Below are 230,686 nucleotides of genomic sequence, written 5' to 3' on the forward strand. Positions count from 1 at the left end.
AGGATGTTATGAAAAATGACTATAATCTAGGGCAAAGAAAGCAGCAATTCTCTTTGCTTGAATTGAGAAATCTCTTACACGAGATCGAGCAAAAAAAACGTGCTGCATTTTCAATAAAGCGTATTATTTTTAACTAAAAAACTAAAACTAATAACAGTCTTTACATACAAGTGCTTGATTATGTCAAAAGATGTGGTAGTTTATTCAGCATCTAGATTACGCTTTAGAGCAAAATGATGGACAAACAACCGTTAACTACAGTAAAAAAAGATAAACTAAATGTCATAGATTGGCTTATTGAACATTTTCCAAATGCCTTTTTTAAAAAAGGGAATCAGATCAAACCTCTAAAAATTGGAATATTTGACGATATCATCGACTTCTACGAACGACTAGATACCCCGCCTTTTAGCAAAAAAGCGATACGTGAGGCTTTAAGCTACTACAGTGCTTCACCAGCTTATCTAAACTGCCAAAAAGAGAACGCTGCGCGTATTGATATTTATGGGAATGAAGTAGATGTAGTCACACAAGAACAAGCCAGATACGCTCATCAGCGTTATTTGGAGCGTTATAACAAGAAACAAATTTCCGAAAAAAATCAGAATACCCATAGTGACACATAACGAAATCTCAAGAATCTAAGACTGGCTTTTTTAATTCCAGTCTTAGATAAGTACTAGCTCGTTTATTATTATTGAAAAGCCATCAAATAATTAACTCTTACATCCGACCCTAACGTAGCTTTTCTCAGAAAAGGGTTGTAATCCATACCTTTCAAATCTATTAAATTAAAGTCCCAAGGACGAGCCATAGCACACAACTCACTGGGTTTTATAAATTTTTTATAATCATGGGTCTGTTTTGGCAATAAATTCAATACATACTCAGCAGCAATAATTGCAGTAGCATAGGCTTTAACTGTTCTACTGATTGTTGATACAAATAAAAACCCATGAGGCTTTAGTAACCGTCTACAATGTTCAAAAACAAGCTCAGGATTTTCTACATGCTCCAACATTTCCATGCAGGTAATAACATCAAAACTTTGATCTTTATATGTTTCAACTGAAGTACATTGGTAGTTAATGTTCAAATGATTTTTTTTTGCATGTTCTTTTGCTACAGAAATTGCTGTAGGTTCTGCATCGATACCAGTAACATTTGCTCCAGTACCTGCCATAGCTTCACATAAAATCCCACCGCCACAACCAACATCCAAAACATTTAAACCATTTAAGTGAACATGTTGCTTAATAAAATCCAGTCGGATTTCATTGATATCATGAAGTGTTTTCAATGGCCCTTCTTTATCCCACCATAAGTTAGCATGCTGAGCAAACTTACTAATTTCTTGAGAGTTAATTGTTGATTCAGAATTACTCATATTTTAATAAATCCAGAGGTTTAAAAAAATTGATCACGTGTTGATTCGTGATAAAGCTCACATTATAGGGATGTTCTGCAATAAGTCCTATAGGCAATTTATTCTGAGCTGCGGTTTCTGCTATTTTACCTAATAAAATTAGCTGAACATTAGGTTTAACTTGAACTAACTGCTCCAACAGACTTTGGATAAAAGGCTTCCATTGGCGAGCATGATAAGGAACTTTACCCTCACTATAGACCAATGAGGCATTGAGCAATAAAATACCTTTATTCATCATCCCTTCAAACAATTGTTGGGCCGTTTGCACCAGACCATTTTTATCCAGTAAGGCTATATCAGCTTGTGACGTATTAAAACCTAAATCGCCACGGGCACAAAGCATCATTTTTATCCAATTACGCAAAGAAGTTGCCCTATTAACTGTTTTACTTAAACCGGTCGAACTCCATAGGTCCGCAACGGAGTTATCCCAAAAAGCATATCCATTTGCTGAATCTTTACGAGGATATGGGGATTCTCCTAATAAAATGTATTGAGTTCTTGTCAACGGTAAATTGAACGCCGCAAGTAATCGTTCTGCGCCCGGCAACCAATTTTTATCATGAATTAACTGAAACAAATAATTCTGATCCATCGTTTTCAATGCTGTGATTAGAATTTCCTTCCACTCAGGATGGCAAATATTTAAAAAAATTTGATATTCCACTTTTGTACTCGGTATCAATACTTCTAACGACTCTTCCAATATAACTCCCTTTTCTATATAATGACCGCAATTTGCACAATCATATAAAAATTATGAGCACCAACGCAAAAAATGCAGCAAATCTAACTAGCGATGCACTTCATAATCGTAACTGCTATACTTATTTTCTTCAATTAAAAGCTGCAATTGGCCAATGCCCTATTGCGCAACTCCCGCCTGAATTTTCCAAATTACACACTGTGATGAAGCAACCGTATAATAATGCTTATCCCTATGGTAATTTATATTCGTCTTGTATCGCTGCTTTAGAAACGTATATTGAGAACAATCCAGCAGAACAAGTTAAAAAGCTGGATGAATTAGTTTTAGCGATTTACCACAATGACAACAAGATCCTCGAAGAATCTTCTGATTGGATAAATGATATTGGTGCCAAAATACATCCTCGGAAATCCAATGTAGAAAAAAAAATTCAAAAAACAATAAAAGACATTGATAAAAAAGTTAATCGACACTCTCCCCATAGCGAAGGTGGAATTTACCGTCGTCTTTATTCTTTATTTTCGGATGACTTTAAACCCCAACAAGAAACCAATCTGCCAACCATCAAAAACTTTTCCTATCAGGACCCTTCAGATCCAACAGAGTATCGTTTCAGCACCCAAGCCCAGCGCCATAGTGGGAAAACTCGCATCAGCCCTCTTTTTAAACGTTGGTTAGAAATAAATGCCGAAAGATCGAATAAACAAATATGTCATATCTATTTTAATAATTTGGGGTTAGATCGAAGTAAGTATGATATAGCTGGAGCTAAAGAAAGAGATTTAACTCTAGCACTACATATACTTGAAGACGATCCGAGCCTCAAGGTCTTAGTCATTACCCTTCCAGCAAATGAAGGTTTAATGGAGTCCTCCGACTTCGAAAAAATAGATGATACTTTATCCACCAGAGCTGTATTTAATGAATTTCTAGATATAGCAGGAGAGAGAACAAATAAAAAAGTCGTTTCTGATTTCCACATTAGCACCGCCGCAAGAGCATTATTGTTTGGGACTGATGAACAGCAAATTTTAACAAATCTACTTTTGGAGAGTTTTAAGGCACAAGGCCTTATCCATAGAAGTTCTATATCTTCCGCAGAAAAACAAGCAGTTTGGGTGCACTTCATCAAATATGAGCTCCCCAACTACATCATAAAAAAAGTCCATCCTAAAAGTTTCAATTTTTCTTGCAAAGATGCAATAGATCGTGGCGCCCTATCATCTACATACTATAATTTGATGAAGTCCTTTAGGTTAGAAAAACCTATAACTAAAAAAGAATTCGAGCGTTCTTTAGATGCAGCAGCTGCAAATGTAAAAGGAAGAGGTATGAATTTTCATCGAAAAATCATATGGAACGCTTTAAATACGTATGTCAATGCAAATTACTCAGATTTAATTATGAACAAGAAGAAATCTTGGTTAATTCACTGGCGGGATATGAACTGCCCTGAGATACAAACAAAGAAACTTCTTAAAAAAAGACTTAAACAAACTCAAGAACAATTTGAAAAGCTACCCGAAGGAAACATTAAGCGAGTGGGTCTTGATTTATTAAATAATGTAGCGAAGTTAAATCGGCAAAAGTCGGGTAGCGACGAGCTCATACTCGAAATCATTTCCCGTACTTCTGAACTCGTAAATACTCCGTCTAAAGAGTCCATTGAAATCTACCAAACACTAACCGATGCCCTAAAAATAAATCATCCCATTTTATATGAACTCGCAGGCATAATGGTGTCCTTACTGGGCTATATACTTCTTATTCCTACTTTGGGATTCTCTGAGGGAATGATTGATAAAGGAACTTCCCTACAAAACAAAGGATTATTCTACGAAAGCAGAAATAAACTGGGCGAAGAAATAGCAGAATTTACTTCAACGCTACAGAGCTAAAAATTGCGCTACTTTTCCCTAGCACCATTGTCTTAAAATAACTCCATGAAAACAAATTTTTTACTTGCTTATTCATGTCTTGTGGTTAAAAATAGAATTTACAGGGAGATTCTTAAACACAGGGAGCTAGTGTTATGTCTATTAAAGAACAAGAACTTGATGTACTTATAAAGAGTGATACAAACCTCTCTAATACTAATAGAGTCGTTATTGAAAAAGCTTTATCACAGATGAACTTCTCCGATGCGGCAAAAGAATTATTACTCAACCCAGATTCACCTGAACATGACCTAGATAGTCTTCAAAGTATTGCTTTAACTCAACAACACTTAGCCCAAGTCAAAAAAAGCTTGGGGGAAATAGTGGAAAGTTTACAAGATAATCCAAGCCTTATTTCCCGTGCGGCTGCGTTTTGGGGAGAGTTGCCTTTATGGCAGAGAATTATAGGTGGGGTTGCCATATCAGGACCAACCTTAATCATAGGTGCAGCAGCTCACATTGGATTTCTAGTTACAATTAGTGGTGTAAGCGCCTTAGCATACACTACCAGCGGTATCGTTCTTGATGACCATCATTATCATACGAGAAACATTGCTCAAAAATTAAAAGAAGGGATTTTTGGGGTCGCAGAGATCCTTGAGTTAACTATTGGTGCATTAGATGCTATTCGTAAAAAACTAGCCGTTGAAATCGAACGATTTAAAGAAGAAAATGAAAAATTAGCTAGAAATATTTCAAGGTTGAATGAAGAAGTTGAAACATTGAGCGCTCAAGTTGAAGTGTACGTAGAAACCGAAAAATTACTTCGTAAAACAAAAGACGAGCTTGAAAAAACAGCAGCCTCTTTAAAACTGGATGTTGAAAAACAAAATAAGCAATTTGAAACAACCCAAAAAGAACTTATGAAAGCTCGAGATGAGCATTCAAGAAGTCTGGTGTTATTGTCCCAAAAAACATCTGAGTTATCTGAGGTACGAATATCTATGGGGGCTGAGGTAGAAAAAGCTAAAAAGATTGCTTCCACTTTAGAGGGTACCGTAAGAATTCTATCTAGCACAGCTATAACTGATTCAAATCAAAGGCTTTCTTTTCAAGAAAAACTTAATTCTTTCTTGGATAAAAAAGCAGCAAGTTTCGATCAGGTAGCAGAGCGTATTTGCAAAGTAGAATCTGAACTTTTAGAAGTTAAATCCGAATTGAAAGCAAGTACAGAACGTTTTAATAAGTTACTCGAACTTCAAGAAAGGCAACTTCAGCGTCTACAAAGTCTGGATAAACGTGTTGACTCCAGTGTTCATCCAGAACTGAACCCTGTCAAAACTGAGGAACAAACCAAACCAGAGGGGTTGCTTAGTAAACTCGGTTTCATGGCATTACCTCAAATATGGCCTATAAATAATCCGTCTCCAGCTCCAAAACAACAATCTTCAGTACCCTAATAAAAATTTTTTTGAATGGAATGCATCCTCCAGGCATCATTGGATGGAGGATGAAATGATCGGATAGGAGCGAATTGCGTGCATTTTTTCTTTCTGGCGCAATAGGACAATAGATTGTTAAGCCACCTAATTTCAGCTATTCTGTATTTTTAGCATTAAGCCAAAACCCGTGATTAAATCATATAATAAGCTGATAAATATAATAAAAAACAAACAAAGCATGATGGTGAAACAACTCCATCAATTTTGTGAGATTAATTCTGGGACTACGAATTTAGTTGGATTAGCCTCCATGGCTAATCTACTGAAGGAAGTCTATCTGCCCCTTGCAGATACAATTGATAAAAAAAAATTGCAACCCTTCTCAGTTATTGATATGTGCGGAACTACTTCACTCCAAAGTTGTGGGAATGTTCTATTCATCAGAAAACGGCCCCACTTAAAACGTCGTGTTTTACTTTGTGGACACATGGATACTGTATATGCTGTCAATAATCCATTCCAGAAATTAACTTATATTAATGATAACTGTATCAACGGGCCCGGTGTTACTGATATGAAAGGTGGGCTTATTGTGATGTTGCATGCCTTATCTGCTTTTGAACTGAACGACTGCGCGACAGAACTGGGTTGGGATGTTTTAATTAATGCAGACGAAGAAATTGGATCACCAGCATCCAGCATACTTTTTGATAAACTGGCATCTAATTACCAAGCAGCTCTGGTATACGAGCCAGCCATGACCGCAAATGGAACTTTAGCTAAAAATCGTAAAGGAAGCGGAAAAATAACACTCATCGCTACTGGCAAAGCAGCTCATGCAGGACGTGATTTTGCAGAAGGACGAAATGCAATTTGTTACTTAGCTGAAGCGATAAGTGCCATACACGCTCTTAATGGAAAGCGTAATGGAGTAACCATCAACGTAGGAAAAATCGCAGGTGGCGAAGCACTTAACGTAGTTCCTGACAAAGCGGTAGCGCAACTTGACATTAGAATCAGTCTTCCTGAAGATGAATTTTGGGTACGAAGCGAACTTGATAATATTGTTGTTCAATTAAAACGTCCAGACTATTCTTTAAGTATACATGGTATATTTGGTAGGCCCGTTAAACGTGTGTGCTCAGGTACAGAACGTCTGTTTCATCGTATTCAACATTTAGGACAAGAGCTCGGTTTATCTATAGATTGGAAAGATAGTGGGGGCTGCTGTGATGGAAATAACTTAGCACAACACGGTTTACCCGTCCTAGATACACTGGGAGTCAGGGGAGGAAATATCCACAGTGCAGATGAATATATACTACTCGATAGTCTGTCTGAACGTGCTGCACTCAGCGCCCTACTCTTACTCGACCTTGCTCAAGGTGGCTTAGAGGATTTAAAAAATGATGCTATTTCGTAGTGCGTGCAATACAGATTTAGATGCCATTCATCATTTGGCCGAAGAAAGTGGTGTAGGAATCACGACACTTTCTAAAGATAAGGAAATATTGGCAAAACGACTTCACTGGTCCACTGATTCATTTAAAAAAAATGTTGAAAAACCAAATAATGAATATTATCTATTTGTTTTAGAAAACCCTAAAAGTAAAAAAATAATCGGTGTTTCAGGAATTGAATCCTATACCGGTCATGAGGCTCCTTTCTATTCTTATAAAATTTCCAAACGTACCCGAATTAGTCGCTCATTAAATATTCGTAGTGATTATGAGGTTTTAAGCTTAGTGAATGATAATCAAGGCCGAAGTGAAATCTGCACGCTTTTTTTAGAACCGAAGTATAGAAAAAATAAAAATGGTTTATTGCTATCCAAAGCACGTTTCCTATTTATCGCCCAGCATCCTGAACGTTTTGCCTCAACAGTAATTGCTGAAATGCGGGGAATCTCAGATGCTAAGGGTATATCACCTTTTTGGGAAAATGTGGGAAGCCATTTTTTTCATATGTCTTTTGCAGATGCCGATCGACTTACTCTAGCAACTGACAAACAATTTATAGCTGATTTAATGCCACGAAATCCTTTATACATTAAATTGCTGTCGCTGGAAGCCCAAGCGGTAATTGGACAAGCCCATCCTTCCACCCAAGCAGCTATGAACATCTTATTAAAAGAAGGTTTTCGATATAATAAGTATATTGATATTTTTGATGCTGGCCCTACCCTTGAGGTTCCCTTATCACAAATTAAAACCATCGAACTTAGCCAAGTAGTAACCATTAAAAATATTAGTGATGAGGTGAGTAGCACTAGTTATTTATTATCAAATACCCAATTGAATTTTCGAGCAACTATTAATAGTGCGCTAGTCAATAAAGAAAATAATACCTGCATTATTAGTAAAGAAACAGCTAATCTCCTCCAAGTCAAATGCGGAAATCAATTACGAATAGCTCCTTTACAATGTGAGAGTGGAGAGGTAAATGACTAAAGGTGAAATCATCTATGGAAAAGGACAATATATTAATGGTCAATGGATAAGAGGTCATGGAACTACACTTGAATCCATAAACCCTAGCTATGGTAGCTTACTTTGGCAAGGCACAAATGCTACAGCTCAAGAAGTTTCAGCTGCCTCTGACGCAGCACGACAAGCACTTTCTCCTTGGTCCTCTTTGGATTTCGAAAAACGAGCCCATTATACCCACAAATTTGCACAAGAAATTGATAAAAATCGTGATCATCTAGCACACCTAATCGCTTTAGAAACGGGAAAACCTTTATGGGAAGCTCATACTGAGGTCAATGCTGTTATAGGAAAAATTAATTTATCCATACAAGCATACCATGAGCGAACTTGGACAAAAATAACCAAAACCACAGAAGCTAATGCATGTCTTCGTTTTAAACCCCAAGGGGTCGTAGTGGTGCTTGGCGCATTTAATTTCCCCGCCCATTTAAGTAATGGACACATAGTTCCAGCCCTTCTTGCAGGCAATACAATTCTTTATAAACCAAGTGAGCAGACACCAGCGGTCGCTGAATTTATTATGCAGTGTTGGCATGAAAGCAAAATACCCCCCGGAGTGATTAATTGTTTACAAGGCGATGCCTCTTGTGGGAAAGCTTTACTTTCACAAGATATTCAAGGCGTATATTTTACAGGGAGTTATACAACGGGGTTACGCATCCATCAACAATTTAGCGATAAACCTGAAGTAATTTTAGCTCTTGAAATGGGTGGAAATAATCCTTTAGTCATTGATGAAATTCCTGATCTTCATGCGGCCATCTATCATACTTTGCTCTCCACTTTGCTTACGGCGGGTCAACGCTGCACCTGCGCACGACGCGTCATTATTCCGGACACACACCAGGGTGATGAATTTTTAAATAATTTTATCAAAACATGCTCATCTCTTAAGATTGGCCCTTTTGATAAAACACCAGAACCCTTCATGGGCCCCGTTATTAGTCATGCACAAGCCACTAAACATCTTCAGAGTCAAAAAAAACTGGTTGACTCGGGTGGCTCTTCCCTCTTACCAATGACTTTACTTGCTGAACAGACTGGCCTACTGTCACCAGGCATAATTGATATGACACACTTTGAAAATCCCCCAGATGAGGAAATTTTTGCTCCTTTAGTGCAGATATATCGTTACAATCATTTTGATGAAGCCATCAAGTTGGCTAATCAAACCCGTTACGGTTTAGTTGCGGGCTTGATTAGTAATAATGAACAGCACTATGATCAATTTTATCAACAAATACGCGCTGGATTAATTAATTGGAACCGACCTACAACAGGAGCAGCCAGTAGCCTTCCATTTGGAGGGGTTGGGCTAAGTGGAAATCATAGGCCCAGTGCTTATTTTGCCACAGATTATTGCGCTTATCCGGTTTCCAGTATGGAGCAGCCAGTTCTAACAATGCCTGAACAAATTTTGCCTGGTATTGTATTGGGTAAATAAAATTATGTGGAAAATTCTAAACTGTCTAAGTAAGGTAAATCATTGGGGCATCTATGCCTAACTTACCCATTGAGTTTCCGCTTAGTAATTACTTTAAAAATGGATAATTAGAAATGAATGTTTATGAATTAAACATGGATGGCCTTGTCGGACCCTCCCATAATTATGCCGGGCTTGCGCAAGGCAATATTGCCTCCTTCTCGAACGCACTAGCAAGTTCCAATCCTCAAGCAGCTGCTTTGCAAGGCTTAGAGAAAATGCACCTACTTCATAAAATGGGCCTCCAACAGGGTTTACTTCCCCCCCACCAACGCCCTAATCTTGAACTACTTTACCAATTGGGTTTTTGTGGTACACCGAAAGAACAAATTAATAAAGCCTACAGAACAGCCCCGGATCTTCTCAGTGCTTGTTATTCAGCTTCCAGTATGTGGTCAGCAAATGCTGCCACAATTTCCCCAAGTACTGATACCCAAGACCACAAAGTTCATTTTACAGCAGCAAATCTTGTAAGTAATTTACACCGACATCATGAAGCTGATTTCTCCAAAAAAATTCTGGAATTTATTTTCTCAAACTCAGATTACTTCCATCATCACCCTATTCTACCTCGATCAACCATTATGGGAGATGAGGGTGCTGCGAATCACAGCCGCATCTGCCAGAGCTACAATCAACCTGGAATTCATCTTTTTGTATATGGGAAAAAAGGTTTAACAAACAATCCATTGCAACCTGGGCCAATAAAATATCCAGCTCGACAAACCCAAGAAGCATCACAAGCCATCGTCCGTCAACATCAATTATCGACAGACCATGTTGTATTCGCTTATCAAAATCCGCTCGCTATCGACCAAGGCGTTTTTCATAATGACGTGATATGTGTAGCGAATGAATCGGTCTTACTCATCCACGAACAAGCATTTCATCAGCAAGGTTCTGTCCTTAACGAATTAAACGACAAAGCTTCATTTCCCATCAATATCATTCAAATTTCAGCAAAAGAACTGAGTATAGTAGATGCTGTTGAAACCTACCTTTTCAATTCACAAGTCGTTAGCTTGCCCCAACAAAACTCTATGATGCTTATAGCTCCTTTTGAGTGTCAAACTAATTCACGTGCTAATAGCTGTATTGAGAGAATACTCTCTGATTCCTCGAATCCCATTAACTCCGTTCGCTTCCTTGATTTGAAACAAAGCATGCGAAATGGTGGTGGCCCCGCTTGTCTGAGATTACGTATTGCGTTAAATGACGAGGAACTTCAAGCAATGCATCAAGGCGTTTTAATAAATGAAGAATTATTAAAGCTTTTGAAACAGTGGGTATTAAAACACTATCGTACTGAGTTAATTGCAACCGACTTAGCAGATCCTCTGTTACTTGAAGAGTGTTTTTGTGCTCTGGATGAATTAACTGGAATACTAAAACTAGGGTCAATTTATCCCTTTCAATTAGAGAAGACTTCCTAAAATGTGGAAAACAAAACTAGGTACCTGCATTTATACGTCTCCTTCAGGTTACAAAGTATATCAAAATGCATTTTATCGATGGTTAAAACTAGGAAGTAATGCGTTACAAACCGTTATAAACCGTCATAATCCACATCAGCCAGGCCTTCATTATCTACCCGCACTCACATTAATGGCTCGAAAATATCCCGGTAGTACTTGCATGTTAGGCCTAGGTGGGGCTGGAGTCGCACTAATGCTGAAGGATATTCATTTGACTGCAGTAGATAATAGCGAAGAGGTTATCGAGATAGCAAAACGTTTTTTTATAATGGATCGTTTAAAAAATTTAACAATCATTCATGAAAATGCAATGGATTATGTACAAACAAGTGAATTTCATTTTTCACATCTCATTGTGGATCTCTACAATGCAAACCATTTTCCACCTGAATGTTCAAACAAGCAGTTTTTTGCTTCATGCAAAAAAATAATAACTGATGATGGAATTTTTGCTGTAAATCTAGCAAATATTAAAGAACAATACCCGATTTTTCAATTAATTAAACATCAATTTAGCAATACGTTGGTGATTCCTATAAGACAAAGTGCAAACATGGTAATTCTTGCTGCCAAAAATGACAGTAAAGAATTATTTATGAATAAAATAAAACACACTGATGCGTTTAAACGAATTATTTGGGTCGACTCGTGGGGTTATGTTGGAGATTATAAAAAAACTCCCTGGCAACAATTAACAACTTTTTTTAGACGATGAGTTCGGTTGAGAACCGATTATAATCTACCCCAGCGATTTCCTCCTCTCGATTTATGGAGAACTCTCATAAAACTTGTTATGAGAGATATGGGTTATTATAAAAAACTGCGAAATACTCATTTAAATTTTTTAACTACAACACAATCGCGGGGTCGAAGGAAGAGACTGTTTCAGCAAATTCATTGATGGCGCGCAGTTCTGGAGATGATTTAAATAATCCATACGCTGTGAGTCCACCAGTTAGGGCCCCTAGCATAGTGCTGGATGAGGCTACGGTAACCGCAGCAGTATAACCACTTAGAAGACCTGCAAAAAATGCCCCTGGACCTGTCCACCAACTGCAAGCCACCCCTATTGTAAATCCAATCAATGCAGTTACAGTAAGTACAATAGCGGCTGCAGCAACTGAAAGAACTGCTTTAAGAACATCTGGATATTCATCTTTTAAAATAGCTTTACAATTATGTTTAAAGTCTTCAATCGCTTTAACCTTAATTTTGGGGCTTACATTAGAATTGTCAGGCCTCGCCAATATAACTTGTGACAACTCTATTAATTCTTTATTAATTAATAAACTTTTTTCTGATGGGAGCGATTGTAAACTAATTTGGAGTGCCTCAACGTTCTCGTTCCATAAGGATAGAAGCTTTGCGCTACAATATTTACAGATTAAACCAAAAAGATTTTCTACATTTTTATCATCTTTTGCTGAGGTGATGATGAAATCAGCAAATAATTCTTTCGATTTAATTCTATCTAGTGCTTTCACATCCGCTTTGGGGGAATCGGATTTTGTTCCAACACAAATAATAGGGGCAGTAGGTACATAGTGACGAAATTCTTGAATACTTTTAAGGATTTCTTCTTCCTTAATTTCTTGGGTTAGATCAATACAAAATACCCCAACATCTGCACCTCTATAAAACATTTTTGACATTCCTTTGTATTTCTCTCGTCCAGCTGTGTCCCATATGCTCACACTGTTATTAGAGTCTATTCGCCTTGTCAAAAAATCAGCACCTATGGTAAGTGGGGCCCCATCTTCGAAATTTAGATTTGCTATTCGATTATTAAGTTGAGTTTTACCACTATCACTTTTACCAAAAAAAACGACCTTATATATCATGGTTTAACCTCAAAGTGACTTACATAACATTTTAGGGCGAGATGCATTCGAGATTAAAAAAAGTGATGCAAACTTTAGTACAAATTTCCCTTATTACATAAGTTAGCGAACGAACTAATTACTTTAGTTATAATGAAAGTACAACAAAATGAATATTGCTGCCTGAGGCTGTTTGCCTCAAGCAGTAACTAGAATTAAATTTCCATTAAATCTTTTTCTTTTTCGGCTAATAATCCGTCTATTTCAAGAATATATTTATCAGTAAGCTTTTGAATAACCTCTGTTGCGCGACGTTCATCGTCTTCTGAAATAGTTTTATCTTTGACCAAATCCTTTAATTGAGTATTCGCATCCCTTCTAATGTTACGAATGGAAACTTTCCCTTGTTCGCCTTCATTACGAACAACCTTGATCAACTCTTTTCTACGTTCTTCAGTCAATGGGGGCATTGGAACACGAATCGCACTGCCTGCTGTCGCAGGATTCAACCCCAAATCTGAAGTCAAAATAGCTTTTTCTACGGCTGCTACCATAGATTTTTCCCATGGAGTCACTAAAATTGTTCGTGAATCACTAGCAGAAACATTTGCTATTTGATTTAAGGGGGTCATAGTTCCGTAATAATCAACTTGAATGTGATCGAGCAAACCAACATTCGCTCTTCCTGTGCGAATTTTAGTCAAATCAGTTTGTAACACTTCAATAGTTTTTTTCATCCGCTTTTCTGAATCTTGCTTAATCTCATTTATCATGATTAGCTCCGACTATAGTTCCTACGCGCTCTCCAGATACAATTCTTCTTAATGCATTAGGTGCAGTCATATCAAAAACCTGTAAAGGCATACCTTGATCCTGACAAAGACAAATTGCAGTAGAGTCCATTACTTCCAAGCCTTGTGTTAAAACTTCAATATAAGTTAAATAATCATACCGTTTGGCGTTAGGGTTTTTAAAAGGATCTTCTGAATAAACACCATCGACTTTAGTGGCTTTTAAAACTACATCAGCTCCTATTTCAATAGCTCTTAAACAAGCGGCGGTATCTGTAGTGAAAAACGGATTTCCAGTTCCGGCCGCAAAAATTACAACATATCCAGTTCGCAAATGTTCAATTGCTTTGCGTCGATGATACGGGTCAACTACACCTAGCATAGGAATAGCTGACATAATACGCGCAGGCATATCAATACGTTCTAAAGCATCTCTCACCGCTAAAGCATTCATTACGGTAGCAAGCATTCCCATATGATCGCCTGTTACACGACCAACACCTGCCTGAGAAAGTGCTTTACCACGAAATAAATTACCACCACCTAATACGAGACCAACCTCAACGCCCATCTTAATTAAATCGGCTATATCCTTAGCTAATGTATCTAAGACTGAGGGATCAATACCAAATTGTGACTTGCCCATAAGGGCTTCGCCACTATATTTAAGTAAAATACGCTTATATTTTAATGGGTGACTTTCATTCATCATGTACGAACCTGAGCCATCACTTCTTCAACAAAGTTGTCTTCTTTTTTCTCGATACCTTCTCCAACTTCATAACGAACAAAAGAAAGAACTTCAGTATTCTTTTCTTTCAAAAGTTGACCTACTTTAATATCTGGATTTTTAACAAAGGGTTGACCTAATAAGCTTACTTCATCAATAAACTTGTTGATTCGACCTTCAATCATTTTATCGATAATTTCTTGTGGCTTGCCACTTTCTTTGGCTTGAGCAGTAAAAATCTCACGTTCATTTTCGATGGCTTCAGTAGATACTTGATCTTTACTTACTACAATGGGTTTGCTCGCAGCAATATGCATTGCAATATCTTTAGCAAGCTCTTCATCACCATTTTTAAGCGCAGCCATAACACCAATTCTTGATCCATGTAAATAGCAACCAATAACTCCAGTGTCGCAATGCATACGTTCTATGCGTCTTAATTTAATATTTTCGCCAATCTTTGCTACTAACTGTTGACGGGCTTGTTCTACGGTACCGCCTGATGGAAGAGGCATAGCGGACAATTCTACAATTGTTGTGGCTGAACTATTCAATGCAGCATTAGCAACTGAGTTAGCAAAGTTGGTAAAGTTCTCATCACGCGCCACAAAATCTGTTTCACTGTTTATCTCTAGCATCACTGCGCTGCGTCCATCAACAGAACGTGCGATTATTATTACACCTTCCGCAGCAACACGATCAGCTTTCTTATCTGCTTTTGCCTGGCCTGCTTTACGCATTTCAATGATTGCAGCTTCTATGTCACCATTGGTTGCTATTAGAAATTTTTTACACTCCATCATACCAGCACCTGTACGCTCACGTAACTGCATGACTAAACTTGCACTAATTGACATTTTCATTTCTCCGTATAGCAAAAAGGGGGCAAATTTAGGTGTTTAAACACCCAGCCCCCTATATGTTAAATTCTAATTATTCCCCAGCTTTTTCTGCATCTTTAGTTTGTTCAACTACTTCTACAAATTCAGCGTCAGATGAACCTACTCCTACTGTATTAGTGCCTTTAGCATCTAAAATCGCATCAGCAATACAACGTACGTAAATATCAACTGCTCTCATGGAGTCATCATTACCCGGAATAATATAATCAATATTTCTTGGGCTATTGTTGGTATCAACAACACCAATCACAGGGATTTTTAATCGATGTGCTTCTTCAACAGCAATATGCTCGAAGCCAACATCAACAACAAACAGAGCATCAGGCAAACCACCCATGTGCTCAATCCCACCTAAACCTCTTTCTAATTTTTCAAGTTCACGTGTCAGCATCAATGCTTCTTTTTTAATCATGCCGGTAAATAATCCTTTTTCTTTCATTTCTTTTAATTCTTTTAAGCGAAAAATGGATTGACGAACAGTTTTATAGTTGGTCAACATACCACCTAACCAACGATGATCAACATAAGGCATACCACAACGCTTCGCATGTTCACGAATACTGTCCTGTGCTGCCCTTTTAGTTCCTACAAATAAAATTTTTGCTTTATTAGATGCCAATCTACCCACATAATTGACAACATCATTGAGCATTACCATTGTTTTTTCAAGATTGATAATGTGAATTTTGTTGCGGGAACCAAAAATATAATCGCCCATTTCAGGATTCCAAAAACGCGTTCTGTGTCCAAAATGAGCACCTGATTCAAGCAATTCACGCATGCTTATATTCATAATTTATTCTCCAGGGTTATTCCTCCACGCTTCCCATACGAAACCCTCAAGGGACCCTATCGTATGTGCCGAACCGTGTGTGTATTTAAAGCGCGGTATTTATAACATATTCAACGAAATTCATCAATCGAATTTAGTCGCAATTCATTTTTTTTATCTTGTGCTAAGCTTTTTATATGAGCGTTCTTATTGCGTTCCGGAATATACAGTGACTAGTTTTTATATACGGTAATTTATTGAACCTAAAAATTAAGAATAAAATGTATCAATATAATCCAAACTTACATGTAAAAATCTGGTTAAGTAATAATCCAAACGTGTTTATGAATTTGGAAAATCAAATTCGTCTTATTGAAATGCGCGAAAACAATCCTAACGATACAATTCATCTAGTATATGACTCTGCATTATTGACTCATGCTTCTGTAAATTCATTAGATGAATTCTGTAAGGAACATAATATTATTACTTTGGATGCCAACACCCTACTTGCCACCCTTCAATCGGATAATGAATTGAAATTGTATAGTTTTTATAAAGAAGAATTATCTAATTTAAAATCTGGTGGGAATTTGGCCGTTGCAAGTGATATTTTAAGATGGCTGTCACCAATATTTAAAAAAGGAACTTATACAGATTTTGATTTCCCCATTGATACATCCAAACTTCCTAAGCTCATTGCAACTGAAATGCCCATACTTCTTAACATCGGTAGTTTAAAAATGGGTAGAAAAGAATTTATTCTATCAAATAATGATTTTGTTGCTATTGTAGATGAACTTGCTGCAAAAAAAGACATTGAACGCGTACAATCCGGACTTATCTCAAGACTAGCACATTATGATACCGATTTTATTGAACGAACTGAAAATGAATTAAATGCCAACAGCTTTATAAATCGCCATCTTTTAAAGTTCATGAAAAATCGTTCTGAGTCCCTTTATATAGCAAAATCCAAAGAAATCCTACCACCAGATACTTCCGATTCTTCATTAAAAATCAGAGCCTATATTAATGAAGTAATGACCGATAGAAATAAATTTTTAGATTTTAATAAAATCGAGGCGCAAGAAACCCAAGAAGAGGTGATCAAGAGATTACGGAAAGATCTCGAGACACAATTGAACCTAATTAAGTATCTTTTTTTCAGCAAAGAATATTCTTCAATTAGACGGATTTTAGAAAAAAATGATGAGAAGTTCCTAGCTTATTTAATGAATAAGGAACGAGACCTTTATATTAAGTCCATTGTGGTCTGCACTACAGGTCCAATACAAATATCAAATGCATTATTCAGTGGGTACGTTGTGGACTCCGATAAGTTCATTAAAGAGATTCAACCTCTCTCTTTCAATCATTATGGATTGCAAAATGCTTTTCGCTCACAAAATTCTATTCCCTTGCACGAAAATGTTTTGGGAATGCTCAAGTTTCTAGGTGTTGACGAAGGCGAATTAAACGATTCCTCTTGGCTGGATTCTGGAAAAAAATTACAAGCATCCCGGACAAAGTTCCTGGCTACACGTCAGAAAGAACTTGCTCAAAGTTTACCTGTTTCTTTTTTTACAATAAAAAATGATATAGAACAATACATTCAGAAAATACCGCATACATCGATCCATTTTACCTCTAAAGGAAAAAATCGTGCCAAAATAGATCTTGAGCTGGTATTAAGTTGTTTTACTCAAGAGAATGAATTTAATATCCTCCAATTCAAAAATATCCTTCATAGTATCCGTCAGCATAATGGATATACACAAAAATTAATCAAAGAACTCGATAGTCTTTGTCATAATGCAACTATTTTTAGTCTTACAAAAGATAAAAAAATAAAATTAGGAGATCCTTGGTATCACTGATTTTAAATTAATAATATTTTAAGTTCATCGTCATGATGTAAAACAGGAAAGTTAGTTTAATTATTATAAGGATTAAATAATGAAAAAATTTATTTGGCTATCAACAATCGCATTAACCTTAATCTTAGGACAGCCAAGCTTTGCTTGCATTGATGATTCAAAACATTGTAATTCTCATCGTCAATTTGATAAGTTAGCGCAAGAACTTAACCTTACTGCAGATCAAAAAGCGAAATTAAAAGCATATAAAGAAAATGCAACAGCAAACTTCAAAGAACATTATGCTCAGCTCAGAATTTTACGAAGCCAGATAAACTCTTTGGTTAAGACTGATAAAATTAATGAAACAAAACTTGATGCTTTGATAGAGAAGGTCAATAAAATTAGAGCTTCTATGTTAAGAAGTAAGATAATGATGCAACATGAAATGTTTGCTCTTTTAAACGACAATCAAAAAGCCAAATTTCTCGAATTAAAGAAGAAGTGGCTTATGGAGCAATAATTAATTAACAATGCATCATTTAAGTGTGCTGGTAAAGGATGAATAGTTCTATAGGTTCGGGATAACGTATAGCCTCCATTCCAGTATCCAGAGGAGTTTACGACCAAGGATCTCAATTTCAGGCATTGTATTCCATATACCTCCTGCCATTTACTGAAGATCCCTTAGTACGCTGGGAGGAGGTATTGTTAACCCCTGAATGAAATTTATTGTTTACGCGTAGCAACCGCTTTAAAATTTACTGTGACTTCATCTTTTATTTCACTAGTACTCGACCAGTCCCCTTGTCCAATTCCAAAATCTAACCGTTTTAAGTTAGTATGTCCTTCAACAATCAGATGATCTTTAGGAGATTCTACCGCGGTAAACGTAAGCGTTACTGGTAACGATTTATTTTTTATCGTTAATGTCCCAGTGGCTTCATAATTTTTATCATCTTTTTTTGTGAATTTAGAGGACTTAAATTCAGCCTTTGGAAACTCTTTAGCATTAAACCAATCGGAACCCTGTAATATGGAAGTAATTTCTGCGTAGGAGGTTGTGAGTGAGTTCATGTTCACTTCCACCACCACACTGCTATTTTGATAATTTTTCGGATCTGCAACTATTTTTGCCGTAAATTCTTTAAAGGTACCTGTAACAGGTGCATTATTTTGTGTGGCAGTAAAACTTATACTGCTTTCACTCGGAACTAGGGTCCATTCAGATAAGGCATCCGCACTCGCATTGACACTGTTCAAAAATAATAAAAAAAGAAAATACTTAATCATTTTCATGGGAACATTCTCCGTAATATATCATCCTTATTAATAAAATGATGTTTTAAAGCAGCTGCGGTATGCATACAAATTGCTGCAATAAGCGCATAACCTAACCATTCATGAATCGATTCAAATAAAATCCTTTTGCTTTCATCAGGTGCTATAAGATTAGGCAAAGTAAATAAACCAAAAAATGAAGCAGGCAATCCCGCGGCTGATGTGATTAGCCAACCAGTAATGGGCATCGCAAACATAAATACATAAAATGCCCAGTGCATACTGCGTGCGGCAATTTTTTCCAGCCAGGGTAAAGCCAATTCAGGATTTTCATTGGCTAGACGCCATATGATCCTTAGAATAGCTAAAAATAGGACTAAAAAACCATACTCTTTATGCCATCCATAATATTTTAGCCTTTGAGCATTCCATGGCATAGACACCATATATAAACCAAGTACCAATAGCCCTATAATTAATAAAGCAATTACCCAATGGAATACTATGGTAACAATACCAAAATGTGTTGGGCTGTTTTTGAATTGCATAAAATATCCTATTTTTTACCTTGCGCCTGGTCTTTATTTTGATCTGGTTTTTTATTTTGATCCTGATATCCTTCAGCTCCAATAAAAAGGTTTACTTTATCGCTCACTGCAGGCAAGAATGCATTGATTCCGAAATCCGAACGATTTATAGAGGCTGTGGCAGTAAAACCGACTGACTGTTTATTACTAATCGGATTCATTCCCACCTTATTTAAGGTAACCTGCAATATCACAGGCTTACTTACACCGCGTAACGTTAGAATACCCTCCACTGTAGCTTTTTTATCGCCTTGTGGGGTTACTTTATTACTAACAAAGGTAGCTGCGGGATAATGCTCAGCATCAAAAAACAAATTACTTTTTAAATGTTTATCCAGCTCTGGAAGTCCCGTAATCATATCCATAACATCAACTGTCACATTAACTTTACTCTGACTTGGATTGTCTTTATCAAGAATTAACTGTCCTGTTGCATACCATTTTCCATATTGAGTAGTAAAACCCAAGTGATCCGCACTCCATAACACGTAAGTGTGGTTTTTATCTAAAGTGTATGTTTCAGGTGCAGCATATATTGGAGTAGAAAAAGTAATTGCAATAAGCAATGATGAAAACCAACATCCTAGAGTTTGCTTCATAATCAATTTCCTTATTTACTATGTAATTTTACATCATTTTTATATTCAAATTATCACTCAGATTTGAGACTTCCGCCAACAATTCGTTCACAAAGTCCTTTAGGTAATAAAATAAAGGCATCTTTTTGTTTGTCTTTTGTTGCAGATGAAGCGCAAGAAGCAGTTGCAGTAGCGCAATCATTCATTCCTTTTTTAGCAATTCCGTAGCATTTTTCCGTGGCAGCAGTATTATTGTCATTGCTGTCTGCCGCTGAACTTCCTGTTGCTACTAAAACAAAAAATGCAGTCATTACTGATTGTATTAACTTATCTCGTGTAGACATAGTTTTCCTTTTCATTAAATGAATTCTTCATTAACATACAATAGTGTTATTAAAACAACAAGTGGGCAACAAAAAAGGATTCAACCCACCAAGTTAATAATGATCAAGAAATGAATTAATCAGAGTCAATTCACCAGAAAATGGCACTGTGGCTAAAAGACGAGAAGTAAGTTTTTGGCTTAATGTATCTATATTGGCGGATAAAGCCTGCATATTGGGATCAATGCAATTGGCAATCCATCCCATACATTGAATGTTGTTTGTACGTAAAACCGATTCTGTTAACAATGCATGGTTGATACAGCCTAATTTCATACCAATAACCAAAATAACCGGGATTCTAGTAATCTTCAAAAAATCAATCCAAGTTTCATGATCGTTGAGTGGAACCATTAATCCACCCGCACCTTCAATGAACAAGTTTTCAATACCATCAAGCTGCACATTAAGACAATAATCTGCAATTTCATTAATGCATAACTGAACTCCCTCTTCATGTGCAGCAATATGGGGTGAAACAGCCCATCTAAACCGCCAGGGATTTATTACATCCAAACCAATACCATTTTTTTGTAAATATTGTGCATCACTACTTATCAGTTGATCTTCTATTTCCATGCACCCACTTGCTACAGGTTTAATTGCGGCTGAGGATGAGAAATAATTGGCCAAACGTGCTGTAACATAAGTTTTACCACAATCCGTGTCAGTACCTGTGATAAAAAAACGTTTCATTTAATAAATCCTCGTAGTTCGTCAATAAATAAATCTGTATGGGATAAAAAGGGCATGTGTGCAGCTCGCTTAAATAATACAAGATGAACATTGGGGTAGACCAATTGCATGAAATTCATTGTTTTAATCGGTACAATAGGATCTAGTCGACCAAATATAAAGCATGTTGGCTTACTGAACTGCTTTAATTCTTCTCGCAAATCCCAAGATTCTAAACTTTTAAGACCTAATTTCAGCCCCTCTTGAGAGGGCAATTGGTTAGGCAAAGGGGGAAACTCCTTATTAGCTGTTAATCCATTGAGCTCTAGAAATTCTTTTAATGTAGCATGTGGTTCTTCTGATAATCTTTTATAAAAATTTCTAAAAACTTCTGGAGATACCCCGGGCCATAGCTCGCTATTTAAAAATCGTGGTGATGAAGTAATATTAATAAGATAATCGACCCTATCCGGTTCCTCTGTTGCCAAACGCGTTGCATATAATCCGCCCATAGACCAACCAATTAATGCAAATTTTTCGGGCAATTGATTGACTAAGCGCGTTTTAAATAAATCCCAGTCCATTATTGTGGTATAACCAAATCCTGGCAAATCAACGAGGATAAGTTGGTAATGCATGAGAAGCTTGGGTATTAATGGTGACCAGATCTGACTGTCAAATCCCCATCCATGAAAAAAAACAAGCGGGTATCCTTCTCCATAACTATGGATGTTTATGTTCATAAATTTCACTTAACTGATTAAATAACTCATGAATTTGCTCCGGAGTATGATCGTAATTCAAAATAATACGTAATCCCGATGCTTTGACACTCACGGTAGGCTTTCTTATCGCACAGCAACTTATCCCCCGTTTCTTTAATTCGCGAGCATAATGCAAAGCTAAGTGAGGACATCCTAATTTGAGTTGCTGAATTGGACTAATAGAATCAGTCCAATTTAAAGGGGATTGTTTCACGTACTTTCTAAATAAGGCTATTAGTTGTCCTAATTTTGAACGTCTGTCTTCTGCCTTGACTACCAATTCCAAAGTATTCAATAAACCATAACTTAAAGCAGGACTTACCGCAGTCGAATAGATAACGGAACGGCCCGCTTGTAGTAAAGCATAAATCCAGTCTGCTTTTCCAGCAACAAGGGCACCTTGCGCCGCATAAGCTTTGCCTAATGGAATTATTCGTAATGGGACTTCATTTTGAGTCAACTCATGATAGTCTGTCGCCCCTTTTCCCTCGCTGCCTATAATTCCAAAAGAATGCGCCTCATCTACTAAGAGTGCGCCTTTATTCGCATGGCACATTGAAGAGAGCTTTACCAAAGGGGCCAATTGGCCGCTCATACTAAAAACTCCTTCAGTGATTAACGCCGAACTTTTAAAATCACTAGTTAATTTACCACTTAAATCATCTAAATTATTATGCAAATAACGGGTATAGTTTACATGCGATAATGCTAAGCCATCATAAATTGAAGCATGAATTTCCTTATCAATAAAACAATGAACGTTTAACTTTCCTAATAAGGCTGTAACTGCGAGATTTGCCGCATATCCCGAAGAAAATAAAATGCAATCGTCTACGGCTAGTAAATTGGCAAATGCTTCTTCAACAGCGCGGTGGTTGGGATGATAGCCGCTCAGTAACATCGAAGCCCCACTCCCACTAGGGTATAGAGCATAACCTCGTTGGTATCCTGCAGAGATACGTTTATCTCTTGCCAAGGATAAATAATCATTGCTGTCAAAATGAATTAATGAGGAATCCTCAGCCGTCACTAGTCTATTTCTTAATAAACCTTCTTGTGCCAGCTGATTAATATAATCTTTAATTTTATAACTTAGAGGCATTTAAACCATCTCAGTTAAACCAAGTTTACTAAAAAGCTCCTTATCTTTTGTACGTCGAGGATTCTCTTCAGTTAACAACTTATCTCCAAGAAATACTGAATTCGCACCTGCAAAGAAACAAAGGGCCTGTAATTCATCACTCATTTCAGTCCTTCCAGCCGTCAGTCTAATGACACTTTGAGGCATTATTATCCTGGCAGTAGCTATGGTGCGTACTAACTCAATACCTTCTACTGGTTGAGCTTTTGCAAGAGGCGTTCCTTCTACAGGTATTAGACGATTAATTGGAACACTTTCAGGCGGTGTTTCCATATTTGCTAAAGTGAATAAAAACTCAATTCGGTCTGCACGTGTTTCACCCAAGCCCAAAATACCACCACAACACACATTCATTCCTGCAGCTCGAACATTATTTAAGGTATCCAATCGCTCACTAAATTTGCGTGTTGTAACTACTTTTTCATAATAAGAAGGTGATGTATCAATGTTGTGATTATAATAATCCAAACCCGCTTCTTTTAAACTGGCAGCCTGCTCTTGATTTAACATACCTAAAGTCATGCAGGTTTCAAGCCCTAAAGACTTTACTCCCTTAATCATTTCCTGTAACTCACCCATCGCCTTATCCGGAGGACAACGCCAGGCAGCTCCCATACAAAATCGTTTAGCCCCACCTTCTTTTGCCTCTTGAGCGGCTTTTAATACATCAGTAACTGACATTAACTTTTCTTTCTCAACATGAGTTTTATGATGACCGCTTTGAGAACAATAACCGCAATCCTCGGGACATGCTCCAGTTTTAATACTTAACAATGTAGCAAATTGTAATGAATTTGGTTGATGGTATTCTCTATGTACCGTATGTGCTTGATGTAGCAAATCATTAAAGGGTTGTTCATAAAGTGCTGTAATTTCAGAAACAGCCCAGTGCTTCTTAACTTGAGTCACAACATTACCTCCTAATCAAGGATATTAAGTGAAGCGAAAGCACCTAACTTCGCTGCAATTTTGTGTCGTATTTATTTAATTTAGGTAACGGACATGATAAAGTCCCAACCCATCTTGTCAACCAAAATTTTAAAAATGGTAAACATCAACCAATTAATTAGTAGAGATTTGAAACATTTTTGGCATCCTTGCACACAAATGAAAGATTTTGAGACATGCCCTCCTTTGTTTATTGAAAAAGCTAAGGGTAGTTATCTCTATACCAATAAAGGGCCACTAATTGATGCTATCTCCAGTTGGTGGTGTAAATCTCTAGGTCACGGCCATCCGGCGATTATTGCAGCAATAAAAGACCAAATGAATCGCTTTGAACATGTCATTACCGCAAATACCACACACCCACAACTGGTGGAGCTAGCCGAAGCGTTAACCCAAATTACACAAAAACAACATGTTTTCTTCGCAAGTGATGGCTCTAGCGCCGTTGAAATCGCGATGAAACTTGCAATCCATGCGAATCAAATCAAAGGCCATACAGATAGGAACCAGTTCATTGCTCTTAAGAATGGATACCATGGAGAAACCCTAGGTACAATGAGTATTAGTGATTTAGGTCTTTATAAAGCTCCCTACTCATCGTTTGGTCTTACCTGTCATTATATTGAAAATATACCGTATATCTCGGGGAAAGGAGATCCCTTATGGCACAATTGTGACAACTATTGGCCCATTGTAGAAAAAAAATTGGAAGCAATCAGTGATAAAGCCTGTGCCATCATTGTAGAACCCTTACTTCAAGGTGCGGGAGGAATGTTGTGTTATAGCCCCGATTTTCTTAAACGCTTATCATCCTGGGCTAAAAGCAAGGATATTTATCTTATCGCCGATGAAATAATGACGGGAATGGGTCGCACAGGTAAATGGTTAGCATCAGATCATGCAGATGTTGAACCCGATCTTATTTGTTTATCCAAAGGATTGACCTCCGGATCAATCCCTTTAAGTTGTGTGATGATCGATAACTCAATCTTTGATCTTTTTTATGCAGATTATGGAAGCGGAAAATCTTTTTTACATTCACATACTTATAGTGGAAATCCACTCGCGGTCAGCGCCGCATTAGCAACCATTCGCGTCATGCAGGAAGAACAAATCATCGAGCAAGCTCAAAAGTTAGGTGAATACATGTTTGCAGCCTTAACTGAAGTAGCCCAACTCTCTGGTAAATTAAGTAATGTTCGAGGAATTGGAGCCGTAGTAGCAGCCGATCTAGAAGGCACTGAACATGATCGCATAGGCAATAGTGTTTATCAGCAAGCATTAAACCATGGAGCTTTAATAAGACCTATTGGTAAAACGCTTTACTGGCTACCTCCATTAAATACGAAACATGAAGTAATTGGGAAATTAGCGGAAATAACACTACACTCTATAAAGGGAGCCTATCTAACGCCGTAAAACATGCGAAAAATATACAGAAACATGGCATTTATTGTTTACAAGCGATTGAGGCTAGTCTGGATATTTTTTACCATTTTTTTACTTTTAGCATTTTCTTATATTAATTGGTATAACAGTGCTTCGAATTTTTTTAATTATATTACAGACATAACCCATAAACGAGCTCAAAATATTGATCGTTTTATCAATGATGTTTTTCTTGAAATAAATAAAATACCTACGTATCAAAAGAACAATATAAATTGTAAGAATGATTTTGATCCTTACTTACAACAGATTATTATGAATTATCCCCAAGTCTCTGGACTTATGATTTATGACCCCAGGCACCAGATTTCGTGCTCTACATTACCCCAAAACCAAACGTTTAATCTAAGTCACGACAACAGTCGCTCACTTATAGGTCCATTAAAAGTTCCTATGTTTATTCATCCTATCTACCTGATTCAAAAAAAAATAGGTATTTATCAAATAAAAATGATTCTCTTATCTCCCGTCCTCAATGAAGAACTGAATATTTCAGAAAATGGAATACAAACGATTACGTTATACGATGTGAATCAGAAAAAAGAACTTATCCGGATTCAAAAACCAACTAATAGCTCTTGGATGGATAAATTACCCATTTTTACAGAAAAAATATTTGCCAATGCTCCATTAAATACTCTTAATGGCATTGAACTTACGGTCGAAGGACCTGATCAAACTTTAATTAACAACCTTTTGCATAATCAAATCCTGCTGATCCTTGATATTTTAACATTCACAGTTTTATTATACCTTTTGATTAAAAATAAATTTAACAAATATTATTCATTGCACGGCGCAATAAAACAGGCTATTAAAAGTGGACAATTTTATCCTGTTTATCAACCATTATTTGACACTCAACGTAATACCTATTCTGGGGCCGAAGTATTATTAAGATGGCAAGATTATGGTAATGAGATCATTATGCCTGATCTGTTTATAGAGGAAGCTGAAGATACTGGCTTAATTGTCCCTATAACCCTGCAAATTATTGAAATAGCGTTTAAAGAAGCTAAAAATATTTTGGATAGCCAGCCCAATTTTCATCTGTCATTTAATATTTGTGCACTCCATTTCACTGATAGTCAATTTTTTCCTCAATTTTATAAACTCGTGCGTCACTATTTGATTGAACCCAAACAAATATTATTAGAAATAACAGAGCGCTCTTTACTTGATATGAATAACGAAATTTATATCAACAGACTCCAAGAGCTTAGAAACATTGGGTATTCCTTAGCTATAGACGATTATGGAACAGGGCATTCAAGTATCAGCTATTTGCAATACTATCCTTTTAATTATCTTAAGATCGACAAATTATTTATTCATGCAATCGGTACAAAAGCTATAGCTGAAACATTAAATGATGCAATTATTCATTTAGCAAAAAAAATTAATCTAACTATTATTGCAGAAGGAGTAGAAACAGAAGAACAACTGAATTATTTATTACAAAACGAGGTTAGACTTATACAGGGCTGGTATTTTTCTAAAGCTTTACCTGTCGAAGATTTAGCCGACCTGCTTCAAGGAGAAACAAATGAATAGACACATAAGATGTTGTTTTTTTCTTGTTCTAGTTGTTCCACTTTCAAGTTTTGCTGAATCAATAACCCTCGAAGATAATTACTGGCAATGTTCCTCTCAGGATGCAACCCAGACTAAATGGACAACCCAAAGTGCTTACCAAAAGGTAGCTTTAAATCTTTCTTACTCTGAATGCAAAAAAAAGAGCACTGCCCCTGCTTCGTGTAAAACTTCTAAAGCCAGTTGTGTTCGATTTATTCATGGTGCCAATGTAACGCCTATGTGGCGATGTACCGCTTTAGATAGAGAAGCTTTTAGATGGAATAGTAATCTTTACCCTACACGAGATGATGCAGCATTAGCTTCCCTGGCGTATTGTAAACACAAAAGTCCCGTCCCTTATACATGTTATATTAATGTAGTAACATGTATTAATAAAAATGAGATTTAAAGAATATGGTTTATTGTGTTGGATTAACAGGCGACATAGCGAGTGGAAAAACTACCGTTGCTGAACTTTTTTCGAAATTAGGCATTAAGGTAATTTATGCTGACATAATATCAAGAGAACTTACCAAAAAGAATGAACTAGCCTATAAAAAAATCGTAGAACATTACGGGCACAGAGTTTTAAAACAAGATGAAGAGTTGGATCGAAGTAAACTAAGAGAAATAATATTTGCGAATCATCAAGAACGGTACTGGCTTGAGCATCTCCTACATCCTCTTATCCGCCAAGAAATAGAAAAACAAGTTGATACCTGTACGACACCTTATTGTATTGTTGAGATTCCTTTGCTTATTACAAAACAATCCTACCCTTATATCAATCGAATTTTGCTTGTCCGCGCGCCAAAGAAAATACAAATAGCACGATTGATGCAACGGGATAAATGCAGTACAGAACAAGCACTGGCAATTTTATCCGTGCAACCAGATATTAATATTCGTCTCGAAAGCGCAGATGATCTTATTGAAAATAATATGGAGATTGACGAACTGACTAAAGCGGTAAATGATTTACATGATAAATACCTATGGGAGGCAAAAAATAAGATGTAACAAATATTTCTCTCTGTTTCAACTGATAGAAAGCACGTGTTTTTCTGTCAAATTATACGATCAATGAAAAAGGAATTTAGTAATCAATGAAATTAATTACTTTAAATTTGTGGGGCGGACACCTACGAAACCCTTTATTAGAATTTATTAGCCAACATCATGAAATCGATATATTTTGCTTTCAAGAAGTATATAACAACGCTAATCGTACTGTAACCGAAGAAGATAGAGAACTTAGTCTAAATATTTTTTCTGACCTACAGCAGCTCCTTCCTAATCATTTTGCTATTTTTAAACCCGCTGTAGAAAATATCTATGGAATTGCGATGTTGTTGAAAAACGATATCGATATTTTAGGAGAAGGAGATATCAATATTCATCAAAAACAACATTATCCAGGAATAGGGTTAAACCACCCTAGAAATTTGCAATGGGTCGAATGTGAAGTAGGGAAAAGAATTTACTCCATATTAAATGTTCATGGACTCTGGAATGGGCAAGGAAAGAAGGATACCCCAGAACGAATCAATCAATCACAACGGATTCGCCATTTTATGGATACCATCAATACACCTAAAATATTATGCGGTGATTTTAATTTAAAACCAGATACAAAAAGCATGCATATTCTTGAGCAGGGAATGAATAATCTCATAAAAATTCATAACGTAAGGTCAACAAGAACTCGTCATTACAAAAAAGAAGAAAAATTTGCAGATTATATTCTGACTTCCCCAGATATTACTGTGAATGAATTTTGTGTATTAAGTGATGAAGTATCAGACCATGCTCCGCTGTATATTGATTTTAATTAAGGTGTACTCTTGACCTGCTTTAAGAAATTGTAGCTGAGGGAACCTATAGAGGATTCCATCATATAGCTTCTCTGCAGCATAAATAGTTCTGTACGATTGTAATTACTCTATGGTTTGCTTCAGGAAACTGTTCGGGATTGAGTTCATGCTGATGAACCCATTTCATAGCCAACTGTCCTTCCTTACATGAAGGGAGACCAACAAATTGATCAACAAGAAAAATATTTAATTTTACTTCTTTATCGGAATATTGGTGATTAATTTCTCCCAATAATTTGTATTGCAAAATATCTAAGCCAACCTCTTCCTTGATTTCTCGAACTAATGCAACTCCTGGAGACTCACCAGTCTCTAACTTACCGCCAGGAAACTCCCAGCATCCTCCATGCGGAACATGGAAAGGACGCTGGGTTATCAAGATACGCTGCTGTTCATCAACAATAACTGCTACAGCAACTTCTATATTCACGCTAAACTTCCATGGCATGTTTTATATTTTTTACCCGAACCGCAGGGACAAGGATCATTTCGACCAATTTTCTTTTCATGCCTTTTGTAGGTTTGTGTCTGAATTCCCTCTTCCTCATTTTCATCAACATAATTACCGTGTTGCAAGTTCATCTTACTCACTTGCTCAGCTCGGCGCTGCTCTTCAACGGCATTTACATCTTCTTCAGTTTGAATTTCAACTGAGGAAATTAAACGAGTTACATCATATTTTAAAGTATCAAGCATCGTGGTAAACAAGGCAAAAGCTTCTTTTTTATACTCTTGTTTTGGATCTTTTTGGGCATACCCACGCAAATGAATTCCTTGACGCAGTTGATCCATTACCGCTAAGTGTTCACGCCATTGATTATCCAAAGTTTGCAAAATCACTGATTTTTCAAACTGAGACATTGTAGCTCTACCTGCTTGTTTTACTTTTTCATCATATTTTTTTTCCGCAATGTCAAGAATCTTATCCTTGATTTGCTCTGGTTGGATATGATGATCTTCTTCAATCCATTCAAGCACTGGAGCCTTAAGTTTGAACTCATCAGCCAGAACATCACTTAAAGATTTTGCATCCCACTGATCTTCCAAACTTTGTGGAGGAATATAGGTATCAACAAGATTTGATATGACCTCCTCTCTCATCATATTGACCATTTCTTCAGTATCTGTCATATCCATGATTGAGGCACGTTGCGTATAAATAACCTGTCTTTGATCATTAGCCACATTGTCATAATCCAACAACTGTTTTCTAACATCAAAATGATGTCCCTCAAGTTTCCGTTGAGCATTCTCAATCGCTTTGGTAACTAAACTATGCTCAATAGGCTCCCCAGGCTTCATTCCTAAACGACGCATCATCGATGCAACACGATCAGAAGCAAATATACGCATTAAATTATCTTCAAGTGATAAGTAGAAACGACTGCTTCCCACATCACCCTGACGACCTGAACGACCCCGTAACTGATTATCGATTCGGCGTGATTCATGACGCTCGGAGCCTATAATTCTTAATCCACCAGCAGCAATTACTTCATCATGACGTTTCTGCCATAACTTTTTAACCGCATCTATTTCTTCGGCACTCGCTGTTTCCGGCAATTGAGCTAAATCAGCAGACAAACTTCCTCCCAAAACAATATCTGTTCCTCGACCAGCCATATTTGTAGCAATGGTTACGGCACCTGGACGACCTGCTTCAGCAATAATCTGGGCCTCTTTTTCGTGAAATTTGGCATTGAGAACTTGATGCTTGATATGTTCTTTTTTAAGAAATTGACTTAAAAATTCAGAAGCTTCAATCGAAACAGTACCCACAAGAACAGGTTGCTTTCGGGTAATACATTCACGGATGTCTGCTATGACCGCTTGGAATTTATCTTGCTGCGTTAAATAAACCAAATCCGATTCATCTTTTCTTACCATCGGTTTATTGGTTGGAATGACCACTACATCAAGATTATAAATTTGCTGTAATTCATACGCTTCAGTATCCGCGGTTCCAGTCATACCGGACAATTTATTATACATACGGAAAAAATTCTGGAATGTAATGGAAGCAAGAGTTTGGTTTTCATTTTGAATCCCAACACCTTCTTTCGCTTCAACAGCTTGATGTAATCCTTCAGACCATCGTCGACCAGGCATTGTACGACCAGTATGCTCGTCAACTATAATAACCTGTCCATCCTTAACGATATAATCCACGTCTCGATGGAACATCGCATGCGCTTTTAATGCAGCATTCACATGATGCATTAACATAATATTACTAGCATGATACAAACTTTCACCCTGGTCCAGAAGTTTTGCTTTAACCAGCAATTCCTCTATATGTTGATGACCTGTATCAGTAAGATGCGCCTGCTTTTGCTTCTCATCAACAGTATAATCCCCTTCACCGCCCTCTTCTTCTTGTTTCTTCAAATGAGGAATCAATGTATTAATTTTGATATATAGTTCGGAACTATCTTCAGCCGCACCCGAAATAATCAAAGGTGTACGTGCCTCGTCAATTAAAATAGAGTCTACTTCATCCACTATGGCAAAGTTCAACTCGCGTTGTACCTTGTCTTCAAGACTAAATGCCATATTATCGCGTAAGTAATCAAAACCATATTCATTATTCGTTCCATAAACAATATCGCAACGATAAGCTTCTTGTTTTGCTGAATGGGACATATCCGGATAAATCACACCTACAGTTAAGCCTAAAAACTCAAATATAGGTTTCATCCATTGACTGTCGCGTTTCGCGAGATAATCATTCACAGTTACAACATGTACACCGCGGTCAGTAATTGCATTCAAATATGCAGGCAAAGTTGCTACCAGTGTTTTACCTTCCCCAGTACGCATTTCAGCAATGTTACCTTCATGCAGTACCATCCCACCAATTAATTGCACGTCAAAATGGCGCAGACCTAAAGTCCGTATAGATGCCTCTCTTACTGTAGCAAAAGCTTCCGCCAACATTTCATCAAGGCTTTCACCTTCTGCAAAACGTGCTTTAAAATGCTGGGTTTTTGCAGCCAACTCAGCATCTGTCAATGCTTTCATTTGTGGTTCAAATGCATTGATTGCCATTACTGCCTTTTCCATACGCCGCAATGTACGCTCATTTCGGCTTCCAAACATTTTCTTAATCAACGTATTCAGCATGGCCTAAATAATCCTCTGGAGATTTCAAATAACAAATTCGTTAATGTACTAAAATTTGGGGAAAAATACCACGAATACCTTATAATTTAAGAGAATCTTCATGATATAACTTGGATGATGAGAAAAGTTTCTGGCGAAACAGACAACCACGATATGATTTTCCACAATTCATTTCATAGTATACAATATTTTAAATCAAATAATGCATATATCTCGATATATCAAGATAATGCAATTTAGTTTCACTTATAATGCCTCTGCATGCAGCTCAATTTCCTTTAAATATTCTCTTAACTCACTAAACAAAGTAAGATTTTTGGTCTGCATAATCAGCATTAGTTTTCTTTTCCATTGACTTGCACCCGGTAATCCAAAAGCTAAATTGAATACGGGCTTAATCAATAAACTTAAAGAAGCTCCTTTATGATATTCTTCCTGTAAATAATCCAGATAACGATTAAATACTTGACTGCGTGTACTTGTTTGGATTTCTGGATAAAGTTCTTGATGTATTTTTGCTATTTGAAAAGGGTTATCACATGCTAAACGACCAAGCATTACTCCTTCAACAATTTGCAGATGTTCACTAATCTCTTTTATATTTGATATATTACCATTGACTATGACAGGAACGTCCGGTATTTCTTTTTTAAGTCGATATACATATTCATAGTTAATTGGCGGAATTGTTCGATTTTGTTTGGGGTTTAACCCATTGAGCCAAGCCTTTCGGGCATGCACAATTACTTTCTGCACTCCAGCCTCAATCAACTGATGTACAAAGTCACTAAAAAACTCATAACTGTCTTGATGATCGATCCCTATTCTGGTTTTTGCAGTAATGGGTATAGTAGCACCTTCCTGCATCGCCTTAAGACAAGCTACAACGTGTTTTGGTTCCCGCATTAAGCATGCGCCAAAACGTCCCGCCTGAACTTTATCACTCGGACAACCGAGATTAATATTAATCTCGTTATATCCTTCTTGCTCTGCGTATTGAACACATTGAGCTAAGGCTTTGGGGTCTGACCCTCCCACTTGTAGCGCTATGGGATGTTCTATTTCACTAAATTGTAAAGACCGCACCGGATTATTCTGGATCGCACCAGTAGTTTGCATTTCTGTATACAAAAGTGCATTAGGAGCCAGAATTCGCATAAAAATCCGAAAATGGCTGTAAGTCCAATCAATCATTGGAGCAATAGATAAAGGGGATAGCAAAATGTCAGACACTATTATTATTCAAATAAAAAAAGAGCAATTATAACCTGATCTAAAACTTTGCACAAAAATATAACTGAAAATCCCTGAGTGCAGTAAAGCGGAACCCGGGATTAAATATGGGTTCCCTTAGCTGCATGAGACTACTTTTTATACCTATTCTTGATTTACAGCATTCATTGCTTGGATTAGTAATTGTAACCGTGTTCGACCTTGATAAAAATTGATATCCAACTTATAAGCTGCATGTACGTATTTAACTCTATGGTTTGGCCAAGATTTTAAGTCCACATTAAACGCGATCGCATCCACTTGTTGATCGCCTTGTGTTGTCACTAAAGTCATTTTTAAATGATTTTTCCCCACCAGTCGTTGATCCAAAATCTCAAAAACATTATCAAAAACAGGTTCAGCAAATTGCTGGCCCCAAGGACCAGCTTGCTGAATTAATTGAGCAATTTCAAGACTGAACTCTTCAGGCTGTAAGGAACCATCAGTCAGTAACTCACCTTCACATTGCGACAAATCGATGTGTTTGCTCACTTCACAAACCAGAGCCTCTCGAAATACTTTGAGAGAACGCGGATGAATACTCAGGCCGGCAGCCATAGCATGGCCACCAAATTTATTAATAAGTCCAGGATGATCCTTATCTATTGCTGCCAAAACATCCCTAATATTTAAATCAGCAACCGAACGTGCTGATCCTTTCAACTCATCGTCACTTACTTCTGCAAAAGCAATAACTGGGCGATGATAACGTTCTTTCATTCGTCCTGCTAAAATTCCAATTACCCCTTGATGCCAGGTTTTATCAAAAAGACACAAAGCAATGGGTAAGTGCGTACTGTTGTATTCAGCATTTAGAGCAAGTTTTTCCAAGGCGAGCATGGCCTGTTCCTTCATTTCGGTTTCAATTTGCTTCCTTTCATCATTCAATTCATCTAACTGCTGACAATAATTTCTAGCTTGTTGTTCATCAGAAGTAATTAAACATTCAATACCCAAAGCCATATCATCCAATCGCCCAGCAGCATTGAGTCTGGGTGCAATAGCAAACCCCAAATCAGACTCTCTAAGTCGTGCGCACTCACGTCCAGAGACCTCAATTAAGGCTTTAATCCCTGCACGGCAAAGACCTTGACGTATTCTTGCCAGACCTTGATTTACCATGATGCGGTTGTTTTGGTCCAGTCCAACAACATCCGCTACTGTCCCTAAAGCAACTAAATCCAAAAAACTCGCCATATTGGGTTCGGTAATATTCATCTCACGAAACCAATTCGTATTCACCAAATGTCTTCGCAAAGCCAACATCACATAAAAAATAACTCCAACACCAGCAATCGATTTACTAGGAAATTTACAATCTCGCTGGTTGGGATTTACGATGGCACAAGCATTGGGAAGAATTTCAGCAGGCAGATGGTGATCCGTGATTAAAACATCGATCCCTAATTCATTTGCCCTTTGTACACCTTCAATACTAGCAATTCCATTATCCACAGTGATTATTAACGCGGGATTCCATTTGCTTGCCACTTCGACTATTTGTGGAGTTAAACCATAACCAAACTCAAAACGATTAGGGACTAAATACTCTACAAACGAAGCACCCATAGAGCGTAATGCGGTAATCGCAAGGGCTGTTGAGGTCGCTCCATCGGCATCAAAATCTCCTATGACTAAGATTCTATGCTGTTCACGCAATGCTTTTTCCAAACGTAGACACGCTTTATCGATCCCCATTAAGCTATCAAAAGGCAATAAAGCTTGGAGTTGTTTATCCAATTGAGAAAGCTCAGTAATCCCTCTGTTTGCGAATATTCTTCTTAGAACGTCGGGTATATTAGGTAAATCCAAAAGTTGTGATGCTCTGGGGCGTTGTTTAATAAGCATGAATTAGTTTTCTCCATAAACGAACATACCAACTATCTGCACTTATAGAATAAGCCTCATTGTTCCAATACCAATCAGTACACATCTCCTTCAATTCTTTTTGATGTGGTTCACTGAGCACAGAATAGTCAGTAAGCAATAGAATCTGATAATTATTCAGTGTTATTGATGGGCTATATAAAGAAACTTGAGAACTACATAGTTGTGCTAATGAATAAAAATGCTCGTCAACACAAATGCGTATCGGCATTTTATCCTTAAGTTTTGCACTACTCCACGTCCATAATCCATTAGCCAAGGATTGATTAGGCTTAGATGAAAAAAGCATTTGGCTTTCAGTAATAAACTTTTGCCAATACATCGTATTATCCAATTGTGCTAATTGGGGCATTAATGATTGATGCAATAAATGATGGGGTGGTTTTGCATTCAGCGCGTTTTTTTTGTTATTAATTAACCAAGTTTCTGAATTATGGTAATAAAGAGAGACACCTTCTTTTGCCAGATAGTCTGAGAATAAAAGAAACCATGATTTCGCTTCAGACTCTTCAAGATGCAGTTCACTCCCCAAAGCAACAATCATGGCATCATTATGCGTTGCTTCCCAATAAACTGGTGTCAATACAAACCACTCACCTTCTAAATTATGATGTTGTCTTAATAAGTCAGCATAAGGTGGATTCGTAGAATCATAGCCAAGACACAGCAAAAAATTGAGTAATACATTCCTTTCTGAATTTAGAGGCTTGGCATACTCAGGAATCGAACTGCATTCCGAGTTAATCACAACATGCATATTTGTTCTGCCTTAATCAATCCATCTCTACGAAACAATGCTTTTAAATTTCTTAGTGCTTGACGCATTCGATCTTTATTTTCTATTAAACCGAAACGAACATGACCATCACCCTGTTGTCCAAAACCGATTCCAGGAGACACAGCAACATGAGCTTCTTTTAATAAGTATTTACTAAACTCAAGGGAACCCATATGTTGATAATGAGCAGGAATGGGTGCCCAAACAAACATAGTTGCCTTGGGACGAGCGACTTCCCAACCCATCTCATTTAAGCCATCGCAAAGAATATTACGTCGCTTTTCATATAGAGCTCTAATTTCGTGGACACACTCATCAGGACCGTCTAATGCAGCAATCGCTGCAACTTGGATAGGCGTAAATGTGCCGTAATCTAAATAAGATTTAATTCGAGTAAGTGCTCCGACTAACTCTTCATTTCCGCAAGCAAATCCAACTCGCCACCCTGGCATATTGTATGACTTAGACATGGAATAAGTTTCAATTGCTATATCTATTGCTCCTGGAACTTGAAGTATTGAAGGAGCTTTATATCCATCAAATACGATATCAGCATAAGCTAAGTCATGAACCACCCAAATTTCATGTTTTTTTGCTAATGCAACAATTTTTTCGAAAAATTCATAATCTACACAATGTGTACTTGGATTTGCAGGAAAATTAATTACTAATGCTTTAGGTTTAGGTAAACTGCGATTAATCGTATCTTCTATTGAAGCTAAAAATTGAGTTTCATTTATAAGCGGGACTTGTTTTACGTTCGCTCCCGCAATGATAAATCCATAGGTATGAATAGGGTATGCGGGATCGGGAACTAAAATCGTATCCCCCGGGCCACTTATCGCTAGTGCCAGATGAGCTAGACCTTCTTTCGAGCCAATGGTAGCTAATATTTGTGTTTCACTATTTAAATGAACATCATAATTCCGTTGATACCAGGAGGCCATAGCACGTCTGAGCCTTGGAATGCCTTTTGACATAGAATATCGATGAGTATCTGGTCTTTGCACCGCTTCAATGAGTTTATTCACAATATGTGGAGGAGTTGGCTGATCAGGATTTCCCATACCAAAATCAATAATATCCTCTCCACGAGCCCGCGCTTCAGTTTTTAATTGAGTTAATGTATTAAATACATAAGGTGGCAATCGATTGATACGCGGAAATTGACTCATAATAGTGACCTCTGTGATATACTTACAGCCATTTATAATTCATTGAATCATCCTAAACTATGAAGATCAATTTAGAATCCGCAGAACTACATGCGGTGCAAGCTTATAGTGATAACAAAATTCAGATTAATTCCATTGTTTATGAACGCAGTTTAATTGTTTCTAAAACAGAAATCATTAGTGATCTGCCAATTAAAAACATTGAAGAAATTGATGAACACTATATGAATTTACTAACGCAATTTAAACCGGAAATCATCATCATTGGCCATGAACATACCGGAAAACTCCTGCCCCTGTCAATTATGAAACATTTTGCAGATCAACGAATAGGTATAGAATGCATGTCTATAGGTGCTGCGTGTCGTACCTATAATGTTTTATTAAGCGAGTATCGTGCTGTTATTGCAGGGTTTATTTTTAAATAAGAATAGATGTAGCCTGGGGATGCACAGTGGAGTTCGATTTTTGAATAGGAACGATCTCCTAACTTCAGGTCGCACCCGCTTCACCCAAGCTACAAATCATGGCCAAATTAAACTTGTCTTCTCGCCTCGAGAACATTAGGAATTTGCTCTAACTTTGCTAGGAGCCGAGATAAGCTACTTAACCCATCAACATCTACAGTTAAAGTGATATAAGCCATATTTTCTTGTTTATTACTTTGGGTTTGCAATGCATAAACGTGTGCTTTTTCATTAGCAAGAAGTGAGGTCACATCTTTTAAAAGTTCGGAACGATCAAACGCTTTGATTAAAATATCAACCACATAGTTTTCTCGAGTAGCACTGCCCCAAGTAACTTGCAAAAAACGCTGTTTTTGTCGCTCACTAGCATGAATAATATTAGGACAATCTTGTCGATGTACTGATACACCTCGACCTATCGTGATATAACCAATTACGGAATCTCCAGGAACAGGTTGACAACATCGTGCCATAAAAGTTAATAAATTACCTACACCTTCAATACGCAGATCACTTCCAGTAATTTCTGGTTTTGCATGAGGTTTAACAAATCGTTCAAGATTGAGCTCTGAAGTAACCGGTGGAGCAAGTTTACTAACGATTTGCCCTATTTTAATATCACCCCGTCCCAGATTTGCATAAAGATCATCAAGTTTTTTGAAATGAAGTGCTGTTGCGACTTCATTAAGTTTATCGGATTTTATTCCTAAAGATTTTAATTCTTTATCAAGCAATTCACGTCCATCTTGGATGTTTCGGTCATAATCTTGCATTTTAAACCAATGCAAAACTTTGGCTTTAGCTCGCGATGTTTTGAGATAATTTAAGTGAGGATTGATCCAATCACGAGAGGGCTTACTTTCTTTTCCAGTTAAAATCTCAACCTTATCGCCTGTTTTCAGCTGATACGTTAAGGGTACAATATGTCCATTTATGCGTGCCCCGCGACATCGATGGCCTAAATCACTATGTACGTGATAAGCAAAATCCAAAGAGGTTACGCCTTGAGGTAAATCAAGAACATCTCCGTCGGGAGTAAAAACATACACCCTATCTTCAAGAAATTCTGTGGTAGTACTTTCAGGAACACCCTTATTATTCGCCATTTCCCGATGCCAGGCTAAGACATCGCGTAGCCATTCAATTTTGCGCTCATGGCTTTGTTTTTGTTTGAAACCACCTTCTTTATACTTCCAATGAGCTGCTACCCCCATTTCCGCCAAATCATGCATAAGGAAAGTTCTTATTTGCACCTCAAAAACTCTGCCTTCGGGGCTTTGAACTGCCGTATGTAACGATTGATAACCATTAGGCTTGGGATTGATAATATAATCATCAAACTCAGCGGGAATTTGTTTCCAAAGGGTATGCACCATCCCTAAGACTTCATAACAATGAGGCTGGGTATCCACAAGAACACGTACTGCAGTAGCATCATAAATTTCATCGAGTGAAACATTCTTGCGGGTCATTTTTTTATAGATACTATGGATATGTTTTGAACGTCCATAGACGGCAAAATGTTCTATTCCATGGGCTTTAATTTGTTCATTTAATTGAGCAACAATTGCATCAACGAAATTATCGCGCTCCAACCGTTTTGCTTTGAGACCTTTGGCAATCGCTTTATACTCCTCAGGATGTAAATAACGAAAAGCCATATCCTCCATTTCCCATTTAATTGCCCCAATTCCCAACCTATTGGCTAAAGGAGCATAAATTTCCATCGCTTCGGTAGCTAATTGTTTACGTAATTCTTCTGATAAATGCCCGGCTGTTCTTAAAACGCATAAGCGTTCAGCTAACTTAATTAATACCACTCGAACATCATCTACCATCGCTAATAACATTTTACGAATGTTATCGATTTGTTGTTTATTCTGGGGGTATTTATTTAATCCTTGAAAACTCTGCATTGCGCTCATGCGCTCTATGCCTTTAACCAATTTGGCGATATTTGGGCCTAATTGCTCCACCACATCATCAATGGATAAATCGGCATAGTGAACGTTTTCAAAAATAATGGCTGCTGCGAGTGTTTCTTGGTCGACCTCAAGATCTGCAAGCAAATCGGCCATAGACAAGCCTTGTTGCAAACAAGATTGTCCTGTTTCTGTTGCATGTTCTTGTCCTGCAAGTTGACTTAAGGTACATGCACTACGAATGAGTTCAAGATTATCCAAATAACCCTTTGCACTTAACTGATGAAGCCACAAATCTACATCGATGCTTCCATCTTCGCACAATGGGACAGTATCTTTTACTCTAACCATCAGTTTTATCCTTTTTAAACAATGCGATTGATTCAACATGAGCAGTATGGGGGAACATATCCATTACCCCTGCTTTCATCAACTTATAGCCTTTTTGATTAACCAATACATCTGTATCACGAGCTAATGTTACGGGATTACATGATACATATACAATACGCTCTGGATTCAGTGCATCAATTTGTTTCACAATTTCGAGTGCACCCGATCGAGGAGGGTCAATTAATACTTTGTTGCAAGGTTGCTGCACCAGTTTCTTTACTTCATTTACATCATCTAAATTTGCAGCATAAAAGTCTACATTTTGAATATGATTCAGCTTTGCATTCATATATGCTCTTTCAACCATATTTTTACTGCCTTCAACACCGAGTACTTTGGAACAAAATTTAGCCATTGGAAGCGAAAAATTACCAAGCCCACAAAATAAGTCTAGCACGATATCAGTAATTTTTAAGTCCATAAGTTCAATCGCTTGTGGCACCATAGTACGATTTAATGCTGAATTAACTTGAGTAAAATCTGTAGGGTGAAATGAGAAGTTAATCTGATAATCTGGTAAGGTATATGTAAGATATTCACTTGCCTTAGCTGGATAAAAACAATATACGCTGTCTGGACCACCAGGTTGGAGGAAAATTTTATAATCATACTCTTCAGCAAATTTTTGAATGTTCAACTCGTCGTCAAGACTAAGCGGAGTTAAATTTCTGAAAATAAGAGCAACTTCCTTGTCCCCTGCAGCAACTTCAATTTGTGCAATACAATTCTTGTCTTGCATCGAGTCAATCAATTGCCGTAATGGAATAATATCTGCATCAAGCTTTGCATTTAAAACGGGACATTGAGTAATCTCAGTAATATACCGAGGGTTACTACGTTCTCTAAATCCCACCATCGAGGTTTGCTTTTTCTCGACATAGCGAACACTTAGTCGGGCTTTATTCCGGTAATTCCAATATCCAGCAACTAAAGGGGGCAATACAATCTGTGGTTGGGTATGACCATATCGACCTAATAAATCTAATAATTGCTCTTGTTTAAAATGGATTTGTTCTTCTTCATTCATATGCTGTAATGAACAACCGCCACACATGGAATAATGCGGACATTTAGGCTCAACTCGCAAAGTAGATGGTTCAACAACCTTTAGCAAGAATCCTTCATCAAAATCCTTTTTTATCCTGGTGTATTGAAATTCGACAAGTTCACCGGGTAAAGCACCCTGAATAAAAGTTGCTTTGCCATTAATACGTGCAATACCTTTTCCATCATGGCTTAAATTATCAATTTGAGCAGTTTGCGTGGTAAGATTAAGTTTGGATTTTGCTCTTCTCATGACATGTTCTCAACAAATAAATTCTTAAATCAATTTGAATTACCAGTTGCAATCGTTGTGAAAAAGATTGCATTTTTCAAGGTGTTAGAGAGTACCATAGGAAATTTATATTTGTCATGGTAAATTGTTATGACAAAACCCACGCTGTACAAATTAACCGCACCATTATAGCGCTGCATACAATAAAATAACATCTTTACATACCGCTTTGCTTTATTTTACCCGCAGCAAACACACTATTTATTATTGGTTAAATTTGAGGCACCCAAAAATGCGCTTATATATCAAGTAATTTATAATCCTATTCACAATGTTATCCACAGTTTTTGTGGATAAACTCTATTTTTACCATCTCACTGAAAAAAATATAATTTGGCTCTGTATAAGGAGAATATTAATATTTAATGGAAAAAATACAAAAAAAAAAGGAGTATTTCTCTAAAAGTTATCCACAGGATGGGGAATAAGAGGATTTACCGAAATGGTCGTATATAATAGCAAAGAAAAAACAAAAAAACAGTCTTGACAGAATACTTTTATAAAAATTTTAAATTAGATTCAGTTTTAGATGGGTAATATTTTTTTTAGCACAATTGCATCTTCAACATGGTCCCCTTCCACATAGTAAGCTGGTTTAATTTCAATTTGCTCAAATCCCATACTTTGATAAAGATGTAAAGCTGATTTGTTACTAGGTCTCACTTCAAGGACAACATGATCAATATACTGGGACTCTGTTAATGAGTGCAGTACTTTTTTTAAAAATTGACGTCCGTAACCTTGTGATTGAAAAGATTTAGCGATACAGAAATTTAAAATATGGCAGCACTTATTACTATGCCTAGAAATAATATAACCCCCAATTATTAGACGGTTTCCAACATCTATATCTAATACACGACAATCATATCCTACACGAACACAATCCCTTAAAATATCTCTCTCCCAGGGTGCAATATGAACCTCTTTTTCAATTGCATAAACATGATCAATATCTGATTCAGTCATGGGTCGAATGTTAAGTGTCATCCTTTTCGCTCCTATACAAAAATCATCTCCCTGGCAAAGCGAAGCCGGGGGATTACTTCATTAGTTTCCCATGTTACGTAACCCGTAATGCTAATAAGTTCAAAATTTTTTCGATTTCCGAAGGAGTGAATTTATTGCTGAGTCACTATAAAATAAATCTCCGCCTGAGCGGAGATGACAAAGATTTTAGTTCAATCAATTTAACTCAATACAGCAGGAAATCACTTCATCAGACTGCACATTACATATTATCCATTAGTTTTTTTCTTTTTTGGCAAGTAAAGATCTGTAATTGTTCCTTCAAATGCCTCTGCAGCTTGAGCGATTGTTTCAGAAAGAGTTGGATGAGGATGTATGGTTAAAGCAATATCTTCAACATCGCAACACATTTCAATAGCTAATGCGGTTTCAGCAATTAAGTCTCCAGCATTAACCCCCACAATCCCTGCACCTAATATTCGATTCGTGTCTGGGCAGAACAATAATTTAGTCATCCCTTCTTCTCGACCCATACTAAGAGCACGACCACTGGCGGCCCAAGGGAATGTAGCTTTTTCATATCGAATATTTTTTTCTTTAGCTTCTTTTTCAGTTAGACCAGCCCAAGCAATCTCTGGATCGGTATAGGCAACACTGGCAATACATTTAGGATCAAAGTAATGTTTTTTACCCGCAATAACTTCTGCAGCAACTTTCCCTTCAGGAATTGCTTTATGTGCGAGCATTGGCTGTCCTACAACGTCACCAATGGCAAAAATATGTGATACATTTGTCCTTTGTTGATTATCGACTTTGATGAAACCCCGTTCATCAACTTTTATTCCTGCTTTTTCTGCATCAATGGCACCACCATTGGGTTTTCTACCCACTGAAACAAGAACCTGCTGGAAACAAAGAGGTTGGTCTGTTGCATGTTCGCCTTCCATAGAAACATAAATTCCATCTTTTTTGGCTTCGACGGCAGTTACTTTAGTTTTCAAAAGGAACTTAACGCCTTTCTTCTGCATGCGTTTTTGCAAAACATTAACCAAATCGAAATCAGCACCTGGAATGAGCTGATCCATAAATTCTACAACCGTTACCTCTACACCTAAAGAGGCATAAACGGTAGCCATTTCTAGTCCAATAATCCCCCCACCTAATACCAATAAACTCCCTTTGAGATCAGCAAGCTCTAAGGCCCCTGTGGAACTAAAAATACGTTTATCTTCTGGAATAAAAGGTAAATTAATGGATTCAGAACCCACTGCTATGATTGCATTTTCAAATTCAACTTCCACTGCACCATCTTTTGTGGCAACCGTTACTTGATTGGGGCCTGAAAATTTACCTATGCCAATAACGACTTCAACTTTACGTTGTTTGGATAATGCCTTTAAACCACCAGTCAATTTAGAAACTACTGAATTTTTCCACGCGACGATTTTTTTACTATCCAGCTTTGGTTTACCAAAACTAACACCTTGCTCGGACATTTCATGCGCTTCATCAACCACTTTTGCAATATGTAATAATGCCTTAGAGGGGATACAACCGACGTTTAAGCAAACACCACCTAGTGAATCATAACGCTCAACCAATACTACTTTTTTTCCCAAATCAGCTGCTCTAAATGCCGCGGTGTATCCACCAGGGCCACTTCCTAATACCACGACATCTGTTTTTATTTTATTAGCCATTACAAGCCTCTTCAATTAGATATTTATAAAAATTAGAGTAAAATTCGTCTTATATCACTTAAGCACTCGCAAACAAAACGAGTAAAACGCGCCGCTTCAGCTCCATCTATAACTCGATGATCATAGGATAGAGACAAAGGCAACATTAATCTTGGTTGAAAGGTACCGTTTTCATAGACCGGTTTTATTTCCGAGCGAGATAATCCCAGAATAGCTACTTCGGGACTATTCACTATGGGTGTGAATGATGTCCCACCAATTCCACCTAAGCTGGAAATTGTAAAGCATCCTCCTGACATATCATTGAGCATCAAGCCTTTATCTCGAGCTTTAGTGCTTAAACGGGTCATTTCAGCCGCAATTTCAGCTACAGTTAACTTATCCACATTTCTAATTACAGGAACAACCAGACCGTTAGGAGTCTCTACTGCAATACCTATATTGAAATACTTTTTATAGATAAGATTTTCGCCAGAAGCATCTAATGATGCATTAAATTGAGGAAATGCCTTTAGTGCTTTACTCACTACAGCGCATACGAAAGCCAGCAAAGTGAGTTTATATCCTTTTTCTTTAGCCTGTCCTGATTCAGACTTCCTAAATGCTTCAACATCAGTAATGTCAGCTGAATCAAATTGAGTAACATGAGGGATGGTAATCCAAGAACGATGTACGTTAACTCCAGTAAGCTTTTTAATTTTATTCAGTGGTTTAGTTTCAATATCACCAAATTGAGTAAAGTCAATTACTGGATTAGGTTGAATGTTAAGAGAGCCTTGATTCGGTTGCTCACTAAGACGACCTTTAACATAGGCTTGTACATCCTCTTTAGTAATCCGTTCCTTACGACCAGTACCTTTTACTGCATCAAGATTTACACCGAATTCACGAGCTATGCGCCTTACAGCAGGACCTGCAGCAATTAATTTTGAAGAATTTCCTGGCTCAACAAAAGCAGCTTGAGGAGAAGCTGGCTCCTCTTTTTTAGATTCTGTCTGGTTTGTTGTTGCAGCAACACTTGCTGGCTTCTGCTCGGTAGCGGTTTTACTTTTTTCAATTTCAGATCCACTTTCTAAGGCAGCTAAAAGAATCAAATCACCTTCAGAAACCTTATCCCCTACTTTAACATTGAGCTTCGTTATAGTTCCTGAAATCGGTGAAGGAATCTCCATGCTGGCTTTATCTGATTCCAAAGTAATCAGTGGCGTATCTACTTCAATTCGTTGCCCAACTTGAACCATGATTTCAATCACGTCTACTTGGCTTGCGCCACCAATGTCGGGAATTTTAACTTCTTTTAATTGTTCTGATTTCTTTTCTTGTGTCACTTGAGATTCTTTTGGCTCTGAATTGACCGGTTCCTTTTTAGCAGGTGGAGTTTCATTTTCTTGTTCGTTATTCGATTCTTTTTCCACCGTGGCAAAAAGAATTAGATCGCCTTCAGACACTTTATCACCCACTTTAATATTCAGTTTGGTGACTTTTCCTGCAACTGGAGAAGGAATCTCCATGCTGGCTTTATCTGATTCCAAAGTAATGAGTGGCGTATCAACTTCAATTTGATCTCCTACTTGAACCATTATTTCGATCACATCAACCTGAGTCGCTCCACCAATATCAGGAATCTTAACTTCTATTTCGTTTGCCATGTTTTTCCTCAAAAGATTGCTCAGTGTACTCAAGCCTTGATGGAATAGAAAACATATCTAAGTGATTAATTTATGGTTCCATTACCACCAAAACTTGAATTACCAAGCCTACTATATACTTTTAATTCTAATGATTAACCGGATTTAATTTATCAGGATTAATGTTATAGCGCTTTATAGCATCCACAACTTTAGACTTATCAATACTTCCTTCGGCAACTAAAGCATTTAATGCTGCAAGAACAATAAATTTAGCATCTACTTCAAAGAAATGACGTAGTCGCTCTCGTGTGTCACTTCTTCCATAACCATCCGTACCCAAAGTTACATAGTGATTAGGTACAAACGGTCTAATTTGATCTGCATAAATTCGTAAATAATCTGTTGCAGCTATTACTGGCCCTGGTCTGCCCTCTAATTGAGTTGTAACATAACTTTTTTGTGCTTTTTCCTTGGGATGCATTGCATTATAACGTTCTACAGCCAACCCATCTCTTCTTAATTCATTAAAGCTTGTGACGCTCCAAATATCTGCAGTCACAGCATAATCATCTTTTAACATTTGTGCCGCTTTAATGACTTCACGCAGTATGGTTCCACTTCCCATTAATTGAACATGTTGTTTGGACTTCTTCTTGGTTTCTTGCAATACATACATCCCCTTAATGATGCCCTCTTCAACCCCTTTTGGCATATCTGGATGCATGTAGTTTTCATTCATTACGGTAATGTAATAAAAAATATTTTCCTGCTTCTCGAACATACGATATAAACCGTTTTGGATAATCACAGCAAGTTCATAAGCATAAGTGGGATCATAAGAAACACAATTTGGAATTGTTGAAGCATATAAATGGCTATGTCCATCTTGATGTTGCAATCCTTCCCCTGCCAGTGTGGTTCGTCCAGCAGTTCCGCCTAATAGAAATCCTCTAGCTTGCATATCCCCAGCAGCCCAAGCCAAATCGCCAATACGTTGAAATCCAAACATAGAATAGTAAATATAAAATGGGATCATCGCTAATTTGTTTGAACTGTAAGAAGTCGCTGCTGCAATCCACGAACAAAAAGCTCCTGCCTCGTTAATTCCTTCCTCAAGAATTTGTCCATCTTTCGCTTCACGATAAAACATTACTTGCTCATGGTCTACCGGTGTATACAGTTGACCCACTGGAGAATAAATACCAATTTGTCTAAATAAACCTTCCATTCCAAACGTTCTGCATTCATCAGGAACAATTGGAACGATCCGTGGGCCGATTTCTTTACTTTTCAACAATGTTGAAAGAATACGTACGAATGCCATCGTTGTAGAAATTTCACGGTCACCTAAGCCTTTAGTAACGGATGAAAATTCAGCAAGCTCAGGAGCCTTTAAAGGTTCTACTTGTGTTGATCGCGATGGTAGATAACCGCCTAATATTTCTCTTTGTTTCTTAATGTATTTAATTTCAGGGCTATCATCTGCAGGTTTATAAAATGGAATATCAGCAATTTGATCGTCACTGATAGGAATACTAAATCGGTCTCTAAATGCCTTCAGTTGCTCCACAGTCATTTTCTTTTGTTGGTGAGTAATATTTTGTCCTTCACCAGCGGCTCCCATTCCATAACCTTTAATTGTTTTTGCTAAAATAACAGTGGGTGTACCTTTATGTTCAACCGCTTTAGCATAGGCAGCATAAACTTTTTGAGGATCATGGCCACCACGATTCAATCTCCAGATTTCTTCGTCGGTATAATTTTCAACCATTTTCTTTAATTCGGGATATTCATTAAAGAAATGCTGTCGCACATAAGCGCCATTATTTGCTTTATAGGCTTGATAGTCACCGTCCACGCACTCTTCCATACGTTTTTGCAACCAACCCTCTTTATCACGCGCTAGCAATGGATCCCAGCGTCCACCCCAAATCACTTTAATTACATTCCAGCCAGCACCACGGAATAAACCTTCTAATTCTTGAATTATTTTGCCATTGCCACGTACAGGGCCATCAAGGCGCTGTAAATTACAATTAACCACAAAAATAAGATTATCAAGCTTTTCACGCGCTGCAATACTTAAAGCCCCTACTGATTCAGGCTCATCCATTTCACCATCACCAAGAAAAGCCCATACTTTCCTATCCTCAGTTTTTATTAATCCTCGATTTTCTAAATATTTTAAAAATCGTGCTTGATAAATAGCTTGTAAAGGACCTAATCCCATAGATACAGTAGGAAATTGCCAAAACTCACTCATTAACCACGGGTGCGGGTATGAGGATAGACCATCAACTTCTACTTCTTGTCTGAATTTACCCAATTGTGCTTCTGTAAGTCGCCCTTCAAGAAAAGCACGAGCGTAGATACCGGGGGAAGAATGACCTTGGATATATATTAAATCACCCCCATGCTCCCCATTGGGTCCTTTAAAAAAGTAATTAAAACCTGTTTCATACAAAGTAGATGAGGAAGCGTACGAAGCGATATGCCCCCCTAGTTCAGGAGCATATTTACCTGCACGTAACACCATTGCCACCGCATTCCAACGAATCAAAGCACTAATACGCTTACCAATGCCCTCATCAGGAGGTATTTGCTTTTCTTCATGCAGATTAATGGTATTTCTGTAGGGTGTATTAATTGAACTGGTTAAGTTTACCCCTTCTGCATTTGCTTTACTAAGAAGCTGTTTCAAAAGAAAAGCTCCGCGTTGCGGACCGTCATTGATTAATACAGCTTGCAGGGCATCCAGCCATTCACGTGTTTCTATAGGATCCAAATCTAAATTGTTTTCATTTGCCATGAAAGTGTTCCCCGAAATCTATTAAACTCAATAAGGTACAGCTTGTAATTATTTTGGAATTACACCAGCGCAACCTTTCTTACAAATTGTGAAATCTGATGAGCAATCACATGTTACTTTGCGGCATTGTAGTGGATCGCGGTAAGAATTCAACTCGCGCATCACCTTTTTACCTTGAACTCTTCGCTCATGTACATATTTCGCAAAACTTTTTTCCGCTTGTCGTTGAGACACATAGGAACATGTCTGACAATTATTAATACAGTTATCTCTACAAAACCCAAAGTGCTGCACACATGTCGTATTACATTGTTCTAATGCTTGGCCTGTTAATGCATTTTGATGAAACCCCTGACAACCAGCAAGCATTAATATTATAGTGCAACAAATTAGACGCTCAAAAGAATTCATATAAAATCCACAAAAATGATTATGCAGTTAAATGCTCCCAGCTCAAAACTCAAAACATAATTACAACCAGGTAATTAATGTAAATAAAGCAATAAAAACCAACATAACAATAATTGCATGCTCAACCAATCCTTCTGCTACTGGCATAGGAATCTCGTCTGTTTCATTTGTTCTAACCGCGAGTAGCCCACACTCCCGTAACATCTCATTATTCATATCCGGTTTGGCGAGAAAGTAATTCGTAAATAAAGAAAAGCCTCGTTGGAAATTTCCTACAAGTAAAAAAAGCAATACAGTTAAACGAGCTGGAATCCATTCAAACAGATCAGTAACTTCATCTGCCTGCTCCTCTATGAAAGGAATCTCGCGGCATAAAGTAATTAAACGATATGCCAAAGCGCCAATAGGTCCGGCGATGATAAACCAAAATACAAGAGAAAATAATTGTCTATTAACTAAGATAAAATAGTCCCCGACAAGCTCTTGGTTACTTTTTGTATCGGATTGTACTATTGGGTAAAAAACATTTTGAGGACCAAGGCAATAAAAGAAAACGAGTACACTCAAAAGAAATCCCATTAAACCGAACACCACAGGGTTCAGCAAAAGATAAAGCAGAGACACCAGCAGTAAAATAGGCACTATGATTAAAACTAAAAGTGCCCATGGATTATTAAGAAAACTATGTTTATTCCCCATATTTTTGATCTTTTGACAATAATCTGGGAACCAATAAAATCGCTGATAGGAAACAGAGTGAATCAAAAAACGTTCACTTAATAAACACAATAATATTACCAATAATTTCATTATTTTAGTCCTTACGCATTTTATCAGAGAATGCTATGGGTGTGGGGTATTTCAATACAACAAAATACGATGAAACAATAAAAGTTAATATAGTAGTTGCCTGAATTAAATTAGAAGCTTTATTCGAAATCAGTTCGGTACTCAAGGCAATACTGGCAACCAGCAATGAGAACTCACTTGCTTGTCCCAATCGTATCCCTACCTCTTTGGCAACATGTTTCTTTTCACCCGATTTTTCAAGAAGTAAATAAAATAAAACTGGTTTAAGAAGAAGCACTAAAGCAGACAAAATCAGCGCAGGAATTATAACTTGTTGTGCCAAACCAAAGTTAAAAGTTGCTCCGATTGAAAAGAAAAACATGACCAGGAAAAAATCCCTTAACGGTTTTAAACTCTCTGCAATGAAAAGGGAGATTGGGCTTGCTGCAAGTGCAACTCCAGCAATAAAAGCACCAATATCTTCTGAGAGCCCCATCTTCTGTGCAAGAACTGATAACCCCAAGCACCAACCAATTGATAATAAAAATACATATTCCTGAGTTCTATCAAAACGAGCCAGCAACCGAATTAAAACATATTTCTCAATAGCAAATGCAAAAAGGCACAAAGCAGGTAAATTAATGCCTACTAAAATAATATCATCTATGGAGAAACCACCTGTTTGCTGGGCTCCATTAATTAAGATCAATACAATGATTGCAATAACGTCCTGCATAAGCAATACGCTTATCATGACCTCACCAGTATGTTGATGGTGTAGGATAGTCGTCGGTAATAATTTCAATCCAATAATGGTACTTGAAAACATCATTGAAGCGCCTAAAATCCATGATTCAGCCACTGTCAACCCGAAGAACCTGCCAATAAAATATGCAGTAACTGCAAAAAGAGCAGAACTAATTAAAGCAATCCATGTAACTTTCTTAAGCATATGCACGAGATTTTGTGGCTGCAAATGCAATCCAAGTAGGAATAATAAGAAAACTATTCCCACGTCACCAATTTGTTTGACAATACTCACATCAGATACAAGCTTTAAACCCCATGGTCCAAATACTGCACCCAAAAGAATATATGCAACTAGCAAAGACTGTTTGGTGTAAAGAACCAAGGTGGATAGAAATGCTGCTCCTGCGAAAATTAAAAATATGGTATAAAACACAGAGCCATCATGCATTGATTCAGCACCTTAATATTAAAATAAAACCAACCTTAATAAAGAACATTGTAAGCCAGATTAAGCACACTAGAACAAGAAGTTAAACACAAAATTGATATATACTGCGCTAGTACATAAGGCCTATACAATTTTATTACTATAATAATTCAAATGTTCTGAAAGTTTGACGTGATAATTTTATCCATTAATCCATTAATAAGCCATCAAAATTCATATGAATTAAACTAAAACGGAAAAAGAACCCTTCACTCCATTAAGTGTTAATTTGCGTTTTAGACTATCGGCCATATTTTTAGAGCCAAATGGACCAACTCTCACAATATAATGCTGCTTGTAATGCTCAATATATACTGGGGATGGAGTGATATGAGTTAATTTTTCTTTTAACCGCTTCGCCATGGCTTCGGTTGTAAAAGCTCCAGCCTGAAGATAATAGTGAGCCTGTCCTTTAGGTCCCATTAATGTTTCAATTTCAACCGGTGCAGTCCCTTTTGGAAAGACACCGAGTTTTAAAGCCGCAGCGTAGGACAAATCAATAATCCTGTCTGAATGAAATGGTCCCCTATCGTTTACTTTAACAATTGCAACCTTTCCATTATTTAGATTTTTAACTTTTACATATGTGGGCAGTGGTAAAGTTTTATGTGCAGCGGACATGACATACATATCATAAGGCTCCCCACTTGAAGTTCTTTGTTTGTGAAATTTTGTGCCATACCAGGAAGCGATTCCTCTTGCTTTATATCCTGATGAGCTTCTCATTACTTGATATGAACGTCCATCAACGGAATATTCTGATATGTTGCCATATCGACTCAAAGGCTCTTTGGAAGGTACCGGCTCTTTAAAACTTATTTTTTTAGCTTTTGCTGGGGCTCCATCTTGGCGCTGGGTATATCGATGGTTTTTATTCTTATAACGGTTATATATGGAATTATTTGTATTGTTCTTATTCTGAGTTACTTGTCGTGTAGGCTGCTTGCTTCCTGCTGATGCTGAATCAAGAGACTGATTTGTAGTTTGACAACCGGCTAATATAATCGTCACGGCAATAAGTATCTTTCGCATATTTTCCATTTTTAATTATTATTTTCTGGTTAATATACAGAAATATCACATAATTTCGAAGATTTATTTTATTTTGAAAAAAATTTCATTATTTTTCATCTGCTATTTTGTTGCCGGCAAAAGGCTGTGGTACTATATTCGCATTTTGCAATGGGACTAGATAACAACATGACAAGAGCAACGTCTATTTTATTAACTACTTTGTTTATTATTACATTATTTGTACAATCAACAAATTCAATAGCTGAGGTAGATTCCTTACCTCCAAAACCTACTGCGGATTTGGAAAGACCTTCGCCAACCGTGAATGATAAACCTTTAGTTACTCCTGCAGCCCCAATTCTTAATGCGAAAGCGTACATACTTATCGACGTAAACAGCGGCAAAATTATTGCTGAAAAAAATAGTGAAGAACGTTTACCTCCAGCAAGTTTAACTAAGATGATGACTTTATACGTGATATCAAGTGCCCTGCATCATGAACAAATTCACCTCACTGATAATGTACGAGTAAGTCGTGAGGCTTGGAAAATAGGTGGCTCACGTATGTTTATTAAAGAAGGTCAACAAGTTCCTGTTGAAGACCTGCTCAAAGGAATTATCGTTGACTCCGGCAATGACGCCTGTGTGGCAATGGCAGAGCATCTTGGTGGAACTGAAAATTCTTTCACTGATCTTATGAATCAGCAAGCTCAAAATCTGGGAATGAAAAATAGCCATTTTACTGACAGTACGGGTTTGCCTGATCCTAACCTATATACTACGGCAAAAGATTTAGCGATTCTTGGAAGATCCTTAATTAATGATTTTCCACAATATTATGATTGGTATAAGCAAAAGTGGTTTACCTACAATGGCATTCGTCAACCCAATAGAAACCGATTGTTATGGCGCGATAATCAAGTGGATGGTATAAAGACTGGTCACACGAATGAAGCAGGTTTTTGTCTCGTATCTTCTGCAAAACGTGACAATATGCGTTTACTTGCTGTTGTTCTTGGTGAACCCAGTGATTCTTCTCGTGCCGATGATAGCGAAAAATTGCTCAATTATGGTTTCAGGTTCTTTGAAACGCATCAGCTTTACAAATCAGGACAATCAATTTCCGAGCTTCCTCTTTATAAAGGAAGTGTTGATAAAATAGCTGTAGGACTAAATGAAGATCAATATATCACTATTCCGACTGGTCAGTATCAACGTCTTAATATTTCTACAAAAGCTCCTTCTTACCTTGAAGCTCCCATTAAGAAAGGTGATAAAATAGGTGACCTGGTGGTTCAATTTGACAATAACGTAGTATCAACTCGACCACTGTATGCTTTGCAAGATGTTGAATCAGGCGGTTTTTATACTCGAACAAAGGACTCAATACGTTTGGCCTTTAAACGATGGTTTGGCTCCTAAGCCATAGGGTTTAAGAATGGAAAAAACAACTTTAATTGAATTTCCCTGTGATTTTCCTATAAAAATCATAGGGATCAATTCAACTGTTTTTCTAGAGGAAATCAGAGAAATTACTTTCACTCACTTTCCAGATATTACAGAAGATGCGCTGACTCATAAAATGAGTAAAGACTCCAATTATCTAGCAATAACTGTGACGGTTTATGCTAGAAATCAAGAAATGCTTGATACATTTTATAGAGCCATTACCCAACATCCCGACGTGAAAATGGTTCTATAATGAAAATACAACAGCTGGGTATTCAAAATTACAATGATGTTTGGCTGCGAATGAAAGAGTTTACCCAAAACCGAGACATACATACACAAGATGAACTCTGGCTTTTGGAGCATTCCCCTGTCTATACTCAAGGACAAGCAGGTAAGCCCGAACATATTCTAAATCCTGCATCTATCCCTGTAGTACAGTCGGATCGTGGAGGACAAGTGACGTACCACGGACCAGGCCAGCTTGTTGCATATGTCTTAATGGATATTAATAGGAAAAATTTAGGGATAAGATCATTGGTGAGTCAATTGGAGCAGATTCTGATTTCCGTGCTTGCACAATATCAAATCGAAGGTTCTATACATTGTGGCGCCCCGGGTGTATATGTTAATGAGAAAAAAATTGCGTCAATTGGATTAAGAGTTAAAAATGGGCGTACTTATCACGGAATTGCCCTTAATGTTGATATGGACTTAAAACCTTTTTCAGGAATAAATCCATGTGGATTTGCAAAAATGGAAATGACTCAAATAAGTCAGTTTGTTCCTACCGTGCAAATAGACGAAGTCAATCAGCATTTCGTGCAATATTTTCTGCAACAATTTTATCGCTGAAAAAAATATGAACTTGTTCGTAGATTACGTACAGCCACTCACTGTTTGGTTGCAACAAAACCCTCACTGGTCATTATTTATCACATTTCTAATTTCTCTAACTGAATCACTTGCAATTATAGGTAGTATTGTACCAGGTAGTGTTACTATGACCGCCATAGGTATCCTTGCTGGCTCCGGAATTATGCGTATTGATCTTACCTTATTGGCAGCGATTTTAGGGGCCGTTGTTGGAGATAGCCTTAGTTATATCCTGGGTTATTATTATAGCGATCGATTGACTGAAATTTGGCCATTTAGTAAATATCCCAAATGGATACAATGGGGCAAAGATTTTTTTGAAACACACGGAGGCAAAAGTGTATTAATTGGTCGGTTTGTGGGACCCCTACGCTCAATTATTCCCGTAATTGCAGGGATACTACATATGCAGCATTGGCGTTTTTTTGTAGCAAATGTTTTATCAGCGATTGGCTGGTCTATTTTATATGTTATGCCGGGTGTTGCAATAGGAGCGGCAAGTCATGAACTCTCTACTGAAAGCGCAACACGATTATTTATATTAATCCTTATTCTACTTGCTGTACTTTGGTTTATTAGTTTATTCATAAAGCGAATTGTTGGGTTATTAAGCTCTATTTTAAAGCTTTACTTACATACTTTCTGGCTAAAGCTTAAAGACAACTCTGTTTTTGTTTACGTGTACCGCATGCTTACACCTGAGGGTGAATCAAATCACTACCATACTGCTGCACTGGTATTGATAACCATGTTTTGCCTGCTTTTTTTTCTCATACTTTTAGGACTAACAGTTGGGACACAATATCTTGCTTCAGTTAATTACCCCACTTATTTATTTCTACAAAGTTTTAATACCCCCACATTAAAAGTATTTTTTATCTTTTGTACTCAATTAACATCTTCAACAACGATATTAAGTCTCTTTATTATTTGTTGTGGCTGGTTTATTTATCAGAAAAATAGAATAGCCATAGTTTATTTATGCAGTCTTATTATTTTTAGTAGTTTTTTAGCACTATCCCTTATTTATTTTTTCCATATTCCTAGACCGTCTGGATTATTGATTGTTATGCCAGGCTCTTCTTTTCCTGCAGTTAATCTTTTAATTGCTACTGCATTGTATGGATTTATTTTATTCTATCTTAATAATACCTATGATTTATTCACCAACATGTCAAAGTCAATTGTATTTACAATTCTTGGTTTTAGTGGTTTAGGTGCGTTATATTTAGGAGATTATTGGCTCACAGACATTTTGGCATCGTACTTTGCGGGTACAACAATTTGCTTGATTCACTGTTTGATTTATAGAAAATCTAATATCCCACACCAAAAAACGATACCGTCATTACTATTAATTTCTTTGCTTTTTATCGGTATTTTTTTACCTTCATTTGGCTCAACCTATGTAAATTTCAAAACTTTATCTTACAACCATACTCCCTATCATAAAAAATTTACTTTAAGCGAAAAAACTTGGTGGGGGCAAGAAAAGCCAACTTTACCAATTTACCAATTTAGTCGGATAGGTAAACGAATTAGTTTATTGAACATTCAATTCTCAGGCAATTTAGATACACTTCAAAATTCGCTAGAAAAGAATGGATGGAAACCGCATCAAGATTCATTTTTTACCAATTTACTTTTGCGAATGAGTCAAAAACCAAACAGCGTTAAATTGCCATTGTTTACTCAGTTGTATGAAAATAAGCCGCCCATGTTGATAATGACCTATTCCGATCAACAAACTAAGTTAACTTTGGAATTAAGAATTTGGGAGTCAAGTTATAATATATTAGAATCAAATCAGCCATTATGGATAGGTAGCGTTCATCCATCCACTCGTGCAAATAAGAAAATGAGTAATCAGGGTTATTTCCCAAATTTAATAAATCCATTAAGTTATTTGTTTAAAACTGAAAATCCTTTTGTAGTCAAACAAATCAAATTGCCAGAGAGTATGATTAAAACAACAATATATCCAACAGAACCATACTTAACCCTTATTAAAGAAAACAATGACACTACCTTTTAACCATGTCACAACACAGCTTTTTCAAGTAACTTTATTAGGACATCGTCCATACAGTTCTCCTACATACTCTCAAGATTATCGATTAAAAAGGAAAACATCCTCAGGGCAACGATAATTTATTACACTTAAACTCAAGCTTAATACAATCTATACAGATGCCAAAAATACTGATATAACTATATAGTTTTAAAGTAAATATCACTTAATTTTTAGAGTATGACTCAAATGTATACACTGGGAAAATTAATCCAAAGTCTTTTTCCATTAATTGCACTAGTACTCTTTATTATTGGAATAAAACGACACGCTATTTATTACATTATTTCATCTCTTTGGCTGAGCCTTATTGCACTTCTCATTCATTTTCAATTCTCTGGAAATGAAATTTTTGGAACCTATTTTAACTATCTTAATGCAGGAATTTATTCATTTAATTTACTTATCTTGCTCCTTGCCCTAATACAAGTCATATCGCATTTAAGTATAAATGCCCCTGCTTTTAAATACGCATATACTTTTGTTAATGCACTTTTAGTTGTGGGAGCATTTATTCTGATTAGCAATCTGTGGATTAATGCATTCTTTATAGAGAATAAGATGGAAGGAACACCCGTTATGCAGGTGGCCCTCTTTGACAAGCCTGGATATTGTGATAGTAAGTATGTATTTTATAAAATTGATCGAGACAGTTCTGTCGCCTACCTTTGTCCGAACTATTATGGTCTATTACCCTCTGTAGGCCATCTAGCAACGAGCCCCGATTTCATTACTACACAAATGTCATTACCCATAAAAAAACAAATGCTACTCAAACAAAAAAATAAAAGTTAAATCTATTGATCCATTCTGAGAAGAAAATCAATAAAAAGCATTACATGATTATATTTGCACGTGAAGTCTGGGAGGTTAAATTGTTCTTTGTATTAATATTTGATAACATGCCAACAATCCATCACTCTAGTATTTCTATGAAACGGTTATTTGCATTTGTCATAATGATATTTAGCCTGAATTGCTTTGCTATGGCACCTAAACTTAATTGGGATCAAGCCGTCGACCGAGCAATTAAACGATATGGCTTACGTGTCGAACCGCAATTGAAATCTTATTTCTCAAAAGCTAAGGTAAGTTATCCTCCGAGTGATATTGCGTTACTTGCTTTTAAATCCGAAAGAAAAGTGGAGCTCTGGGCTAAAGACTCTAATCAATCATGGAAACATATTCATGATTACCCTTTAACAGGATTCAGTGGTCGGCTAGGTCCTAAGTTACGTGAAAATGATAAACAAATCCCTGAAGGTGTTTATAAATTAGTTAATTTTAATCCATTCAGCAGTATGCATTTGTCAATGATGATTAATTACCCCAATAATTTTGATAAACAAAAAGGTTATCAAGATGGGAGAAGAAATTTAGGCAATAATATTTTTATCCATGGTAAAAACTTATCTGTGGGTTGCCTGGCTGTGGGAGATCTCGCTATAGATCAACTTTTTATTTTGGCACGTCGCGTAGGTTTAAGTAATATTCAGGTAATTATCGCACCCAATGATTTACGTAAGAGCAAACCATCCACCACTACCTTTGCACAACCGAGATGGCTTCCTGAATTATATAAACAAATTGCAGAATCATTAAAGCCTTTTAGTAAAGAGAAAAAGACATATACTGCTTAAAATTAAATGTAGGGTCGACCCATTTGGGCAGTCCTCTTGAATACCGCGTCCCGTCATCCCGCGTCTTGCAAGGGATGACGACAAAATTCCCTATATTAAAGGTACTGATATAAATTATTCTTTAGGCAAAGAAGCTAAAAACTCAGTAACCTCTTTGGGCGTTAATTCATAACATTGGCCACGCGATAAAAATCTTGGCATAGTTAATACACCATAACGAATGCGTATCAATCGGCTTACTTCAACACCTTGGGACTCCCATAAACGTCGTACTTCCCTATTACGTCCTTCATTTAAAGTCACATGATACCAGGAGTTCGATCCTTCTCCACCCCGGAATTCTAAACGTGTAAATTTAGCTATTCCATCGTCAAGTTCCACACCTTTTTGTAAAATATTTAAAGCCTCCGGACTCACTTGACCATGAATTCTAACTGCATATTCTCTTTCTAAGCCATATTTAGGATGCATTAATTGATTCGCTAAATCACCATTATTGGTGAAGATAAGTAAACCAGAAGTATTTAAATCCAAACGACCCACCTGAACCCAACGGCCTTGTCGTAAATGAGGTAGATGATCAAAAACGGTCTTCTCAAATTTAGGATCATGACGGCTTGATATTTCACCTACAGGTTTATGGTAAAGCAGAATGCGGGTGTTTTGCCTCACTTTAAGGGGATTAGCAATTAACTTTCCTTTTACAGTGATTTTATCTTCGGCACTTGCTGAGTCACCTAATTTTACTGGTTTGCCATTAACTTGGACCCAGCCATTTTCTATCCAACGCTCCATTTCTCGTCGAGATCCAAGGCCAGCTTGACTTAGTATTTTTTGTAACCTTTCGCTGCTCATTCAGTAATATACTCTTCATTAGGATTATGTAAAGTTAATGCTTCCATAACCTCAGGTAAGGTTGGAAGTTCATTTAAATATTTTAAATTAAAATAATTCAAAAATTCTCTTGTAGTCGTGTATACAGCGGGCTTACCCGCTACATTTTTATAACCAGAAACCCGAATCCATTCTCGCTCCAATAAGGTTTTTATTATTTGACTACTTACCGCCACACCACGAAGCTCCTCAATATCAGCTCGGGTAACAGGTTGCTTATAAGCAATAATAGCTAAAGTTTCAAGCAAAGCACGAGAATATTTACTCGGTTTTTCAATTTGCATTCGTGCAACCCAGCTACTATATTCTTTTCTCGTTTGGATAATAAAGCCAGCAGCAACTTGGATAAGCTCAATGGATCGAGAGGTATAGTCTTCTTTTAAGTCATTAATAATAACCACTAAATGTTCTTTAGTTGGCCTTTGCCATTCATCAAATACCTCTAGCAGTCTATCTATTGAGAGTGGTTCATTCGAACTTAAAAGTAGCGCTTCAACTACGTTTTTTAATTCCTTTTCATCCATCTTATGCTGCCTGTAAATGTATTGAAGAAAATGCTTCGTTTTGCGTGATCACAATGAGTGATTGTCTCGCTAATTCTAAAATGGCTAACAGAGAAACTACCAAACCAATTCGTCCCTCTTCGATTGAAAATAATTGACTAAATTCTAAAACATTATGTTCTTGGAGAAGCGCTAATACATGACTCATTCGCTCACGAACCGATAATACTTCGCGTGAAACCTGATGGTGGCTTGTCTGCTCTTCTCTTTGTAATAGGGATTTCATTGCCGCAATTAAATCTTCTAACTGTACGTCTGGATGAACTATGATACGTTCAAGCTCAGAAGGAACAATTTGAATTTGAAAATGATCTCGCTCTTGTCGTGGAAGTGCATCGAGCAATTCCGCAGCAACTTTTATTTGTTCATAGGCTTGAAGTTTTCGTACTAAACTCATACGAGGATCCTCTTCCTCCTCCTCTCCACTAGTAGGAGGAGCCGGAAGCAACAATCGAGACTTAATTTCTGCAAGCATTGCAGCCATCAATAAATAATCAGCAGCTAATTCTAAACGTCTGCATTCCATTAATTGAATATAATGCAAATATTGCTTCGTGATACTAACAATTGGAATATCCAATATATCAATATTCTGTTTGCGAATAAGGTATAAAAGCAAGTCTAGAGGTCCGCTAAAAGAGTCTAAAAGCACCTCTAGTGCATCAGGAGGAATAAACAAATCATCTGGGAGCTCCGTAAGCTCCTTACCGTCAATAATTGCTTTTACTTCTGGTTTACTTGCTAATTCAATATCCATGCTAAAAACTCATTCTTTATTAGGCTCCTTGCAGACACCTTCAAAGATCAACATAAATCGGTACTGTAAAGTTGGTGAAGTAGTGAAACCTGGACACTATTATATTCGTCAAGGATTTTTCAAAAGTACCCATACAACGTCCAGACATCAATAATCGAGGCCCATAACTTCTCGTACGGTACTCAAATTTTTACAAGCGACTTCTCGTGCGGCCTCGCTTCCTTCAGAAACAATTCGTTTTACTGAACTCAAATCAGACTCATATTCCGTAATTGCTTCCTGGATAGGTTTTAATTCTTTATTAACCGCGTCAACGATGGGTCGTTTGCATTCAATGCAACCAATACCAGCTGAACGACAGCCTTTTTGAACCCAATCTTTAATTTCATTATTCGAGTAAATTTTATGAAATTGCCAAACTGGGCATTTTTCTGGCTCACCAGGATCTGTTCGTTTGATTCGCGCTGGATCAGTGGGCATAGTTAATATCTTTTTCTCAACCTGTTCAGGAGGCTCTCTTAACATAATTGTATTATGATAAGATTTAGACATTTTTTGTCCATCAATGCCAGGCATTTTTGCAGTTTCGGTAAGTAATGGATGAGGTTCAGGTAGAATTATTTTGCCACTTCCTTCCAAGTAACCTAGGAGACGCTCTTTATCACCAATAGATAAATTAGGTTGATCTTCTAACAAAGCTTGTGCTGTTTTAATTGCCTCATGATTTCCATGCTCCTGAAATTGACGACGCAACTCGCTGTAATACTTACCGTTCTTTTTACCCATTTTCTTAATTGCTTCGGCTGCCAACTCTTCAAAATTAGGTTCTTTACCATAGATATGATTAAATCGACGCGCAATTTCTCGAGTAAGCTCAATATGTGATACTTGATCTTCACCAACAGGAACATAATCAGCATGATAGATAAGAACATCAGCACTTTGTAATAAGGGATAACCTAAAAATCCATAGGTTGATAAGTCTTTTTCTTTTAATTTTTCTTGTTGATCTTTAAAACTCGGTACCCGTTCCAACCACCCTAACGGTGTAATCATGGATAAAAGTAAGTGCAATTCTGCATGTTCTGGAACCCAAGATTGGATAAATATTCGTGATAATCCAGGATTTACTCCACAAGCCAGCCAATCCACAATCATATCCCACAAATGTTTCTCTATAAAACCTGTCTCATCATATTGTGTAGTTAAGCCATGCCAATCGGCTGCAAAAAAGAAGCAATCATATTGATGTTGTAATTTAATCCAATTTTTTATTACACCATGGTAGTGCCCAAGATGTAATCTTCCACTGACACGCATTCCAGAAACAACTCGTTTATTGGAACTAAATAATGCTGACATCAATATCCTCTTTATAAATATTAATTATTACTTAAAAGGTTCGGGATCACCCTTACCCTCCCTAATTATCACTGGATAATCACCAGTCAAATCAATTACCGTTGTGGGTTCTTGTCCACAATTACCACCATCAATAACTAAATCGATCTGATGCCCTAAAAGATCGTGAATCGCTTCAGGTTCACTCAATGGGGCTTTTGCACCCGGGAGAATCAATGTCGTACTCATTAACGGAGCTTCGAGACACTCTAATAGTGCAAGTGTAATCATATTATCGGGGACGCGTAATCCTAGGGTTTTTCTTTTAGGATGCAGCATTAATCGTGGCACCTCGTGGGTTGCATTAAGAATAAATGTGTAGGAACCGGGCGTAAATGCTTTCAATAATCTAAATATTGGATTGGATACACGGGCATAAGTCCCAAGCTGAGATAAATCCCGACATACCAGAGTCATGTTATGATTTTTATCCAATTGGCGTAATTTTCTAATACGTTCAAGTGCCGCTTTATTACCTAAACTACAACCCAACGCGTAACCTGAGTCAGTAGGGTAAACAATTAATCCCCCTTCCTCAATAATATTCACCGCTTTTCTCAATAAACGAGCCTGTGGATTATCAGGATGTAATGCAAAAAACTGACTCATAAAGTCCCCTGTTAAATGTTCCATTCATGCCAAATAGGTGTACAGTTTACTGGGAGTGGCCTCTGACCGCCAAGCTTTACTCGCGAAGCAATATCACTATGATAATCCGATCCAGAAGAAGCTAATAAATTGAACCGAAGACATATCGCAGCCATTTCATTGACTTCAGTTACAGTCATCTCACCTGAAACCACTTCTATTCCCACGCCACCAACTTCTTTAAATTCTTTAATTAACTCATGCAATTTAGAACGCGTCAATCCGTATTTAAGTGGATGAGCAATTACTGCCTGACCACCAGCATCAATAATGCCCTCGACAGCTTCCTGGATGCTAATCCAAGGAGTAGGAATATAAGCGCCCTTACCTCTCCCCAAAAAACGCTTAAATGCAGTAGCAAGGTCTTTAACTTTACCTTCATTTACAAGAACTTGTGCAAAATGAGGTCTACCAACGCGCTCATGTCCCGCTAAGTTACATGCCTTTGAATAAGCATCCGCAATACCAAGCAAGTCCAATGCAGTCCCAATTTGCTGCGCACGCGCTACTCTATTTTGATTTTGTCTTTGAATAAGCTCGAAGAAATCGGGCGTATAATCCATGTGATACCCTAGGATATGTAATTCATGCTTTTTCCATCGGACACTAAACTCTATACCATTAATTATTTTAATCGAAGTGGTAGAAGCCGCTTGCAATAATTCTGGATAACCTGAGACTGTATCATGATCTGTTAGCGATAAACACTGAATCTGTTTGCTTTGTGCTCTTTGGATTATTTCCTTCGGACTTAAGAATCCATCAGAAAAACTGCTATGACAATGAAGATCGATCATGAATGAATGTTATACCAAAAAAGAATGATTGTAGCATAAATCTTGCAGAAGGTGCGCGTTCTGAACTATTCTTGTGAGCTTAAACCTTACACAACTAAAAAGTATAATAAATACTATACTCATAATATATTACTTTTAAGGAAAACCAAAAAATAATGATCCATAATGTTCATCATGTTAAATTATGCAGAAAATCAATTGTCGCCCGAAATAATAAACAAGCTGATTTTCTCGATTCAATTGATCGTTTTGATGTAACCTTTGCTGTTGGTCCAGCAGGAACTGGGAAAACTTATTTAGCAGTGTCTAAAGCGATACAATGTTTTGAAAAAGGGGAAGTGCAAAGGTTGATTTTTGTAAGACCGGCAGTAGAAGCAGGCGAAAAATTAGGATTTCTCCCAGGAGATTTAGTAGAAAAAGTACTACCTTATCTAAGACCTATTTATGACGCATTATATGAAATGATAGGCTTCAAGGAAACTCAAAAACTCATTCAAACTGATATTATCGAGGTTTTACCTTTAGCATTCATGCGTGGTCGAACTCTAAACGAGGCATTTATAATTCTTGATGAAGCACAAAATACAACAGTTATGCAAATGAAAATGTTCTTAACACGTATTGGTTTTGGCTCAAAGGCTGTAGTAACTGGAGATGTGACCCAAGTTGATTTACCTAAAGGTATTGATTCTGGACTTGCGCATGCAGTAGGATTATTCAAAAAAATACCGGAAATCAGTATTCATACGTTTACAAGTCGTGAAGTGGTACGACATCCGTTAGTATCTAAAATTGTTGACTGCTATGATCAGGCATCAACAGGAAAAAATAAATGACTTATTATATCGATATCCAAAACGCAACTGATGAATCACTACCTATCAGCGAAGATGAAATAATAAACTGGGCCTCACTGGCTTTAAGAGATTATCAAAAAGAAGCTGAACTCACCGTTCGTCTGGTTACACCAGAAGAAATGATTCATCTAAATCATACCTACAGAAAACAAAATAAAACCACAAATGTTTTGGCATTTCCCAGTTCATTACCTCCGGAGATACAATTGGAGTGTCCATTATTAGGTGATGTCGTAATTTGCCCCACAGTTTTATTAGAAGAAAGTAAGCATCTTAAAAAAACTTTAGAATCCCATTGGGCATTGATTTTGATTCATGGAATATTGCATTTATTAGGCTATGATCATATTAAAGATGATGAAGCGGCCGTAATGCAAGCTATTGAAATTAAACTATTAGCTGAGCTTGGGTTACCAAATCCTTACGACGCAGAGGGTATTTAACTTGAATAAAGAGGAAGATAACAGTACGTGGTTTGCTCGATTTAAGCAGTTTTTACAAGGAGAACCACAAAATCAAGAGGAACTTGTTAGTTTACTAAGAGACGCACAGATTCGCTCTCTTATTAGTGCTGAAACTTTGGCAATGATAGAAGGTGCTATTTCATTCTCCAAAATGCGTGTGCGAGATATTATGTTGCCAAAAAATCAGATGATTTGTATTAAAGAAGATGAGCAATTTTGCGACATCATCAAAACAGTCACCCAAACTGGCCATTCGAGATTTCCAGTAATCACTGCAGACTCAGATGAAATCATTGGAGTATTACACGCAAAAGATTTATTACGCTATCAATCTGCTAACTTGGATTCCTTTGACTTACTTGATATTTGTAGGCAGGCCACTTTTGTTCCTGAAAGTCGACGCTTAGATAGCCTACTGAGTGAATTTCGTAGTAACAAAAATCACATGGCAATTGTGGTGGATGAATATGGTGAAGTTTCTGGCTTTGTGACCATTGAAGACATTATCGAACAGATTATTGGGGATATTGAAGATGAGTTCGATATCGATGAAGATGCGTATCTTAAGGCGCATGAAGATGGACACTATATTGTTAAAGCCCATATGCCGATTGATGAATTTAATGAACAACTTAAAGCAGATTTTAGTGAGGAAATTTATGATACAATAGGTGGGATTGTAATGAATAGTTTTGGTCATTTACCTTCACGAGGGGAAACGATTACGATTGATTCTTTTGAGTTTAAAATTATTAACGCGGATGCTCGAAGAATCAAATTAATGGAATGTATTGATAAACGCAAGGCATAATGAAGTATGAATGGTAATATTCTCATAATTGATGACGATATAGAGCTGACAGATTTATTAGCCCAATATTTGGAACCTGAAGGATTTCATGCTGTTTGTGTCCATGACGGAGAAAATGGAGTAAAGAAAGCATTAAATCAAACTTTTGATGCAATTATTCTAGATGTCATGTTACCCAAATTGAATGGTTTTGAAGTATTAAAAGCAATTCGTGAACATTTGGAAACACCAGTTCTTATGCTCACGGCTCGTGGTGATGATATCGATCGAATTGTAGGTCTTGAAATTGGAGCAGATGATTATCTCCCAAAACCATGCAATCCCCGCGAATTAGTAGCTCGTTTACGTGCTATTTTAAGGCGTACTCAAAAGATTCCCACATCAAGACCTATTATTGAGCAACATAATATAGTTGTTGACTGTTCCAAACGTCATGTAACCATGGCGGGAAACTATCTTGAACTGACGAATGCTGAATTCAATATTTTAGAAATGCTTATAAAGTCACCAGGACAAGCATTCTCTAAGGAGGAGCTTACTGAATATGCGCTAGGCAGAAAATATACTGCATATGATCGTAGTATCGATGTTCATATCAGTAACTTAAGAAATAAGTTAGGAGATAATCCTCAAGGTGAACCAATAGTTAAAACAGTTCGTGGATTTGGATATATGTTTAATGCGTAGTTTGTATTGGAAAATTTTTATTTCGTTTTGGCTCGCCACAATACTTATTATTTTCACTACAGCCTGGGTAATAAGTCACATCGTACAAAAATCATCATTGCCTGCCCAAGAACAGCTATTTATGGATAGTTATGCAAATGCGGCGGTTGCAACCTACGAATCAGGCCGACAAACTGCATTATTAAAATGGCTTAATAAAATTGGTATTTCACGCCATATGTCCATTTATTTGCTATCCAGCTCGGGTGAAATTATTGGCACACACGCAGTACCAGAAAATGTGAAAAAAGTTGCAGAAAACTTACTTCAGGATCAGCTAAGCGAAGGTATTTTAAAATCAGGCAAACTCATAGTGAGTCATGAAATTTTATCCACTTCAGGAAAATTTTATCGACTTGCAGCTGTTAGTGAAAAACCAATCTATCATTTTGTCGGTGTTCCGTGGGCTGGTCTAGCGATTCGTCTCATTTTGGCCACATTTATTAGTGGTCTAATCTGTTATTTATTATCCCGCTATTTAACTCAACCTCTGCGATCGTTAGGAATGGCAGCTAAGTCGATTGCGACTGGAAAGTTAAATACACGTGTTGGGCCTTTAAGAGGACATTACAATGACGAAATAGCTCAATTGAGCAATGAGTTTGATCGAATGGCAGAACAACTTGAGACCCTAATCACCTCTAAAGAGCGATTGTTACAAGATATTTCACATGAATTACGTTCCCCTCTTGCTCGATTACAAATTGCCATAGAATTAGGACGTAATAAAACGAAGGGTTTAGCAGATACAGAGTTTAATCGTATGGAGCTCGAATGTGCCAGGTTAAATGCTTTGATCACTGAAGTGTTAGATTTTGCTCGTTTAGAGAAATCAACAACTGATCTTAATTTAAGTAAGGTTGATCTTTCTGCTCTTTTACACAATATCATTAGAGATGCCAATTATGAAGTTGGGGAGGAAACCCCCCGCGTCAACGCGGGTGTAATTGAACCGTGTAGCTTGCTCCTTGATGAGCGGTTAATTCATAGAGCAATAGAAAATGTGGTTCGCAATGCCCTACATTATTCGCCAGCCACAGAACAAGTCGTCGTTTCATTAAAACATGATGAAACTAAAGAACATATCTATATCGATATCAGTGATAAAGGCCCTGGTGTACCTAAAGATCAGCTCGATAAAATATTTAGTCCCTTTTATCGTGTTGATACGTCAAGAACAAAAAAAACAGGTGGATACGGATTAGGATTAGCCATTGCCGCTCGCTCAATTTACTTACATCATGGTGAAATTATGGCTCTAAATAACCCTGATGGAGGATTGCTCGTACGGATTATTCTTGATTCAAAATCGGATATTAAAACCGAAATATCTGAACTCAATTCGGTAATGGCTAATACATCAACCTATAATGTAAAAGTAAAAAATTGATTAAGTCTGCATATTTTTTCACTTTTATATTCTTAAATATATTAAATAAACTATTTTTTTCTGTTTAATTAAGGTACAATTTGCAGGGTTACAAAATCTTCAGGATTACTTTTAATGACCGTAGCCCAGAAATTAGATAAAGCAAGTGGCATCTTTTTCTTTGCTGGCTTTTTGCTCTCAAAACTCCAGTATATCCCTTTTCCACTCGCCGCATCGATTTTTAGATTTCTTTCACTGGGCGTTTATGGATTAGCGTATCTGAGTTGGTTTACAGCATGCCATCTTCATCCAGATCACCCAGAGCACTATCGCAAATGGTATGGATTTGCTCAAATTAAAGAGCAATTTATTTTTTCCTCAGCTATAGGGTTTACAGCAACAGTAATCAGTGTGGCTGCCATTTTTGTACCCGCTTTATTTCCGCCTGCAGCATGGCTTTTTCTTCTTGGTAATATAATTTGGGCGATTGGAGAGTATCATAAGTTAAAAAATCCCCCTCCTGCCGATGAAAATTTTTCTTCGACACGGCAAAAAGCTTATGTATCTTACGCCGTAACATCCACTGCAATAAGCTTAGTTGCTGCGCTTGCAGCTACTTTTATACTTTTATTTCCACCACTAGCAATACCCATTACTATTTTTTCACTGCTCATTTGTGTGGGGCTTGGCGCATTAGCATTTGAATTTTGGTTAAATGCCAATTTGGGACAACATGAACCCGACTTACGTCCTGATAGTTATTTTGAAATGACTGAAACATTAAAACCTTCACCTTCCCTGGACCATTCGAACTCACCTGAACCAGAACCCAGTTGCTTCAATGGTTTATTCTCTGATCCCCCAAAGCAATCTCAACCCTCTAAATCATCTGTTAAGGATGAAGAACATAAAGAAGAAGATGGTCTTAAAGTCAATCCTCTTTTATACTTACAGACTGCTAGTTTTAATTGAGATTTATTATGGATCAAATAATTGCGAAAATGATTTCAACCGCCCATAAGGCCCTTGCTCATTCTTATTCGCCCTATTCCAAGTTTAGCGTGGCTTGTTGTATATGCACCGATAAAGATAATTTATATAGCGGTGTCAATGTAGAAAACAGTTCCTATGGTTTAGGGGTATGTGCTGAAACTTCCGCCATATCTGCAATGGTCTCGGCAGGAGAGCAACACATTAAAAGTATGGTTATACTTGCGGGGACTAATCAATTGTGTTCACCTTGTGGTGGATGCAGACAAAGAATCCATGAATTTTCCACCGCAGATACGTTGATCCATCTATGTAATAAAGATTCAATATTGCGTAGCTTAAAAATTAATGAACTCCTCCCATTGGCTTTTAATTTTGATGTTAACCCTTAATTAATAGGAAATTTGTATGACAGATACTGCACCAAAGCAGAGCTATGCCCATTTAGCAGCAAACTATATAAAAAAACTATATCCCTCATTTAAACCTCGCATCGGCGTGGTATTAGGATCAGGTTTAGGGAAATTTGCTGATGGGTTACAGGATTCAATTCGAATCAGTTATGAAGAATTACCGGGATTTCCAAAAGTTACCGTACAAGGACATGGGGGTAATTTAATTTTAGGATATTTGAATGATGTGGCTGTTGTATGTCTCCAAGGCCGAGCTCATACGTATGAAGGTTCGGAGAACTATGAAACAGTTAAAACCTATATTCGTGCTTTAAAACTATTAGGATGTGATTACTTTATAGCTACTAATGCCTCAGGCTCATTAAGAGAAGATGTTGGGCCCGGAGAGTTAATGCTTATTTCAGATCATATAAATTTGCAGCCCAGCAATCCTTTGATTGGTCCCAACGATGATGAGTTTGGTCCAAGATTTTATCCTTTAGATAATGCTTATGACAAACAAATGCGTTTTGACTTATTATCAATTGCAGCAAAAAACTCTATTAAGCTTACCGAAGGAGTTTACATTTCAGTTTTAGGTCCTCATTACGAAACAGCCGCCGAAATCCGAGCATTTAAAGTTTGGGGAGCTGATGCTGTAGGGATGTCTACTGTACCAGAAGTTTTAGTTGCGAATCATTGTGGAATGCACGTTGCAGTTATTGCAATGATAACGAACTATGCAACTGGTCTTTCAAAAACTGCACACAGTCATGAATCGGTGGTTGCAATGGCTGAAAGTGCTGCAGAAAAACTAAATTTAATTCTGCAACAATATATCGCGAGTATAAAGTGACCTTAGAAACCAATTTTAATGAGGCTATGGAAACATTACTTGGCAACTATTCCAAAAGAACTATTCCTGCCAAGCAACTGATTCACACCATTGATCTTACCTTGTTGGATGAGCAAGCCACTAATGAAACATTATTGCAATTAAAACATAACGGAAATCAAAATCAGGTTGCTGCGTTATGTGTTTACTTACAGCATTTGGATCAAGTTTCTTCAGGAAATACTATTGATTTAGCTACAGTTATTAACTTTCCTCATGGAAGCGAAGATCTAAATAGTTCACTTGAATCTATAGAAAATGCTGTAAGGTTGGGGGTTAGAGAAATTGACTATGTATTTCCTTACCAAAGGTATCTTAAAGGACAGAAACAACACACATTAGATCAATGTCATGCTATTGCACAATTCTGTAAACAACATAAGCTTATTTTAAAAATAATTTTAGAAACGGGAACTTTTCCTGATATCACAACTACTTACAATGCAAGTAAAGAGTTAATTGATTCAGGCTGTGATTTTATTAAAACATCAACGGGAAAAACCTCTATAGGGGCATCATTAGTTGCCGCATTTGCCATGTTAAGTGCGATTCGAGACGCAAATACATCTTGCGGTATTAAGATTTCGGGTGGCATTAGGACACCACAGCAAGCACATAATTATGCAACCCTCGCAGAGTTAGTGATGGGAAAACAAATTAATAAGAGTTGGTTTCGCATTGGAGCGAGCAGTTTATTAGGAGAACTGTTAAAAATAAATTAATTCTCGGTTATACTTCGTACGGTCGCAAAATTAATTATTACGTGAGATAGATAATCCCTATTACTTAAAAGGTAATCACTCGCAGTCTATATAGGGCTCTTATCTTAATCATGTCCCTTACTGGAGTTTAAGTATCTATGAACCGAAAAAACTTATTTAAACCTATTTTAGTACTTTTCTTTGGACTCATTTTAGCAAGCTGTAATAATAAATTACCTCCTGGTGAATATGATTCAAATGAAGTAGGCAAAATTAAAAAAGTTATTCCAGGTACAATTATTTCTAAGCGCCCTGTGAATTTACATCGAAACACAAGCAACATAACTAAAGGTAGTACTAGCTTTGAGGATAATGGCTATAACCAATCACATGGTGTTGAATATGTCATTAAGTTAAATTCAGGCGGAATTATTTCTGTGGTTCAAGCAGAAGATCTCAAACTGAAAACAAAACAAAAAATCCTTGTAATTTATGGAAAAAATACTCGAGTTGTTGCAGATAATGGTAGCGATACCTACTAAATCTAAATTACCTGGGGGACGCATAGCGGAACCCAGGTAATAAAATGCTGTCACTCCTATCTTATAGACTGATACAAACCGCCATCCACATTGATGCGCCATAATAGGCACTCACAATAAAAGCTTTGAAGCAATCTCGGGGAATTCTTTTATTAATCAGTATTTGTTGATAAACCAAGATGAGGCCCGCTATAAACCAAAACATATAAAAGGATTCATTTATTTGATTCATAAATGCCCAACATAACCACAAACTATGGAATGAACATTGTAACAAACCTATAATCATCCGATCATAATTAGCAAAATAAATCGCTGTCGATTTCACCCCAATTCGTAAATCATCCGCTTTATCAGCCATTGCATACATGGTGTCATAGGAAAGAATCCATGAAAAATTTATTAAAAACAATAAGAAGCATTCATTATTTAAAAATTGATTTGATGCAACATACGCCATTGGTATTCCCATAGAAAATGCCAAACCTAGAACTAGTTGCGGCGCATCAAGAAAGCGCTTACAAAATGGATATAATAAAGATATAAATAAGGCGATCAATCCAAGATAAAAACAATTACGAGGAAGCTGAATCAATATAAAAAAGGCTGCTAAAAGTAATATTATTAATAATAGGAAAGCCTCAGGCAAAGTCACTTCACCCGCCGTTAATGGTCTTAATTTAGTGCGTTCAACATGTTTATCAATATTTCTATCAGCAATATCGTTAATCACACAGCCTGCCGCCCGCATCAGTATAGTGCCACATAAAAAAAAGACCAAGAGTTTAAGTGTTGGGATCCCTTTATTTGCCAACCATAAAGCCCATGCGGTTGGATACCAAAGTAATAGAATTCCTACAGGTTTATCAAATCGCATTAATCGCCAATATGCATTCCACTTCATGGGTTAATATTCTCAAGTTCAGGTAACATAATCTCGGCCAAATAAAATGATTCTTTTTGTAAAAATAAAAATTCAGTGAGCCGAACCCAAAGTATCCCGCTAATTGAGTTCAGATGCCTTTTTACCCAATGATACTCCAAACATTGTTGATCCACGGGATAAGTTGTCCCCTGAATACGATGAACTTTATCTTCATTAAAAATTAAGTTTTTTATGGATTCATTTTCTAAACGCCCAAAAAAAACAGGATCGAGTTCATAACATTTTTTAGGAATAATACTGCGTGCATACCAATACACAACATCATAACTTTTCATTATGATTTCGCGCTGAAAGACCAATTCATCCTGAATTTCTAGAAGGTTTCTATCCCACCAATTCGCATTTTCCCAACCTTGAAAGATAACCTCGATCTGCGTTTCGCCCTTAAGTTGCTGGAGTTTATCAGTTAGTGAGGCTTTATAATTAAGCCACTCTTTAAGTTGTTCCGAACTTTGTGCATTTATGGTAAAAATAGAATGAGTATTAATAGACATGTATTATTGCTACTTATGACAAAATATAGTTCAGTAAGATCTTACAAAATTAACGCATCAGCGACAAGTTATTGCTAACTCTTATTCTCCCTAGCCTATTTAAAATAATTATCACCTGCTCATGGGTATCCATATTCATTAAAATGAAACGCCCATTGCTAATTGCTTGCCCAGGATAAGTTGAAAAGCTTATTTTCTTTTTCGAACCAGCTCCATCCCAATGCAAGTCCCAGCGGGGATGGTTCCATTGCCATTGATAAATTACTTCCCTTTGATCCGTTCTTTTGTTTAAAAAATTTAACACCATCCCATTTGACCAATTAGATGACCCATCGAGCGGAGAAACATATACCGGATTACCAAGAATTATCGCCTGCATCTTAGCATATTGTATTGCCGTACGAAGTTCATCAATAATTGTTTTTTGCTCATTTTTTTTCAAAAAATAAGTATATGAACCAATCCCTATTACTGATAAACCTATGAACACTGCCATCGTTATCAGCAATTCAAGCAGTGTAAACCCTTTTATATTCATAATAAAAATTTTATTCCATTAATTTGCGAGTTAACTGATAAAATATCATAGTTCCATGAACATATTACATACTAAATGAAAATCCTTCATCAGACTCTAAATCTCCATAATCATCTTCATAATAAATGCCCGATTTCACCGTTTGCATAGGCTCATATTTTCTGCTCAATGAACGGAGCATTCGAGGATTAACTTCAGAATTTTTGCCCATTAAATCGAGTATGCGTGAACATTGAGAAAAGGATAAATCCCAACGTGAGAAATACTCTTCTTTATATAAATTTTTATTACTATTAAGTAAAGCAAGCAGTCGACTCATCTCTTCATAAACTTTCTCACAAGGATTTTTCTTCAATTGTTTTAATAAATTTATTGCGATATGAAAAATTACATGCGTTTCATTACGAATTTTTGCAAAATGAGTTAAACACTCAAACGGTGCTTTTAATGAAAAAACATGGCGTGCATAATCAAAAATCTTTTTATCGGCGCTGTCCTTTATTAAATCTTGTGATAGTTTTAAAAAAACAGGATATATCGCAAGTAATATCTTATGATGGTCTTTTCTAGTTGACGATGATAAGGCATTGGGTATTTCATTACCAAAAAAAGTCAATGGACTATCATCTTGCTTGGGAGTTTTAGGTGATGAAGTTGCGGTAGTAAAATAAAGTCTACGCAACTCCTGTGCTTGTTGCATTAACTCACTTTGATTAGGAGCGCTAGATTCTTCAATTAGTCGGAATACTACTTCAAACCAATGCTGATCACCGCGATAACAACAATAGGAAAGTAATTCACCCAGGGAACTAAAGGTAGTATACATAAACTCTTCATTTTCATATTCCTCGGCATCATTTTTGTGATATCGCATGTTCAAATAGTTGTTTGTCTCTTGATAACCAGAATCAATCATTTGCTTTCTAGTTTCTTCTCCAACGGTAAATGATGAGGTAGATACATTATCAACATTGATTACAATGGATTGACATGCATATTTTCTCAATTTCAAACGATCTTTTTCCCACCCGCTGGCTGGATCACTAACACCAGTTAATAATCTATAAATCCAATTTAAGACTACATTCTCTCTATAAACTCTATCCATCACACGATCGATCGCCTTTCTCTCTGGACCATCATCAAACTTAACGGCTAATACTTTTAAGTTATTACCATACTCCGATTCAAGTAGTGTGGAATGATCATCGAAAAACACATTGGTTGGTAAATTATTTAATATTCCACCATCACTATGTTCCTCTCCGTCAATGAGTGTTGCTCTATAAACTATAGGAAAACTTGCGGATGTTTTTACTGCCTCACTCACTTCAAAATTAGGTGAGCGTAAGTAAGAGAAATATCGAGTTTTTCCTTGGCTTTTATTTGTTGCTGTAACTACTAATTCCTTACCAATTCCACACCCAGGGCATTTCTGCCGAATTTCTTCTAAGGTTGCAAATGTGATTGGACCTTGGGGATATGGAATTTGGTATTTGGAAACAATTTGATCTAATTTATAAGCAACCGCATAATCAAGAGCGGTCTTTAGGGAATGAGCCTCAGAAATTCCATTGATATTTATATCAAAATGGACTAAATGCTCATGTTTAAAATGTTTAAATAATGCTTCAATTTCTTCCGCTATATAACCTAAATAACACATTAAGGCCATAATGGCTCCTGCGGAGCTGCCTGCAAATTTTTCAGGATATATTTTGGCTTCATTTAGTGCTTTCCAGACACCAATATGAGCAAAAATTTTGGCGCCACCACCACAAAGAACTATATTTTCAATATTAGGCTTTCTTTCTCTTACAAGAATCTCATGTGATTTTAAAAACCTAAATATCTCGATTTTTTTGGTTTGATATAGAGGTACTACCTGTTTTTCTTTAATCGATTTGCTTTTAACTTTTTCCTCGTTTATCCAAGGAAATAACCAACTCCAAATGCGTACGTACCAAGGCTTTAATGACATATATCGCTGCATCTTTCGATAATCATGCATTTTATCTAGACGTTCTTGTGGATCGGACACTTCGATAGAATGAGGATGAGGGCTTTTACATATGGATTCAAAGTTAATATTTTTTATATTAAGCGAAATTAGCTGATCGACTAATTTATCGGTAATAAAAAGTCGTTTCGTATTTCCTAGAGGTTCTTGCTGTGAGTCATTAGGATCTTTATATTTTGTTCCCGTCCCAGGAACTAAAAATTGATTAAAGCCTACTAATATCCCATGATGACCATGGCACATTTGAATACCAGTTAATTGATAATTTGATATATTTTTCAGTGATAAATCTAAATCACTTATTTTCCAATGCTCTAAAAATTGCCCTTGAAACCAGCTTACTATTCTACCCCACCAGGTTAAAGCAACCTCTGCTGTGAAACCGCGATACTCATTTACTGTTACGCCCGATAAAATTGCTTTAGTTTTTTCCTTTTGGTGGGGATCCAACAGCCATTGGTTAAACAATGATCTTTTCTCATCACTTACGCGAGTAAAATCGAACATTGTTTGTTCGTTATCAAATAGATAATTACCAAAAGCGATTTTATTATCGGGGAGGGAACCATTAATTTCTAAACGTCCTAAATAGGCCGTCATAATAATTTTTTTCAATAAATCAAGATTTTGAGCATATGGGTGTGCGTCAGATTCAAGCAGCTGACTTATTACGTGTTGTGGTGTCATCACTTATCCTTAAGTTATGATAATCCATTAACTCCCTCAGCAATAATTAAAGCACTCCCTGCTTCCAGTTGATTTATTGCTGATTAGATCATGCTATATTTAACTCGAGTCTTGCTGTTTCCATCACCTTTTGTTCAAATGATTCGATTACGATTCCTTTTTGTTTTATTATTTTTAACCATCACAAATATAATTAACACAAATTTATCAGAAATTAAATAGACCGAATTATTCCGAAATGAACAACTAATAGCTGCTATGAACTGTCAGATATGACTTTAACGTATGATACTTAGGCACATTTTTGCAATGTACCTAGGTATAAATAGGATTAATTATCTTGAATATTCTTTAAAATTTGAGTAACAACAAGTTCAGGATTTGATGCTTGATTGATTGGACGTCCGACAACCAAGTAATCACTCCCTTCTTCAATGGCCTGTTTGGGTGTCATAATTCGAGATTGATCATCACTTACGTTATTTGGCAATCGGATGCCTGGGGTTACCGTTATAAATTGATCCCCACAAGAACTTTTTATGACCTTAACTTCTTGAGCGGAACAGACGACTCCATCCAAACCTGCTTCCTTGGTCAAAATAGCTAATTTTTTTACATGACTAATTACAGATGTGTCTATCCCAATTGAAATTAATTCATTTTGATTAAAACTGGTTAAAACAGTTACTGCAATTAAGATAGGTCTATTCGTGCCATATGAATCAATAGCATTTCTTGCCGCTTGCATCATACTCATTCCCCCTGAAGCATGGACATTCATCATCCACACTCCCAGCTCAGCACCTGCTTTACACGCTTTTGCAACTGTATTGGGAATATCATGAAATTTTAAGTCTAAAAAAACTTTAAAGTTTCTTTTGATTAATTGTTTCACAAAACTTGTGCCAAGCAGTGTAAATAGTTCGCTTCCAACTTTTAAAGCGCAACTTTTAGGATCCAGCTTTTCAACTAATTTTAAAGCATCATGCTCATTATCAAAATCTAGTGCAACAATTAATTTAGGCATCATTATACTACAGCCTCTTCATGATGTACTTTTAGTGCACTTTTTACAGCGTTAGCAATTTTTATTTGCTCTGCTTCCTGCAAATAAGGATGCATGGGTAAACTAATAACACGACTGCTTGCATATTCAGCATGAGGAAAATCTCCCATTTTATAACCCAAATATGCCATGGCAGCTTGTTGATGTAGGGGTACAGGATAATGCACTGCAGTTGGAATTCCTGATTCTTGCATTGCCTTTTGGAACGAATCTCGATTACTTACTTCAATGGTATATTGTGCATAAACACTTGTATTATAACTATGAACAAAGGGCGTTTTTACAAGGGGTGACAGAATCTGATCATACGCTTTGGCGACTCTTTGGCGCATAATAATTTCATCGGGGAACAGTTTCAATTTTTCAATTAAAACAGCTGCCTGAATCGTATCCATTCTTCCATTAATTCCTATACGGTTATGGCAATAACGCGCATTTTGACCATGAATTCTTATTTCAAGGAGTTTTTGGGCTAAATTATCATCATTTGTGAAACAAGCTCCCGAATCTCCATATCCACCTAAAGGTTTAGATGGAAAGAAACTGGTACATCCAATCGTTGATAAAGCACAGGAATATTTACCTTTATAAGTTGCGCCAAAACTTTGTGCTGCATCCTCAATTACTGGGATACCGTGATGAGCTGCAATAGCATTAATCTCGTCATGATCAGCACATTGACCATATAATCCGACGGGCATTATTGCCTTAGTTTTTCTGGTAATTGCTGCCTCAAGCTTGTTAGGGTCCATATTATACGTAAGTGGATCAATATCTATGAAAACAGGCTTAGCTTGACAAAGACTGATCACCTCAGCAGTAGCGAAAAAACTAAAAGGAGTGGTAATAATTTCATCTCCCGGCTGAATTTCCAAGGCCATCAATGCCATTAATAATGCATCTGTTCCACTTGAGTTGACAATTGCATGTTTAACTCCTATAAAATCAGCTAATTGCCGTTCAAGTTGTGCAATTTCAGGCCCCATAATATATTGACCATGATCTAAAACGTTTTTAATACTTGCTAAAATTTCGTTTTCTATTATTGAATATTGTTTTTTTAAATCGATAAATTGCATCATAATCTCTTAAAAAATTAGTTAATATCCTTCCAATCCATGGACAGGTTTCATTCTCCCCCAGTTTTTACAGCTGGGACAATGCCAATGAAGATGCTTGCCACCAAAACCGCAATGAACGCATCGATAAACTGGCTTATTGTCTAAAAATTTACTCGTTATATCATAAAGCATTTGTAATTTGTCACGTACCTTTCCATGGGCAGACTCAAGATGCCAATAGATTAACTGATTTAAACCTCGTATGGATGGATGTTTGCTCAAGTTATCCGCTACGAAATCTATAGCGGCATCCATATTTTTTTGTTGTCTTAAATATTCCGCTATTACAAAAATTACCGAAGCTCTAGGGTTATCCTCTAAAGTCTCTTCAAGATATTTGACACACTCATCCATTGTATTTAATTCTTTATGGCAAACAACTAGAGGTTCGATAATTTCTGTTAGAAAATCTGCATCTTGCTGAGGAACACGTTTTAACGAACGAATCGCATGTTTGTAACGTCCCTCTTTCATTTCAAGACTTGCATTCATTAAACTGGCTCTAACTGATTCATTATCAACGCTTATAGCTTGTTTGATACAATAAGTAGCTTTATCAATGGCATTGCTTTTTAATGCCTGATTAGCCATTTCACAATAATAATGAGCCGCTTGGTTATGAAAACTTGTTCCTGTTGAAATTTCTAACTTTTTAATTACATCTAAAGCCTTTTCCCAAGCTTTTTCTTGCTGATAAATTGCTAACAAACCATGCAAGCTACTTGTTTCTTTAGATCCACCTAGTTCAACAACTTCTAAAAATATTCGCTCTGCACGATCGAATAAACCAGCACTCATATAATCCTGGCCTAACGCCATTAATGATTCTTTCCTTTGTAGAATACTTAATTGAGGCCTTGCAATTAAATTTTGATGAATACGTATGGCTCTATCAACCTCACCCCTACGCCTAAATAAACTTCCTAATGCAAGATGAGTTTCTACCGTATCACTGTCAACTTCTAGTAATTTAATAAAAACATCAACCGCTTTATCGGGCTGCTCATTTAAAAGATAATTAAGTCCAACAACATATTCGCGGGATAAGCGATTATATAGAGTGGGATCTTCCTTGGGTTTACTACGATTTGCCATCCACCAACCAGACCACGCAGCAGCAGGCAATAGTAATGGCCATAAATCAATCATTATTACCCTCCCCTCTGCATGTTAGACTTTCATAATAATAAAAAAATTAATGTTGATCTTGCAATGGAATTGATCGTAAGTTTTTAATTTCTTTTTCAGTTAATTTTAATTGGTTTTTAATTTTGTGGCATTCAGCTTTTAAACGCCAATATCTTCCAATAAAAAGTATAAAGCCTACTACAATACCAATACCCAACATGATTGTCATGAGAACAGATATAGGGATTGTTATTGTTTTAAAATATAAATTAACATCCACTGAAGTTGCATTTAGAGCAGCAAAACTAACGCCAATAATGATAAGAAGTATATAAATAACTAGCATTAATATGCGCATAAATTCTTCCTTTTTTGTTTCCAGGGCAATTCGAAGCGGAACCCGGGATTCCAGGATGATACAGCAATATTAACCTGAGCTCCACTTCCCATCACCCAGGTGATTAAAATATACAAACAAAAAAGCGTAGAAAAATCTACGCTTTCTAACTAATTAACTATAAAGAATTAATCACTCTCTTTACTTGCCATTTTCTCTTTGAGTAAATCACCTAAGGTTGTTGTTGAAGCGCCTTCGGTTCTAGAGTATTTCTTGATTGCATCTGCTTCATCTTGAGCATCTTTCGCTTTTACTGAAAGAGTAATTGAGCGGTTTTTACGATCCACATTTATGATTTTTGCTTCAATCTCATCACCTTCTTTGACAAGAGTAGTCGCATCATCAACACGCTCATCAGACAATTCACTTGCACGAATAGTACCAGTAATATCATCTGCTAAAGCTACCGTAACTGTCTTAGGATCTACAGCTACAACAGTACCTTTAACTATGGCTCCTTTAGTATACTCATCAACAAAACTTGCGAAGTTATCGCCTTCAAGTTGTTTAATACCTAAAGAAATACGCTCACGCTCAGGATCTATAGCAAGAATAACTGCTTCCAACTCTTGGCCTTTCTTGAACTGTTTTACAGCTTCTTCACCAGGAACAGTCCAGGAAATATCAGACAAATGTACCAAACCGTCAATATCTCCATCCAAGCCAATAAATATTCCAAAATCGGTAATTGAACGAATCTTACCACTTACTTTTTGGCCTTTATTGTGTGAGGCAGCAAATTGTTGCCATGGATTACCCACACATTGTTTCATGCCTAAAGAAATACGGCGTCGTTCTTCATCAATTTCAAGAACCATCACATCAACTAAATCACCCAGAGAAACTACTTTACTAGGATGTACGTTTTTATTGGTCCAATCCATCTCAGACATATGGACTAAGCCTTCCACACCTTCTTCGATTTCAACAAAGCAACCATAATCAGTAATATTAGTTACTTTACCTTGTAATTTTTTGCCTATTGGATAACGCTCTACTAGATCAACCCAAGGATCGTTACCTAATTGTTTCATACCTAGAGAAACACGGTTTCTTTCGCTATCAAAGCTCAATACTTTTACTTTTACGTCTTGGCCAACTGATAACACTTCACTTGGATGTTTTACACGTTTCCATGAAATATCAGTGATATGCAACAAGCCATCTATGCCGCCCAAGTCAATGAATGCACCATAATCGGTAAGGTTTTTAACAATACCATGAAGCTCTTGTCCCTCATGTAAGGACTCAAGCAATGCTTGTCTATCAGCACTACTTTCTTCTTCAACAACTGCTCGACGGGATACAACGATGTTGTTGCGCTTTAAATCCATTTTAATAACTTTGAATTCAAGCTCTTTGCCTTCTAAATAAGAAGGATCTCTTACAGGTCTGACGTCTACTAATGAACCAGGTAAGAAGGCGCGTATAGTACCAATTTCAACAGTAAATCCGCCTTTAACTTTTCCAGAAATAAGACCAGTTACTGTTTCATTGTTTTCGTGTGATTTAGATAATTTACGCCAAGCTTCCTGACGTTTTGCTTTTTCTCTTGAAAGGAGCGTTTCGCCGTAGCCATCTTCAACAGAATCCAGTGCTACTTCAACAGTATCACCTAGGCTAACTTCCAAAGCACCATCTTTGTCATAAAATTCTTCTTTAGGTACAATCCCTTCTGATTTTAGACCAGCATTTAAAATGACATAATCGCTATCGATTCCGATAACTTTAGCATTAATAATGGCACCAGGGTAAAATTGAGCACCGGCTATACTTTGCTCAAACAATTCTTTGAAACTTTCAGACATGTTAATAAACTCTTTAGTAAAAAAATGAAAGATTGAGTTCCACTCATCTTTCCCCCAACAAATAATTAAGCACGGTACAAACGCTCATTAATTAATTTTAATACAATATTAAACACTTGTACAATGGATAATCTGGTTGTATCAATTTGCACTGCATCATCCGCAGGCTTCAATGGCGCATGCGCACGAGCAGTATCCCTAACATCACGCTTAGCCAATTCTTCTACAACCTGCGCGAGGCTAACATTAATTCCCTGTTCTTTCAACTGTAAATAACGTCTATTTGCTCTTTCTTCTTCATTAGCATATAAAAATATTTTTAAAATAGCATCAGGAAAGACTACGGTGCCCATATCTCGACCATCAGTAACGAGTCCTGGATATTGAGCAAAATTACGCTGTCGCTCGAGTAATGCATGTCTAACTTCTTGAATCGCAGCAATTTGAGATGCATCTTGTCCGCATTGCTCACTTCGAATTTCCGAACTGATGTTTCTTTCATCTAAAATAGCTTGCGACCCATAATCAGCAGAAGATTCAAAACGTAAATTTAGTGAACGCGCAAGTGTAGTTAATTTATCTACATCATGAAAATCAATTTCATTCTTCCTAGCGGCATAAGCAAGAACACGATAAATAGCACCACTATCAAGCATATTCCATTTAAGATGTTTCGCAAGTAATTGACATAAAGTGCCCTTTCCAGTGCCGCTTGGTCCATCTAGGGTTATAACAGGTACTGCATCATTGTACATTATTAACAGATTCCTCTATTTGTAATTGAAGCTCCTTTGCCGTTTGCACAAACAAAGGAAATGAGGTAGCTACATTGACACAATTTCTAATAGTAACAGGTTCTTTAGCTACAGCCCCAGCAATTGCAAATGACATAGCAATACGATGATCGTCTCTGCTTTCAACAGTACCTCCTTGTAAGGTCCCTCCCTCGATTAGCACGCCATCGTCTAATGCATTTGCATGAATACCTAATTCATTTAGACCCTCAACCATTGCAGCAATCCGATCACTTTCTTTAAAGCGTAGCTCACTTGCACCATGCAGCGTAGTTTGTCCTTGCGCACAAGCAGCGGCGATAAAAATAACAGGGAACTCGTCTATTGCAAGGGGTACCATTTTTGGATCAATATTAATTCCTTTCAATGGTGCATACTGAACGCGTAAATCAGCCACCAATTCTTCTCCAAGTTGTCGCTGATTTAAAAGGGTAATATTAGCCCCCATTTCCAATAAAATATGCAGTATTCCAGTACGGGTTGGATTAATACCTACATTTCGAATGAGAATATCGGAGTCAGGAATAATAGTAGCTGCCACAATAAAGAATGCTGCGGATGAAATATCTCCAGGAATATCTATCTCAGTACCCACGCATTCGCTCTTGGAGTTAACCATTAAAGTATTACCACAGCGGTGAACAGGATAAGAAAAGTTTTTTAGCATAAGTTCTGTATGGTCACGGCTCACCCCTGCTTCTGTGATTCGTGTCTCTCCTTCAGCATAAAGGCCAGCCAATAGAATGCATGATTTAACCTGGGCACTTGCTTCAGGCATTATATAGTGAATTCCTTTCAGTTTTTTGCCTCCTTTAATTGTTATAGGAGGTTTTCCATCTACGGTAGTAATATCGGCACCCATTTGTGTTAATGGTGTACTCACCCTCATCATCGGTCTTTTTAATAAGCTCTCATCCCCTGTTAATTGACTATCAAAAGATTGAGCAGCTAATAATCCTGCGAGCAGACGAATGCTGGTTCCAGAATTTCCACAATCAATAACGTGATCTGGTTTTTTCAATCCATGCTTGCCCACTCCATAGATTACGACTTGTTGTTCATCAGGGCCTTCTATTGTAACTCCCATTGCTTGGAAAGCTTTTAGGGTTGCCATGCAATCAACACCATCAAGAAACCCATTGATGATTGTTGTTCCCTTAGCTAAAGAGCCAAAAATAATTGAACGATGTGAAATCGATTTATCACCAGGTACAGTGATCTCACCTTTAATTGACCTAACAGGTTTACTAACAAAATTAAGTACTCTCACTAACTATTTTCCTTTGCAAATTCAGACATGAACTCTATAAGCGCATCTACCCCAGCCATAGGCATTGCATTATAAAGACTCGCACGAATACCACCCACGAGTCGGTGTCCCTTCAAAGCATATAAACCGCGTAGCTGAGCTAAATGTAAGAATTCATCCTCTAATGTAGCATTTTGGAGGGAAAAACAGACATTAACTATAGAACGAACTTCAGGATCTACATGAGTAGTATAAAAATCGTTGTTGTCCAAATATTGATATAATTTACCTGCCTTTTGACAATTAAGCCGGTATATTTCTTCAACTCCGCCTTGTGCTTTTATCCAATTAAACATTTTATCCGCTAAATAACAATTAAATACGGGTGAGGTCGCATAAAGCGAATGATGCTCGGCTTGAATTTTATAATTTAACATGGTTGGCACATAGGGTGTGGGTATTTTTTCTAATAAATCATCCCTAATAATCACTATGGTTAATCCTGCGTTTGCGATATTTTTCTGGGCTCCAGCAAAAATTAAATCAAAATTTTTGACATCTATAGGTTCGCTAAGCAAAGCAGACGTCATATCAGCGATTAATGGAATTTCTTTAGTTTTTGGAACAAAAGGGAATCGCACCCCATTCACAGTTTCATTTGGAGTATAATAAATATAGGTTGTATTTTCTTTTAAGTCCCAACTTCTTGGATCAGGAATGGTTTTATAACCATTTTGTTCATCACTGGCAATACAATATGCTTTTTTCAAATGTTGTGCTTCAGAAAAAGCCATCTGTGACCAAACCCCAGTGACCAGATAACCTGCCTCATCTTTTGGCCCTAAAAGATTCATTGGAATCATGGCAAACTGAGTACGGGCAGCTCCCCCCAAAAATAAAACATGATAATTTGAAGGGATAAAGAGTAGTTCCCTTAAAGATTGTTCTGCACTGGATAAAAGAGCTGTAAACTCCGGACTACGATGTCCAACTTCAAGAACAGAAACGCCAAGATTGTTCCAATCGAGAAATTCTTCTTGTGCTTCCTTAAGAATAGTCTCAGGAAGCATTGAAGGACCCGCACCAAAATTATAGACTCGAGTTGTCATCGCCATTTTCTTCAATTTCAGTTATGTCATCAGACTCATTAGAATCCTCAGAATCCTCGCCCAAATCTTCAATTTTTTGCATGCCCACTACTTTTTCCCCTGGGCTAACATTAATTAGGCGAACACCCTGCGTATTCCTACCAATTACGGATAACTCATCAACCTTAAACCGGACCAGGGTACCCTTATCGGTAATCAACATGGCTTCATCTGCATCTGTAACTTGCACGGAACGGACCACTTTACCATTACGCTCACTAACCTGAATGGAAATGACACCTTGTCCACCTCGTCCAGAAACCCGATATTCCTCAATGGAGGTACGTTTTCCATATCCATTTTCGGTTGCAGTCAATATGGTTCCATCTGAATGAGCTACAACTAGAGATATTACTGCTTGCTTCTCTTCGATGCGGATACCTCGTACTCCACGGGCAGTACGGCCCATGGGTCGTACTTTACTTTCATCAAAACGTACCACTTTACCTGCATCGGTAAATAGCATGATATCTTTACTACCATCTGTAATATCAACCCCAACTAAACTGTCGTCTTCATCGAGATCCACAGCGATAATTCCATTAGATCTGGGTCTACTAAATGCATTTAAAGGAACTTTTTTAACCGTTCCTTTTTTAGTAGCCATAAAGACATAATAACCTTCTTGGTACTCTCTGACAGGTAGCATGGCATTGATTTCTTCGCCTTCAGCAAGTGGTAATATGTTAATAATGGGACGACCCCTAGAGATACGACTGGCTAAAGGAAGTTGATATGCTTTTAACCAATAAAGTTTTCCGAGGTTAGAGAAGCAAAGCAATGTGTCATGCGTACTTGCAATCACTAAACGAGAAACAAAATCCTCATCTTTAACGTTGGTCGCAGATTTACCCTTACCACCCCTACGTTGAGCTTGATATGCAGTTAGAGGTTGGTATTTTACATAGCCTTGATGCGATAGAGTGACTACTACATTTTCTTCAGTAATTAAATCTTCAATTGTCAAATCTTCTTGGGAGGCAGTGATTTCAGTACGGCGTTCGTCACCAAACTGAGTTTTTATATCTATTAACTCATCACGTATTACTTGCATGAGTCGCTCTGGAGAAGCCAATATTTCCAACAGCTCGCGAATTAACTGCAATAATTCCTCAAACTCACCTAAAATTTTATCTTGCTCTAATGCAGTTAAGCGATGAAGTCTTAATTCAAGAATAGCTTGGGCTTGAGCCTCTGATAATTTATATCCATCAGCTCCTAACCCAAATTCAGCAGCCAAATCATCAGGCCGTGATGCATCAGATCCAGCTCTCTCCAGCATTGACTTAACCATACCGGGTTGCCATAGCTTGGCAAGCAATGCTTCTTTAGCATCTTGAGGGGTTGGTGATTTTTTAATCAAATCAATCATTTCATCAATATTTGCTAAAGCAATTCCCAAGCCTTCTAATAAATGGGCGCGAGCACGTGCTTTCTTTAGATCAAATAAGGTTCTTCTAGTTACAACTTCTCTTCGGTGTTTAATGAAATACTCAAGAATTTGTCTCAAATTCAACGTGCGTGGTTGACCATCAACTAAGGCAACCATATTAATTCCAAACACATTTTGCATTTGGGTATGAGCGTACAAATTATTTAAGATAACATCAGCAACCTCATTACGCTTTAACTCGATAACGACTCTCATACCTTGTTTATCAGACTCATCTCTAAGTCCAGAAATTCCTTCAATTTTTTTATCTCGCACCAACTCAGCAATACGCTCTACTAAACGCGCTTTATTAACTTGATAAGGAAGCTCGGTAATAATAATGGCTTGGCGTCCTGAATCTTCATCGGTTTCAATTTCTGTGCGTGCCCTAATAATTGCGCGCCCTTTTCCTGTGCGATAGCCTTGTATAATTCCAGCCCGACCATTGATAATTGCAGCTGTTGGAAAATCTGGCCCAGGAATAATTTCCATAATGTCATCTAAACTTAGTTCTGGGTCATCAACCAGAGCAATGCATGCATTAATTACTTCAGTAAGATTATGGGGTGGAATATTCGTCGCCATACCTACAGCAATACCGGAAGAACCATTAACCAATAAGTTAGGTATACGTGAAGGCAAAACTACAGGGGCAAACTCTGTCTCATCATAGTTAGGACTAAAATCTACAGTTTCTTTCTCGAGGTCCGCTAATAAAGCATGGGCTACCTTAGACATTCTTACTTCGGTATACCGCATTGCCGCAGGTGCATCGCCATCTACAGAACCGAAGTTACCCTGACCATCAACCAAAAGATAACGCATTGAAAAAGGTTGTGCCATACGAACAATGGTGTCATAAACTGCGGTATCGCCATGTGGATGGTATTTACCGATTACATCCCCTACAACACGTGCAGATTTTTTATAGGGTTTATTCCAGTCATTGCCTAATTCACTCATTGCGAAAAGTACGCGTCGATGAACTGGCTTCAAGCCATCGCGAACATCAGGCAAAGCCCGCCCCACAATAACGCTCATCGCATAATCTAGATAGGATTGTTTTAATTCATCTTCGATATTAACTGGCAAGACTTCTTTAGCTAGATAAACCATAGTTTGGACGTATCCTTGACGATAAATTTTAATGATAAAGGATACCATACAGACGAATTTAATTAAATCATCTACACTAAAATGTACCTCAAGTACTGCATAACATGCAGTATCCTCCTAGGACAAGGGATAAAATGTACGGTAAATTTTAGATTCTCATCTCAACATAGATAAATTTGTTACTTTTTTACTGTTATTCTTTGAAATTCTAACCCATAATAAAATTGACTGTAAGTGCTCATTTTGTATATAGTGCCACGCACAAACAAACGAATCCTTTTCTCAGGAGAAGCAATGACAAAAAAAACAGCGAAACTTAGCCTTGAAGGGCAAGAGCCACTCGAATTACCAGTATATACACCTACGTTAGGAAATGATGTGATTGATATCACACAACTAGGTGCGCGTGGCGTTTTTACCTTTGATCAAGGTTTTTTATCGACTGCCTCCTGTGAATCTAAAATCACCTATATTGATGGTGAGAAAGGGATATTACTCTATCGAGGCTATCCAATCGAACAATTAGCCGAGAAAAAAGATTTTCTGGATGTAAGTTATCTTTTACTCAATGGCGAACTACCTAATGCCGACGAAAAGAAAAAATTTGTTAATTTAATTAATAACCATACCATGGTACATCAACAAATGTATCAATTTTTAAATGGTTTCCGTCGTGATGCGCATCCAATGGCAATTATGGTTGGAATGGTTGGGGCTTTATCTGCCTTTTATCATGACACCATGGATTTAAATAATGCGGAAGACCGATTTATTTCTGCAATTCGCATGGTTGCTAAAATGCCGACTTTTGCGGCAATGAGTTATAAATACTCAATAGGATTACCCTATATATACCCACAAAATAAAATGTCTTATGCTGAAAATTTCTTGCATATGATGTTTAGCGTTCCGACTGAAGAATCAACTCCTGATCCAGTCCTTGTACGCGCCATGGATACAATCTTTATTTTACATGCTGATCATGAGCAAAATGCATCTACCTCCACTGTTCGTCTCGCTGGATCAACAGGAGCGAATCCTTTTGCATGTATTTCTGCGGGAATCGGTGCTTTATGGGGGCCTGCTCACGGTGGTGCGAATGAGGCCTGCCTCAACATGCTTAAAGAAATTGGAAGCGTTGATCGCATTCAACATTACATCAAACGCGCAAAAGATAAGGATGATCCGTTCCGATTAATGGGATTTGGTCACCGTGTTTATAAGAGCTACGATCCCAGAGCAAAAGTAATGCGCCAAACCTGCTATGATGTATTGGAAGCAGTAGGTGCAAAAGATGCTCCATTATTCAAACTTGCGATGGAACTTGAACGTATTGCTCTTGAAGATGATTATTTTATTGAGAAAAAACTCTACCCCAATGTTGACTTTTATTCAGGCCTGACTTTAAGTGCTATAGGAATTCCTACAAATATGTTTACAGTGGTCTTTGCTCTAGCTCGTACTGTTGGTTGGATGAGTCATTGGATGGAAATGGTTGCCACTAAATCAAGAATTGGTAGACCACGCCAGCTTTATACTGGTGAAAAAACAAGAAATGTTCCTTAGTATAATTAACTGGGTGTGGGTTTTCCAAGGACCATGCACCCAGGATCACTCCAATTCTCCAGCTCTGGTAATGCTAGGTTACACAACCTAATTTAGACTTTATCTTTTTATTTTTTGTAAAGCCTGCCGCCAACCACGATATTCTTGCTCTACCTGCTCCAAAGGCCTTTGCGGTTTAAAGGATTGTTCTACATCCCAAATTGCATGCAGTTCATCCAATGAATTAAAAATTCCGCACCCCAAACCCGCTAGTATGGCTGCACCTTTTGCAGTGGTTTCAATATCTTTAGGTTTTTGTACCTCTAATTGACACTGATCTGCTAAAAATTGTAAAAACCACCGATTAACTGCCATTCCACCATCAACTCGCAATAGTGATAAATCCAATTGGCTGTCCTCTCTCATACAAAAACAGACTTCGCGTGTTTGATAACAAACCCCTTCTAATGCTGCGCGGGCAAAATGCGCTCTATGAGTGGATAGACTCAAGCCAACAATGGATGCTCCAGGAGCGGATAACCAATGTGGTGCACCTAAACCTGTAAATGCTGAAACTAAATAAACTCCCTCATTTCCATATAAGGAGCTTGCCAGGGCCTCAGTTTCATCAGAACTTGTTATTAATTTCATTGAATCGCGTAGCCATTTGACTGTGGTACCTGCATGATAAATACTACCCTCTAACCCGTATACTGTTTTTCCTTGAATTTTATAAGCAATTGTTGTTAGAAGTTTATGTTGAGATAATACGGGTTTATTACCTGTATTAAGTAATAGAAAGGCACCCGTACCAAAAGTTGCTTTTACCATTCCAATTTTAAAACAGCCTTGGCCAATTAAAGCAGCTTGTTGATCTCCCGCAACTCCCGTAATAGGTAACTCATTGCCAAGCCATTGCTTATCAATAAGCCCAAAACGACTATCACTAGCGCAAACCTTCGGTAAAACTGACTCGGGTATTTTAAAATAATCCAGTAGCTCTAAATCCCATTGCTCTTTTTTAATGTTAAAAAGCATCGTTCTCGATGCATTAGTCACATCGGTTAAATGCAAATGCTCGGTAGTTAAACGCCAGATTAGAAAGCTATCAATAGTACCAAAAGCTAGATCACCTTTCTTTGCAAGCTCATTTGCTTCTTGATTATTCTCTAGAAGCCACTTTAATTTTGTTGCTGAAAAATAAGGATCGGGAATTAAACCGGTCTTTTCTTGAATCATGGGTGCATCAATCGCCAGAGTATTGCAATATTCGGCTGTTCTGCGGTCTTGCCATACAATCGCAGGAGCAAGACATTTGCCTGTCCTTTTATCCCAAATTACAGTAGTTTCCCTTTGATTTGTTAAACCACAACATAGTATTTGATCTGCTGGAACTTTTGTGACTACATCGCGCATTGCAGTTAAGGTTTTTTGCCATATTTCTTCTGGATCATGCTCGACCCAGCCTGCTTGAGGATAATATTGAGTGAGCGGATATTGACTACTGGCAACTAACCCACCACAAATATCATATATCATGGCACGGGTACTACTCGTTCCTTGATCAATTGCAAGTAAATAATTCATTGTTGCAGAGTTCCTTGTCCCAACTATTAGTGTATATTGATAGTGTATACTTTTTTTCTGGAGACCAAAACATGAATTCGGTTTTTGATGTTGCAATTATTGGCGGCGGCATCAACGGCTGTGGTTGTGCTGCAGATGCAGCATTAAGAGGATTATCCGTGGTACTTTTTGAGCAGGATGATCTAGCCTCGAAAACATCTTCCAGTAGCACCAAGCTTATTCATGGTGGATTAAGGTATTTAGAAAACTTTGAATTTGGCATGGTTAAAAAAGCAATTAATGAACGACAAAGACTTTTAGACCTTGCACCCCATTTAGTACATCCCCAACCCCTGGTTCTCCCCTATGAAAAACACATGCGTTCTGCTTGGTTTTTGCGTTTAGGGTTATTCATTTATGACCATTTAAGCGGTAAAAATCGTTTACCTAAATGCAAAATGATTTCTAGGAAAAGTAAAAAGGAATATTTCTCCTCCCTTATCGATAAACTGAACATGGGTTTTCTATTTTATGACGCAGTTACTGATGATGCTCGTTTAACTATTGTTAATGCCCTACAAGCCAAAAATCATGGAGCTAGCATACGAACTCATTCAACAGTAATTCATGCTGAAGTAGTCAATAACTTGTGGAAATTAACAATACAGCCTAAAACAGGTTCAAATTACACCCTCTATGCTAAATCAGTAATTAATGCAGCAGGACCATGGGTAAAATCAGTAGAAGAGCTCACTAATATTCCCGATCGGAAAAAAATTAGTTTAATTAAGGGAAGTCATATTATTGTACCCAAAATTTATGAGGGGAATCACGCCTATGTATTACAACATCAAGATAAACGTATTATCTTTGTCATCCCTTATCATGGGTTTAGTATGATAGGCACAACCGATATCCCATTAACAGAAAATCCTAATGAGGCTAGGATTAGCAATCAAGAAATTCATTATTTAATAGATCTGGTTAATTCATATTTTAAATGCACGATATCTGAAAAAGATATTTTCTATACTTGGAGTGGCGTTCGTGCCTTGCTTGCTCAAGAGAGTAAGGAAGCCAGAGCCTTAAGTCGCGACTATTCCTATGAGGTCCACCTTAAACCTGCACCGATCGTTACAATTTATGGCGGTAAAATTACTACTTATCGTCAATTAGCGGAAGAAGTTATAGATCAGCTTAATTCAATTTTTCCACAAATTGGTTCTTCACTTACAGCCTCAACTCCCCTCCCCGGGGCCATTTTGGACAATATGAATTTTGCGCAATATGTAGATTATGCTCAAAAGAAATATAATTGGATGGATCCAAACTTACTTAATCGTTATTTATATACATATGGAAGTCGAATGGAACTATTTCTTGCTTCTTGTAAAAATCAAGAATCCTTAGGAAAGAAATACTGTACATACCTGTATCAAGTTGAGGTTGATTATTTGATATTGGAAGAGTGGGCTCAAAACTGCGATGATATACTCAAACGAAGAACCAAACTCGATTTAATAATTGATGAAAAAGGCAAGAAAGAACTCGCTACCTACTTATCACGAGTTACTTCTTTTCCTGCTGTTGAAGTTCCGCTTTTATTGCACTAACATCAACTGCTACTGCTTGTTCAACCAACTCTTTTAAAGTCGAAGCTGGCATACTGCCAGCATTTGAATAAATGACTATTCCTTCCTTGAATACCATCAGATGAGGAATCGAGCGTATTTCAAAGAAATCAGCCAATTGTTGTTCGACTTCAATATTAACTTTCGCAAATTTTATATTTGGAAACTGCTCAGCCACCTGCTCATAAACCTTAGAAAACTGTTTGCAGGGAGCACACCAGTCAGCCCAAAAATCAATGAACACAATGCTATTTTGGTCAATTAAAGATTGAAATTCTGCACTGGCTACATTGAAGCTGGTCATATTGCTTCCTTAATTTCGATCGACTTAACAATTTTTTGAAAAACGTCGTCTACATCACCAGTACCGCAAATACTATGAAACTCTGGAGCACTAGGATCACCACCTTCAGCCCATGATTTATAATAGTGAACTAGAGGTGCAGTTTGACTGCGATATACTTCTAAACGTTTTCTTACTGTCTCTTCTTTATCATCTTCACGTTGAATTAAAGGCTCACCAGTAACATCATCTATCCCCTCTCGTTTAGGAGGATGGTTTTGAACATGATAGACTCGACCTGAAGGGAGATGGATTCGACGTCCACTAATTCGCTTGATAATCTCTTGATCATCTACAGCAATTTCAATAACGTGATCTAAATAAATTCCAGCTTGTTTCAGGGCATCTGCCTGAACAATTGTTCTAGGAAAACCATCAAAAAGAAACCCGTTAGCACAATCACTTTTTTTTAAACGTTCTTTAACTAATCCAATAATAATCTCATCGGATACTAGACCACCTGTTTCCATAATTTTTTTAGCACTTTGTCCTAAGGGCGTTCCCTGTGCAATAGCTGCACGCAGCATGTCACCAGTGGAGATTTGCGGAATTTGATAACGTTCAATCAAACGCAAAGCCTGGGTTCCTTTTCCTGCACCCGGCCCACCCAAAAGCATTAATCGCATTAAAAACTCCTTAGTGATCTATATCAGTTTTAATAACTGTATATATTATTACTTATTAACCTATAAAAATTCAAATGCAGCCCTCGATTCAATTATCAATCCAAAGCCGCTACCTTTCTAATTTTAAAACCAAAATCGTGATTTTAATGATCTTTTACACGAATTGAGTTGCATTGCGTAAAGTTGAGAACGTGCTTTCACTTTACGTGCAACAGGAATTAACCACGATTTTCTCAAATAAGTTCTACGTTGATAGCCACCTATACCTTCATGATAGGCCAAATATAGCGCATAAGCATCTGTGCGAGGAATTCTTGCTTTTTTATAAGCCTCATTCGCATACCAACCAATAAAATCAACACCATCAGCAAAATTATCACGGGAAGCAAACCATCCCCCACAATTTTGTTTGTAATGACTCCAGGTCCCATGTAATGCTTGGGTGTACCCATATGCTGACGAAGGTCGTTTCCAAGGAATGATACAAAAGAGTTTTTTCCGTGGTGGCCGAGCTCGAGCATTAAATTTGGATTCCTGATGGATAATAGCCATTTGGACGGGAATAGGAACCCGCCATCGACGCTCAACATCCTTAGCACTTCTATACCACTTTGGATGCTGTCTAAATATACTGCATACGTTGTTTATATCTGCAGGGGGATGACTAACACACGCAGTAAGAAAAAAAGTAAACAACAAAAAAACGATGCGTAACTTCTTAATTTTTAATAATGCGTCCATGAGCAACCAAACAATAAAAAGATCATTTTAACAAATTTGCTAACTACAATCTACGCCTGCATTATTTTCGTAATAACTTCTAAACATAAAACTATTACTTCCCAACTTCACCCCATGTTAAGATATAGATTCATTTAAATAAGTAAGCTGAACGATGACCATTCTTGTATTCGATATAGAAACAATTCCTGATGTTGAGGCTGGCCGTAATTTATACGACTTACATGGACTATCAGATAAAGATACGGCACAAGCAATGTTTGCCTTGCGTCGAGCAAAGGTAGGTAATGATTTTTTACCCCATTATTTACAAAGAATTTGTGCTATTTCTTTGGTAATGAGTCATGGTTCACAAGTAAAGGTTTGGTCTTTAGGTGATGAATCCTCTGATGAAAAAGAGCTAATAACCCGATTTTTTTCCGGAGTAGACAAACATACCCCAACTTTAGTTAGTTGGAATGGCAGTGGCTTCGATTTGCCTGTGCTGCATTACCGCGCATTGTTGCATGGAATTCCCGCTCCCACCTATTGGGAAAATGGTGATAATCAACAGCATTTTCGTTGGAATAATTACTTGAGTCGATTTCATTACAGGCATCTCGATCTTATGGATGTGATTGCAGGATACCAAAATAAAGCGTTTGCTCCCCTGGATGAAATCTCGAGCATGCTTGGATTCCCAGGAAAAATGGGCATGAGTGGTTCTAAGGTATGGGAGCAGTATTCATTAGGTCAACTAAAAAGTATTCGTGATTATTGCGAAACAGACGTACTCAATACATACTGTGTTTTTTTACGTTTTGAGCTAATGCGCGGGGTAATTCAAAATGAAGAATATCATCATTTATTGGAGTTGCTAAAAACTTATTTAAGCTCTGAACAAGAGAAAAAACATCTTCAAGAATTTTTGAGTAATATGAAATAACAGCAATTCTCGCCTAGGGGCGGTAGAGCGAAAGACTCGCATCCGAGTACAACCAGAGACCTCCTCTCTATAACACCGGGTTATGATTGGAGATCCTGGTGGCGCTCTATCTATGCTACATACCAGAATTACCAATTTTTAAACTTTAAACGGTCTATGACCGTCAAAAGAAGCTTCCAACTTATCTTCATTAATAATAACAAGGGCTTTCTGATATGCATCGCTTTGCAAATGATCCAGAGTTTTTACAAAACGTTCTGCCCCTAATTTTTCATACTCATCCCGACTTACTGATTTTGCTTCATTCGCTAATTGGGTCCATGACCATAGGGTAATCCACCACTCGACAACTGGCTTATACGCGGTATACCACGCCAATATTGAATCTGAAAGCCTATCCTTGCCAAAGTATGCGGTTAAATAAACTAATTCTTGCTCCTTACTAAGCTTTGCCTCTATAGAAAAATAAACAAGATCCCATATAAAATCGTTGTTGCTTGAGTATTCCCAATCAATTTGATAAATTTTTTCTTGTCTTTTTGTTCCCTCAGGGACCCTCAAATAGTTTAAAGGGGTCGAATCATTATGACAGGGTGACATTTCGATCTTATAGGACGAAAATAATTTTTTTAGATAAGCCATTTTCTCTATGACAAATTCTACTTTCTGAGGAAAGATAAAATTTTTAATTTTTAATTGTTCAAATAGTTGTTCATTACGTTCAAATACAGCAGTCTCATTGTCAAATGGTTCTGAGGTATGTAGTTTTTTTGCCATACACGCTAAGGTTTGTAATATTTCAACTCGTTGTAATGTTCCTTTATCTAGATTCTGCGCATTCTCTATGAATTGGGTGAGTTGCCATCCACTCGCGCCATCGTGTTCTATAGGCACATTTATTCCTAACAGAGAGGTCTTACGGGCGTTTTTTGCTTCGTGCTTACGCGATACCGAAAATAATGATACATCTCCTGGAATGCGTAATACCCACCGGGGAGGTTTTTTGCTTTCCACAAGGTCTGGATCGATCCCAGGAATTTTTGAGAGAAATTTGGAGTAATCTTGCTCTATTTGTACTCTATAAACAATATTTGTCATTCCACCTGACATTAATTTCAATCTTAATACATCGAGCCCAACTTTAGAGAACACTGGAATCTGTTGAATCATTGGCAATAAACTCATGTATTTTTGAGTTAAATCGACCATTTTTTTCCATTTATGATTTACCAATGACGCCTTGAACTGCGAAGTTGGATCAAGTAGACTAAGGATGTAAATCATTAAATGTTCATTAATTCTCGGTTTGCCACTATCTTCGCCAAAAAAATGCCATTTCATAAGATTATTTTGAAAATTGAACATCAAACGAGTATATAAAATTTAGACACAGATTTACAAGACAGCACACTTAAAGAAAAAAATAAACAACAAGGGCTCCTGCTATGACTGACCCCCTTATTCCTATAACAAAAAAACAGGCGCTTATATTTACCTGTTTTTTTGTCATGTATGAGTTTCTAACTTATATAGCAAACGACATGATCATGCCGGGCATGATTCAAGTTGTTCGTTCTTTTGATGCACCGGAATCTGTGGTAGCTACTTCTTTAAGCGTTTATATACTCGGAGGCGCGAGTTTACAGATCTTCTTAGGCCCCATATCCGATAGCTATGGACGCAGGCCGATGATGCTTCTTGGTGCATTTCTATTTTTTATTTTTACTTTATTTATAGCGTGCTCCAATTCAATGAATCAATTTTTAATTGCGCGTTTTTTCCAAGGTATGGGATTATGCTTTATTGGTGTAATCGGTTATGCGACGATTCAAGAAATCTTTGAAGAAATGGATGCGATTCGCTTAATTGCAATTATGGCGAATGTTGCAATTCTCGCCCCATTACTTGGCCCTCTTATTGGAGCGCTGGTAATCCATTACACTTCTTGGCGCTACATATTTGTGACCATTGCGCTAAGTGCTCTTGTCGTATTATGGGGATTATGGCGCTATATGCCTGAACCAATAGGTCAAATCAAGAGGAATGGTCAATTAATTCCAAAAACTAAATTCTCAGCAAACAAAGTGCTGCAGAACTATAAAGATTTGTTTACTAATAAAGCATTTTGTTTTGGTACTTTAGCGGCAGGTACAGTGGGTATTCACTGTATTGCTTGGATTGCGTTAGCACCCATTATTCTTATTGTTGAGGCAAAACTTACAGTAATTCAATATGGGCTTTGGCAACTTCCCGTATTTGGCGCTACCATTTTAGGCAATTGGTTTTTACATAAACTGACATATAAATACAGTATTAAACAAATAGTTTTTCTAGGTTGTATTATTCTGATTGTGGGAGCATTTTTAACTTCTTTGCTTCCTTTTTTGTTCGGGAATGCTTATTATTATTTGCTTCCTGGAACGATTATTTATTTTTTTTCACTGAGCATAATCAATGCGCCTTTAAACAGATACTGTCTCTTTGTAACCCCTGTAAGCAAGGGTACAGCTTCAGCTCTTGTTAGCCTGTGCGTTATGGTTGTAGGCGCGATAGGAACAGAAGGAGCTAACCTATTCTATAAGCATCATAATAATCTTCATTTTGGACTTTATTGTAATGCAATCGAGCTTATCTTCTTGATATTTATAGGATTAACTTTTCTACCTAAAAATCCGATTGCGGATGGGACTAAATAATCAGGCATAAGAAACCATGCTTTTAAATATTGATTTCGCAAGCTTGATTGGACTGACTTGAATTTTTATAAAATTCATATTAAATCTATTAAGTTATCCGATACACTATTGCCAACACCCATTCTTAAGGATAAGACATGCTAAAGACAATCCAGATATCCTCTTTATTAATTGCAACCGCATTGTTCTCTACTGTTTCGGCAGAAACATATAGAGTCCCCGCCACAAAAGATACCGTAACTCTTGGTCTTTTTTCACTTGATAAAAAACCTGCCGTTAAAGTTCACTCTGGGGATTCGGTGTCTTTAGAGACTTGGAACAGTTGCTTGCATGAAATGGTCTTTAATAAAACCACACCGGCTGAAATTGCAAAATTTTATACAAAATATGACATTCAAAAAAGACGGGGTATGCATAGCTTAACCGGCCCTGTTTATATTGAAGAAGCAGAGCCAGGAGATGTTCTCGAAATTCGAGTTTTAGATATCAAGTTAAATGATTTTGGATACAATTTTTTAAGTCCCACACAAGGTATTTTATCAGAATTTACGAAACCACGAATTATGTACTTCAAATATAATAAAGAGAGAAATACCACCGAATTCTCCAAAGGTATTTGCTTACGCCTAAAACCCTTTCCGGGAGTTATCGCGGTAGCCCCACCCAAGGATTGGCCTGATGGCTGGCCCGTGAATTTAGAAACGCATATGGGACAACCTGTTCCAGGACAATTCAACTCCGTCCCTCCAGGTCCTTTTGGAGGAAATCTCGATCAACCCAGTCTGCAAACAGGATCCATTCTTTACCTACCCGTTTTTCAAAAAGGTGCTTTAGTTTGGACCGGTGATTCCCATGCGATGCAAAGTAATGGAGAAATTGATGTCACAGCACTCGAGACTTCTTATGAAGGTATCACCCTGCAGTTTATTGTAAGAAAAGATTTAAAAGCCGAAGGAGTATTTGATAAAACCAAACGAAATGGTAGTAACTTATTCACCTGGCCTATTGTTGAAAACGCGGATGAATGGATAATAATGGGTTTACATGAAAATCTATTTGAAGCGATGCAGCTTGCCTCTAAGAATGCAATTGACTTTTTAGTGCGTACTCAAGGGTTCTCACCACAGGAAAGTTATCAGTTTTTAAGTATGGTGGGAGATTTCAAAATTCCTGAAGCAGTTAATGTTATTAAAAACGTAGCTGTTCATATTCCTAAAGAAGCTTTCATACAGAATGGAAAGATGAGCACGCTGAGCTCTGAAGGCAAGTTTCCTCTCTCAAGGCCTAAGAGCAATGAGAATACAACATGTGTGCCCCAAGAAGGCAAAATTGTTGAATAACCTTTAGGGAAAATAAATGAATAAAATTTTAGTTTATTTATGCTTGTACTTTATGGCTTCAACGGCCTTAGCTACTCAAATTGTGCTTGATAATAAAACAAATTACCCTACAAAAAACAATCAAGGTAAAATTGCAGTACAATGGAAAGCATCCGCTGAGGCCATTCAGGAGAGTAATAGAGCTATTATCAATGGTTTCAAATTAGACTTAAGTTCCTTAATTATTCTCTCGCAACAAGGTCAAATCCCGCTCGGTCTACCTAATCAAGCCCATTACTTCAGAGTGCTTGTCTGGTCAACTGATAAAAAAGAGCCTGATTTACTTACGAACTGGGTCGATATTGTCCCTAATAAAACTTATACCCTAAACCAAGACCAACTTGCAGCTGCAATACTGGTATCTGGAGCTGGCTGTTAGCAATATAATCTTTTTAAGCTTGTGGACCATTTAGACTGCAAGCTTAAAAATTTCTTTCAAAAGGAATATGTTCCTACTTTCAATCCGTCTAATTAAGAATTCGATAAATTTTTTGTAACCGTTACTGTCTTTAAATGATTAAAAACTGCTTCATCATTTATTAATAACTCATGTTACGCACGATCAAGTTTAAGCAGCCATTTTTTTAAGCTCCTGCCAGGCAATCTGGTTCGCTCTAACAATCAATTTGTATTTAATGGCAAAGTGATTTAAATGAGTTTTTATCTTCAACATTTCCAGCTTGCAATAGACAATTATAGAGGTGATTTTTTTTAATCACCTCATATCCTATAGGTACACTGAAATCATCATAGCGGATCATGCACGATAGGATATTGATCCCCTTGAGCACAGTCCCTTTGGCATGAGAATAATGCCAGCAATTCACTTCATTCTCATCGGTATAAGGTATCTCTTCTATGGAATCATCAACTATCAATACCCCTCCAACTCCTTCTTGCCTCCTAACTGGCTTTTTTACATAGTGCCACAGTGATTTCCAGCCAAAATCCTCAAAACGAAGAAATCGAGTTACTTTATCATGAGCAAATGCTCCATCAACCAAATCAGACAGACCTGCTGCTGTCGCATATTTGTTTTGGAAAATCAAATAATCACTATAAAGATCAAGCATATCCATTTAATTCCCTCCCTAAAATTAAGGACAGAATTCTAATGCTTTTTATTCAAACTACAAGTTCATGTGCGTAACATGAGCAATTAAGAGCAATTCATTGGGCTGATAAACCATTCCTTGCTCAAGTGACTCTCTAAGTCCAGCAAGTGCGTCTGTTTTTGCTCCATATAATTTTCAAGCATGCGTGGCCCATAGGCAACATAGGTAACACCAGCGACAGACCGTGGCGAAACGATGGCCGAGAAATAACTATAACAAGCAAACTCAAAACCAAGACCAGAATCAGGCATCAAAGGAAAAAACTCCCCGAAATTAGAAAACTTAAACGTCCTGTGAAATGAATTCTCTTTATCTAACACGCTTTTTATGCCCGAGCAATGAATTTGTGCGTCGTAAGCAGTCATCTGCCGTTGTACATAACCCATCACTTTTCGCCAAAATAAGTCACGGTTATCCCAATTATCCAAAGCATCAAAGTTTTCGATATAAGCTTGATGCGCTGCGATTAAGTGCTGCAGATTAAAATGCTTGCCTTGGGTAATTTCTTTTTGACGGGTTATTTCTTTTCTAAATCCTTCAATCACGGAGTGACCATGGTCTTCATCATGGATAATGGCTAATGCAATGGCATTATAATAGTCTTTGAGCTTTTCTGCAGAAACCTCATCTTCAATGCCGTTGGGGAACTGCTCATGAAACTGTCTTAAGGCTTCTCCTTGTTCTATTAAGCCCTTGTCTTCTAACTTTTTAAAATAAGGAAGCATCATTTCCCACATCGGTTTATCTCCGACACCAATTGCAGCTTGAAACGCTGTTCCTATAATGGTTCTTCCAGAATAATCTACGGCTTTTGATTTAATCAAGAGCAACCCTGGATTTTGTTTTATCATGGCTAGGGCTTTATCTTTCTCACCCTTAACAACATGGGCTAATAGTTGTTGCGCCGCTTGTTGATTCAACTCGGAAAATACAACAGAGTGTAATGTTTTGGAGGTTAAACTAAGATTAGCTAAATCCTTGTTTGTAAAAAAACTTGGTTTAAATCCTTCTGAGTAGATTTGCAATTTGCTAAATAATTGTTCTAAAGTAAGTTCATCGGTAACATCAACACTTGAGCGGCGTTCTTCAGTACTTATAAAATCATCTCCATAATCCATGTCCGAATTATTTTTTACTGTTTGCTCTTCTTTTGAATACATCGCTTCACCTTGTATGACTATTAAAGAAGGCATAATGTATCACAAAATAATCGATGTGCGTGTTAATTGTTCCTTTTAATGGCTATTTCGCGCCAGCTTCTAATTAGAGGTTAAAATGTCAACAAGAAGAAAATACACGAAAGAATGCTTCTAATTGATATATTGATTGATCAACCTCGAGAGTATACTCTTCGTCACTACGCGCTGCGTCAACTAGGGTCTCAAACCAGAATTTTGTTTCTTCACTAACCTTTGATTGCAATAAATGAGTGAGAAAAAAACCAAGGTTGTCTTCATGCGGATCAAGGTTGGTATCATTAACTTCATTAAAAAGACCGTCAACGATTTCCCAATGGTGATTTTGCTCATCATACATGAGATTATTTTCGTGAATCTCCCAAAAAGTGAAATTTGGATCTTTAATCACTCATGTTACGCACGATCAAGTTTAAGCAGCCATTTTTTTAAGCTCCTGCCAGGCAATCTGGTTCGCTCTAACAATCAATTTGTATTTAATGGCAAAGTGATTTAAATGAGTTTTTATCTTCAACATTTCCAGCTTGCAATAGACAATTATAGAAGCGTAAATATGATTACACTGAGTTTTTACAGTTCGAGTGGGGGACTTAGTTAAGCTTGCATTTTGCTTAATTGATTTATGGTACTCTTCAATCCGCCACCGTTTCTGGTACACTTCATAAAGACGTTCGGCGCTACTTAGCATGTCATTAGAAACAAGATAGAGAATTCCTGTTGAACCGTTTTCGTTTTTGCACTTTTTTCAGGAGCCTCACGGGGAAGTCTAGGCCTCTAAGCCAGACTGTGTGGGCCACATCCTCTTCAAGTTCTAATGCTCTTACTTGTTGGTACCGTCCGTTTTTGGCATCGTTTTCAGACAAAGCTAACGTGCGGTTAGACTTAATCCCAATGATAAACGATTTTTGAAGGTCTTTATGGATGTGAACCATATTGGCCTTCGAGCCAAACCAGTTATCCGCTAGTACATAATCAAACATCACTTTATTGGTAATCGCTTGAGCAATCAAGTTTTGAAATAATTGATTTTTGGTTCTGGATGACTTTCTTCTCATTTGTCTGGTCTTAATATCACAATAGGTGATTTTTTTTTAATCACCTCATATCCTATAGGTACACTGAAATCATCATAGCGGATCATGCACGATAGGATATTGATCCCCTTGAGCACAGTCCCTTTGGCATGAGAATAATGCCAGCAATTCACTTCATTCTCATCGGTATAAGGTTTCTCTTCTATGGAATCAACTATCAATACCCCTCCAACTCCTTCTTGCCTCCTAACTGGCTTTTTTACATAGTGCCACAGTGATTTCCAGCCAAAATCCTCAAAACGAAGAAATCGAGTTACTTTATCATGAGCAAATGCTCCATCAACCAAATCAGACAGACCTGCTGCTGTCGCATATTTGTTTTGGAAAATCAAATAATCACTATAAAGATCAAGCATATCCATTTAATTCCCTCCCTAAAATTAAGGACAGAATTCTAATGCTTTTTATTCAAACTACAAGTTCATGTGCGTAACATGAGTTACAAGGATATTGTTTAGATTTTCCATTGGATTTAAAACCAGGGCTGGTAAGTAAAGGAGCCTCCCCTTTTTTATTCGAAGGATGAGGACGAAGGAATGTCGCAAAAAATGTTTTTGAGTCATTATGAATTTGACGATATATAATTAAGAATAAACCTACATGGTCTTTGCACTGGAGCCACCTTAACTTAAAGGTTACAGATGGAAAATGTTCGTAGATTTAAATTTTCAGTAAGTTCGCAGCATTTAAGTAACTTATTTTCATTTTATCTTCATCGTTCAATTGTACTGAATCCAACCATTGACTTGCTTTCAAATTATCTTCATAAGGATAGTCAACTGAAAACATTATTCTATCTGTACTCACGGTAGAAATTGCATGCATCAAAGAAGGAGTATCAAAAAAACCGCTTGTTGTTAGGAAGATATTAGTATTGAGATACTCTGTAATTGTTTTTTTACATTCAATTTTTTCACGCCAACCTTCTTCCTTTAGTCGATGATCAAGTCGCCAAGCCCAAAATGCAAGCATTTCCCCCATCTGACCAATGATAATTTTAAGGTTAGGATATCTATCGAAAAGTCCTGATAGCATTAAGCGCAAAACATGTTCAGCTGTTTCAATATGAAATCCCCATGCTGAGCCATGTAATGCTGCGTAAGGTGAATTAATAAGACTCTTTGAGAAAATTAGTTGTAGGTATTTGTTTCACGGTATTAAGGTTGATTTTAGGCCAGAAAATATTGAATCTAAGCTTAGAAAAGTATATGGTGAATGATGTTATAAATGGATGTATATTAATGCTTTTAAAAGAAAAATTATGAGCAGATTACTTTTTTTTATCTTATTTATTCTTATAAATTGCATTGATATTGTGAATGCAAAAACCTCAGAAACTATTCCCACAGCAACGAAACCCACGGACGTACCTAATAGCTCCAGTATCAGTTCAAACCCCGCGGCAGTCAATGTAACTACAGGGTCGGGTGCAATTCAACGTTATATAGAGAAAAAACTAGGTATTGAAGATAATCATGGAATTATGGTTCAAGGGGCCTGGATTGGGGACACCAATAAGTTGTTTTCAGGAGGAATACCGGATGCTGATCGTATCACCTCAAACAGCGTATTTTTATTAGATCTTACGGTGGACACGGAACAATTCAATGGATGGAAGGGAGGATTATTTAGCGCTCAGTTTCTGCAACAAAATGCCCAGAATACTAATGCTCAAGCAGGCATTATTCAAGGATATAACTCATTACCTGATGTGTATCCTTTTAATCGATCAGAACTTTATGCTCTTTGGTACAGGCAAGAGCTTTTTGATAAAAAAATGTTTGTACGAATTGGAAAAACAATTACCACCCTTGATTTTAATAATGTAATCAAGCCTGCCCCTCTCCGCTCTGATGAACCCAATATTCCTGCAGTGACGAGCCTAATTTATACTCCGATTTTTATTAACCCAGCTGTAGATGGTGTCATGCCTGGCTACACGAACACGGCTTACGGCATTACTACGACTTGGGCTCCGATTGATCAATGGTATCTTTCCTACGGCATATATGATGGCAATCTAGCAAGTGGTAAACAAACCGGTTTAAGTGGACCAACATTCAATGGAAATTATTTTCAAGTAGGTGAAACGGGTGGTGCCTGGACTATAGGTAAAAACCATCGCCCTGGCACAGCAGGAATAGGGGTATGGCATCAGACCGGTTTAATACGTCAACACAACCTCAGCGAAATGGGAGCGACAGGGGCTTATCTATTTGGTTCCCAACGTTTATGGTATCGGCATCCTGGATATGATATCAGTGGTGTTTCTGCGTTTTATCAATTGAGTATTAATAATTCTAGTGTTTTGCCCATGACCCGCTCTATTGGTGCTGGTTTTACCTTATTTGGACTTATTGCAAATCGTGAAGGTGACTCGTTAGGTGCAGGATTTTCTCTTGCTTGGCTCAACCATAGAATCACCAATCGCTCCTCTGAATTAATGTATCAAATTTATTATCAAGCAAAATTAATCCCCAATATCTATATTGAACCGGCAGTTTCATACATACCTACTCCAGGTGAAGACAACCATTTACCGCCGGCATTCGCTGGAACGTTACGCGCTATTATACTGGCATAAAAGCTTTTGCTTATTATTAGGTATCAAACAGTATAATCATTGCATTCACGGATCCAATTAAACACCATAAGATCAATCATTTGACATATATGCCAATAAATGATTAGTATCAAATTTAATACCTAGAGAACTCTTTTTTACTTCCAAACTTCATTGTGCAATCTAAGTATCTAAAGCAAGGACCATTAGGTCATATTTGAAAGGAATAAAAAACATGACTATTGAACTCATACAAATAGGCAAAAAAGATACAAATGATTACGAGCAAAGCTTACTAGATCTGGGTTACTCAGAGTTAGATACTCCTCTCAAAGAAGATGTGATTGCCATTTGGAAGTTTTTTTGCAATGAAGAACTTATATACAAAGGGTTGGAAGAATTTGTATCAACCTATTTTGCATTTACCCAACACGACAAAAAATCTTTACGCCAATTTTTTGATGAATGGGGCAGTAAAAATCATTTTAATACCCCGGATTCTCGTGACATTAGTACAGAATTCCAAACCAGTCCCCAATTCCAATACCCTCAGCATACACCTGTTTTGTATGGTGAATTGACAGCTGACCTATTTAATAACGTTTTACTAAAAAATGGTTATCTATCTGCTGATGCAGGTGCAGGCCCCAAGCATGGTAAGTGGGCTCACTCCATTCAGTTTTACCTTTTAGAGGAAGCACGAAAGAAAGGTATTTTACAGCTGCATTCACCCACAATTTGCCAATTTGTTAAAAACATATCACAAATTAAAGGTTCTTTTGAAGCAATAAGTTTATGGGACATTCTATTTGACTCTTTTGAGGATCATATTTTTACTCAGCCTAATAACATTACTACGCTCTTAACCAGTTCCTGGTCCGGTTCAGAGGGAGCTAAATTTCTAGCCGCAAAGTTGAAAGCTTTTGACGAGAAGTTTAATCGGGTTGCCCATGACAAAGGATGCTATGAGGCCTATGCAAAGCTAAAATATTTAAGTCGATTAAATGAAGCAAGTTATATTTTTTATAAAGAAAAATGTGCTTTATTATGGTTTGCACCCAAAGAAAAAAAGGAGACATCTCCCTCGAGTTTGTTGGATCCTTTTTGCAACCTTGAATTAGGATCTTGAGAACAAACCAACTCATTTTTAAGTGAAAAATGAGTTGGGAAATAAAGGTTAATGCTTCTTACGTGCTGGATGAGACTCTTTGAGTATGCAGCTTGCAATGATCAAACTGGCTAGAAAGCATATTGGCATTACCACCAAGGCAATTTGGTAACTCGCAACACTATATACATGCGCCCCATTCACTACATGCCATAAGTTAGTGTGCTGTAATATATAACCTACTAGTGGCTGAAATATGGCACCACCTATCACTACGGAAAGATTATTAAAACCAGAAGCAGTACCCACCAGATCAGGAGCATTATTTTCTTTGACCACGGCAAAACTCACCGTTTGTCCACCTGCCCCTAAACCGAGAACAAAGAGAATAAAAGGTGTCCATCCGTAAGACAAGCCTGGCAAATACAAGAGAATCAACGTTGCAATTAATCCTAAAATTGCACTAATAATCAAAGCAATACGACGACTTTCAATCTTATCACTAAACCATCCTAAAAGAGGACTACCCACGCCTATTCCAATCCAAATCATGCTGCATAATCCAGAAGCAGCAACCACACTTATTTGGAATTTTTCTTGTAAATATGGAACACCCCAGAGTGCCGCAAACACGGCGATGGGGGCCCATATAGTGAATGCATACGATCCTATTATCCAGGTATAACTATGTTTGCATACAGCAAGAAGTCGTTTCCATTCATCCCGCAAGTAATGTTGAGGAACTGATTGACTCTTTTGATGTGGATAATCTCGTATATACAGCCAAAAACAGGCTGCTAAAATAAAACCAATAATCGAAAGAATAAAACTTGCATTTCGCCATCCAACTGCTTGAATTAAATAAGCAAGCGGCATCTCACCAAATATAGCCCCTACTGAACTCATCAATTGGGCGACTCCTGCCAAAATAGCAAAATAATAAGGAGGAAACCAACGTGATAAAAGAACCAAAACCCCTATAAATGAGAATGCAGAACCAATTCCAATAAGAAACCTTCCAATACACGCCGTGAGCACACTATCAGTTGATGCAAAGAAAGCTGACCCTAGGGCACATAAAATAATTGCAAAGGTCATTAGTTTACGGGGGCCATATCGATCGTATAATACACCTGCTGGTAATTGCGTTGGAGCATAAGCATAAAAATAAAAAGCAGATATAACCCCAAACCCTTGACCGGTAACCCCAAAAGTTTTCATCATGGATTCAGCCATAACACTGGGTGCTACTTGCAAAATAAATTCATATAAATAAAAAGATGCGGCAAGGAAGAATATAAAATAAGCGGCTGCAAGATTCGTGCTCGCTCCTTGATGTGTTTTATCTGTATAATGTGCGCTCAATTTAAGGTCACTCCGTTTGAAATTCAACATTTAAGCCTATACGTATTTATGTTGTCAATACGTTCTTAGTACATAAAAGACATATAAAAGATAATATTGGGCAAGTTTTAGGTTTAGACCGGTTTTTGCTGCGCCGCACCCAAAGTTTTTCTTTTAAATTATTTGGTTACTGGATAAATTGCTCCCAAAATTGCAGGGCGTCGGGAGCCAGTAATGGTACGTAAATCCACTGGAATTCGATTAATCGCTTGAGCTGCCAACCAAGCAAACATCATCGCTTCCAAATAGTCTGGACTCATACCAACTTCAGCAATGCTCATAACACTGGTTTGAGGCAATAAATGGGCAAGCATTTGCAATAAAGCTAGATTATGAGCCCCTCCACCACATAAATACATTTTTTTAATCGGTTCTTTTTCATTTAATACTGTATGTGCAATTGATTTAGCAGTAAATGCAAGAAGAGTCTTTTGAATGTCTACAGGTTGAAAACCTTCTTTTAAATACTCCTCTAGCCAGGATAATGAAAAATATTCTTTTCCTATACTCTTGGGTGCTGAGGAACGAATGAACGAATCAGCCATTAAGGTTTCCAAAAGTGGTTCAATCACTTCTCCCTGCTGGGCCCAAGCGCCATCTTTATCATAGGATCTGCCTTGATATTTCATAATCCAGGCATCCATTAAACAATTTCCAGGTCCTATGTCCCAGCCTTTAATAGGTTTATTCGGATTAATAAATGTAATATTGGCAATACCCCCTATATTTACTACAGCGATATGGTTATTTGCATCATGAAATAATTGTTGGTGATAAATAGGTGCAAAAGGAGCCCCTTGTCCACCTAACACTAAATCCCGAGTTCTAAAATCTGCAACAACGGTGATTCCAGTTAATTCAGAAATAGTATGCGCACAACCTAACTGTAAAGTATATGGAATAGTGCAATTGGTATTATGACATAGTGTTTGACCGTGGCTTCCTATAGCAGAAATATCACTGGGGGATAATTTTACTTTTTGCAATAATTCATTAACGGCATTCGCAAATTCTCTTCCAATTAATGTGTTTAATTGACAGATCGCAGCGAGACTTAAATCTGAGCCAGAAAGCGTCATATCTATATGGGCCTTGACTTCTTTACTGTATTTTTTAGTGATTCCACAATGTAGTATATTTTTTGACACATCAACAAGCGCGGTATCTATACCATCCATACTTGTTCCGGACATCAAACCTATGTATAAAGTCATTAATTGGTCCTCACTTCATCATTCAATTATATTAGAAACAACTAGATGTACCCGGATGCAATGAAGCGAGGCCTGGTATGACGAGAAGGAAAGCCCGTGTTCCGTTTTGCTGCACCCAGACAATTCATCCAGACTCACACACTACAATTTAAAACAATTATAAAAGTTATTTGTGGTAATTTCAGCAATCTCAGCGTAGGACATATTACGAAGCTCAGATATTGCCTCAGCTACATACTTTACAAGAGCAGGATGATTTTGTTTGCCACGATAAGGTACGGGTGCTAAATAAGGCGAATCGGTTTCAATAAGTATTCTATCCAAAGGCACTCTTCGTGCCACTTCTTGAAGTGCAGTTGCATTTTTAAAAGTAACAATTCCTGAAAATGAAATATAAAAATTTAAATCAATCGCTTTATATGCTATATCCAGACTTTCAGCAAAGCAATGCATGACGCCACCAATTTGTTGCGCATTTTCCTCTGCCATTAAGGTTATGGTATCTTCTGCCGCTTGACGAGTATGTATAATCAATGGCTTAGAAGATTTTAAAGCAGCCTGAATATGTTCTCTAAAAAGGGCACGCTGGATCTCTCGCGCTTCTTCCGTATGGGTTCGATAATAATCCAATCCCGTCTCACCTATCGCAATACACGCTGGATTCAGTGCTAAATCACATAACATTTGTGAGGTAACTGGATAGTCCAGCTCCGTATTTGGATGGACCCCTACCGAAATACTGATGTTGGGATATTCAGCGGCAAGACGTTCTAGGTGGGGATAATCATTGAGTTCAACACAAACACATAAAAAATGCTGCACGTCATTTGCTTTTGCTTGTGCCAAGACATTAGCCATATCATGATTAAAATCAGTTAGATCAAGAAAGTTTAAATGACAATGCGAATCTACTAACATGGAATGACCTCATAAAATTTTGATCAATTCAATATAAAATAAGAACGTTTTTTCCAGATTGAATTGATCTTACATGGTATCTGTTAACTGGGAAGATTTTAACATGCCTGCTAAATAGGTCTCTATTCTATTACATACATAGCGGCTATTTTCTCCAATAAATTGCACGCCAATCCCTGGCACTTTATTACCCTGCGCTCCTTTAGGAGTAATCCAAATAACTTTACCCTCAACTACATGGAGTTCATCTTCATCCATTAATTTAATTGAGAGTTTAACTATTGAACCAAATAAATAATTCGTGTTCGTACGGATAAATAAGCCGCCTCCTTTCAAAAAAGGCATATAAGCCTTATAAAGAGTCGATTCATTAGGAAACGAGCAATTAATCTGTTGTATAGTATCCATCTTAGAATCTCCCTTATACATCCGGATTTCCTATAAAATCAAATTATGTATGCATTTTTATGGAAACATATTAGATTTATTATGAAGTCCTAACAATAAATCTTCTAATGCCAAAGTTTGATTTACATTCATATTATGGCTTAATTTTCGTTGCAATGTATTTATTTTGTCAATTTGGCAAAAAATCGTTACGGAATCTATTTTAGGCATTAAATGGTTTAATTGGTTTATAGCGGGGCCAGCAGCTGCTGCCCCATTAATTTGCATCATTAGGATCTGCGCATAGACTAAATAGAGAAACCACAGTAATACGCCAAATTCAAACTGACTCCATTGAGCTGCAACCGCACTTGGATGCTCCTTTTGTTCCAATACATCAATTATTCCACCTAAAATAGATTCAGAGTGTTTAATAATTATTGCATGATCAGATTCTTCCGGAAAATACTCAGCCAATCGTAAAAAATTATTAAGTAATGCACTATCAGGCGAAGCAAAACGGACTATCTGGCATCGGCTTAAAACTGTTGGTAATACGGTACTTAATTGCCGGGCTAAAAGTAAAAAAATGGTCTGGGGCGCGGGTTCTTCCAAAATCTTTAGTAAGGAATTTGCAGCAGCAGTGTTCATGCGATCGGCCGATTCAATTACAATCAACCGATGCTTAGCCCGCTGTGGAGTTAAATAGGCGTAACTTTGTAGTTCCCTGATCTGATCAATTTTAATGGGTCCACCATTTTTTTCTGGCTTAACCCATTTCACATCAGGATGCTCGCCGCGAGCAACCATTTGACAATCAGCACATTCAAGGCAAGGTTCATTTTGTTTCTTTCTACAGAAAAACAACTGAGTTAATTTTCTGATTAAATCATTAAAGGCATGATCAAACGATCCTACATATAACATCGACTGAGGTATACGATTGTTGACCCATGCAGATTGAATCTGAGTCCACTGTGATTGATAGCGTTTCTTTTCATCCAGAGAAGAAAGGCTCTGCAGTTCATTAACGTGAGTCATTGCTGCTGCTCTATAAATTTATTCATTGCATTTTGAATGGATTGTTTGACTTCATGCAATGGGCGTCGTGCGTCAATAGTTACGGTATTATCACACAACTCAACATAATGAATATAGCGTTCATGGACTCGATGAAAAAAATCAATCGACTGCTGCTCAATTCTATCCACTTCACCTCTGGATTTAACGCGCCTCATTCCTTCTTCAGGAGTAATATCCAAATATAAAGTCAAATCGGGTTTAAATCCATGCAGTGCAAAAGAAGATAAACGATTAATCATCTCTTGATCTAATCCTCTTCCACCACCTTGATATGCCATAGTGGATAGTTCAAATCGATCCGCAATAACCCATATTCCTTGCCGTAATGAAGGCTTAATAACTTCTTCAAGAAGCTGAATTCTGGCTGTATAAAGTAATAACAATTCGCTTCGATTATCCAAAGTATCTCTGTATTCTGGATTTTTAATCAAATCACGCAAAATCTCGCCTAGAACCGTGCCACCTGGTTCTCGTGTTGTTAGCGTTTTGATATCTCTTTTTTCTAGCAGTTCTATAACCGTGTTTATCGCAGTGGATTTACCGGCCCCTTCCAATCCTTCAATAACAATTAACTTCCCGGTTGAAGACAACATTAGAAATCCTTCCGTTTATATTGATTAATTGCTTGCTTTTGTTGTTGATAAGTTTCAGAAAACTGATGAGTTCCATCCCCTTTAGCAACAAAATATAAATAATTGGATAATTGAGGGTGGGCTGCAGCATCTAATGACTCTTTGCCTACCATGGCAATAGGGGTTGGAGGTAATCCTCGATAATGGTATGAGTTATAAGGTGAATCGATTAGTAAATCATTATGAGATAGTTTTCCAGTATAGGCCGCCCCTAAACCATAAATAACGGTCGGATCCATCTGCAAAGGCATTTTTTTATTTAAGCGGTTGATCATTACCCCGGAAATTAGCTTCCGCTCTTGTGGAACAGCGGTTTCCTTTTCTATAATTGAGGCCGCTATTAGTAACTCATAGGGATTCTTATAGGGCAAATTTGATTCTCTGTTGGCCCAACTTAAATTCAAATAATTAATTAAATTACGATGCGCATGTTCTAACAAACTTTTACCAGTGCTTCCACCCCGATATTGGTATGTGTCAGCAAGCAATAATCCTTCAGCATTCGGGTGATCGTCTTTGATTGAATTCCAATCTTGTGGATGATAATTCAAATAAGCGGCTTTGAGTAAATCTTGGGAAATTTTTTGCTGGGTTGTCCCTGCAATAATTGTAAAATTTTGCGTTAAGACATCTCCTGCTACCACTCGATGAACTAATTGCATTGCAGTTTCACCGGGTGTTACTTGATAAACCCCTGCTTTGAGCTGTGAAGACAAGCCTGAAGCACGAATCATCATGAGAAGCATTGAACTGGAGTTGATTAAATTTTTATCTTTTAATATTTTTACAAACTGTGAGGCAGTGGCTGTTCGATCTAGAGTAATAATAACGGGGGAACCCTGCTTAGGAACAATAGGTTTAGTAATTTGAATATAGGCAACCAAAAAGAAGATAAAAAAAGACATAAAAAACAGTACAACATATAGTGTTAGTTTTTTATGTCTTGGAAATGTCATTTACACACGCTTAAATAGTAAACTACCATTTGTTCCACCAAAACCGAGTGAGTTACTAAGAACATAATTAATAGCTCGTTTTTGAGGTGTGTAGGGTACATAGTTCAAATCACACCCTTCATCTGGATTATCTAAATTAATAGTAGGGGGAGCGATTTGATCTCTAATTGCTAAAATACTAAATATAGCTTCAACAGCTCCTGCCGCACCCAGTAGATGACCTGTCATTGATTTTGTAGAACTCACAGCTAAATCATAAGCGTGTTGTTTAAATATACGCTTAATTGCTTTTGTTTCATTTAAATCATTAAGATAAGTCGAAGTACCATGTGCATTGATATAATCAACTTGCTCATGATCTATACCTGCATCATGTATGGCGGCTTCCATCGCTCGAGCGGCACCATCAGCATCATCATCAGGAGCAGTAATATGAAAAGCATCACCCGACATACCAAACCCTACCAGTTCGGCATAAATTTTTGCACCACGAGCTTTCGCATGTTCATATTCTTCTAATACAAGAATGCCCGCCCCTTCGCCCATAACAAAACCGTCCCTATCTTTATCAAAAGGTCTAGATGCTTTTTCGGGCTCATCATTACGTTTAGATAAAGATCGCACTGCAGAAAATCCTGCTAGGCATAGTGGGGTTAAGGTCATTTCAGCGCCACCACATACCATAACATCAGCATCACCATAAGCAATCATACGTGCAGCAAGACCAATATTATGGGTTCCAGTAGTGCACGCAGTAACAACAGCAATATTGGGACCCTTGAGCTGATGTCTAATTGAAATCTGTCCAGCAACCATATTTATGATACCTGCCGGAATAAAAAAAGGAGAAACTTTGCGGGGACCGCCCGCCACCAGTTTATCCTGATTATTGGTAATTGTCTGGATGCCGCCAATACCTGCACCCACTGCTACACCAATACGATTTGATAAATTTGCGTCAATCTTCAAGCCCGAATCACGCATTGCTTCATCAGCCGCAGCAATGCCATATTGGGTAAATACATCCATTTTACGCGCATCTTTAAGTGGAACATAGTTCTCAATATTAAAATTCTTAACTTTAGCCCATATGCGTGTGCTGTATTCGCTGGCATCAAATTCATCTGCCAAAACAACACCACTTTTACCTGCTAATATATTTTGCCAAGTTTCTTCTACATTAAGACCGACAGGGGTAATCATACCCATACCAGTAATCACTATACGCCGCTTATTCAATGAAAGCTCCTCGTAAAACATTCTCATTCCTCTCCCACATACAGGTAGGAGAGAAAGAGATCAAGCAAATATTATGCTTCTTCTTTATTTAAATTTGATTCAATATAATCAATCGCTTCTTGAATCGTGGTAATTTTTTCAGCTTTCTCATCAGGAATTTCTGTTTCAAATTCTTCTTCAAGGGCCATAACCAATTCCACAGTATCTAAAGAGTCAGCACCTAAATCATCAACAAATGATGCATCATTCTTCAGTTCTTCTTCTTTAACGCCTAGTTGTTCAACAACAATTTTGCGAACACGCTCTTCAACTGTACTCATAACTTGATTTTCCTCTTTCGGTTGATAGAAATTTAAAAAAATTTCGGGTTATTAACATACTACTTCCACTTAATTTTTCTTGCTTGGTTAATAAATCAAAATACATTTTATAACCTAATCAATTACTTATATTTTAAGCAACCCAAACAACCAAAGTTAAATGGAAGTGGTATAGTTTATTCATTTATACAGATAACGCAAGTGCATTTAGTCCATATACATGCCGCCATTGACATGAATTGTTTCGCCTGTGATATATTTAGCACTATCTGATGCTAAAAATGCTACAGCTTCGGCTATATCGTTAGGCTCTCCTAGCTTCCGCATAGGAATTCTCTTTAACATTTCCTCCTTTACCATCTCAGGTAAAGCAGCTGTCATATCTGTATCAATAAAACCAGGTGCAACCACATTCACAGTTATTCCTCGGCTTCCAATTTCTTGTGCTAAGGACTTACTGAATCCAACGATACCTGCTTTTGCTGCAGTATAGTTTACCTGCCCTGAATTTCCACTTGAACCCACAACTGATCCAATAGAAATAATACGTCCCCATCGTGCTCTAAACATAGGTTTAATACAAATTTTAGACATTTTGTATATTGAATTCAAATTCGTTTCAATTACCTTATACCACTCCTCGTCATCCATACGCAGTAATAAATTATCTGATGTGATCCCTGCATTATTCACTAATATCGAAGGAGATTGATTCTCATGAGTCAGTTCACCAATTACCTGCTCTATTTGTTCCGAATTGGTAACATCAAGAACCAGACCTTTTCCAGATAACTTTTCTTTCTCAAAGTAGGCATTAATAGCTTGAGCACCTTGTTCTGTAGTCGCTGTACCAAATACAAAAGCACCTTGTTGCGCTAATTTAAGGGCTATAGCCTGACCAATTCCTCGGCTTGCGCCAGTAACTAAGGCAATTTTTCCCTCTAGACTCATTATGTATTCCTCGATAGAAAATATTTATTTTTAAGGTTGTACCTTTGAATTATGCAAATTGTTCTTCAAGTTGATCCAGACTAATAGTATCGTAAACACTAATAGTATTTAAGCTTCTATCTATTCTTTTAATTAATCCGCTTAACACTTTCCCTGGGCCACATTCTAAAATAAGCTCTATGCCAAGATTTTTAAAGAGCTGGATTGTTTCAACCCAACGAACAGGACTATATAATTGCTCTTTTAGCTTTTCGCGTATGTGTTGTTCCGAATGATAAACGCTTAAATCTACATTGCTTACTACATCTGTTTTTGTGTTTTTGAATTCAATTTTAGCCAGATATTCTGCAAAAGATACCGCCGCTTCAGATAATAAGGGACAATGGCATGGAACACTTACAGGAATTACTTTGGCCAGACGGGCACCCGCTTCTTCAGCTAATCCTAGTATGCGCATAACAGCTGGAGTATGCCCCGCAACAACAACTTGTCCGATTGCGTTATAATTAGCAGGTGTTACAACCTCATGTTCTTGACTCGCTTCCTTGCATAAAGACATTACTTGCTCATCGGTTAAGCCCACAATCGCTGCCATAGCACCTAAACCCAAAGGCACCGCATTTTGCATTACCTGTCCTCGACGAGAAACTAAACATGCAGCATCAAATAATGATAATGCATCAGCGCAAACCAATGCAGCATATTCCCCCAGACTATGGCCAGCCATAATCATGGGCTGAGCAATACCATGTTGGATTAATACTCTATATACAGCCACATCAGCAGTTAGCATTGCGACTTGTGTATGTTCTGTTTGATTCAGTTTTTCTTCCGGCCCATGTTGCACAAGTTTCCATAAATCATAACCCACTGCTTCTGATGCCTCCGCAAAAGTTTTTACGACAATAGGATACTGCAACTCAAAATCAGCCAACATACCTACTGATTGTGAACCTTGCCCAGGAAATACAAATGCTGTTTTTACCATTTAAAAATAGCTCCGAACTAAAATTTAATTCAAAATGTTGATGAAAAAAAAAATTATTAATAACGAATTACCATAGCTCCCCAAGTCATTCCACCACCGAAGGACTCAATCAATAACAACTCATCTCTTTTAATCTGATTGGTCCGAATAGAATGATCCAGAGCCAAGGGGATAGAAGCAGCCGAAGTATTACCCTGGCTACCGATGGTAACAATGACTTGTGACATAGGCAGGTCAAGTTTTTTAGCAATGGCCTGTATGATACGCATATTAGCTTGATGAGGAATCAACCATTGAATATCTGATTTTTTCAAATGGCTCGCCTCTAGAACTTCATCAACAACATCGCCCATAATTTTGACGGCAATTTTAAATACTTCATTACCACGCATGCTAATCGTTGCACGTTGATTCTCAAAGGTGGCATTACTAAGATTTAACAATTTTTCAGCATCATAAGCGGCATGTAACACACTTCCCATAACACCTTGTTTATCACTGGCACTTAAAACCACTGCTCCAGCACCATCCCCAAATAAAACACAGGTTGAGCGATCAGTCCAATCTACTGCTCGAGACATGCTTTCACTACCAATGACTAGTACATTTTTTGCTGCACCGGATGTAATATACTGTTTTGCGATATCCATGACGTAAACAAAACCACTACATGCAGCACCGACATCAAAAGCAGGGATAGGTCGTTTCATTTTTAAAGCATGTTGAACATAACAAGCTACTCCTGGAAAAAAATGATCAGGAGTACATGTAGCAACCAATATCAAATCGATTTCATCAGCATTTAAATTCGAAGCAATCAATGCTTGCTCGGCAGCTTTGGAAGCCATGTAGGAGGTTGTTTCATAAGGTTGTGCTACACTACGGCTGCTAATGCCGGTTCTGGTAACAATCCACTCATCAGTAGTGTCCAACATTGACTCGAGTTCAAGATTGGTAAGTTGCTTTTCAGGAATATAACTTCCGGTACCAAGTATTACAGCATTCTTCATAACAGCAATCCCTGATTTATAAAATCATTTATTTGGACACGTACTAAATCTACAACGTTATTTTTAACCTCAAGAACGGCTTGTTCAATAGCATGTTGGAACCCTAGTTCATTAGCGCCACCATGGCTTTTTACTACAATACCATTCAAACCGAGCATACTTGCGCCATTATAACGAGAAGGATCGAAGCGGTTCTTAAGATGCTTTAATGCCGGCCGGGCAATTAAAGCGGAAAGTTTGGTATACCAATTTCTATTGAATGACTCCATGAGTAAACTTAGAAATAGCTTTGCAAGGCCTTCACTCGCTTTTAAGGCTACATTCCCCACAAAACCGTCACAAACCACCAGATCTACCTCTCCGGAGTAAAAATGATCACCTTCTACATACCCAACATAGTTCATAATCTCGCATTCAGCAAGCATATGAGCTGTGCGCTTCACTTGATCATTTCCCTTCATTTCCTCAACGCCAATGTTTAATAAGGCGATTTTAGGTTTAGGCTTATTGGCTACCGCTTGTACCAATGCAGATCCCATAACTGCAAACTGAAATAAATGTTCTGCACAAGAATCTACATTAGCACCCAAATCAATTACCCATGTTCTACCCTTCATAGTGGGTAGTTCAGAAACAATTGCAGGCCTATCGATTCCAGGTAAGGTCTTTAAAACATAGCGTGCTGTAGCCATTAAAGCACCAGTATTCCCAGCACTAACACAAGCCTGGGCCATACCTTCCTTCACCAAATTAATGGCTACACGCATGGAGGAATCTTTTTTATTACGCAAAGCATGTGAAGGCAATTCATCCATAGCCACAACTTCAGAAGCATGAACTATGGAAAATTGATTTGAAGATGCTACGCCCTGTTTTTTTAGAAAAGCATTAATCTTGTCGTGTACTCCAACAAGAATAAGTTTCAAATCAGGATCATTCTTTGCTGCACGAATACAGGCAGGAATCACAACATTTAAACCATGATCCCCACCCATCGCATCAATTGCAATGGTGATATTTTTCAAGAAAATTACTCTTGTTCGTAAACAGTATCAGTGTCAATAATTTTTCTACCACGATAGTAACCATCTGGAGTCATATGATGACGAAGATGAGTTTCACCAGTAGTTTCATCAACAGACAATGTTGGCTTTGTCAAAGCATCATGCGAACGACGCATGTCACGACGTGAGCGTGACTTTTTATTTTGTTGTACAGCCATTGTATTACTCCTAAACAAATTGCATTCATAAAGCGGGAATATTAGTGTTAATTAGATAAAATTTCAATAAAATTCATTTTTTCCCACTAAAATTTGATTTATTTCACTGCTGCAATCATCAATTCTTGGATGAAATTGAGGCGCATAGAGATGTAACTCATCAATTAATACATCTTCCAAGCTCACCTGCAAATTTTCGGAAACAATACATTCGTAATGTTCTAATATCTGTTCTGCCCTTTCATCATTCCGACATACAGCAACTACAGTCATATTATCATATGGAAAATTAAATTCGTCCAGACAACGCTGGCATTGAATGAGTAAATCACCTTTAACATGAAGATGGATTAAATAAAAATCTTCTTTAGCTTCAACATGATAAGTAGTATCCAACTGACAGGGAGAAGTAATAAAATTAGGTAACCTCTCGCTGAGTGTGACCTTTTTAGTTTGTTGGCCTTGTTTAACCATTTCTTGTAAGTGCAGCATTATTGTCGTATCCTAAAGAGTTATATTTTTCGAATAATACTATTATAGAACAGCAGTTTGTGATCTATTTGCCACACTACAGTTCTAAATCCTAGAATATTAAGCGGTATCTTAATTTTATGAAAGCTAAAGTTATTGTTGGAATGTCTGGTGGTGTTGACTCATCTGTTGCAGCATGGTTATTAAAAGAATCAGGTTATCAAGTTGAAGGCTTGTTCATGAAAAACTGGGAACAAGACGATAAAGATGGATTCTGTCCCGCGGCCATAGACCTTGCTGATGCCCAAGCTGTATGTAATCAATTAAAGATTCCACTACATACGGTTAATTTTTCTGAAAACTATTGGCAAAGGGTGTTTACGCATTTTTTAAGCGAATATGAAAAAGGAAGAACGCCAAATCCTGACGTATTGTGTAATAAAGAAATCAAATTTAATGCTTTTTTAAATCATGCATTAACACTTGGAGCTGATTACATTGCAACAGGACATTATGCTAAAAATAAAATAGTGGGGGACGTTGGACTTTTATACAAAGCTAAAGATCGTGATAAAGATCAAACCTATTTCTTGCATGCGGTAGATCCTAAGGCTCTAGCAAAAACCCTGTTTCCAATTGGCGATTATACAAAACCAGAAATTAGAGAGTTTGCAAAAAAATTAGGTTTAGTTACTCAAGCAAAAAAAGATTCGACGGGTATTTGCTTTATTGGTGAAAAACGTTTTAAATCTTTTTTACAAGAGTTCATTTTAGCACGACCTGGGCAAATAAAAAGCGCTGACGGCAAAGTTTTAGGAAAGCATGATGGGTTAATGTTTTACACTTTAGGCCAACGTCAGGGTCTAGGCATTGGGGGTTTACACAATTCAACCGATGATCCTTGGTATGTTGTCGATAAAGAAGTAGCTACTAATACCTTATATGTAGCACAAGGAAGTCAACATCCTATGCTTTTTGCACAAGGACTGATTTGCGGTCCAATTCATTGGTTAGCTGATTGTAAGGATAACTTACCTCTTACCTGTTACGCTAAAACACGATATAGGCAAGCGGAACAAGGCTGCATGATTTCTCCTCAAAATGAGAATCAGCATTATGTGATGTTTTCGAATCCACAAAGAGCAGTTACCCCAGGACAATATGTAGTTTTTTATGATAAAAACCAATGTCTGGGCGGTGCTACTATTGAACAAATTATTCGATAATTGAGTTATAATTTATATGATACAACGGGAGTTAAAATGGCTGCTATTGATATATCCCCAACTACCAGCGACATTCACTTTTCTGTCAGTGCAGCAGATAAAGTGGCAGAGCTAATAAAAGAAGAAGATAATTTAAACTTGAACCTCCGTGTCTCCATAACAGGTGGGGGGTGTTCTGGGTTTCAGTATGGATTTAGTTTTGATGAAGAAGTCAATGAAGACGATACTGTAGTCATTCAGCAATGTTCAGATGGTGTGTCTTCAGTAAAACTTCTGGTTGACTCAATGAGCTATCAGTATTTACATGATGCTGAAATTGATTATGTCCAAGGAATACAAGGCGAACAATTTGTTATTCGTAATCCAAACGCAAAAACCACTTGCGGATGCGGCTCTTCATTTAGCATTGATGATGAGGATGATTAGTAATATTGCTAATATAATCAAGTGTAATGAGGCAAATTCACTTTGCCCATTATACTTGATAATTCCAAATCAATAAGATTTAACAATAACTTTAGTTCCTATTTTAATAAAATTTTTACTAAGCCATTTAGCATCGCCTGGATGTACTCTAATACACCCATGGCTCGCATTATAGTTTGGGACTTCATACGAACCATGAATTGCATAATATTTAGAAAAGAACATGCAGTATGGCATTGGTGAACCACCGCGTCCTACAGGATAACGACTCGATACACATCCTGGCCCACCCTTGCTCCAAATAGTAAAAACACCACTTGGTGTTTTACATCCTCTGTGAATATCGGGGCAATATTTTTTACCACCAGATCCTTTTCCTACTCGCACAACTTTACCATTTGAATCAATAGCCTTCCATGTCAAGGTATTAGGGTTGAAAACAAAGGTGTTTGCTAAAGCTGCGGGAGACCAGAAAAGTAATAGGAGTAGAGGAATTATTAAAAAATAAACTAATGAAAATAAAATAGAACTTTGTTTTTCCATAGTAATTCCTAAATGATTTATCCATCTTCATCTTAATTTTAGTTTATTTTTTGACCAACACAAATTGTTTTTAAGCAAAGTAGAAATATTTGTCCTACTATTTAATGGAAGGATATTAAAAGGGTAACCAATCATGACTAAACATATACTTACAGGGTTGTACATTTTGTTAGGTTGTACATTTATTTCTTTCTCAATAAATGCTGAAGACACATCCAGTAATCCTGCTGGTGCTTCTTCTACTAGTAATGACTCTTCTAGTGCTAGTTCTAATAACCAAGTGGATATAACTAAAGACAGTTGGCTTAAATCAGTAACCCCTTTATTACCTGATCTCATATGCAAAGGATTTGAAAACGATCCTCAGCTGAAAAAGAGACTTGATGAAATTAAAATGACTTACGACCAGTGCGCGGCTAAGATTCCTGATAGCGTTAGTAAATGTCAGCAAGAACTTTATGGTAGTATTCCTGAGAAAATCAACAGTGATAATGCAGGTATTTGGGGTAAAGCGCTTGGAGAATGTATTGGTAAGGATTTTGCGATAAAATTCCTCATTCCCAAAAGCCAATAGAGTTGAAATTATTGATAACGATGGATACTAGGTCCTAATTGGATCTTGTATCCATTAGTTTATATGATAGAGATTAGAAGAAAAAGCTCCAGAATATCAAGCCTCTTCCCAATGATTGACACCTGATTTCTTACTCAAAAACTCCACAAAAGCTTGATGTGAATCAAGCTCTTCCCGCGCCGCACTTAACACAATAGGATTTGCTAATTGAAGTGCAGCAATTTCTTGCGTTTTGACTTTAGTTTGAATGGACGTTTCTTCAACTTCTGCAAACAAGCTGGTTTGACCCCCGGTCATTGCCAGATATACATATGCTAGGATTTCAGCATCCAGCAAAGCGCCATGAAGTTCACGGTTGAAGTGATCGATGCCAAAGCGTTTGCATAGAGCATCTAAACTATTTCGTTGTCCAGGATATTTTTCACGTGCCAACGCTAAGGTATCAACAATATTGCAATACTCCTCAAGCTTTTTGCTCCATTTAATCAGCTTGAGCTCTGAATTTAAAAATCCAACATCGAAAGGAGCGTTATGGATTATTAATTCTGCCCCAACAATAAACTGCCAAAATTCATCAGCCTTTTCCTCAAAGAGGGGTTTGTCTTGTAAAAACTCATCACTTATACCATGAACACGAAAAGCGCCCTCATCAACCTGGCGCTGGGGGTTGAGATAAACATGGAAATGTTTTCCTGTTAATTTTCTCTCTACTAGCTCCACACAGCCAATTTCAATGACCCGATGTCCTTGTTCAGGTCCTATACCTGTAGTTTCTGTATCTAAAATAATTTGACGCATCGTTTACTCACTTAATTCTTCAATCGCCTGATTTGCCAAAGCATCTACCAAATCATTTTCTACATGACCCGAATGCCCTTTTACCCAATGCCAGTTAATTTGATGACGAGAAGCTAATACATCTAATATTTGCCAAAGATCTGCGTTTTTGACTGGCTCCTTTTTGGAGTTACGCCAACCTTTTATTTTCCACGTGGGCAACCAATCGGTCATTCCTTGCCTTAGATATTGCGAATCAGTATACAAATCAACAGAACAAGGACGCTTTAAGGCTTCTAAGCCTTTAATTGCGGCCATAAGCTCCATGCGATTATTCGTGGTATGTGCTTCTCCGCCATATAAGGTCTTTTCTTGTCCTTTATAACGAAGCAAAACCCCCCAACCACCGGGACCTGGGTTTCCTTTACATGCGCCGTCGGTATAAATTTCAATAGTCACTTTAATTCCTAATCTTTATCCCATAAACGGAAAAATGGAGTAACAAATTCCTTATTTAAAATCTTTTGCTTAATTAGGGCAATGTCAGGCGCAAAATACCGATCAGTATTATATGGCGCCACATGAGAACGAATTTGCTGATAAATTTTATCTAATAATACAGATGACTTTAATGGTTTATGAAATTCAAGCCCCTGCCCCGCGGCTAATAATTCAATAGCTAAAATCGTTGCGGTGTTATCATTCATATCATGTAAACGTCGTGCGGCACTCGTTGCCATAGATACGTGATCTTCTTGATTCGCTGAAGTTGGAAGACTATCTACCGAGTGCGGATGAGCTAGAGCCTTATTCTCACTTGCACAAGCAGCTGCTGTAACATGAGCAATCATAAAACCGGAATTTAAACCACTTTCTTTAATTAAAAAAGCTGGTAAGCCACTAAAATTTTTATCAATTAGCAAGGCAATGCGCCGTTCAGCGCTCGCTCCTATTTCCGATATAGCCAAAGCAAGATTATCCGCAGCCATGGCAACTATTTCACCATGGAAATTACCTCCTGAAATTATTTGCTCTTGCTCACTGAAAACAAGCGGATTATCAGAAATCGCATTTACTTCAACCTGTAACGTTTCCCTTACAAAGCGTATTTGATGCAAGATGGCTCCCATAATTTGAGGTTGGCATCTTAACGAGTAAGGATCTTGAACACGAGAGCAATGGCGATGAGCCTCACGAATCTCACTTCCAGCTAATAGCTCCCTATAATATGCAGCTACATTTCTCTGCGCCTGATGGCCTCGTACTTTTTGAATTCGATCATCAAATGGCACATCACTTCCATTCGCTGCATCAACAGATAATGCTCCAGCAATAAGGGCTGTTTCAAATAACTTTTCTGTAGTAAATAAAGCATTTAAAGCAATTCCAGTAGAAGCTTGCAGTCCGTTAAGTAAAGCAAGACCCTCTTTAGCCTCTAATTCTATTGGTTTTAAACCTGCAATCCTCAATCCTTCCAGCGCACTGATAACTTTTCCTTCATGTCGAACATCCCCAACACCCAGTAAAGGTAAAGACAAATGGGCTAAAGGAGCTAAATCTCCAGAAGCACCTACTGACCCTTTCTCTGGAATGCAAGGATATACTTTATGATTAAATAAAGAGATTAATGCTTCAATTAGTTCTAAACGAACTCCGGAATATCCTTGAGCGAGATTATTTATTTTAAGCAATAAAATTAGAGCAACAATGTCATCTGCTAATAATTCACCCGTACCACAAGCATGAGATAGTACGATATTTCGTTGTAATTGTTTGAGATTTTCTTCTGAAATGGTCTGATTTGCCAAAGACCCAAAACCAGTATTGATCCCATATACCGTTTTTTTGTTTAGAATTACTTTCTCTACTGTTTGATGTGATGCATGAATCCGCTCAAATGACTCTTTAGCAAGAACGCAAGTCAATTGTTTTGCTAAAATCTCTTTGATTGAATGCAAGTTCAACTCACCTGGTTGAAGAATAAAAGACTCTTGCATTAATTACCTCCTTAAAAAATAGGTTGGGTTCTATGCCCCACCTGAGATCACAATTCGACTAAGATCCTTATTGGGACAAACCCAAACTACAAAATCTATTTTAGGATTCCATAGGCAACCAAAGCGAGTTTTCCTTAGCACATTTTTTTGCAAGCTTATACCCCGCATCAGCGTGGCGCATAACTCCAGTTGCGGGATCATTATGAAGCACTCTTGCCAGACGTTGTGCCGCTTTCTCTGTGCCATCAGCGACAATCACCACACCAGCATGTTGTGAAAATCCCATTCCTACTCCACCACCATGGTGGATGCTAACCCAAGTGGCACCGCTAGCACAATTTAATAATGCATTAAGTAAGGGCCAGTCGGATACTGCGTCACTACCATCCATCATCCCTTCTGTTTCACGATTTGGACTTGCTACTGAGCCAGAGTCTAAATGATCACGCCCTATTACAATAGGAGCTTTAACCTCACCCTTACGAACCATTTCATTAAAGGCCAATGCTAAACGTGCGCGATCTTTTAATCCAACCCAACATATCCGTGCAGGTAAACCTTGGAATGATATTTTCTTCTTCGCCATATCCAGCCAATTATGCAAATGCTTATTATCCGGAATTAGTTTTTTAACCATTTCATCCGTTGCATAAATATCTTCAGGATCTCCTGATAAAGCAACCCATCGGAACGGCCCAATTCCTTCACAAAATAAAGGCCTAATGTACGCGGGAACAAAACCTTCAAATTTGAAAGCGTCCTTTTCTCCCGCTTCAAAAGCCATTTGCCTTATATTATTGCCATAATCAAAAACAGGGATTCCTCTTTTTTGAAATTCAAGCATGGCATGAACTTGTAGAGCCATGGATTTTTTTGCTTCAGCAACTACCTCGTCAGGTGCAGTTTTGCGCATTTTTGCCGCTTGTTCTAATGTCCATCCAGCAGGAAGATAACCGTTTAAGGGATCATGAGCGCTGGTTTGATCGGTGACTAACGCAGGAGAGGCTCCTCGTTGAATTAATTGTGGAAAAATTTCGGCGGCATTTCCTAAAACGGCCACAGATAGAGGGCTTTTCTTTTGACAGGATTCGTTTATCCAGACTAAAGCTTCATCTAAATCCGTCGTATAACGATCCAAGTATCTGGTTTTAAGGCGTTTTTCTATTCGGGACATGTCGCATTCAACTGCCAAAACACTTGCCCCTGCCATTGTACCCGCTAAAGTTTGCGCTCCTCCCATTCCACCTAAACCACCAGTTAATATCCAACGGCCTTCCAAACTTCCATCATAGTGTTTCTGAGCTGCAGCAACAAATGTTTCATAAGTCCCTTGCACGATACCTTGCGAGCCAATATAAATCCAGCTTCCGGCAGTCATCTGCCCATACATCATCAAACCTTTTTTATCTAATTCATTAAAATGTTCCCAAGTGGCCCACCGTGGAACTAGATTGGAATTGGCAATAAGCACTCGAGGAGCATCCTCATGAGTGGTAAAAACACCTACAGGTTTTCCTGATTGAATTAAGAGTGTTTGCTGATCGGTTAATGTCTTAAGTACTTCTACAATTTTATTAAAACATTCCCAATTACGAGCTGCTTTACCTAAGCCCCCATAAACAATAAGAGAATTCGGATCTTCTGCTACATTTGGATCAAGATTATTACACAACATACGGAGTGCAGCTTCTGTAAGCCAACTTTTAGCTTGTTTCTCGCTGCCTTGATTTGCTCTAATTACAGGGTTTGTTTTAAACTCTTCCATTAACACTGCTCCATAGCGAACTAAAAAAAGAAGCATAATACACCAGAGCTATATCAGAGCATAGATATTCAATTTTAATTCCTAAATGACCCCAACTCTTCAGCTCCTGATAGTTACAATTCGCGCAGTTCACGGCTCGAGCAATACAAATTTAAGTCAATATGCCCGCGAGACAAACACCTTGTCTATGCTAGATTACATTACTATGGTATAATTGGCCCATGTTAACTTATCGATCTAAATAAAGTGCACACCAACTCTGAAAAACACCCAAAGTCACTTCGTATTTTTTTCGCCACTGAGATGTGGGAACGGTATGGTTTTTACGTAGTCCAATCACTTTTAGCACTCTATTTAGCCTTACATTTCAAATGGCCAGACAAACAAGTTTATGCTTTAGTTGGATCATTTACTGCACTGACCTATCTTTCCCCTGTAGTAGGTGGATGGATTGCAGATAAATTAATAGGCCAAAAACGAGCGGTTTTACTTGGTGCAATTGTGCTCTTTGCAAGCTACTGGGTTTTATCATTAGTAGATAACACTACTGTTCTGACCGCAGCTCTTGCAGCGATTGCTGTAGGAACAGGATTGTTAAAGCCAAATATTTCATCTCTTTTAGGAAATGAATATCTTACGGGTTCCGCACGTCGTGAGAGTGGATTTACCATTTTTTATATGGGAATTACAACGGGTATTATTTTAGGCACCACACTACCAAGTATTTTGAATGATCATTTTGGTTGGGTTGCCTCATTCACAAGCGCTGCAATAGGTATGATCGTCGCCTTTGGCGTCTTTTTATATGGCATCAAAAAATACAATATTCAAGACTATAATCCATTTGTCTTTCAATATAAAAAGATTGTTGCAGCGATTTTCTTAATGATATTTTTATGGTCTTTATCGTTCTATATTTTAAATTCTCCTCAGTTGGCTAATATAATTTTTGGACTTGTTGTATTATTTTCAGCCGGATACATTTTGTACTCTGTCAGTGGAGAAAATGCCAATCAGTCGCGACAAACTTTAGTAATTGGTTTGTTGTGTATTATTTCAGTAGTGTTTTGGTCTTTTTACTTCCAAATGTTTATGTCACTCACCTTATTTATATCACGAGTTGTTGAACCCACATTTTGTGGCATTCAATTTCCAGCACCTTATTATGTGACTATTCAAAGCGTGGGCATGTTAATTATTGGATACTTTTTAGCTAAGAAAAATCCAAAACTTAACCTAGTAGAACGCGGATTAAGTATTGGAAAGAAATTTCTACTTGCAATCTTTATTATCACCGCTGCTTATGCCGTGATTGCTTTTGTCAGTAATTTCACTGACAAAAATGCTTTGCTAACACCACTTTTAATCATTCCTGCATATTTAATGTTTTCATTAGCGGAACTCCTTTTATCTCCAGTTGGATTATCTGCAATTACACTTCTTGCAGATAAAAACAAGGTAAGTACTTTAATGGGTATCTTTTTTGTCTCTCTTGGAATTGGCGGATTCTTATCAGGCAAACTGGCTTCATTAACAGCGATTCCCTCAGGTGAAACGAATATTGCCGTGTTAAAAACTCTATATGCTGCGGCCTTTACTCAACAATTAGGAATACTATTTATTGCAGCTTTATGCTGTCTGGTTTTATTTGCAGTGATTAAATTTTTATTAACTCATGTTCATTTAAATGATTATTCAGATTCAATGGTAGAACCAATGCTGCGCATGCAAGTGAATGAGAAGTAATTGGGTCATTTTTAATCTATTTTTTCTTTAAACTGGTATTTTGCCTTAAATGAATCGAGTGTATTGACTATAACTCTTTTTATATAAGCAAAATACTGTTATGATTCAGCGCCTTTTACAATTATTAGCTTATATATGTTAGATAAAAACCCAATATTAACGAAACTGTTGCAGCTGCTAGATGATAATCAGGCCATCGACGTAAAAGTAATTGATGTAAAAAAACAAACTACAATTACAGACTATATGATTATTGCTTCAGGACGCTCCTCTAGACATGTTAAAGCAATTGCACAAAAAATTATGGAAGATATGAAAAATGCAGGGACTCCAGCAAGGAATTGTACTGGTTTAGAAACAGGTGATTGGGTTCTTATTGACTTTGGTGACTTTATTATTCATGTCATGCAACCTGAATACAGACAATACTATAATCTTGAAGGTCTTTGGGAAGATCTCCCCGGGAATTAAATATTTTAAACGTTATGTTAAAAATCACCATCATTACTTTAGGCAATAAAATGCCGGACTGGGTTACCCAAGGCACAAATGAGTATGCCAAAAGATTAAATGATGGTGTTCAACTCAAAGTAGTTGAAATCCCTCTAATTCGTCGCAGTAAATCATCAGACCTATCACGGATATTAGAAAAAGAATCTGCGCTTATTAAAGATATGTTACCCAGCAATGCACGAATTATTGCTTTAGAAATTGAAGGTAAAACATTTAGCAGTGAAGAGTTAGCATTTAAGATTTCTCAATTGCAACAAACAAATAGTCATTTTTGTTTTATTATTGGGGGTCCTGAAGGCCTCTCACAAGAAATACTCAAATTAAGTGATGAGCGTTGGTCTTTATCAAAACTCACCCTTCCCCATACCTTAGTCCGTATTATTTTACTAGAAACTCTATATAGAGCGTGGTCTATTATTAATAACCATCCTTATCATAAGTAGTGTTTTTTCAAGTTGTAGTCACAGCAAACAAAGTGGGACCACACTGGATAGAAACCCAAACATTACTAGATTCCATCCAGACTTCAAGGGGCAGAAAGCTATAGTAAAGCATTCAATTTTAAGTTACTATGCAGGTCTTTAAGTCCAGCTACTGACTGTGCGTCAATGAGTCGAAATCAATCTTTTAAAAATTATAGGATGGAATCCCAGCATCAACTTTTTAGAATTAATTTGCTGGTTACTTTTCTTATTATTTTATCTTTAATTCTTGTCCTAAGACTAGCGTTTTTACAAATTTCAGAGTTCAAAAAATATCAGACCTTATCCTTAAAAAATCAAATGAGTATTATCCCAATTGCTCCACCAAGAGGAGTAATCCTTGATAGAAATGGGGTATTGCTTGCAGAAAACATTCCCGTTTACGTTCTGGAGATAATCCCCGAACATGTTAAAAACATAGATCAAACCTTAATTGAATTACAAAAATTAATTCCTTCAATCTCTGAAGAAGACATACAAAATTTCAAAAAAATACGAAAGCAAAACCGTTCCTTTGTGCCGATACCTTTTAAATTGAAATTATCGCAAGAGGAAGTCGCGATTTTTGCCATTAACCAATATCATTTTCCAGGTGTTAGCATCAAAGCGCGGCTGATGCGCCACTACCCCTTAGGTGAAATTACGGCCCATGTTTTAGGTTATGTAGGTCGAATCAATGTGGAAGAATTAAGATCGGTGGATCCAACGAATTATCGGGCTACAAACTTTATCGGTAAAGCAGGGGTCGAAAAATATTACGAAGATGTACTCCATGGAAAAGTTGGATACCAAATGGTTGAAACTGACGTAAGCGGGCGTACATTAAGAGTTGTTAATAAGATAAATCCTCATTCAGGAGCAAAACTCTACTTAAGTATTGATGTCAGACTTCAACAGGCGGCTTACGAGGCACTCAAAGATAAAAGAGGTGCTGTGGTCATGATCAACTCTAAAAATGGTGAAGTTCTTGCCATGGCAAGTTCACCAAGCTTTGACCCTAATATATTTGTTAGTGGCGTAAGTTCTAAAGAGTACAAAAAACTGTCAAATACCTTACAAAGACCTTTATTTAATAGAGCTGTACGGGGAGTATACCCCCCCGCATCTACAATCAAACCATTTGTTGGTTTGGCAGGCCTAGATAAAGGGTTTATTACTACGGCGACAACGATTTATGATCCGGGTAAGTATAAGCTCCCTACTGCTAGTCATATTTATAGAGACTGGAAAAAAACGGGCCATGGAATGATCAATTTTAAAAGAGCGATCACGGTTTCGTGCGATACTTATTTTTATCAATTAGGTAATAAAATGGGTATCTCTAATATTGAGGATATGCTCGTAAAATTTGGTCTGGGCCATTTAAGTCATATTGATCTTTATGAAGAAGCCTCTGGGATCGTTCCAAGCCTACGTTGGAAAAAACAAATTAAAGGAGTACCCTGGTATCCCGGAGATACCTTAATTACTTCAATAGGTCAGGGTTTTATGCTCGCTACACCATTGCAAATGGCAAATGCAACCGCTTCGTTGAGTCAACACGGACAACGATTTAGACCTCATTTGTTAACTAAAACGGTTAACAGTGACAGTGGAGAGACGGAGCAATATAAGCCGGTCGAAGAATATCCAATTTACCTTAAGGATGAAGCTAATTGGGAGGTCGTTGCAGATGCAATGCACAACGTTTTAACCAGCAATGAAGGTACAGGGTATCGATTTGGACGCAACCCACCTTATCCTGTTGCTGGTAAAACCGGGACAGCACAAGTGTTTAGCGGCAGACAATATGAAAAAACAAAATATGAGGATATTCCAGAAGCATTACGCGACAACTCCTTGTTCATTGCATTTACTCCGGTTGAAAAACCTGAAATTGCCCTAGCAGTTGTTGTAGAAAATGATGTTGCTGCTTCAATAGTTGCACGCAAAGTCCTTGATACTTACTACCAACTTTATCCGATGAAAACAAATGAACAGACGACACAGTAAACCCGTTTATCGCTTCACCGCAAAATCACTCCATTTGGATTTTCCCTTATTAGGACTATTGCTTTTATTAATCTGCTTTGGTCTTTTAATTTTATATAGTGCATCGAATGCCAACTCGGGGATGATTTTACGACAATCAATGAGACTTATTTTCGCATCCCTCATTATGGTTGTGCTCGGTTTTATCCCCCCTCATAAATATAAGATATGGACCCCATGGATATATAGCATTGGATTAACTTTATTAATCGCTGTAATGCTTATGGGGAAAATTGGCAAAGGTGCCCAGCGTTGGCTTGAATTAGGGTTATTTCGTTTCCAACCTTCTGAAATCATGAAGTTAGCTGTTCCTATGATGGCTGCATGGTACTTTGATCGACAGACGCGTCCGAGTAGTTTTAAATCTCTGGCCATAGCCGGACTAATCATCTGTGTTCCAGCCCTCCTTATTGCCAAACAACCCGATTTAGGCACGGCGATCATGGTTGCTGCGGCGGGTCTTTGTGTAGTATTTTTAGCTGGAATTCGATTTAAAGTTATTCTGTTGCTGATCCTTTTAGTCAGTTCAGCTATTCCAGTAGTTTGGCATGTAATGCATGACTATCAAAAGCAACGAGTATATACGCTTCTTGACCCGGAACAAGATCCACTTGGAGCTGGCTATCACATTATCCAGTCCAAAATTGCTATTGGTTCAGGTGGATTAGCGGGTAAAGGTTGGTTACAAGGAAGCCAATCCCATCTTAACTTCTTGCCTGAACATGCGACAGATTTTATCTTTGCTGTGACCAGTGAAGAATTCGGCTTTGCAGGGGGATTTGCCATCATCGCTCTGATTGTTTTGGTTTCACTAAGAAGCTTGAATATCGCATCGAATGCTCAAACAACATATACTCGTCTTTTAGCCGCAAGTCTTGCAATGTCTTTCTTTTTATCTGGTTTTGTTAATATTGGAATGGTTATGGGAATTATTCCTGTTGTAGGCATCCCCTTGCCTTTAGTTAGTTACGGAGGAACGGCAATGGTTACCTTTTTAGCAAGCTTTGGAATATTGATGTCTATCAGCTCACATAAAATTCTATTTAATAGTTTACGTTGAAGTAGATGGGTATGGTTTATCGAGAAATCATAAGTAAGTGTTTCCACTAGTATGAGGCCTTTCTGCATCATATTGATACCATTAACTTAGGAAACCCTCAGAATGTTTTATGACTGCAGCACGAAGTGACTCAAAATGCTCTAACTTCTTTAAGCTGCAGTGCACTCAAACGGTATAAATTATAGCAAAGCGGCTACATGTTCGTAGCTTCGACGGTGAATCATACAAGGACCGAGACGATTTAAGGCTTCTCGATGAGCAACCGTAGCATATCCCTTATGTTCCGCAAACCCATACCCCGGATAGATAGCATCAAAGGCAACCATTTCTGCATCTCGCAACACCTTTGCAAGAATTGATGCGGCACTAATTTCGGGAATCAAATTGTCCCCTTGCACAATCGCCTTACAAGGGATACTTAACTTAGGGAGATGTATGCCATCAACCAATACTTGATCGGGTTTGATTGGTAAGGCCTCAACTGCTCTTTGCATAGCCAGCAGAGTAGCATGATGAATGTTTAGGCTATCGATTTCATCTACTTCTGCCCTGCCATAAGCATATGCAATAGCCTCTTCCTTTATTTGTATAGATAACAATTCACGTTTTTTGGGACTTAATTTTTTTGAGTCTGCCAGTCCCTCTATGGGTGCTCTTAAAATTACTGCTGCGGTGACAACAGCACCCGCTAAAGGACCACGTCCTACTTCATCAACTCCAGCTATAAGCATAATATTATTATTCCCTGTATCTAAAATCAGTGTATGGATAGACATAATGTTGGCCAATAATACTCTTTTAAAATTGATTTATCATCCAGGAAATGCGATCATTCGCGCAAATAATTAACATATATATGAATTATAAATGAATAAAACTCGTTGTGCTGTGGTTGGTGTAGGTTATCTAGGAAGATTTCATGCACAAAAATATCAACTTCTTCCAAATGCAGAACTAGTTGGAGTTTGCGATCCGAATTCCAATGCAGTAGACACTGTATCTCAAGAACTGAATGTTGCTGGTTATCACGATTATCACGAGCTATTTGGCAAAGTTGATGCAGTTAGTATTGCCGCGACAACGAACAAACATTTTGAAATCGCCAAAGCTTTCTTGGAGCACGGCATTCATGTATTAATTGAAAAACCAATTACTGAAACTGTATCTCAGGCAGATGAGTTAATTCAACTTGCCAAAAAAAATCGAGTAAAGTTACAAGTTGGGCATCTTGAGCGTTTTAATTCCGCGCGATTGGCTTTAGATGATTATTTAGAAACTCCTTTATTTATTGAATCAGAGCGATTAGCTCCGTTTAAACCACGGGGAGCAGATGTCAATGTCATTCTTGACCTGATGATCCATGATATAGATTTAATTCAAAATATTGTTAAGAGCCCTATAGTGTCCATTCTAGCACAGGGTACGCCTATACTGACTAAGGCAATTGATATAGCTAATGCTCGCATTACTTTTGCCAACCAGTGTGTCGCTAATCTTACAGCCAGTAGAGTAAGTTTTAAAACAGAACGCAAAACCAGAATCTTCCAAAAAAACTCGTATCTTTCAATTGATTACCAAAGCAAAAAAGTAGCTGTATTCAAAAAAGGAACCGGTGAAATGTTCCCCGGAATTCCTGATATAGTGCGCGAAGAAACAGCATACGAACAAGGAGATGCATTATTGGAAGAAATAAAATCTTTCCTCCGATGCATCCAAGAAGATAGTACACCACTGGTGACGGGTGAAGATGGTCTGCAAGCACTGAAAGTTGCAGAAACAATTACTTCTTTGATACACAATAACTTAATTGAACGTCATGCAGGAATTTAAACGCGTTGTTATTATTGCTGGCGAAGAATCGGGAGATGTTCACGCATCTGTCTTAATTCGCCAATTAAAAGCCACCTACCCCAATCTTGAAATTAGTGGAATTGGGGGGCGACACATGCAAGAAGCTGGAGCAGAAGTTATTTCAGATTTAGCGCATCTTGGTGTGACCGGGCTTACGGCAGTTATCCGTAATCTACATGTGATTCGCAAGGCATTTCTGGCAATAAAACAACATTTGAATCAGCAAAAACCCGATCTACTGATTCTCGTAGATTATCCAGGTTTTAACCTCAGACTAGCAAAATACGCCAAGCTAAAATTAGGTATTAAGATTCTGTATTATATCAGCCCTCAAATTTGGGCATGGAAAGCCAATCGCATTCACCTTATAAAGAAATGTGTGGATCGAATGGCAGTTATTTTGCCTTTTGAAAAAATTTTATATGAAAAGGCTCAAGTTCCAGTAAACTTTGTTGGTCATCCGCTAGTGGAGAAAATAGCCTCTGTGGACGAATGCCAATTACAGCGTACCGCATTAGGACTTCCCCAAGAAGCAAACATTTTCGCCCTTCTACCAGGTAGTCGAGCAAATGAAATTAAATATCATATGCCTGTCCTACGTGATACTGCACTAATTTTGCATCAGCGTTACCCCAATTTGCATTTTGTAATTCCTATTGCAGATACCATTAACCCAGAGAAAATTAAACACTATTTTTCGAATGTGAATATACCTGTTAGCTTTGTACAAGGCCGAGCGCTAAACTGCATGGCTGCTGCAAATTTTATTATTGTTGCCTCAGGGACTGCCTCTCTTGAATGTGCTTTATTAGAAAAACCCATGTGTATTATTTATAAGTCTTCCTTTCTTTCTTATGTGTTAGCGATGAGATTTATTAAAGTTAAATTTTTTGGCTTGTGTAATCTTTTAGCAAACAGAATGATCGTTCCTGAGTTTTTGCAATATGATTGTAACGCTCATGAATTAAGCCGTTATGTAGATGATTTTTATAAGGACCCAAGCCAACCGACGAAAATGATTTCCAATTTAAATAAAGTAAAAAATTCATTGTCTTCAGAAAAATCCGATCGCACATTATTTGATCTTGTGGTGAATGAATTGCTCGAAAAAAATGCATAGTTTTCTCTTAAAAATATAGAATATCAATTATGCTTCATGTACAATTAATTTTGCTTTCATTTTGAATGTTAGCAATTGGAATGTGTGATTTAATTAATAATAAGGAAGTTAAGATGACTGTCATTGAAACACCTGAAGCTACTTCAAGCATAACTAAACAAGACCAAGGTCTCCAAGATTTAGTCTATAATCTAGTCTCTCGTTTTCTCGCTGAAAACAAAAGCAAAAACATTGACGATCTTTACGATATGATATTATCTGAAGTTGAGCCTCCGCTACTGCAAGCAGTAATGGAAAAACGTCGTGGCAATCAACTGCAAGCTGCTAAGATGCTAGGCATTAGCCGCGGCACAATCAGAAAGAAACTTCAAAGATATTTTGGAACTAAATATTTTCGTTTAACTGACGAATAATCTATTTAAATCACAATTTACTTATGTCTCTCAAAAGGGCTCGATATTCGAGCCCTTTTTTTACAGTAAACGTTTCATTGTTTTTAAGGATTATTACCTGATGAAAAAAATAATGTATCTCACGCCCTTACTAGGCCTTTTTCTTACCTCGTGCGTGACTGACAAACCTGATGTGATTGCAGATGATGCAGGTCAATTACACTACACAACTCCTTATCAAGATGATACAAGAGGCCGTAATGTTTTTCCCATGAAACAAGATGTCCATGGCAAGAAACTCTTTATTTTTGATCCTAAGGCCTATGCATGGGCTGCTTATGATGCCCAGGGGAACAGGGTCATGACAGGTAGTGCTTCGGGTGGAATGGACTATTGTGACGATATTCATGAAACATGTCGCACTGTTACTGGTATCTATCATGTGTTCAATAAAAAAGGGGCTGACTGCAAATCCAATGAATATCCCATTGCCCGTGATGGTCATGTAGTTGGTGGTGCTAAAATGCCGTATTGTATGCATTTCCATGATGGCTATGCGATTCACGCTGCTTATGAAGTTCCTAAATCTAATAGCAGTCATGGCTGTATTCGTGTCCTACCTGGGGCAGCCAAATGGCTTAACGAGAATTTTATTGATGTAGGAACCACTGTACTGGTGCTTCCATATGCTTAACCCCCCCTATCTAAATACTCATTAATCCTGGAGGTATAAATACATTTCCAGGATTGGCTAATTAAAATTAACACGTGTTGACTATTTAATGAACTCGTATAGAATGGAGCAAATCTTTAATTAAGGATTAAATAAGATGTCTCTAGCAAAATTAAATATCCAAGACTTGGTTGAACGATGCACGTCTGACTACATTTACGCTCATACTTCAGACTATTCTGCACTGCGCAATCCTTGTATTCTCCCATTGCCAGTTACAGCTGTAACTGATGCGGTTGCTATGCAACTCGTTGAAATGCTTTCTCAGGATAAACAGACATCCTCTTCTAAAATAATTTTGAAAGCATGTAAGAAGCAGCAAGAACAGGATTTTAAGGAGAACGAAGCTGACCATCAAAAAGAAATGGAGGATTGGCGCGAAGAAAAACATTTAAAAGGTCAATTACAAGAAGTTAATGAACAAATAAGAAAAAATAAGCAAGAGATAGAACACCACCAAGAACAAATTAAGCATATCCAGGTTCTTTTACAACGGGTTGATGAACAAATTACTATACCCCTCCCGCACTCAGAGGATATAACACATCATCACTCCCATTCAGAAACGGAAACATCCCCACATAATCATACCCATCCTAAAACAACGGCACAGCATGATTCAACGGAGCATACACATCCTTCAACAAAACAACACGCCGCAACTACCCATACGCCCATAAGTCCAGAAGTTCATACATCTCCTAGTCATTTAAATGCAACACAACATGGACATCCAACATCTCAACTTGAACTTCAAAAAAAAGAACTGCATCAAACTCTCAATTCCCATGAAATTGATTTGAGAAACAAAAAATTAGCTTGTGAGGGAATGATAAGACACCAAAAATTAATAGAGGAAAAACTATTAAAATTGCCCTTAAAAGAGAATCAAAGAAAGGAACGTGCTCTTGAACGCGATTATAGAAATCAGGCTCGTTTATATAACGATCCCAATTTATTACAACTTTCACAAGAAAACCGTAGTGCAGTGAATGCAGCAATTGAGTTGGAACATAAAAAATTAATCCAACTAAACGAACAATTACTGCGAAAAGCCAAGCAGATCAGTTATCAAATTTATCTAAACATGCTTGAAAACCTAATAGACCGCGTAATCAAACTAAATTATCCAGAAAATCAAGCGCTAAAACAGATAATTCGATTCATGAAAGACTATCTTGAAACTAAAGAAATAGAGTACGTTAAAAAAGGCATCATGGATGAAGCTCAGCGCTCTAAGAGTCAACTAGTAAAAAAATTGGACGAACATGAAAAAAAGATCGAACAATTTAAAAAATCAAATCCAGAGTTGGCATCCGCAAATTCAGCTTTAGAGGAAGAGAATAAACGACTAGAAATTTCGATTGAAAACTCACGTAACACTAGAAATACCCTTGCAAAAGCAGGACTTTTTTCTCTTCTTTTTACAGGTGGAGCAACCGGAACTGGATTAGCTATTGAGGGAGGATTAATCGCACTTACCTCTTTAGTTTTTGCCCCTGCTGCATTACTTGCTGTTATTACACTGAGTATCTTCATTGTAGCCTTAGTCTATGCAATCAATGCAAGTATTGATCAAAATAAATTAGATAACAATAAAAGTACAATTGAACTTAATTGCGCAAAAATTATAATGCAAAATAGTGAGATACATGATTTAGAAGCAAAGAAAATTCCGGAGGTTAAAACTAAAATCAGTAAAGCTGACAAAGAGATTCTTAAGGCAACTGCTGATTACGTAGACATTTATGGAAAAGCTGAATTAAAATTAGAATGCGCAAGAAAAGTAGAAGTCATCTACCCAAGCCGCCAAATATTCCTTAGCGAACCATCTCTTCCCCCTATAAATCATGATAACTACAAACCAACAGCACCAGAAATAGATAATTTTACGGGATACACTTCTACTCATAAATAATTTCTATTATTAAGCGTCCTGTTCCGTTACTTGTATAACCTCTATCACACTAAAACTGTGGATAGAGGTTATAACACTACAAAAAAGCAAAATCCTATTAAACTGCAGAAACTAATAATTTGTTCACTCGATTTACAAAATCCGCAGGATTATCTAACTGACCACCTTCAGCTAAAACAGCCTGTTCAAACAACATGGTCACCCATAATTCAAATAAATCATCGTCTTGGACATCATGTAAGCGCTTGATAATTTGATGCTCAGGGTTGATTTCAAATACGGGTTTGCTCATTGGAACCTGTTGACCAGCAGCTTGCAAAATACGTTGCATCTCTAATCCCATATCTTGTTCATCGGCAACAACACAGGCAGGAGAATCGGTAAGTCTATTGGTTATGAGAACATCCTTAACTCGTGAATCCAAAACTTTCTTAATATGGTTTAACAGCGGTTCCAGTGTTTTTTCCTGTTCTTTAATTTGTTCAGGAGACTCATCACCTAACTCCACTTTGCCCTTGGAAATAGATTGGAGTTTCTTCCCCGCATACTCACTCAGATAACCAGCTAACCATTCATCGACTTTGTCGCTAAGAAGTAGTACTTCAATTCCTTTCTTCTTAAAAATTTCTAAATGAGGACTATTTTTGGCCGCATTGTAACTGGATGCAGTGATATAATAAATCTTATCCTGTCCTTCTTTCATGCGACTAATGTACTCATCCAAGGTTGCTTCTTGCTTTTCAGAGGGAGTTGCAGTGGTTGCAAAGCGCAGCAATTTAGCAATGTTTTCTTTATTGGTAAAGTCTTCAATTGGACCTTCTTTTAACACCAACCCAAATTCATTCCAAAATTTTTGATAGGTTTCTTTATCTTGAGTGCTCATTTTTTCAAGCATGGATAAGACACGCTTTGTACATGCAGAACGGATGCTCTCTACTTGCTTGTTGTCCTGTAAAATTTCTCGTGACACGTTAAGCGGTAAGTCACTTGCATCAACAATACCTTTTACAAAGCGTAAGTAACGAGGTAAAAATTGAGTAGCATCATCCATAATGAAAACGCGTTTCACATAAAGTTTTAAACCATGCTTCGTTTCTTGCTGCCATAAATCAAACGGTGCATGTGCTGGGATATAAAGCAAGGAAATATAATCATTCTTTCCTTCAACATGGTTATGTGACCAAGTCAATGGATCTTGGTAATCGTGAGAAATATGTTTATAGAGTAATTTGTACTCTTCATCAGTAATATCTGCTTTTTGCATTGTCCATAAAGCAGTTGCTTTATTAACCGTTTCGTATTCGGTGGACTCTTTATCCTCTTCAGATATTTTTTTCATAACGATGGGCCAGCAAATATGATCTGAGTATTTGCTAATAATGCTGCGTAAACGCCAATTGCTCAGGAACTCGTCATTATCCTCTTTAATATGTAACCTAATTTCTGTACCGCGAGTTACTTTCTTTTCAGAATCAATGGTAAACTCTCCTTCTCCATTAGATTCCCAAACAATCCCCTCTTCAGGTTTCAAACCTGCACGTCGACTTTTAACAGTTACTTTATCAGCAACAATAAATGCTGAATAAAAACCCACACCAAATTGTCCGATTAACTGAGAGTCTTTTGCACTTTCTCCAGTTAAATGGCTCATGAATTCTTTAGTACCCGATTTCGCGATTGTACCTAAATTTTCTACCGCCTCATCCCAACTCAAACCAATACCATTATCTTTAATTGTTATAGTTTTTAGTTTTTCATTAACATCGATAGTAATTTTTAAATCAGAATCGCTTTCATAAAGCGAACCGTTTGATAAAGCCAAAAATCTTAATTTATCTAATGCATCTGAAGCATTAGATATTAACTCGCGTAAAAATATTTCCTTGTTGCTATAAAGCGAATGCACTACCAAATGCAACATTTGCTTTACTTCTGTTTGAAAGCCCATGGTTTGTTGCTTACTCGACATTTACCTACACTCCTATGACAGATACATTTTCTAATGATTATTGTCATATTGGGTTTCAGTCGTTAATTTCAAGGGGAAAATGAAATTAAATGTTACGATTTATTTATAATCAAAACCAGGCATTGTTAAAGTACCGCCAGAATGAATAATTAATACATCTCCTTCCAAGTCTTCGGTTTTAATATAGTTCCTAGCCTCAAAAAATAGTTTGGCAGAATAAATAGGATCGGCCAAGATCCCTTCTTCTCGTGCCAAACGCTTTACTTCCTTCTTAATTGTTTGATTCACCGAGCCAAAGGCTTTAGCCGTAGTTGGATAAAAGCAACGAAAATTTGAGGGAATTACTCCAAGCCATTGTTGTAATTTACATCGAAATGTTTCCTCGTCATCGGCTAGAAGCAATACATGAATCATTGCCGGATGATTTAATTGATCCAGTCCGTAAATGAGTGCTGCAGCAGAAAAACCTGTTCCTGCGTCAATAAAAATATGTTGAAATCTAACACCCAAAGTGTGCTCATTTATAAAAATATCATCAGCAAGAGTTAACGCACCGCGCATAGCTTGTGGAACACTTGCTCCTTCTTGCACGACAAATCCTGGCTCATTTAAGTCCTGTAAATAACCAGTGGCCAGTTCATTAACTTTGGGCCACTCATCCCGAGAAATCCAGACAATTTCCTGTTCCTCAAGAAATAGTCGACTTAATTTATAATTTCCTTGAAGCTCCAATTTCCAAGGTTGAATCAAAAAAGCAGTGACTTTCAACCTGAATTCTCGGGCTAATTGTAGAGCAGCAAGTAAATTATTGGATTGAGGTCCGGCGATAATAATCAGGTGTTGAATACCTTGCTCTACTAAAAAAGGGAAAAGGCTGGCATATTTGCGTAACTTTGATCCACTAATTCCACAGCCTAATTCATCATCTCTTTTAACATAGCACCGCACCTTTTCATCAGGAAATTGATTTAAACGATGTGCTCGGCTGGATAAATTCCACATAATTAAATTAGATTTCTAGCCTGGGGGGACGCAGTAGAACCCGGGAAGATAAGTTTCATATATAAACCCAGGCTCCACTTCGTCCCACCCAGGCCACAGATGTTATATTAATGAGCTTCTCTTACAAAATCTAAATGATTAGCTGCTGAAGTTGATTCATGAAACTTATAACCCAACTCATTAAATTGTTTAAGCTGCTCCAGATCATCTAATTGATTTTGAACGAGAAACCTAGCTATTGTTCCGCGTGCTTTTTTTGCGTGAATACCAATCATTTTCAGCTGATCATTCTTTTTTTCATAAAAATTGATAGTTATCAGTGGATAATTTAATTCTTTTGAATCGACGGCTTTTACATATTCATTTGAAGCTAAATTTATTAATACTGGATTTTTCTGAGCTGCTAATTCTTGATTTAAGGCTTGGGTAACAGTTTTTTGCCAAAATTCATATAAATTTTTTCCTGCAGGATTCTGCAAATGAACTCCCATTTCAAGCCGGTATGGTTGGATGTTATCCAATGGTCTTAACATTCCATAAAGTCCAGACAAGATTCGTAAATGATTTTGTGAATAGTCAATCGTTGGTTGATCCCAGCTTTCTGCTTTTAAACCTTGGTACACATCGCCTTGAAATAAAAATAATGCAGGATATGCATATGGGGAGACCTTATTCACAGAATAATCGTGGTAACGTTTATAATTTAATTCGGCCAAATCCTTGGACAAATCCATCAAAGAAGCGATCTCCGCAATCGATTTAGACTTCATCAATCCGACTAGAGTATTGGTTTTATCAACAAACATAGGATTCGATGTTATACCGGAATATGGGGTGTAACTAGTTAATAATTTTTTAGCTGGTGATAATAAAATTAGCATAATCAATCCGTAGAAACTTAACGTGGTGCCGTACCAGGAACCATACCTACCCGTGGCCTAAAGACATAAATTGTTATAGGCTCACTTTTATCAAGCACATTTCCCTCAGCATCGATAACTTGCACTGCCAAAGTATGAGAGCCCCTATACATCCCTTTTATTTCAAAGACAAGATTAGTTTGCGGTTCTCCCAGAGCAACATTATCGTAAAGCAGTTGTATTTTATCCCCAGGAAGCAAATCAGGCTCTATTTGCGCGGTCACCATAACAAAACCTTGATTATTACGAATCGTTGCACCAGGTGCAGGTTCAGCAATAGCGATTTCGGTATAAGAATGCTTTAGCTTGACGGTATCGGAGTTCTCTTCTGGTTGTGGTTCTTGTCCTGGAGTTTGAGAAGTTGAAGGTGTTGGTGATGAAAAACTTTGTGAATCAGGAATAGTCACAATTTCAGCTCCCTCATGAGGAGTATCACTGAAATGAACATTGCCTTGACTATCAGTCCATCTGTAAATTTGCGCAGCATAAGATGCGCAAATTAACATTATCAATGCGAAAGAAACAAAAAATTTGCTCATCACCATTATTCCTAGAGACTGTAATATAACTCAAACTCATATGGATGCGTCAGACTTCTTATTTTGCTTATTTCTTCTTCCTTCATACGGATGTAATTATTAATGAAATCCTGAGTAAATACATCACCCTGTAATAAGAAATCGTGATCCATCTGGAGATTTTCCATAGCTTGTTCCAAAGAAGCACAAACTGTAGGTACGTCCACAAGTTCTTCTGGAGGTAAATCATAGAGATCTTTATCCATAGCTTGACCGGGATGAATTTTTCTTTGGATACCATCCAATCCTGCCATCATCATAGCAGCGAATGCAAGATATGGATTTGCTGTAGGATCAGGAAAGCGTACTTCAATACGACGGGCTTTAGGATTATTCACATGAGGGATACGAATCGCTGCAGAGCGGTTTCTTGCTGAATATGCCAACAGAACTGGAGCTTCAAAACCAGGAACTAAGCGTTTGTAACTGTTGGTTGATGGGTTAGTAAACGCGTTCAAAGCCCGAGCATGCTTGATTATTCCACCTATATAATAAAGTGCTGTTTCTGAAAGACCACCGTATTGATCACCAGAAAACAGGTTCACCCCATCTTTCACTAATGATTGGTGGCAATGCATACCACTACCATTATCACCAACTAAAGGCTTGGGCATAAATGTAGCCGTTTTCCCGTAATTGTGTGCTACGTTGTGAACTACATATTTTAAAATCTGTAATTCATCGGCTTTCTTGGTTAAGGTATTAAATCGGGTAGCAATTTCACATTGGTTCGCTGTAGCTACCTCATGATGATGCGCTTCAACAACAATTCCTAATGATTCAAGAGTCAAACTCATTGCAGAACGCAGATCATGTGAAGAATCTACGGGTGGAACTGGAAAATAACCGCCTTTTATCGCTGGGCGATGTCCTATATTACCCCCCTCTAACTCTTTTCCTGAATACCATTGGGCTTCTTCTGAGTCGATTTTATAAAAAGAGCCGCCAATGGTTGTTTCCCATTGTACACTGTCAAAAACAAAAAATTCGGGTTCGGGTCCAAAAAGAGCTGTATCAGCAATACCAGTGGATTGCAAATAAGCTTCGGCACGTAAAGCTAATGATCGAGGACAACGTTCATATCCCATCATTGTTTTTGGATCAACTACATTGCATCGAATAAATAAGGTGTTGTCTTGGAAGAACGGATCAGGTTTGATTGTTTGCAAATCGGGCATTAAAGCCAAGTCGGATTGGTGAATTTTCTGCCAACCTTTGAATGAAGATCCATCAATCATTTTTCCGTTCTCAACAAAGTCATTATCAACTGCTGAAATCGGCATTGTTATATGCTGTTCTTTACCCCGTATATCGGTAAATCGCAGGTCTATTAATTTGGCATCATGTTCCTTAATTGCCTCTAGTACTGTATTTTTGCTCATTATTACTCTCCAGGATAGTCTGGTTGTATAGTGTACCTTAAGTGACTTATTAAACCCAATAGATTAAACTCTATGTTTTAACATAAACCATAAAAAAGTATGGGTGCTTACCAATATCAGGCGCTTCAAAAAAATGGCAACACGGCAAAAGGAGTGCTCGAAGCAGATTCTGAGCGTCATGCACGCCAATTGCTTCGTGATCAAGGATTAATTCCTACTCAAATTCGGGTATTGACTCAGCAACGCTCAGGTACTCAAACTAAAAGCAAAATTTCTGCAGCCGATCTCGCTCTGTTTACCCGTCAATTGGCAACATTGCTAGCTGCCGGTATCCCCGTTGAGGAATCATTGCGTGGAGTGAGTGAGCAAACAGAAAAAGATAAAGTTAGGGAACTAATTATAGGAGTGCGAGCCAAAGTGCTTGAAGGTTATGGATTAGCACAGGCAATGACCCAATTTCCCCATGCCTTTCCGGAGTTATATCGTTCAACTGTTGGTTCCGGTGAACAAACCGGACACCTTGATGTAGTTTTAGAAAAACTAGCAGACTATACTGAAAATCAACAACAAACGAAGCAAAAAGTACAGCAAGCATTGATTTATCCGCTTATTATGATACTCGTTTCCATTGCTATTATTTGTTTTTTACTCAGTTTTGTAGTACCCAAAATCATTGAAGTGTTCACAAGCGGTGGACAAACCCTTCCTGAAATGACCGTATTATTAATTAATATAAGTCACTTTATTAGAGATTATGGCCTTTACACTTTGATTGCTCTTATTTTTATATTCATTGCCTTTAAAAAAAGTCTCGCTAATGAAAAAATTAAAACAGCTTGGCATCGTCTATTGTTGAGGCTGCCTATAGTGTCTTATTTAGTAAAAACAGTTAATGTTTCGCGTTATATACATACTTTTGGTATACTTTTCGCTGCAGGAGTGAGTGTTTTAGAAACCATGCGTGTTGCAGCAAGTCTAGTGACCAATGTGGTTATGCGACAAGCTTTTGATACTGCTGCTGTAAAAGTTAGAGAAGGATGTGGTATTAACGAAGCATTAAAAGAAACGAGTTACATTAGTCCCATGGCAATCCATTTAATTGCTAGCGGTGAGAAAAGTGGCCAATTGTCAAATATGATGGAGCGCGCAGCTGTTCATCTTGATAATGAAGTCAAACGGTTGATTGATACGTCATTAACGTTATTGGAACCAATGGTGATTCTTTTGATGGGTGCAATCGTTTTATTTATTGTTTTAGCTACCTTATTACCTATTTTTTCAATGGAGCAGTTGATTACTTAAATTTTAATACTTGTAGTCGGGTGAGGCATCAAATGATACGCTTGATTCATCCAATCTACGTTTAAGTCGGAGTAAAAATGAATAGACAAAAAGGATTCTCATTAATTGAAATTATGGTAGTGGTTGTAATATTAGGTATTCTCGCATCTATAGTCGTACCTAAAATTATGGGACGCCCTGATGAGGCAAGAAGAGTCAAAGCCAAACAAGATGTGCTTGCCATACAGAATGCTTTGGATTTATATAAATTGGATAACGGTAATTATCCTACCACCGATCAAGGTTTGCTGGCCCTTGTTGAAAAACCCTCCTCTAACCCGGTACCCAATAATTGGAAACAATATCTTAAGTCACTTCCTAAAGATCCATGGGGAAGAGATTATCTTTATTTAAATCCTGGACAACATGGCGATGTCGATATATTCACCTATGGTGCAGAAGGACAACCTGGAGGTACAGGTATAAATGCCGAGATTGGTAATTGGGATGAACCAAAGCAATAAATATTTTTGGGACACTGCTATAGAGAGTGAAGTAGGAAAGGATACAGTGCATGGAACCGCTAGGTACACTCACGTACAAGGGGTTTCATCAAAATATTTCCCCTCTGCAGTTTCCAGGAAATTGAATCATGGTTTTACTTTGATTGAAATCTTGATTGTTTTGGTGATTATAGGCATTACCTTCGGTTTTGCCTTAATTGCGTTTGGTGACTTTGGTGAAAGTCGACGTCTCTTGTTTTCAGCCGAACAACTCGTGAACACCCTTCGTTTGGCCCAGCAAAAGGCTATTTTAGAAACCAGCACGCTGGGTCTACGTATTGATAATACAGGTTATCAAATACTTCAATTACACAATAACGCTCAATGGAAGCCAATTTCCGATAAAGGAGTGTTTAAAATGACTTACTTTCCCAACGACACCCATATTACTTTGAAAACACTTAATTCAACCCCGGTAGGAACCCCTTCCATTATTATTTTTGCCTCGGGGGATCTTACTCCTTTTACATTAAATTTTGGCAGCAAAAAGGACAATAATTTAGCTATGCTTATTGGTAAACGAAATGGGGATTTAACTCTCAATGTGGTACATACTAAATGAGTACCTATCATCACAAATCAGGATTTACGCTCATTGAGGTATTATTAGCACTTTCTATAATCGCTATTGCCTTAACCGCTTTACTTAAAGCAATATCCCAAAATGTCGAAACCACACGCCGGGTAAAGGAGAAATCAGTAAGTCATTGGGTTGCTATGCAAGGGGTGACCATGATTCAGCTTAATTTATTACAGCTCAATCAAAGTCAAGAAACAACCCAAGATACCACCATGTTGAATGAACATTGGTACTGGAGAGCAAAAGTTAGTTCTACACCTCTAAGAAATATTCAAAAAATAGTTATTTCAGTCAGTACGGAAAAATCAGGTCCATTTAGAGAGGAACTGCAAGCATTTAGGTTTGTACCATGAAAAAAAACATAACCTCCAAAAAAATTAATGGTTTTACTCTGATTGAAATTTTAATTGCGCTTGCGGTATTCGCCATTCTTGCAACAATCACTTCATCCGTATTATATAACGCATTCACTATACGTTCTCGAGTGAATGCCCAAAGTGAACGCCTCAACGAGTTACAACTTGCATTAAGTCTCATTCAACAGGATACCCTCCAAGCTGTAGAACGTCCTATTCGTAGTAATGAGATGCGATTATTACCCGCATTAATAGGGCAAAAAAATTATCTTGAATTCACACGTGACGGTAATGTAAATCCTGGCAGCCTTGAAAAACGCAGTACTTTAAAGCGAGTGGCTTATCTCTGTCAGCAAGGAACACTGATTCGTAGAACTTGGAATAGTCTTGATATAATTGATCAGAAAATTTATGAAGATAAACTCTTATTAAAACATCTCATTAATTGTCATTTTGGTTACTTAAATCAAGATGTACAAATACTTCCTGAATGGAGAGAACAAGCAGTAAGCTTAAATCAGCGTAAAGAGCCTTTTCCTAAAGCAGTGCAAGTTAATTTGACTTTTCGGGATCAGGGGGAAATAAATTTACTTTTTATATTACCGGGTGCACTTTATGCTTCAAGTTAAAACCTTAAAAGGAAGCGCCTTACTCACCGCGCTTTTCATTATGACCTTGGTAGCAATTGTAGCCACTGCTATGAGTACTAAGGTTCAATTAGATATTTATCGTACTCGTCTTATCATTATTCACGATAGAGTCTATCTTGCTTCACAAGCAGTTGCTTTCTGGGCACTTGGAGAGTTAAGTAATAAAAAAAATAATTTTACCAAAGCAAATGCTCAAGGAGTGGTAAGTTTCTTCCCACCTACTATGGAACATATTGACAGCACAGTCACTCTAAAAGGTGCCCTTTACGATTTACAATCTCAATATAATATTAATAATTTGGAAAACAGAAAATCAATGCTAGGATTTGTAAATCTCATGAATGCAGCCGTACCGCAAGATGCGGAAGCGGAGAAGGTTAAGTTAACCCTTGCAATTACAGATTGGCTTTCTTCTTATGATCTCGCACGCGGTAAGGATAACTACCTATCTTATTATATGAGTCAGAAACCGCCCTATTATCCAAGTCACCAACTCATGAGTAGCAAATCAGAACTACGTTTAGTCAAAGATGTGAACGCATCGCTTTATTCAACTCTGGAACCTTTAATTACTGCATTGCCTGAATCCACACCCATCAATATTAATACGGCTCCCATAAAAGTCCTCAAATCGCTCAGTAGTACAACCAAGGAAACTCAACTTAATGAATTAATTAAAGCGAGAAAAGAAAACGGTATAAAAGATCTGAGCAAAATTTCTGAGATACTCAAAAAACTAAATATAGCGAATGATCAAATTACCTTAGAGAGTAGTTATTTTCTCAGCGTTGCTTCAGCAACGAGCGAAAACCTCAATCTAACTGTATATACTTTATTGAAACGGAGTCGTGATAAAAATGGAAAAATATCAGTCAACATCCTCAGAGAAAGCTTTAATGTTTTTTAATTTAAAGCATCTACGAGTTACTCTTCTTTTTTAGTCGGTTGAATGGTGTTCTGATGAAGTATTTCGTCAGCTAACTCATTACCTGCTTTAATATCCGATTCAGAAAGCTTATTTTTTAGTAGCTTAAGTTCTCGAATTGCTTCTTCATTTTTATTTTTCGCAGCAATCTTAAACAAAGCATATGCTTTGATCCAATCTTTATCTACCCCCAACCCGGCAAGATACATATAACCCAATTTGGACTGGCCAACCGGGTTCCCTTGAACTGCAGATTTTGTAAACCAGTACACCGCCTGTTGATAATCTCGAGGGATACCGGTGCCTGTAAGAAGTAATTGACCTATTTCAGCTTGCGCTTCAGATTGACCGCTTTGAGCAGCTGCCTGATACCAATAAGCTGCTTTTTCTGGGTTTGCCTCCACTCCATATCCTTTAAGGTAATAATAAGCCAAATAGGTTTGTGCTTTTACATGACCTTGATTTGCTGCTTGAGAAAACCAATAAAATGCCAATTTATCATCTTGAGCAACACCTTCTTGCTGCCCGGTATATAATAGACCCAAACTGTATTCAGCCCTCACATCGCCTTGATTGGCTGCCTGCTGATACCAGTAAAATGCCTTATTAACATCTTTTTTTGTACCTTCTCCCATAATGTAATCGTATGCGAGATTCACTTGTGCCTTGCTGTATCCTTGTTTTGCAGATTTTTCAAACCATTCAAATGCAGTTTTTTTATTAGCAGGAACACCATCACCAGATACATACATTAGTCCAATATTTCTTTGAGCAATTGCATTACCTTGATTTGCTGATTTCATGTACCACTTAAACGCTTCAGAAAAGTTCTGTTTTACTCCTTGCCCTAAATCATACATAAAACCCAAACTGAGTTGGGCTAAGGGATTATTTTTTTCGGCTGATTTTTGATACCAATTTAATGCTTGTGTATAATTTTTAGCAACACCTTCTCCGTATTGGAACATTCGGCCAAGTAAATACATTGCCTCAACATTTCCCTCTCGAGCGGATTGCATTAAATAAGGGTAAGCAGTACTATAATCTCCATTTTGATATGCAGCGAAACCAACAATTTCATCTGCAAATGCAGTATTCATTACCAGCAATGCTGCTAAAATCACCCTGCGCATGCGGACTCCAATTCAGTCTTCTTATCTAAAGCGTAGAATAAAGAATCAACAAAGCAAGTGCGCTGAAAAAATTAGAGATAGTATGTTCTTTGAATATTATCTAAAAAATCGAAAAATACGTAATATTTACTTGAATTTTTATTCGTCATTTTCCCATCTTATGGTAAGTTTTGAATGTGGACTTTATTCTGCAGCCGGGATTTCTGGTATCAATAGATTTAGCCTTAAAGTAATCCCTGCAACGATGCAGGGACTCTTATTTTTTTACTTGCCAGCAACCATCATTTTTTCAATGAGAACTGAGCCACATCGTGTCGCGATATTTGGATTAATATCATTACCTACCGCAAGAATGGATTTAAATATATCTTTTAAATTACCAGCAATCGTAATTTCATCAACTGGATATTGAATTACGCCATCCTCCACCCAATAGCCACCGGCCCCCCGAGAATAATCACCTGTAACAATATTTATTCCTTGGCCCATCAATTCAGTGACCAATAATCCGGTCCCCATTATTTTTAATAAGTCAGCAAGATCACCTGCCGTAGGATCAATTGTTAAATTATGGACTCCATCGGCATTTCCAGTTGTTTTTAATCCCATTCTACGCGCAGAATAACTGCCTAAGACATATTGCATCACACGACCTTTTTCAACAATTAGATTAGGACGCGTTGGGACCCCTTCGCTGTCAAATGCTGAACTTCCTAACGCACCTTTCAAATGAGGCTGTTCATAAATACGAATAAACTCAGGAAAAATTTGTTCTCCTATGGAATCCAACAAAAAAGTATTCTTTCTGTAAAGATTTGAACCACTAATTGCATTGATAAATGTTGAGAATAAGCCACTGGAAATTCGGGATGAAAAAATAACTGGAATGGCTTGTGTTGTAATCTGTTGCGCCCCTAAACGATTTACAGCGCGATCTACAGCATTCTTAGCAATTACATGGAAATCAATCAAATCCTTTGGATTACGGACAGTAGTGTAGTCGTAGTCGCGTTGCATCTCCTCGCCATCCTTCGCGATTAAAGAGCAACTTAAACTGTGGCGTGTACTGTGAATAAATCCGGATCCACCCGATGTATTAGCAAAACCATGGTGCGATTCATAAGAAGATACATTCACCCCATCTGAATTAGCTATTCGCTTATCCAGCGATAAAGCATAATGTTCACACTTTAAAGCCATATCAATTGCTTGTTGCGGACTCACATCCCAAGGATGAAACAAATCAAGCTCGGGATGATTTTTGGTCATTAACTCTTTATCTGCCAATCCGAAGCATGGATCTTCTGCGCTTACTCTTGCGATATCACAGGCCGCTTTAACCATCGCCTCCAAAGCAGCAGGCGACGTATCTGTACTACTTGCCCCACCTTTGCGTTGACCTATATATACAGTCAACCCCACCCCTTTATCTTCACTAAATGCAACGGTTTCAACTTCTCCCATGCGCACATCAACTGAGAAGCCTTTGTCATTATTCACTGCGACCATCGCATCGGTGGCACCTTCTTTTCTTGCAAGCTCAAGCACATCATTCATCAAACGAGTTAAATCTATTGTTGACTTATGTACTTCACTATTGTTATGTTGCGTTTTAATTTGCATAAGAGATTCCGTGGTGTTGAATGATGTACATAAGGATACAATAACATGTCTTCACAAACCAATGTTTATCCTGCAAACAAATCATATTTGTTCCATTTATTATTTGTTTTTTACTTCATATTTGCCCCCCTCCATTCTTATGCTGAGGGTTATTGGCGAACATTAAGCCCTGGTATTGAATATCAAGATCTTGCCGGAGGAATACTTTCCCCCTGGGCGCATATTTATACTTTCCGTATCGACCTCAATAAAAATAAACTGGCGCTGATCAGTGCAAAAAGATTATCTCTAAAAAACGCCTCTGCCGATCAATTTGCTGAGCGCAGCAAAGCCCTATTAAGTATTAATGGAGGTTTTTTTGATCATGAGTTTAATCCTCTTGGACTAAGAATTAATAATAAAAAAGTGATTAATCCTTTAAAACGTATTAGTTGGTGGGGAGTTTTTTACATAAAAAATAATAAAGCCTATATTTCAAGCCTTAAACGTTTTAACCAGGACAGTGACATTGATTTTGCTATTCAAAGCGGCCCTCGGCTATTAATTAAGCAGAAAATACCCTCTTTAAAACCCGGTATTGCTGACCGATCTGCTCTGGGAATTACGGCTGATGGAAAAGTAATTATTCTTGTATCAACCAATGCGGCAATGACAACCAATAAACTTGCGCACCTCCTCAGATCGCCACCCTTATCCTGCATTGATGCAATCAATTTGGATGGAGGAAGCTCAAGTCAACTGTATTCGCATATTGGTTCCTTTCTGCTAAATGTTCATGGATTTTCCAATGTCAGTGATGCGGTTGTCGTGAAAAAAAGATAGGCAAATGCTTTTAATTAGTAATCTGAATGAAGTGAAAAGGGGGACGTGTTAATGAACTTCATAAAAACATATCCTGCCTTATTCACAAACCAACAAGTTATGTGTGAATAAACCCACAACTTATCCACAAAATACTCCCATATTATTCTCTTGACCATTCCTCAAAAACACATTATCTTGTTATTTAGCTTCAAATCAAACCCAATATATTGTGCTATAATCCAATTAACCGTTAATAAATTTAACTGACTGTTAATAATAAAATAATAATAAAAATGCGTGGAGGAAAAATGTCCGCAATTCTTGATCCGGTAAATGATGTGCCGCAAACCAGTCAACTGGAATTGACCGCTAATGCCCCTGGTTTATTAAAAACTATTAAACGCAACGGTAAAGTAGTAAATTATGATGATACGAAAATTAAAGTTGCAATTACTAAGGCATTCATTGCTGATGAAGGCGGTACAGCTTCCACCTCAGATCGTATTCACCAACAGATTGAAGAACTTACCCGGCAAATAACACAAGTGTTCAAACGCCGCTTACCCAGTGGTGGTGCTGTTCATATTGAAGACATTCAAGACCAGGTCGAATTAGCACTCATGCGCAGTGGTCACTATAAAGTTGCTCGCGCTTACGTATTATATCGAGAAGAACACCGTAAAGCCCGTGAAAATGAATTAAAACAACAGGCTAGCGATAATAAAATATTACTAATTACTATGCCTGATGGTGAATTAAAGCCATTAGACACCGATCGCATGAATACGATTGTTGATGAAGCATGCCGTAATTTAGAGCATGTTCAAGCAGAACCTGTTCTAAAAGATGCGATGCGCAATCTTTACAATCATGCAAAATTTGCAGACGTGCACAAAGCACTGATCATGGCAGCACGTACATTAGTTGAAAAAGAGCCGAACTATACCTATGTTAGCGCTCGCTTGTTATTAGACAGTTTGCGTATAGAAGCATTGAATAAATTAGATATTCAAGCAGACGCAACTTTTGATGAAATGAGCAAACTCTACCCTGATTACTTCAAAGTATATATCGCTCATGGCATCAAACAAGGAATGTTAGATGTAAAAATGGCTGACTTTGATTTGGAAAAACTCGGCAAAGCGCTGTTACCTGAGCGGGACATGCAGTTTAGTTATTTAAGTTTGCAAACCTTATATGATCGGTATTTCATTCATGATCAAGGAATACGTTATGAGCTGCCTCAAGCATTCTTCATGCGTGTTGCTATGGGACTAGCTTTACGTGAACAAGATAAAAATGAAAAAGCCATTGAGTTTTATCAATTACTGTCTTCATTTGATTATATGTCATCAACACCTACCCTGTTCAACTCAGGTACTATTAGACCTCAGTTATCCAGTTGCTATTTGACTACTGTTCCAGATCATTTAGATGGGATTTACAGTGCAATTAAAGATAATGCCCTGCTTTCAAAATATGCTGGCGGTTTGGGTAATGACTGGACACCAGTACGTGCGATGGGTTCACATATCAAAGGTACCAATGGAAAATCACAAGGTGTAGTTCCCTTCTTAAATGTTGCTGATGCCACTGCAGTTGCAGTAAACCAAGGGGGTAAACGCAAAGGTGCTGTTTGCGCTTACCTGGAATGTTGGCATAAAGACGTAGAGGAGTTTCTTGAATTAAGAAAAAATACTGGGGATGATCGACGTCGTACACACGATATGAATACTGCATTATGGATTCCAGACTTGTTCATGGTACGTGTACGTGAAAATGGGGATTGGACTTTGTTCTCACCGGATGAAGTACCGAATTTACATGATCAGTACGGTAAAGCATTCGAAACACTCTATTGCGAGTACGAAGAAAAAGCACGCCAAGGTCTCATCAAAAATGCAAAAACACTATCTGCAGTTAAACTGTGGCGTAAGATGTTGTCCATGCTGTTTGAAACTGGCCATCCTTGGATGACCTTTAAAGATCCTTGCAATTTGCGCTCACCACAACAACATGCTGGTGTAGTTCATAGTTCTAACCTGTGCACTGAAATTACACTCAATACTTCAGAAGAAGAAATTGCCGTCTGTAATCTGGGTAGTATTAATCTTCCCGCACACATCAAAAAAGGCAAATTGGATGCTGAGAAATTAAAACGTACCGTTAGAACTGCAATTCGTATGCTGGATAACGTGATCGATATTAATTATTATTCCGTACCTCAGGCACGTAACTCCAACTTGAAGCACAGACCTATTGGTTTAGGGCTAATGGGTTTCCAAGATGCATTATACGAGTTAAAAATTGATTATGCCTCTCAAGAAGCGGTGGATTTTGCTGATTCATCTATGGAGTTAATCAGCTACTATGCAATCGAAGCATCTTGTGATTTGGCAAAGGAGCGAGGTAGTTATTCTAGCTACGAAGGTTCCTTATGGAGTAAAGGTATATTGCCAATTGACTCAATCAATCTATTGCAACAAGCTCGCAATAAATACTTAGAGCAAGATCGTTCACAACGTCTCGATTGGGAAAACTTACGCATCAAAGTTCGTACTCAAGGAATGCGTAACTCCAATGTGATGGCGATAGCACCTACAGCAACTATTTCAAATATTTGTGGTGTATCACAATCCATTGAGCCCACATACCAAAATCTATACGTAAAATCTAATTTGTCCGGTGAGTTCACTGTCATAAATCCCTATTTGGTCGCTGATTTAAAAGCTTTGAACCTTTGGGATGAGGTGATGGTCAATGATTTGAAATATTTTAATGGTAGCGTTCAACCAATCAGCCGTATTCCTGCTGAATTGAAACAACGTTATGCGACTTCTTTCGAAATTGACCCCCTTTGGTTAGTTGATGCGGCTTCTCGTCGTCAAAAATGGATCGATCAAGCCCAATCATTGAATATCTACATGGCTCAGCCATCAGGTAAAAAATTGGACCAACTTTACATGCATGCATGGACACGTGGACTAAAAACCACATATTACTTACGCAGTTTAGGCGCCTCCAATGCGGAAAAATCTACTGTGACTGATGGTGCACTCAATGCGGTTAAAATAATAGCTGAGGAACCTAAGGTATGTTCCATACTCGATCCAGACTGTGAAGCGTGCCAATAACCAGGAGAATTTAAATGTCAGAAAACATAATACAACAACAAGATACAATTCATACTGGTGCCACTGGATATGAACCGCTCGAAATGGGGGCGGCGCGAATTCATGTTGATGATAAACGCATCATTAATTGCCGGGCAGACCTAAATCAGCTCGTTCCCTTTAAATATAAATGGGCATGGGACAAGTATTTAACTGCTTGTGCCAACCACTGGATGCCTAATGAAATTAATATGAGCGCTGACGTAGCGCTCTGGAAAGATCCTAACGGGCTTACCGAAGCGGAACGTTTAATTATTAAACGTAACCTAGGATTTTTTTCAACAGCAGACTCATTAGTTGCCAATAATCTAGTACTCGCTGTTTACAGACATATTACGAATCCGGAGTGCAGACAGTACTTGTTACGTCAGGCCTTTGAAGAGGCACTACATACTCATGCGTATCAATACGTCATTGAGAGCTTAGGCCTGGATGAAGCAGAAGTCTTTAATATGTATCGTGAAATTCCATCCGTAGCGACTAAAGCGGCCTGGGCACTACCCTTTACTCAAAGTTTGGGGGACGAAACATTCCACACAGGAACTGTAGCAAATGATCAGCGTTTATTACGCGACTTAATTGCCTTCTATGTCATCTTTGAAGGGATCTTTTTCTATGTTGGATTTACACAAATTCTCTCCATGGGTCGTCGCAATAAAATGGTTGGAACTTCAGAACAATTCCAATACATTCTGCGTGATGAGTCCATGCATATGAATTTTGGTATTGATGTCATTAACCAAATTAAAATTGAGAACCCACATTTGTGGACGCCTGAATTTAAAGAAGAAATGATTCAACTAATTCACGAAGGTGTTGCATTGGAATATCAATATGCCAAGGACACCATGCCCCAAGGTATACTAGGGATGAACGCTGAAATGTTTGAAGAATATTTGCACTTTATTGCTAACCGTCGTTTAAACCAAATTGGCTTGCCCGAACAATATCCCGGCGCTACCAATCCATTCCCTTGGATGAGTGAAATGATGGACTTGAAAAAAGAAAAGAACTTCTTTGAAACTCGCGTGATTGAATATCAAGCCGGCGGTACTTTAAGCTGGGATGACGAATAGAGATACTTTTAATAAAAAAATCCCCTATATCTGGTTGGGTTGAACCCCACCCAGATATATTAATTCACTCACTGATTTTTTACTCAGAAAACTTTATAAAAACTTATTCTTTTTAATAAGAAAAAAATAAAGATGACATTTCTCTTCCCTATAGTAGAATCTTAAAGCGTTCGAAAATTTAATTTCGACATTGCTTAATGAAATTGATTTCATCCAAATTTATTTGGTACAACACATGAGGTGACAAATGACCAAGAAGACTACACAACAGGAAGAGGATACAAATTATAGTTTTTTACTCAAATGTATGGCAGCAATAACTGCTGCAGCCATAGCCACCGCAGGAATTATAGCTATAGTCTCTCTAAACTCCGCTGCAATAGCAGCAACTGCAGTAGTATCAAAAACATTACTCGCGTCAGCTTTAATTTTCACCCCAGTACTACCCATTGCCCTTTTTGCAATTGGACTCATGCTTGTATTACCGCTTTTATGTGGGTGTAATAATGATTCTTATACTACAGTAAGTACTACTCCAGGGTACAGTAGTTATGGTTTTTACTCTCCATCTTCTGTTTATAATGGGTTTTCCTATTCTGATTACGGTACCAGCACGGTATATTCAAGCAGCAACTCACATGGCCATTCCACTAACGGAACAGTTCATGGACATAATACTAGTCACACACATGGACATGATACTAGTCATACGCATGGACATGGTGCCAGTAATACGCATGGACATTTTTAAGGGGTTCTTCCCTCAGAAGAGGGAAGACTAAACCACTTAAGTAGCTGATCTGGATATCTTTTTATTTGATACTCTAAAACTAGAAAATTATATTTTGCTCAATATGGTCTGCAATTAATCATGTATGTTTTTTCAAAAAGAATGTATCCTAGGGATCAATGAGTCCCAATGAAGAAGTTATTAACCGTTTTATTGCTAACGGTCACTACGGTCTCTTTAGCTGATAATGTAATTATCACGGAAACTAAAACTTGGAAAAGTGTTCATTATAGATGAGAAAGCACACACTTATACTACTGTTGAAGGAACGTCAGTCCCTGAAGGTGATTATTATACTTATCATGGATATCGTTTCCATGCCGGTACTCCAAGTGGAAGTGATATATATTGTTAGCAGAGTAAACGACAAAAAACCTCGCTTACTCTATGGCAGCCTGGATGCACCATAGGAGAACTCGAAAACAATAGTTTTAAATTTACGTTTTCACTATTCGGTACCAGGCTACAATTTATTTAGGACCTCTAAACTTTTTTTACTTGAGTCAAAGAAATTAATTTTTGCTTCGCAATTTCTTTCGCACGTTTTCCCGTTGAATAATCAGGTGTAGCATCACCTTCAATATATTGAGCAAACAAGATAGTATGTGCATCACGCTCTATCCACCCAACAAACCATCCAAGCTGCTTGTCCATATTTCGTGAACCATCTTTCTTAAACGGATTGCCCGATCCTGTTTTACCGTACAGCTTCCAACCTCCAGGTAAATTCTCAATAAATAGTAAATCACGAGTCATTTGCATCGAAAAGTGGCTTACCGGGAGCTTATCTTGAGTTAAACCAGATAAAAACTCGACTTGCTCCTGGGGTGAAATTTGTAATGAACTTGAAAGCCACGCGCGAACTAAGCCATTGTTCATGCCTTTATCACCAGAAACATCCTGATTCCCATAATTTAGTACTTGAACATAATGCTTAAATTGTTCCATTCCTAATTTTTGAGTAATAAGCTGACTATACCAAACGCAACTGTGTTGTATCCAAGTAGTTGGATTATGCGGTTGTTTCCAGACATCTAGCCAATCATTGTATCCTTGTTGGAATGGCCATTCAGGATGAGTTTTATCGGTTAATATCCCCTTATCAAACCCCATTAAACTGATAGCAATTTTAAAAGTTGAACAAGGTGCATGGCGCTGAGCACATTGGCCTTCTTGCTTTAGCGTGACACCGTTCTCTTTAGCTATAAAGCAGTTATTATTTGCAAAAACCATAGAATTAATTGCAAGAAGAGCAATAAAAAAAACCAAACATTTTTTCATTTTATAAAACCATCCCATTAACTTGACTATCCCAAAGCATTTTAAAGTAGCTTTCTTTATTATTTATCAGTTCGTTAAAAGTACCATCTTCGATAATTACGCCCCCCTCCATCACCACAATTCGATCCATATGACGAATGGTAGAGAGACGATGAGCAATAGCGATCACTGTCGCATTGTTTTGTTCCAACATAGCATTAATCGATTGTTGGATTTCTTGTTCTGAAAGAGTATCTAAACTTGAGGTCGCCTCATCAAGTACAACAATGGATGCATTTTTTAAAAATGCGCGTGCAATTGCAATGCGTTGACGCTGCCCGCCTGAAAGCTTCACTCCCCGTTCACCCACTAAGGTATCATATTTCTCAGGTAATGATTCAATGAACTCATCAATATTAGCCATGACTGCGGCCTTTTTTATTTCGGCTTGCGTTGCATTCTCTTTTGCATAACCAATATTTTCACCGATAGAGCGGTGAAAGAGCATAATATCTTGAGGAATTAGCGCAACTTGTTGACGCAAAGAATCGGAGGTTATCTCCGAAATCGGTTTATCATCAATCAAAATTTGCCCCGATGTAGGTCTGAAGTTCTTCAGCAATAAAGAAATTAATGTTGATTTTCCTGCACCTGAATGCCCTACCAAACCAATCTTCTCTCCAGGTTTGATGAATAAATTAAGATCTTTAAATACCCAAGGAGCTCCCTCGCGGTATGCAAAGGAAAGTTGTTTAAACTCAATTTTACCTTGATTTATCTGATAGTCCTCTGCGTGGAATGCATCTACTTCATCATGAGGCATCGCCAAAATACCAAAAGAGGATTTAAAATCTCCTATTTCTTTTAAAAAAGTACAAAGACTACTCATAAGCGTCCATAAATCAAAAGAAATGGTAATGGCCGTGAGCATAACAAATAAAAAATCGCCAGTAGAAATCTCCCCATGAATACGTAGGTAAATCATAAAGATAAAAACAGCAATCAGCATGAACCAATACAGTACTGAGCCGACTATATTAAATTTAAAATCATACTGATAAAGTTCAATTTGCCGTGGAACAAAATCAGCCGACATCAACTCATTAACCCGTCGATGTTCCGCTCGCCGTTTCGAAAAATAAAACAAAGAAAAAATATTAGTAATGTTATCAGAGAAAGACCCTATAATCTGATGTTTACTTTCAGCCATATTATTAGACAGCTGATTTAGTTTAAGCGCCATAGGTAGCATTATTACCATAACTAACACACACCAGGTCAACATAAAACAAAAAACACTAAAATTGACGACCAATAAAACAAAAACAGAAACAACAACCACACAAAAATGTTTTCCGACAATATGATGGAGATTAGCAAAAACACTATCATATCCATCCAAAAGCCCTTTAAGTTTACTAATTACCGTTCCACTAGGCGTATTTTGAAAATAATTATAAGAATGATGTTGAACATAATCGTAAGCGGACGACAATAATCGCTGCCGAGCATAGGGTTCCGCTTTCCATTCCGCAAAATCACTAATTCGCCAAACAACATCCAATATAATTTGCGCTGTAATAAATAGGACAATAGGAACTAACAATTGATGATAGGAAGCAATAGTTTCACTTGAAAACGCATCCACAAGAAGTTTAAAAGAATAGTTGTTAGCAAAAATATAAAAGGCGGTGAGCACCGGAGCCTGAAACATTAAGACATACCACCAACGATAAGGCTTAATGACCTGCCACAAAAAATCCCAGGCTGAATGAAATGGATATTTTAAATCTGAAGTGTCCATCATGCATGCTCAAATAAAAAGTCGATGGAGTATACCACATTTAGCCTGCAAAATGCTCATAATTAACTCATTATTAATGATTAAATCTAGAATGAAAAATCACATTTGCGGCAATGTAACGTTGTTATTTTTTCATGATGACGGTAGACTTACGCGTTAGAGTCCCGGTGGCACAGCTGGATAGCGCAGCCCCCTCCTAAGGGGCAGGTCGGAGGTTCAAATCCTCTCCGGGACGCCAACAAATAAAGACTTTGCGTGAAGCTCCTCCAATCTCTGTTAGGTTACAGGGTGCAAACTGAGGATGTTACATAGCGTAAATTATGAAACTATAAATGCTGATGCAAAGCACAATGTGAAAAAGAGCCTGGAGATTGGGCATAACTTAGAGAGGTAACCAATAATCCTGTAATCAAACGCTATACAGGAATTAAGGTATTGAGGATGTTATTCAATATATTGAAACCCACCAGATAACCAGCATGCTACTGTTCCGCTCGGCAGTATTAGTTATAGGACATTAATCTTTTCTTCGTTATTCTTAACTGCCTGTGAATAAGATTAAACAATCACTCTCATCGAGCTAATTAATTTCATCTCATTACCTTTGAGATATTTTTTCTTAAACTTAAGTTAGAAATTTATGCTCAATTGTTTCGCACCATCAACAATTACCATCTAATTATTAAATTTATCTCTAAGAAGACTATAAATACATACTGCGTGACCAATTTTTGTATATAATTTTATATCTATGTATAATTATTGTATTATTTATAAATTTGAATTGGTGATCTTCATGAAAAACGACAAAGAGAAAGAAAAAAATTCGTCTGTGCCTTCAACTACCTCAGGAGAAAAACAAACCTCTTCGGCTTCAATCACGTTACAACTTTTAAACAAAGAAAAAGAAAAAATAAAAGAAGCAGAAAAAAAAGAGTCTACTGCGGAAGCTGCAAAACAGCGTTGCAAAATTTGTTTTAAAGAAACCGCTCCAAACCCCAAATGTTTTGGACATGGAGGAGGAGGCGGCGGTGGAGGTGGTGGTGGCTCTGGTCAAACCTCAGAGGAAAAAGCAAGTTCTGGGCAAGATAAATCGCAGGATAAATCTGGAAAAGCAGTTGAGACCACCGATGAATTGATTGGCGAGTTTGCTTCAATAGGAGATAGTGAAAAGCTTGATTTAGAGTCTACTTTTGATCCAGAAATAATTGAAAAACTAATTGCTGACGGGAAATTGTTGGTTGATAGTGATCGTGAATCAATGACTCTTACTATTAAATTACTTTGCGATCCTGATGAATTAACTGAGGAGCAAAGAGAAGAATTAAAAAAATTCATGAAAGCGATTCTAAAGGAATTTAATGAGTTTAAAGTGGAAAATAATCTTTCGGAGGATTGTCTAGAATTGATGGAAGATGAGAAAGGAAACATACTCTCTCTTCGTATTACTATGCCCACAATAGCTTTATACGATGCATTTATTCAGCGGTTAGCAAATAATTTAGTGCCAATACACAGTCCAAAAGCACTAGATAAGGAAAAAGATACAAAAGAACAGAATTTTGCTCCCAATCCACTTTCAATGGAACTCAAACCTTCTATTAAAGTGAAATCATGTAAACAAGAAGAAATTGGATATAATAAGGATCTAGAGCCCAAAGAGACTGAAAATGAAGAAGAAGTAATCTTTAACCCATCTCCTTTTAAAAAACCCTGGTAAAGAATGAGCGCGAATATAAATGATTTACTTTATCCGCATTCTGGATCCTAATATAACGTTGTTTCTGAAATAAAATTTGAAAACTCTCTCATTTCAGAGACTTGTCTAATAGTTTATCAGGAGCAACAAAAAACCTAGACGAGCAACCTACTCGAGCTATGGGAGTTTACAAGAAATGGCGATGGAAAGAGACCGTTATACCCAACACTGCATATGGCCTGAAAGCGCAAATTTTGCCACAAACGGGATCACTACCCTAACCTAGGGTTTCTGTGGCATAGAAATTGAACTCAATTATTTATTTCCTAAATAAGTCCAGTGTCCTACGTCTTTGCTATAATTATGTTTATTTACAAATAACAAAAGTCTAGGCAGTATCTATGCGAAATCGAGAAGAATCTGACGGTATAACTCCCTCCATCAATCTATCTAAAAGTGTGTTAATTATAGATCTACAAAAAAAAATAGCTTCTCTCCATATGAGCGAAAGAGAAAAAGTGCTTGAGGAATTTTGGCATCGTATTGAAAACGGTAAAGGCTCACCACTTATTGAAAAAAATGAATCTGGAGATTATACCGTAACCTTTCTCTATCGTTCCAAAGAAGAGGTAATAGTAGAACTCGATTGTAATGATTTGAATGAGCACAAACTTGATAAGGATGGAAAGGTAAGATTATTTGATAGGATCCCAGATACAGATATTTATCTGTTTACCATTGAAAACATGCCTGGAGAAGTTATAGTTCCTTATGGATTCACGGTAAATAAGCAGGATGTTCAAGACATGCTAAATAAGAATACATTTCATTTACCCCTTTGCAATTTAGGTAATGGTGAAACCTTTCTTGATATACGCAATTCGTCAGTACTAGCACTTCCAAATGCAAATAGAGACCTAAACTGGTATAAAGGTAATATTGTTAAGGAGCAAGGCAACCTTTATCCTCAAGATATTGAGGATAAAAAGCAAGGCTTTGGTGAACGTAGACTATGGATTTACACACCACCAGACTTCAACGTTAAACGAAAAGAGCCCTATAAATTAATGGTTATTACAGATGGCGGCACCTACGCCATGATAATGAAACCTCATTTAGACCAACAGCAGGTAATAAATCCTATATTAAGAAATACAGTGGTTGCTTTTGTGGGCAATGTTAGAGAGGGTTCGGTTAACTATCATCCTATTAATTTAGTAGAAAACGAAACAAACGATGACGCTGAGCACCGGCAATATGAGTTTTTAGAACATAGTGATGCGTTTTATGAAGCCGTCATTGCACCAACCATAGAAACCCTCAACATGACCCATCACTTCACTTAAGCCAAAAGCCAGAAGATACTATTTTAGCTGGATTTAGCTTAGGTGGTCATTTTGCTCTAGAGTCTGGATTAACTCACCCCGAAAATATAGGAAATGTGATTTGTCTTTCCGGTGCGTTTAATACAGCTGTAAAATCCCTTTACCCTTCTTTAGAGAAAAATAATAAAGACTTGAATATCTTTATGACTGTGGGTCTATTAGAAACATTAAGTCAAACTCCTAAAAACCAAGGAATATATCATGTAACCGATGAAACTCGGCTTCAAGCAAATAAAAGACTCGCTGAAGAATTACGGCATAAGGGATATAATGTCAAATTAGTCACACTTCCAAGTGGGCACAATGAATTATCAACTCTCCATAGTATTACTGACCAGGCGCTTCCATTTTTTTGCGCGAGAAACCTATCTAAAGAAAAGGCACGTGGCGCTTCAGGGCCAATAGCATTACAGCCACCAGAGGAGCAATTACTAAAGGCTCGCGAGCGAATACACGAATTTAAAACAAAGGTATCTTGTGAAGCTCAAGGGGATAATAGCTTAAACTCATCCTTAAAACACGACCCCTAAGCCGCCAGGGAGCGTATGCTGATCCTCCTATATGAATTTAATTAAGCTCTTCAGCCATAATTTCTTCCCTGCTTCTATTATCACTTTTCATAAAAAATTTTATATGTACCGTCAGTATACTTACTTAGTGTTGAACTTTTTTATGCAAATGTTTTATAAATTTTCCTTCTATGAATAAGCTTCTACAAATGAGACTGGATTAATTCCTCAATGTTTTGCATACATCCTTCTTCTCTTGTTATTTTTGCGTTTGAATTAATTTATGCACTTAATGTATCACGCGTCCATGCTTGTTCTTTAGTCCCGGTAAGCTAATTTAATGGCGCTCATCATTATCTTTGACTTTATTCATAATGAGCAAATTTTGTCCCCATGGAATTTCTGCGACGAGTTGTCGCAGATTTGAATGATCTTCATACTCCAAATAAAATGGCCGCATATCCCTAAGCTTCTGGCGATAGAAATAGATGGAAATATCTGAGATAATTATTAACTCCCCCTCCTAAGAGGCAGGTCGGAGGTTCACTTCTCTGCGGGACGCCAGTAAATAAAGACTTGTGTGAAATTCCTCCAATTTTTGTTAGGATACAGGGGGCGAACTGAATGAGTTTGTATATCATAAATTATAAAAATATAACTGCTGATGCAAAAAGTAATAACGAAAATAGTTTTTTGCCTTGAGCCCTAAATCAATAGAAAGTAAGTTGTATGAAGAAATTTAAGTTAATTATTTTATTTTCATTCTCCCTCCCTTCTTTTGCTTTTGATTGTTACCCAGAAATCAACCCTAATCTTTCACAATATATTGTTGGCTATGGAAGTTTAATTGATGAGACATCTAAAAAAAGAACTGATCCATCTGCTGAAGAGAGTGTTCCTATTTTGGTAAAAGGATATAAAAGAATTTGGGCAGGACATGGTAATTTACCTGGAGTTAATGCCACGTTTTTATCTGCCATTGAAAGTAAAAGCTCATCTTTTATTGGTGTAAGTTACAAATTGAGTGAGCCGGAAAATATCAGAAGCTATGATAAAAGAGAGAGCTTTTATTGTAGAAAACAAATTGATCCGGACAATTTGATACCACTTTCTGGATCTTCCAACTTTTCAACTCAAAAGCAAGTTTGGATATACACCATAGCCTCAACGGAAAATCAACTTCCTAGCAATAATTTCCCAATTGTCCAATCCTATGTTGATATTTTTCTACGTGGCTGTATTCAAGTTGAAAAAAAATTTAATATTACAAATTTTGCTAGAGATTGCATTGAAACTACAGAAGGATGGCCAGATTATTGGATAAACGACAGAATTTTTCCTCGACGCCCATCCGTATATGAACCTTTTGCTGCTCAAATTGACTCTTTACTAAAGGATACTATACCTGAAAAATTCAGGCATATTCGCTTTGAGAAAACTGTGATCTAAGATATAGCTTTCTCTTTTTGAATTTATTTTCTGTTTCGATAATATTGGGAGCAAAAAAGGAAATATAGTGAAATCGTAAATGTCTCTAAAAATGAAGTGATCATGGAAATATCATAAAACCATTCCATAGATTATTTTTCGATTCGCAGGTCACCTTCAGATGCTACCTTTAACCCGGAACCACGCAAGACAATATATGCATGACGACTTCAGGAGTTGCAGGTAATTTTTCACCCTATGCCTCCAAAATGGCGAATATCACTGCGGGCAACCTTACGTGTGTTATCTCTTGTTGCGAGATGGAGGTAGGGGTTATTTAATCCAACAATTTTTATTTAGCCGTATTTGGAATATTTCAATTGGATGTACTGCACTTTTATCTTCCATTTTGATATCCTAAATCATAGTCGGAAATATTCCTATAATGGTGGAAAATCGAGTCTTTTCTGACTGGTTATAAATCCTTCTCCTTCAATTAATTCATTATTTAAATTTTTAATATAAAATTTATAATCTTTTATAAAATAATCACCATTCAAATATGAAGTTAGTATTGCATCCAATGTACTAGTATCAATGTTAAAGTCATAGTCTCTATATATTATATGATAATCTTCCCCATCAGGACCAAATTGAATATCAAGTTCATACACTCCTCCAATGAAAAAACAAAGTGGCAGAGATTTCGAGTTTTTTGGAAAAATTCTAATTTCGGTGCAATCAACAAGATAATCGGTTTTTACCTGGTATTGTTTTTTTTGTATTGATTGTATTTTACTAGAATGTAAATTTACCCAATTCATAATCCTTTCTTCCGTTTCACTGTATGATAAAGATTTATAAGTGGACTTAGTAAATAACGATGCAATCGATTCTATGAAGAAATCAAGGACAACAAACGGAATTGTTAGTATCTTTGAAATCTTTTTCATACGTTTAGAAGGGTCAATTTTGATCAATTCAATGAATGGTAGTATAGCAGAATTTGGGGTGTAACAAGCAACGGAACGAAAAGATACTCTAAGCAATTTTATTAATGAAAGGTAATGGTTCTTTCAATATAATATTTTGATAACGGGTTCTTCCACAGGACCCTAATCGAGTTAATCGGTATGGTGCTTTAACTCAAGAACACATTTTAAGTCCAGATCCACGTACTCCATTTAAGCATAAATTTGAAGAAAGCTTTTCGGAATGTAGCAATAATTTACCCAAAGAGCTCATTGAAAACTAGGGGGTCTCACGAAATCGCGCAAAGTGAGCCCCAAATCAATGAATAAATCAAATTTATGAATGTGCAATTTGCCACTGCCCCTTTAAGAAAAAGGGTTGTGTCCACTGCATTTGTAACTGCTCATTTTTACCCTTAAGGGATTTCGTTAATTGATTTGATTTCACGGTAACTGAATGTATTGAATTATCAATCTTTTTAATAGAAATTAAATTGCTTTTTTGATAGTTAATAAATTGGGGCAGTACGATCTCAACATTAGCGTCTGCAGCATCAACATCAATAATACAATCATCAGGATTAGCGACATACACAAAGTTTTCATTACTATGAATTGTCCTGTGTTTACAATGGTTTGCCGAGGTTACCAAGAGCTCATTTTCTTTATATTTATTAGCTTGAGCGAGACGATTCAAAAACTGGGCAAGATCACCACTATAGCCACATAAGTTAATGCGGACGAAGGCATCTGTAGCGCCCATCGAATTACCGTTATCTACAGCAACATTAAGATCTTGAAGCAGAACCTGCTCGCCAGTCATATTTGGAATGCCTGGGCTATTTAGCTTTGCAAAAAAAGTAGGACTACCTGGAATGCTTATGACCTCTGTTCCAGGATAACGCTTAAGCATCTCTGTTTTGACAAGATTATGTCGTTTTACAATGGTATTAAAAGCATCGGTGCGAAGAGCTTGCCCCCCATCAGGAAGTGCAACTAGAGCAGACATAAGATTTAACGCCTCAGCAACTCCTGGAGTGCTTTCTCCTGTTGTTAATTTCCATACATAAGAAAAGAAATTATGAAAAATACTCGCAGCATAGGCATCACTCATAGGAAACCACATATAACCAAGGCGATATCCTGGTCTACCCAGAGCTTTAGAAACGGAGTTAAATGCCAAAACATGTTTGCCCTCATTCCTAGCCTTAGAAAGCCAGTCAATATTTTCTTTAATATATCCCGTACCATCACTTCCATAAGTTGGAGAAGAAAAGACTAAATCCGCAATGATAATATTCGCTTGAGTGTAGGGCTTGCGAAATTTGCCGTCAGGATTATTGGGTGAGGTTACAAATTCGACTAAAATTTCATCTGGTTTTGGCTTCACTTCACTAGGATCATTAAACCCCTGAAAACGTGCATTTGGATAGGGTCGATAATTGACTGCGTGCTCATGGAAAGAATAAAAAGGAATTTTTTCAACAAATAGAAAGTTTTTTTGGGGTTCGGTCGCAGCGATAGCATAAACAAGAGCAAAAATAATTTGCAGCGATCCATTCGACGGACAAAAGGAATATTTTGTTTCATGAGGATCAAGAAACAATTCTTTATTACCGATACGCGCATGATAAGCTCGAAGTGTTTCATCAACATCATTAAAAAAAGCAATACTAGAAGGGATTAATAAACTATTTTCTCCAGGTTGACCCAAATAAACGGAGCTGTCATAGACATGCACTGCAGGAGGGTTAAGTAGGCCATACCGCTGGTACAATTCAGTGAACATGGGTGTCTCGTTGGGTCGCATGTAAATAAGAGGATCAGATGCATTGACCGAGGCAGTGAATAGAACAAACAATAAAAAAATCTTGAACTTTAATACTGCCTGCACAAAATTCGTGTTACGCATCCGTAATCTCCTATAATATGGATAAAATCCTTTTACTCATAGTTACAATAAGACTCAAAAGGATCAAGTTTTTTCTTTATAATTTGAGTAACCCCCACCCCATTGTCCTGAGCGAAGTTAGGAATCTCCTTGTGTAACACGCATTTTCTACCTCTATCGGACATTTGCTGAACCCGAGGATCATCCCTTCAAAACAGATAAACCGCATGCACATATTATTCGCGGAGGCACTGATATCCTGATAAGCCCGCGTGCCAGCGCAGATCCAGCCCTCTACATCAGTAAAATTACTTGAAGCGATCCTGCAGCATTTTGGTATTAATGACGCCAAAGTCAAGCTTGTCTATCTTCCAGGGAATGATCTGCATGAACTGGTCTTCTCAATTGGCAAGAACCAATTTACATCCAGTAAAACACATGCACTGCTCAAAAAATTAGGCTGGTTTTTTAACTAGGTATTCCTCATATTTAACTGTGATCTGAACGACGTATCACCTATCGTTGGAACACACTACACCACTTAGCTCATTGACATTCATTTTAATTATATGCCTATGAATGATAAACCTCCTCAATCTTTCTGGGTATACAATGAATCATGTATTTTCCAAGTATACATATTGACATTAAGTCGCTCATAAGGAAGATTGGGAAACTCAAAATTTTTCTTGGTAATAAGTTCAACACAACATGCAACAACGGCGGAATCATAGCGTTTTCCAGCACCTTCTTGTAACTCATTTAGCGTCGCTTCAATTGAGTTTTTAGGGCGGTATGGACGATGCGAGCTCATAGCTTCGAATACATCTGCGACAGTTACAATTTTCGTTTCAAAACGAATTTCATTATCCTTTAATCCATGTGGATAGCCGGAACCATCCAAGCGCTCATGATGATGCAAAATAATGTCGCTAATTGTTCGATTAAAGGCGACTCTTTTGGCAATTTGATACCCGACTTCGGGATGAATTTTTATAAAACCATATTCCAGTGGGGTAAGTTTTGCGGGTGAAACCAGAATTTCCATTGGTACGCGAGTTTTACCGATATCATGGATTAAAGCGCCCAAATAAATTTCATGGGTCTTTCTAGAGTTTAGGCCAAAATTTTTAGCTATTTCTTCGGCTAGTTTCGCTACACGAAACTGATGTCCTGCCGTAAATGGATCGCGTTGCTCTGTGATCGAGGCTAAGGACACAATGGTTTTGTCTAAAATATCTTGCAGTTTATGCTTTGCTTGCTGCAGAGATTGAGTCTTGTTTTTCACTAATTCCGACAAATGCTCTCGGTGCATTATCAATTCTTTATTGTTTTTTTCCAGGGTATATTTTTGATATAAATTCTCTAAAATAATGGAGGTGGAAATTGTGAAGCTATTAACGATTGGGTCATATAAATTGAATTGGTTAAAATCGCTAATTTTTAAGATAATCAATCCATAAAAAATATCTTTTGCAAATAGGGAATAAATTTGTATTTCCTTTTTTTCAATTGATTCACAAAGTTGGAAAAAATCAGCAAGGCTAAATGTTCCATTTTTCAAATCTATGGTTCCAATAAGCCTTGAGTGTAACTCTTTATCGCTTCGGTCTATATTTTTGATGAGACACACGTCACATTCATTTACGCCTGGTATGCTGCGGATAGTTTTCTCAAGATAAGGTTTGATTTGATCCGCATTTGTAAAAATAAAGAGTGCACTATGTGCAGCATAAAGCCTAAATAGAATTTGCTCGTTACGTGTTAAGCGGTTTTCACTATTCATTTTTTAAATTATTCATATGGTTATGCAAAAACTCGTCTGGTTTAATATATGCAGGGTTTTTAACAATTTGTCCATGCACAAACATGAGCGGGTGAACTTGGAGGACATCATAAATTAATCCGCCATCGAATTTATTTACATCATACTGACAAACTGCGGTAATCGGGTGTGTATCAAGGATTGTATTTATAAGGGCTTCATAAACTATTAACTGTTCAGAACCAGGAATATTTCTGCAAGACCATGTCATTTCCCCTGAAATACGAGCTCCAGAAAATCCTGCGGCAATAGACTGATCATAGTAATTTTTAAGACACGAAAGCATTTGCTCCGGTACAAAGTTTCCATCTGGACAATATACTGAGACAGCAGGAGAAATTTCAACCTGTTTGGTTTGTGGTAATTCTACATCCAATTCAGCGAGCCATGCTCTTACTTCTTCGGGTGTCATCGTATCTACGAAATATTCAATTTGTTCATTGTTGGCAATTCCAGATTCGATATATTTAGATATAACTCGACGTTTCTCAGATTCATCTCGATAAATAAGACACGCATGGGCTCCGTGTTTAAAATGCTTATAACCAAATCCTAAAGAGATATCTTTATCACGGTTCCTGGGCATTCCAAACTCTCCTTATTACCTTACTAGAACTATATTAGAGTATAGCTATAGTTTTTTATATTTTTTGTAACCCGTGGGTAATTTGGTATTTAAATCAAGATATCCCTCGATATAATCATCAGGAAGGAAAGTCCGAGATCATTACACCTTTTAGATTAACTAACTGATGCATCCGCATCATCCCTATCTAACAAAATAACACCTTAATCTTTTCTACCATATGTTGTTCGGTCTGCTGGCTTGGGAATGAACAGAATATCAAACATATAGACATCTTTCATCGATTGGCCAGCTTGCTCTGCCAAATTTTTAGGTAAGGTCATGTGAAAATTATGCTATTAGCAAATTTATTGCGCTCATAATCATTTGAATTAATTCAAATTCCCTCCGGGACGCCAAATGAATAAAATATTTCTGATTTTCTAGTCTACAGATACTTTTAATGTCCTAAACGTAATTGAGTATCGTAATTGTTTTACCGGAGCAATCCGATGTTCCCAATTCCAACGTATATCGCCGTCTAGAGTATAAGCCGAGCCCGGATTAAGTAGTAATTTATAGTGTTCCTTATGCTCTTTTCGTTTTCTAAAATGAATTAAAGTAGAGCTATTTAAGGAAATGCCGCAAATTGTCTCAAACACTGCAGCATCCCGATGCCAGCCAATTCCAGCATTAATAGGATATTCTGTAATTAACACTTCAGCAATTTTGTCGGGATGTACCTTTAATAACCCAGCACTTCGAATTTTAATTTCATTTAAAAACGCGGGGATGGGTTCAGCTTTTTTAACTGTTCGTCGCTCGTAATGATAATCCATTCCAAAATGAACAACTCGACGTTTTGCTATCTGGCCAAATAATGCCACTTGTTGCCACCTTAGCTCCTGAATATTTTGTAGTAGTTTTGCTTCTTCTTGTGGAGTAAGAAAGTCTGGCTCAAAAGAGAAACCAACTAAATTATTCATGATACATCCCGAGTACGAAAAAGAAGTTATTTATTTGCTTCTTTAATATTTCCCAATCATTATCCTGATCACTTCGATTTTTCATTTTAGCTTATCCGTGATTTTCTAATAAAGATTATAGCGAATTTATCAAGGCTAATTTACGTGATTTCTATTAAGAGGGTTATAATTATTGGAGACAAGTTAATGTTATTTATTGTATTATTTTGATACAATGTATTTTTTTTAAATGAAGTGACAATCTATGGATACACCCGAAAAGAGAGCTCTTTCCTTTTCAGCAACTCAAGAGCTTAGAGCACTGTTTGAGATCGACAGTACTAATAGAAAATCTGCTTGGTATAACCGTCTCATAACGTGCTTGCCCCACGCTATTTTCACTAGTGGTGAACCTGACATCATCTTCAATCCCGCAGGCCTTACCTACTATAATCTTGAACTTCCAGAATCCATCCCTGGAGACGGAAGTACTATAACAAGCTATACCATTCCTGAGCTAATCGATACTTTTTTAATTAATGAAGGGGTTGGCATAACCATCGAGGCGCGTAATCCCAGACAAGCCATCGACCTCAGCTATGGTGATGTCTTAGGTTTTCACCTCTATCGGACATTTGCTGAGCCCAAGGATCATCCCTTCAAAACAGATAAACCCCATGCACATATTATTCGCGGAGGCACTGATCTCCTGATAAGCGACGTGCCAGCGCAGATCCTGCCTTCTACATCAATAAAATTACTTGAAGCCATCTTGCAGCATTTTGGTATTAATGACGCCAAAGTCAAGCTTGTCTATCTTCCAGAGAATGATCAGCATGAGTTGGTCTTCTCAATTGACAAGAACCAATTTACATCCAGTAAAACAAAAGCACTGCTCGAAAAATTAGGCTGGTTTTTACCTAGGTATTACTCATATTTAGCTTGTGATCTGAACGACGTATCCCCTATCGTTGGAACACACTAATCCAATTAAGCTCATTGTACATTGTACCATTCACCTGTTTTGAACGAGTCTTCGTTTAGTTTAGATGTTATGAAAGTTAATTGGAGAGGACTAATAAATGGTATAAATATTAGTAATATCACCATTATAAATAATAGAATCAGGTCTTATAAGGATCAAAAGATGTCGAAAGCGGTGTCGGATTAAATACCTGGTCTTCTTGTATTTTATCCTCTTCCTTTTGCTCAATTTTCTGGTCTTGCTTGACGGAGTCTACTTCTTTTTCTTCAGATTTAGTGTTTTTTGCTGAGGGTACTGGTTTAGTTAATAAGGGAGTAACATTCATTTGATGAAACATTTTTTGAGTACTATCAGTAGATTCCGAAACCCTCTCCTTCGCTAATTTAGATGGGTGTTCAACAGATTGAAGAATTGGCTCCAAAGTGGGGGTAGGTGTTTTTGTTTTGTATGCCATCTCTTTTAATTCAGATTTTAAGAGTCTAGGATTCATACCATGAAAATTTGTTCCATCCAACTCGTCCGCATTGCGGGCAAATCCATAGGTCGGAAAAAAATAATCCAGCCCGGGTTTTAGTATACTAGGTAAAATTTCATCTGCGAGAATATGTCCATTGGGTGATTTTGTCAGATAAACCGTAGCTTCAACACAATGTTTACTTAGAGGATCAATTACTGCCCCAACTCCCGAGCGAAATTCAGCGATGTTATTGCCCATATCACCGGTATGGTAAGCTCCTATAATTTGACCTTGGTTATTTTTTACCAGTCCTATTCCTAAACCCCAGGCGACAAGGTCTCTATCCTTGTTATCAATTTCTATCTTTTCAACCAGTTTACCAATTGATGTTGGGTTGGGGAAAAAGTCATTGTTCATAGAATCTGCAGGTGCTACAGGGTCAAAGGCATAATTTAATTTATCATCATTGATCCACGCTGTTATGAATTTGGCATATTCTTCTGCTGTTGTTTTTAGACTATTTGCAGCGATACCTTCAGGGCCATAGGTACTTTTAGACATCTTTAAAGGTCCAAATACGTGCTCTTGAGCTAATTTTTCAAGATTGATACCCGTTAATTCTTCAATCGCTATTTGCAAACATTCAATACCAGGTCCCGAATAGGCGTAGCTGGTGCCCGGTTTAAACTGGAATTGATACGGCGGACTAGCCACTATGGGTAAGCCTGTTGTATGTGATAAAACCATTTCAGCAGTTAATTGCTTTGCTTGTTCTTGATCACTGAATTGTTTTAGGAAAGGGTTATTATCGCCCTCAAGTACTTTTCCTTTGTCTTTAAAGACTGAGTACAGGGGGGTCTCTAAATCAAAATCTGTTTTAAATTTACCCGGCCAATCCTCTTCATTATTTGTTTTATTAACCTCAAGTAATTTTAAAACCAAATATGCGAATACAGGCTTACTTAGGGAAGCACATTGAAAAAGCGTGTCTTCTTTGACCTCACTTTGTACATCGTGATCGAGGATATTACCTACAGGGATCGGTGTAATATCACCTTTAGAATCAACAGTTGCAAAAGATGCACCGGTTATTCCTCCTTGTTGCATTATCCTTTCAATATTTATTTTGTTTCTCATTTTCGATTTTGGTATTAAAACTTTGTTCTCTTATTATAGACTAGCGTTTAATAGTCTTATTTTGCTTAAGCGAATTACCCAAAGTAAAATTTCTAATTAGGCAATTTATGATTGATTTAAGGCACTTTCTAACATACTCTCTGAAACTGTGATACAATTGCCCTCTAAATAAACATTTTGAACAATGTACAATATTATCTCCCCTACACTGATATCAATATATAAAGGAAAACAGCATGAGTTTTAAATCGTTAGGTTTAATTGAACCATTACTTCAAGCCCTTAACGAATTAAACTACAAGGAACCCTCCCCTATTCAAACTAAAGCGATTCCGACCGTATTATCAGGTAAAGACGTCCTTGCTTCGGCTCAAACAGGAACGGGGAAAACAGCAAGTTTCGTATTACCTATCTTACAAAAACTCAGTTCAAAACCTCGAGCTAAGAGCAACAGTACTCGTGTGCTCATTCTTACTCCTACTCGTGAATTAGCCAGTCAAGTACATGAGAGCATCCTTGAGTATGGGCGACATTTATCACTTCGCTCTGCGGTAGTATTTGGTGGGGTTAAAATTAACCCTCAAATGATGAAATTACGTTCTGGTGTTGAACTTCTAGTCGCCACCCCCGGACGTTTACTGGACTTGCATCAACAACGAGCCATACAATTCGATGAAGTGGATACATTAGTCCTGGACGAAGCAGATAGGATGCTGGATATGGGCTTCATTCATGATATGAAACGAATTATTAAACACCTACCAAGAAATCGCCAAAACCTCATGTTTTCGGCAACGTTTACAGATGAGATTCGTACTCTTGTCAAAACCATTCTAAACCATCCTGTAGAAATTGATGTTACGCCTCGAAATACAACCGTAGTTAAAATCAAACAAACAGTCCATCCGGTGGATAAAAGCCGGAAAGCCGCTTTACTGAGCCATTTGATCCATAAAAACAAATGGGGGCAAACTTTGGTATTTTCTAAAACCAAACATGGTGCAAACAAATTAGTGAAGCAATTGGAAGAGGCACAAATCCATGCTGCGGCAATTCATGGCAATAAATCACAATCACAACGTACTAAAGCCTTAGCAGAATTCAAATCAGGTGAGTTACATATCTTGGTGGCCACAGATATTGCAGCTCGAGGCATTGATATTGATCAATTACCTTGTGTAGTTAATTTTGATTTACCTCAAGTTGCTGAAGATTACGTCCATCGTATCGGTCGAACGGGTCGCGCTGGGGCTTCAGGATTAGCCATCTCTTTAGTTTGTGCCGATGAAGTCAATCAATTACATGCTATAGAAAAACTAATTCAACACAAATTAAACCGGATTGAAATTGAAGATTTTGAACCCAATCATAATGTCCCTCAAACCATTCCTTCTTCGAAACCTAAAAAACCTGTTCACAAGAATAAACCCACCTCAATGTTGAACAATCCAGGGAAAAAACGATTTACAAAGAACGCAGGTAAGAAGAGCTCCAAGACTTAGAATAAGGATTAATTCCGCAATTTAATTTGAAATGATGAGACCTTGTTGGATGGCTTGGATACGAAATTATAAATTTATAACCAATATAAGGGTTTAGAATCCAATAGCTAAAACATCAATAAATAGAATCAAATATGGATACCTCCACAAAGTGAATAAATTTTTTTCACACTTGCAATCTTGGTCAAATCGAGAGAGGATAAAAAAAAGTTCTCACAATAAATAAAAATGAATCTATATGTGCCAGTGGTGGAAATAACTCCGGTAGGAGAACCTGTTACACAAACAACATCATCTTCTTTCGCATCCCTGTTTGTGGGGGCTCAAATTTTAAGCATAATCGTTGGCGCCGTATTTCTTTTTATAGCATTTTATATGCTTCGCCCCAGAGAAAGAGAACAAAGACGCATCCAAGATCAATTTATGTTTTACTTGATCTTGGGACTTTTTTTCATTTTTTTCTTTTTTCTACTCGAATATTTAGCATAATTGAGGTGAAGGCATAACTAAGCAAGGATATTGAAATTACCTCCAGCTGGATATTAATTTTTCTACGCTTTTAATCAAATTAAGCAATTGGTAAAACGAATAATTAGGGAATTAACCCTGCTCTAAATTTTGAGTACTTAGAGTGATTGATCTATGCCTAACATAGGTATTATGCTTGATGAATAAAACAAGAAGAAATAAGCGGAGCCTAATTAGGAGCGTGGGATGCAAGAACAAATCAATCTCCTAAGCTCATGCAGAAGTTTGTTGTTTTTTTTATTATTCCTAACTTATACAACTCCATTCGCAGCAATTGATACTACACTTGCCAGCGAACCTCCAACTGTAGGTAATTTTTCTTTACCCACTTCACAACAGCCAGGCCCATTTTTTTCCTTTGGTCAAAATATCGTTGATAAAAATCAATTAATCGTTTCATTTAATCCCGATTATTTATATAGTCAAAGTCAGCGTATCTTAGATGTAACCCCTTCCCTCCTTTACGGAATTACAAACACAGCTTCTTTATTGCTTACACTACCTGTTGCTTTGAGTTATATAAATGACAACCAAAACTTATCAGGCATCAGTGATCTCGAGCTTGATTTAGAATATGCTTTCTATAATCAGGACAACTCAAAATATTCAGATCAAGCCACTATTATTTTTTCTCCTACCTTTCCCATCAGCACCTTGGATTCAATTTCTAAAAAACAGGATCCTAGTAAACGAGTATCAGGATTTTCCAAAAAAAATAGCCCTTCAAGTTTTAATGCTATGACTTATTTTATTGGCGCTACTTACTCTCGTACTCTAATTGATTGGTATGGCTTTATTGCACCAGGGGTTTTATTTATCGAGAAACAGGATTCTATACAGCAAGGCACTCAATACTATTATAATTTGGGAATAGGTCATATTATCAAAAGCTTAGAAAAAAAATATATATGTTCTGGATTGCTCGAATTTAATGGTGAGTATAGTGAGAAAACCCAATTGGCCTCGCATGTTGTTCCTAATACGGGAGGCAATATCATTTATGCGACTCCCTCGCTTTGGTTTTCCACACCCAAACTCATTGTTCAGGTCGGTATTTCTTTACCTGTTTCCCAGCATTGGTATGGTACTCAGGCTAATATCTCTTACTATGCAAGCAGCATAATCACATGGACTATTCTTTAGAAATTTTAGTAAAAACTACTGCTAAAACTCTCTTGAGCATGTAAATATCAGGGTAAATAAATTCCATCTTGTATTATTTATTTCACAACAAATCAATAGAGCGTGCCAGAGACTGAATTCTTACTCAAACTACATTATGTAGGCCCAAAAATCACGAGGGAATCCTATTTATTTAAAATGTTGCAATGGTTAATAAGTATTAATACTGCCTTAATATTGATCAAATACAATACCAGTTACTCATCCGTAAAATAAAGTAAGAGGTAATGTATGCAATCAAAATTTAATTTTGACATGGGCTTTGATTTTTCAAATGACGATGACCCTCCGGAAGTTAAAAAGGAAGATTCTAGTATAAGTAGTGAGCAAACTATAACTTCAAGTGAAAACCAATCTTCTGGTACTGGGGAGGCTCCAAATCAGGCTGAAAATCTTGATTCTTCTAGAGAAAACAACCCGACTCCTACTCAAGTTACACAAGAGGTCGACGGCATTCCTGTGGAAGACTATTTTGATACAGATTACAACAAAACAGAGCAAGAATTGCAAACTCAATTTGGTGAGACACCCAGCTTTTATGCAAGTGATAGCAGTAATTCATCAACCAGCTCAAGCAGTTCAAACAGTTCAGAGAAAAATGGCGATCCATGGGCAGGAGCTAAACTTCTATTAACCCCCATCACCTTTATTGCAAATATTATATCTACTCCTTTCAACATATCGAAAAATACCCCTCCCAGTACGGAGCAGGAAAAATCGATAGATGAAGTTCCTAACCCAATATTCGATGTTAATTTTGATGGAGTAGATTACGAGGAGCATCAAAAAGGTGTGAGCTCAACAAATAAAATTATAGGGGCGATGGTTGATACGGTTAAAGGGGCGTCACAAACAAATATTGAAGAATGTAAAAACCATAAATTTCAATATCCGGAACGAGAAAAACTTCATAAGAAAACTGGTGGTACAGATAATATTGAAATGGTTGGTGTTAACGTTTTTCTCGATAAAAGTGGAAAACCTTTATTACCTGGAGCTCGCAAGTCATTAAAGCAACATGCAAACGCTAAACAAGAATCATTCAAGGAAAATAATTCAGAAATTCATCCTCCTAGTGAAGCAACCTCACATGCCCTAAAAGAATTTGAGATTGCCCATGAATTTGGAAAAGGCGAGGATCATTATGACAAAGCAGGCAGCCTAATTCACACCGGGAAAGGTATTGTTGAATTATCATCACTTGATTTAGAGTCCCTTCAGGGAGGCGTCACTTCTCAACCAGGTTTTGTTACTAAATCCCCTAGTTCTGCCTATTTAATAAATAAAATCAGAGAACGTTCTGATAAGGCGCAAAAAAAGGACAATAGTACAATTACTAGTACTACTTCTAGTGAAGAGCTTGAGAAAAATTCGAGTGATGTTTCATCTCAGAAAAAAATATAGCAACCTAACCCTCTAATGAAGACTATATAAGTCTTCATTAGATCTTTTCGTAGCTCTTTTTATACTTACAGCTATAAATTTTTGTTAAGAGCTCACCAGTAACGTATTAGAAAAGTCATTTTATGGTAATAAATTCCTCACTGTGTTAACATAATGACATGCTATCCATCTAATAGTATAGGAGGAATTGAATATGGACGATGCGTTTGGCGATCCAGGTATTGTAAATGATGTTCGAGACTCACTCTCAGCTGCTACTGTCCCTTTGCCATTAGAATCTGATACTCAATCTGGAATTCCCGTGAGTGATTATTTAGATACCGATTATAATGTACTCGATATTGAATATCAGGAAACATATGAAAGCTCACCTAGCTTACCTGAGACCAACAGCAGCGATCAGGAACAGTCATTAGGTAGTAGTAATGAAATATATAACGCAGTGGCTCAGTCAAATTCGAGTTCATTACTTACGCCAATTAATCTCGTTTTCAATTTTGCTGCAGCTCAATTCTCCGCTTTGAAAAATGCTGTTTCAAGTCGTTTAGACTCAAATGAACCCCAATTTGAAGAGGTCAACCCTGAATCAGATGCGAGTTCACCAAAAAAAATCGTAACCTCTCTTCTTGTAACTCCCCAACCCCCTTCCTCGGATAAAACCTTTACAACCCAAGATGAAATTTTAGATGAAGTAGGTGCATCCGCTGATGAAAATGGTATTTGCTCGCCAGTAGTGAATTTATATTTTGAGAAAAAATTAGGTCTTCGAGATGATAGTTTTATGACAGGAAGCGCAGAACATATTTATAAAGAGGCCATTAAAGAAAAATTACACCAAATTGATCTGATTCATCAGGGCAAAGACGGTTTGCATGCAGTATTCGTAGATCATAATATTCCTTATAAGACGAAACAAGTTAAAGCGAGTGAAAATAAAAGTGAGGAAACTGTGCAAGCCTTACTCCAGGATTACGATCAAGCATTAATTACTTATCCTACAGTCAGTAAAGATGGAGAACGGGACAGACACCAAATTTATGTGGAAAAAATTGGTACTCAATGTTCCCGTTTTGATGTGAATAAGAAAGGTGGCGTTGAGGAAATGCCCTGTACTTTGTTTTACCAGAAACTTGCCAAGAAAATTGGCAAAACACATGATGAAAATGAGGATGAGGAAGTAATCATTGCAGGTATAAAAAAATAATAGTCAATGGTTAAGCGAAGGAAAGCGTACGATGCATTATCATTTGTGAATCTTAGTTCATATCCAATTTAAATATCACTAATTGTCATTTAAATTGGATACATTGAGTTTTTGACCATCCCCTGTTCTGCTGGATTAATTGAACCTACAATTGCTATTGGATTGGGCAAAATTCCATTACTAAAAATTTCACATTAATTTAAAATAGTACTCGAAATAAATGGGCAAAATGATGTAAAATTGAGCAATGTTTTAATATGCAGGATAGAGTTCTTTGAAATCGATTGATATAGAAAAAAGCTTGCACGCATTGGAAGCACGTGTATCAGTAGTTGAAAAAATTAATGGCATTACTTCAGCCTCACCCAAACAAACTAGTTTTTTTAAAAGTAAACTAATGCCCCATCGTTCAACAGATAAACCAATGTCAGGAAATTGGTTGGGGTTTGTAGCTTCAGTTTGTTTTATCCTAGCAGCGTGCTTCATTGTTAAATTATCAATTGAATCCGGATGGTTAACTCATGAAAAGCAACTTGGAGTAGCTACATTATTGGGTATGGCCCTATTTACCGGTGGAATAATAATTTCAAGCGCTGATCGAATATATGCTTGCTTTTTACCCGCTGCAGGAGCTACCGTACTTTACTTAACATGTTTTGCTGCCTACCAGTATTATTTGCTTATCTCATTTCAAACCGTCATTGCCTTATCAACGATTATTTCCGGAGTCTCTATCTGGTTTTATTTACGATTTAAACATGATATTTATGCGATAGTTGCGGCCCTAGGCGCATATATCGCCCCTCTTGTTGCTGGTGTTGAAAATAACGCTATATTTTCTTTGTATTATTTCACCATTTGCTCTTTGAATTTCGCAACCCTTGCTATTTGGGTGGAGTCACGCACTTTAACCATGATTTCAGCTTACTTAGCGATCTCAATTACAGCAGTGGTAGGATTAAAACTCCATCAGGATGTGTTAATTGCAACTGTACTTGTCATTAATTTTCTCATTTACTCAGTTGGTACTCTATTTCATACGCAGTTGACTAAGAAACATCTCACTGAGAAAGAATCTTGGAGTCTTTTCCCAGTATTATTAATTTTCTATGCTATGGAGTATTATTATCTAAGCCGTATTGACCCTACTTTGGCTTCTTGCGTTTCTCTAGCCTCAGCGGCTCTTTTGGTTGGGCTATATTACTCAGCGAAACGATGGTTTCCTGAGCGGCGTTTTAATAGCCGTAATGTATTGTTAACCTTTGTAACGCTTGTTTGTTTCCACTCGATCTATCTTGGCCTAATTCCTTTAAGTCTAAAACCATGGCTTTTTGCTGTAATTATTTTTGGATATACCTTTTTCCATTCAAAAATTAAATCGATTCAATGGAGTATTCCCTTTTTAATTCCATTCGTAGCGCTTTCTGCTATTTTGGGAATTGAATACCTTAACATACTAAGTCACTTAATTAGTAGTAATGAGCTAATTTGGTCTGTAGTAGCTTGTGTTTCTTTTGCCAGTATTTGGTTTTTATTAATCCAAAACCACAAAGATTTAGCTCAAAAAGAAGAATATTGTTATGTTTTACTGGCTGCTTCACATCTCCTTGCAATTATGAGTCTTTACCAACTGACCATCGAATACAGCACCTTAGCTGTATCTGCTTCCTGGCTAGCATACGTACTTATCATATTGCAGGTTTCAACTCTGAGAAACAATGTACTTATTGCCAAATCGGTCCTCCTCGTTTTATTTTTTGCTGCAGGTAAAGCATTACTTTATGATGCATCATCCACACCAACAATTATCCGTACATTATCTCTGATTCTTACGGGTATTGTTTTATATGCTTCAGGACTTGTTATTAGGAAAAAAACAAACTGGAAAGGTAAACTCATTTAGTAATTGCTCATAACTCATAAGCTGCAGAGGAATGCAGTAATTATGAATAAATGAACATGGCCCCTATTTATTACTAAATTCAGATAGTTGCTTTCGGGAGCAGCTATCTAAGGAAGTAGTCATCCATAATTATGGAGTAAATCCTTTTTTAAACCGAGGATTAACACCAGAACCCATATTTATTGTACAACAAGACTTTGTTTTGGTAATTTTTTTTCATTCATTTTAAGTCGATTTAAATTCATTAAACTCAACAAACCAATCAAAAATAGCAAACACATGAAAGAATTTGAATCTGTGATACCCATTGCACTGGTAATAAAACTAAATAGTGCAGAGCAATTAAATTGACAGAAAAGGGTTAAAGCTAAAGCCAAACCCATTTGTTTAGGAAATGGACGCACCACAGCAGAAGTTGCGCTCGCAACAATAAATCCAGTCCCAAAATAATAGATCATCATTGGGATAATAAAGATAAGGTAAATGGTGTCAGACATTAGAGAAATTACCCACATTAAAAATGCTGAGAAAGCAAAAGAATAAACTCCAAATGCAGTGAGTTGTCTACTAGAAAAATATTGAGTAAGTACACCACAGCACGCTGTTCCTAATAAATGCATTATTGCCATAGTTGTTTTTGCAAACCCATATTGGTTATAAGTCCATTGAGCACCTTTAATTAAAATAAACGATGCAGAAGTATTAAAGGCGGATTCACCAGCCATCATGAGTGCAGAAATAAATAAATACCCAACAAAAATTGGATGTCGGAAAACTGTATTTATTATTTCTTTTAAATTCAAACTTGTTGAATCCTTAGGTTTAGTCTCTTTCATTCCGATACTCAACGGAAATAGTAACAGCGCATATAATGCAATGATTATTGATGCAGTCTGCCAACCCCAATGACTATTAATTAAGCTTCCCAAAAAAGGTAAAAAGCAGATTAAAAATCCTCCGAAAGTGAAGCACCAAGCAAAGTATTGCGTTGCATGCTGTTCATCATGACTGTCATTAATCATTGCCCTTCCCATAAGTAGGGTCGCTCCTACAGCCAATCCTTGGAAAAATCGGCAAAACAATAAAGTTTCAATAGAGGGGCTCCATGCCGCAAAAAAATTAAAGAGCGAATACAATAATAAACCCCACATAAATACAGGTTTTCTACCATAGCGTTCGGAAAGAATTCCCCAAAAGATCATACTCAATGCTTTACCCAATAAGAAAAGACTAATGGTTAATTGAGCGATGCTTGGTTTTACCATGAAAAACTCAGCTAGTTTAGGCAGAGCTGGAGTAAGAAAATGAATATCTAGATTCCCAAAAAACCAGCTAAATAATATGAGCAGAAGAACTTTATAGGTCATGATGCTGATCAGAATAAATATTAGACATCTGAGGTATTGGATTGGTAAAAAATCCATGAAGCCACAGTACCATCAAAGCAAATAAACCATAAAGGCCAGAAATAATTATAAAAAGTGATGAGTAAGACAGCCAATTGATCAGCATACCTCCGAGTAACAAACCAATAAGATTACCTAGTTTGGCAAAAGAGTTGGCAAGACCAAGCGCATAACCCGGTAAAGAGTAACGGTCACTCAAAAGACTAAATAATGCAGGTAGTAAAGCAGCTAACACCCCCCCCCATAGAATTCGGAGGCTTCCAAAAACGATAAGATTGTTTGTGCTAGCCTGGCATAGCATAAGAATGAAGCCTAAACCACTGTAACGTAATAAATAACGATGGACTAAAAAAGGATTCGATCTGCATTGATCAAACTGACGTCCGCACCATTCCGAACTCAACAACATTCCAACTGCGGGAAACGAATAAACTAAGCCAATGAAAATTAAATTCGAAGAAAACGAATCATTTACGAATAAAGATAATCCTGGATCGGGTAAAAATTTGATGATTTGGGTTAATGTAATTAAAAAACAAATCATGTATATAGGCTTGGAGTTAAACGTCACCTCATTGGGTTTTTGATCTATATTTGCTCCTACGTTTTTGGGGATAATGGGTAGGTAATATTGCATCACAAGGGTAATAGTGAGACAAACAACCGTTGCTATGGCATATAATCCTTGATAATTAGTAAACGATAAGATAATCCCCCCTGCAAAACCCGCTAGAGTTGTAGCAATCGCCTTTGCTGATTGCAAGCGGGCTAACTGTCGACTTTTATAGTGCCATTCACAGAAGCTTAATGAATAGGTTTGCATGGCCACGATAAACCCTGCAAAAGCGCCCTGGAACACCCGAATGATTAAAATCCAGCACAGAGAGTTCACAAAAATCATAGCCAGTTGGCTAAATACTAAAGCCCAAGCGGCACGCATGAGCATGAGCTTATAACCGTAACGATCCGCAGCACGCCCCCAAATCGGTGTCATAATAATATTTGCAAGCATAGGAAGTACCAAACTGAGCATGCTGTAAAATACTGCATTCTGCCGTGATAACTCGTCCTGTGAGGCAATCAACAAGGATAAAAAAGGGTTTGTCATTTCTAAAGCCAAAATCATAAAAAATTGACTGATTAAGAGAAGCGACTGCATTGATTTAGGCATAAGCTCTGCTCAAAGGATTTCGAATCATAGAGTAAAGATCTTGGTCTTGATCTTCATGGAGTCGCATAGCAAGCAAACATTTTTGCTGCCAAGGTTCAACAAGTAATTGTTGGCGATACCAATGATGGATTCGAGGCTCAATTTCTGGTCGCAATTCTTCTAACAGATGATCTATAATTTGGCGTATCTTTCCCCACAGCATCGATTTAGGAAGCTTATAATCCACACTCAAGCAGTCAATCCCATAAGCCAAATTACTCAGTAAATTACCGTGTATGAATTTATAGGTTAACTCATTTAACCCAGAGCAAGTTATTGTGGAATCAGGATGTAATGCTGGTTTTGCTACCCTATCATAGAATACGTGAGTACAAATTTTTATACCGCCCAAGTCACGCAGTACAAGACCCGAAGGACGATGTGCTTGAAAAATAACCAAAGTATTTTGTTGGTGAGCCTCTAAGGCAATTCCATAACATAATAATAAGTGCAGTTGACTTGCCAAAACACACCGGCAATAGTCCATAAAGTAACCTATTGGAGTACTTTGACTAAGCTCAATAAGTTCACTAAATAATGATTTTTGACTTAGTGGTGAACGTTTAAAGAGCGATGCAAGCGGCACCAGTTTCTGGTTTAATCGGAGCCATTGCAAAGGATTTTCACGGACTATAAGACCAAAATGTTTTTTTTCGTCATGAGGAATAGATGAATGTATCGCGTTGATCCCCGCTAAATCCCGAGCTAAAAATAATTGGCCCTTATAATATTGATTTTGTGTCAGTAACTCATTAATCCATTGCGAGAGTGCAGACGAGTTATTTACCGAGGCAGGAGAAACAGTACGCAATGATGAAGTAGTATGAACACCCACTGCTAATTTAAGATGAGGACCATGTTTTGTAAGAGGCATCATCGTTCTAAATGACATCGATGGTTTGGTTTGTTGATGGATTGGGTTGAGTATAAATTGATGCTCATCAAATAAAGAGTTGACTACTGTTTGTAATTTATTAGTCCACTGCCAAGGATGGATAGGGAATGGGTAATAATCTTCTGGCTTCAATTTCTTTAATCGTAACGCTTCACTCCACAAGCTATATTCCTTGGAAAAATGATTACTAAACAGCCAATGAAAAGCAGACTTAGATGTTGAAATAAATGCAAGGGAGTGGTGAATGGCAGCCCAACCGATGGTTACTTCAGAGTTAAATTCCGGAGAATATTGCACAACCTCTTTACGATTAAATCCTATTTTGGCACGAAAATTGGGATGAGATGGATGCCCCATGCAACCCCATTGTTCTAAGAAATTAAGTATTTGTTGCTGACTGGAGTGTTCAGTTAACCAAGACCATAAACTTGCATATCCTTTGGCCTGCCGCCGAATTGTTTTATGCCATTGGTACTGATACGCAAGAGCTAAGGCTTGATTTGCAATACTTTCATTTAATTCTTCATGTAATGAATGCCAATGTTTGAATTGAGTTGTTTTATTTTCAGAATAAATTCTCAGAAGATCAAGATAAGTAGTAATGGAGTGACTCGTTATTTTTTTATCGATTAATCCTTCTGAAATGGCAGATCTTCGTAATCGATTAAAACACTGTTGATAAGATGCGAAAAGAAAATGTCCCATTTGTTTGGATGAAATAGGAAGATCAGTATTCGTTAACAAGGAACATAATTGGAAATTTAGTTCGCTAGCATAAGAATTCGATAAAATCATATATACCACCCTCTTTATTATCTTTCGATTAAAGTTGTTACTCTTAGAAACAACGTTCTAATTAGGAATCCGTTGAGAACAACAAAATGAGAATCATTATCATTTACAATATAAACGATAATGATTCTCATTTGCAATAATTAAAATGGGATTATTTAGGAGGATGGGGATTAAGTCATTTTGAATATAGTGCAGTAAAGAAAGTTCTAGAAGTTTAAAATGAGTTGCAAAGCAAATGTATTTACTTTGGCAGATGTACCCCAAATAGTTTTATTTAAACCTGATGCTTCGTCTTTGGAACTGTATTCATAATCTTTGAAATACTGAAATTGCACTGTAAGATAATCTTTAGGATAGGCCGAAAGTCCAACACCAATTCGTTGTTTGGGTATTCGTAAAGCTAAAGCCTCATAGGAATAATCATAAAATCCAATCAGTTTCCCCTGCATTTTTTTTATCCTCACGTCATAACTGCTTTGAATACTAAAGGCTTGGGGTTTTGCTCCTTCATTATTGTAACTGAGTTCTGAGTTTTGGAATGACTGAAGTGCTGTAACATAGGTTAAATAGGCGCCCATTTTTTTATAGTTCAAATTTATATAAGCAGCAAAACCGGGAACTTTACTGCGAATTGTGCGTCTTAAAAAACCCCCAAAACCTTTGTTGTATTGGAAAAGCTGACTCTCGGCTAAAGAATGGAGATAACTGCCACCTATATCATAATTTTTTTTATGTGTCCCTATATTTAAATTGTAATAAGGAAGATTAGATGAACGGACGCGTGTATATGGAGAAAACAAAGAGACGTTCATGTAATATTCTGAGTCGTACCCCATTGCTGCAACTAATTCATTAGTTTGCCCTAAAGCTTTAGTTAAAGGTTTGTAAATTAGCTCATTTTTATAATTACCAAAAGCAATCCATTTTTTCCCTCCCTCAAGATACCAATGTGAATGGGGATTTTTAAATTCGTTATACAGTTGATCAAAATAAAATTGAGGATTAATGGGAGTGGGTAATGTATTATAAATTAGTAATCCTTTCACCTTAGTCCAATCGTTCATCTGAATTTCAGAACCGAGTTTAATATTTGATAATTGCTGATTAAGTAAATATCTTTCTCCCTGAACTGCCGAATTGGTCGCATTAAAATATATATGCCCCTCATAGGAGAACCGCTTCGGATGCATTTGGAATAGTGCCGATTGTGCAAATACATTCAACGGAATCAGCAAAATTGCAGCAAAGATTGCACTTATCTTAATCATAATTAATAAAAATAGAGAAACACTGTACACATCCTAATTGATAATGATTATCATTATCAATTAGGATGTGTACAAATAGAGCTGAATTCTCAGTCTTTCACTTAAATTATTAGGAATGTTTGCACTGCAGTGTATGGAGAAGGGTTTTAAGAGCCTCAGATTGATTCTTGATAAATTATCGCCTATCAAACCTGAGGCTGAAAGATTTACAATTTAGTTTTTGAAATGGGTTAATAACTGCAAGGTTTTATCTTTAGATATTTGTCCAACAGAACTTAAATTAGCAAGCTGTTGCCCTTGCTTATCATAAAATAGCATTGTGGGAATACCATAAATGTGGAACGCTTGACGAATTTTCGCTACGGCATCTGTCTTTTCACTGATATCAACCCGCAGATTTACTGAACCTCGCATGGCCTCAATAACGGCTGCTTGATTGAAGACATGCTTATCCATAGCTTGACAATCACTACACCACCCAGCAAAAAACTCAATAAAAACCCGTTGCTGATGTGTCTTTGCTTCAGCTAACTTTGCATTCAATTCCTCAAGTGTATGTACCCTAGTGAATGGTGCTTGTGTCACAAACTTGTTATCAGGTGTAGGTATAAAAGCTTGATAAGCCAATGCGCCCGCCCCCATCATAGATAACAATGCCAGGCCTTGCAGGAACCGTCCTCCCAAACGATGTTCCTGACGAAAAGCACCAAAAATCCATGCACTTATAAGCAAGACAACAATCCAGGACAAATCAACCCAAAACGGAGGCATAACACGACTTAATAACCAGACTGCCATTGCAAGCATCATTATGGCAAATACATGTTTGATCCGCACCATCCAAGGGCCAGAACTGGGTAAAAAACGACCATACCCTGCCCCAACAATTAATAATGGCAGTCCCATTCCTAAAGCCAACACAAAGAGCAATAACCCCCCTTCCGCAACGCGATTGCTCTGGGCAATATAAGTGAGAATGCCAATCAAAGGTGCAGTGACACAAGGTGAAACGACCAAAGTAGACAAAGATCCCATCAAAGTTGCTGACAAAATACCATGTTGTTTTCGTTTGGGAGTGAATCGTGCAAAAATGGGTACTCGTAATTCAAAAACACCCAAAAGCCATAATGCCATGAATATAAATAAAATGCTGAAACTTCCAATAATCAGCGGTTGCTGCATTAGTGTTTGCACCGTCGACCCAAACCAAGCTGCCAACATTCCCGCAATAGCATAAGTCACTGCCATCCCCAAAACATAACCTAAAGATAATTTAAAGGCATGCCTTCCAGTATGAGCTTCTTGTCCTGTAATGATACTGGATAGAATCGGTACCATAGGTAAAACACAGGGTGTAAATGCCAATAAAACACCAAGGCAAAAGAATGCAGTCAAATAAAAAATCGGACTATGACTTTGGATAAACAACATTGTATCGGCAGGATTCGCACTGCTAATTCCTGATGCAAAAACAGAAAATGAGACAAATGCCATCAGCAATGACAAAATTAGTTTTTTCATTTTGATTCCTTAATAATTATTTTTGAATTGAAAAATAAATAAGAAATCAAATAGGAGGACGATAAATCTCATCCAAAGGAGAATTATATTTTGAAAAGATGAGTAAAAAGCCTAACAAACCAATGAGATTTCGCATTATCCATAACGAGCTCAAATGAAATTCATCCTGAAGCCAATAAGGAGCTGACACACAAATACTATTCATTATTTGTTGTACTGAACAAGGCGTAATTGCAAAAGAAACAACGGTTGGTGGAATCCCACTTTGTTTTGGGCAAGACGGTTTCTTAAGTGGTGTAAAAATAACAGCACTTATAACTAACAATAGGATCAGCAAACGATATTTGTACATTTGATAACCATAGCATAAAGGTCATCAATAAATCAATGACGAATGACAAAGCAAATCATGGTGTTTATTTGATAATACTTAAAAAATATCCTGCTTTGTTTTTCGCGAAAAGGGATAGTTAGTGAGTTTTTTATAGACCTGAAAAGAAGATAACTATTAGGAGGTTTTAGCCCGTACTTCAACTAAAGATACACGGGCATCTATACTTTTATTTTGGCATTCATTTGGATTTAAATGGCAAGCGCCTTTCTTAGGTCGAACAAACCGCTTCCAGTTCCTCTGATCCTAAATTGATGAGATTGATTTGGGTGCCAGATTCTGCACTTACAGACACACTACTGTTATTTTTAACTTTGATTAAGGTCCCTTGACCAGTAGATAGTTTTTTTCCATTAATTACGCCGCTATTTTTAATTACATTAATTTTAATTTTGCCTTTATTCTGATTTGTACATTGAACAACACATGTAGCATTTAGCGTCCAAAGTGTATTGTTGGCAAGAAGTTTAGTTTCGTTAGGGCTAAGTTTAATGGTTTTTTGGGCATATACTTGGGAACAGAATAATCCAAAAATGATAAAAAGAGAAAAAGTCAAAATTTTATTCACCGTTGCATCCTTAAGTACGTTAACAGACATGTTGTTCAATTATTGAATTGATAGAACATATTTTAGGCTATTAATATTAAGGTTTTATTAAGGAGAATAATAATAGGTGTTAAAAGGTGTTTTGATCTTTAGATTTATTATTCCTTCTTTTGCAAAGCTTGCTCATAGAGCGATAAAAGAAAAGCCTAATATATTTTCTTTTTAAAATTATTTTATAGGGAATTAAGCAAGAATTGATTGAAGCTAAAGACTTTAATAGCCGACCTTGCCCGCATGAGTTCCAATCATACGGGCATAAATACATTATGCACGTTGAGCTTGATCCACATTCACTGCAATATCAGCAGCATCATCACTAATGAATTGAGTATTTTTACACAATTTTACGTATTCTTTATGCGTGATTAATGCATAAAAAAGAGCCGACATTAACGAAATGTAATAAATATTTTGATAAAAATAAATTAACCATAGATAAGTAAGAAAAGGAGTTGATAAGACTAGTAATGTTGTGACTTTCATTCGTCGTGCAATTTGTATTGATCCATAAATTACCATCAAAATTGAAATCGACAAATTCATCTTTAAAAAGTCACTCGCGGGGAGTGTGCTCATCATTACACCAAGGATACAAAAAATGATTAAGCCGAATAATCTAGTATTTGGCTTAATCGCTCCCATGCTAATTGGTGCGGCCATATATCCTATTAAGTGATATCCAGTCACAATCACCATTAATGAGGCCCAACTATCAGAATTCCAGAGAAATATTGCAGTAAGAGTAAAATTAATGAGCAAAGAGCGACGGCACAAGTTATATTCAGGATGTAATTTGCCTATGGTTTTCTTTGGCATTTGACCTTCTTTTGCCATAGCATAGAACATCCGAGAAGCGCCTCCTAGATATGAGTATCCTGTGCCTGATGGACTCACGACACTGTCGGCAATCAAGATCATCGCTAAAAAATTCACCCCAAGTAACATAGCTAAATTTATGAGAGGTGAATGGAAATTGAGGGAACTCCACCCACTTGCTAACATGTCGTGGGGTACAGCACCCATGAATGATAATTGCAATAACATATAAACAAACATCACAATTACAATGGAAAGAACGATTGATAGAGGTATATTCCGTTTTGGATTCTCTATTTCGCTGGCAAAAGCCACTGCCAACTGAAACCCATTGTAAGAATAGATTAACCCCGCTGAAATGATTGCGGTAATTGCTGAACCCACGCCATATTGGGTATTTGTAGCCAAGCTAAAATTGCTAGTATCAAAACGCATGATCAAGAAAATAACAATTGTAAAAATGGGACTAAGAATCTTAATTACGGTGACTGTATTATTAATTTTGGCTAACAACTTAATACCAAAATAATTAATAAATAAATAAATGACTAAGATACTTAAAGCAAATAATTTACCATAAAATGTTAGGACGTTATCTGCGATTAGAACATCACTTTTAATTGCAGCGGCTAAATATTGTGTCGTTGCTTGAGCCTCGGTACCAATAGTAACCATTAAGCCAAACCAGTTAGCAAAGGCAAACGGCATACCAAAAATACCATTATGAGATAATGCACTAGAGCGAGCTGTTGCTCCACGCACAGGATAGATGGATGCAACTTGCGCGAGGCATAATCCTACAGCCATTACTAATAAGGCGGCCAGAACCCATGCAAGGAAGGCATAATTTCCGGCAATTTTAGCATTTAATTGAGCGCTAAAGAGCCATCCAGAACCAACCATAGCGGTAGCAGACAATGCTGTTGCGCTAAATAATGAAATTTTGGCATGCTTACAACTTGAACCCATAATCAATTACCTTAGAAAGATACACATTTTAGAATAAGTGAAAACAAAATATCAATTTTGCATATTTTTCAGTCAGCGTCAATACTTCCCCTATAAAATGTCCTTAAAAAGTCATAGGAAAACCAATCTTTCCAAAAATAGAAAGGATTCTGCGTATTTATTGAAAAAATAAGTCCATGTTTTTATTATATTTATTTATAAAATATAAGAAGTGGCAATTTATTGTTCTCTTAAGTGAAATTCGAAACAAAAACCCCATAAGTGCTCCCTTTTTGATTGAAATCCCCACAATCAGAACCATGCAATGGTGGCATCCTGCGTTGTGGGGTAATGGGGAGCATCTTTTGTTATCTCGAAAGATGTTAAGTATTTTTATTGCAAAATAATTCGTATGATACATAAAAACCTGTTCTACAATTTAGAATACAGCATAATTTGCGAGAATAGACGGAGTTTATAAACCACTATCAAGTTAATTAATTCATTCCATTGGGGCTAAGGATGAAAACAACACGATTAGAGGCATTTAGCGACGGTGTACTCGCGATCATCATTACCATTATGGTATTAGAAATCAAAATTCCGCACGGCGATGACTTCGTGAGTCTAACCCCACTTGGCCCCATTTTCCTAAGCTACGTACTCAGTTTTATTTATATTGGTATTTATTGGAATAACCATCACCATTTATTCACCGCTGCCCGGAGTATTTCAGGGAAAGTGCTTTGGGCAAATTTGAATCTTTTGTTTTGGATTTCACTATTTCCTTTTGCAACCGGATGGATGGGAGAAAACCCTTTTAATGCGACACCAACTTCAGTTTATGGAATAGTTCTATTAATGGCAGCTATTTCCTATTCGATACTCGTCCATGTACTTATCTCACATGAAGGCGCAGAATCGCTAGTGGCAACAGCAATTGGAAAAGATTATAAGGGAAATATTTCCATAGCCTTGTATGCTTTTGCCATTCCTTTTGCTTATATTTCTACATGGATTTCCCAAATTTTGTATGTAATTGTTGCCATAATTTGGTTCATTCCTGACAAACGCATTGAAAATAAGATAGAGAGATAATTCGGTGTAAAAACCGAATTATCTCAGAGAAATCACACTATTCTGCAGGTTTTGTTTGCAGTTCACAGGTGATTTTAGTGCAGTCACGACAATGCTTCATCGCAAAATCAAATGCGGAAGTTCCAGCGGCCGCAGTATTGGCCATTTTTTGATCTGCTTGTTCATCAGGCGAGCCTGATGTTGCGCTACTGGCATTGGTTGTACATATCCACATACTTGCATTCACGGTTGTTTTCTTAGTAGTGGTTACCGTAGTGTCAGCAGCCATTACATAATTTGATAATCCAAACATACTACCTAAAATGATGACTTTTAATATTCCCTTCATGATATGCTCCTTGTTTTATGCTCATTAAATTTACAGCTAGACTAATTATAGTAGTTTTTCTAGTATTGCAATAAAAGGTTTACCCTTAAATTCTTAATTTATTATCATTCATCCTGATCTAAATTCGGTAGTGAAAATCCGGAATATTAATAATCCGGATCTGGATCTGATGCTAATTACTCTATAAGCCCGAACTACCGCCATAATGATCAAAAAATAACTTAATCGAGATCAATTAAGAATTCGTTAAGATTGCTCCGGTATAATTTAAAACCTTTTAGATCAAATCAGTATCAGGTGAAGAATGTTCCAAAAACAGGATCCGATAAAAGGCTTTACACTTAAATATACCGGCACACGGTTTAAATATGATGATACTTCTATTCATGGAATGGAGGCATTAAGAAAGAATTTTTCCGAAATGGGGGCATTAGCCATTCGATTACAGTTAAGTTTGGCTCAGTTTGCTGCTTTAATTGAGCCCGTCTGTGAAAAGGACTATCAAGAAAACTCCACTGAGCATACTGCCGAAGGGAAAAATGAACTTGATTTATTTGGTCTTTCTAAAGCAATCTCACCAGTCTCCCAAGCGACGAAATTTTTAGAACAATCTAGTCATTATATTGTAGGGAAAGGAAAAATATTAAATGAGCGAAGTCAGCCACTCAAATATCCTAACACCCAAGATTTGCATGGAGGTGAATCAATTTGGGACACCATACATTATTCAGTCTGGCAAACGGGAATTAATCTAAGTAGTCAATTAACCAAGCAAGGTTTTCTTTATCTTTGCCATCCCATAGGAGTGGATCCCCAACAATATCAACGTATAACTGAGGAATTGGATAACGGTGAGTTTGAAATTATCTCCGAACAGGGTAACAAAGTTGTTAAGACCCGTTCAGGAATTATGATTCAAACATCCACTATTCCATCATTTACTAAAATCGATCTTGATCCTGAACATACACAAACTTATCAAAACAATGGTCTGGTAATTAATGTAAATGAAAAGCCAGCACCAATGGGATGGATTATTAAAGAGGATAATAAAAAACTTGTTGAGCATTGTTACGCTGAAGATATATTTCGTGTGATCCGAATCTCAAAAAGTGGTTTTCGACGTTTACCTGAAGCCCAAGGAAAATTGTTAATGCTGGGTTTAATGAAAGGAAATGAACACATCCTGCATACACAGAATCGCTCATTCAACGCGATGGATATCCTTCTTGAAATTCTAGAAACAGAATATGGCTTTGATCCTGAAAAACTAATGGACTCAAGGACAACAAAACGCGTATTTGAGCAAATGCAAAAAGATGCAAAGGATAAAAATATTGTAGATGATCTGTTAACCATAAATCTTGCATTTGAAATGATCCAACCTTTAAAAGCAACCCTAGCACAAAGTGTAAGACATCCTTTATTAAAACAATTAACGAACTCTTATCCAGCAAATCAAAATACGCTCAAAGCGGTTATCTATGCTTTTGATTTAGAGAAAAAAAATGACACCCCTGCGCTTTATTTGGATCAACACAATCCCCTTTCAATTGACGAAGGATTAATTGATGTTCGAATTAATGGGCAGTTGGCAAATCCTGATTTAACAAACCCCAAAAATGCAGCTGCATTATTATCAATAGCTCTTCTTGTTTCTGAACAAATGATCATCGAACAGTTGCTGCGAGATGCCGTACTTTATGAAGATGAACATCCTAATGTCCAAGCCCTCAAACTTATTTTGAATGATGAAAGGTTATTTTTAAATCTTCGGGAACAAGTTTCTCATTTACCTAGCAATGAATCTGGGCCAATTCTGGGGTTACAATTTCCTTACTGCGAAGAAATTATTGCTCACCTCAGAGAGGAATTTGGTACGCAACATCTTATTAAGATCGTTCACCAATTAGAAAATGGCGAGTCTATAGATATTGATCCGGATGCTCTAAACGCTCTTAAAAGATTATTTAATGTGGGTGAACTATTGCAGCAACTTGAACAAACGTCTGCAAGTAAAGCACACTCAAGAGGAATTAATGGTGGATTGAGTGTAGTGATCCAAAAAATAGCTCCTTCACTCTACAAAGAACTTTCTTACAGAGTACCTTGTGATTTAACCGATTACGCTTTAATCCCTATAGAGTCTAACAAAGAAGATTCTTCCATAGATGGTTGCCCTTTTCTTAATGGAAAGTTTGGAAAACAAATCGATAAAAATCATCATCTGCCTAAAGAAGCAGAACAATATGAAGAAAAAAACGAACAAACTGTTGAATCATGGTGTGGTTTCTTTACTAAAGTAGTAGTTACAACAGGAGTAGCTGCCGCGAGTATTTATATTGGTAGCCAGATTCTCTAACAAGTATCTCATAAGAGCATTGATTGATATTCAAAGCCCTAAGAAGGCTATGGGGCTTTGAATATTTATGTTAATCAGCAGCACTACTTCAATATCTAAACGACACTATTTTATAAAAAGACAATAATCCCAAAAGTTCATTTCTCACTTTTTAAATTCAAATCTATAATAAAAGAAAATTATCTTACAAGGACGACTCTTATGAACTATATTACAGGACTACTTCTAATATTTTCCTTAATCTATCAAAATGCCTATGCGGAAAAAGCACTCTCCCCGCCCTCTGGACAATCATCCCAATGCGCAGAGGCTTATGAGCATTCTGGACAAATTAAAACAATAGGTAATGTTTTTAGTAGCTTATCCAACAATTGCTACTCCGCTGGCGGAATGAAATTAATGCATAAAATACTATTATCGGAAAATTCAAATGAGCCAACAGGTGTTCTATTTACATGCTCAGGAAGTGATTTAAATTTTGTTGTTTTCACTTGCCTCTATTCAACAAATTAGTTGATCTCTGAAATAGAGCTCCACGAGTGCAAGCGCTTATTTTATCAATAATTATTTTTAAAGAAAAAAATGGAACATATGCAGCATCATTGAATTTCTTAAAGTTTACAAGAGTTCGACAGACTATAAACAGACTTATCCACAGAAAATGTGAATAACTTTAAGGATACAAAGCACCCCCAAAATGAAAAAAAGACAGACGCAGCAATGGTATTCAAATTTGCTTGAATTTAAATTTAAAAAAAAGTTGAATAAATATCCACAAGGATTAGATATAGATAAGAAATTAGCCGTAGTTATTTTAGCAAATAAAAAATCAAAAAAGCAGTCTTGACTCAAATTATTTTTTCTATTTATTTAAATCCTTTTGCTAAGCTTTTTTTTAAAAAAAAGGGCATCGACTTCGAGTCGTTGTTGAGGTAAAATTATATGCAAATTTTTATTATTTTAGCCGCTTCGATTCCTATTTAAACTATGCCATCCTTAACGACAACCAGTATTTATATTTACTGCATATTTTTTTTGGTAAGTGCCCTTATAGAATGCATTTCCTTTAATGCACTGGCTCCACCGGGACAAAACATTGTATCCAGTCGAAAAAAACTTCCTTTTATGACGGATTTAACCAGCATCATTAAAGTATTTTTCTTTTCATTCATCATTATCTATATCACTCCTTGGAAAATGCAATATAAAACCTATCTATACAGCAATAGCAAGGAACTCATATTTATTTATCATGTTTTCATGGTTTTCTTTGTTCTCGCATTTGTCCCCATTATCAAATACTTACAAAGCGATATAAGAAATGAACGTTTACCCCAATGGTATCTAAAAAATATATTAATTGGTGATTACATTCATTTATGGGGTATTTTATTAGCGTGCTATGCCTCAATTCCTAATTTTTGATGAACAATTACTTTGTATGTAGAAGCATCATCGGATTTAATATCAAAACCCCTGATTAATCCTTCGCTTGCCCCAACAACTAGACTCGGCTATTCGATATAGAAAAAGAGGAGCCATTTATTTTATCTTTAGATGGAGGGGAATCAGGAAAAAAATTAAGACCTTTGACCCTGCTTTCAATATAAGGTGAAGGGTCTTCCCGTAATTCCAATTGTTTACGAGGTTTAATTGTTAGCAACCCCATTCCCCCATTCCTTTGTAATGGTGTCTCATAATTAAAGTGTAACTCCAAATGCTCTTCGGCTGTAAGCTCAAATTTATAGGCAGCTAGCATACGAAATAAAGCCATTACTTCAGTCATTGCAATTCGAAGGCCTGGACAACGACGTGCTCCAGTTTTAAAGGGTAATAATTGCCCTTCTTTCTCCATGGTATTTGGAACATAGGATACAGGGGTTTCAGCAAAAAAATGCGCATTGTAAAATTCGTCAGAATTGTTTTTTGGGCCCCATCGCTCTGGAAAAATATCGTTAGCGCTTATTACTTTTTTACCAAAAATTCCCTGTCCTTCACTGGAAAGCACAATGTCAGGAAAATATTTTGCATGTGTGTGTACTCCTTGCATAGGAATAAATACAAGAGCCCCTGGAGGCAAGGTGAGTGAACTACCCTCTATATCAATATCGATGGATTCATGTACTATTTCTGGCACAATAGGAGCTGGTGGAGCTAATCGTAAAGCTTCCAAAAGAACAGCTTCCGCATAAGAAACCCCTTTGTCTGTGCGGGCATCCCAAGGAGAATGTAATTCAAAAGCTTCGCTTGTAGAAATTTTTTGCTGAATTTCCTGTTTTATTATGGTGTAAATGCGCTTATCCTGAAGTGCGATTCTTAAAGCGGTAATCAATGCAGTGGCTGTGGCATCAAAACCTAATAATGGAATGAATAAACTTTCATTCACCACATCCCTTACTAAATTTGATAATAAGGTAGTGTCCGCATGTTCTATTGAATACTTTATCAATGATTCACATTGGTCTGCTGTTAATTCTTGCTCTGAATCTATTCCGAGTTGTTGCAATTGACTCTTTACATCAGTACTCATTATTACTCTGACTCTAAGCAAATAATTAAGCCAACTTTGTTTTTCCATTAGTTGTTTTGTTAATTCAGCGGATGAGAAAATAACCTGGCAAGCTAATTTAAATGTTTTATCTCTTAAAGATATAAGATTTTTTTTCTCCTTATCCTTAATAGGATCTAGACTAAAAAGACAAGCAATTAACTCTTTCGTTAAACTTGGATGATAAAATGTTTCAAAAGATTTAATAATACCCTCTCCAAAATAAGTTGTGAGCAATACTCTTCTGGACAATTTATCCATTACTTCACTAAGAGCTCTTCCATGCTGACCTTGTTCCAATTCATATTCTTTAAAAAATGCGGCAACCATGTTGGCTACGTGAGGTCTATTTGTTTCATTACGGGAAAGAATGGATTGGCGAATCCTTGAATGAGTATCCGAACCTAGTATAGAAGACATGAGGTTACCAGAGCCAAGTATCACTGCTAAACGTTGAAAAAACTGTCTTTGTCCGAATTTCTTTTCATTAGGTTTTGCGTACAGTTGTTGAATTGCAGATTTGTTTGACAATACGAATACTGGAGTAAGATCAGGTAATTTAAAATACGCAATGCCCGAACCTTGTGCATCAAGTGAGTGAGAACCAAGATCGGCTATAAAGGTCATAAAACGTGTTTGTAATTGAGTTTTCGCAGAAGGATCGGTTCTTAAAAGAGTAATATCTTTTATTAACGAAAGATAGCTCATTGCAGATGGGTAGGTGATTCGTGCAGCAGATGCATTCTGATACATCTGATAAATTTTCAGAACAAAACCAATGCCCATAATAAATAAAACATAAAAAAGCATATCGCTCCTCATTTAGAGTTAAATGTTTTTATTTGATATGGAGTTAGGAAACTCCCGGATAGACGCTTTGCTATTACCCAGGAGTATGGAAATAAACCGTCTAATTCATATATTAAATCACGAGGGGAACGATTTTATAGGGAACCAATTCACAATATTTTTTCCAATCATGACCATACTTAGATGAACATCGCTTATCATCACGAAATGCCCTATCAAATAAAAGAACTGTTAAAAAGCAAAGATAAAAGTACGGGGCAAAATTGTCAAATAAAGCAGGTACGGACCAAAAAAAAGTACCAGCCAGCTCTGGAATATAATGGAAATGTCTGGCTATCCCCCACCACCCTGAAGCCAGTAGTATGGTTTGTTTTTTATCACCTTCTGTAGTCTCGTAACGAGCCAACACCGTAACTGGCTTTTTACCCCAAATTTTGCATTCACCTTGGGTAGCTCGCGCAATAAGTCTTTGTTTATCCGCAAGATAATTTATAATTATACTCGCAAAACCTAACCCTAAAATGAGAGTAGCCCATACAAAAGATAAATTGATTGGATGGAGGACAAGATACATACTTGGAGAAGTATAAACGCAAGGCACCCATACCATACAACCCCAGCAAATATAAAAACCGGCTCGATCATGCATAATGTCTAAAGAGCGTAAATAGCCTTTTTCCCACATATAAAATTTGCTCAGATAGACAAATTGTAGGAGGACTGAAATCATCATTGAGTTAGATAATCCGCCTAACTCAGCTTGCTTGGCACAATAAGAAATAAGAAACAGCCCCCAACTCATCATCCCAAAACGACATGTAATGAATTTTTTGATGCTCCATCCCAGGATTTGAGGATAAAGCTCTGTTCCCCAGTAGTAATCAAATAAAATATTATTTGTTATACCTGAATCTGTCGATGAGGGGAAAAAACGTCCTTTAATATACAAAAAAACACAAACGATAAGGCTAAATAAATTCAACGCGCCAAAAAGAGCCCCCATATTGTCATAAAGTATAGAAGCTGAAAATAGATTGAAGCCAAACGATGCGATGCAAAAGCTTGTCATTGTGACAATAAATGCCAGGACTCCATTATCTTTATAAACAGGGATATTCCCTTTGGGTGTAATAGGTCCTTCAAATTTTTTACCCGGCAAAATTTTCATTAAAGCCAGTTCAAATACCGTAAAAATTAAAATAATCTTCCAAGCTATTGCAGACCCCCAAAAATACGGTTTCCAAACTGAAACTACTGTTTGGTAAAAACCATCCCTAATCATTAACTCCCACAAAGCAGACAAGGACCCTTGGAGCTGAGTATTGGTGTACCACATCAACATAACAAAAACAGGGCATGAAAGAATGAGAAATAAGGGGCCTAGGGTATTCCTAATATTGAAATTCATAATGCTTCCTTACATAGACTAAAGAGAATTATGATACAGGAATTTTTAGTATTTAGTATCTCTTTAATATAGTGAAAAATGAAATTAAAACGATTAAATAGTATTTGAAATTTATCGCATAAAAATAAAAGAATCCTGTTTGCTTTAGTTATTATTTTGATATTTACTTTAATATATATTCTTTCATAAAAGTAACATCATGCTCCAATATCATATCGAACGAATGACCCGTGAAGAAGTTGGAATTGCTATAGATTGGGCACGAAAAGAAGGCTGGAACCCAGGATTAAATGATGCAGAATGTTTTTACCAAGCTGATCCTCAAGGATTCTTTGCTGGTAAATTAAATAATCAAATTATTGCAGTTGGTTCCGCTGTAGTTTATGACGCACACTTTGCTTTTTGTGGACTTTATATCGTTGATAAAAAGTATCGTTCTCAAGGATACGGAATGAAGTTAACCACTGCTCGTCTTAACTATATTAATAATCGCAATGCGGGGATTGATGGGGTATTTTCTATGGTCAATAACTATGCGCACATTGGTTATCGACTTGCGCATAACAATGCCCGCTATGCTTTAAAGCATCCCCGATTAAGACCAAAAGTAGATCCCCACTTAGTTGATCTGAATACCGTACCTTTTGAACAACTAATTCAATATGATAAGCAGTATTTTCCTGCATCAAGACCTAAATTTCTTTCAGAATGGATTAAACAGAGTACTGCATTAGCACTTGGTTTTGTTTCGGAACGACAGCTAATGGGTTATGGAGTAATCAGAAAATGTTTTGAGGGTTATAAAATAGGCCCACTCTTCGCAGATACGCCTACTATTGCCCAGAAACTTTTTGAACAATTAGTCGAATACGCTCAAGGAGAGATTGTCTTTCTAGATATTGTCGAGAGTAATCCTTTTGCCGTTCATTTGGTTAATAAATTTAAGATGTCCAAAATATTCGAAACAGCAAGAATGTATTTAAAAGGAGCTCCTAAACTGTATACCGAAGGAATTTATGGAATTACTACGTTCGAACTAGGATAAGATGCGTGATAGATTAGGCCATGGCTCCAAAGAAAAATATTCTTGGCACAATGATATGCACTAATTGGGTAATGAATTAAAAGCAGAATTAAGCAGATTTCCCTTTTCTACTCAAAGCCAAAGGACAACGAAATCTGAGTATGGAATTGTTTTATGAGTATGCCAATCCAAAGATTAAATAAAATTAAAAAGAGATAATCCCTGAATGAGCACAAAACTTTGTTGTGCGACCTCTAAATTGTACAGTTCCTGTTTGAACTCCGTTGCAGCAGCTAAAGGATCTACTTCTTGCAAGCGCTTTAAAATTATTTGACTTTGCTCAATTATATCGGAATTTGCTGTTTCAGCATGTTCCAACTGATTTAAACGTGCTCCCAGATTGGCTCGGGCATCAAGGATGGTACTCAAAGCACTATCTATTTGGGCTAAAATTTGATTATTTACAGTCGTAGCTGCTGCCTTTTCGGTGGCAGTTGAATAAGGTTGATTTAAATTATTAATCATGTTTTGTATAGTGGCAAAAACTGATTCATTTTGAGATGGAGTAATTAAAAAAGAATCACCAGCATTCGGCAAACCCGAAATAGCCATTTCCATTCCATTAAAACTAACCGTCATTCCATCTTGATATAAAGGTGCATCATCCGGTAAACCCGTAGGAGGGATGACATTACCGCTCGTTGCACCACTAACCATGACGACCAAATTTCCCTGGGAGTTCAATGCAAAACTCATTGTGTAATTATCCGGTACATACGCTGAAGGGGTAATTACTGAACCCGTATTTAATGAAGCAGTTCCAGTATTTGGCGTTGCAGATTGCTTGATTGTAAAACTTCCATTTCCATTGGGTATACGCATGAACAGATCCTCCCCAGGATCGTTTATGGGCATTTGTAGGCTGCTTCCTACAAGCTGAAAACGTTGTGTACTATCACCATTGTATACATATTGCCCCGAAGTATTGATTGAAAAAGGCAAAGTAGAAGTCTGTCCCCCACTAAACATATAATCGCCATTGATATCTTTGGAATTCGCATAATCAAGCAATTCTTTCAATATAATATTGGCCTCAATGGCCAATGCTTTACGATCTTGTTCTGATAATGTCGAATTTCCAGCTTTAACTTGAATTTCTCGTAAGCGTTGTAAACTGATGGTGCAATCATTTAAAATAGACTCCTCCATACTTAACGCACTATCAGCACTTTCACGATTTTTTTGTAGAAGTTGAGTAGTATTTATTCGTTGATTCATGAGTTCAATCTGTGCGAACGCGATAGGATCGTCAGATGAGTATCGTACCTTTAAAAAATTTTCGTTGAGTTGCTCCTGAAGTTTCGCTACTCGCTCTTGTTTGTTCAATAAACTATTCAAGCTATTCTGATAAATTTGATTCGTCGAAATACGCATTTATCACCTCATTATTTGAAAAAGTAGTTCCATCATTTGATTGGCAATTTCCATTAGCTTTCCTGCAGCTTCATAAGCTTGTTTGAATTGAAGTAAATTTTGCGCCTCTTCATCCAAATTGACACCACTTATGCTCTCTTGATAATCCACAGATTGCTTATATAAAACTTGAAACGCATCAGCACGATTTTTAGCCTCATTAGTTTGACTTCCTGTTTCAGAAAGTAAATCAGAATAAACATCAAAAATTGTTTCATTACCATTAGAAAAAATACTTTGCTGTTGAACTTCGGCTAAAAGTAAGCCATTACGATTATCACCATATCCTCCTTGATTATACTGGGCCACAAACTGATCGCCGGTATTTGGAGCACCGGATAATCTAATAGAGTACGACGGATTGATGCTATCTGGAATCTGAATCACATTGTCTGTATTTGGCACGTATGTGATTGGGCCACTTGTAATACCATCTGTAACGTTAACCAAATTGAATTGGGTCGGTGAAATAAAATCAATGGTATATTGTTTTGTGACCTCGTTAGTATTGAACACAGCTCCTAAATCAATTGTTCCGTTTCCTGTATTGTTTAGGGAAGCACTAGTTTGTACTGGTGATGCTAGAGCTAATTGGCGAGGATCGCTCACCAAAAGAGAGAAATTCGCAGCAGCCCCACGCGTTGGCATGATTGTAAAAGTATCATTATCAGCAAGATTAGCAATGTTGTCCACGATAATAGTCATCCCATCGACGACAATTTGCCCCGCAGGGGGAGCGGGTGGGTTACTACTCCAATTTAATGTGACTGCTGACCCATCTGAATCACGGATGAGTGCTATCTGATTAGTTCCTGCATTAGTAACAACTAATTGATAATCGCTAATTTTGGTTTGGGAAATATCAGAAATATTCACGGACAACACTCCTGATCCGCCGTTTGTTGCTGCAGCAACCGCCCGATTTAATTGCAAAGATTGACTGTTGTAGTCCGTAAAAATATTCTGGCCTAGCTGATTATTCAAATCCATGCCCAAGCGATTTTGAGCATTGAATGTCTGAGCCAATCCAATCGCCATTTGTCCTATAATTTGGCTAGATTTAGATAAAATATTTCGTTCATAATTCAATAAGCCACCTAAGGTGCCGCTGTCTAATTGATTTGTAATATCTGTTTGTCCCGCACCCGAATCCAAAGAAATACGAGTCCCTTGAGCTGTGAGTTGATCATAACTCACAGACAAAGCTCTTTGGGTCGTCCCAATTACCAACATTTGACCACTACCAATACCCACATTCACCAGCCCATTGTCCTGTTCAATTACAGTTAAATCGGAGAATTCAGACAACTGCTTAAGTAATTCATCTCGTTGATCCAATAATTCAGGTGAGTTGGGTGAGTTCATTATTTGTGCGTTTACTGCTGCAATGTTTGCTGTTAGTTGATTGATTTTACCTGCTATTTCTTTAATCTGGGCTGTTGAGTTTTCTTGGTATTGATCCAAATTTTGTTGTAAGAATAAAAATTGACTGGCTAACAATTGGCTTTGACTCATGGCAACATTTCTTGATGCGACGCTGTCTGGTGCATTATTAAGTTGGCCTAACGAGTCAAAAAAAGACTGTAATGAGGAAGATAAACTACTGCCATCCTGAGAAAGTAATTTATTAATCTGCAGAGCTTGCTGATAAAATGTATCATATTGGGATTTAATGCTTAATGTACTTCTCACTTGCGCATTAGCAAACTGATCAACATTGCGATAAACATTATTGACTGCGACCCCTGTGCCAATGAAAGAGCCGGCAAAGCTCCGTGATGGAGTTGGAGCAAATTGAATACTCTGTCTTGAATATCCACGCGTTTTGACATTAGCAATATTATTTCCAGTAACGCTCAATGCGTTTTGAAAAGCACTCATTCCTGAATAAGCAATACTTAGTATTGACATGGTTACTCGCTCCCTGACCTAATATTCAAATGTCTTATAACTTCTTGTTTAATAGTTAATATACTTAATCAATCCACTCTCAGCGCAATATTGTTTCAAATTTGCTCTGATAATTCACAGCGTTGGATTGCCTGCTTCAACTCCTCACCATGATAAATTGATAAAATCTTAGCACCATACTTAGGGTCAGTCGCATAACCTGCTTTGTGTAATTCATTGACATAGAGCTCAGGATTTGCAGTGCTGGCCAAAGCATTTTGATATCGTTCGTTGTCCTTGATTAAGGAAATATAATCATTGAAACTATGTTCCGTAGTTAAATATTTTTTGAATGATGCGTTTACCTTAATTGGGGTATCTGCGATATATTCTGTTGTTTTAACTTGAACTGTTTCAAGTTCGGTACTACCTGATTTAATGTTGAATAAATTGTTACTGCTACTGCCATCAACATCCTTAGTAACAAATTTCCCCCACCCTGTTTCTAATGCAGCTTGTGCGATTAAAACTTTAGGATCTAAACCAATAAGCGATGCGGCTTGTTTAGCTTGAGGCCAAATTGATTTGACGAACTCATCAATTGTATTTGGTGGCGTATCGGGTTGAGCCTGAGTGGTGGGAGTAGGCAATGAAGGAGAACCCACGCTTTTAGGCGGAGTCATTTTGTTGGGTTGTTCGGATGAAGACAAATTATGCTCCATTTGTCGTGTAAGCATATCTGCCAAACCAATACTCTTTGAGTTTGCAATAGTGCTTGCATATTGAGCATCCAACATATCTTGAAAAGTTTCCCGATCTTTACCTCTAAATGGACTCGACTCTTCAAGAAAATGTTGTCCCATACGCATACTTTTCAACATAGACTGTATGAATATTCCTTCAAATTGCTTCGCTGCCTCAGGTAGTGCTTCTTTTGCATCATTTTGAGCCTGAACTTTTAGTTCATTTAATGCATTAAAATCACTGGTGGCAATTCCATGTACCGTCATGTTAATCCTTTTTTCAATGGATCAAATCCTTCCATATTCAAGGCGTACCACAGATCAAAAAATTATATGAGCCTTGATAGGTTTCCCTCTTATATCACAATTAACGTAGCATTTAACGCACCGGCTTGTTGTAGCGCTTCAAGTATGGCAATCACATCAGCTGGTGTTGCGCCTACAGCATTAATACCTCTAACAATGTCTTTTAATGTCACACCCGGTGGCAAGACAAAAGCATGATTATTTTTCTGTTCAATGGATACCTGTGATTGTTGTGTTGAAACGGTTCTTCCATTTGCAAATGCATTTGGTTGGCTTATCACAGGAGTTTCCGTCACACTAACCACCAAATTACCATGTGAAACGGCTGCGGATTTAACAACGACATTGGATGAAATCACTACCGTTCCTGTACGGGCATTGATAATAATTTTAGCGATGGCTTCAGCAGGCTTGAATTCTATATTTTCCAGCACCGATACATAATCCACTCGCTGCGACATTTTTTGGGGGGCCGTAACCACTACAGATGCAGCATCCAAAGCTCTTGCTGTCCCGGGCCCCATCATTTCATTAATGGCATCGCTCATGCGTTTTGCAGTTGTAAAATCAGGAGAATGCAAATTAAAGGTTAATTCTTTTGTAAAATAAAAAGGGTTGGGAATATCAGCTTCAATTGTTGCACCATTAGGAATTCGTCCCCCGCTAGGAACATTTACAGTAACGCTTGAACCATCACTTCCTGCAGCACTGACACCGGATACGATTACATTTCCTTGGGCTATTGCATAAACTCGTCCATCGGCTCCTTTTAATGGGGTCATTAATAAAGTCCCACCTAACAAACTTTTCGAGTCACCAATTGACGAAATATTGACATCCATAGATTGACCCTTTTTCATAAAAGAAGACAAACTCGCGGTCACCATCACTGCTGCCATATTTTTTGAATTAAGTTTGGTACCTGGCTGTATATTCACACCTAATTGGGTAAGCATGTTTGCAAACGTATCTTCAGTATATCGCGTACCGGTTTTATCTCCTGTACCGTTTAAGCCAACAATCAAACCATAACCAATCAACTGGTTGGTACGAACACCAGCAAGGGTAGCAATATCTTTAATACGTTCCGCATAAACCAGATTTGAGATCAGGTTCATGAGCAACATCCATGTGATTATCAGCAATCGCCGCATTACGATTCCTTAAATGAAGAACTCTTATTAATGCAAATCCTATCTTCTTTTTCCGCTCTAACTGGGCAAACAAGTGAATACTCTGTGTCTTCTGAATTTCATCGTATCAGATATCAACCCGATTAGGTTGGGAACAAAGGCCCCCACATAAATCGTGCCAACCATCCTTGAGCATTCGTATTATTAACCTGTCCTGTACCCCCATAAGCAATACGAGCATTTGCCAGACGATCTGAAGTTATGGAGTTGTCAGCACGAACATCCTGAGGCCGGATAATTCCGGAAACACGTACATACTCTTCCCCTTGGTCGATTTTAACCCATTTTTCACCTTGCACTACCATATTTCCATTCGCCAACACTTCAGATACGGTAACCGAAATACTTCCAGCCAACTTATTATTCTGTACTGCTTGTGCAGAACCATTGAACTGTCTCTGGTTGTTCAAATCAAAGTCCATACTGTACCCATTACCAAAAGAGATTGGCCTTCCCAAAAAGAGTTTATTTTTAATTACGTTGGTATCGGTTTTCATCTGTTGCAATGTTGCATTTTTTGAAGCGTTAGTACTTTCGACTAAGAATACTGTGATGATATCGCCGGGATGTCTCGCTCTAGGTGTTTCAAAAAGAGGTAACGCAGTTTCAGCACTATAAATTGCACCAGACTCTTTCCTCAACTCTTTCGGATCGGGCGTTGTAGGATATGTAGGTGCATACTCAGGATCCTTCCCGCGTTGAGGGGGATTTAAAAGTTCACACCCCCCCAAAAAAATGGCGACTGAGCTTATAACAAGCAAATTAAATAATTTCATCAATGAAATCTTCTTAAACAGTTTGATTTAAGTATTGCAGCATGTTATCCACTGTCTGGATCCCCTTTGCTGTAATCTCATAGCTTCTTTGGGCTTGAATCATATTAACTAGTTCTTCAACGACATTCACATTAGACGCCTCTAGAGAGCCTTGCAATAAAGTACCTACACCTGATGTTCCTGGATTATTCAAGGTTGCGGCGCCACTTGAAGCAGTTTCTATAAATAGATTTTGTCCTATAGGTTGAAGTCCGGTTGGGTTGGTAAAATTAGCTAACTGAATGCTTCCCAATACTGTTGGGGTATTGCTTCCAACGACTGTAGCACTCACTACCCCGTCCGTACTTATAGTTACCCCTAAGGTTTGGTTAGGAATATTTATCGCAGGTTGCAGCGGATACCCATTCATATCTACAAGCTGTCCTGTGCTATCCACTGTAAAAGTTCCATCACGTGTATAAGCTTGCGTACCATCTGGCATTAAAATCGTAAAAAATCCTTGACCTTGGATCATCAAATCATAAGGGTTTCGGGTATTTTGCACACTTCCTTGCTCAAATATTTTTTCTGTGGCTGCTAGATGCACCCCTGAACCTGCATTTATTCCTGTAGGAATTAATGAGTTTTCTGAAGATTGAGCTCCAGCTTGGCTTGAGTTTTGATAAAGTAGATCTTGAAATATTGCCCTATCCTTTTTAAATCCAGTGGTATTTACGTTTGCTAAATTGTTAGCAATTGTTGCAATATTCTTTTCTTGTGCTTCCAAGCCTGATTTACTGACCCATAATGCTGGTTCCATGGAGCTCCCTCCGCAATTATTCTTATTTTTCTAATAAATGGTATTCATACCTGCAATACTTGTGCCAATTTCTGAAGATTGTCTTCCATTGTCGCAATCAATTTCATATGGGAATCATACTCTCGTCCTGAAGTAATCATCTCTACCATTTGATCAACGGCATTCACATTAGAGCCTTCAATAGCTCCGCTTTTAACTTTAACATTCCCATCAGCAGCAGTTGGAGCTCCGCCATTTTTCAATTGGAATAATCCCTCTGAATTTTTAATAATATTATTTTTATCCAGTGTTACTAATTTAATCCTATCGAGTATCACCGCACTTTTAGGATCCCCACCCTGCGGAACCACGGTAATCGTTCCATCGGTTCCTATATCGATGGATTGAGCTGGAGGTATAGAAATGGGACCTCCATTACCTAAAACAGGATGGCCAGATGCCGTAGTTAATAAACCATTAACATCCAATCGTAGATTACCTGCTTTAGTATACGCTTCTTGACCTTGACCAGTACCTACAGCAAACCAGCCATTGCCTTCAATCGCTATGTCTAAATTCCGCCCTGTGGTCATAATATCCCCAGGACTTAAATCAACTGTACTGGGGTTTTGTATTGCGAAAGCTGGTCCACCATTGGATCCGTTCATATTTGCATACAATGTTTGTGCTTGGTACAGGTCCGCTTTAAAGCCAGGAGTATTCACATTCGCCAAATTATTGGCGATTATCTCCTGACGTTTAAAACCGGTTCTTCCACCCCCTGCTGCATTATATAAGATAGGATCCATGGTTTATCTCCTAACGCATATTAATAATTGTTTGTGTAATCGTATCACCCGCACGAATTGACTGAGCATTCGCTTGAAAATCGCGTTGAGCACTAATCAAATCAACAAGTTCGCTGGTTAAATCAACATTAGATTGCTCCAACATCCCCGATTTGATTGCGCCTAATCCTCCAGTTGTTGCCACACCAATTAAGGGTTGTCCTGAAGCTGAAGTTTCACCCCAGCACACATTTCCCATATTCTGCAGACCAGTAGGATCAGCGAAATTTGCCAATTGAATTTGGCCCATAGCCATAGACTGACCATTGGTATAAATTCCTAAAATAAGGCCCGAATCATCGATACTTAGGCTAGCCAAACTTCCAGTTGTATAACCATTGGGGGCACTCGATTGAACAGAAAATGGACTTCCGAACTGTGTACTGTCGGATAAGTCAATATTCAAACTTAAAGGATCAGCACCATTATTTAAGTTAAGTGATAATGGAATCAAGTTATTTCCAATAGGGGTGCCTCCTGGGCTTGCGACTCCAGCAAATGATCCATCCGAATTAAAATTCACTTCAAACAAGTTCGTTGTATTATCTGTACCTACATTCGTAGGTACATTTTGGTTGTCAATTTGAAAAGCAACATACCATTGATTCTCTGTACCCGCAGGAGTTGAAGCATTAGGTTGCCCCACTGCTGCCGCGGAATCTGCTTTGATAAAAAACATACTAAGTACATGAGAATTCCCCAAACTATCGTAAATAGTTAATGCGGTGGGATTATTATAAGAACTGCTCAGTGGTGAAGCCCCCCCTACCCAATCAATTGCCGGAGGAGTGCTTTGTGAATTTAAATTCACCCCAGTCGTTACCATAGTGCTCGCCTGTGGGCTTATATTTTCCGTACTTATCTTTAAATTCCCTGACGTTCCGGTAATATTTCCTTGGCCATCCGCAAGCAGTCCAGTAAGATATTGTCCATTAGCATTAGTAATATAATTTTGGTTGTCTAAATTAAACTGACCTGCACGGGTATATACAGCGCCCCCCCCTGGATTGTTTAAAATGAAAAATCCAGAACCATTCACTGCCAGATCCAAACTATTTGTGCTATTGGTTAAATTTCCAGATGCAAAGGATTGCTGAACTTGAGTCAACATTACGCCACCACCAATAGCTGTGCTACCGGAGCCAAAGCTCCCATATCCACCAAAGGCATAAATATCACCAAAATTGGCACGAGATCCCTTAAATCCTATAGTCGAAGAGTTTGCAATATTATTACCAATAACGTCTAAGTTACTGGTTGCTGCCTGAAGTCCACTTAATGCTGCGTCAAAAATCATCTTAGCCTCCTGCTTTTAAACTGAAATTTGTCTAACCTGATCCAATGATATTGGTCCAATCCCTGCTACATTCAATTTTAAGCCCTCTCCATTTTGACCAAGGCTTACGCTATCAACATTTGTGGAAGTCATCGTTTTTAATGATACTTCTTGCCCTCCATAAACAGCATGCACCTCAATTTTATATTTACCTTCTTTTACTCGATTGCTGTCGTTTCCTGTACCATCCCAATTAAACTGAAAAAATCCAGGTGTAGGTTGGCCTAATGGAATGGTTTTTATAAGTTCACCGGATTCTGAATAAATGGAGGCATTCAAATTACTGAGTCCAGGAGGAATATCGACGGCTGCTTTCGCATCTCCTTCTACTCCAAGTTGAAGCGCGTTACTATTTACCAAAACCTTGCGACCAACTAAAGCTGAAGCTTGTAAGGCCTGATTTGATTGCAAAGAAGTTGCCATTTGTTGCAAGGATTCTTGCATTTTAGCAACGCCATCATTAGTGCTAAACTGCGCTAGTTGCGAGAGGAACTCACCATTTACCTGCGGTTGCATAGGATCCTGGTTTTGAATTTGAGCTACCATCAAACGTAAGAAATCCTGTTGCCCTAAGCTTTTTTTCGCTGTCGCATCAATTTGATTAAATGATGGATTCGATGTGTTAGTTCCATTAACTGAATTTGTTGGCATTTCCTTTTCTCCCTTATTCCCCTAACCTCAAGGTCCTTTGTAATAGTTGTTTTGTTGTATTAAGCAATTCAACATCCATTTGATACGACCTTGATGCAGAAATCACATTTGCCATTTCTTCAACATAATTCACATTCGGTGAATAAACAAAACCCTTTTGATCTGCTTGGGGGTTATCAGGGGCATAATGCTTTATCGGATCTAAAGTACTTTCATAAGTTCCCTTTAGCTGAACGCCTCCAGATATTTGCTCATCCATCCACTGATTTGCATGCTGCTGTACCGCTTTGAATATAGGATATTTTGCTTTATACACTTCGTCAGCATTACCTGTTTCTACGTTAGCATTACTCATATTCTGAGCACTTGTTGTTAAACGAGCTGTTTCAGCGGTCAATGCAGAACCTGCAATATTAAAAACTGCACTTAATGTCATGCTTATTCTCCTTTCAGCGCAAGCATCATGGACTTGATTTTATTATCCAGAAAACTCAAACTGGCTTGATAATGAAGTGAGTTCTTGGCAAATTCTGTGGTTTCCAAATCCTTATCCACGGTATTACCATCTAAAGACATTTGAGAAGTAACCCGATATTTCAAATTCGCTGCAAAATCGGCATTTGTATCGATATGATTCGGAGAAGTAACCTCCATCTTCTGTGCACTGCCAGCCATACTCGCTGCTAAAAATTCATTGAAATCGACATCTTGAGCTTTATAATTGGGTGTGTTTACATTAGCCAAGTTATTCGCTAACTGTGAAGCCCTATGATCACGAGCGACTAGAGCTTTAGCATGTATTCCAAAATATGAATCCAAATCTAACGCCATATGTCCTCCTTTTAAAATAAGTACCACAAGAAAAGCAAACATTGTGCCAATTTCAAATAAATGAGAAAATGAGCGAGTTATAACCTGGTGAGGCTCAACCATGTCAAAAAAACATACTCTTCCTGAAAACGCTATAGAACAAGTAAAAACCTATCTCTTACAATTACAAAATACAATTTGCTCGCGACTCGAGAATCTTGATGGTCAAGCTCATTTTATGGAAGATTCCTGGAAACGACCCTCGGGTGGTGGCGGAATGACTCGTGTTTTAACTGGAGGGGCGGTTTTTGCAAAAGCAGGTGTCAATTTTTCTCATGTAACCGGAGCTCATCTTCCGGCTTCAGCAAGTGCCCATCGTCCTGAATTAGCGGGTAGGAATTTTAATGCCCTAGGCGTATCATTAGTCATTCATCCAGATAATCCCTATGTACCTACATCGCATGCAAATGTACGTTTTTTTCTTGCAGAGAAAGATGGAGCTGAGCCCGTTTGGTGGTTTGGTGGAGGATTTGATTTAACGCCCTACTACGGTTTTGAAGAAGATTGCAAACATTGGCATCAAATTGCTTTGCGAGCCTGCGAGCCTTTTGGCCAAACGATTTACCCTAAATTTAAACAATGGTGTGATGAATATTTTTTCATTAAACATCGAAATGAAGCACGTGGAATTGGTGGTTTATTTTTTGATGATTATAATGAAATAAGTTTTGATCATAGTTTTGCTTTAATGCAAAGCATAGGTAATCACTATATTGAGGCTTATGCTCCAATCGTATCCCGTCGCAAATCCCACCCTTTTGGTGAAAAAGAGAAAACTTTTCAAAATTACCGAAGAGGGCGATATGTGGAATTCAATCTGATTTATGACCGAGGAACCTTATTTGGTTTACAATCGAATGGAAGGACGGAGTCAATTTTAATGTCGTTACCTCCGGAAGTTACTTGGGGCTATAATTGGCAACCTGAAACACATAGCGCAGAAGCAAAACTATATACGGATTTTCTGCCTGCCCGTGATTGGTTAGCGTAAAAACTGACCCAGGCTATCAGCCCCACTGCCATTAAGTCTAAAGAAAAACTGTCATGGCCGCGAAGCGGAAATCTATTTCTAGCGAGGCATAGTATTAGAAAGATCTCTAAATTCGCGGGAATTTCATTTAACTTCAGGACTATTGGCCCCATCCTAATTATTTTCTGGCAGAACCACCCTCTTTAAATAAATCCTAGCTAACAATGCAACAACAGCATTTAATAAACTCAAAATTAAAAAAATTTGTGGAATTGCAGCACTAAAGTGCAATAAACCAATGACCATAAGCGTCCCTATAACCATAAATAGAGAATTGTAAATATTATTGGTGGCAATAACTCGGGCTCTACCATGAGGAGGGCTCGCAACTTGCAAGTAAGTATATAGGGGAACTAAAAATAAGCCGGAACTAAAAGCCAACATGAATAAATCAAAAGCAATACGCCAATGCGCAAATCGGGTGAAGAAATTATTTAAAGAAAAGAGGATGCCTTGTTCTGTTGTGGGAGTAGCCCAATACAAATCCATAGAAAAGCAAGTAAAAGCGAACATTGCCCAGGGGACCATTGACAAATTAATCCGTCCTTTAAAAATAAAGTTAACTGTCACTGAACCGCAAGCAATTCCTACGGAGAACAAAGCAAGAAATAATGCGAAGATGGCATTATTTGCACCCAAAACATAATTCGTATAGTCCGGTAGCTTGGTTAGAATGACTGTCCCTAATAACCAAAACCAAGATAAAATCAAAATAGATAATAAGATACCGAAATGCTCTGTAGCCTGCTTCAACATCCTATAGGTAACTCGCCAAATCTGGGCATCGATTTTTATTTTTTCACACGTAGATGGAACTCTAGGGATAAACAGACTGGAAATTAATCCAATCACTGCAACTAATACCGTCAAAAAAACTGCCAGGTAGGGCTTTGGATTGTTCATTCCAATGGATAAAGAACCCATTGTAGTTCCTAATAAAATCGCTATGAAGGTACTCGCATCAATTAATCCAGTTGCCCCTAATAAATCTTTTTTGGGTAAATGATCTGGTAGAATTGCATATTTTATGGGTCCAAAAAAGGTGGAATGTACACCCAACCCTGTCAAAGTGAACATCATTAGAAAAATATTGCCCCAATATAGAGCCAAGCTTCCGATAATCATTAACAATACTTCTAATAATTTAATCACTCGGGTTACTAAAGCTTTATCGTATTTGTCTGCTAATTGTCCTGAGGTCGCTGAAAGCAGAAAGAATGGTGATATGAATAATGCACCAGCTATAGCTTGGTAATATTCAGATTGAGCTTGATCATGAGTTAAATGATAACTAATCAAAGTAAGCATTGCTAATTTGAAAGCATTATCGTTGAACGCACCAAAAAATTGAGTCAGAAAAAAAGGCAAAAATCTACGTTCTCTTAAAAGGTAAAAAGCACCAGTGCCCATGGGCAAAACTCCATTGATAAATATATAACCGTTCACGTTCTACTAGGAGGTGAATACTACACTGAACGGTTATATATTTCTGCATCTAATGTTAATAAAAAACTTGCAAGTCTGAGCGACTAGGCTTTAAACCTGGAGGGAGATCATTATGCTTTAATACCAAGCCTTCAAGATGATCATGAGTGTCTGCCTCACGAACGAGCTGAGATAGCCCTGTTTCTGAAATTCCATTATCGGACAAATCTACATATTTTAAATTAGTATTTAATTTTAATGCTTGTGCAATATACTCAGCGCCTACATTACCAATTTTATTACTCCTAAGATTAAGATGAGTCAAAGATTGTGATTTAGTGATCATAGCAGCAATGTGTTTCGCGCAATCTTCGTTCAAGTTATTGTACGATATATCTAAAATCTTTAATGAAGGGTGTCTCAATACGTAATGATGCAATGCCTTCGTTCCAGCCAAGCTAAAATCATTACAGCTTAATACCAATTCATTTAAATTTGTATTGGTTTCAAGTGCGTCTAATAAACATTGTACTCCAGCATCACGTAACCAGTTTAATGATAAATCCAAAACAGTTAGTTTCTTTTTGGTCAGAAAAGAAAAAAAGTGAGTAGAAATTTTCTCACCTATCCAATTATCTACGCATCGAATTGTATTTAGTTTTTTATTAGGCAAAGACTCAAATAAATAGGTGAGATGATCGGTATCGATATGATTCGAATAAAAGGAAACCTCGCTTACTTTTGACGATAATTTTAGAATGTCATGGAGTGCACTATAGTCTTTATCATCCAAAGTGGATTGTTCGATGCTAATTTTTTTGATTGATTTGCATTGTCTTGAGCCTTTTGATTGTAAATAGTTCTTAAGATGTGGAAGCGCTAAATGGTGTTGTAGCTGAAAAAGCTCGATCGCTTCTAGTGTCCCATGCTCATGTTTTAGTCGAATTGTCATATCACATCCTCTGTAAATTGATCACTTAATAAGTGTAGATGATATTTTTCTTCTGGATGTGGTGAGGTATAAAATTTTAATTCGCAGCGGAAATCCCCATGAAACCCGAGGTGCTCATAGGAATATCCGTTTTTTGGGGTCGTTAAATTTGCGTTACCAAACGGGTCAATACCTTTCCTGGCCCTACCTCAATAAAAACAGTTTCACCTTGATTTTTGAGATAACTAACCGTTTCCGTCCACCGAACAGGATGAACAATTTGTTTCACCAAGTTGTCTTTAATCATTTTATCGCTATAAGGCTCTGCTGTAACATTAGCAATCACTTGTGTTTTGAGTGGAGCGAATTCGAACGGTGCAATAAATTGTGCAAATTCATCAGCTGCTCCTTGCATATAACGAGAATGAAACGCACCACTAACTTTTAATGGAACGCACATCAATGCTTCACTGGCAAGTAATTCATTAGCCTTGGCAATATCGGCAGCAAGTCCAGAAAGAACTATTTGTTTGGGTGAATTAAAATTAGCAAAATCGACGGAATCCAATCCATTGACTCTCAGTAAAAATTTAATGCGATCTTCAGGTAGATTAATTACTGCCAACATTCCCCCGCCACTTGCTTTGGCCATTAATTCACCACGTTTTTGGACCAGTTTTAATCCGGTAACAAAATCAAATGCCCCTGCCGCAAATAAAGCAGCATACTCGCCCAAACTATGGCCTATGAGGTATTGTGGAAGGGGCTCTTCAGCAGCTCTAGCTAAAAAAGAGAGTGCTTCAACAATATATAATGCAGGTTGAGTATACTCAGTATTACCCAATTGTTGTTTGGGATCATTTAAGCATAAATCTTTAATGGAATACCCTAAAATGTCATCAGCTTGTTTTATTTGCTCAGGGAAATGGGAAAATAATTCGATCCCCATCCCCTTTGCTTGAGATCCTTGTCCAGGGAACATATAGGTTGTCATAGATACTCCTTTCTAATACGAACATTCTAAATAGACACTCATGATAAATAGAACCACGAATAATGTCATTAAATAAATTGAACAAAGAAATAATTGAAAATCATGAATTAAATGATGCAATTACTCTGGTTTATTACTAATCCGAACAAATAATTGTTTCGCCAAAGAATTGACTGAGTCAATTTTAGATGTAGAAAATCACCATGCTTATCTCGAATCATTCTGAGTTTTGTCATAACTCGTTGAGAACGTATATTATCAAGGACAGTAAACCAACCACATAAAGGTATAACTTTTTCAGTAAGTTGTGCATTCATTCGCTCTATAAACGAAGTAACTACATCCATAGTCCAAAAATTAGCAATGTATTGCATTACCCTGGGAGCCTGGTTCATAGAAAAAAAGGAGCAATGTCTTCATCGCTCCCTGCTCTTAATAAAAGTCCTGTTGTCTCTAGAGCGCTCATGGCAAGTAAATTGTACCTTCTAAGTAAAGATGACTGGTTCCATACAGAAAGACTCGTCCTTCTTTAACTTCACATTCCAATTTTCCCTGTCGGTTTCCGCCCTGCATAGCAGTGATATGCGATGTCCCTAATTGTTCACACCAATAGGGTGCAATAACGCAATGTGCTGAACCGGTAACAGGATCTTCTGGAACATTACATCCTGGGTAAAAACACCGTGAATAAACGTCGGTACTTATACCTGGGGCGGTTAAAATGAGACCTCGGTAATCCAAACGAGCTACCGCATCCAAATCCGGCATCGCCATTTTTACGTCATTTTCATGTTCATAAACAAACATTAAATCAAATTGGCTTTTAAAAACCTTTTGTGGTTTTTTTAAATTTAATTTCAATAACTCCGATGAGAGTTCAATAGGGAAATAAGGCAATTCAGGGAAGTCCATCATTAGGCCATTATTATATTTACGAACTATAAGTATCCCACTCTTACAATTAAATTTTATAGCAGGACCTTTAAAATTTAATTGTTCAAAAATAACATGGGCGGTAGCAAGGGTTGCATGGCCACATAAAGCAATTTCTTCATTTGGAGTAAACCATCTTATGTAATATCCATCTCCTTCAGGGACAAAAAATGCTGTTTCAGATAAATTATTTTCTGAAGCAATACTTTGCATTTCTTTATCTGTTAACCAATGATCCAAAGGACAAACTGCTGCAGGATTACCTTCAAAAAGAGTGGATGCAAATGCATCTACTTGATACATGGACAAACGTTTCATACAGATCCCCTAAAGTAAAAATTAAATAACAAGAGAGATATATGAAGTTGTTTTGGTGAAATTCAAGATCGACATTGTTTTTTTTAGAAATTTAGATAAAAAGAGAACATTGATTATTGCCACATTCCCTGTTTTTGAGGTTCTAGTTCGTAAATAACTTTTACTAGAACACGATTCCTAGATTGTAGCGCTAATCAAAAATCCATTGCATGAGAAGTAAACCCAGGTTACGGCTCAAATCCTTAGCCCAGGTTAAACTTAACACGCGCGATAGCTGAGAATATGTTATCCGTTACTTTACTGTTCAGTAATTATTGTAACGTCTTGTGCTTTTAACCCTTTAGGTCCTTTATCAAGCACAAAGGATACTGGATCATTTTCATGGAGGGTTTTAAATCCAACACCTTGGATATCTTTATAATGAACAAAAATATCGTCACCATTTTCATTAATGATAAATCCAAATCCTTTTTTCTCATTGAACCATTTTACATGGCCCGTTTCTCTTTGCGACATTAGCTATCCCCTTTGTCTTAAGCTTTACTATCCAACCATTACAGATGTTTATTTTTAGCCCAAAAATAATTACTATTAAAACGTTGGGTTATAATAAACATTCACTATACGTAAGAAATGTTTCCTTACATATAGATTAGCATAGCAGTTTTTTATTGATTGTTAAGAATTTTTTAAAAAAAACAATTACTTTATCTTTTTTTTTCTATTGGAAATACACAATGAATCAGATGAAATCAGCTTTTATAAAATTAGCGCTTGATTGCCAAGTATTAAAATTTGGTGAGTTTACTTTAAAGTCCGGCCGAGTCAGTCCTTATTTCTTTAATGCAGGATTATTTTATCAAGGAAATGCTTTACGACAATTAGGACAATTTTATGCAAAGACCTTATTGGAGCATCACGTTCAATTCGAGCATCTGTTTGGACCCGCTTACAAAGGTTTACCTCTGGCTACCGCAACAGCTATAGCTTTAGCTGAGTTAGGTAAAGAAACCACGGTTACTTTTAACCGTAAAGAAGTAAAAGATCATGGTGAAGGAGGCCAATTAATTGGGGCACCCTTATCCGGGAAAACTATTGTTGTTGATGATGTTATTACTGCAGGTACTGCTTTTAGAGAGTCTCAAGTTTTAATTAAGGAGCATGGAGGTCAATTAACTGGAGTCATCATCGCTCTCGATCGATGTGAACGCGGATTAACTAAGGAATCAGCTTTATCTGAAATTAAAGCACAAGGTATTGACGTATATTCAATTATTACTTTATTTGATTTGATTGAGTACTTAAAAAATACACACCAAAACGAACACGTTAAAAAACTTGAAGCATATCAAGCCGATTATGGGTGTTAACGTATAAAAAACTCAGTAAATCCCCCCTAGAATATTTTCTTTGTTGCCTGGATGAAGGCATAGTCATAACTCAAGGTTTCTTGCTTTCATTTCCCGTTTGTACGCGGGATGACGGCAAGAACATTTAAAATTCTATGATCATATCCATTGACAGTATTAAAAATAGTCATTAACATTGTTCTAATGTTATAACACGCTAATACATTAATATGAAAACACATACTACTATAAAACATTCTGCGCTCCCTGATTTAATGCATGCGATTAGCTTGCTTAATAATAAAGATGAAGCATTACAATTTTTTACCGATTTATGTACTCCAGCAGAACTCGAAGCAATGGCAGATCGGTGGCAAGTTGTTCCTTTATTGAGACAAGGGATTCCCTATCGCACAATCCATGAACAAACGGGGGTCAGCGTCACCACAATAACTCGTGTAGCACGCTGTTTGAGTTTTGGTACGGGCGGTTATGAACTAATCGCGAAAAAATTGGAGTTGTCGTGAAAAATCGTTTACGTTTAGCCTTGCAGAAAAAGGGGCGCTTATCAGAAGAGTCCTTGAGTCTTTTACAAAAATGCGGTTTAAAGTTCCGTATTAAACCAAATAGCTTACTTACCCATGTTGACAACTTCCCCATTGATTTACTTTTTGTCCGCGATGATGACATCCCTGTTTTAGTATTTGATGGTTTATGTGATGGCGGTATCGTTGGCGAAAACGTCTTATTAGAGGCTTCCCTTGCCAATCCATCCAAAGGATTTAAAAAAACAGCCAGGTTGGGTACTTGCACCTGTCGTTTATCTATTGCCGTGCCTGAGTCCATGGACTATCAAGGCCCCGGCAGCCTGGATGGCAAACGAATTGCTACAAGCTATCCTAATTTATTAAATCAATATTTACGTGACAAAAAGATATGCGCGGAAAGTCTTGTCCTATCAGGATCCATTGAAGTTGCTCCTCGAATGGGTATGGCTGATGCGATTTGTGATCTGGTTTCAAGTGGGCAAACCCTGGAAGACAACAAACTTAATGAAGTGGATGTGGTACTTTCAAGCCAAGCCGTATTGATTCAAAGTGACCAAAAGCCGGCAAATATATTTCAAGATTTATTTGCCATGCTTGCGCGAAGGATTCAGGCAGTCCAACAAGCACAGGAACGAAAATATATTGTTTTTCATGCTCCTAAATCTGCTCTCGATGCAATTGCAGAAAAACTCCCCGGAGCAGAGTCACCTACAATTTTACCTTTGCCAGGAAATATGGACAAAGTAGCTGTTCACGTGGTTTCTAGTGAGCGGGTGTTTTGGAACACCTTAGAAACCATTCAAACCCTCGGCGCCAGTTCTATATTGGTTTTACCCATAGAAAAAATGTTGGAGTAGTACGATGTTATCCATTAAAACTTGGCAAGCCCTATCTCAAGAGGAAAAAGAAATCTGTTTAACTCGCCCCATGCAAACCTCCTCAGTGAAAAGCAAGGTAAGCGAGATTATTAAACACGTGCGAACGTTTGGGGATCAAGCCTTATTTGCATTCACAGAACAGTTCGATGGTGCTTTTTTGAAAAGCCTGCAAATCCCCATGCAAAAAATTGAAACCGCCTGCATCACTCGTGCTTCTCTTAATGCTATTAATGAGGCTATCAAAACCATAACTGCTTACCACCAGGCCCTACTCCCGGAAAATAAAAATATAAGCACCGCAAAAGGAGTGAATATTTATTGTACCTATAGGCCAATCCAACGCGTAGGGTTGTATATCCCTGGAGGCAACAAAACGCCTTTGGTTTCTTCATTGTTAATGCAAGCTATACCTGCATTGGTTGCAGGATGTCCCATAAAAATATTATGTACGCCTCCTGATGCATCAGGTTCGATTAATGAACATTTACTTGTTGCCGCACGTTTATGTGGCATAGATACCATTTACACAATCGGAGGAGCTCAAGCCATTGCTGCGATGGCTTATGGAACTGAAACGATTCTTAAAGTAGATAAGATTTTTGGACCAGGAAACAGTTATGTCACGGAAGCAAAAACTCTGGTTTCATCAGATCCAGCTGGTGCGGCTATAGATATGCCAGCAGGCCCTTCCGAGGTGATGATCCTGGCCGACGATCGAGCAAACCCAGCATTTGTCGCTGCGGATCTACTTGCCCAAGCTGAACATGGAGTCGATTCTCAAGTAATTTTGATTTGCGACACCCTTCAGTTCGCAGAACAAGTTAATCAACAGCTACAAACACAATTTATTCGCTTATCCAGAACTCAAATAATCAAACAATCTCTTGCAAATAGTTTGATTATTATATGTGCAGATAAGACAGCTCAATTAAATATGATTAACTTCTATGCCCCGGAACACTTGATTATAAATCGCGAAGATGCAGAAGATTTACTGGATCAGATTTATAGCGTAGGTACTGTTTTTCTTGGGTCTTGGGCTGCTGAAACACTTGGTGATTATGTAACAGGCTCAAATCATGTATTACCCACAAATGGTTATGCCAAAAATCATAATGGTCTGAGTACACTCGATTTCCTAACTCGTTTTAATGTGCAATCGATTAGTGAGGAAGGCATTAAAACTTTAGGACCTTCCGCAATAACACTGGCACGAATTGAAGGTTTGGATGCTCATGCACAGGCTGTAGCCATTAGGTTGAACTCATTGGAGATTTAAATGTCTGTACTTAACTTAATACGCCCTGAATTATTAAACAAAAAACCCTATGTTTATAATAGTGCCCCTAAATGCCGATTGCATGCCAATGAGCTTCCTTGGTCTGTATTAAATACGGATATCGATTTGAATTTTTATCCAGAAAAAAATCTGCTTGACCAGTTACAAGAACAATTGGCAAAACGTTATCAAGTTGATTCAAATCAAATGGTATTAACTCGAGGATCTGATGATGGAATTGATTTAATTACTCGTTTATTTTTGAGTGCGGGCCAAGATGCATGCATGCAGTTCTCACCTACCTTTTCCATGTATGAATTTTATGTGTACCTCCAGAATGCACAACTTATTGAATGTTCGTTAAATCCTTGCAACAATTTCGAACTATCACTAGCAGATGTGCGAAATAGTTGGCAAAAAAATTGTAAGCTTATTTTTTTGTGTAATCCTAATAATCCTACTGCAAATCTAATCGATCTGGATTTTATTGCTTCTCTTTGTGATGAATATAAAAATCGCTCCATTATTGTTGTAGATGAGGCGTATATCGAATTTGCTCAAGCTCAAAGTGCAACATCACTAATTACCCAATTCGAAAATATAATTGTTTTGCGTACTCTTTCCAAAGCTTATGGCTTAGCTAATCTTCGTTTAGGGATTATTTTAGCCCAAGAACATGTAATTCAAGCTTTTAATAAAATTATGCCCCCCTTTCCGCTTTCCAGTGTAGTGATTGATCTTGCGCTACGTGCATTGGAAAAACCCGAATGGTTGATGCAGTCGATTAGCACAATTAAAGAATCTCGAGCACAGTTAGTGAAGGAATTACAATTCTTTCCTGCGATTAAAAAAGTCTATCCGACTGAAACAAACTTCCTTCTTGTCCAAACCGACTATGCCCTGGAATTAACTTCTTGGTTTGTTAATCAAGGCATAGCAATCAAAAGCTTTTTAACTAATTCATTACTCCATGAACATATACGGATCACCGTTGGTAGTGAGTCACAAAATCAGCTTTTGCTACGGGCTTTATCTTCTTTTCAAAACAATATTTCTGGATGTAAAAATGCAAAAAATCTTATTTATTGATCGTGATGGCACTTTAATTGAGGAACCTTTTGATTTTCAAGTAGATTCTTTAGATAAAATTAAACTCACACCTCATGTGATTCCCTCATTACTGCAATTACAAAAAGAAGGATTCCAATTTATTATGGTGAGCAATCAAAATGGAGTAGGTACCTCTTCCTTCCCTGAAGATGATTTTATGATTTGTCATGAATTTACTTTGGACCTGTTTTCTTCACAGGGGATATTTTTTGAGGAAATATTTATTTGTCCTCACATGCCTGAGGAAAATTGTTTGTGTCGAAAACCAAAAACAGGTTTGGTAGATCAATTTCTAAGAAAAAGAGTGATCGACACATCATGTTCCTGGGTTATTGGTGATAGAGATACAGATCGACAATTTGCGGATAATCTAGGTATTAAATTCCTGCCAATCTCACCGAAACATGGCTGGGAACAAGTGACCCAAACCCTGTTGAATCAAAAGCGAAGTGCAGTGATTCAAAGAATAACAAAAGAGACTCATATCAGCCTGACCTTAATGTTGGATACAGATCAAAATAATATCATAAACACACCGATACCCTTTTTTAATCACATGCTGGAGCAAGTAGCCAAACATGGCGGATTTAATCTTGAAATATATGCCCATGGGGATGTGGAAGTTGATGATCATCATCTAATAGAAGACACCGCCCTCGCTTTAGGTGAAAGCCTAAAAAAGGCACTTGGTGACAAATGGGGGATTAACCGTTATGGATTTACCTTGCCCATGGATGAAGCTTTAGCTTCTATCGCTATTGATATCAGTGGGAGAGGTTTTTGCGAGTTCAAAGGCCAATTTACTCGAGAGTTTGTGGGAGGGATGGCAACGGAAATGGTACCTCATTTCTTTAATTCATTAGCCACTGCACTGGGTGCAACCATTCACATTGAAGTGAAAGGTCAAAATCATCACCACATGATCGAAGCCTGTTTCAAATCTTTAGGTAGAGCTCTAGGCCAGGCCTGTATGAAAACAAACAATGCGCTGCCATCGACTAAGGGGGTATTATGATTGCCGTTATTGATGTGAGCGGGACGAATCTAACCTCTTTAGTTAATGCATTAAAAAGATTGGGATTTAGTTATCATTTAACGCACCATGCGAAAGTAATTAATAATGCAAGCCATGTCATTCTGCCAGGGGTGGGTACTGCGGCTTATGGAATGAATGCATTACGTCAGTATGACTTGATTGACGTAATTACTTCCCTAGAACAGCCTTTGCTGGGGATTTGTCTCGGTATGCAATTATTGTTTGAACAAAGTGAAGAAAATGATATCCGTTGTTTAGGTATGGTTTCCGGAACAATAAAACGTTTGCCCCGAAAGGAGCATTTCCCGGTGCCTCATATGGGTTGGAACCAATTGCGATGGCGCACTGAGTCATTCTTACAACAAGGATTAAAAGAACAAGACTATGTCTATTTCGTTCATAGTTATGCCCTTGGTGAAAGTGAGTATGCTTTGGCTTATTGTGAATACAGTGAACCATTCGCAGCAATAATTCAAAAAAATAATATTTGGGGCATGCAGTTCCATCCGGAAAAATCTGCAGAAACTGGAATGACCTTACTAAATAATTTTTGTAACTTAAGAGTTGCTTAGACTAAATCGTCAAGCAGACCTCACTAAATGACTTAAAATATGGAGGCGGTATGATCCTGATCCCAGCAATTGATATTCAAGCAGGTCGTTGTGTACGTTTACGGCAGGGCCAATTCGATCAAGTCACACAATTCGATACACTACCGATAGACCGTGCCACCTACTTTGCTCAATTAGGGGCGAAACGTCTGCATATCGTGGATTTGGATGGTGCTCGAACTGGAACCATGCACCAACTGTCTTTAATCTGCGCAATGCAAAACACGGGAATTCCCGTACAAGCTGGAGGCGGAATTCGTTCTTTAGAACAAGCAACTTTATGTGTTTCATCAGGAATATCAAACCTGGTTCTAGGCAGTATTGCCATTACTAATCCTGAATTAACGGCACAAATTATTAAAAAAATAAATCCCCAACATATTATTTTGGCGTTAGATATTCGAATGCAAAATAAGATACCTATTCCTGCTATTCATGGTTGGCAAACAACATCAAATAGTAATTTATGGGAAGTTGTTGCGCATTATCAGCAATTGAATGTGACACAAATCCTTTGTACTGATATTGCTTGTGATGGAATGATGCAGGGACCAAATTTTGAACTTTATAAAGAGGCAGTAGAACGTTTTCCACAAATTGAATGGCAAGCCTCAGGAGGTATCCGTAATGCAGATGATATTAATCAGTTGGATGCCTTAGGGGTTAGCGCGGCAATTCTGGGGCTAAGCCTTTACCAAGGCAGTTTGAATCTGGAGTCAATGTTATGTATGTGTACCTCGTAACTTATTAGAAGCGCTGGAGAACCCTCATCATCCCGAGTGCAATGAAGGATCTCCAGGCTGTAGGACAGGGAGATTCTTAATTACACTCAGAATCGCGAGATCCCGTTCCGCTTCGCTTAACCAGAAACATTAATAAATTGAGTATAAAATTATGTTAACCAAAAGAATTATTCCATGTCTTGATGTGCGCGATAATCAAGTCGTCAAAGGAGTTAAATTTCGCAATCATCGTATTGTTGGGGATATTCTTGAACTTGCGTCGGAGTATTCCGCATCCGGGGCAGATGAACTGGTTTTTTATGATATTACTGCAAGCTCTGAGCAACGCTTAGTTTGTCCTGATTGGATAAATCGAGTAGCTAGTATTATCAATATTCCTTTCACTGTAGCGGGTGGAATTCGGTCCCTTAATCAGGCAAAATCAGTATTAAATTCTGGAGCCGATAAAATATCCATAAATAGTCCAGCGTTAGAAAACCCTGATTTAATCAATGAATTAAGTCGAAATTTTGGAAGCCAATGCGTTGTAATCGGGATTGATAGTCAATTTATAGATGATGATTATTATGTCTATCAATATACTGGAGATGAGAAGAAAACCATTAATTCCAGACGTAAAACAAGAGAATGGATCAAGGAGGTACAAGATCGGGGGGCAGGAGAAATAGTACTAAACTGCATGCAATCAGATGGTGCGCGCAAAGGCTATGACTTAGATCAATTAAAATTAATGCGACCACTATGTCAGGTTCCATTAATTGCATCAGGAGGTGCAGGAACACTAAATGACTTTATTAGAGTGTTCCTTGAGTCTCGAGTAGATGGAGCTTTAGCTGCCAGCATTTTTCATAACAAAATTTTGACGATAAACGAAATAAAATTAGCACTTAAAAAACAAAAGATTGAGGTACGATTATGATTCATATGGAAATTAATTCTTTAGATTGGAAAAAAATGAATGGCCTATTACCAGCCGTCGTCCAAAATGCAGAAAATGGTAGTGTTCTAATGTTAGGTTATATGAACCAGGAGGCTTTGATCGCTACACTTACTACTGGCCAATTAAATCTATATAGCCGAAGCCGTAAACGCTTGTGGCGTAAGGGAGAAACCTCTGGTAACAGCATGTCAGTACAACACATCAGTGTTGATTGCGATAATGACAGCCTGTTAATTCAGGTTTTGCCTAAAGGTCCTGCATGTCATTTAGGATACACCAGTTGCTTTCAGCCCGCCCATCACACCAACCTTGGTTTTATCCATGAATTGATTGAGTTGATTAATGAACGTGCGGATTCAAACCATGAAAACAGCTACACAGCAAACTTATTAGATTCCGGACTCTCGCGATGCGCGCAGAAGGTAGGAGAAGAAGCGGTAGAAGCTGTAATTGCAGCGGTAAATAACAACCGTGAAGAATTAGTTAATGAATGTGCTGATTTAATTTTTCACTTATTTGTTTTATTAAAAGCGTGTGAACTGAGTTTTTATGATGTGTTGCAATGTTTACGAGATAGAGACCGATCGGTTCATACTTAAATATTACACAGTGACTGGGTGAAAGCGCAGCAGCCTCCGTCTTCCCGAGCGTAATGGGGAAAACCCGGGGTTCGCTCTGCTCCACCCCGCTATGAAATGGATTACACTACAGCCAATAAAACGGCGGTAAGATAACTTCCTTCTGGAAAAGATGCTAAGGTAGGATGACAACTTGCTGGACCATAAACACCTAAAATCCGGGCTTGTTTCCCTACAGCTCCAGCTTGAACACTTACCAGAGAACAAAATTCCTGAGATGAAAGTGCTGATGAACAATTACACGTCATTAATAAAGAACCTGTTTTCATGTACTTAAAAACTTCACGATGTAAAAACCGATAGTAGTTTTTAGCGCGCTCAACATGCTGCTTGGATGGAACCAATTTAGGAGGGTCAAGAACAACTACATCATAATCCCCCGCTTGTGTTAAATATTCCCGTGCGTCCGCTTCAATCCATTCAATCTGCGATGTTTGATTTAACACTGCATTCTTTTGAGCTTGAGCTATTGCTTGCGCAGAACTATCCACCGCTGTCACCTTTAAGGCCCCTGCTTTCGCAGCATGCAATGCAAAACCACCACTATAACAGTAGAGATCTAATACCTTCTTTCCTTTAGATAATTCAGCTACACGTTGATGATTTTCTCGTTGATCGAGAAATAATCCGGTTTTTTGAGCTTGAGCAAACTCCACTTCATAAATAACCCCTGCTTCAAGCACCTGGGTATTATAATGTGTCTCTTGTACAGTAATTTGCTTCCAGCCATCTTGTCCCAGGGGTTTACTTTGTGGCAACCATATAATTTTATCTGTGGGGAACAAATTGCGTAACACGTCAATAATAAGTTCTCGATTGGACTCAACCCAATAAGCGGAACTGGAAACCACACATGTTTGATTAAATCGATCAATGGTTAAGCCAGAAAGGCCATCTGCTTCACTATTAAATAAACGATAAGCCGTAGTTTCTTCATTGGGTAAATTTAAACACTCTCTTACTTGCTTTGCTTGATTCAAACGATGGGTAACCAAAGTCTGTAAATTACTTATATCAATGGATTCACTGATAAGCCCCAAGACCCTGACCCTGTAAAGAGAATGCTCATTATAAACACCTACACCAATAAGTTTCTCATCTGCATTATAAATATCAACCAACTGTCCTGTAATTAATTTTCCCTGAGTCTTCGCAATAGCCTTGGGGAATATCCATGGATGACCTCGTAATACAGTATTTTGTTTTGCTGCAAGCAAAATAACTTTTGCATTCATTTTTCTATTTCCCAAAGAACAAAAATCGGCTAATCTACACAAAGAACACTAGACCTGCAAGAGTTCGTAAAATTTATAAAACCTAAGAAAGTCATTCTCCCTCCAATTAACTGGTGGAAAAAATAAAGTTAGGGATAGTATAGCAAATATGAAAAAACTCTTTATCGCTCCTTGTGCTATTCATTTAGCAACGCATTCTGGTAATTAATATGGAAAACACACACAAGTTCTCTTATGGTCTTACCCTTGGGGCTTTAGGCGTTGTATTTGGGGATATAGGAACCAGTCCTTTATATGCTTTAAAAGTAACTCTAAATAATATTGCTATTACTCAATCACACATTTTAGGCGTACTATCGCTGATTTTTTGGTGTTTAATTCTCGTTATTTCCTTCAAATATCTAATTTTGATTTTACGTGCAGATAATGATGGTGAGGGAGGTATTCTCGCACTTTTGGCACTCATGAAGCATAAAAGCACCAAATATACGCCATTATTTTACATCATAGCAATTTTTGGGGCTGGATTACTCTTAGGTGATGGGATGTTGACTCCAGCCATCTCGGTAATCAGTGCTGTAGAGGGTCTTAGTACACTTTCAGCTTCCTTTACTCCCTTCATCCTGCCTATAGCTATTGTTATTCTCATTCTCCTGTTCACATTACAAGCAAGAGGAACAGGAAGCATTGGCAATCTATTTGGACCCATCATATTAATTTGGTTTTTTACGATAGCAATTCTTGGCATCGTACAAATTGCTAAATCTCCTATCGTACTTACGGCGATCAATCCTTACTACGCATTCGATCTAATACGAGATACAGGATTAAAAGGCTATTTGCTGTTAGGCGGTATTTTTCTCGTGGTAACCGGAGGCGAAGCACTTTATGCCGATATAGGGCATTTTGGGAAAAACCCTATTCGAGCCGGGTGGTTTGCCGTTGTTCTCCCCTGTTTGATATTAAATTATTTTGGCCAAGGAGCTAACTTACTGATTAACCCTAATGCCATTAACAATCCTTTTTACATGATTGCTCCTGAATGGTTTTATATTCCCTTAATTATCCTAGCTACCATTGCAACAATAATCGCATCCCAAGCGGTAATTTCGGCTACTTTTTCTTTGACAAAACAAGCTGTTTTGCTGAGCTTATGCCCTCGTATACCCATAATACAAACATCTAAGGAGTTTTCCGGCCAGATTTATGTCCCCCAAATTAACTTCATTTTGTTTATTGGAACTTTAACTTTTTGTATTGCCTTTAAAACTTCAGATCGACTTGCTCATGCCTATGGAATCGCTGTGAATGCAGATATGCTACTGATTGATGCAATGGTTGCATATACTGCTTTATCAATTTGGAAATGGTCCAAATTTAAAGTTATCCCTATATTTGGATTATTCCTTATAATAGATTTTGCATTTTTGGGTTCAAATTTACATAAGTTTTTAACGGGTGGATGGGTCCCTGTTACCTTCGCTTTATTTATAGCAACCATCATGTATACCTGGAGATTTGGCCTAGAATACCTACGCGAAAATTATTACATGAATAAAGATGATATCTCCAAGATTCTCAGGCAATTAGAGTATAAAAGCTTGAATCAACTTACCGATTTGACTGCGGTATTTATCACTGATGTTTATGATAAAAGTGGCGGAAGCTTTCTTCATTTCCTTAAGTTAAGCCGAGCAGTACCCGAACGCGTGCTAATTGTAAATTATGTCGTAGATAACATTCCCTACATACATTACAGTCAACGCTATGAAATTACTTGCTTGCATGAAAAAGTATTCAACCTTACTTTGCACTATGGTTTTATGGAGACTATTTCTATTCCAAGAGCTCTAGAGCGTGCCTCGAACAAAAACCTTTTCCCCTTTAAGTTAAATGTAGACCGTGCTACTTATATGGTAGAAATACCTAATATTACCGCATCAAAATCAAGAAAATCATTAACCTTTTATTGGCAGGAAAAATTATTTGCCTTTTTAATACGAAATTATTCAGCCAATTTAAACATCGACTTTTATAAACTACCCTACAATAGAACGATGGCAATCGGCACTTATTATATTATGTAATCTCAGGAGTTTTTTTATGTGGTTTAACAATGCACTAATCTATCAATATGAACTGGATGAAGCGAGCGATTTAACAGCATCTCTTGCTGAAAATATCTTAAAACCTTGTCCACCTCACGCTCGGTTTGTTTATGGTTGGCTTCCTGCCTTTGCAGATGAAATGGTTCAGGAAGTTGCAGGGAGTTCCCTAATTTGCATGGGTAAGGAAGAGCGTTTATTGCCCCGTGGTGTGATTAATAAAATGCTTGCTGAAAAAGTGCACGCACTTGAGACCCAACAGGGCCGCACTATTAAACGTGCAGAGAAAGCACAAATGGCCGAAGATATTGAATTTGAATTACTACCCAAATCATTTTGCGTCCAAAAAAAAATGTTTGCCATTCTTGATAGCACCAGTAAAAGAATAATAGTGAATGCCTCCAGTAATAACCAAGCGTCACAGCTTACTTCCCTTTTACGTAAGTCGGTAGCAGGAATTACGATCGAACCGCTCACTCACACAGAGAATTTGGCTTTACGATTCGCAGAATGGATTCACTCTCCAAGTACTCTTCCTAACCATTTTCAATTAGCATCGGATTGCATTCTTTTTGCTCTTGATGATGAAAAAAAGCGAGTACATTGTAAGGGTTATGAGCTTCCAGCTGAAGAAATTATAACTTTATTATCACAAGGTATGGCAACAGCTGAAATTTCGTTAATCTGGAAAGAAAGAATCCAATTTACCTTAACCCACGACTTTACATTCAAAAAACTTAAAAGTCTTGAATATTTACTCGATGATTTTAACGAAATTAAACAACTTGATGAAGAGTATCAACAACGGGATGCTGCACTTACTTTATTAGCGGGTGAGTTACGTGAGTTGACTAATGATCTTTTCGTTGCAGTCAAAGCAAAAGAACCTGAGTTAGTAGAGGCTCTATAAATAAGGGGGCATTTAAAGGCCCCCTATTTCATTTTCCTACCCTTTAAATTCCGTAGCGCTATCCATGATTTAATAAGTATAAAGATGGTTATCCATCAATAAACTAGGTAATTTTTTCCATTTTGGCAGTATGATAAGTTGCTTTATAAACAGCCAATGCCTCTTCCGCAGCTTGATTAAAACCTAAAGCCATATTGGCATCATGCATAACAATTAAAGCTTGTTTTACGCTTGGAGCTTGTGGGTAATTTTTAACGACATAACTGGCTCTATTAATTGCTGCAACATACATCTGACGTTTAAAATAGAACGTCGCTACATTCAACTCATGCTGGGCAAACATATTACGTAGATATGTCATGCGTTGTAATGCATTTGGTTTATATTTACTGTCTGGAAACTTTTGAATCAAAGTACCGAAATCGGAATAAGCTTGTGTTTGCGTTCCAGGATCTCTCCACGACTCATCCAGAGGTAAAAATTTGGCAAAAACCCCTCGACTCTGTTGGAAATTAGCCATTCCACGCATGTAATAAGCATAATCAACATTTTTAGCTCGTGGATAAAGATGTATAAATCTCTCTGCAGTTGCTGCAGCAGAGGGATAATCTTCATTTTTATAATATGCGTAGAGTAATTGCCGCTGTGAATTTTCGGTATAATCGCTAAACGGATACATTGTTTCAATCGCTTCGAGATGTTTTATTGCTGTGGCATATTCCTTTTTATGTAAGTCCTTCTGTGCTGCTGTGTAA

The 230,686-nt window shown here is 37.4% G+C and carries 220 protein-coding genes and 1 tRNA gene (1 of these 221 only partly in view); 92 read left to right on the plus strand and 129 right to left on the minus strand.

The features are described from left to right. The first annotated feature begins 236 nt into the window (after positions 1-236). Positions 237-626, plus strand: coding sequence for a ProQ/FinO family protein (locus HBNCFIEN_RS08600; RefSeq protein WP_182393655.1), 390 nt, complete (start codon positions 237-239; stop codon positions 624-626). Positions 627-694: 68 nt separating this feature from the next. Here HBNCFIEN_RS08600 and ubiG read toward each other — a convergent pair whose 3' ends face one another. Further along, positions 695-1,387 (minus strand): bifunctional 2-polyprenyl-6-hydroxyphenol methylase/3-demethylubiquinol 3-O-methyltransferase UbiG, encoded by a 693-nt coding sequence (ubiG, locus tag HBNCFIEN_RS08605; protein WP_182390705.1) that lies wholly within the window; start codon positions 1,385-1,387, stop codon positions 695-697. Next, the gene (locus HBNCFIEN_RS08610) at positions 1,380-2,135 is read right to left on the minus strand and encodes a uracil-DNA glycosylase family protein (protein WP_370530098.1); all 756 of its coding nucleotides are present in this window, start codon (positions 2,133-2,135) and stop codon (positions 1,380-1,382) included. The genes ubiG and HBNCFIEN_RS08610 overlap by 8 nt, the downstream gene beginning before the upstream one ends. Positions 2,136-2,188: 53 nt before the next feature. Between HBNCFIEN_RS08610 and HBNCFIEN_RS08615 the strand changes: the two genes are divergently transcribed. The 7 genes from HBNCFIEN_RS08615 to HBNCFIEN_RS08645 all read left to right on the plus strand — a co-directional run bounded on the left by HBNCFIEN_RS08615 (position 2,189) and on the right by HBNCFIEN_RS08645 (position 11,619). Continuing rightward, positions 2,189-4,036 (plus strand): hypothetical protein, encoded by a 1,848-nt coding sequence (locus HBNCFIEN_RS08615; protein ID WP_182390706.1) that lies wholly within the window; start codon positions 2,189-2,191, stop codon positions 4,034-4,036. Between the two features lie 134 nt (positions 4,037-4,170). Beyond that, the gene (locus HBNCFIEN_RS08620) at positions 4,171-5,475 is read left to right on the plus strand and encodes a LegC2/C7 family Dot/Icm T4SS effector (protein WP_182390707.1); all 1,305 of its coding nucleotides are present in this window, start codon (positions 4,171-4,173) and stop codon (positions 5,473-5,475) included. 169 nt (positions 5,476-5,644) lie between these two features. Further along, complete coding sequence (locus HBNCFIEN_RS08625; RefSeq protein ID WP_182390708.1) at positions 5,645-6,880, plus strand: hydrolase; 1,236 nt, start codon at positions 5,645-5,647, stop codon at positions 6,878-6,880. After that, positions 6,864-7,907, plus strand: coding sequence for an arginine N-succinyltransferase (locus HBNCFIEN_RS08630; protein ID WP_182390709.1), 1,044 nt, complete (start codon positions 6,864-6,866; stop codon positions 7,905-7,907). The genes HBNCFIEN_RS08625 and HBNCFIEN_RS08630 overlap by 17 nt, the downstream gene beginning before the upstream one ends. Next, positions 7,900-9,390, plus strand: coding sequence for a succinylglutamate-semialdehyde dehydrogenase (gene astD / locus HBNCFIEN_RS08635; RefSeq protein WP_182390710.1), 1,491 nt, complete (start codon positions 7,900-7,902; stop codon positions 9,388-9,390). Before HBNCFIEN_RS08630 ends, astD begins: the two co-directional genes overlap by 8 nt. 113 nt (positions 9,391-9,503) lie before the next feature. After that, positions 9,504-10,862 (plus strand): N-succinylarginine dihydrolase, encoded by a 1,359-nt coding sequence (gene astB / locus HBNCFIEN_RS08640; RefSeq protein WP_182390711.1) that lies wholly within the window; start codon positions 9,504-9,506, stop codon positions 10,860-10,862. A gap of 1 nt (position 10,863) precedes the next feature. Beyond that, positions 10,864-11,619: a spermidine synthase gene (locus HBNCFIEN_RS08645; RefSeq protein WP_182390712.1), complete on the plus strand. Its 756-nt coding sequence runs from the start codon at positions 10,864-10,866 to the stop codon at positions 11,617-11,619. A gap of 133 nt (positions 11,620-11,752) precedes the next feature. On the opposite strand, the gene HBNCFIEN_RS08650 is transcribed toward HBNCFIEN_RS08645, so the two are convergent. The 5 genes from HBNCFIEN_RS08650 to rpsB form a co-directional block, all read right to left on the minus strand. Then, complete coding sequence (locus HBNCFIEN_RS08650) at positions 11,753-12,745, minus strand: Rab family GTPase (protein WP_182390713.1); 993 nt, start codon at positions 12,743-12,745, stop codon at positions 11,753-11,755. Positions 12,746-12,939: 194 nt separating this feature from the next. After that, positions 12,940-13,497, minus strand: a complete 558-nt coding sequence (frr, locus tag HBNCFIEN_RS08655; RefSeq protein ID WP_182390714.1) for a ribosome recycling factor — start codon at positions 13,495-13,497, stop codon at positions 12,940-12,942. Continuing rightward, positions 13,487-14,227 (minus strand): UMP kinase, encoded by a 741-nt coding sequence (gene pyrH, locus HBNCFIEN_RS08660; RefSeq protein WP_182390715.1) that lies wholly within the window; start codon positions 14,225-14,227, stop codon positions 13,487-13,489. Before pyrH ends, frr begins: the two co-directional genes overlap by 11 nt. After that, positions 14,224-15,102: a translation elongation factor Ts gene (gene tsf, locus HBNCFIEN_RS08665; RefSeq protein WP_182390716.1), complete on the minus strand. Its 879-nt coding sequence runs from the start codon at positions 15,100-15,102 to the stop codon at positions 14,224-14,226. The genes pyrH and tsf overlap by 4 nt, the downstream gene beginning before the upstream one ends. A 76-nt stretch (positions 15,103-15,178) precedes the next feature. Continuing rightward, complete coding sequence (rpsB, locus tag HBNCFIEN_RS08670) at positions 15,179-15,943, minus strand: 30S ribosomal protein S2 (RefSeq protein WP_182393657.1); 765 nt, start codon at positions 15,941-15,943, stop codon at positions 15,179-15,181. Positions 15,944-16,200: 257 nt separating this feature from the next. Here rpsB and HBNCFIEN_RS08675 point away from each other — a divergent pair, with 257 nt between their 5' ends. Next, on the plus strand, positions 16,201-17,799 hold the full coding sequence (locus tag HBNCFIEN_RS08675) for a glycosyltransferase family 88 protein (protein WP_255464170.1): 1,599 nt from the start codon (positions 16,201-16,203) through the stop codon (positions 17,797-17,799). 79 nt (positions 17,800-17,878) lie between these two features. After that, positions 17,879-18,301, plus strand: a complete 423-nt coding sequence (locus HBNCFIEN_RS08680) for a Spy/CpxP family protein refolding chaperone (protein ID WP_255464171.1) — start codon at positions 17,879-17,881, stop codon at positions 18,299-18,301. 206 nt (positions 18,302-18,507) lie between these two features. Here HBNCFIEN_RS08680 and HBNCFIEN_RS08685 read toward each other — a convergent pair whose 3' ends face one another. The 8 genes from HBNCFIEN_RS08685 to bioB all read right to left on the minus strand — a co-directional run bounded on the left by HBNCFIEN_RS08685 (position 18,508) and on the right by bioB (position 24,096). Then, positions 18,508-19,077, minus strand: a complete 570-nt coding sequence (locus HBNCFIEN_RS08685; RefSeq protein ID WP_182390717.1) for a YceI family protein — start codon at positions 19,075-19,077, stop codon at positions 18,508-18,510. Beyond that, positions 19,074-19,607, minus strand: coding sequence for a cytochrome b (locus HBNCFIEN_RS08690; protein WP_182390718.1), 534 nt, complete (start codon positions 19,605-19,607; stop codon positions 19,074-19,076). Before HBNCFIEN_RS08690 ends, HBNCFIEN_RS08685 begins: the two co-directional genes overlap by 4 nt. An 8-nt stretch (positions 19,608-19,615) precedes the next feature. Then, positions 19,616-20,245, minus strand: coding sequence for a YceI family protein (locus HBNCFIEN_RS08695; RefSeq protein WP_182390719.1), 630 nt, complete (start codon positions 20,243-20,245; stop codon positions 19,616-19,618). A gap of 53 nt (positions 20,246-20,298) precedes the next feature. Further along, the gene (locus HBNCFIEN_RS08700) at positions 20,299-20,568 is read right to left on the minus strand and encodes a DUF2282 domain-containing protein (RefSeq protein WP_182390720.1); all 270 of its coding nucleotides are present in this window, start codon (positions 20,566-20,568) and stop codon (positions 20,299-20,301) included. 93 nt (positions 20,569-20,661) lie between these two features. Continuing rightward, a complete protein-coding gene (gene bioD / locus HBNCFIEN_RS08705) occupies positions 20,662-21,303 on the minus strand; it encodes a dethiobiotin synthase (RefSeq protein ID WP_182390721.1) in 642 nt (213 codons plus the stop codon). Then, the gene (locus HBNCFIEN_RS08710; RefSeq protein ID WP_182390722.1) at positions 21,300-22,025 is read right to left on the minus strand and encodes an alpha/beta fold hydrolase; all 726 of its coding nucleotides are present in this window, start codon (positions 22,023-22,025) and stop codon (positions 21,300-21,302) included. Before HBNCFIEN_RS08710 ends, bioD begins: the two co-directional genes overlap by 4 nt. Continuing rightward, positions 22,006-23,148, minus strand: coding sequence for an aminotransferase class I/II-fold pyridoxal phosphate-dependent enzyme (locus tag HBNCFIEN_RS08715; protein ID WP_182390723.1), 1,143 nt, complete (start codon positions 23,146-23,148; stop codon positions 22,006-22,008). The genes HBNCFIEN_RS08710 and HBNCFIEN_RS08715 overlap by 20 nt, the downstream gene beginning before the upstream one ends. Continuing rightward, positions 23,149-24,096, minus strand: a complete 948-nt coding sequence (bioB, locus tag HBNCFIEN_RS08720) for a biotin synthase BioB (RefSeq protein ID WP_182390724.1) — start codon at positions 24,094-24,096, stop codon at positions 23,149-23,151. A gap of 93 nt (positions 24,097-24,189) precedes the next feature. On the opposite strand from bioB, the gene bioA reads away from it, so the two are divergent. From bioA to HBNCFIEN_RS08745, 5 genes are all read left to right on the plus strand, one after another. Further along, entirely contained in the window at positions 24,190-25,554 is a 1,365-nt protein-coding gene (bioA, locus tag HBNCFIEN_RS08725; RefSeq protein WP_255464172.1) for an adenosylmethionine--8-amino-7-oxononanoate transaminase, read from the plus strand. A 3-nt stretch (positions 25,555-25,557) separates the two neighbouring features. Beyond that, positions 25,558-27,138 carry an EAL domain-containing protein gene (locus HBNCFIEN_RS08730; protein WP_182390725.1) on the plus strand — a complete coding sequence of 527 codons (1,581 nt, stop codon included), beginning with the start codon at positions 25,558-25,560 and terminating at the stop codon, positions 27,136-27,138. Then, positions 27,131-27,568 carry a hypothetical protein gene (locus HBNCFIEN_RS08735; protein ID WP_182390726.1) on the plus strand — a complete coding sequence of 146 codons (438 nt, stop codon included), beginning with the start codon at positions 27,131-27,133 and terminating at the stop codon, positions 27,566-27,568. The genes HBNCFIEN_RS08730 and HBNCFIEN_RS08735 overlap by 8 nt, the downstream gene beginning before the upstream one ends. 5 nt (positions 27,569-27,573) lie before the next feature. Continuing rightward, positions 27,574-28,179 (plus strand): dephospho-CoA kinase, encoded by a 606-nt coding sequence (gene coaE, locus HBNCFIEN_RS08740; protein ID WP_182390727.1) that lies wholly within the window; start codon positions 27,574-27,576, stop codon positions 28,177-28,179. 86 nt (positions 28,180-28,265) lie between these two features. Beyond that, positions 28,266-28,994: an endonuclease/exonuclease/phosphatase family protein gene (locus tag HBNCFIEN_RS08745; RefSeq protein ID WP_182390728.1), complete on the plus strand. Its 729-nt coding sequence runs from the start codon at positions 28,266-28,268 to the stop codon at positions 28,992-28,994. A gap of 58 nt (positions 28,995-29,052) precedes the next feature. Here HBNCFIEN_RS08745 and mutT read toward each other — a convergent pair whose 3' ends face one another. The 6 genes from mutT to alaC form a co-directional block, all read right to left on the minus strand. Continuing rightward, positions 29,053-29,457, minus strand: a complete 405-nt coding sequence (gene mutT / locus HBNCFIEN_RS08750; RefSeq protein ID WP_255464412.1) for an 8-oxo-dGTP diphosphatase MutT — start codon at positions 29,455-29,457, stop codon at positions 29,053-29,055. Positions 29,458-29,459: 2 nt separating this feature from the next. Then, positions 29,460-32,156: a preprotein translocase subunit SecA gene (gene secA, locus HBNCFIEN_RS08755; RefSeq protein WP_182390730.1), complete on the minus strand. Its 2,697-nt coding sequence runs from the start codon at positions 32,154-32,156 to the stop codon at positions 29,460-29,462. Positions 32,157-32,402: 246 nt separating this feature from the next. Then, the gene (gene dusA / locus HBNCFIEN_RS08760; protein WP_182390731.1) at positions 32,403-33,389 is read right to left on the minus strand and encodes a tRNA dihydrouridine(20/20a) synthase DusA; all 987 of its coding nucleotides are present in this window, start codon (positions 33,387-33,389) and stop codon (positions 32,403-32,405) included. 144 nt (positions 33,390-33,533) lie between these two features. Next, positions 33,534-35,276 carry a single-stranded-DNA-specific exonuclease RecJ gene (gene recJ / locus HBNCFIEN_RS08765; protein WP_182390732.1) on the minus strand — a complete coding sequence of 581 codons (1,743 nt, stop codon included), beginning with the start codon at positions 35,274-35,276 and terminating at the stop codon, positions 33,534-33,536. Then, positions 35,266-36,072, minus strand: coding sequence for a hypothetical protein (locus HBNCFIEN_RS08770; RefSeq protein ID WP_182390733.1), 807 nt, complete (start codon positions 36,070-36,072; stop codon positions 35,266-35,268). The genes recJ and HBNCFIEN_RS08770 overlap by 11 nt, the downstream gene beginning before the upstream one ends. Beyond that, positions 36,060-37,268, minus strand: a complete 1,209-nt coding sequence (alaC, locus tag HBNCFIEN_RS08775; protein WP_182390734.1) for an alanine transaminase — start codon at positions 37,266-37,268, stop codon at positions 36,060-36,062. Before alaC ends, HBNCFIEN_RS08770 begins: the two co-directional genes overlap by 13 nt. A 59-nt stretch (positions 37,269-37,327) precedes the next feature. On the opposite strand from alaC, the gene HBNCFIEN_RS08780 reads away from it, so the two are divergent. Further along, positions 37,328-37,696: an Mth938-like domain-containing protein gene (locus HBNCFIEN_RS08780; protein WP_182390735.1), complete on the plus strand. Its 369-nt coding sequence runs from the start codon at positions 37,328-37,330 to the stop codon at positions 37,694-37,696. A gap of 107 nt (positions 37,697-37,803) precedes the next feature. Here HBNCFIEN_RS08780 and relA read toward each other — a convergent pair whose 3' ends face one another. The 9 genes from relA to HBNCFIEN_RS08825 all read right to left on the minus strand — a co-directional run bounded on the left by relA (position 37,804) and on the right by HBNCFIEN_RS08825 (position 51,964). Next, positions 37,804-40,008 (minus strand): GTP diphosphokinase, encoded by a 2,205-nt coding sequence (relA, locus tag HBNCFIEN_RS08785; RefSeq protein WP_182390736.1) that lies wholly within the window; start codon positions 40,006-40,008, stop codon positions 37,804-37,806. Further along, a complete protein-coding gene (rlmD, locus tag HBNCFIEN_RS08790; protein WP_182390737.1) occupies positions 40,001-41,347 on the minus strand; it encodes a 23S rRNA (uracil(1939)-C(5))-methyltransferase RlmD in 1,347 nt (448 codons plus the stop codon). Before rlmD ends, relA begins: the two co-directional genes overlap by 8 nt. 564 nt (positions 41,348-41,911) lie before the next feature. Beyond that, on the minus strand, positions 41,912-42,376 hold the full coding sequence (gene rimI / locus HBNCFIEN_RS08795; protein WP_182390738.1) for a ribosomal protein S18-alanine N-acetyltransferase: 465 nt from the start codon (positions 42,374-42,376) through the stop codon (positions 41,912-41,914). Between the two features lie 248 nt (positions 42,377-42,624). Further along, positions 42,625-44,055: a dihydrolipoyl dehydrogenase gene (lpdA, locus tag HBNCFIEN_RS08800; protein WP_182390739.1), complete on the minus strand. Its 1,431-nt coding sequence runs from the start codon at positions 44,053-44,055 to the stop codon at positions 42,625-42,627. A 32-nt stretch (positions 44,056-44,087) separates the two neighbouring features. Then, entirely contained in the window at positions 44,088-45,704 is a 1,617-nt protein-coding gene (gene aceF, locus HBNCFIEN_RS08805; protein WP_182390740.1) for a dihydrolipoyllysine-residue acetyltransferase, read from the minus strand. A gap of 127 nt (positions 45,705-45,831) precedes the next feature. Beyond that, a complete protein-coding gene (gene aceE, locus HBNCFIEN_RS08810; protein WP_182390741.1) occupies positions 45,832-48,495 on the minus strand; it encodes a pyruvate dehydrogenase (acetyl-transferring), homodimeric type in 2,664 nt (887 codons plus the stop codon). 471 nt (positions 48,496-48,966) lie between these two features. Further along, positions 48,967-49,716, minus strand: a complete 750-nt coding sequence (locus tag HBNCFIEN_RS08815; protein ID WP_182390742.1) for a regulatory signaling modulator protein AmpE — start codon at positions 49,714-49,716, stop codon at positions 48,967-48,969. 4 nt (positions 49,717-49,720) lie between these two features. Further along, positions 49,721-50,893 (minus strand): cation:proton antiporter, encoded by a 1,173-nt coding sequence (locus HBNCFIEN_RS08820; protein ID WP_182390743.1) that lies wholly within the window; start codon positions 50,891-50,893, stop codon positions 49,721-49,723. 222 nt (positions 50,894-51,115) lie between these two features. After that, positions 51,116-51,964: a septal ring lytic transglycosylase RlpA family protein gene (locus HBNCFIEN_RS08825; RefSeq protein ID WP_182390744.1), complete on the minus strand. Its 849-nt coding sequence runs from the start codon at positions 51,962-51,964 to the stop codon at positions 51,116-51,118. Between the two features lie 168 nt (positions 51,965-52,132). Here HBNCFIEN_RS08825 and HBNCFIEN_RS08830 point away from each other — a divergent pair, with 168 nt between their 5' ends. The 6 genes from HBNCFIEN_RS08830 (at position 52,133) to HBNCFIEN_RS08855 (ending at position 57,982) form a co-directional block, all read left to right on the plus strand. Continuing rightward, a complete protein-coding gene (locus tag HBNCFIEN_RS08830) occupies positions 52,133-53,368 on the plus strand; it encodes a D-alanyl-D-alanine carboxypeptidase family protein (RefSeq protein WP_182390745.1) in 1,236 nt (411 codons plus the stop codon). A 16-nt stretch (positions 53,369-53,384) separates the two neighbouring features. Further along, the gene (locus tag HBNCFIEN_RS08835; protein ID WP_182390746.1) at positions 53,385-53,648 is read left to right on the plus strand and encodes a YbeD family protein; all 264 of its coding nucleotides are present in this window, start codon (positions 53,385-53,387) and stop codon (positions 53,646-53,648) included. Further along, positions 53,648-54,250: a lipoyl(octanoyl) transferase LipB gene (gene lipB / locus HBNCFIEN_RS08840; protein ID WP_182390747.1), complete on the plus strand. Its 603-nt coding sequence runs from the start codon at positions 53,648-53,650 to the stop codon at positions 54,248-54,250. Before HBNCFIEN_RS08835 ends, lipB begins: the two co-directional genes overlap by 1 nt. A 7-nt stretch (positions 54,251-54,257) precedes the next feature. Beyond that, the gene (locus tag HBNCFIEN_RS08845) at positions 54,258-56,306 is read left to right on the plus strand and encodes a bifunctional DedA family/phosphatase PAP2 family protein (protein WP_182390748.1); all 2,049 of its coding nucleotides are present in this window, start codon (positions 54,258-54,260) and stop codon (positions 56,304-56,306) included. A gap of 225 nt (positions 56,307-56,531) precedes the next feature. Beyond that, entirely contained in the window at positions 56,532-57,137 is a 606-nt protein-coding gene (locus HBNCFIEN_RS08850; RefSeq protein ID WP_182393661.1) for a type I secretion system protein LssZ, read from the plus strand. Positions 57,138-57,274: 137 nt separating this feature from the next. Further along, positions 57,275-57,982: a murein L,D-transpeptidase family protein gene (locus HBNCFIEN_RS08855; protein WP_182393662.1), complete on the plus strand. Its 708-nt coding sequence runs from the start codon at positions 57,275-57,277 to the stop codon at positions 57,980-57,982. A 114-nt stretch (positions 57,983-58,096) separates the two neighbouring features. Here HBNCFIEN_RS08855 and HBNCFIEN_RS08860 read toward each other — a convergent pair whose 3' ends face one another. From HBNCFIEN_RS08860 to HBNCFIEN_RS08885, 6 genes are all read right to left on the minus strand, one after another. Further along, positions 58,097-58,837, minus strand: coding sequence for a pseudouridine synthase (locus tag HBNCFIEN_RS08860; protein WP_182390749.1), 741 nt, complete (start codon positions 58,835-58,837; stop codon positions 58,097-58,099). Beyond that, a complete protein-coding gene (gene scpB, locus HBNCFIEN_RS08865) occupies positions 58,834-59,400 on the minus strand; it encodes an SMC-Scp complex subunit ScpB (RefSeq protein ID WP_182390750.1) in 567 nt (188 codons plus the stop codon). The genes HBNCFIEN_RS08860 and scpB overlap by 4 nt, the downstream gene beginning before the upstream one ends. Before the next feature lies 1 nt (position 59,401). Continuing rightward, positions 59,402-60,196, minus strand: coding sequence for a ScpA family protein (locus HBNCFIEN_RS08870; protein ID WP_182390751.1), 795 nt, complete (start codon positions 60,194-60,196; stop codon positions 59,402-59,404). A 147-nt stretch (positions 60,197-60,343) separates the two neighbouring features. Continuing rightward, positions 60,344-61,558, minus strand: coding sequence for a tryptophan--tRNA ligase (locus tag HBNCFIEN_RS08875; protein WP_182390752.1), 1,215 nt, complete (start codon positions 61,556-61,558; stop codon positions 60,344-60,346). 27 nt (positions 61,559-61,585) lie between these two features. Further along, entirely contained in the window at positions 61,586-62,206 is a 621-nt protein-coding gene (locus HBNCFIEN_RS08880) for an L-threonylcarbamoyladenylate synthase (RefSeq protein WP_182390753.1), read from the minus strand. Positions 62,207-62,217: 11 nt separating this feature from the next. Next, complete coding sequence (locus tag HBNCFIEN_RS08885) at positions 62,218-63,042, minus strand: PHP domain-containing protein (protein ID WP_182390754.1); 825 nt, start codon at positions 63,040-63,042, stop codon at positions 62,218-62,220. Between the two features lie 155 nt (positions 63,043-63,197). On the opposite strand from HBNCFIEN_RS08885, the gene HBNCFIEN_RS08890 reads away from it, so the two are divergent. From HBNCFIEN_RS08890 to HBNCFIEN_RS08935, 10 genes are all read left to right on the plus strand, one after another. Then, entirely contained in the window at positions 63,198-63,878 is a 681-nt protein-coding gene (locus tag HBNCFIEN_RS08890; protein WP_182390755.1) for a PhoH family protein, read from the plus strand. Then, the gene (gene ybeY / locus HBNCFIEN_RS08895; protein ID WP_182390756.1) at positions 63,875-64,342 is read left to right on the plus strand and encodes an rRNA maturation RNase YbeY; all 468 of its coding nucleotides are present in this window, start codon (positions 63,875-63,877) and stop codon (positions 64,340-64,342) included. Before HBNCFIEN_RS08890 ends, ybeY begins: the two co-directional genes overlap by 4 nt. Position 64,343: 1 nt before the next feature. Next, positions 64,344-65,174 carry an HlyC/CorC family transporter gene (locus HBNCFIEN_RS08900; protein WP_182390757.1) on the plus strand — a complete coding sequence of 277 codons (831 nt, stop codon included), beginning with the start codon at positions 64,344-64,346 and terminating at the stop codon, positions 65,172-65,174. Positions 65,175-65,180: 6 nt separating this feature from the next. After that, positions 65,181-65,861, plus strand: coding sequence for a two-component system response regulator CpxR (gene cpxR, locus HBNCFIEN_RS08905; RefSeq protein WP_182390758.1), 681 nt, complete (start codon positions 65,181-65,183; stop codon positions 65,859-65,861). Beyond that, the gene (gene cpxA, locus HBNCFIEN_RS08910; protein WP_182390759.1) at positions 65,854-67,290 is read left to right on the plus strand and encodes a two-component system sensor histidine kinase CpxA; all 1,437 of its coding nucleotides are present in this window, start codon (positions 65,854-65,856) and stop codon (positions 67,288-67,290) included. Before cpxR ends, cpxA begins: the two co-directional genes overlap by 8 nt. A gap of 114 nt (positions 67,291-67,404) precedes the next feature. Next, a complete protein-coding gene (locus tag HBNCFIEN_RS08915; RefSeq protein WP_255464173.1) occupies positions 67,405-68,241 on the plus strand; it encodes a hypothetical protein in 837 nt (278 codons plus the stop codon). Between the two features lie 8 nt (positions 68,242-68,249). After that, the gene (gene cdd / locus HBNCFIEN_RS08920; protein ID WP_182390760.1) at positions 68,250-68,651 is read left to right on the plus strand and encodes a cytidine deaminase; all 402 of its coding nucleotides are present in this window, start codon (positions 68,250-68,252) and stop codon (positions 68,649-68,651) included. A gap of 16 nt (positions 68,652-68,667) precedes the next feature. Beyond that, positions 68,668-69,507: a purine-nucleoside phosphorylase gene (locus HBNCFIEN_RS08925; RefSeq protein WP_182390761.1), complete on the plus strand. Its 840-nt coding sequence runs from the start codon at positions 68,668-68,670 to the stop codon at positions 69,505-69,507. Further along, the gene (gene deoC / locus HBNCFIEN_RS08930) at positions 69,504-70,268 is read left to right on the plus strand and encodes a deoxyribose-phosphate aldolase (RefSeq protein ID WP_182390762.1); all 765 of its coding nucleotides are present in this window, start codon (positions 69,504-69,506) and stop codon (positions 70,266-70,268) included. The genes HBNCFIEN_RS08925 and deoC overlap by 4 nt, the downstream gene beginning before the upstream one ends. A gap of 137 nt (positions 70,269-70,405) precedes the next feature. Then, on the plus strand, positions 70,406-70,789 hold the full coding sequence (locus tag HBNCFIEN_RS08935) for a hypothetical protein (protein ID WP_182390763.1): 384 nt from the start codon (positions 70,406-70,408) through the stop codon (positions 70,787-70,789). 61 nt (positions 70,790-70,850) lie between these two features. Here the strand turns inward: HBNCFIEN_RS08935 and ubiA are convergent, their stop codons facing one another. The 13 genes from ubiA to gyrA all read right to left on the minus strand — a co-directional run bounded on the left by ubiA (position 70,851) and on the right by gyrA (position 86,733). After that, positions 70,851-71,693 (minus strand): 4-hydroxybenzoate octaprenyltransferase, encoded by an 843-nt coding sequence (ubiA, locus tag HBNCFIEN_RS08940; protein ID WP_182390764.1) that lies wholly within the window; start codon positions 71,691-71,693, stop codon positions 70,851-70,853. Further along, the gene (locus HBNCFIEN_RS08945) at positions 71,690-72,229 is read right to left on the minus strand and encodes a chorismate lyase (RefSeq protein ID WP_182390765.1); all 540 of its coding nucleotides are present in this window, start codon (positions 72,227-72,229) and stop codon (positions 71,690-71,692) included. The genes ubiA and HBNCFIEN_RS08945 overlap by 4 nt, the downstream gene beginning before the upstream one ends. A gap of 49 nt (positions 72,230-72,278) precedes the next feature. Beyond that, complete coding sequence (locus tag HBNCFIEN_RS08950) at positions 72,279-72,767, minus strand: GspH/FimT family pseudopilin (protein ID WP_182390766.1); 489 nt, start codon at positions 72,765-72,767, stop codon at positions 72,279-72,281. 64 nt (positions 72,768-72,831) lie between these two features. Then, positions 72,832-75,474 (minus strand): Dot/Icm T4SS effector VpdC, encoded by a 2,643-nt coding sequence (gene vpdC, locus HBNCFIEN_RS08955; RefSeq protein WP_304599248.1) that lies wholly within the window; start codon positions 75,472-75,474, stop codon positions 72,832-72,834. Positions 75,475-75,805: 331 nt separating this feature from the next. Then, positions 75,806-76,504, minus strand: a complete 699-nt coding sequence (gene pyrF, locus HBNCFIEN_RS08960) for an orotidine-5'-phosphate decarboxylase (RefSeq protein ID WP_182390768.1) — start codon at positions 76,502-76,504, stop codon at positions 75,806-75,808. After that, the gene (locus tag HBNCFIEN_RS08965) at positions 76,504-77,619 is read right to left on the minus strand and encodes a DegT/DnrJ/EryC1/StrS aminotransferase family protein (RefSeq protein ID WP_182393663.1); all 1,116 of its coding nucleotides are present in this window, start codon (positions 77,617-77,619) and stop codon (positions 76,504-76,506) included. The genes pyrF and HBNCFIEN_RS08965 overlap by 1 nt, the downstream gene beginning before the upstream one ends. Positions 77,620-77,640: 21 nt before the next feature. Then, positions 77,641-78,810, minus strand: a complete 1,170-nt coding sequence (gene lapB, locus HBNCFIEN_RS08970) for a lipopolysaccharide assembly protein LapB (protein ID WP_182390769.1) — start codon at positions 78,808-78,810, stop codon at positions 77,641-77,643. A 46-nt stretch (positions 78,811-78,856) separates the two neighbouring features. Continuing rightward, positions 78,857-79,147 (minus strand): LapA family protein, encoded by a 291-nt coding sequence (locus HBNCFIEN_RS08975; protein ID WP_182390770.1) that lies wholly within the window; start codon positions 79,145-79,147, stop codon positions 78,857-78,859. Positions 79,148-79,314: 167 nt separating this feature from the next. Next, positions 79,315-80,994 carry a 30S ribosomal protein S1 gene (rpsA, locus tag HBNCFIEN_RS08980; RefSeq protein WP_182390771.1) on the minus strand — a complete coding sequence of 560 codons (1,680 nt, stop codon included), beginning with the start codon at positions 80,992-80,994 and terminating at the stop codon, positions 79,315-79,317. A 65-nt stretch (positions 80,995-81,059) separates the two neighbouring features. Further along, the gene (gene cmk, locus HBNCFIEN_RS08985) at positions 81,060-81,749 is read right to left on the minus strand and encodes a (d)CMP kinase (protein ID WP_182390772.1); all 690 of its coding nucleotides are present in this window, start codon (positions 81,747-81,749) and stop codon (positions 81,060-81,062) included. Beyond that, complete coding sequence (aroA, locus tag HBNCFIEN_RS08990) at positions 81,739-83,058, minus strand: 3-phosphoshikimate 1-carboxyvinyltransferase (protein WP_182390773.1); 1,320 nt, start codon at positions 83,056-83,058, stop codon at positions 81,739-81,741. Before aroA ends, cmk begins: the two co-directional genes overlap by 11 nt. Beyond that, entirely contained in the window at positions 83,058-84,146 is a 1,089-nt protein-coding gene (gene serC, locus HBNCFIEN_RS08995) for a 3-phosphoserine/phosphohydroxythreonine transaminase (RefSeq protein ID WP_182390775.1), read from the minus strand. The genes aroA and serC overlap by 1 nt, the downstream gene beginning before the upstream one ends. Continuing rightward, complete coding sequence (gyrA, locus tag HBNCFIEN_RS09000) at positions 84,127-86,733, minus strand: DNA gyrase subunit A (protein WP_182390776.1); 2,607 nt, start codon at positions 86,731-86,733, stop codon at positions 84,127-84,129. The genes serC and gyrA overlap by 20 nt, the downstream gene beginning before the upstream one ends. Positions 86,734-87,027: 294 nt before the next feature. On the opposite strand from gyrA, the gene gltA reads away from it, so the two are divergent. Next, positions 87,028-88,299, plus strand: a complete 1,272-nt coding sequence (gltA, locus tag HBNCFIEN_RS09005) for a citrate synthase (protein WP_182390778.1) — start codon at positions 87,028-87,030, stop codon at positions 88,297-88,299. Between the two features lie 99 nt (positions 88,300-88,398). On the opposite strand, the gene glpK is transcribed toward gltA, so the two are convergent. Next, positions 88,399-89,865 (minus strand): glycerol kinase GlpK, encoded by a 1,467-nt coding sequence (glpK, locus tag HBNCFIEN_RS09010; RefSeq protein WP_182390779.1) that lies wholly within the window; start codon positions 89,863-89,865, stop codon positions 88,399-88,401. Positions 89,866-89,936: 71 nt separating this feature from the next. Here glpK and glpD point away from each other — a divergent pair, with 71 nt between their 5' ends. Further along, complete coding sequence (gene glpD / locus HBNCFIEN_RS09015; RefSeq protein WP_182390781.1) at positions 89,937-91,457, plus strand: glycerol-3-phosphate dehydrogenase; 1,521 nt, start codon at positions 89,937-89,939, stop codon at positions 91,455-91,457. Here glpD and HBNCFIEN_RS09020 read toward each other — a convergent pair. The 3 genes from HBNCFIEN_RS09020 to HBNCFIEN_RS09030 form a co-directional block, all read right to left on the minus strand. After that, positions 91,414-91,779, minus strand: a complete 366-nt coding sequence (locus HBNCFIEN_RS09020; protein ID WP_182390782.1) for a co-chaperone YbbN — start codon at positions 91,777-91,779, stop codon at positions 91,414-91,416. The genes glpD and HBNCFIEN_RS09020 overlap by 44 nt on opposite strands. After that, positions 91,776-92,444, minus strand: a complete 669-nt coding sequence (adk, locus tag HBNCFIEN_RS09025; protein WP_182390783.1) for an adenylate kinase — start codon at positions 92,442-92,444, stop codon at positions 91,776-91,778. The genes HBNCFIEN_RS09020 and adk overlap by 4 nt, the downstream gene beginning before the upstream one ends. 123 nt (positions 92,445-92,567) lie before the next feature. Continuing rightward, entirely contained in the window at positions 92,568-93,185 is a 618-nt protein-coding gene (locus tag HBNCFIEN_RS09030; RefSeq protein WP_182390784.1) for a transglycosylase SLT domain-containing protein, read from the minus strand. 154 nt (positions 93,186-93,339) lie between these two features. Between HBNCFIEN_RS09030 and HBNCFIEN_RS09035 the strand changes: the two genes are divergently transcribed. Continuing rightward, on the plus strand, positions 93,340-94,110 hold the full coding sequence (locus HBNCFIEN_RS09035; RefSeq protein ID WP_182390785.1) for a 3'-5' exonuclease: 771 nt from the start codon (positions 93,340-93,342) through the stop codon (positions 94,108-94,110). Positions 94,111-94,248: 138 nt separating this feature from the next. Here the strand turns inward: HBNCFIEN_RS09035 and HBNCFIEN_RS09040 are convergent, their stop codons facing one another. Next, a complete protein-coding gene (locus HBNCFIEN_RS09040) occupies positions 94,249-95,451 on the minus strand; it encodes a choline/ethanolamine kinase family protein (protein WP_182390786.1) in 1,203 nt (400 codons plus the stop codon). A gap of 104 nt (positions 95,452-95,555) precedes the next feature. Between HBNCFIEN_RS09040 and HBNCFIEN_RS09045 the strand changes: the two genes are divergently transcribed. From HBNCFIEN_RS09045 to HBNCFIEN_RS09055, 3 genes are all read left to right on the plus strand, one after another. After that, on the plus strand, positions 95,556-96,806 hold the full coding sequence (locus HBNCFIEN_RS09045; RefSeq protein WP_182390787.1) for an MFS transporter: 1,251 nt from the start codon (positions 95,556-95,558) through the stop codon (positions 96,804-96,806). Positions 96,807-96,943: 137 nt separating this feature from the next. Continuing rightward, complete coding sequence (locus HBNCFIEN_RS09050) at positions 96,944-98,146, plus strand: acetamidase/formamidase family protein (RefSeq protein ID WP_182390788.1); 1,203 nt, start codon at positions 96,944-96,946, stop codon at positions 98,144-98,146. A gap of 16 nt (positions 98,147-98,162) precedes the next feature. Then, on the plus strand, positions 98,163-98,564 hold the full coding sequence (locus HBNCFIEN_RS09055) for a hypothetical protein (protein WP_182390789.1): 402 nt from the start codon (positions 98,163-98,165) through the stop codon (positions 98,562-98,564). Positions 98,565-98,817: 253 nt separating this feature from the next. Here HBNCFIEN_RS09055 and HBNCFIEN_RS09060 read toward each other — a convergent pair whose 3' ends face one another. The 7 genes from HBNCFIEN_RS09060 to HBNCFIEN_RS09090 all read right to left on the minus strand — a co-directional run bounded on the left by HBNCFIEN_RS09060 (position 98,818) and on the right by HBNCFIEN_RS09090 (position 102,625). Further along, positions 98,818-99,264 (minus strand): hypothetical protein, encoded by a 447-nt coding sequence (locus HBNCFIEN_RS09060; protein ID WP_182390790.1) that lies wholly within the window; start codon positions 99,262-99,264, stop codon positions 98,818-98,820. Positions 99,265-99,344: 80 nt separating this feature from the next. After that, positions 99,345-100,460: a hypothetical protein gene (locus HBNCFIEN_RS09065; RefSeq protein ID WP_182393664.1), complete on the minus strand. Its 1,116-nt coding sequence runs from the start codon at positions 100,458-100,460 to the stop codon at positions 99,345-99,347. A gap of 118 nt (positions 100,461-100,578) precedes the next feature. After that, positions 100,579-100,836: a hypothetical protein gene (locus HBNCFIEN_RS09070; protein WP_182390791.1), complete on the minus strand. Its 258-nt coding sequence runs from the start codon at positions 100,834-100,836 to the stop codon at positions 100,579-100,581. 72 nt (positions 100,837-100,908) lie between these two features. Next, complete coding sequence (locus HBNCFIEN_RS09075) at positions 100,909-101,184, minus strand: transposase (RefSeq protein ID WP_182390792.1); 276 nt, start codon at positions 101,182-101,184, stop codon at positions 100,909-100,911. A 4-nt stretch (positions 101,185-101,188) separates the two neighbouring features. Beyond that, positions 101,189-101,551 (minus strand): transposase, encoded by a 363-nt coding sequence (locus tag HBNCFIEN_RS09080; RefSeq protein WP_182390793.1) that lies wholly within the window; start codon positions 101,549-101,551, stop codon positions 101,189-101,191. Next, positions 101,548-101,952 (minus strand): hypothetical protein, encoded by a 405-nt coding sequence (locus tag HBNCFIEN_RS09085; protein WP_182390794.1) that lies wholly within the window; start codon positions 101,950-101,952, stop codon positions 101,548-101,550. The genes HBNCFIEN_RS09080 and HBNCFIEN_RS09085 overlap by 4 nt, the downstream gene beginning before the upstream one ends. Before the next feature lie 298 nt (positions 101,953-102,250). Continuing rightward, the gene (locus HBNCFIEN_RS09090; RefSeq protein ID WP_255464176.1) at positions 102,251-102,625 is read right to left on the minus strand and encodes an amidohydrolase family protein; all 375 of its coding nucleotides are present in this window, start codon (positions 102,623-102,625) and stop codon (positions 102,251-102,253) included. 226 nt (positions 102,626-102,851) lie between these two features. Here HBNCFIEN_RS09090 and HBNCFIEN_RS09095 point away from each other — a divergent pair, with 226 nt between their 5' ends. After that, positions 102,852-104,174, plus strand: a complete 1,323-nt coding sequence (locus tag HBNCFIEN_RS09095) for a carbohydrate porin (RefSeq protein ID WP_182390795.1) — start codon at positions 102,852-102,854, stop codon at positions 104,172-104,174. 214 nt (positions 104,175-104,388) lie between these two features. After that, positions 104,389-105,282 carry a LirA/MavJ family T4SS effector gene (locus tag HBNCFIEN_RS09100; RefSeq protein ID WP_182390796.1) on the plus strand — a complete coding sequence of 298 codons (894 nt, stop codon included), beginning with the start codon at positions 104,389-104,391 and terminating at the stop codon, positions 105,280-105,282. A 48-nt stretch (positions 105,283-105,330) separates the two neighbouring features. Here HBNCFIEN_RS09100 and HBNCFIEN_RS09105 read toward each other — a convergent pair whose 3' ends face one another. The 15 genes from HBNCFIEN_RS09105 to HBNCFIEN_RS09175 all read right to left on the minus strand — a co-directional run bounded on the left by HBNCFIEN_RS09105 (position 105,331) and on the right by HBNCFIEN_RS09175 (position 118,077). Further along, positions 105,331-106,626: an MFS transporter gene (locus tag HBNCFIEN_RS09105; RefSeq protein WP_182390797.1), complete on the minus strand. Its 1,296-nt coding sequence runs from the start codon at positions 106,624-106,626 to the stop codon at positions 105,331-105,333. A gap of 158 nt (positions 106,627-106,784) precedes the next feature. Then, positions 106,785-107,879: an anhydro-N-acetylmuramic acid kinase gene (locus HBNCFIEN_RS09110; protein ID WP_182390798.1), complete on the minus strand. Its 1,095-nt coding sequence runs from the start codon at positions 107,877-107,879 to the stop codon at positions 106,785-106,787. A 141-nt stretch (positions 107,880-108,020) separates the two neighbouring features. Further along, complete coding sequence (locus tag HBNCFIEN_RS09115) at positions 108,021-108,797, minus strand: TatD family hydrolase (protein WP_182390799.1); 777 nt, start codon at positions 108,795-108,797, stop codon at positions 108,021-108,023. A gap of 69 nt (positions 108,798-108,866) precedes the next feature. Continuing rightward, positions 108,867-109,205: a PilZ domain-containing protein gene (locus tag HBNCFIEN_RS09120; protein WP_182390800.1), complete on the minus strand. Its 339-nt coding sequence runs from the start codon at positions 109,203-109,205 to the stop codon at positions 108,867-108,869. Between the two features lie 57 nt (positions 109,206-109,262). Continuing rightward, a complete protein-coding gene (locus HBNCFIEN_RS09125) occupies positions 109,263-110,225 on the minus strand; it encodes a DNA polymerase III subunit (RefSeq protein ID WP_182390801.1) in 963 nt (320 codons plus the stop codon). Further along, positions 110,222-110,860: a dTMP kinase gene (gene tmk / locus HBNCFIEN_RS09130; protein ID WP_182390802.1), complete on the minus strand. Its 639-nt coding sequence runs from the start codon at positions 110,858-110,860 to the stop codon at positions 110,222-110,224. Before tmk ends, HBNCFIEN_RS09125 begins: the two co-directional genes overlap by 4 nt. Further along, entirely contained in the window at positions 110,860-111,855 is a 996-nt protein-coding gene (gene mltG, locus HBNCFIEN_RS09135) for an endolytic transglycosylase MltG (protein ID WP_182390803.1), read from the minus strand. Before mltG ends, tmk begins: the two co-directional genes overlap by 1 nt. Next, entirely contained in the window at positions 111,856-113,094 is a 1,239-nt protein-coding gene (fabF, locus tag HBNCFIEN_RS09140; RefSeq protein ID WP_182393665.1) for a beta-ketoacyl-ACP synthase II, read from the minus strand. 71 nt (positions 113,095-113,165) lie between these two features. Further along, on the minus strand, positions 113,166-113,414 hold the full coding sequence (gene acpP, locus HBNCFIEN_RS09145; RefSeq protein WP_003631752.1) for an acyl carrier protein: 249 nt from the start codon (positions 113,412-113,414) through the stop codon (positions 113,166-113,168). A gap of 207 nt (positions 113,415-113,621) precedes the next feature. Next, the gene (fabG, locus tag HBNCFIEN_RS09150) at positions 113,622-114,368 is read right to left on the minus strand and encodes a 3-oxoacyl-ACP reductase FabG (protein ID WP_182393666.1); all 747 of its coding nucleotides are present in this window, start codon (positions 114,366-114,368) and stop codon (positions 113,622-113,624) included. Positions 114,369-114,414: 46 nt separating this feature from the next. Then, positions 114,415-115,353, minus strand: coding sequence for an ACP S-malonyltransferase (gene fabD, locus HBNCFIEN_RS09155; protein ID WP_182390804.1), 939 nt, complete (start codon positions 115,351-115,353; stop codon positions 114,415-114,417). Between the two features lie 56 nt (positions 115,354-115,409). Next, positions 115,410-116,363: a beta-ketoacyl-ACP synthase III gene (locus HBNCFIEN_RS09160; RefSeq protein WP_182390805.1), complete on the minus strand. Its 954-nt coding sequence runs from the start codon at positions 116,361-116,363 to the stop codon at positions 115,410-115,412. Further along, positions 116,360-117,388, minus strand: a complete 1,029-nt coding sequence (gene plsX, locus HBNCFIEN_RS09165; RefSeq protein ID WP_182390806.1) for a phosphate acyltransferase PlsX — start codon at positions 117,386-117,388, stop codon at positions 116,360-116,362. The genes HBNCFIEN_RS09160 and plsX overlap by 4 nt, the downstream gene beginning before the upstream one ends. A 5-nt stretch (positions 117,389-117,393) precedes the next feature. Beyond that, positions 117,394-117,585 (minus strand): 50S ribosomal protein L32, encoded by a 192-nt coding sequence (gene rpmF / locus HBNCFIEN_RS09170; RefSeq protein WP_028380381.1) that lies wholly within the window; start codon positions 117,583-117,585, stop codon positions 117,394-117,396. Positions 117,586-117,648: 63 nt separating this feature from the next. Beyond that, the gene (locus HBNCFIEN_RS09175; RefSeq protein WP_182390807.1) at positions 117,649-118,077 is read right to left on the minus strand and encodes a DUF177 domain-containing protein; all 429 of its coding nucleotides are present in this window, start codon (positions 118,075-118,077) and stop codon (positions 117,649-117,651) included. Between the two features lie 119 nt (positions 118,078-118,196). On the opposite strand from HBNCFIEN_RS09175, the gene mnmA reads away from it, so the two are divergent. Together mnmA and erpA are read left to right on the plus strand one after the other, a co-directional pair. After that, positions 118,197-119,282, plus strand: a complete 1,086-nt coding sequence (gene mnmA / locus HBNCFIEN_RS09180) for a tRNA 2-thiouridine(34) synthase MnmA (RefSeq protein ID WP_182390808.1) — start codon at positions 118,197-118,199, stop codon at positions 119,280-119,282. Between the two features lie 36 nt (positions 119,283-119,318). Continuing rightward, positions 119,319-119,708, plus strand: a complete 390-nt coding sequence (gene erpA / locus HBNCFIEN_RS09185; protein WP_182390809.1) for an iron-sulfur cluster insertion protein ErpA — start codon at positions 119,319-119,321, stop codon at positions 119,706-119,708. A 69-nt stretch (positions 119,709-119,777) separates the two neighbouring features. Here the strand turns inward: erpA and HBNCFIEN_RS09190 are convergent, their stop codons facing one another. Next, a complete protein-coding gene (locus HBNCFIEN_RS09190; protein ID WP_182390810.1) occupies positions 119,778-120,251 on the minus strand; it encodes a L,D-transpeptidase in 474 nt (157 codons plus the stop codon). Positions 120,252-120,384: 133 nt separating this feature from the next. Here HBNCFIEN_RS09190 and HBNCFIEN_RS09195 point away from each other — a divergent pair, with 133 nt between their 5' ends. After that, positions 120,385-120,825 (plus strand): hypothetical protein, encoded by a 441-nt coding sequence (locus HBNCFIEN_RS09195; RefSeq protein WP_182390811.1) that lies wholly within the window; start codon positions 120,385-120,387, stop codon positions 120,823-120,825. Between the two features lie 96 nt (positions 120,826-120,921). Here HBNCFIEN_RS09195 and dnaQ read toward each other — a convergent pair whose 3' ends face one another. The 4 genes from dnaQ to hutU all read right to left on the minus strand — a co-directional run bounded on the left by dnaQ (position 120,922) and on the right by hutU (position 125,364). After that, positions 120,922-121,623 carry a DNA polymerase III subunit epsilon gene (gene dnaQ, locus HBNCFIEN_RS09200; RefSeq protein ID WP_182390812.1) on the minus strand — a complete coding sequence of 234 codons (702 nt, stop codon included), beginning with the start codon at positions 121,621-121,623 and terminating at the stop codon, positions 120,922-120,924. A 3-nt stretch (positions 121,624-121,626) separates the two neighbouring features. Then, on the minus strand, positions 121,627-122,061 hold the full coding sequence (gene rnhA / locus HBNCFIEN_RS09205; RefSeq protein WP_182390813.1) for a ribonuclease HI: 435 nt from the start codon (positions 122,059-122,061) through the stop codon (positions 121,627-121,629). An 8-nt stretch (positions 122,062-122,069) separates the two neighbouring features. Then, the gene (gene hutH, locus HBNCFIEN_RS09210) at positions 122,070-123,599 is read right to left on the minus strand and encodes a histidine ammonia-lyase (protein WP_182390814.1); all 1,530 of its coding nucleotides are present in this window, start codon (positions 123,597-123,599) and stop codon (positions 122,070-122,072) included. A 100-nt stretch (positions 123,600-123,699) separates the two neighbouring features. Next, complete coding sequence (hutU, locus tag HBNCFIEN_RS09215; protein ID WP_182390815.1) at positions 123,700-125,364, minus strand: urocanate hydratase; 1,665 nt, start codon at positions 125,362-125,364, stop codon at positions 123,700-123,702. A gap of 303 nt (positions 125,365-125,667) precedes the next feature. Here hutU and HBNCFIEN_RS09220 point away from each other — a divergent pair, with 303 nt between their 5' ends. The 5 genes from HBNCFIEN_RS09220 (at position 125,668) to rodA (ending at position 131,196) form a co-directional block, all read left to right on the plus strand. Next, positions 125,668-127,110 (plus strand): peptide MFS transporter, encoded by a 1,443-nt coding sequence (locus HBNCFIEN_RS09220; protein WP_255464413.1) that lies wholly within the window; start codon positions 125,668-125,670, stop codon positions 127,108-127,110. 135 nt (positions 127,111-127,245) lie between these two features. Continuing rightward, positions 127,246-127,581 (plus strand): ribosome silencing factor, encoded by a 336-nt coding sequence (gene rsfS / locus HBNCFIEN_RS09225; protein ID WP_182390817.1) that lies wholly within the window; start codon positions 127,246-127,248, stop codon positions 127,579-127,581. 14 nt (positions 127,582-127,595) lie between these two features. Next, a complete protein-coding gene (gene rlmH, locus HBNCFIEN_RS09230; protein WP_182390818.1) occupies positions 127,596-128,066 on the plus strand; it encodes a 23S rRNA (pseudouridine(1915)-N(3))-methyltransferase RlmH in 471 nt (156 codons plus the stop codon). A gap of 165 nt (positions 128,067-128,231) precedes the next feature. Continuing rightward, positions 128,232-130,097 carry a penicillin-binding protein 2 gene (mrdA, locus tag HBNCFIEN_RS09235; RefSeq protein WP_182390819.1) on the plus strand — a complete coding sequence of 622 codons (1,866 nt, stop codon included), beginning with the start codon at positions 128,232-128,234 and terminating at the stop codon, positions 130,095-130,097. Next, positions 130,078-131,196, plus strand: a complete 1,119-nt coding sequence (gene rodA / locus HBNCFIEN_RS09240; RefSeq protein ID WP_182390820.1) for a rod shape-determining protein RodA — start codon at positions 130,078-130,080, stop codon at positions 131,194-131,196. The genes mrdA and rodA overlap by 20 nt, the downstream gene beginning before the upstream one ends. Positions 131,197-131,375: 179 nt before the next feature. Here the strand turns inward: rodA and rnhB are convergent, their stop codons facing one another. Continuing rightward, a complete protein-coding gene (gene rnhB, locus HBNCFIEN_RS09245) occupies positions 131,376-131,927 on the minus strand; it encodes a ribonuclease HII (RefSeq protein WP_182393667.1) in 552 nt (183 codons plus the stop codon). 136 nt (positions 131,928-132,063) lie between these two features. Here rnhB and HBNCFIEN_RS09250 point away from each other — a divergent pair, with 136 nt between their 5' ends. From HBNCFIEN_RS09250 to HBNCFIEN_RS09270, 5 genes are all read left to right on the plus strand, one after another. Continuing rightward, the gene (locus tag HBNCFIEN_RS09250) at positions 132,064-133,026 is read left to right on the plus strand and encodes a Gfo/Idh/MocA family protein (protein ID WP_182390821.1); all 963 of its coding nucleotides are present in this window, start codon (positions 132,064-132,066) and stop codon (positions 133,024-133,026) included. Beyond that, positions 133,013-134,167 carry a lipid-A-disaccharide synthase gene (gene lpxB, locus HBNCFIEN_RS09255; RefSeq protein ID WP_182390822.1) on the plus strand — a complete coding sequence of 385 codons (1,155 nt, stop codon included), beginning with the start codon at positions 133,013-133,015 and terminating at the stop codon, positions 134,165-134,167. The genes HBNCFIEN_RS09250 and lpxB overlap by 14 nt, the downstream gene beginning before the upstream one ends. A 113-nt stretch (positions 134,168-134,280) precedes the next feature. After that, positions 134,281-134,580, plus strand: coding sequence for a helix-turn-helix domain-containing protein (locus HBNCFIEN_RS09260; protein WP_182390823.1), 300 nt, complete (start codon positions 134,281-134,283; stop codon positions 134,578-134,580). 100 nt (positions 134,581-134,680) lie between these two features. Continuing rightward, positions 134,681-135,253, plus strand: a complete 573-nt coding sequence (locus HBNCFIEN_RS09265) for a L,D-transpeptidase (protein ID WP_182390824.1) — start codon at positions 134,681-134,683, stop codon at positions 135,251-135,253. A gap of 136 nt (positions 135,254-135,389) precedes the next feature. Next, a complete protein-coding gene (locus tag HBNCFIEN_RS09270; RefSeq protein WP_182390825.1) occupies positions 135,390-137,210 on the plus strand; it encodes a hypothetical protein in 1,821 nt (606 codons plus the stop codon). Positions 137,211-137,307: 97 nt separating this feature from the next. On the opposite strand, the gene htpG is transcribed toward HBNCFIEN_RS09270, so the two are convergent. The 5 genes from htpG to glnA all read right to left on the minus strand — a co-directional run bounded on the left by htpG (position 137,308) and on the right by glnA (position 143,061). Further along, positions 137,308-139,179 (minus strand): molecular chaperone HtpG, encoded by a 1,872-nt coding sequence (gene htpG / locus HBNCFIEN_RS09275; protein ID WP_182390826.1) that lies wholly within the window; start codon positions 139,177-139,179, stop codon positions 137,308-137,310. Positions 139,180-139,278: 99 nt separating this feature from the next. Continuing rightward, positions 139,279-140,181 carry a pyridoxal-phosphate dependent enzyme gene (locus tag HBNCFIEN_RS09280; protein WP_182390827.1) on the minus strand — a complete coding sequence of 301 codons (903 nt, stop codon included), beginning with the start codon at positions 140,179-140,181 and terminating at the stop codon, positions 139,279-139,281. Between the two features lie 107 nt (positions 140,182-140,288). Further along, positions 140,289-141,062, minus strand: a complete 774-nt coding sequence (gene yaaA / locus HBNCFIEN_RS09285; RefSeq protein ID WP_182390828.1) for a peroxide stress protein YaaA — start codon at positions 141,060-141,062, stop codon at positions 140,289-140,291. Between the two features lie 17 nt (positions 141,063-141,079). Further along, the gene (locus HBNCFIEN_RS09290) at positions 141,080-141,640 is read right to left on the minus strand and encodes a DUF4124 domain-containing protein (RefSeq protein WP_182390829.1); all 561 of its coding nucleotides are present in this window, start codon (positions 141,638-141,640) and stop codon (positions 141,080-141,082) included. A gap of 11 nt (positions 141,641-141,651) precedes the next feature. Further along, entirely contained in the window at positions 141,652-143,061 is a 1,410-nt protein-coding gene (gene glnA / locus HBNCFIEN_RS09295) for a type I glutamate--ammonia ligase (protein ID WP_182390830.1), read from the minus strand. Between the two features lie 99 nt (positions 143,062-143,160). On the opposite strand from glnA, the gene lspF reads away from it, so the two are divergent. The 6 genes from lspF (at position 143,161) to gspK (ending at position 147,398) form a co-directional block, all read left to right on the plus strand. Beyond that, the gene (gene lspF, locus HBNCFIEN_RS09300) at positions 143,161-144,363 is read left to right on the plus strand and encodes a GspF family T2SS innner membrane protein variant LspF (RefSeq protein ID WP_182390831.1); all 1,203 of its coding nucleotides are present in this window, start codon (positions 143,161-143,163) and stop codon (positions 144,361-144,363) included. Positions 144,364-144,440: 77 nt separating this feature from the next. Next, the gene (gene lspG / locus HBNCFIEN_RS09305) at positions 144,441-144,866 is read left to right on the plus strand and encodes a GspG family T2SS major pseudopilin variant LspG (protein ID WP_182390832.1); all 426 of its coding nucleotides are present in this window, start codon (positions 144,441-144,443) and stop codon (positions 144,864-144,866) included. Then, on the plus strand, positions 144,850-145,467 hold the full coding sequence (gene gspH / locus HBNCFIEN_RS09310) for a type II secretion system minor pseudopilin GspH (RefSeq protein WP_182390833.1): 618 nt from the start codon (positions 144,850-144,852) through the stop codon (positions 145,465-145,467). Before lspG ends, gspH begins: the two co-directional genes overlap by 17 nt. Then, positions 145,464-145,838, plus strand: a complete 375-nt coding sequence (gene lspI / locus HBNCFIEN_RS09315; RefSeq protein ID WP_182390834.1) for a GspI family T2SS minor pseudopilin variant LspI — start codon at positions 145,464-145,466, stop codon at positions 145,836-145,838. Before gspH ends, lspI begins: the two co-directional genes overlap by 4 nt. Then, positions 145,835-146,470: a GspJ family T2SS minor pseudopilin variant LspJ gene (gene lspJ, locus HBNCFIEN_RS09320; protein WP_182390835.1), complete on the plus strand. Its 636-nt coding sequence runs from the start codon at positions 145,835-145,837 to the stop codon at positions 146,468-146,470. The genes lspI and lspJ overlap by 4 nt, the downstream gene beginning before the upstream one ends. Continuing rightward, complete coding sequence (gene gspK, locus HBNCFIEN_RS09325) at positions 146,457-147,398, plus strand: type II secretion system minor pseudopilin GspK (RefSeq protein WP_182390836.1); 942 nt, start codon at positions 146,457-146,459, stop codon at positions 147,396-147,398. The genes lspJ and gspK overlap by 14 nt, the downstream gene beginning before the upstream one ends. A 17-nt stretch (positions 147,399-147,415) precedes the next feature. Here gspK and HBNCFIEN_RS09330 read toward each other — a convergent pair whose 3' ends face one another. Next, positions 147,416-148,549 carry a tetratricopeptide repeat protein gene (locus HBNCFIEN_RS09330; protein WP_182390837.1) on the minus strand — a complete coding sequence of 378 codons (1,134 nt, stop codon included), beginning with the start codon at positions 148,547-148,549 and terminating at the stop codon, positions 147,416-147,418. Between the two features lie 264 nt (positions 148,550-148,813). Continuing rightward, complete coding sequence (gene pmbA, locus HBNCFIEN_RS09335) at positions 148,814-150,172, minus strand: metalloprotease PmbA (protein WP_182390838.1); 1,359 nt, start codon at positions 150,170-150,172, stop codon at positions 148,814-148,816. Positions 150,173-150,217: 45 nt separating this feature from the next. Here pmbA and HBNCFIEN_RS09340 point away from each other — a divergent pair, with 45 nt between their 5' ends. The 4 genes from HBNCFIEN_RS09340 to HBNCFIEN_RS09355 all read left to right on the plus strand — a co-directional run bounded on the left by HBNCFIEN_RS09340 (position 150,218) and on the right by HBNCFIEN_RS09355 (position 155,976). Beyond that, positions 150,218-150,994, plus strand: coding sequence for a phosphodiester glycosidase family protein (locus HBNCFIEN_RS09340; RefSeq protein ID WP_182390839.1), 777 nt, complete (start codon positions 150,218-150,220; stop codon positions 150,992-150,994). Positions 150,995-151,284: 290 nt separating this feature from the next. Beyond that, positions 151,285-154,110, plus strand: a complete 2,826-nt coding sequence (locus HBNCFIEN_RS09345) for a ribonucleoside-diphosphate reductase subunit alpha (RefSeq protein WP_182390840.1) — start codon at positions 151,285-151,287, stop codon at positions 154,108-154,110. A gap of 14 nt (positions 154,111-154,124) precedes the next feature. Next, complete coding sequence (locus HBNCFIEN_RS09350; protein WP_182390841.1) at positions 154,125-155,225, plus strand: ribonucleotide-diphosphate reductase subunit beta; 1,101 nt, start codon at positions 154,125-154,127, stop codon at positions 155,223-155,225. A 247-nt stretch (positions 155,226-155,472) separates the two neighbouring features. Beyond that, positions 155,473-155,976, plus strand: coding sequence for a hypothetical protein (locus tag HBNCFIEN_RS09355; RefSeq protein ID WP_182390842.1), 504 nt, complete (start codon positions 155,473-155,475; stop codon positions 155,974-155,976). Between the two features lie 522 nt (positions 155,977-156,498). On the opposite strand, the gene blaOXA is transcribed toward HBNCFIEN_RS09355, so the two are convergent. Together blaOXA and HBNCFIEN_RS09370 are read right to left on the minus strand one after the other, a co-directional pair. Further along, positions 156,499-157,296, minus strand: coding sequence for a class D beta-lactamase (gene blaOXA / locus HBNCFIEN_RS09365; RefSeq protein ID WP_182390843.1), 798 nt, complete (start codon positions 157,294-157,296; stop codon positions 156,499-156,501). A gap of 1 nt (position 157,297) precedes the next feature. Next, a complete protein-coding gene (locus HBNCFIEN_RS09370; RefSeq protein WP_255464177.1) occupies positions 157,298-159,082 on the minus strand; it encodes an ABC transporter ATP-binding protein in 1,785 nt (594 codons plus the stop codon). 158 nt (positions 159,083-159,240) lie between these two features. On the opposite strand from HBNCFIEN_RS09370, the gene HBNCFIEN_RS09375 reads away from it, so the two are divergent. The 4 genes from HBNCFIEN_RS09375 to HBNCFIEN_RS09390 all read left to right on the plus strand — a co-directional run bounded on the left by HBNCFIEN_RS09375 (position 159,241) and on the right by HBNCFIEN_RS09390 (position 162,693). After that, positions 159,241-159,317, plus strand: a tRNA-Arg gene (locus tag HBNCFIEN_RS09375). A 558-nt stretch (positions 159,318-159,875) separates the two neighbouring features. Beyond that, positions 159,876-160,799 (plus strand): hypothetical protein, encoded by a 924-nt coding sequence (locus tag HBNCFIEN_RS09380; RefSeq protein WP_182390844.1) that lies wholly within the window; start codon positions 159,876-159,878, stop codon positions 160,797-160,799. A gap of 380 nt (positions 160,800-161,179) precedes the next feature. After that, a complete protein-coding gene (locus HBNCFIEN_RS09385; protein WP_182390845.1) occupies positions 161,180-162,124 on the plus strand; it encodes a hypothetical protein in 945 nt (314 codons plus the stop codon). Positions 162,125-162,144: 20 nt separating this feature from the next. After that, the gene (locus HBNCFIEN_RS09390) at positions 162,145-162,693 is read left to right on the plus strand and encodes an alpha/beta hydrolase-fold protein (RefSeq protein ID WP_182393669.1); all 549 of its coding nucleotides are present in this window, start codon (positions 162,145-162,147) and stop codon (positions 162,691-162,693) included. A gap of 316 nt (positions 162,694-163,009) precedes the next feature. Here HBNCFIEN_RS09390 and HBNCFIEN_RS09395 read toward each other — a convergent pair whose 3' ends face one another. Beyond that, positions 163,010-163,132 carry a DUF1016 N-terminal domain-containing protein gene (locus HBNCFIEN_RS09395; protein WP_255464178.1) on the minus strand — a complete coding sequence of 41 codons (123 nt, stop codon included), beginning with the start codon at positions 163,130-163,132 and terminating at the stop codon, positions 163,010-163,012. Between the two features lie 269 nt (positions 163,133-163,401). Between HBNCFIEN_RS09395 and HBNCFIEN_RS09400 the strand changes: the two genes are divergently transcribed. Further along, entirely contained in the window at positions 163,402-164,121 is a 720-nt protein-coding gene (locus HBNCFIEN_RS09400; protein ID WP_182390846.1) for a gamma-glutamylcyclotransferase family protein, read from the plus strand. Between the two features lie 419 nt (positions 164,122-164,540). On the opposite strand, the gene HBNCFIEN_RS09405 is transcribed toward HBNCFIEN_RS09400, so the two are convergent. Further along, positions 164,541-164,924 carry a hypothetical protein gene (locus HBNCFIEN_RS09405; RefSeq protein ID WP_182390847.1) on the minus strand — a complete coding sequence of 128 codons (384 nt, stop codon included), beginning with the start codon at positions 164,922-164,924 and terminating at the stop codon, positions 164,541-164,543. A gap of 484 nt (positions 164,925-165,408) precedes the next feature. Further along, the gene (locus tag HBNCFIEN_RS09410) at positions 165,409-166,983 is read right to left on the minus strand and encodes an aminotransferase class I/II-fold pyridoxal phosphate-dependent enzyme (RefSeq protein WP_182390848.1); all 1,575 of its coding nucleotides are present in this window, start codon (positions 166,981-166,983) and stop codon (positions 165,409-165,411) included. 251 nt (positions 166,984-167,234) lie between these two features. Here HBNCFIEN_RS09410 and HBNCFIEN_RS09415 point away from each other — a divergent pair, with 251 nt between their 5' ends. Next, positions 167,235-167,438 carry a hypothetical protein gene (locus HBNCFIEN_RS09415; RefSeq protein ID WP_255464179.1) on the plus strand — a complete coding sequence of 68 codons (204 nt, stop codon included), beginning with the start codon at positions 167,235-167,237 and terminating at the stop codon, positions 167,436-167,438. Positions 167,439-167,554: 116 nt separating this feature from the next. Here HBNCFIEN_RS09415 and HBNCFIEN_RS09420 read toward each other — a convergent pair whose 3' ends face one another. The 3 genes from HBNCFIEN_RS09420 to HBNCFIEN_RS09430 all read right to left on the minus strand — a co-directional run bounded on the left by HBNCFIEN_RS09420 (position 167,555) and on the right by HBNCFIEN_RS09430 (position 170,338). Next, positions 167,555-168,748 (minus strand): HD-GYP domain-containing protein, encoded by a 1,194-nt coding sequence (locus HBNCFIEN_RS09420; protein ID WP_182390849.1) that lies wholly within the window; start codon positions 168,746-168,748, stop codon positions 167,555-167,557. Beyond that, the gene (locus tag HBNCFIEN_RS09425; protein ID WP_182390850.1) at positions 168,741-169,373 is read right to left on the minus strand and encodes an MEDS domain-containing protein; all 633 of its coding nucleotides are present in this window, start codon (positions 169,371-169,373) and stop codon (positions 168,741-168,743) included. The genes HBNCFIEN_RS09420 and HBNCFIEN_RS09425 overlap by 8 nt, the downstream gene beginning before the upstream one ends. Positions 169,374-169,795: 422 nt before the next feature. Continuing rightward, positions 169,796-170,338, minus strand: a complete 543-nt coding sequence (locus HBNCFIEN_RS09430; protein ID WP_182390851.1) for an alpha-ketoglutarate-dependent dioxygenase AlkB — start codon at positions 170,336-170,338, stop codon at positions 169,796-169,798. A 244-nt stretch (positions 170,339-170,582) separates the two neighbouring features. On the opposite strand from HBNCFIEN_RS09430, the gene HBNCFIEN_RS09435 reads away from it, so the two are divergent. Beyond that, entirely contained in the window at positions 170,583-171,302 is a 720-nt protein-coding gene (locus HBNCFIEN_RS09435) for a hypothetical protein (RefSeq protein ID WP_182390852.1), read from the plus strand. Positions 171,303-171,441: 139 nt separating this feature from the next. On the opposite strand, the gene HBNCFIEN_RS09440 is transcribed toward HBNCFIEN_RS09435, so the two are convergent. Beyond that, positions 171,442-172,866 (minus strand): serine hydrolase, encoded by a 1,425-nt coding sequence (locus HBNCFIEN_RS09440; RefSeq protein ID WP_255464181.1) that lies wholly within the window; start codon positions 172,864-172,866, stop codon positions 171,442-171,444. Between the two features lie 266 nt (positions 172,867-173,132). Here HBNCFIEN_RS09440 and HBNCFIEN_RS09445 point away from each other — a divergent pair, with 266 nt between their 5' ends. The 5 genes from HBNCFIEN_RS09445 to HBNCFIEN_RS09465 all read left to right on the plus strand — a co-directional run bounded on the left by HBNCFIEN_RS09445 (position 173,133) and on the right by HBNCFIEN_RS09465 (position 180,619). Beyond that, complete coding sequence (locus HBNCFIEN_RS09445) at positions 173,133-174,398, plus strand: DEAD/DEAH box helicase (RefSeq protein ID WP_182390854.1); 1,266 nt, start codon at positions 173,133-173,135, stop codon at positions 174,396-174,398. 714 nt (positions 174,399-175,112) lie between these two features. After that, complete coding sequence (locus tag HBNCFIEN_RS09450; protein WP_182390855.1) at positions 175,113-176,069, plus strand: hypothetical protein; 957 nt, start codon at positions 175,113-175,115, stop codon at positions 176,067-176,069. A 270-nt stretch (positions 176,070-176,339) separates the two neighbouring features. Continuing rightward, positions 176,340-177,512, plus strand: a complete 1,173-nt coding sequence (locus HBNCFIEN_RS09455) for a hypothetical protein (protein WP_182390856.1) — start codon at positions 176,340-176,342, stop codon at positions 177,510-177,512. A gap of 193 nt (positions 177,513-177,705) precedes the next feature. Then, positions 177,706-178,716 (plus strand): hypothetical protein, encoded by a 1,011-nt coding sequence (locus HBNCFIEN_RS09460; protein WP_182390857.1) that lies wholly within the window; start codon positions 177,706-177,708, stop codon positions 178,714-178,716. Positions 178,717-178,990: 274 nt separating this feature from the next. Continuing rightward, positions 178,991-180,619: a DUF2339 domain-containing protein gene (locus HBNCFIEN_RS09465; protein WP_182390858.1), complete on the plus strand. Its 1,629-nt coding sequence runs from the start codon at positions 178,991-178,993 to the stop codon at positions 180,617-180,619. Between the two features lie 179 nt (positions 180,620-180,798). Here HBNCFIEN_RS09465 and HBNCFIEN_RS09470 read toward each other — a convergent pair whose 3' ends face one another. From HBNCFIEN_RS09470 to HBNCFIEN_RS09505, 8 genes are all read right to left on the minus strand, one after another. Further along, positions 180,799-181,986, minus strand: coding sequence for an MFS transporter (locus HBNCFIEN_RS09470; protein WP_182390859.1), 1,188 nt, complete (start codon positions 181,984-181,986; stop codon positions 180,799-180,801). Beyond that, positions 181,976-183,196, minus strand: coding sequence for an MFS transporter (locus HBNCFIEN_RS09475; RefSeq protein WP_182390860.1), 1,221 nt, complete (start codon positions 183,194-183,196; stop codon positions 181,976-181,978). Before HBNCFIEN_RS09475 ends, HBNCFIEN_RS09470 begins: the two co-directional genes overlap by 11 nt. Further along, positions 183,189-184,925 carry an IucA/IucC family siderophore biosynthesis protein gene (locus tag HBNCFIEN_RS09480; protein ID WP_182390861.1) on the minus strand — a complete coding sequence of 579 codons (1,737 nt, stop codon included), beginning with the start codon at positions 184,923-184,925 and terminating at the stop codon, positions 183,189-183,191. The genes HBNCFIEN_RS09475 and HBNCFIEN_RS09480 overlap by 8 nt, the downstream gene beginning before the upstream one ends. 206 nt (positions 184,926-185,131) lie before the next feature. Further along, on the minus strand, positions 185,132-186,193 hold the full coding sequence (locus HBNCFIEN_RS09485) for an LbtU family siderophore porin (protein ID WP_182390862.1): 1,062 nt from the start codon (positions 186,191-186,193) through the stop codon (positions 185,132-185,134). Between the two features lie 213 nt (positions 186,194-186,406). Next, positions 186,407-187,714, minus strand: coding sequence for a protein-disulfide reductase DsbD (gene dsbD / locus HBNCFIEN_RS09490; RefSeq protein WP_182390863.1), 1,308 nt, complete (start codon positions 187,712-187,714; stop codon positions 186,407-186,409). A 46-nt stretch (positions 187,715-187,760) separates the two neighbouring features. Continuing rightward, positions 187,761-188,066, minus strand: coding sequence for a hypothetical protein (locus HBNCFIEN_RS09495; protein ID WP_182390864.1), 306 nt, complete (start codon positions 188,064-188,066; stop codon positions 187,761-187,763). A 250-nt stretch (positions 188,067-188,316) separates the two neighbouring features. After that, positions 188,317-188,673, minus strand: a complete 357-nt coding sequence (locus HBNCFIEN_RS09500) for a hypothetical protein (protein ID WP_182390865.1) — start codon at positions 188,671-188,673, stop codon at positions 188,317-188,319. A gap of 303 nt (positions 188,674-188,976) precedes the next feature. Then, a complete protein-coding gene (locus HBNCFIEN_RS09505) occupies positions 188,977-190,497 on the minus strand; it encodes an APC family permease (protein WP_182390866.1) in 1,521 nt (506 codons plus the stop codon). Positions 190,498-190,998: 501 nt separating this feature from the next. Here HBNCFIEN_RS09505 and HBNCFIEN_RS09510 point away from each other — a divergent pair. Continuing rightward, a complete protein-coding gene (locus tag HBNCFIEN_RS09510; RefSeq protein WP_182390867.1) occupies positions 190,999-191,574 on the plus strand; it encodes a TMEM175 family protein in 576 nt (191 codons plus the stop codon). A gap of 37 nt (positions 191,575-191,611) precedes the next feature. On the opposite strand, the gene HBNCFIEN_RS09515 is transcribed toward HBNCFIEN_RS09510, so the two are convergent. Beyond that, positions 191,612-191,902, minus strand: coding sequence for a hypothetical protein (locus HBNCFIEN_RS09515; RefSeq protein ID WP_182390868.1), 291 nt, complete (start codon positions 191,900-191,902; stop codon positions 191,612-191,614). Positions 191,903-192,206: 304 nt separating this feature from the next. On the opposite strand from HBNCFIEN_RS09515, the gene ceg17 reads away from it, so the two are divergent. Both ceg17 and HBNCFIEN_RS09525 read left to right on the plus strand, forming a co-directional pair. After that, entirely contained in the window at positions 192,207-194,264 is a 2,058-nt protein-coding gene (ceg17, locus tag HBNCFIEN_RS09520; protein WP_182390869.1) for a Dot/Icm T4SS effector Ceg17, read from the plus strand. Between the two features lie 201 nt (positions 194,265-194,465). Next, a complete protein-coding gene (locus HBNCFIEN_RS09525; RefSeq protein WP_182390870.1) occupies positions 194,466-194,777 on the plus strand; it encodes a hypothetical protein in 312 nt (103 codons plus the stop codon). Between the two features lie 506 nt (positions 194,778-195,283). Here the strand turns inward: HBNCFIEN_RS09525 and HBNCFIEN_RS09535 are convergent. The 3 genes from HBNCFIEN_RS09535 to HBNCFIEN_RS09545 form a co-directional block, all read right to left on the minus strand. Continuing rightward, the gene (locus HBNCFIEN_RS09535) at positions 195,284-195,439 is read right to left on the minus strand and encodes a hypothetical protein (RefSeq protein WP_182390872.1); all 156 of its coding nucleotides are present in this window, start codon (positions 195,437-195,439) and stop codon (positions 195,284-195,286) included. Between the two features lie 329 nt (positions 195,440-195,768). Continuing rightward, positions 195,769-197,622, minus strand: a complete 1,854-nt coding sequence (locus HBNCFIEN_RS09540; RefSeq protein ID WP_182390873.1) for a cytochrome P450 — start codon at positions 197,620-197,622, stop codon at positions 195,769-195,771. 112 nt (positions 197,623-197,734) lie between these two features. Next, positions 197,735-199,030, minus strand: coding sequence for a 7-dehydrocholesterol reductase (locus tag HBNCFIEN_RS09545; protein WP_182390874.1), 1,296 nt, complete (start codon positions 199,028-199,030; stop codon positions 197,735-197,737). 199 nt (positions 199,031-199,229) lie between these two features. Here HBNCFIEN_RS09545 and HBNCFIEN_RS09550 point away from each other — a divergent pair, with 199 nt between their 5' ends. Then, positions 199,230-200,075 (plus strand): GNAT family N-acetyltransferase, encoded by an 846-nt coding sequence (locus HBNCFIEN_RS09550; protein ID WP_182390875.1) that lies wholly within the window; start codon positions 199,230-199,232, stop codon positions 200,073-200,075. A 174-nt stretch (positions 200,076-200,249) separates the two neighbouring features. On the opposite strand, the gene flgL is transcribed toward HBNCFIEN_RS09550, so the two are convergent. The 11 genes from flgL to flgB form a co-directional block, all read right to left on the minus strand. Beyond that, a complete protein-coding gene (gene flgL, locus HBNCFIEN_RS09555; RefSeq protein ID WP_182390876.1) occupies positions 200,250-201,488 on the minus strand; it encodes a flagellar hook-associated protein FlgL in 1,239 nt (412 codons plus the stop codon). Between the two features lie 3 nt (positions 201,489-201,491). Beyond that, a complete protein-coding gene (gene flgK, locus HBNCFIEN_RS09560; RefSeq protein ID WP_182390877.1) occupies positions 201,492-203,438 on the minus strand; it encodes a flagellar hook-associated protein FlgK in 1,947 nt (648 codons plus the stop codon). Positions 203,439-203,533: 95 nt separating this feature from the next. Continuing rightward, positions 203,534-204,427: a glucosaminidase domain-containing protein gene (locus HBNCFIEN_RS09565; protein WP_182390878.1), complete on the minus strand. Its 894-nt coding sequence runs from the start codon at positions 204,425-204,427 to the stop codon at positions 203,534-203,536. 89 nt (positions 204,428-204,516) lie between these two features. Next, on the minus strand, positions 204,517-205,620 hold the full coding sequence (locus HBNCFIEN_RS09570) for a flagellar basal body P-ring protein FlgI (RefSeq protein WP_182390879.1): 1,104 nt from the start codon (positions 205,618-205,620) through the stop codon (positions 204,517-204,519). A 122-nt stretch (positions 205,621-205,742) separates the two neighbouring features. Next, entirely contained in the window at positions 205,743-206,435 is a 693-nt protein-coding gene (locus HBNCFIEN_RS09575) for a flagellar basal body L-ring protein FlgH (RefSeq protein WP_182390880.1), read from the minus strand. 13 nt (positions 206,436-206,448) lie between these two features. Then, positions 206,449-207,234, minus strand: a complete 786-nt coding sequence (gene flgG, locus HBNCFIEN_RS09580) for a flagellar basal-body rod protein FlgG (RefSeq protein ID WP_182390881.1) — start codon at positions 207,232-207,234, stop codon at positions 206,449-206,451. A 44-nt stretch (positions 207,235-207,278) separates the two neighbouring features. Beyond that, a complete protein-coding gene (gene flgF, locus HBNCFIEN_RS09585; protein ID WP_182390882.1) occupies positions 207,279-208,022 on the minus strand; it encodes a flagellar basal-body rod protein FlgF in 744 nt (247 codons plus the stop codon). Between the two features lie 10 nt (positions 208,023-208,032). Beyond that, positions 208,033-209,358, minus strand: a complete 1,326-nt coding sequence (gene flgE, locus HBNCFIEN_RS09590; protein ID WP_182390883.1) for a flagellar hook protein FlgE — start codon at positions 209,356-209,358, stop codon at positions 208,033-208,035. 15 nt (positions 209,359-209,373) lie between these two features. Continuing rightward, positions 209,374-210,048 (minus strand): flagellar hook assembly protein FlgD, encoded by a 675-nt coding sequence (locus tag HBNCFIEN_RS09595; protein ID WP_182390884.1) that lies wholly within the window; start codon positions 210,046-210,048, stop codon positions 209,374-209,376. Positions 210,049-210,061: 13 nt separating this feature from the next. After that, the gene (gene flgC, locus HBNCFIEN_RS09600) at positions 210,062-210,484 is read right to left on the minus strand and encodes a flagellar basal body rod protein FlgC (RefSeq protein ID WP_182390885.1); all 423 of its coding nucleotides are present in this window, start codon (positions 210,482-210,484) and stop codon (positions 210,062-210,064) included. A 2-nt stretch (positions 210,485-210,486) separates the two neighbouring features. Beyond that, positions 210,487-210,879, minus strand: a complete 393-nt coding sequence (flgB, locus tag HBNCFIEN_RS09605; protein WP_182390886.1) for a flagellar basal body rod protein FlgB — start codon at positions 210,877-210,879, stop codon at positions 210,487-210,489. A 100-nt stretch (positions 210,880-210,979) separates the two neighbouring features. Here flgB and hemF point away from each other — a divergent pair, with 100 nt between their 5' ends. Next, a complete protein-coding gene (hemF, locus tag HBNCFIEN_RS09610) occupies positions 210,980-211,909 on the plus strand; it encodes an oxygen-dependent coproporphyrinogen oxidase (RefSeq protein ID WP_182390887.1) in 930 nt (309 codons plus the stop codon). A 153-nt stretch (positions 211,910-212,062) separates the two neighbouring features. On the opposite strand, the gene HBNCFIEN_RS09615 is transcribed toward hemF, so the two are convergent. The 6 genes from HBNCFIEN_RS09615 to HBNCFIEN_RS09640 all read right to left on the minus strand — a co-directional run bounded on the left by HBNCFIEN_RS09615 (position 212,063) and on the right by HBNCFIEN_RS09640 (position 217,065). Beyond that, positions 212,063-213,358 (minus strand): MFS transporter, encoded by a 1,296-nt coding sequence (locus HBNCFIEN_RS09615; protein WP_182390888.1) that lies wholly within the window; start codon positions 213,356-213,358, stop codon positions 212,063-212,065. A 91-nt stretch (positions 213,359-213,449) separates the two neighbouring features. Next, entirely contained in the window at positions 213,450-214,325 is an 876-nt protein-coding gene (locus tag HBNCFIEN_RS09620; RefSeq protein WP_182390889.1) for a hypothetical protein, read from the minus strand. Positions 214,326-214,467: 142 nt separating this feature from the next. Next, positions 214,468-215,298, minus strand: a complete 831-nt coding sequence (gene fabD / locus HBNCFIEN_RS09625; protein WP_182390890.1) for an ACP S-malonyltransferase — start codon at positions 215,296-215,298, stop codon at positions 214,468-214,470. A gap of 107 nt (positions 215,299-215,405) precedes the next feature. Further along, entirely contained in the window at positions 215,406-215,672 is a 267-nt protein-coding gene (locus HBNCFIEN_RS09630; protein ID WP_255464182.1) for a hypothetical protein, read from the minus strand. A gap of 88 nt (positions 215,673-215,760) precedes the next feature. Further along, positions 215,761-216,549, minus strand: a complete 789-nt coding sequence (locus HBNCFIEN_RS09635) for a PhzF family phenazine biosynthesis protein (RefSeq protein ID WP_182390891.1) — start codon at positions 216,547-216,549, stop codon at positions 215,761-215,763. Positions 216,550-216,846: 297 nt separating this feature from the next. After that, positions 216,847-217,065 carry a cold-shock protein gene (locus tag HBNCFIEN_RS09640; RefSeq protein WP_182390892.1) on the minus strand — a complete coding sequence of 73 codons (219 nt, stop codon included), beginning with the start codon at positions 217,063-217,065 and terminating at the stop codon, positions 216,847-216,849. Positions 217,066-217,286: 221 nt separating this feature from the next. Here HBNCFIEN_RS09640 and pyrE point away from each other — a divergent pair, with 221 nt between their 5' ends. The 10 genes from pyrE (at position 217,287) to hisIE (ending at position 225,642) form a co-directional block, all read left to right on the plus strand. Then, positions 217,287-217,919 carry an orotate phosphoribosyltransferase gene (gene pyrE / locus HBNCFIEN_RS09645; RefSeq protein WP_182390893.1) on the plus strand — a complete coding sequence of 211 codons (633 nt, stop codon included), beginning with the start codon at positions 217,287-217,289 and terminating at the stop codon, positions 217,917-217,919. 209 nt (positions 217,920-218,128) lie between these two features. Next, positions 218,129-218,425, plus strand: coding sequence for a YerC/YecD family TrpR-related protein (locus HBNCFIEN_RS09650; RefSeq protein WP_182390894.1), 297 nt, complete (start codon positions 218,129-218,131; stop codon positions 218,423-218,425). Further along, positions 218,422-219,303, plus strand: a complete 882-nt coding sequence (gene hisG, locus HBNCFIEN_RS09655; RefSeq protein ID WP_182390895.1) for an ATP phosphoribosyltransferase — start codon at positions 218,422-218,424, stop codon at positions 219,301-219,303. Before HBNCFIEN_RS09650 ends, hisG begins: the two co-directional genes overlap by 4 nt. A gap of 4 nt (positions 219,304-219,307) precedes the next feature. Continuing rightward, positions 219,308-220,603 carry a histidinol dehydrogenase gene (hisD, locus tag HBNCFIEN_RS09660; RefSeq protein WP_182390896.1) on the plus strand — a complete coding sequence of 432 codons (1,296 nt, stop codon included), beginning with the start codon at positions 219,308-219,310 and terminating at the stop codon, positions 220,601-220,603. Continuing rightward, on the plus strand, positions 220,604-221,692 hold the full coding sequence (gene hisC, locus HBNCFIEN_RS09665; protein ID WP_182390897.1) for a histidinol-phosphate transaminase: 1,089 nt from the start codon (positions 220,604-220,606) through the stop codon (positions 221,690-221,692). Continuing rightward, on the plus strand, positions 221,670-222,728 hold the full coding sequence (hisB, locus tag HBNCFIEN_RS09670) for a bifunctional histidinol-phosphatase/imidazoleglycerol-phosphate dehydratase HisB (RefSeq protein WP_182390898.1): 1,059 nt from the start codon (positions 221,670-221,672) through the stop codon (positions 222,726-222,728). Before hisC ends, hisB begins: the two co-directional genes overlap by 23 nt. Beyond that, complete coding sequence (hisH, locus tag HBNCFIEN_RS09675) at positions 222,725-223,321, plus strand: imidazole glycerol phosphate synthase subunit HisH (RefSeq protein ID WP_182390899.1); 597 nt, start codon at positions 222,725-222,727, stop codon at positions 223,319-223,321. Before hisB ends, hisH begins: the two co-directional genes overlap by 4 nt. A gap of 50 nt (positions 223,322-223,371) precedes the next feature. Beyond that, entirely contained in the window at positions 223,372-224,103 is a 732-nt protein-coding gene (locus HBNCFIEN_RS09680; protein WP_182390900.1) for a 1-(5-phosphoribosyl)-5-[(5-phosphoribosylamino)methylideneamino] imidazole-4-carboxamide isomerase, read from the plus strand. Positions 224,104-224,254: 151 nt separating this feature from the next. Continuing rightward, positions 224,255-225,022 carry an imidazole glycerol phosphate synthase subunit HisF gene (gene hisF, locus HBNCFIEN_RS09685; RefSeq protein ID WP_182390901.1) on the plus strand — a complete coding sequence of 256 codons (768 nt, stop codon included), beginning with the start codon at positions 224,255-224,257 and terminating at the stop codon, positions 225,020-225,022. Further along, the gene (hisIE, locus tag HBNCFIEN_RS09690; protein ID WP_182390902.1) at positions 225,019-225,642 is read left to right on the plus strand and encodes a bifunctional phosphoribosyl-AMP cyclohydrolase/phosphoribosyl-ATP diphosphatase HisIE; all 624 of its coding nucleotides are present in this window, start codon (positions 225,019-225,021) and stop codon (positions 225,640-225,642) included. Before hisF ends, hisIE begins: the two co-directional genes overlap by 4 nt. A 101-nt stretch (positions 225,643-225,743) precedes the next feature. Here hisIE and HBNCFIEN_RS09695 read toward each other — a convergent pair whose 3' ends face one another. After that, positions 225,744-226,916 carry a class I SAM-dependent rRNA methyltransferase gene (locus HBNCFIEN_RS09695; RefSeq protein ID WP_182390903.1) on the minus strand — a complete coding sequence of 391 codons (1,173 nt, stop codon included), beginning with the start codon at positions 226,914-226,916 and terminating at the stop codon, positions 225,744-225,746. 209 nt (positions 226,917-227,125) lie between these two features. Between HBNCFIEN_RS09695 and HBNCFIEN_RS09700 the strand changes: the two genes are divergently transcribed. Together HBNCFIEN_RS09700 and HBNCFIEN_RS09705 are read left to right on the plus strand one after the other, a co-directional pair. Then, on the plus strand, positions 227,126-229,003 hold the full coding sequence (locus HBNCFIEN_RS09700; RefSeq protein ID WP_182390904.1) for a potassium transporter Kup: 1,878 nt from the start codon (positions 227,126-227,128) through the stop codon (positions 229,001-229,003). 16 nt (positions 229,004-229,019) lie between these two features. Continuing rightward, positions 229,020-229,931 carry a recombination-associated protein RdgC gene (locus HBNCFIEN_RS09705; protein WP_182390905.1) on the plus strand — a complete coding sequence of 304 codons (912 nt, stop codon included), beginning with the start codon at positions 229,020-229,022 and terminating at the stop codon, positions 229,929-229,931. 103 nt (positions 229,932-230,034) lie between these two features. Here the strand turns inward: HBNCFIEN_RS09705 and HBNCFIEN_RS09710 are convergent, their stop codons facing one another. Further along, positions 230,035-230,686, minus strand: partial view of an outer membrane protein assembly factor BamD gene (locus tag HBNCFIEN_RS09710; RefSeq protein WP_182390906.1) — the 3' portion only. The gene runs 122 nt beyond the window's last position; 652 of the gene's 774 nt are visible here — the last part of the coding sequence; its start codon lies off the right edge, out of view — the gene reads right to left on this strand; the stop codon is at positions 230,035-230,037.

The sequence above is a fragment of the Legionella sp. PC997 genome, from assembly GCF_014109825.1.
Lineage (GTDB): Bacteria > Pseudomonadota > Gammaproteobacteria > Legionellales > Legionellaceae > Legionella.

What these genes read in the sequence shown, in the direction of transcription:
- HBNCFIEN_RS08600 (WP_182393655.1), top strand. Translation starts at nt 237, where the DNA reads ATGGACAAACAACCGTTAACTACAGTAAAAAAAGATAAACTAAATGTC.
- ubiG (WP_182390705.1), bottom strand. Translation starts at nt 1,387, where the DNA reads ATGAGTAATTCTGAATCAACAATTAACTCTCAAGAAATTAGTAAGTTT.
- HBNCFIEN_RS08615 (WP_182390706.1), top strand. Translation starts at nt 2,189, where the DNA reads ATGAGCACCAACGCAAAAAATGCAGCAAATCTAACTAGCGATGCACTT.
- HBNCFIEN_RS08620 (WP_182390707.1), top strand. Translation starts at nt 4,171, where the DNA reads ATGTCTATTAAAGAACAAGAACTTGATGTACTTATAAAGAGTGATACA.
- HBNCFIEN_RS08630 (WP_182390709.1), top strand. Translation starts at nt 6,864, where the DNA reads ATGATGCTATTTCGTAGTGCGTGCAATACAGATTTAGATGCCATTCAT.
- astD (WP_182390710.1), top strand. Translation starts at nt 7,900, where the DNA reads ATGACTAAAGGTGAAATCATCTATGGAAAAGGACAATATATTAATGGT.
- astB (WP_182390711.1), top strand. Translation starts at nt 9,504, where the DNA reads ATGAATGTTTATGAATTAAACATGGATGGCCTTGTCGGACCCTCCCAT.
- HBNCFIEN_RS08645 (WP_182390712.1), top strand. Translation starts at nt 10,864, where the DNA reads ATGTGGAAAACAAAACTAGGTACCTGCATTTATACGTCTCCTTCAGGT.
- HBNCFIEN_RS08650 (WP_182390713.1), bottom strand. Translation starts at nt 12,745, where the DNA reads ATGATATATAAGGTCGTTTTTTTTGGTAAAAGTGATAGTGGTAAAACT.
- frr (WP_182390714.1), bottom strand. Translation starts at nt 13,497, where the DNA reads ATGATAAATGAGATTAAGCAAGATTCAGAAAAGCGGATGAAAAAAACT.
- pyrH (WP_182390715.1), bottom strand. Translation starts at nt 14,227, where the DNA reads ATGATGAATGAAAGTCACCCATTAAAATATAAGCGTATTTTACTTAAA.
- tsf (WP_182390716.1), bottom strand. Translation starts at nt 15,102, where the DNA reads ATGTCAATTAGTGCAAGTTTAGTCATGCAGTTACGTGAGCGTACAGGT.
- HBNCFIEN_RS08675 (WP_255464170.1), top strand. Translation starts at nt 16,201, where the DNA reads ATGTATCAATATAATCCAAACTTACATGTAAAAATCTGGTTAAGTAAT.
- HBNCFIEN_RS08680 (WP_255464171.1), top strand. Translation starts at nt 17,879, where the DNA reads ATGAAAAAATTTATTTGGCTATCAACAATCGCATTAACCTTAATCTTA.
- HBNCFIEN_RS08685 (WP_182390717.1), bottom strand. Translation starts at nt 19,077, where the DNA reads ATGAAAATGATTAAGTATTTTCTTTTTTTATTATTTTTGAACAGTGTC.
- HBNCFIEN_RS08690 (WP_182390718.1), bottom strand. Translation starts at nt 19,607, where the DNA reads ATGCAATTCAAAAACAGCCCAACACATTTTGGTATTGTTACCATAGTA.
- HBNCFIEN_RS08695 (WP_182390719.1), bottom strand. Translation starts at nt 20,245, where the DNA reads ATGAAGCAAACTCTAGGATGTTGGTTTTCATCATTGCTTATTGCAATT.
- HBNCFIEN_RS08700 (WP_182390720.1), bottom strand. Translation starts at nt 20,568, where the DNA reads ATGTCTACACGAGATAAGTTAATACAATCAGTAATGACTGCATTTTTT.
- bioD (WP_182390721.1), bottom strand. Translation starts at nt 21,303, where the DNA reads ATGAAACGTTTTTTTATCACAGGTACTGACACGGATTGTGGTAAAACT.
- HBNCFIEN_RS08710 (WP_182390722.1), bottom strand. Translation starts at nt 22,025, where the DNA reads ATGAACATAAACATCCATAGTTATGGAGAAGGATACCCGCTTGTTTTT.
- HBNCFIEN_RS08715 (WP_182390723.1), bottom strand. Translation starts at nt 23,148, where the DNA reads ATGCCTCTAAGTTATAAAATTAAAGATTATATTAATCAGCTGGCACAA.
- bioA (WP_255464172.1), top strand. Translation starts at nt 24,190, where the DNA reads ATGATAAAGTCCCAACCCATCTTGTCAACCAAAATTTTAAAAATGGTA.
- HBNCFIEN_RS08730 (WP_182390725.1), top strand. Translation starts at nt 25,558, where the DNA reads ATGCGAAAAATATACAGAAACATGGCATTTATTGTTTACAAGCGATTG.
- HBNCFIEN_RS08735 (WP_182390726.1), top strand. Translation starts at nt 27,131, where the DNA reads ATGAATAGACACATAAGATGTTGTTTTTTTCTTGTTCTAGTTGTTCCA.
- coaE (WP_182390727.1), top strand. Translation starts at nt 27,574, where the DNA reads ATGGTTTATTGTGTTGGATTAACAGGCGACATAGCGAGTGGAAAAACT.
- HBNCFIEN_RS08745 (WP_182390728.1), top strand. Translation starts at nt 28,266, where the DNA reads ATGAAATTAATTACTTTAAATTTGTGGGGCGGACACCTACGAAACCCT.
- secA (WP_182390730.1), bottom strand. Translation starts at nt 32,156, where the DNA reads ATGCTGAATACGTTGATTAAGAAAATGTTTGGAAGCCGAAATGAGCGT.
- recJ (WP_182390732.1), bottom strand. Translation starts at nt 35,276, where the DNA reads ATGCTTATTAAACAACGCCCCAGAGCATCACAACTTTTGGATTTACCT.
- HBNCFIEN_RS08770 (WP_182390733.1), bottom strand. Translation starts at nt 36,072, where the DNA reads ATGCATGTTGTGATTAACTCGGAATGCAGTTCGATTCCTGAGTATGCC.
- alaC (WP_182390734.1), bottom strand. Translation starts at nt 37,268, where the DNA reads ATGAGTCAATTTCCGCGTATCAATCGATTGCCACCTTATGTATTTAAT.
- HBNCFIEN_RS08780 (WP_182390735.1), top strand. Translation starts at nt 37,328, where the DNA reads ATGAAGATCAATTTAGAATCCGCAGAACTACATGCGGTGCAAGCTTAT.
- relA (WP_182390736.1), bottom strand. Translation starts at nt 40,008, where the DNA reads ATGGTTAGAGTAAAAGATACTGTCCCATTGTGCGAAGATGGAAGCATC.
- rlmD (WP_182390737.1), bottom strand. Translation starts at nt 41,347, where the DNA reads ATGAGAAGAGCAAAATCCAAACTTAATCTTACCACGCAAACTGCTCAA.
- rimI (WP_182390738.1), bottom strand. Translation starts at nt 42,376, where the DNA reads ATGACACTTAACATTCGACCCATGACTGAATCAGATATTGATCATGTT.
- lpdA (WP_182390739.1), bottom strand. Translation starts at nt 44,055, where the DNA reads ATGGCTAATAAAATAAAAACAGATGTCGTGGTATTAGGAAGTGGCCCT.
- aceF (WP_182390740.1), bottom strand. Translation starts at nt 45,704, where the DNA reads ATGGCAAACGAAATAGAAGTTAAGATTCCTGATATTGGTGGAGCGACT.
- aceE (WP_182390741.1), bottom strand. Translation starts at nt 48,495, where the DNA reads ATGGCAAATGAAAACAATTTAGATTTGGATCCTATAGAAACACGTGAA.
- HBNCFIEN_RS08815 (WP_182390742.1), bottom strand. Translation starts at nt 49,716, where the DNA reads ATGAAATTATTGGTAATATTATTGTGTTTATTAAGTGAACGTTTTTTG.
- HBNCFIEN_RS08820 (WP_182390743.1), bottom strand. Translation starts at nt 50,893, where the DNA reads ATGCATGATGGCTCTGTGTTTTATACCATATTTTTAATTTTCGCAGGA.
- HBNCFIEN_RS08825 (WP_182390744.1), bottom strand. Translation starts at nt 51,964, where the DNA reads ATGCGAAAGATACTTATTGCCGTGACGATTATATTAGCCGGTTGTCAA.
- HBNCFIEN_RS08830 (WP_182390745.1), top strand. Translation starts at nt 52,133, where the DNA reads ATGACAAGAGCAACGTCTATTTTATTAACTACTTTGTTTATTATTACA.
- HBNCFIEN_RS08835 (WP_182390746.1), top strand. Translation starts at nt 53,385, where the DNA reads ATGGAAAAAACAACTTTAATTGAATTTCCCTGTGATTTTCCTATAAAA.
- lipB (WP_182390747.1), top strand. Translation starts at nt 53,648, where the DNA reads ATGAAAATACAACAGCTGGGTATTCAAAATTACAATGATGTTTGGCTG.
- HBNCFIEN_RS08845 (WP_182390748.1), top strand. Translation starts at nt 54,258, where the DNA reads ATGAACTTGTTCGTAGATTACGTACAGCCACTCACTGTTTGGTTGCAA.
- HBNCFIEN_RS08850 (WP_182393661.1), top strand. Translation starts at nt 56,532, where the DNA reads ATGTATACACTGGGAAAATTAATCCAAAGTCTTTTTCCATTAATTGCA.
- HBNCFIEN_RS08855 (WP_182393662.1), top strand. Translation starts at nt 57,275, where the DNA reads ATGAAACGGTTATTTGCATTTGTCATAATGATATTTAGCCTGAATTGC.
- HBNCFIEN_RS08860 (WP_182390749.1), bottom strand. Translation starts at nt 58,837, where the DNA reads ATGAGCAGCGAAAGGTTACAAAAAATACTAAGTCAAGCTGGCCTTGGA.
- scpB (WP_182390750.1), bottom strand. Translation starts at nt 59,400, where the DNA reads ATGGATGAAAAGGAATTAAAAAACGTAGTTGAAGCGCTACTTTTAAGT.
- HBNCFIEN_RS08870 (WP_182390751.1), bottom strand. Translation starts at nt 60,196, where the DNA reads ATGGATATTGAATTAGCAAGTAAACCAGAAGTAAAAGCAATTATTGAC.
- HBNCFIEN_RS08875 (WP_182390752.1), bottom strand. Translation starts at nt 61,558, where the DNA reads ATGTCAGCATTATTTAGTTCCAATAAACGAGTTGTTTCTGGAATGCGT.
- HBNCFIEN_RS08880 (WP_182390753.1), bottom strand. Translation starts at nt 62,206, where the DNA reads ATGAGTCAGTTTTTTGCATTACATCCTGATAATCCACAGGCTCGTTTA.
- HBNCFIEN_RS08885 (WP_182390754.1), bottom strand. Translation starts at nt 63,042, where the DNA reads ATGATCGATCTTCATTGTCATAGCAGTTTTTCTGATGGATTCTTAAGT.
- HBNCFIEN_RS08890 (WP_182390755.1), top strand. Translation starts at nt 63,198, where the DNA reads ATGATCCATAATGTTCATCATGTTAAATTATGCAGAAAATCAATTGTC.
- ybeY (WP_182390756.1), top strand. Translation starts at nt 63,875, where the DNA reads ATGACTTATTATATCGATATCCAAAACGCAACTGATGAATCACTACCT.
- cpxR (WP_182390758.1), top strand. Translation starts at nt 65,181, where the DNA reads ATGAATGGTAATATTCTCATAATTGATGACGATATAGAGCTGACAGAT.
- cpxA (WP_182390759.1), top strand. Translation starts at nt 65,854, where the DNA reads ATGCGTAGTTTGTATTGGAAAATTTTTATTTCGTTTTGGCTCGCCACA.
- HBNCFIEN_RS08915 (WP_255464173.1), top strand. Translation starts at nt 67,405, where the DNA reads ATGACCGTAGCCCAGAAATTAGATAAAGCAAGTGGCATCTTTTTCTTT.
- cdd (WP_182390760.1), top strand. Translation starts at nt 68,250, where the DNA reads ATGGATCAAATAATTGCGAAAATGATTTCAACCGCCCATAAGGCCCTT.
- HBNCFIEN_RS08925 (WP_182390761.1), top strand. Translation starts at nt 68,668, where the DNA reads ATGACAGATACTGCACCAAAGCAGAGCTATGCCCATTTAGCAGCAAAC.
- HBNCFIEN_RS08935 (WP_182390763.1), top strand. Translation starts at nt 70,406, where the DNA reads ATGAACCGAAAAAACTTATTTAAACCTATTTTAGTACTTTTCTTTGGA.
- ubiA (WP_182390764.1), bottom strand. Translation starts at nt 71,693, where the DNA reads ATGAAGTGGAATGCATATTGGCGATTAATGCGATTTGATAAACCTGTA.
- HBNCFIEN_RS08945 (WP_182390765.1), bottom strand. Translation starts at nt 72,229, where the DNA reads ATGTCTATTAATACTCATTCTATTTTTACCATAAATGCACAAAGTTCG.
- HBNCFIEN_RS08950 (WP_182390766.1), bottom strand. Translation starts at nt 72,767, where the DNA reads ATGAATATAAAAGGGTTTACACTGCTTGAATTGCTGATAACGATGGCA.
- vpdC (WP_304599248.1), bottom strand. Translation starts at nt 75,474, where the DNA reads ATGACACCACAACACGTAATAAGTCAGCTGCTTGAATCTGACGCACAC.
- pyrF (WP_182390768.1), bottom strand. Translation starts at nt 76,504, where the DNA reads ATGATGCCTAAATTAATTGTTGCACTAGATTTTGATAATGAGCATGAT.
- HBNCFIEN_RS08965 (WP_182393663.1), bottom strand. Translation starts at nt 77,619, where the DNA reads ATGCAATTTATCGATTTAAAAAAACAATATTCAATAATAGAAAACGAA.
- lapB (WP_182390769.1), bottom strand. Translation starts at nt 78,810, where the DNA reads ATGATTGATTTATGGCCATTACTATTGCCTGCTGCTGCGTGGTCTGGT.
- HBNCFIEN_RS08975 (WP_182390770.1), bottom strand. Translation starts at nt 79,147, where the DNA reads ATGCGCATATTAATGCTAGTTATTTATATACTTCTTATCATTATTGGC.
- rpsA (WP_182390771.1), bottom strand. Translation starts at nt 80,994, where the DNA reads ATGTCTGAAAGTTTCAAAGAATTGTTTGAGCAAAGTATAGCCGGTGCT.
- cmk (WP_182390772.1), bottom strand. Translation starts at nt 81,749, where the DNA reads ATGTACAATGATGCAGTACCTGTTATAACCCTAGATGGACCAAGCGGC.
- serC (WP_182390775.1), bottom strand. Translation starts at nt 84,146, where the DNA reads ATGACAACTCGAGTCTATAATTTTGGTGCGGGTCCTTCAATGCTTCCT.
- gyrA (WP_182390776.1), bottom strand. Translation starts at nt 86,733, where the DNA reads ATGGTTTATCTAGCTAAAGAAGTCTTGCCAGTTAATATCGAAGATGAA.
- gltA (WP_182390778.1), top strand. Translation starts at nt 87,028, where the DNA reads ATGACAAAAAAAACAGCGAAACTTAGCCTTGAAGGGCAAGAGCCACTC.
- glpK (WP_182390779.1), bottom strand. Translation starts at nt 89,865, where the DNA reads ATGAATTATTTACTTGCAATTGATCAAGGAACGAGTAGTACCCGTGCC.
- glpD (WP_182390781.1), top strand. Translation starts at nt 89,937, where the DNA reads ATGAATTCGGTTTTTGATGTTGCAATTATTGGCGGCGGCATCAACGGC.
- HBNCFIEN_RS09020 (WP_182390782.1), bottom strand. Translation starts at nt 91,779, where the DNA reads ATGACCAGCTTCAATGTAGCCAGTGCAGAATTTCAATCTTTAATTGAC.
- adk (WP_182390783.1), bottom strand. Translation starts at nt 92,444, where the DNA reads ATGCGATTAATGCTTTTGGGTGGGCCGGGTGCAGGAAAAGGAACCCAG.
- HBNCFIEN_RS09030 (WP_182390784.1), bottom strand. Translation starts at nt 93,185, where the DNA reads ATGGACGCATTATTAAAAATTAAGAAGTTACGCATCGTTTTTTTGTTG.
- HBNCFIEN_RS09035 (WP_182390785.1), top strand. Translation starts at nt 93,340, where the DNA reads ATGACCATTCTTGTATTCGATATAGAAACAATTCCTGATGTTGAGGCT.
- HBNCFIEN_RS09040 (WP_182390786.1), bottom strand. Translation starts at nt 95,451, where the DNA reads ATGAAATGGCATTTTTTTGGCGAAGATAGTGGCAAACCGAGAATTAAT.
- HBNCFIEN_RS09045 (WP_182390787.1), top strand. Translation starts at nt 95,556, where the DNA reads ATGACTGACCCCCTTATTCCTATAACAAAAAAACAGGCGCTTATATTT.
- HBNCFIEN_RS09050 (WP_182390788.1), top strand. Translation starts at nt 96,944, where the DNA reads ATGCTAAAGACAATCCAGATATCCTCTTTATTAATTGCAACCGCATTG.
- HBNCFIEN_RS09055 (WP_182390789.1), top strand. Translation starts at nt 98,163, where the DNA reads ATGAATAAAATTTTAGTTTATTTATGCTTGTACTTTATGGCTTCAACG.
- HBNCFIEN_RS09060 (WP_182390790.1), bottom strand. Translation starts at nt 99,264, where the DNA reads ATGGATATGCTTGATCTTTATAGTGATTATTTGATTTTCCAAAACAAA.
- HBNCFIEN_RS09065 (WP_182393664.1), bottom strand. Translation starts at nt 100,460, where the DNA reads ATGTATTCAAAAGAAGAGCAAACAGTAAAAAATAATTCGGACATGGAT.
- HBNCFIEN_RS09070 (WP_182390791.1), bottom strand. Translation starts at nt 100,836, where the DNA reads ATGTATGATGAGCAAAATCACCATTGGGAAATCGTTGACGGTCTTTTT.
- HBNCFIEN_RS09075 (WP_182390792.1), bottom strand. Translation starts at nt 101,184, where the DNA reads ATGCTAAGTAGCGCCGAACGTCTTTATGAAGTGTACCAGAAACGGTGG.
- HBNCFIEN_RS09080 (WP_182390793.1), bottom strand. Translation starts at nt 101,551, where the DNA reads ATGAGAAGAAAGTCATCCAGAACCAAAAATCAATTATTTCAAAACTTG.
- HBNCFIEN_RS09085 (WP_182390794.1), bottom strand. Translation starts at nt 101,952, where the DNA reads ATGGATATGCTTGATCTTTATAGTGATTATTTGATTTTCCAAAACAAA.
- HBNCFIEN_RS09090 (WP_255464176.1), bottom strand. Translation starts at nt 102,625, where the DNA reads ATGCTATCAGGACTTTTCGATAGATATCCTAACCTTAAAATTATCATT.
- HBNCFIEN_RS09095 (WP_182390795.1), top strand. Translation starts at nt 102,852, where the DNA reads ATGAGCAGATTACTTTTTTTTATCTTATTTATTCTTATAAATTGCATT.
- HBNCFIEN_RS09100 (WP_182390796.1), top strand. Translation starts at nt 104,389, where the DNA reads ATGACTATTGAACTCATACAAATAGGCAAAAAAGATACAAATGATTAC.
- HBNCFIEN_RS09110 (WP_182390798.1), bottom strand. Translation starts at nt 107,879, where the DNA reads ATGACTTTATACATAGGTTTGATGTCCGGAACAAGTATGGATGGTATA.
- HBNCFIEN_RS09115 (WP_182390799.1), bottom strand. Translation starts at nt 108,797, where the DNA reads ATGTTAGTAGATTCGCATTGTCATTTAAACTTTCTTGATCTAACTGAT.
- HBNCFIEN_RS09120 (WP_182390800.1), bottom strand. Translation starts at nt 109,205, where the DNA reads ATGGATACTATACAACAGATTAATTGCTCGTTTCCTAATGAATCGACT.
- HBNCFIEN_RS09125 (WP_182390801.1), bottom strand. Translation starts at nt 110,225, where the DNA reads ATGACTCACGTTAATGAACTGCAGAGCCTTTCTTCTCTGGATGAAAAG.
- tmk (WP_182390802.1), bottom strand. Translation starts at nt 110,860, where the DNA reads ATGTTGTCTTCAACCGGGAAGTTAATTGTTATTGAAGGATTGGAAGGG.
- mltG (WP_182390803.1), bottom strand. Translation starts at nt 111,855, where the DNA reads ATGACATTTCCAAGACATAAAAAACTAACACTATATGTTGTACTGTTT.
- acpP (WP_003631752.1), bottom strand. Translation starts at nt 113,414, where the DNA reads ATGAGTACAGTTGAAGAGCGTGTTCGCAAAATTGTTGTTGAACAACTA.
- fabD (WP_182390804.1), bottom strand. Translation starts at nt 115,353, where the DNA reads ATGGTAAAAACAGCATTTGTATTTCCTGGGCAAGGTTCACAATCAGTA.
- HBNCFIEN_RS09160 (WP_182390805.1), bottom strand. Translation starts at nt 116,363, where the DNA reads ATGAAGAATGCTGTAATACTTGGTACCGGAAGTTATATTCCTGAAAAG.
- rpmF (WP_028380381.1), bottom strand. Translation starts at nt 117,585, where the DNA reads ATGGCTGTACAACAAAATAAAAAGTCACGCTCACGTCGTGACATGCGT.
- HBNCFIEN_RS09175 (WP_182390807.1), bottom strand. Translation starts at nt 118,077, where the DNA reads ATGCTGCACTTACAAGAAATGGTTAAACAAGGCCAACAAACTAAAAAG.
- mnmA (WP_182390808.1), top strand. Translation starts at nt 118,197, where the DNA reads ATGAAAGCTAAAGTTATTGTTGGAATGTCTGGTGGTGTTGACTCATCT.
- erpA (WP_182390809.1), top strand. Translation starts at nt 119,319, where the DNA reads ATGGCTGCTATTGATATATCCCCAACTACCAGCGACATTCACTTTTCT.
- HBNCFIEN_RS09190 (WP_182390810.1), bottom strand. Translation starts at nt 120,251, where the DNA reads ATGGAAAAACAAAGTTCTATTTTATTTTCATTAGTTTATTTTTTAATA.
- HBNCFIEN_RS09195 (WP_182390811.1), top strand. Translation starts at nt 120,385, where the DNA reads ATGACTAAACATATACTTACAGGGTTGTACATTTTGTTAGGTTGTACA.
- dnaQ (WP_182390812.1), bottom strand. Translation starts at nt 121,623, where the DNA reads ATGCGTCAAATTATTTTAGATACAGAAACTACAGGTATAGGACCTGAA.
- hutH (WP_182390814.1), bottom strand. Translation starts at nt 123,599, where the DNA reads ATGCAAGAGTCTTTTATTCTTCAACCAGGTGAGTTGAACTTGCATTCA.
- hutU (WP_182390815.1), bottom strand. Translation starts at nt 125,364, where the DNA reads ATGGAAGAGTTTAAAACAAACCCTGTAATTAGAGCAAATCAAGGCAGC.
- HBNCFIEN_RS09220 (WP_255464413.1), top strand. Translation starts at nt 125,668, where the DNA reads ATGTGGGAACGGTATGGTTTTTACGTAGTCCAATCACTTTTAGCACTC.
- rsfS (WP_182390817.1), top strand. Translation starts at nt 127,246, where the DNA reads ATGTTAGATAAAAACCCAATATTAACGAAACTGTTGCAGCTGCTAGAT.
- rlmH (WP_182390818.1), top strand. Translation starts at nt 127,596, where the DNA reads ATGTTAAAAATCACCATCATTACTTTAGGCAATAAAATGCCGGACTGG.
- mrdA (WP_182390819.1), top strand. Translation starts at nt 128,232, where the DNA reads ATGAGTCGAAATCAATCTTTTAAAAATTATAGGATGGAATCCCAGCAT.
- rodA (WP_182390820.1), top strand. Translation starts at nt 130,078, where the DNA reads ATGAACAGACGACACAGTAAACCCGTTTATCGCTTCACCGCAAAATCA.
- rnhB (WP_182393667.1), bottom strand. Translation starts at nt 131,927, where the DNA reads ATGCTTATAGCTGGAGTTGATGAAGTAGGACGTGGTCCTTTAGCGGGT.
- HBNCFIEN_RS09250 (WP_182390821.1), top strand. Translation starts at nt 132,064, where the DNA reads ATGAATAAAACTCGTTGTGCTGTGGTTGGTGTAGGTTATCTAGGAAGA.
- lpxB (WP_182390822.1), top strand. Translation starts at nt 133,013, where the DNA reads ATGCAGGAATTTAAACGCGTTGTTATTATTGCTGGCGAAGAATCGGGA.
- HBNCFIEN_RS09260 (WP_182390823.1), top strand. Translation starts at nt 134,281, where the DNA reads ATGACTGTCATTGAAACACCTGAAGCTACTTCAAGCATAACTAAACAA.
- HBNCFIEN_RS09265 (WP_182390824.1), top strand. Translation starts at nt 134,681, where the DNA reads ATGAAAAAAATAATGTATCTCACGCCCTTACTAGGCCTTTTTCTTACC.
- HBNCFIEN_RS09270 (WP_182390825.1), top strand. Translation starts at nt 135,390, where the DNA reads ATGTCTCTAGCAAAATTAAATATCCAAGACTTGGTTGAACGATGCACG.
- htpG (WP_182390826.1), bottom strand. Translation starts at nt 139,179, where the DNA reads ATGTCGAGTAAGCAACAAACCATGGGCTTTCAAACAGAAGTAAAGCAA.
- HBNCFIEN_RS09280 (WP_182390827.1), bottom strand. Translation starts at nt 140,181, where the DNA reads ATGTGGAATTTATCCAGCCGAGCACATCGTTTAAATCAATTTCCTGAT.
- yaaA (WP_182390828.1), bottom strand. Translation starts at nt 141,062, where the DNA reads ATGCTAATTTTATTATCACCAGCTAAAAAATTATTAACTAGTTACACC.
- HBNCFIEN_RS09290 (WP_182390829.1), bottom strand. Translation starts at nt 141,640, where the DNA reads ATGAGCAAATTTTTTGTTTCTTTCGCATTGATAATGTTAATTTGCGCA.
- glnA (WP_182390830.1), bottom strand. Translation starts at nt 143,061, where the DNA reads ATGAGCAAAAATACAGTACTAGAGGCAATTAAGGAACATGATGCCAAA.
- lspF (WP_182390831.1), top strand. Translation starts at nt 143,161, where the DNA reads ATGGGTGCTTACCAATATCAGGCGCTTCAAAAAAATGGCAACACGGCA.
- lspG (WP_182390832.1), top strand. Translation starts at nt 144,441, where the DNA reads ATGAATAGACAAAAAGGATTCTCATTAATTGAAATTATGGTAGTGGTT.
- gspH (WP_182390833.1), top strand. Translation starts at nt 144,850, where the DNA reads ATGAACCAAAGCAATAAATATTTTTGGGACACTGCTATAGAGAGTGAA.
- lspI (WP_182390834.1), top strand. Translation starts at nt 145,464, where the DNA reads ATGAGTACCTATCATCACAAATCAGGATTTACGCTCATTGAGGTATTA.
- lspJ (WP_182390835.1), top strand. Translation starts at nt 145,835, where the DNA reads ATGAAAAAAAACATAACCTCCAAAAAAATTAATGGTTTTACTCTGATT.
- gspK (WP_182390836.1), top strand. Translation starts at nt 146,457, where the DNA reads ATGCTTCAAGTTAAAACCTTAAAAGGAAGCGCCTTACTCACCGCGCTT.
- HBNCFIEN_RS09330 (WP_182390837.1), bottom strand. Translation starts at nt 148,549, where the DNA reads ATGCGCAGGGTGATTTTAGCAGCATTGCTGGTAATGAATACTGCATTT.
- pmbA (WP_182390838.1), bottom strand. Translation starts at nt 150,172, where the DNA reads ATGCAAATTAAAACGCAACATAACAATAGTGAAGTACATAAGTCAACA.
- HBNCFIEN_RS09340 (WP_182390839.1), top strand. Translation starts at nt 150,218, where the DNA reads ATGTCTTCACAAACCAATGTTTATCCTGCAAACAAATCATATTTGTTC.
- HBNCFIEN_RS09345 (WP_182390840.1), top strand. Translation starts at nt 151,285, where the DNA reads ATGTCCGCAATTCTTGATCCGGTAAATGATGTGCCGCAAACCAGTCAA.
- HBNCFIEN_RS09350 (WP_182390841.1), top strand. Translation starts at nt 154,125, where the DNA reads ATGTCAGAAAACATAATACAACAACAAGATACAATTCATACTGGTGCC.
- HBNCFIEN_RS09355 (WP_182390842.1), top strand. Translation starts at nt 155,473, where the DNA reads ATGACCAAGAAGACTACACAACAGGAAGAGGATACAAATTATAGTTTT.
- blaOXA (WP_182390843.1), bottom strand. Translation starts at nt 157,296, where the DNA reads ATGAAAAAATGTTTGGTTTTTTTTATTGCTCTTCTTGCAATTAATTCT.
- HBNCFIEN_RS09370 (WP_255464177.1), bottom strand. Translation starts at nt 159,082, where the DNA reads ATGATGGACACTTCAGATTTAAAATATCCATTTCATTCAGCCTGGGAT.
- HBNCFIEN_RS09380 (WP_182390844.1), top strand. Translation starts at nt 159,876, where the DNA reads ATGAAAAACGACAAAGAGAAAGAAAAAAATTCGTCTGTGCCTTCAACT.
- HBNCFIEN_RS09385 (WP_182390845.1), top strand. Translation starts at nt 161,180, where the DNA reads ATGCGAAATCGAGAAGAATCTGACGGTATAACTCCCTCCATCAATCTA.
- HBNCFIEN_RS09395 (WP_255464178.1), bottom strand. Translation starts at nt 163,132, where the DNA reads ATGCGGCCATTTTATTTGGAGTATGAAGATCATTCAAATCTGCGACAA.
- HBNCFIEN_RS09400 (WP_182390846.1), top strand. Translation starts at nt 163,402, where the DNA reads ATGAAGAAATTTAAGTTAATTATTTTATTTTCATTCTCCCTCCCTTCT.
- HBNCFIEN_RS09405 (WP_182390847.1), bottom strand. Translation starts at nt 164,924, where the DNA reads ATGAATTGGGTAAATTTACATTCTAGTAAAATACAATCAATACAAAAA.
- HBNCFIEN_RS09410 (WP_182390848.1), bottom strand. Translation starts at nt 166,983, where the DNA reads ATGCGTAACACGAATTTTGTGCAGGCAGTATTAAAGTTCAAGATTTTT.
- HBNCFIEN_RS09420 (WP_182390849.1), bottom strand. Translation starts at nt 168,748, where the DNA reads ATGAATAGTGAAAACCGCTTAACACGTAACGAGCAAATTCTATTTAGG.
- HBNCFIEN_RS09425 (WP_182390850.1), bottom strand. Translation starts at nt 169,373, where the DNA reads ATGCCCAGGAACCGTGATAAAGATATCTCTTTAGGATTTGGTTATAAG.
- HBNCFIEN_RS09430 (WP_182390851.1), bottom strand. Translation starts at nt 170,338, where the DNA reads ATGAATAATTTAGTTGGTTTCTCTTTTGAGCCAGACTTTCTTACTCCA.
- HBNCFIEN_RS09435 (WP_182390852.1), top strand. Translation starts at nt 170,583, where the DNA reads ATGGATACACCCGAAAAGAGAGCTCTTTCCTTTTCAGCAACTCAAGAG.
- HBNCFIEN_RS09440 (WP_255464181.1), bottom strand. Translation starts at nt 172,866, where the DNA reads ATGCAACAAGGAGGAATAACCGGTGCATCTTTTGCAACTGTTGATTCT.
- HBNCFIEN_RS09445 (WP_182390854.1), top strand. Translation starts at nt 173,133, where the DNA reads ATGAGTTTTAAATCGTTAGGTTTAATTGAACCATTACTTCAAGCCCTT.
- HBNCFIEN_RS09450 (WP_182390855.1), top strand. Translation starts at nt 175,113, where the DNA reads ATGCAAGAACAAATCAATCTCCTAAGCTCATGCAGAAGTTTGTTGTTT.
- HBNCFIEN_RS09455 (WP_182390856.1), top strand. Translation starts at nt 176,340, where the DNA reads ATGCAATCAAAATTTAATTTTGACATGGGCTTTGATTTTTCAAATGAC.
- HBNCFIEN_RS09460 (WP_182390857.1), top strand. Translation starts at nt 177,706, where the DNA reads ATGGACGATGCGTTTGGCGATCCAGGTATTGTAAATGATGTTCGAGAC.
- HBNCFIEN_RS09470 (WP_182390859.1), bottom strand. Translation starts at nt 181,986, where the DNA reads ATGACCTATAAAGTTCTTCTGCTCATATTATTTAGCTGGTTTTTTGGG.
- HBNCFIEN_RS09475 (WP_182390860.1), bottom strand. Translation starts at nt 183,196, where the DNA reads ATGCCTAAATCAATGCAGTCGCTTCTCTTAATCAGTCAATTTTTTATG.
- HBNCFIEN_RS09480 (WP_182390861.1), bottom strand. Translation starts at nt 184,925, where the DNA reads ATGATTTTATCGAATTCTTATGCTAGCGAACTAAATTTCCAATTATGT.
- HBNCFIEN_RS09485 (WP_182390862.1), bottom strand. Translation starts at nt 186,193, where the DNA reads ATGATTAAGATAAGTGCAATCTTTGCTGCAATTTTGCTGATTCCGTTG.
- dsbD (WP_182390863.1), bottom strand. Translation starts at nt 187,714, where the DNA reads ATGAAAAAACTAATTTTGTCATTGCTGATGGCATTTGTCTCATTTTCT.
- HBNCFIEN_RS09495 (WP_182390864.1), bottom strand. Translation starts at nt 188,066, where the DNA reads ATGTACAAATATCGTTTGCTGATCCTATTGTTAGTTATAAGTGCTGTT.
- HBNCFIEN_RS09505 (WP_182390866.1), bottom strand. Translation starts at nt 190,497, where the DNA reads ATGGGTTCAAGTTGTAAGCATGCCAAAATTTCATTATTTAGCGCAACA.
- HBNCFIEN_RS09510 (WP_182390867.1), top strand. Translation starts at nt 190,999, where the DNA reads ATGAAAACAACACGATTAGAGGCATTTAGCGACGGTGTACTCGCGATC.
- HBNCFIEN_RS09515 (WP_182390868.1), bottom strand. Translation starts at nt 191,902, where the DNA reads ATGAAGGGAATATTAAAAGTCATCATTTTAGGTAGTATGTTTGGATTA.
- ceg17 (WP_182390869.1), top strand. Translation starts at nt 192,207, where the DNA reads ATGTTCCAAAAACAGGATCCGATAAAAGGCTTTACACTTAAATATACC.
- HBNCFIEN_RS09525 (WP_182390870.1), top strand. Translation starts at nt 194,466, where the DNA reads ATGAACTATATTACAGGACTACTTCTAATATTTTCCTTAATCTATCAA.
- HBNCFIEN_RS09535 (WP_182390872.1), bottom strand. Translation starts at nt 195,439, where the DNA reads ATGATGAATGAAAAGAAAAATACTTTAATGATGCTGGTTAAATCCGTC.
- HBNCFIEN_RS09540 (WP_182390873.1), bottom strand. Translation starts at nt 197,622, where the DNA reads ATGCTTTTTTATGTTTTATTTATTATGGGCATTGGTTTTGTTCTGAAA.
- HBNCFIEN_RS09545 (WP_182390874.1), bottom strand. Translation starts at nt 199,030, where the DNA reads ATGAATTTCAATATTAGGAATACCCTAGGCCCCTTATTTCTCATTCTT.
- HBNCFIEN_RS09550 (WP_182390875.1), top strand. Translation starts at nt 199,230, where the DNA reads ATGCTCCAATATCATATCGAACGAATGACCCGTGAAGAAGTTGGAATT.
- flgL (WP_182390876.1), bottom strand. Translation starts at nt 201,488, where the DNA reads ATGCGTATTTCGACGAATCAAATTTATCAGAATAGCTTGAATAGTTTA.
- flgK (WP_182390877.1), bottom strand. Translation starts at nt 203,438, where the DNA reads ATGTCAATACTAAGTATTGCTTATTCAGGAATGAGTGCTTTTCAAAAC.
- HBNCFIEN_RS09565 (WP_182390878.1), bottom strand. Translation starts at nt 204,427, where the DNA reads ATGACGGTACATGGAATTGCCACCAGTGATTTTAATGCATTAAATGAA.
- HBNCFIEN_RS09570 (WP_182390879.1), bottom strand. Translation starts at nt 205,620, where the DNA reads ATGCGGCGATTGCTGATAATCACATGGATGTTGCTCATGAACCTGATC.
- HBNCFIEN_RS09575 (WP_182390880.1), bottom strand. Translation starts at nt 206,435, where the DNA reads ATGAAATTATTTAATTTGCTTGTTATAAGCTCAGTCGCCATTTTTTTG.
- flgG (WP_182390881.1), bottom strand. Translation starts at nt 207,234, where the DNA reads ATGGAACCAGCATTATGGGTCAGTAAATCAGGCTTGGAAGCACAAGAA.
- flgF (WP_182390882.1), bottom strand. Translation starts at nt 208,022, where the DNA reads ATGGATCCTATCTTATATAATGCAGCAGGGGGTGGAAGAACCGGTTTT.
- flgE (WP_182390883.1), bottom strand. Translation starts at nt 209,358, where the DNA reads ATGATTTTTGACGCAGCATTAAGTGGACTTCAGGCAGCAACCAGTAAC.
- HBNCFIEN_RS09595 (WP_182390884.1), bottom strand. Translation starts at nt 210,048, where the DNA reads ATGCCAACAAATTCAGTTAATGGAACTAACACATCGAATCCATCATTT.
- flgC (WP_182390885.1), bottom strand. Translation starts at nt 210,484, where the DNA reads ATGACATTAAGTGCAGTTTTTAATATTGCAGGTTCTGCATTGACCGCT.
- flgB (WP_182390886.1), bottom strand. Translation starts at nt 210,879, where the DNA reads ATGGCGTTAGATTTGGATTCATATTTTGGAATACATGCTAAAGCTCTA.
- hemF (WP_182390887.1), top strand. Translation starts at nt 210,980, where the DNA reads ATGTCAAAAAAACATACTCTTCCTGAAAACGCTATAGAACAAGTAAAA.
- HBNCFIEN_RS09615 (WP_182390888.1), bottom strand. Translation starts at nt 213,358, where the DNA reads ATGGGCACTGGTGCTTTTTACCTTTTAAGAGAACGTAGATTTTTGCCT.
- HBNCFIEN_RS09620 (WP_182390889.1), bottom strand. Translation starts at nt 214,325, where the DNA reads ATGACAATTCGACTAAAACATGAGCATGGGACACTAGAAGCGATCGAG.
- fabD (WP_182390890.1), bottom strand. Translation starts at nt 215,298, where the DNA reads ATGACAACCTATATGTTCCCTGGACAAGGATCTCAAGCAAAGGGGATG.
- HBNCFIEN_RS09630 (WP_255464182.1), bottom strand. Translation starts at nt 215,672, where the DNA reads ATGCAATACATTGCTAATTTTTGGACTATGGATGTAGTTACTTCGTTT.
- HBNCFIEN_RS09635 (WP_182390891.1), bottom strand. Translation starts at nt 216,549, where the DNA reads ATGAAACGTTTGTCCATGTATCAAGTAGATGCATTTGCATCCACTCTT.
- HBNCFIEN_RS09640 (WP_182390892.1), bottom strand. Translation starts at nt 217,065, where the DNA reads ATGTCGCAAAGAGAAACGGGCCATGTAAAATGGTTCAATGAGAAAAAA.
- pyrE (WP_182390893.1), top strand. Translation starts at nt 217,287, where the DNA reads ATGAATCAGATGAAATCAGCTTTTATAAAATTAGCGCTTGATTGCCAA.
- HBNCFIEN_RS09650 (WP_182390894.1), top strand. Translation starts at nt 218,129, where the DNA reads ATGAAAACACATACTACTATAAAACATTCTGCGCTCCCTGATTTAATG.
- hisD (WP_182390896.1), top strand. Translation starts at nt 219,308, where the DNA reads ATGTTATCCATTAAAACTTGGCAAGCCCTATCTCAAGAGGAAAAAGAA.
- hisC (WP_182390897.1), top strand. Translation starts at nt 220,604, where the DNA reads ATGTCTGTACTTAACTTAATACGCCCTGAATTATTAAACAAAAAACCC.
- hisB (WP_182390898.1), top strand. Translation starts at nt 221,670, where the DNA reads ATGCAAAAAATCTTATTTATTGATCGTGATGGCACTTTAATTGAGGAA.
- hisH (WP_182390899.1), top strand. Translation starts at nt 222,725, where the DNA reads ATGATTGCCGTTATTGATGTGAGCGGGACGAATCTAACCTCTTTAGTT.
- HBNCFIEN_RS09680 (WP_182390900.1), top strand. Translation starts at nt 223,372, where the DNA reads ATGATCCTGATCCCAGCAATTGATATTCAAGCAGGTCGTTGTGTACGT.
- hisF (WP_182390901.1), top strand. Translation starts at nt 224,255, where the DNA reads ATGTTAACCAAAAGAATTATTCCATGTCTTGATGTGCGCGATAATCAA.
- hisIE (WP_182390902.1), top strand. Translation starts at nt 225,019, where the DNA reads ATGATTCATATGGAAATTAATTCTTTAGATTGGAAAAAAATGAATGGC.
- HBNCFIEN_RS09695 (WP_182390903.1), bottom strand. Translation starts at nt 226,916, where the DNA reads ATGAATGCAAAAGTTATTTTGCTTGCAGCAAAACAAAATACTGTATTA.
- HBNCFIEN_RS09700 (WP_182390904.1), top strand. Translation starts at nt 227,126, where the DNA reads ATGGAAAACACACACAAGTTCTCTTATGGTCTTACCCTTGGGGCTTTA.
- HBNCFIEN_RS09705 (WP_182390905.1), top strand. Translation starts at nt 229,020, where the DNA reads ATGTGGTTTAACAATGCACTAATCTATCAATATGAACTGGATGAAGCG.